Genomic DNA, 207,660 nt, shown 5'->3' on the forward strand with positions numbered 1-207,660 from the left:
GTAACCTGTTGGTTACGCTTTGGGCGATACCCGCTTCACCTGTCTTCCGGGAGGCGCGCGACCCTGCCCAGGGCGACGACGTCGGCACGCGGTGTACTTCCACTCGTCCGAGCAGGAGAAGGCCGCTCCGACCTCGCGTGACACCACCAGAAGGTCCTCACCGACTCGGGCTACGGCACCATCACCACCGAGATCGCCCCGTCGGCGACCACTTCCACGCGAAGCGGTGTCACCAGCAGGCCTCTACAAGAACCCCGGCGGCTACTGCGGCACCGACGTCAAGCCGGGTGACCCGAAGGAGGTGTTTGATCCCGCAGTGCCACCGGCCAGGCGACTGTGTCGCGCGTCACACCGATCGCATGTCACGGATCGGTGGGTGGCTTGTATCCCGTGGTTGTCCGCACCAAGCGAAAGGCGCAACGATGACCACACGGCGTGAAACCGGTATGGCGGCCCCGCACCGCGTTCTGATCCTGGGGGCGGGGTACGCGGGCATGGCCGCGGCGATCCAGCTCGCGGCTCGGACCAAGGGGCGCGAAGACGTGCGGGTGACCCTGGTGAATCCGCAGGAGCGGTTCACCGAGCGGTTGCGGCTGCACACCGTGGCGACCGGGCAGCAGGTCGCCGAGATGAACATCCCAAAGCTGCTGGAGGGCACGGGGGCGCGGTTCGTGCGCGGCTGGGTGACGGCGATGGATGCGAACGCGAGGATCGTGCGGATCGACGACGACCGGGTGCTGCACTACGACACGCTGGTGTACGGGCTGGGCGGCGTGGCCGACACGACGACGGTGCGGGGCGTGGAGGAGCACGCGTACACCCTCGACAGTGCCCAGGACGCCGAGGTGCTGGCCGAGCGGCTGGCTCGGCTTGGCCGCGGTACGGTCGTGGTCGGCGGCAGCGGGTTGACCGGCGTCGAGTCGGCCGCGGAGATCGCTGAGCGGCACCCCGGGCTGAACGTCGTGCTGCTGGGCCGGCGGGAACCCGGCGCGGCCATGGGCCCCAGGCCGAAGGCGTATCTGCGGGCCACGCTCACGCGCCTGGGTGTCCAGGTGCGCAGCGGAATCGAGGTGGTGGGGGTACGGCCCGACTCGATCGAACTGGCGGGCGGGGAGAGCGTCGCCGCCGATGTCGTCCTGTGGACGAGCGGTACGCGGGTGTCGCCGCTGGCGGCCGCCGCCGGTCTGACCGTCGACGAGCGCGGCCGCGTCGTCACCGACGCGGCGCTACGGTCGGTGTCGCACCCGGACGTCTACGCCGTGGGCGACGCGGCCGCGATCCGCCAGGGCTACGGCGTCATGCACGGCACCTGCCAGGGCGGCATGCCGACCGGTGTGCACGCCGCGGTGTCGATCGTCCGCGCGCTGGACGGCAAGCGGCCCAAGCCGTTCCGCTTCGGCTACTACCACACGCCGGTGAGCCTGGGACGGCACGACGCGGTCGTCCAGTTCACCCACCCCGACGACAGCCCCCGACGGGTGTATCTGACCGGCCGCATAGCGGCACGGTATAAGGAGACGGTGACCGCTTCGCCCTGGCCGACCTACGGCCGTATGAAGAGGCTGCCGGCCTCAGGCGCGTTCTGGCCCCGTGGCGGCCGGTTCACCCGCGTCCGGGGTGTGCGGTGACCCACACGCCCCCGGATCACGACCAGCAGGTGTTCAACCGGCATCGCAACCTGCTGTTCTCGGTGGCCTATCGCGTCCTCGGCACCGTGGCCGACGCCGAGGACGCGGTTCAGGACGCCTGGATCAAATGGTCGGCCGACGACCGTTCGCAGGTGGCCGACCCCAAGGCCTATCTGGCGCGGATCGTGTCGAATCTGGCTCTGCGGCGGCTGCGCTCGGCCCGGTACCAGCGTGAGACCTATGTGGGACCGTGGCTGCCGGAGCCCATTCTCACCAGCGGCGACACCGCCGACGACATCACGAACGCCGAGTCGGTGTCGACGGCGATGTTGGTGGTGCTGGAAACCTTGAGCCCGCTTGAGCGCGCGGTGTTCGTGCTGAAGGAGGTCTTCGACTTCAGTCATGCCGAGATCGCGCAGGCGGTGGAGCGTTCCGAGGCGGCGGTGCGCCAGGCCGCGCACCGTGCTCGCGAGCACGTACGGGCCCGGCGGCCGCGCTTCACCGCCGACCGGTCGCGGCAGCGCGACGTCACGGAGCGGTTCCTCGCCGCCGCGACCGGGGGCGACATCAACACCCTCATGGAACTGCTGTCCCCGGACATCACGCTGTGGACCGACGGGGGAGGCAAGGTCCGTCAGGCTCTGCGTCCGGTCGTGGGCGCCCAGACGGTGGCCGCCTGGTTCGCGGCCGTCGGCAAGGTCACGTACCAGGGCGTCGAGCCCGCCGACATGAACGCCGAACTGGTCGAGATCAATGGCGGGCCGGGCATGGTGTTCAGCGGTCCGGGGCGTGTCATCGCCACTGTCACCTTCGACTTCGATGCCGACGGTCGCATCACCACCATCCACAACATCGCCAACCCGGACAAACTCCAAGCCATCGCCGAGGGGATCATCCGCGACGTCGGCACGCTCTGAGATCTGCCCGGGTCCGCCCCGACAGCCGATCGATGGGAGTCGAACTGTGAAACTCAGAACGCGCAGTTGCTTTGAGCGGATCGGTGTCGGGCTTGCGAATGCCCGCGGTTTCCGAGAAATCGAGGGGGCCATGTATCCATCGTTGTTCTCCGCGGGTACGTAACGTATGTTCCGGCTGTATGCCGTCGATGGTCAGGGAGAAGTCGTGTCCGAACTTGTGGCTCCCCAGCTCGTCGTCAACAGCCGGATGATCTACTTTGGCTGGGTGCCGGCCGATCCCGAGGCCGTCGCGGCCCTGGTGCCCGATGGTCTGGAGCCCATGGCCAACCGCCAGGTCTTCATGAATCAGTACGTCGTCGACCGGCCTGAGCAGACTTCGGGCTTCGGCGCGTACTCGCTCACCTACATCGGGCCGGACCTGGAGGACGCCTACGCCCCCGACGGTGTGACCCCCGGCCGGTGGTGGACGCACTACTTCAACTCCAGCGTGGTGGTGCGCGAGTACGCGGCCGCCCGAGGTGTGCCCGCCACCGCGGGCCGTACCACGATCGAGGTCAGCGGCGGGGAACTGGTCGCGACGACCGAGTCGGACGGTGTGCCGGTGATCCGCACGACCGCGCGGGTCGGTGACACCGGTACGGCGGTCAACCGTGGCCAGTTGCGCTACATCACGGAGGTCGGCGGACAGAGGCTCAGCGGGATCTATCCGTTCGTGGCGGAACCGGTCGACCCGTTCGAGATCGTGTCACTGGAGTTTCTGGAGCCGAGCCACCCCGTCTACGCTCTCCGCCCCGCCGAGCCGCTGCAGATCGTGTGGGGTTTCTACTCGCCCCGCTCGTCGTTCGCCTATCCCGGTGGGGAGTCGGCAATGGTCTGACGCCTGTCACCGGGTGAAAGGCGGATCGGTGGACGCCGCCTCGGGCGGCAGGGGGAGTGCTCCTCGCGCACGGACCTTCGGTCTCACGTCGCCGTCCTGTCGAGAAAGCCGACGACGCGGGCGTTGAGGTCGGAGGCCTGGTGCCATGGCATCGCGTGGTGGGAGAGGTCCGGCAGCACCGCGGTCTCCGCGTTCGGCAGGAGGCGTGTGGCGGCGGCCGCGATGCGGTGAGGGGGATGGGCCTTGCCGCGCCCGGCGAGGAGCACAAGGGTCGGCGTGGTGAGTGTGCGCAGTAGTCCGGGTTCGGGCCGCTTCCCGGTCACGATCTTCGTGTCCGGGAACTCCGCGGCCAGGCCGTACAGCCGCGGCCAGGCGGGGTCGGTTTCCGCGCCGTCGGTCTCCCACGCCAGGAAGGCCCGCGCCCGCGAGGCCGTCGGCCGGATGAGGGACGGCAGCGCGCGTGCCAGGTATCCCACCCGGAATCCTCCGAAGCACTGCGTCGGATCGAGGAGAACGAGCCGCCGGACCCGCTGGGGCGCGTGGAGGCCGTAGGTCAGGGCGACCCACCCGCCGTAGGAGTGCCCGCACACGGCGGCGCTTCCGACCCCGAGCCCGTCGAGCACCCCGTCCAGCCAGCCGAGCAGGTCGGGGACGCTGCGAGGAGGCCGCTCGCCCCGGGCGCTCCGTCCCGGCTCGCCGATGCGGTCCACGGCGTACACCCGGTGCCGGCGTGCGAACTCGGCGACGTTGGCGAACCACATCGCCGCGGTGGTGCCACCGCCGTGCAACAGGATCAGCGGCGGGCCGTCCGCGGGCCCGCACGCGTTCACCCGCGTCGTTCCGTATGCCGACGGCAGGTCGATCGGCTCGACCTGGACCGGCCAACGCTCCAGGACCGCGTCATAGGCGGCGAGGAAGGCCGCGTTCGCGCCGTGGCCGTCATCGGACATGCCTCACCTCAACAGGTAACTCGCCAAGCAAGAGTCTCGCTGAGCGAGATATTGCCATAATATGGCAGCGGCGACGAACGGAGGAAGGTGGCGGACGACGTGAACGAGCAGGACGCCGGGATGCGAGTGGTGCACCTGCTGCGCGCCATCACCATGGAGCTCGACCGGGTCGGGGAGAGATTCGCCGCCCGGCACGCCCTCCACCCGACCGATGTGCGTGCGCTCATCTGTCTCCTGGATGCCGCTCGCACGGGTGCGCCCGCCACCCCGGGGGTGCTGGGGGCGCATCTCGGCCTCAACTCCGCGGGTACCACGGCGGTGATCGACCGTCTGGAAAGACTCGGTCACGTGCGCCGGGAACGCGACACCCGAGACCGTCGGCGTGTGCTGTTGAAAGTGGATGAGAGCGCGGTCGCGCTCGGCTGGAGCTTTTTCGGCCCGCTCATCAACGAGGTGGTCGCCGTCATGAGCCGGTTCGACGCCGCCGACCAGGCGACCGTCGAGCGCTTTCTCAGCGGCGTGCACGAGGCTGTCACCGGCCGGGAGTAGCACCTGCGGCATCCCTTCGGGGGCACTTCGAAGTAGCCGACGGCGTCAAGCCGGGCGGCCCACGCCGGGAGCCCGCCGGGGGCAGGACGACCTACGGGTGGTCTCACGGCTGTTCGGGGCACTTCGTCGAGTGGGCGCCTAGGGTGGCGTCGTGACGGAGACAGCGGCCACGGGCTACGACTGTCTGTCGTTCTGCCTGGTTCCGGAGAGCGGGCTGCGGACATTCCTGCTGGACTGTTTCGGGATCGCCGAGTCTGAGTTGTTCGTGAGCCATGACGACCGGATCGCCGAGCGGTCGCGGGACATCCCGCAGGACGTGGTGTTCTCCGTGTTCTGCAGGTACCGGCAGGTCTTCGGCCACTTCGCGATGGGCTTTGACGTCGGCGTCGAGGGCCGGCCGACCGAGCGGGTCGGCCGCCGGGAGTTCGCCGAGCGATTCGCCGCCCACTTCGATACGTACGTGCTGTACGGCGACACCGAACCACCGGGACTGTGGACGGTGATCCTCGCGGACGGCACCCGCCTTCGCGTCGCGATGGACGAGGAAGACGACCGGTATGTGCTCCACGCGGCCACGGCGCCGGTGCCGGGCCTGCCAGAGGTCCGCGTGGACGAGGGCCTGTGGCGGCTCCGATGAGCCTTCGCCGGTCGGCGCTCGGATCCGCCGTACCGGCCCGGTCGAACAGAATCACCGGAGCGTCGAAGAAGTGACCGGACGCGGAGACCCCTTGGGTGGTCAAGGGGTCCTCCACGGGCGGGACATCGGCCCGGCCGGGCGTCGTGCGCCTGGCGGATCCGGTGGTGCCTCAAACCGTGACGACGACCTTTCCCGGGGCGTGTCCCTCCTCCAGATATCCGATGGCCGCCGGGATCTCCTCGAACGGGTATTGCCGGTCGATAACCGGGGTGATCTTTTCGTCCTCGATGAGCTCGGTCAGCGTCATCAGGTTCTGCTTGTTCTCCGTGCATCGGGTCGCGTCCGTGAGGGCCATCCTCTGGGACACGAACGGCGACATCGCGAGCACCGAGAACACGTGACCGAGGGGTTGCAGCCATCGACCGGCCTGCCCACCGACGACGACGTGGGTTCCCCGCGGGGGCAGCACCCGCCGGCACGCCCATGCCGAGCGGCTTCCCGCGATGTCCAGCAGGAGGTCGTGGTGCCCTCCACTCCGGGTGAAGTCCTCCTTGGTGTAGTCGATGACCTCTTTCGCGCCGATCGACCGGACCAGGTCGACGTTACGCGTGCTGCAGACGCCGGTGACCTCCGCGCCGAACGCTCGCGCGATCTGCACGGCGAACGTGCCCACTCCTCCCGACGCCCCGTTGACGAGGACCTTCTGCCCCGGCTGGATTCGTCCGTCGTCGCGCAGGCCCAGCAGGGCGGTGTTGGCCGCCATCGGTACCGCCGCCGCCTGCTCGAACGACAGGTTCTTCGGCTTCGGCGCCAGCTCGGATTCCCGGACGCACACGTACTCGGCGAAGCCGCCCTGTTCGAGCACCGCGAACACCTCGTCGCCAGGGCGGAACCCCGTCACGTCCTTGCCGACCGCCTCGACCTGCCCGGCCATGTCGGCGCCCAGGATTTTGAGCTTCGGGCTGCGCGCTCCGAGGCCGCCCATCAGACGCGCGATGTACGGCTCGCCTCTCATGTTGTGCCAGTCGTACGGGTTGACGGAGGTGGCCCGCACCCGGACCAGCACCTCGTCGTCGCGGGGGACGGGCTTGTCGACGTCGGTGAGGTCCAGGACGTCAGGTGAGCCGTATGCCCGCAGAACGAACGCCTTCATGGTTTCTCCTCTCGTTGAGGAGCAATGTAGAAGTCCTGCGGGAAGGGCTCATCGGCCGAAAGTACGCCTGTTTGGGGGAAGATCGGCTGGTTCGAATCGGGCCGTTCTGGCGATGAGCCGCGTCGCCTCGATCGTCATGATCGGGGCATGACCGACGAGCGCACGACGAGACATCTCCCGCTCCCGGGGACGCCGCGAAGCGGCCGCCCGGCAGACGGCCGGAACGGCGCGGGGACCTCCCCCGCAACCTCCGCCACGAGGGCGGGGTGGCTCCTGCCCACCGCGCTGATCCTGCTCAGCGCCGTTCCCATGGCCGCGGGCGCCGTGCGCCTCGACGAGTTGGCGGGTGGTGCGGCGATCACGCCGGAGAACGCGCGGTTCTTCGCGGCCCCCGTGCCCGTGGTGGCGCATATCGTGTGCGTCAGCCTGTACAGCGTTCTGGGGGCCTTCCAGTTCGCCCCGGGTTTCCGCCGGCGGAGGCCCGGCTGGCACCGCGCCGCCGGGCGGCTGCTGAGCCCGTGCGGACTCGTCGCAGCGGCCACCGGCCTGTGGATGACCCTGTTCTATCCCCGCCCCGCCGGCGACGGCGATCTCCTCGCCGGCTTCCGGCTCGTGTTCGGTACGGCCATGATCATGGCCATTCTCCTCGGCCTCGCCGCGATCCGACGGCGGGACATCGCCCGGCACCGCGAATGGATGATCCGCGGTTACGCGATCGGGCAGGGGGCGGGCACGCAGGCGCTGACCCATCTGCCGTGGTTCCTGATCGCCGGCACCCCCGGAGAGCTTCCCAGGGCCCTGCTGGTGGGCGCCGGGTGGGTGATCAACCTCGCGGTGGCCGAGTGGTTCATCCGTAGGCGGCCGCTCAGTTCGCCCCGCACTTTCGCGAGCGGTTTCGCGGGCCGGTGACGGGGGACTCCGTGGAGACGGCAGGCGGGCCCCGATCCGCCACCGTCGCCGGTCACGGCGCGGGAGCCCTGGATCTCGCCGATCAGTTCCTGATCCGGTTGGTCTCGTAGGCCCACATGGCGATCTCGACGCGGTTGCGGGCGCCCAGCTTGGCCAGCAGGCTGGCGATGTGGGACTTCACCGTGCTGAGGGAGATGTGCAGCTCGTCGGCGATCTCGCTGTTGGTCCGTCCACGTGCCACGGTGGCCAGGATCTGTTCCTCCCGGGCCGTGAGCGCCTCGATGGGGCGCACCGGCGGCGTGGCGGGCACGGTGCGGGCGAAGGTTCCCAGCAGTCGTGCGGTGACGCTCGGGGCGATGAGCGCGTCGCCGTTCGCGGCGGCGTGGACGGCCTGGGAGAGCAGGTCGGCTCCGGCGTTCTTGAGCAGAAAACCCCGGGCACCGGCTCGCAGCGCGGCGTAGACGTACTCGTCGAGGTCGAAAGTGGTGATGACGACGACGGCGAGGGGGTCCTTGATGCCCGGCCCGGCGAGGGAGCGGGTGGCTTCGATGCCGTCGAGGCCGGGCATGCGGATGTCGAACAGGCACACGTCAGGGCGTAGGCGCCGCGCGAGCTGGACGGCCCGCCACCCGTCGGCGGCTTCGCCGACGACCTCGATGTCCGGCTGGGCGTCGAGGATCATGGTGAGCCCGGTGCGGACGATCTCCTGGTCGTCGGCGACGAGCACCCGGATGCTCATGTCACCGCTCCGGTTCGGGGCAGTACGGCGGTCACGGTCCAGCCTCGATCCGGGGCGGGGCCGGCTTCGCAGGTGCCGCCCAGCAGGTCGGCGCGTTCGATCATGCCGATGAGCCCGTATCCCGGTGACCCGGCCGAACGTACCAGGCCGCCGTCGCCGTCGTCACTCACCCGCAGGCGCACCGATGTGTCGTCGGCGGCGACGCGAACCTCGATGCGGGTGGCGTGACGGGCGTGCCGTCGAGCGTTGGTGACCGACTCCTGGGCGATGCGGTAGATCGCAGCCTCGATCGACAGGGGAAGCTCACCGATGTCGTCGGAGATCTCCACCTCGACGGACGGGCCGGAGCGGCCCGGGCTCGCGAGCTGTCCGAGGTCGGTGATGCGACGGACGGGAGCCGACTCCGCGGGCTGGTCCCGGCGCAGCAGGCGGACCATGGCGCGCATCTCGTCGAGGGCCTGTGCCGCCTCGGCCTCGATCACGTGGAGCGCCTCGGTCGCGGAGTTCGGCCGCGACGCCGAGGTGGCGATGCCCGCCTGTGCCCGGATCGCCATCGCCGAGATGTGATGGGCGACGGTGTCGTGCAGGTCGCGGGCCAGCCGTTCGCGTTCGAGCAGCTTGATCTGGTCGAGCTCGCGCATTCTCGCCCCGGCACGGTAGCGGAGCGCCCCGCCCAGGGCGATGGCCGAGAACGTGACGGCGAACGCGCCGCCCGCGTCGCCGAGGGTGAGGCGGCCGGAGAGCAGCGAGAGGGAGACCACGACCATCGTGATCGCCAAACCGATCGCGGCCTCGCGTCCCGAACCCCACCGGAACAACGAGTACAGCAAGACCAGCACGTACACCATCGTGTACGCGTCCAGGGGGTCGCCGTTCGTCAGCAGCGGGGCCAGGCTCGTGACGGCGAAGGCGATCACGACCATCAGCAGCGGGTTGGTCCGGCGCCACAACAGCGTGGGCGTCAGCCCGACGGTGACGGTCACCGAGACGGCCCGCCACGGAAGATCGGGCCGCAGGACTCCTTCGAGCACCGCGGCCGCCATGAGTACTCCCACGAGTGCCCAGTCCCGCCAAGCCCGCGGCGGCGGGTTGGGAGGTCGGGGCTCGTCCCATACGGAGCGAAGAAGGGCGAGCACATGAACATGGTACGGAAGTCCACGCTGCTCGGGGCGGCTCAAAGTACGGGAGGTGCATTTCACCGTCGCGCGGCCCCGGCAGGTGGGAGCGCGTGTGGCGGCGCGGCCGTACCGCGCGCCGTACAGTGGTGCTAAAAGATCTTGAAAAAGATCTGAGCGGGCTGTCGAATCGGGGCGGTCCCGTTCGAAGCGTGGTCAGAGGGCCGAGAGGAACACCCGAGAGCCGGCCCGTGACTCGTGAGGAGAACGGCCATGACCCAGCAGACGATGAGGGCCGCGCACCCGGTGACCTGCGACCCGCGTACCGGTGTCACCAGGTCGCTGCTGGGCTACGGGATCATCGCCGGGCCGCTGTACGTCGGGGTGTCCCTGACCCAGGCGCTGACCCGGGAGGGGTTCGACCTCTCCCGCCACGCATGGAGCCTGCTGGCCAACGGCGGCCTCGGCTGGATCCAGATCACCGACTTCGTCGTCACCGGGCTGATGGTCATCGCCTGCGCGGTCGGCCTGGGCCGGGCCCTGGCCGGTGGGCGCGGCGCGACCTGGGCTCCCCGGCTCGTCGGAACGTACGGGGTGAGCCTGATCGGCGCGGGAATCTTCCGGGCGGATCCGGCGATGGGCTTCCCGGTGGGGACGCCGGAGGGGCCCGGGGAGGTGAGCCTGTCCGGGATGCTCCACTTCGCCTGCGGCGCAGTAGGTTTCCTGTGTGTGATCGTGACCTGTTTCGTCATCGGCCGCAGGTTCGCCGCCGCGGGCCGTACCGGGTGGGCGCTTTACTCCCGGCTCACCGGCGGGTTGTTCCTCGCGGCCTTCGCCGCCATCGCGACCGGTGCGGGTGCCCCGTGGGCCAACCTGGTCTTCGTCTCCGGGGTCGTGATCATCTGGGCCTGGCTCTCGGCCCTGTCCCTGCACCTGTACCGGCACGCCGCCCCCCGGCACGCCTGAGCACACCCGGCCTCCGCACCACACCGTCAAGAAAACAAGATCGAAGGAGACGTCCGATGCGATACATGATCATTCTCAAGGTCACCAGCCAGCCCGCCACCCCGCCGCCGGCGGAGTTGATGGAGGCCATCGCCAAGCTCGGCGGGGAGGCCACCGCGGCCGGGGCGTTGCTCGACACCGCCGGGCTTGCCCCGAGCGCGCAGGGCGCGCGGGTCGCGATCACCGGGGACAGGCTGAGCGTCACCGACGGCCCGTTCGCCGAGGCGAAGGAGCTGATCAGCTACGCGCTCTACCAGGTCCGCTCGAAGGAGGAGGCCGTCGAGTGGACCTCCCGCTTCTTGAAGATCCACCGGGATCACTGGGCGGGGTGGGAGGGTGAGGCCGACGTGCTGCGCGTCTTCGGTCCCGAGGACTTCGCCGCCCCCGCCTGATCTCACCACCGTGCGCGAACCCCCGGCCGGAAACCCCGGCCGGGGGTTCGCGCGTCCGGGCACGTACTCACGGGCCGGACGCGTACACCGGGAGTCGTTCGCGGGGTCGCCGGTACCGGCGGCGGGCGAGGTCAGGCGTCCCCCGGAAAGGAGCGCACGGCCGTGACCTCCACTCGGGGTCGTGGGGTCCGGCTGATACCGTCTCCCAGGATCGGAGAGGCGGACGATGAGTTTTGGTGAGTTGACCGTGCCCAGCGGACTGGAGCAGGTCATCGGTCCGGAGGAGCTCTTCTTCTCCACGACGGACCGGCGCGGGTTGATCCGCAGCGGGAACTCCGTCTTTGTCCGGACCTCGCGGTTCTCCCTGGACGAACTCACCGGAGCGTCGCACAGCATCGTACGCCACCCCGACATGCCGGCCGGGATCTTCCAGCTGCTGTGGGACCGCATGCTCGCCGGGCGTCCGGCGGGGGCCTACGTGCGGAACCTGGCCAAGGACGGCAGTCACTACTGGGTTTTCGCCACCATGACGCCCTCGGCAGAGGGTTTCCTGTCGGTTCGGATGGCACCGCGGGCCGGACTGTTCGAGGAGGTCAAGCGCATATACAAGGATGTCGCCGACGTCGAACTCGAAGCGGCCGAGCACGACCGGATGAACCGGCGTGACGTGGCGCTGGCCGGCAGGGAGCAGATCGAGCGGCTGCTGGGAGAGCTCGGGTTCGGCTCGCACGACGACTTCCTCACCGAGGCGCTGACCGCCGAGGTGGCGGCGCGCGGCCGGTTGGCCTCCGCGACCTATGCCCGGCCCCGGGCACAGGGACCGATCGCGGAGGTGCTGGCCGGGGTCGGAACGCTGGAGACGCTACTGACCGGCCTGGTGGAGCGGCTGGAGGGTTACCGGGTGTTCAGCGACCGGCTCATCCGGTCGTCCAACCAGGTGCTCGACGTCGCCCGCCGGCTCGACGAGGTGGTCGCCAGAGCCCAGGTCGCCTCCGAGACGGTCGCCGACACCGTACCGGTGCTGAGCAACGTCGCCCGGGTGATGGTCACACCGACGGGCACCGCGATGGTCACCCTGGAGCGGCTGGTGCCCAGGCTCGCCGCGCTGCGCTCGTGCGTCACGGACCTGCGCTTCCGGATCGTGCTGGCGAGCCTGCACAACGACATGGTCGCCGCGTTCGCCGCCGAGGTCGCGGACGGTCTCGCGCCGCCCACCTCGCTGAGCGAGGTGCCCCAGCTCTGCGACGCCGTGCAGGAGAGCGTGCTGGAGATGTCGGCCAGGGCACAGCAGGTGAACCGGACACTGCGCGAGATCGTCGCCGAGATCGCCGAGGCGGGCGAGCGGCTCACGGAGTTTCGCTGGTTCCTTGGGAAGTGGCGGATGCTCGTCCTGCGTCACCGGGTCGAGAACGCACTCGGTGACCTGGTGCGGCCGATCGACGACGAGTTCACCGCGATCTGGGACGGCCTGGACATGCTGCACGCGCTGGGCAGGGAGTTCGAGTCCTCGGCCGTGCCGTTCGATGTCCGGGCGCTGGAGGCGCAGGTGGCCCGGATCAGGGTCGCGGCCACCGAGTACCGCGACGCGTGCTGAGCCGGGTCCGGGCTGATCCTCGGGAAGTAGGACGCATGGGCCACAATCGGTCTCGTGCAGTTCGGAATCCTGGGGCCGTTGGAGGTGCGGACGGAGGAGGGGGAACCCGTCTCCGTCGGCGGCCCCCGGTCGCGTGCGCTGCTGGTGCTGCTCCTGCTCGACGTGGGCCGGCCGGTCAGCGTGGACCGGTTGATAGACGGGCAGTACGGTGACGATCCTCCGGCCGGTGCGGCCAACGCGATCCAGGCCCAGGTGTCCCGGCTCCGCCGCGGTCTGCCGCCCGGTCTGATCACCTTTCACCGGGCCGGATACCGGCTCGCGGTCGACCCCGAGGACATCGACGCGTACCGGTTCGAGCGGCTCGCGCGTGAGGGGCACAGGCTGCTGACAGCGGGCCGGCATGAGCATGCCGCGAAGGTGCTCAAAGCAGGACTGGCACTGTGGCGAGGGCCCGCACCGGCCGGCATGCCGCAGGCGGCCCGGCTGGAAGAGCTACGGCTGGCGGCGCGGGAGGAGCTGGTCGAGGCCGAGCTGGCGCTCCCGGAGGGCACCTCGATAGCCGAGTTGCGGCAGCTGGCGGCCGAGAACCCGTTGCGCGAGCGGCTGTGGGGCCAGCTCATGCGGGCGCTGCACGCCTCCGGGCAGCAGGCCGCGGCGCTGGCCGTCTTCGACGAGGTCAGGCGGCTGCTGGCGGACGAACTCGGCGCCGACCCGTCGCCGGAACTGGCGGCGCTTCACCTGGCGATCCTGCGCGGCGCGGAGCGGCCCGGGCAGACGGTACGGCACCGGCTGCCCGCGCAGCTCACCGGTTTCGTGGGCCGCGAGGCCGAACTGGACCGGATCGACTCGCTGCGGGACTCCCGCCTGATCACCCTGACCGGTACCGGCGGTACCGGCAAGACGAGGCTGGCCATCGAGGCGGTCCGCCGCCGGACGCGGGACGTGTGCTTCGTCGACCTGTCCCCGCTCGACGACGGAGATCAGATCCCCCTGGTGGTGCTCGGCGCGCTCGGTCTGCGCGAGGCGGGTCTGCGGCCGCCGATGCCGGGCCGGTTCGACCCCGCGGGCAGGCTCGTGGCGGCCTTGGCAGACCAGGAGCTCCTGCTCGTCCTGGACAACTGCGAGCACGTGATCGCCCCGGCCGCGGCGCTCGTCCGGCGGCTGCTCGACGCCTGCCCGGGGCTGGCCGTGCTGGCCACCAGCCGCGAGCCGCTCGGGCTCACCGGCGAGGTGCTCGTCCCGCTCTCGCCGCTGGCCGTACCGCCCCCCGGCACGGACCTGGACGACGCACTCGGCTATCCCTCGGTGCGGCTGTTCATGGAGCGAGCCGCCGCGGTACGTCCCGGCTCCGCCATGAGAGCCGAGGTCTCCGAGATCTGCGGCATGCTGGACGGGCTGCCGCTGGCCATCGAGCTGGCGGCGGCGAGGCTGAGGTCGTTCACCATCGAGGAGATCGTCGCGCGCCTGAAGGAGTACGGCCGGTTCACGCTGCTGTCACGCGGTGATCGCACCGCGGCGGCACGGCATCGGACACTGCACGCGGTGGTGGACTGGAGCTGGAGCCTGCTCAGCCCCGAGGAGCAGGCGCTGGCCGCGCGGTTCTCGGTGTTCTCCGGCGGCTCGTCCCTGGAGGCCGTCGAACGGGTCTGCGGATCCGGCGAGGTGCTGGCCGACCTGGTGGACAAGTCACTCATCGAGGCAGACGACGGCCGTTACCGGATGCTCGACACGATCCGCCTGTTCTGTGCGGAGCGGCTGGTCGAGGCGGGGGAGCGGGAGCGGGTGCGTGCCGAGCACGCCGCCTACTTCCTGGAGCTGGCACAGCGCGCCGACCCGTGGTTGCGCCGGGCCGAGCAGCTCGAATGGCTGGCCCTGCTCTCCGCCGAGCAGAGCAACCTGCGGGCCGCGCTGGGCCGTGCCGTATCGGATGATCCTGAGACGGCGCTGCGGCTGATCGCGGCCCTGGCGGCGTACCAGTGGCTGAGCGGGCGGCGGGAGCAGGCGGTCTCGCCGGCGCTCCGGCTGCTCGAACGGTTCGGCACCGAGCCGCCCGAAGGGCTGGAGGAGGAGTACGTCCTGTGCGTGTTGCAGGCCGTACCACATGTCCTGCCGGCGCAGTGGGCGCGGGCCGAGGAGGTCATACGGTCGCTGGACCGGGAGCTGCGCCACCCCTTCACGTCCGTGCTGTGGGGCATGGTCGCGGGGCCACCGGCTCCCGGATCCGGCCTGATGCGGGAGCGGCTGCTCGGCTCCGACCCGTGGAACCGAGCCGTGGCCATGCTCGGGGCGTCCCTGGTGCACCTGCTTGACGGCCACGTGGCCGAGGCCGAGAGAGAGCTGGAGTCGACGCTGGCGAGCTTCCGTTCCGTGGGCGAGCGCTGGGGGATGGCGCAGGGGCTCGACTGGCTGGGAGTGATCGCCGGCTGGCGGGGGGACTGGGCGCGGGCCAGGCGGCTGTGGGGGGAGGCCCTGGACCTGCACGAACAGCTCGGCGCTGTGGACGAGATGGTGGACGTGCTCTGCCGGAGGGCCGACGGGCTGCTGCGCGAGGGCGATGTGCTCGCGGCTCGCGCCGACCTGCGGCGCGCCACCGAGCTGGCGCGCCGGACGAGCGCGTCGCACCGATCGTCGCCGATCGAGCTGGGCCGGGGCGAACTCGCCCGGCGGTGCCACGATCACACACGGGCGCGCGAGCACTACGCGGCGGCGCTGGACGCCGCCGGCGCGGGCGGCTACGCCACCGAGAGCATCGCGCCGCTGGTGCTCACCGCGCTGGGACGGCTGGCCGAGGCGGAGGGCGACCGCGCGGAGGCCCGACGCCGGCACGGCGAGGCGCTCGCGCTGGCGCGCACGTCACCGGCGGTGACGACGGATCTCGCCCAGGTCACCGAGGGGTACGCGGGGCTTGCCCTGTTCGAAGGCGCGGCGGAGCGGGCCGCGTTCCTGCTCGGGGTGGGGGTGGCGTTGCGCGGTGCGGCCGTCACCGGCGACCCTGACGTCGCGCGGGTCGCCGCGGGCGCCACCGAGCTCATCGGCGCGGAGGCCTTCGCCGCGGAGTTCGCCAGGGGCGCCGCGCTGAGCCGGGACGATGCGCTGACGGCCATCTCCTGACCGTCAGCCGGCTGTCACCGGTCTGTCAGCGCTCCCGGCGAGGCTCGGAGGCATGAGAAACAGCAACGTCCTGATCTCCGGTGCCGGTATCGGCGGTCCCGCTCTCGCCTACTGGCTCAACCGCTACGGCCACACCGTGACCGTGGTCGAGAAGGCCCCCGCCCTGCGCCTTGGAGGCCAGGCGGTCGACTTCAAGGGCGAGACCCACCTGTCGGTGCTGGAGCGGATGGGCATCCTGGAAGACGTACGGCGGTCGCAGACCGGCGGGACCGACCAGGAGATCGTTGACGCGAACGGCCGCAGGCTGGCGGTGATGCCCGGCGAGTTCAGCGGTGGCGAACTGGAGATCCCGCGCGGGGAGTTGTCCCGGCTGCTGTACGACAGGACGCTCGCCGCCGGGTGCCGGTACGTCTTCGGCGACTCCGTCACCTCGCTCACCGAGACCGAGAGCGGTGTCCACGTCACGTTCGAGCACGGCGCTTCGCGGACCTTCGACCTGGTGGTGGGCGCGGACGGCATCCACTCGGGCGTTCGCCGGCTGGCCTTCGGCCCCGAGTCCGACCATGTTCGCTTCCTGGGCCACTACTACGCCCTGGCCGACCTGCCGCGGCGCTTCGGGAAGACCGCGAAAATGTACAACGAGCCCGGCAGGATGGTCGCCGTCGGGGGACCCGGAGCCGATGTCTTCTTCGCCTTCGCCTCGCCGCGGCTGGACTACGACCGCTACGACGCGGAGGCGATGAAGCGGATCGTGATCGACGCCTACGCCGGGATGGGCTGGCAGACCCCCGCGATCCTCGACGCGGTACGGCAGGCGGACGGCTTCTACCTCGACTCGATCAGCCAGGTCCGGATGGAGCGCTACGCCAAGGGCCGCGTCGTGCTGCTCGGTGACGCCGCCTACGGCAACACGCTGGGCGGTTTCGGCACCGGCCTGGCCATGGTCGGTGCGTACGTGCTGGCCGGAGAGCTCGCGGCGGCGGACGGGGACCATCGGGTCGCCTTCCGGCGCTATGAGGAGGGGTTCCGCGGCTACGCCAGAATCGCCAGGAACGGCAACGCCGGCCCCTTCCTCGCCCCCGGCACCCCGGGCCGGATCCGGATGCGCAACTGGATTTTTCGCTACGGATTCCTGCTGAAGCCGATGCTGTGGCTGACCGACAGGTTCGCGACCAACATAACCCTCAAGGACTACCCGTCGACGGTGCGCCGCTGATCCGGCGCGGGTCAGGTAGGTCGAGCGGCGCGTACATCGCGCTCCGCCTGTCGAAGAGTCCCACCGTGACGAAGTAGACGTTGGTGATCACCATGAGCGTGATCGACGTGCCGGCGTACAGCGCGGTGCCGAGTGCGGGGACGGCGTCGACCGGCAACGTGTAGGCCATGACCACGCGCGCCGCGGAGTCGAGGAGGGTGCCGGCGCCCCACAGGACGGTCGTGACCCGCCAGGCCCTGCGGAAGCGGGGGAGCCGTTCCCACAGTACGTCCCACGACTCGCCGGTGCCGCGGACCGGGAACCTGTGCTCCAGCAGCGGCCGGCTGAACAGGAAGGTGAGTGGCGTCCCGACCCGCAGGCCGGCCAGGAACCAGAGCCCGACGGCGGCCGTCAGCCACCCTTCCCTGGCGAGCAGGAACCGCTCGCTGCCGCTGATCAGCGACGCCCCGACACCCAGCAGCATCATGGCCGTCAGGAAAACGGAGAGCCCGTCGACCCTGCGTTCCCTGACCAGCAGGTAGGTGCCCATGGCCGCGGGCACCACGGCCGTGACGAGCAGGGACAGGTAGACGCTCACCCCGGCCGCGCGCAGCAGGTAGTACAGGACGGCCGGTACGAGCAGGTCGACCAGCAGGCGCAGCAGCGTGCGCCGCCCGCTCGGAGCGCTCACGACCCGCTCCTGGTCGCCAGGTCGAACAGCGTCACCAGCTCCTCGGCGCAGGCGGCGAGGTCGAGATCGGGTCTGGCCTCCAGCAGGAACGGCAGGCCGTCCAGGGCGCGCTGCACGGTCGCCGCCATGACGAAGGTGTCGAAGTCACGGAACTCGCCGCCGCGCTGCCCGTCGCGCAGGATGCGCTGGAGGTGGCCGAGGACCTCGTTCTCGTCGTAGGAACGGCTCGCTCCACCCTCGTCGCGGAAGTTGAGGAAGATCTCCATCATCGCCCGCATCCGTGCGCGGTTGTCCGCGATGTAGGCGACCAGCGCGGTGATGTAGGTGCGCAGCGCGTCACGGGCACAGGTCACGCCGGCCATCCGCCCGGCCATGAATTGCCCGATGTGGTGGTAGAAATCGGCGACGGCCGCGCTCATCAGCTCGTCCTTGCCGGCGAAGTGGTACGAGATCAGGCGGGTGCTGCTCAGGCCCGCCCGTTCGGCGATCCGGGCGAAGGACGTCTGGCCGTAGCCGAGCTCGGCGATCGTTTCGATGGTCGCCGCGATGATCTGGGCGCGCCTGGCCGCGCCGGTGAAGGAGCGTTCGGCGGGTGTTCCCTCGCCCTGGCTTACTTGCATGAGTAAAAAATACGTCACACGAGTAATTCAGGCAAGCGTGCCGGGCCCGGTAAGGCCTGCTGTCCCGTCCGATCCGTGTGCGTCCGCGCCGTGTCCGGAGCCCTCGGGAGACAGGGGTGGGAGGTGTCGTGGGTGCGGGCGAGATGGTTGGATCGGGAGACATGATGGTCGGTGAGTCTCATCGGGTGGTCGAGGCGGTCTGGCGGATCGAGTCCACACGGGTGATCGCGGGGCTTGCCCGGATGGTGCGCGATGTCGGCCTGGCCGAGGAACTCGCGCAGGACGCACTGGTCCTCGCGCTTGAGCAGTGGCCGAAATCCGGTGTACCGGATAATCCCGGAGCCTGGCTCATGCTGACCGCCAAGCACCGGGCGATCGACCTGCTCCGCCGCAGGACCCGCTACGAGCACAAGCTCGAAGAGGTCGGCCGGGACGTGGAGATCCGTCAGGAGGCGGCCGAGGCCGAGTTGGACGACGCCCTCGACGACCACATCGGTGACGACGTGCTGCGCCTGCTCTTCACCGCCTGCCATCCGGTGCTGTCCACCGAGGGGCGTCTGGCGCTCACCCTGCGCCTGCTCGGCGGCCTCACCACCGAGGAGATCGCGCGGGCCTTCCTGGTGCCGGAACCGACGGTCGGGCAGCGGATCTTCCGGGCCAAGCGCACCCTCGCCGAGAAGCGGGTGCGCATCGAGATGCCGGCCCCGGCCGAGCTGGGCGAGCGCCTCGCATCGGTGCTGGAGGTCGTCTATCTCATCTTCAACGAGGGCTACTCGGCGACCGCCGGTGACGACTGGATGCGTCCCTCACTCTGCGAGGAGGCGCTGCGCCTGGGCCGGATCCTGGCGGGTCTGATGCCGCGGGAGGCCGAGGCGCACGGCCTTGTCGCCCTGATGGAGATCCAGGCGTCGCGCCTCCGGGCCAGGACGGGGCCGGACGGCGAGCCGGTCCTGCTTCCCGACCAGGACCGGAGGCTGTGGGACCGGCTGCTGATCCGCCGGGGGCTGGAGGCGCTCGAACGTGCCGAGGCGCTCGGCACGCTCGGTCCCTACGGCCTGCAGGCCGCGATCGCCGCCTGCCACGCCCGCGCGCGGTCCACCGACGACACCGACTGGGAACGGATGGCCGCCCTCTACCGGGTGCTCGCCCACCTCACCCCCTCACCCGTGGTGGAGTTGAACCGCGCGGTCGCGGTGAGCAGGGCGTACGGCCCGGCGCGGGGCCTGGAGATCGTGGACGGGCTGGCGGCGGAGCGCGCGCTGAGGGGCTATCCGCAACTGCCCGCCGTACGGGGTGATCTGCTCGCGAGACTGGGCCGCCTCGACGAGGCGCGCGAGGAGTTCGAAAGGGCCGCCGAACTCACCCGCAACGAGCGCGAGCGGACCCTCTTCCTGACCCGGGCGGCCGCCACCCGCGGGTGAGCGAACAATGTCAGGGGCGGTCCGGGACCTCGAACCTGCTCCTGCCCTCCCGCTTCAGCCAGGCGGCGAAGTCCATGAGGTCGGGATGCAGCGCGCGCAGGGCGGGGATGTCGGCCCGCCAGCCGCCGAAGGACTCGGCCCGGGTCACGTCGTCGACGTTCACGCCGGTTTCCCTGAGCCTCTCGGGGGAGACGGGCTCGGTGGAGAGCGGGCGCCCGACGGCCTCCTCGATGGCGGTGACCAGCTGCTGCCGGGTCAGCTCGTCACCGGCGAGCTCGATGGCCTTGCCCAGGTAGCCGCCGGGGTCGGCGAAGGCGAGTCCGGCGAAGGCCCCGATGTCGGTCACGGCGATGAGCTGGATCGTGGAGTGCGGCGGAATGATCCTGATCAGCGGGGTCTCGCCGAACACCCCGAACGGTCCCGAGGTGTGGTTCTCCATGAACATCACCGGACGCAGGATCGTGTACGGCAGGCCGAGCGTGCGGATGTGCTGCTCGATCTCCCATTTGGTGTCCCAGTGGCTGATGCCGGTGTCCCGGTCCACGCCGCCGACCGAGGTGTAGACGAGGTGTTCGACCCCGGCCGCGAGTGCCGCCTCGGCCACGTTCACCCCGCACCGCACCTCGTCGTCGAAGTGCGGAGGCGCGGCCGTCGGTTGGACGCTGAAGACGCCGTGGACGCCCTCGGCCGCCGCGTCCAGCGATGCCCGGTCGCGCATGTCGCCCTTGACGAGCTCGGCACCCGCCCCGGCGAGTGCCTGCGCGGCCTCGGCCGACGGGTCCCTGACCAGGGCCCTGACCTGCCAGCCGTCGGCCAGCAGTCGTCTCGCCGTGGCACCGCCTTGCTTGCCGGTGGCTCCGGTGACCAGGACGACCTTCTCTGAATGGGGCATGTCTCTCCCATGGCTAGAATGTGGAGCACTGCTCCGATATTAAGCGGAGCAGTGCTCCTTTTGTCAATGCCTGGAGAGCACATCGCATGGCCGAGGTGATGCGCGCCGACGCGCGCCGCAATTACGAGCAGTTGCTGGCCGTAGCCAGGGAGGCCTTCGCCGAGCACGGGACCGACGCCTCACTCCGGGACGTCGCCCGCCGGGCGGGCGTCGGCATCGGCACCCTCTACCGGCACTTCCCCACTCGGGAGGCCCTGCTCGAAGCCCTCATGAGCAGTGGCTTCGACGCCCTCCAGAGCAGGGCGGAAGAGTTGCTGGCCGCGTCCTCGCCCCGTGACGCGCTGCTCGTCTGGCTGCGCGAGCTGGCCGTCGGCTCGACCACCTACCAGGGTCTTCCGGCATCGGTCATGGCCGCGCTGCGGGAGGAGGGTTCCGAACTGCACGCCTCCTGTCACGCGATGCGCGCCTCCGGGGGCCGGCTTCTCGCGCGGGCCCAGGAGTCCGGTGCGGTCCGCGCCGACCTCGTCATCGGCGAACTCCTCGCCCTGGTGGCGGGCATCGCCTGGGCGAGCGAGCAGTCGACCGGCCACGACCTGATCGAGCGTCTGCTCTCCCTGTCCGCCACAGGCTTCGCCGCGGACCGGTCGCCGGGCTCCGCTCCGGCCTGACCGGGGGCGTCCGTGCGCGGACGATCGAGTCTTCGGGGCAGGGAGGGGCCTACCTGGGGGCGTCCCAGGTGTTCGACGGGCTCTGGCCGGTCGGCACGGTCGGGCTGAACCGTACGGGCAGGGCCTCCAGGCTGCGAACCCACAGCGAAGGGCGCCACCGTAGCGCGTCCGGTTTCACGGTGAGATAGACGTCGGGCAACCGGTCGAGGAGGACCTCCACGGCCGTCTTGGCGATGATCCCGCCGAGCTCGGGCGCGGGGAAGGGACAACCGTACTCGCCGTGGCCGAAGGACAGATGCGCCCGGTTGGCGCCGGAGCCGGCATGGGCGGCCGGTTGCACCTGCGGATCGGCGTTGGCCGCGGCGACACCGAGCACCAGCATGTCGCCCCGGCGGATGCGCCGCCCGGCCAGCTCGCAGTCCTGCACGGCCCAGCGGGAGGGCATGTTCGGCGCGGGCGGGTCCTTCCACAGCACATCGTTCAGTGCCTCGCCGACGCTGCTGCGGCCGCCCTGCAGGCTCATCGAGAAGTGGTCGTCCACCAGCATCAGCCGCAGGGTGCTGCCGATCCAGTTGGAGCAGTTGTCATGGGAGGAGATCAACACCATGATCAGATCCAGGACGATCTCCTCGTCGGTGAGCCGCGCGGAGTGTGCCAGCATGTGCGAGGTGAGGTCGTGGCCCGGCAGGGCGCGCTTGTCGGCGATGAGCCGGCTCACCTTGTCCAGAATCCGGGGAAGCGCCGTGGGGGCCTCCTCGCTCCCGCTCAGCACGTGGTTGACGTCCTCGACCAGCTCCGGCAGGTCGGTCTCCGCCAGCCCGAACAGCCGGGTGATGACCTGAGCCGGAATCCGGTCGGCGTACTGGGAGATCAGGTCGGTCTGGCCGTCCCCGGAGAACTCGTCGATCGCGCGGTCGGCGACCTGCTCGCAGATCAGGGCCAGCTCGGTGCGGTCGACGCTGTCCAGCGCGTCGCTGATGGGGCCGATCCGCCGCTGGTGCTCGGCCCCCTCGGCGTACATCACGGACGGCTGCCATGTCACGTACGGGCGCGTCGGCCAGTCAGGGGGGAGGTGGTCCTGCAGGTTCCAGCGCCTGGGGTCGCGGCTGAACAACTGCGGCTGGCTGGTGACATGGTGCAGCTCGCGATAACCGATCACGTACCAGACGGGCATGCCGTCGAGGAGAACGGGGACGACGGGGCCGTGCTTGCGGCGCATCTCCTGGAACAGCGCGGTCGGGTCGTCGCCGATCAGTGACGCGTGCAGCCGTACGGCATCGGCGTGGTCGGGGTATCCCTCCAGCGGCTCCCGTCCCCGCTCGGGATGCTGCGATGTGGGCGAGGCGGCCGACGGGTCTGTGGAGTCGGGCAGGGGAGGGGAGTTCGTCACGGCATGCTCTCTCGGGCGGGCGACTGGTCGTAGGTGCGGGTGAGGTGCTCGATGAGCGTGATCAGCACGTGCTTGGACGAGGACCGCTCCCGCGCGTCGCAGTCGATGAGCGGGACCTCGGGCGACAGCGCCAGCGCCTCGCGTACCGAATCCAGGGTGGGCCCGTCGGTGAAGCGGTTGACCGCGACGACGAACGGGGTCCGGTGGTGCTCCAGCCGGTCGATGGAGTACCAGGAATCCTCCAGGCGGCGGGCGTCCACCAGCACGACCGCGCCCAGGCTGCCGGCGAACAACTGGTCCCACACGAACCAGAACCGCTGCTGACCGGGCGCGCCGAACAGGTAGAGCACCTTGCTCTCGTTCAGCGTGATCCGGCCGAAGTCGAAGGCCACCGTGGTGGTCGACTTGGTCCGTACCTGGCTGGCGTCGTCGATGCCCACGCTCGCCTGGGTCATGACCTCCTCGGTGCTCAGCGGGCGGATCTCGCTCACCGAGCCGACCATGGTCGTCTTTCCCGCCCCGAATCCGCCGACGATCACGATTTTCAGGGCGTCCGCGGCGGTCGTGCGCAACGGCGTCCTCTGGTCAGAGGTTGTGGAGTGCAACGAGCACCTGCCTCAGGATTTCGGGATCCGGTCGTTCGGCCTGTGCGGCGATCGACGGATGACGGACGGTGATACGACCGGTGTCCAGCAGGTCGCGCAGCAGGATCTTCACCACGCTGACCGGCAGCCGCAGCTCCGCCGAGATCTCCACCACCGCCGTCGGCCGCTGGGCCATCCGCAGGATCCTGATGTGCTCGGACTGCATACCGGGGGTGGGGGCGCACTCGCTGACGATGAGGGAGACGGAGTCGAAGGATTTCTCGTCGGCGCTGGTGCGCCCCCCGGTGACCGTGTAGAGCCGGTCCGGGTCTTCTCGGTCGATGGCTCGCCGTGTCATCCGCGGTCGTCGCTGTTCTCCGTTTGCCGCGGTGCCGCGGTGAGGTAAACCCCGATCTGCTCCACCAGTTCGTTCATGTTGTGCGCGATGAGCCCCACCTCGCCGTCCTCCTCGGCCACCACGGCCAGGTGGGCGCCGTCCCCGGCCGGCACGATGAGCAGTAGTCCGCCGGCGAACTCCACCATCGCCTGCCCCGCTCCGATGCCGTCCCCGAACTCGGCGGAGGCGCTCAGCGAGAGGCTCTGGATCCCGGCGGCCAGGGCGGAGAGCTGGTCGGCCCCGTCCCGGCCGAGGCCGGCGGTGAAGCACATCTTCAGGCCGTCCCTGGTCAGCACCAGCACATGCCTGACCCCGGGGGTCTTCTCCTTGAGGTTCTCCAGTAGCCAGTCGAAGTCACGATCGGTGGTGTGCGAAGCGTCGGTTGTGCTCATAAACGACGGGGTGCCCCTTCGGCGCGGACGCGGGAGGGACGGCCCCTGCCTCCTCATCTGTGAATCCAAAGATGTCCGGTGGTCGGCGGACGCGTGTCAGGAGTCGCCCGGGGCCGGGGAGGGGGAACGCCCACGGCCGCCGGCCTGGCGGAACGCGGCGAACCTCGCCGCCGAGTCACGCCCCTCGCGCGCGGGCTTGGCCGGCGATGTCTGCCGCGCCCTGGTCGCCTCGGCCAGCGTCTGCCCCCGGCGCCGCCTGGGCAGCAGATCCTCGGACTCGTCGGCCGGCCCCTCCTGCGCGGGTACGGCCGGTGTCGGTACGGCGGCCTGCAAGGGGCGGCGGACCGACGACTCGACGACGGGCGGCACGGTGGCCGACAGGGGCTGCGTGATCAGCAGGCGCGGGATCAGCATCACGACCCCCATGCCGCCACGGGCGGACGGCCGGAAGCTGACCGCCAGGCCGTACTTGTCGACCAGGCGTCCCACGACCGCCAGGCCCAGCCGGGTACCGGACAGCGTCCGCAGGTCGAGCGGCTCGGATACGAGCCTGGTGGCGTGCTGCCGCTCGCGCGGGCGCATCCCCAGACCGCTGTCCTCGACCGTGATCACGACGCCGGCGTCCTCCTCGTCCACGTATACGTGGACCTCGGTGCCGTGCGCCGAGAACGTGGCGGCGTTGTCCATCACCTCGGCCAGCGCGTGCATCACGCCCTCGGCCGCGTACCCCGCGACGGCGACGGTGCTGCTGGAGTGCAGCCGGATGCGCCGGTAGGCGCCGATGCGGCCCATCGCGCCGCGCAGGACGCTCTCCATGACGATCGGCCGGGTCCATCGCCGCCCGGAACGGCCGCCGCTCAGCAGTGCGACGTTGTCCGCCAGCCGGCTCATCTGGGAGATGCGGTGGTCCAGGTCCAGCAGGTCGGCGAAGATCTCCTCGTGCTCGCCGTACTGCTCCTCCAGCTCGCGCAGCCGGGCGAGCAGGCTGGTGGCCTGTGCCTGCACCCGGGCCGCGGCCCCGGCGCACGCCGCCATCACGGCGGTGCCCCTGCGCTCGCTCTCGGAGAGCTGCCGCGCCGTCTCGCTCAGCAGGTCGCGCAGTGGGCCGTGTTCCGGCTGGTCTGTCTCGGCCAGTGCGGCGCTCACCGACATCCGGTTCGTCTGGATCCGCCGGACCAGATCCGGCAGCGTGTCGTCGGTCAGCCGGGAGATCTCGCCCTCGGTCGCCTCACGGTACGCCCGGGCGGTGGCGAGCTCGCGTTCGATCAGCTCAAGCTCGTGCCCGGCCGCGTCGAGCAGCCGGCGCAGCGGGCCGTCCGAGGGCTGCGGCAGCTGGGAGAGCGCGTCGGCGGCCGAGACGCCGCCGCGCACCCGGTGTCCCAGCGAGGGCAGCGACTCCTCGGCCATTCGCAGCACTTCCCGCTCCAGCCAGGTGAACCGCGCGCCGGCCCACTCGGCCTGCTCACGCAGCCGGCGACCGGTGCCGGCGTAGTGGACGATGGCCGCGGCGGCGCCGGACAGCAGTACGGCCGAGATCCCGCCGACGAGCGCCATCAGCTCTCTGGCCTCGTAGGGGGCGGCGGACACCGCCCACAACCACAGGCAGGCCATAATGATCATGGTGCCGAGAGAGGCGATGACCGCCAGTTCCCTCGGTGAAAGCCTGCTCCGGGTTCGGTGCGGTACATCTACTGACATCGGCGTCCTTGGGGGGTGGCGGCAAGGCGTGACAAGGCCGCGTTGAACTTGCTGTTCCCCCTGCGATATCGGTCAACCGGGTGGTGCCGCTTCACGGCAGAGCGCGAACAGGCACACACCGTAGCACCACGCCTACGGCTAAGAACAGACAGTCACTCTCGAACCACGCATTTCCTGTCTAATCAACCGTGAGTCAATGTATTCGTCGATTAATACTCTCTATTCGGACATTTGCTTATATAGGGTCATGATTTTCCGCGGGGTCGGCGGGATGCGGTCTCGTCGGCCCGGGGATTCGGGGCACGTGTCCGTGCCCGGAGAACGGCGGATCTCGATCGGTGGCCGGGGACCGTACGACACGAGGCCGTGGGTCTCCCCGTGACAGCGGAGACCCACGGCGTGGGGGTGAAGCGCCTGATCAGCGAGGAGAGCGCGTTGACCACCGCTGATCAGGCGGGCTCAGAGTGCCTCAGGGGCGCCTCAGGGGTAGGAGACGAGCTTGGAGGGGATCGTGTCCGTGCCGAAGGCCGGGCCGCCGGTGCCGTTGATCACATGGTTGATCCGCCCGTTGCCGCCGAGGGAGACGGTGAGCAGGCTGTGGAACTTGACTCCAGGCTTCACCGGGGTCTCGAACGCGTTCTCCACCTGGATCGTCGGGTCGACGTTGAAGTAGACGTAGCTGCCGAGTCCCCAGCCCTCGTGGGTGTCGACCGCGGGGCCGACCTTGTAGGCCGCCCAGCCCTTGGTGCCGCCGTTCATGTAGGCCGCCTGGTTCGGCGGGTCGTACGCCTTCTCGTTCTGGAAGAAGATCGTCCGGCCGCGCTCGCCGTACCACTCGACGTCGTACCTGCGGTAGTGCTCGACGAACAGGCCGGTCGCCAGGACGTCGTCGCCGTTGACGATCAGGCCGGTCTCGGCGGTGTTGACGTTCCAGCCGATGCCGTCGCCGTGGTCACCGCGCCACAGCCAGGTGTGGTCGATGATCACGTCGTCGCTGTTGACGACCACGCTGGTGGTGGCGTTGCCGGCGAAGGCGCCGCCGATTCGGACGAACACGTCCTGCAGCGTGGTCGGGTTGGCGGCGTGGTCGGCGCTCGACCCCTGCGGGCCGACCTCGATGAGCACGTCGGACTTCTGCGGGCCCGCGTCGACCAGGAAACCGGCGAGCCGCACGCCGTCCACGTCGGCGACCTTGACCGCGGTGGCGCCGCCGCCGGGGATGATCGTGGCCAGGCCGAGACCCAGGACCACGGTGTTCGCCCTGGTCACGTTGATCGGCTGGTCGATGTGGTAGATGCCGGGGGTGAGCAGCAGGTGCAGGCCCTGGCTGAGCGCGGCGTTGATGGTCGCGGCCGTGTCGCCGGGTTTGGCGACGTAGAACTGGGCGAGCGGGATCGAGCTTCCCGGGGTGGCGCCGTTCGCCCAGCTCACACCGCGCGCGCCGGTCCGCTTGGCCGGGACGAACACCCGGTACTCGTTGCCGGAGAGGTAGAGGTACGGCTTCTCACGGCTGATCGGGGTGTTGTCCAGCGTGGTGTAGGACTTGTCGGTGAAGGCGGTGGCGGGAGCGCCCTGCACCCCGGAGAAGACCATGTTCCACACGCCGTTGACCCAGCCGCCGACGGAACTGTCCCGGGTGTACCACTGCTGCTGCGAGTACGGGCCGACGGCGCCGTCGATCTTGCTGTCGGCGATGTAGCCGCCGCTGGCCCAGCCGTAGCCGGTGGGGGCCAGGTTGAGCGCGCCCTTGATGTGCATGCGGCGGAACGGCGCGGCCTGGGAGACGGCCCACTGGTTGGTGCCGCCGGGCGGCTGGACCGACAGGTTCTCCGTCGAGCGCCAGAAGTTCTGGGTCGCGTTGCCGCCGAACCAGCCCGCGTCGACGGTCACGCCGTTGACGGTGACGTCGTCGGGGGACTGCCCCAGACCCATGATCGAGGTGTAGAAGCCGACCTTGGCGTTCACGTGGTAGGTGCCCGGCTTGAACAGGAAGGCGTGGCGCCCGGTGCCGAACTGGGCCGACTCCTGCTGCTGGAAGACGGTGTCGAGCCGGCTCTGGATGTCGGCACTGGACATGGACGGGTCGAAGACGTGAACGTTCGGTCCCAGGTCCCCGCCGCCGGGGATCACCGGACCGTCGGACGTGGTGCGCACGGCGAACTCCCACAGTGAGTATCCGTAGCCGGTGGCTCGGGTGGTGCCGTGCATCCGGACGTACCGGGCGGAGCCGCTCACCTCGTGCGACTGAACGCCGCCGGTGGCGCCCGTGACGGACTTCAGGTCGGTCCAGGTGGTGCCGTTGGTCGACCCCTGGAGCTTGAAAGCGCTCGCGTACGCGGCCTCCCACCTCAGGTCGATCCCGCAGACGGTCCGGGTCGAGCCCAGGTCCACCTGGATCCACTGCGGGTCGCCGGCCGCGCTGGACCAGCGGGTCCCGTTGTCGCCGTCGAAGGCGGCGCTCGCGGGGGTCCCGCCGTTCTCGGTGGACGACGCGGTCGAGGGTCTGTTCAACGCGGCGTTGCCGGTCCCGCACTGGCCCGCGGGGCCCGAGTCCCCACCGAAGACCTGGAACTCCCACAGTGAGTATCCGTAGCCGGTGGCTCGCGTGACGCCCTGCATCCGGACGTACCGGCCGCTGCCGGTGACGTCCCAGGTGTCGATTCCGCCGTCACCGCCGGTGACGGTCTTCAGATCCGTCCAGGTGCTCCCGTTCTCGGATGACTGGATCTTGTATCCGCTGCCGTACGCGGCCTCCCAGTTCAGCACGACCCTGCTGATGCCGAACGAGGCGCCCAGGTCGACCTGGATCCACTGGGAGTCGCCGGCCGCGCTGGACCAGCGGGTGCCGGTGTCGCCGTCGACCGCGGCGGCCGGCGGGGTGCCACCGTTCTCGGTCGAGGAGGCCGTCGCGGCCTTGCCCTGCGACAACAACGTGTCGGCGAATGCCGGGCTCGACGGTACTGCGAGCAGAGCCGCCACGACTGCCGTGGCAGTCCATAAGGCGGCAGGACGGAACAGACCTCTCATGCTTGTCTCCACAGTGGATCCGGGGGGTGGAAGGTCCGACAGCAGATGAGGCGCGACTACGGCACTGTAAATCAACGCCTTATTTCTATACTTAATTTAATTTGTCGGAAACATGAGGTCAATAGGTCCCGTGCCACGGACGAGCTCCGCCCCCGCCGCGAGACACCGGCAGGCCCCCCCGGCCTGCCGGTGGATCTGGGAGCTCAGACGCGGGGCACGACGTGGCCGAAGCGGAACACCCGGGCCGGGTCGTAGTGGTCCTTGAGAGCGATGAGCCTGCGCAGTGTCGGCTCCGGCCAGGCGCGGGCCAGGTCTTCGGGGGCGAGCATCGCCCCGTGGAAGTTGAGCTGCGTCCCGCCGGTCAGCCAGGGAGTCAGGGAGCCGAGCACGGCACCGCCCACGGCCGGGACGACCGTGTCGAGCAGTTCGGGAACGGGGGCGCCGATCACCATCACGCCGAAGGCGGCGTCCCGCCCGCCCACGGCGTTCGGCCGGCGCGGCTCGCGGCCCAGCGCCCCGCCCAGCTGGCGCAGCTCCACGATGGCCAGCGGCACGTCGACCGTCGGGCCGGCCGCCGCCAGGAGCGCCTCCACGGTCTCCGCGCCGAGCTCGCGCAGCAGGGCGCCGCGCTCCCAGCTCGGCATGGGATGCACCGGGTCCTGGTGCACGGAGTCGATCGCGCCGAACGGCATCTGCGCGATCTCGCCGAAGATCGGCTCGGCGACGGCCCGCATCGGGGCGAGGAGTGCCTCCGCCTTGTGGGCGTCGCCGAGATGGGCGAAGCGCAGGTGGGTCACGAAGCGGCCACGCAGCTGCGGGGGGAGTTCGGGCACCGGGGGCAGGCGCAGCATCGCCACCGAGGTGGTCGTGGCCTCCGGCAGCGTGTCGACCCAGGTCCGGTAGGCGTGCAGGACGGCGGGGGTGTCCTCGGCGCTGAAGTAGAGGCCGCCCCCGTACAGGGTCGACACCGGGAACAGGTCGATGACCATGGAGGTGACCACGCCGAAGCTGCCCTTGCCGCCACGCAGTCCCCAGAACAGGTCGGGCTCGGTGTCCGGGTCCGTCACCCGGACCAGGCCGTCCGCGGTCACCACGGTGATCTCCCGTACGTGGTCGGCGGCGAAGCCGAAGGCCCGCGAGATCGGGCCGATGCCACCGCCCAGCGTGTAGCCCACCGCCCCGACGCCCGTGGACGAGCCGCTCAGGGGGGCCAGGCCGTACGGGGTCGTCTGCGCGATGACGTCCGCCCAGCGGCAGCCCGCGCTGACCCGCGCGGTGCGGCCGGAGGGGTCGACGGTGACCTCGCGCATCCTGGAGGTGTTGATCAGCAGCGCCCCGTCGGAGGCCTGGACGGCGCCGTGCCCGGTGGCCTGCACGGCGACGGGAAGGGAGTGGTGGACCGCGAAGCGGACCGCCGCCATGACGTCCGCGGTGCGGGTGGCGCCCACCACGACGGCCGGGTGGTGCCGGACCGCGGTGTTGAAACCCGCGGTCTCCTCCTCGTAGCCGTCCTGACCAGGAGCGAGGACAGGGCCGGCGACCTGGCCTCGCAGGACTTCCAGCTCTCCGCCGAGATGCTCGGCCGTGGAAAAGGCGGTACTCATGAGGGTTCTCCCGATGGTGTGAGACGACTCGCGGCGTGGGGCGAAGTCGCGGGGCCTCGACCGGCCCGGTCCTCCAGTTGTCGCAGCCGGCACTTGGAGACGACTGGGTTGTTACTGGGGTCCGGCGGCCACCGCGACCGGAGTGGTGGCCGCCGGACCCGGCCGAGGACCTAGAGGACTCCTAGTCGTTTCCTAGACGGCGGTGGAACGCTGTGCGCATGTCGTCGTCACTGGAGTCCCAGCCCTCCAGCACCCTGCTGTTGCGGGAGGTCCTGGCATACGCGGGTGCGACGGGTCCCGATCTGCTCGACGAGGCCCTGGAGGAGGCCCTGTCCGAGGTGTCGGCCGCTCGCTGCCGGGTGTACGTGCTGGTCGATCTGGCGCGGCCGGTGGACGATCCGCCGGTGGCCGGTGCCCTCGTCGAGGTGGGACAGCCCGACCGTGACGCCCGCCTGCGGGCCCTGGTCGTCGCCCTGCCACACCGGGGACGGGGTCTCGGCCGGCGGCTGCTCGGTGACCTGCTGACGGAGATGCGCGCGGACGGCGTCCAACTGGTGCGCTACCGGGTGGCGGCGGCGGATCCGGGAACGTTCTCCCTCCTCGGCTCCTCCGGTTTCGTCGCCGCCGACAGAACCCCCATCGCGACCTGCCGATACGATGGACCCGCGATCGAGGCATTGGCGGTCGCGTGGCTCGTGCGGGAGTTGTGATGCTCGCGAACGGTGGCGAGGTACCGGATACCGCCCAGGCCGCGGCGTGTCTGGATTTCCGCATCCTCGGACCGGTGGAGGTGGCCGACGGCACCGGTGCGCTCCTCGACCTGGGATCCCGCAAACAGCGGGCCGTGCTGACGCTCCTGGTGCTCAACGCGCCCCATGTCGCACCCCTCGACCAGATGATCGACCGGCTCTGGGCCGACGAGCCGCCGTCCAGCGCGACAGGAACGCTCCAGGCGTACATCTCCCAGCTCCGCAGGATCCTCGAACCGCTGCGCAGCCCTCGGTCCCCCGCTCGCGTCCTGCGGACCCGGGAGCCTGGGTACCTGCTGGACATCTCGCCCGATCAGGTGGATGCCAACCGCTTCATCCGGGCCGTCGAGGAGGCACAGGCCGCTCTGGCCGACGGGCGGGCGTGGGAGGCCGAGCGGTCCCTGGACGCGGCACTCGGCACCTGGCGGGGCGAGCCGCTCGCCGACTTCTCCGACCGCTCCTTCGTGGGGCCTGTCGTGGCCCGCCTCACCGAGGTGCGCCTGTCGGCACTGTCCACGCGGGCCGAGGCGTGGCTGCTGCTCGGCAGGTTCAGTGAGGCGGCCGTCGAGGCCGGGCATCTGCTCGATCTCGATCCCTACCGGGAGGGGTCCTGGGCGCTGCTCATGCGCGCCCTGTACCGCGACCGCAGGCAGGCCGAGGCACTGGCCGCCTACCAGCGCTGCCGTACCCTCCTCGGTGACGAACTCGGGCTCGATCCCAGCCTCGAACTGCGCCGTCTCGAACAGGCCATCCTCGACCAGGACGAGTCTCTCGAAGGCTCCTGGCCGTCGATCGCGCGAGGGGAGGAGATCTCGCCCGCGCGCGGGGACGGATCGTCCCGCGGGGAGGACGTCGTGGCCCCCCGGACGGCAGGGGAGTGGCGGGCCTCCGCCCCGCGCGGGCGCAGGCTCGTGGGCAGGGAGCCTCAGCTGCGCCGGATCCGGGAGCGGTTGCGGGACACGGCCCGTGGCGCGGGAGGCGTGCTGCTGGTCAGCGGCGAGTCCGGGGTCGGCAAGACCCGTCTCGCGGAGGCCGCGGCCGAGATCGCCGGGGAACTGGGGGTCACCCCGGTGTGGAGCCGGTGCGTCGAAGGGCGTGGCGCGCCCGTGTTCTGGCCGTGGATCCAGGTGCTGACCGCCCTCGAAGAAGAGGCGGAGGCCGGTGCCGGAGGGCTTGGGGCCGTGACCCGGGAGGCGGAGGGGGTCGAGAACGTGATCCGCCGGTTGACGGGCGCGGACGGGGCCTCGGGCGCGGACGATCCCGACACCGCGCGCTTCCTGCTGTACGACGCGGTGGCCAGGGCGCTGTCACGGCGGGCGGGCGTGGCACCGGTGCTCATCCTCATGGAGGACGTCCACTGGGCGGACGCCGCGTCCCTGAAGCTGCTGACCTTCCTCGGCGGCGACCTGCACCGGGTGCCGTTGCTCGTGCTGGCGACCCTGCGCCCCGAGGCCGCCGAGACCGCCGAGGCGTGGCCGGCGCTGACGGACGCGCTCGGCGACCTGACCCGGCAGCGCGGTACCGAGCGGATGAGCGTCACCGCGTTCACGTGGGAGCAGGTCGCCGACTACCTGGACGACGCGGGCCCTGACGATCTGGGCCGGGTAGGTCGTGCGGACATCGGCCCCGACCCGGCCCTGGTCAGCGCGCTGCACGACCGTACCGGCGGTAACCCCTTCTTCCTCGGTGAGGTGCTCCGCCTGCTGGACAGCGTCTCGCCGCTGGACCAGGTCGCCGCCGCGGACGTCACCTCCCTCTCCGTCCCCGAGGGGGTGCGCGACGTCATCACCCGGCGGGTCTCGCGGTTGCCCGAGGACTCCCAGACGCTCCTGCGGGCCGCCGCGGTGATCGGCAGGGACGTCGACGCGGACGTGCTGGAAGCCGCCACCGGGATCGGCGGCGCCCGGATGATGATGCTGCTCGAACCCGCGGTGGCGACCGGCCTGCTCACCGAGGTGGCCGGGGGCTGGGACTATCGCTTCTCGCACGCGCTCGTCCGCGAGGCTCTCTACACGGGACTGAGCCGACTGCAGCGGGCGCAGATCCACGGGCGAGTGGGTGAGGCGGTCGAGAATCTTCACCCGGGAAACCTGGAGCCGCGACTGCCCGTGCTCGCCCACCACTTCGGCATGGCGGCCAGGATCGGTCACTCGGCCAAGGCGACGTCGTACGCCGTCAGGGCGGCGGTACAGGCGGCGGCCCGCCTCGCCTACGACGAGGCGGTCATGTTCTGGGAGCAGGCGCTCGCGGCGCTCGACCCGCAGTCCGCGGATCCGGCGTTCAGCCGCGGCGCCCTGCTCATCGAGCTGGGACGGGCGCGCAGGGTGGTCGGCGACGTGATCACGGCGCACACCGCCCTGGACGAGGCCGTGACCCTCGCCATCCGTAAGGGCGACGACGCGGCGGTGATCGAGGCGGCGACGGTCTTCGGCGGGGTGACGCTGTGGAACTGGCGCGCCTACGGCGTGGTGGACAGGCGCATGATCGACGTGCTGGAGGACCAGCTGAACCGGCTGCCGCCCGGGCGGGAGGCGGTCAGGGCCGAGCTGCTGGGAACCCTCGGAGTGGAGCTCTACTACAGCGAACGGCGGTGGGAGGGCGCGAGGCTCGCGGCCGAGGCGGTCGCGCTCGCCCGGCGGGCCGGTGACCACCGCCTGCTCGCGCGCACGCTCAACAACTTCATCATCGCCTCCTGGACCCCGGAGTACGAGGAGGAGCGCTACCGGGCGGCGGAGGAGATCCTGTCCCTCCCCGACCTGCCCCGGGCCGCCGAGATCATCGCCCGCCTGCACCGGATGCCGACCTTCCTGCGCGAGGGAAGGCTGGCCGACTACGACGCCGAGCTGGCCCGCTGCCTGCGCCTGACCGGCGAGGTGCGGATGCCGGAGCTCGAGACGCAGGTGACCTACGCCGCGACCGGGCGGGCGATGCTCGACGGCCGCTGGGAGGAGGTGGAGAGGCTTGCCGCGACCGGCGCCGAGAGCTACCGGCGCATCAGCCTCTGGGGCCCGGAGTACATCCATCTCCTCTGCGCCTTCTTCTCGTCCTGGGCACAGGGCCGACACGGGGTGCTCGTACCGGAACTGCTCGAGGCCGCCGAGGACGACTCCAACAGCCTGCTGCGTCCCGCCGCCGTACTGGCCGTGATCGAGGCGGGGGACGAGGCGCTCGCCCACCGTCTGATCGACCGGTGGGGCGTCGCCGTCGAGCGTGACTGGGCGTGGCAGTTCGTCACCTGGCAGTGGGGTCTCGTCGCGGCCAGGATCGGCCGCCCCGATCCGTACGGGCTGCTGGAGGAACTGGAACCCATCGCCGAACAGCTGGTGACGTTGGGAACGGGATGCATCTCCTGGGGGACGATCCACGGTGTGGTCGCCCAGCTGCTCCACAGGGTCGGTCGCGTCGAGGAGGCACTGGCGCACGCCGAGCGAGCGCGGGAGACCCACCACCGCCTCGGGCTGTGGCACCTGGAACACCGCAGTGCCGCGCTGGCCAGGGAGATCCGTGAAAGCTGATCCCGCCGGCCGGAGCCCACGTATCGGCCGGGGGTGCGGTCATCCTCGCCGTGACCGCGCCTGCCGGCGGAGCGGTCCGCCCGGGCCGTACCGGTGCGGGGGGCGCCTCTCGGGCTCGCCCGCCGTGTTCAGCCGTTCGGGTTCCGTCTGGCGGGAGTCCGTTGGTCCGCCTCGTCGGCCAGTTGGTACTCCACGATGGCGCACCAGTGGTGCCAGCGCGCCAGATCGAGGTGCTGCTCCACGTCGCCCACGCCCGCGTCGGCCATGAGCTGGTGACCGCGGGCAGCCGACTCGTGCGCGTTGACCAGGGCGTGGTGGCCGTGATTGGCGAGTGATTCGCTGACCGCCAGATTCACGGCTATCTCTCCCATTGTCCTGGGTCGGCCGTCGCCGAAGCCCTTCCCGGTGAGGTCGCGGCTCTCCGAATCGTCACTCATAGCTGCTGAGTGCCCAGCAGATCTCGGATCTATCTGGGACCCGCGCTCCGATGTGGACGATTTCCGGACGTCAGAGCGGTGGGCGGCGCGTTGCGCGGGACGGTCTCGGGGCTACCCTGCACGGCATGATTGAAGTGGAGTTGCGTGGATGGCGACCCGACGACATGTGGGTCGTGCTCGACGCGTTCAGCTCCCCGGACATGGCCGAGCAGGCGGCCCGGCCCATCGACACGGCCCAGGCGGCGCTGGAGTGGATGGGGGTCTGGGGCTTCCGTGACGACGCGCGGGCGTTCGCCGTGGTGTCCAACGGCGAGGTCGTGGGGAACGTCGCCGTGAGCAACATCGACGCGCACGAGACCGGCTGGGTGTCCTACTGGACGATCCCGCGTGCCAGGGGACGGGGTGTGGCCGTGGCCGCCGCCGGCAAGATGGCCGAGTGGGCGTTCAGGGAACGGGGGCTGTTCCGCCTGGAGCTGGCGCACCGGGTCAGCAACGTGGCCTCCTGCACGGTGGCCACCAGGGCCGGATTCCGCTCCGAGGGAATCGAGCGGGCCAAGCTGAGTTACGCGGGCGTCCGCCACGACGTGGAGCGGCACGCCCGCCTGGCCACGGACTGAGCGGCGCGGTCTCGCCCACGGGCGAAACGCCCGCCGGGCTCAGAGGGCCTTGAGCCCGGCGAGGAGGTCGCGGAGCAGGTTCTCGCGGGGGATCGCGGAGGGCGCCGCGGGGAGCCGTACGGTGATCAGGTCGTGGTCGCGCAGGTCGCCGAGGAGCACCCGGAGCACTCCGACGGCCATGCCGGTCTCCCCGGCCAGTTCGGCGACGGAGATCGGCGCGCGGCAGGCGTTCAGGATCGACATGTGCTCGGGCGGCAGGTCCCGGCGTGGGGCCCGGACCGCCACCACCACGGCCATCAGGTCGAAATGAGCGCCCGCGGCCCTGGTCCTGCCGCGGGTCATCGTGTAGGGACGGACGATCGGACCGGCCTCCCGGTCGAGCCAGCGCTCGGTCATCAGCCGCCCTCCGGCCCGGTGCGCTGCCGTTCGTCGCGGAACGCGGCGAGCACGCCGCTCGGTACGGCTCCCCTGCTCTCCGGGGTGGTCTCCGCGACAGGGGCGCCGGAGGCGGCCCGTTCGGCGGGTACGGTCTGGCGCACCCGTTTGGGGAGGCCGTTGCCGGAGGGAAGCCTTTCGACCTCGACCGAGTAGGTGAACCGGGGATCGAGCGGTTCGACCACCAGCTCGCTCGGGAGCAGCACGATCGCCGTGGTGCCGCCGAAGGGGGAGGGCCGCAGGGAGACGCGGATGCCGTGCCGGACGGCGAGCTGCGCGACGACGAACAGGCCGAGCCGGTCGCTGTCGGCCAGGTCGAACTCCGGCGGGTCGGCCAGCCGCGCGTTGAGCCGGGCCATCTCCTCGGCGGGGATGCCGAGCCCCCGGTCCTCGACCTCGATGGCGTAGCCCCTGGCGACCGTCTCGCCGTGCACGCGTACCGAGGTGTGCGGGGGAGAGAACATGGCGGCGTTCTCGACCAGTTCGGCGACCAGGTGGATCACGTCGGTGACGACCGCGCCGATCACGGACGGGCCGTGCGGAACGCTGATCGTCACGCGCGGATAGTCCTCGACCTCCTCGACCGCGGCGCGGACCACGTCGTAGATCGTGACCGGTGTCCGCCATCCCCGTCCGGGGACGGCGCCGGACAGGATGATCAGGCCCTCGGAGTGGCGGCGCATCCGGGTGGTCAGGTGGTCCAGGCTGAACAGATCCTCAAGGGTCTCCGGATCGCGGGCCCGCCCTTCCATGGTCTCCAGCATGGCCAGCTGCCGGTGCAGCAGGGACTGGCTGCGCCTGGCCAGGTTCACGAAGACCTTGTTGACGCCCTTGCGCATCTCGGCCTGACCGACGGCGGCCTCGACGGCGGTCCGTTGCACGGTGGAGAACGCCTCGCCGACCCTGGCGACCTCGGTGGTGCTGCCGACGTTGATCTCGGGTGCCTCCGAGCAGACGTCCTCGCCCCGGCGGAGCCGCCGGACCACGTCGGGCAGCCGCCTGTCGGCCAGGTCGAGGGCCGCCTGCTGGAGGTCGATGAGCTCGCCGCCCAGCCGCCGGCCGAACCGTACCGAGACGAAGACGGACAGCCCGACCGCGGCCAGGCCCAGCCCGCCGGCGAGGCCGATCTGGATCAGGATGCCCCTGGCGAGCGGCATGGACCGCTCGCTGATGCGTTCGCTGACCTTTCCGGCGCGGCTGTCGAAGTCGTCGGAGAGCCGGGTGGCGACCTCGGCCCAGGCGGGGTCCGGAACCGCCGACGTGGCGACGGCGTTCTCGATCCTCTCGAACGAGGAGTAGTCGGGGGAGTCGTGCAGGGCGGTGTAGAGGGCCTGGAACTCGGCGTCGAACTGGTCGAAGCCCAGGGAGTAGAGGAGCCTGCGGCCGGTGACCAGTTCGCTGAACCTGGCACGTTCCGAGGGGCTCATGGCCCCCTCGACCACGGCTCCGGCTATCAGGGCGGCCTGCCGGCTGAGGATCTCACGGCTCCGCCCGACCATGACGACGGCCCGCGCCTGGTCGGTCAGCTCGATGTCGGTGGATATCCGCACCTTCTCGTAGACGTCGAAGGCGGCCTCGATGATCCCGGTGTAGGCGTCGAGCGTCTGCAGCCGGGTGTCGGTGCGGGTGTCGACGCCGCTGCGGATCTCGGTGAGCCGGTCCATGGCGCGAAGGAGCCGGTTCAGCCGCTCCCAGGTGCCCGGGACGAGGTCGGAACGGGCCGCGGTGATCAGCCGCTCCAGCTCGGCTCGCGCGTCGTTCGTGCGGACGCGCTGCGCGTCCAGTTCCGCACGCGAGACGTCGACGTCTCCCAGGACGGACAGCGACAGCAGCCGTTCGTGCTGGAGCGCGGTGGTCACTTTTCTGGCGGGTTGGACCGCGTACACGTAGCCGTCGCGGATCTTGAGGAGTTCCTGGCCGTTCTGGACCGTCAGGCTGGCAGCAAACGCCCAAATGACTACAAGGGATACAATTGGTACCAAAAGTAAGGTAAAAATTTTCACCCTGATTGAGTGTTTTCGGCCAGCCATAATACCTCGCACTATTGAGATGCGTGGTTAACAGTCGCCAAACATAGCAATGAGGGTCACTTGGTGCTAGATGTGCATGTGGGTTACGTTGCGATGATTTATCGTGCTGTATCGGTTTGGAACCTTCCATACCTCAGGTGCGTCTCTTCAGGTAGGAGGGAACCTTCGATGCAAACGATTGCGGAGCTCGTCAAAGCCGAGGCCGAGCGGGCGGGACGGTCGGCGCGGGCCCACGGCGGCACGCTGGCGGTGCAGTTGGTCCGTTTCGGCCCGCGGTTGGTGACGGCCGAGGTCGACGAGGGCGCCGCGTGCGTCGAGTTCCGGATCGTCGACGAGACGCTGGACTGGCGCTGCAGCTGTCCCGAGGGCCGTGGCGGTGCCTTCTGCGCGCACTGCGTGGCGACGGCTCAGTCGGTCAGCACGAGAACGGACAGGAAGGACTCTCCGGGCGTGTCATCGGCGACCGCCTCGGTGAGGACGGTCCGGATGGCGTCATAGGTCTGGCGGTCCTCGCTCCGCAGCGTCGACGGCTCCGACCAGAGCAGCAGGTGCTCGCCCGGCGGCAGCCACGACAGGTCGGTCAGCACGTCGTAAAGCGAGTCGAGGGTGTGCCCGAAACGGTCGGGCAGGTCGAGAGCCTCGGCGATCGCGTCCATCGCCTCGGCCGAAGTGGTGATCTTCACGCCGTTCAGCGGATGCGGCGTCGCGGTGCCGAGCATGGACTCGACCTCCTCCGCCGACCCCTGGCGGAACGTTCCCCTGGACAACGCGATCATCTCCGTCCGTGGTCGGCGGAGGGCGTGTGACGACTCACCGTCGACCGTGCCCTGAGCTGCTGTTTCGTACTGCTTATCGGACATCTCACCTCGCCGAACTACCCGCGCGCGCGCTCTGGAAAACGAGACGGCGGTGTGTCCTCCCGGCCGTCCGCCGGAGCAGCGTTGTATGGTTGTCAGACAATATGCTTACAATCGTCCCGTGAAACTCGCCGTGATCGGAGCCGCCGTGCTCTGGGGGACCGCGGGAACCGCGGGCCTGCTCGTCGCCGGGGTCGATCCCGTCTCCATGGCCGCCGCCCGCCTGGTGATCGGTGGCCTGGTCCTCGCGGCCGTCACCGGCCCCGCGCGGCTCCTGGGTCTCCCCCGAGGCCCGCTCGCGGCCGCCGCGGTGGCCGTGGCGGCGTACCAGCTGTGCTTCTTCGCCGCGGTCAGCAGGACCGGAGTGGCCGTCGGCACGGTTGTCGCCATCGGCAGCGGCCCCGTCTTCACCGGGCTGCTGTCCTGGCTGCTCGACCGCGTGCGGCCCAGCCGCCGCTGGGCGGTGGCGACCGCGGCGGCGATCGCCGGCTGCGCCGTACTCACCGGAGGGGGAGGCGAGGTGCGGGCCGATGGGGTCCTGTTCGCGCTGCTCGGCGGCCTGCTGTACGCCTTCTACGCGGTCACCGCCGCGCGGACGATCGGCGCGGGGGCGCCCTCCGACGCGGTGATGGGGCTGATGTTCGGTGGGGCGGCGGTCGTCATGGTGCCCGTCCTGCTGTGGACCGGCACCGGCTGGCTCGCCGAGCCGCGCGGCCTGCTCACCGCCCTCTACCTGGGCTGTGCCACCACCGCGCTGGCCTACCTGCTGTACGGAAGGGGGCTGCGCACCACCCCGGTCGCGACCGCCGCCACCCTCGCGCTGGCCGAGCCCGCGGTGGCGACGCTGCTCGGTGTCGTCGTGCTCGGCGAGCGGCTCGGGCCCGCCTCGGTCGCCGGCCTGCTGCTGCTCGGCGCCAGCCTGGTCGCGGTCTCTCTGCCCGAGCGCGTCTCGCCCGCCGGCCGGGGCGGAAGGGCAATAGGGTCGTCGGCGTGACCCTCCCGCTCCATCCCGTCTCCGCCGTCGGCGCGCTCGCCGACGCCCTGCGCCGGCGGGTGCTGTCCGGCGAGATCGACCCGGGCACCACGCTGCCCGAACAGGAGCTCTCGGCCCTGTACGGGGTGGCCCGCCCGACGGTCCGCGAGGCGCTCGCCGTGCTCGTGCACGAGGGGCTGCTCAGGCGCGAGCGGCACCGCAGCGCCCAGGTGGCCGAGGTGACCGTGGCCGACCTGGACGACCTGATGTTCGTTCGGCGCCCGCTTGAGGAACTGACGGCCACCGCGCTGGCCGGCCGGCGGGTCGGGGAGGCGGACGCGGCACTGGCGCGAATGGCCGCGCTGCCCGCGGACGCCCCCTGGGCGGACATGGTGGCCGAGCACATGGCGCTGCACCAGGCGCTGGTCGTCGCGGTGGGCAGCCCCCGGCTGGAGCGGCTCTACGGCATGCTGGCCGTCGAGACCAGGCTCGGCCTGGTGCGGCTGCGCGCCGTCTACTCCGACCGGCACGTGCTGGTCGCCGAGCACCGGAACCTGCTCGACGCGATCGCCGGCGGTCCCGCGGAGGCCGCCAGGGAGGCGGTCGCCGCGCATCTCGATCACGGCTGGGGCGGTCATTAGGCACTGACTTGCACGGCTCTATTGCACGCGGAGCCCCGGAGTGGTCACAATCGCGCCCATGCACGGCAACTCAGTGCCGGACTCCTACGTATATGTCACCGAAGAAGGCGTGACCCGTCACTACGAGGACGGCAGCGTTGACGCCCTCGCGTGGGAGGACGTCGTCGAGGTGCGGGTAGTGGGCGATACGGACTCGGACATCCTGTACATCCTTCTTGATCGAGAGGGCCAGGGGTGCGTGGTGCCCAGGTCGGCGACCGACGCGACCTTCCTCGCCCGTCTCCGGTATCTCCCGGATTTCGATCTCGATCGGCTCGGTGCGGCGGCGGAGGCCGCGCACGACGATTACGTCGTCGTATGGCGCAGTCCGGAACCACCTTCTGCTCTTCCGGATTTTGAATACGACTAATTTCATATTATTGACAAATATAAGCGGTCAAAGGAACACGTTTGATCCGCTCCGTCAAGATGTCATCTCCTTGTACTTCGGCCAATAGTGGACAGTGGCCGGTATTCCCCCACCCAATGGTGATCACTAGGATTTCCATGGGTATCCACGCTCCTGATGCATTAGGGAATGCTGTCAACTATTGAAATGAGATGCGTGGCACCTTATCCGGACGAGTCGGGGCATCTTGGGTGGGGTGGTATGAGAGTGGGAACTGAGGAGCTCGTCATCGGGCTCCTTAAGAGTCCAGCGCGCACTTCTCCGAGTATCTGGACACGCCCTTATGTCCGTATTCTCCTGGCCGGAGATGTCGCGTGTTCGATAATCGCCTGCGGGGCCGTTCTCGGAATCCGAATCTGGTTTGGTGCTTTCATCCCCGGGACGGAGGCGCTGCTCGGACTGGGGCTCGCCCTGGTGTGGCCGCTGGCCCTGGCCGCGGGGGGCGCCTACCGCAAGCGCACCTACGGCGAGGGAACGGATGAGTTCCGGACGGTTTTCAACGGCGCCGCGGGGCTGACGGCCACCGTCGCGATCGGGGCCTACGTCACCCAGACGCCGATCGCCCGCAGCTTCGTCATGGCGATGTTCCCGCTGGCCTTCATCCTCAACGCCGTCTTCCGCCACCGGATGCGCAAGCGGCTCCACCGCAGGCGCGCCCGCGGTGACCACATGCGCCAGGTGGTCGCCGTCGGCCACCGGGAGTCGGTGCTCGACCTGGTGATACAGCTGCGCGGGCAGCCGCACCACGGCATGCTCGTCGTCGCCGCGTGCCTGCCCGCGGGCCCCGACATGGTCGAGGTCGACGGAATCCCGGTCCTCGGCGGCTTCTCCGACGTCGCCGCGGTGGTGGCCGAGGTCAACGCCGACGCCGTCGCCGTACTGGCCTGCCCGGAGTTGGACGGCGCGGCGCTGCGCAGGCTCGCCTGGGGCCTGGAGGACGCCCGTACCGACCTGTTCGTGGCACCCGCGCTGATGGACGTGGCCGGCCCGCGCATCAGCATCAGCCCGGTCGCGGGCATGCCGCTCCTGCATGTCGAACACCCCGACTTCCGCGGCGCCAGGAGGCTGGCGAAGAGCCTGTTCGACCGGTTGGGGGCGGGGCTGGCCCTCCTGGCGCTGGGTGTGCCCATGCTGGTGATCGCCGCGCTGATCCGCGCGACGAGTCCGGGACCCGCGCTCTTCCGTCAGGTCAGGGTGGGCAAGGGCGGTGTGGAGTTCCAGGTGGTGAAGTTCCGCACGATGGTCGTCGACGCGGAGCGACTCAAGATCGACTTGGTGTGCGAGAACGAGTTCGACGGTGTCTTGTTCAAAATTAGGAACGATCCAAGGATCACCCGGGTGGGCGCCTTCCTGCGCCGGTACTCCATCGACGAGCTGCCACAGCTGCTCAACGTGCTGCGCGGGGAGATGTCCCTCGTCGGCCCACGGCCGCCGTTGCCCGACGAGGTCAGGCAGTACGGCGCCGACGTGCGCCGCCGCCTGGTCGTCCACCCCGGCATGACCGGCCTGTGGCAGGTCAGCGGGCGCTCGGATCTGACCTGGGAGGAGTCGGTCCGGCTGGACCTCCGCTACGTGGAGAACTGGTCGCTCTTCCTGGACCTGCAGATCCTCTGGAAGACCTGGAGCGCCGTGGTCGGCGGAGAAGGGGCCTACTAGTGAAAGCACTCGTGCTCGCCGGAGGGGCGGGCACCCGGCTGCGGCCGATCACCCACACCTCGGCCAAACAGCTCGTGCCGGTCGCCAACAAGCCCGTGCTCTTCTACGGCCTTGAGGCCATCGCCGCGGCGGGCATCCGCGAGATCGGGATCGTGGTGGGCGACACGCACGCCGAGATCGAGGCGGCCGTCGGCGACGGCCGCGAGCTCGGCCTGGAGGTGACCTACATCCGCCAGCGGGCGCCGCTGGGCCTGGCCCACGCGGTGCTCATCGCCCGCGACTACCTCGGTGACGACGACTTCGTCATGTACCTCGGCGACAACTTCATCGTCGGCGGCATCAACGGGGTCGTCGAGGGTTTCGCCCGCGAGCGGCCCGCCGCCCACATCATGCTCACCAGGGTCGGCGACCCCCGGCAGTTCGGGGTCGCCGAGCTCGACGAGGCGGGCCGGGTGATCGGGCTTGAGGAGAAGCCGCCGGTGCCCAAGAGCGACCTCGCGCTGGTCGGCGTCTACCTGTTCAGCGCCGCGATCCACGAGGCGGTGGCCGAGCTCAAACCCTCCGGGCGGGGCGAACTGGAGATCACCGACGCCATCCACTGGCTGATCGCCGACGGCCGGCCGGTCGCCTCCACGGTCATCTCCGGCTACTGGAAGGACACCGGGAACGTCACGGACATGCTGGAGGTCAACCGGCTGGTGCTGGAGTCCCTGGAGCCCCGGGTGGACGGCCTGGTCGACGGCGCCAGCCAGCTGATCGGCCGGGTGGTCGTCGAGGCCGGCGCCGAGATCGAGAGGTCCCGCATCGTCGGGCCGGCGATCATCGGCTCCGGAGCCCGGATCCGCGACAGCTACATCGGCCCCTTCACCTCGATCGCGGCAGGCTGCGCGATCAGCGGCAGCGAGATCGAGTACTCGATCGTCCTGCCCAGGTCCTCGATCGCCGGAGTCTCGCGGATCGAGGCGTCCCTCATCGGCCACGACGTCGAGGTCACCCCCGCCCCCAACACCCCCAGAGCCCACCGCCTCGTGCTGGGCGATCACAGCAAGGTGCAGATCAGCTCATGACAACCTGCAGGTTGTGCGGCTCGACGAGCCTCGCCAGCGTCGTCGACCTCGGGGCGACCCCGCCCTGCGAACGATTCCTCACCGAACGGCAGCTGGCGGAGCCGGAGGTCACCTACCCGCTGCACCTGCGGGTCTGCACCGGCTGCTGGCTGGCGCAGATCCCGCCGATGATCACACCCGAGGAGACCTTCACCGAGTACGCCTACTTCTCCTCGTACTCGACGTCGTGGGTGGAGCACGCGCGGGAGTTCGTGAGCGGGGCGGTCGACCGGCTCGGGCTGGGAGGTGACTCGTTCGTGGTCGAGGTGGCCAGCAACGACGGGTACCTGCTGCGGCACGTCGTCGAGCGGGGCATCCGGTGCCTGGGCGTCGAGCCTTCCGAGAACGTCGGCCGGGCGGCCAGGGACGCCGGGGTGCCGACGCACACGGCCTTCCTCGACGAGCGGACCGGCGCCTCGGTGCGCGCGGAGCACGGGCCGGCCGACCTGGTGGTGGCCAACAACGTCTACGCCCACATCCCGGACGTCATCGGGTTCACCCGGGGACTGCGCGCCCTGGTGGCCGACGACGGCTGGGTCTCCATCGAGGTCCAGCACCTGCTCACCCTGATGGAGCACAACCAGTACGACACGATCTATCACGAGCACTTCCAGTACTACACGGTCGCCTCCGCGCGGAGCGCCCTGGCGAGCGGCGGCCTCCGCCTGGTGGACGTCGAGTCGCTGCCCACGCACGGCGGCTCGATCCGCCTGTGGGCCCGGCCGGCGGAGATCGCGGGCGAGCCGGGCGAGCGGGTGGCCGCGCTGCTCGCCGCGGAGAAGGCCGCGGGTCTGCACGAGCTGTCGGGGTACACCGAGTTCGGCGAGCGGGTGGCGCGGGTGCGCAGGGACCTGCTGACCTTCCTCCTCGACGCCGCCCGCCAGGGCCGGACCGTCGCCGGCTACGGGGCGCCCGGCAAGGGCAACACCCTGCTCAACCACTGCGGGATCCGGCCCGACCTGCTTCCCTTCACCGTCGACCGCAATCCGTACAAGCACGGCAGGTTCACCCCCGGCACCCGCGTACCGATCCTGCCGCCCGAGCGGCTCGCCGAGGAGCGGCCCGACTACGTGCTGGTCCTGCCGTGGAACCTCCGTGAGGAACTCGTCGAGCAGCTGTCCTTCGTACACGCCTGGGGAGGCCGGCTGGTCTTCCCCATCCCCAACCTGGAGATCGTCGAGGTGAACCCGTGAAGGTCGTCCTCTTCTGCGGCGGATACGGCACCAGGATGCGCACCGGCACCCCCGGCGACGTGCCCAAGCCCATGCAGCTCGTGGGGCCTCGGCCGCTCATCTGGCATGTGATGCGCTACTACGCGCACTTCGGGCACACCGAGTTCATCCTCTGCCTCGGCTACGGCGCGCACCACATCAAGGACTTCTTCCTGAACTACCAGGAGACGACCTCCAACGACTTCGTGCTGCGCGGCGGCAGGGTCGAGTTGCTGTCCACCGACATCTCCGACTGGTCGATCTCGTTCGTGCAGACCGGGATCACCTCCCCGATCGGTGAGCGGCTGCGCCGGGTCCGCGACCACCTGGACGGCGAGGAGATGTTCCTGGCCAACTACGCGGACGTGCTCACCGACGCGCCGCTGCCGGAGATCGTCGAGCGCTTCACCCTCTCGGGCGCGGGCGCGTCGATGATGGTGGTGCCGCCCTCGGACACCTTCCACTGCATCGAGCTGGGTGAGCGCGGCACGGTCGGCGGGATCACCCCGGTCAGCGAGATGCCGCTCTGGGTCAACGGCGGATACTTCGTGCTCCGCCAGGAGATCTTCGACCACATCCCGGCCGGTGGTGACCTGGTCGCGGACGGCTGTGCCGAGCTGGCCAAGCGCGGCAGGCTGCTGGCCTACCCGCACCGCGGCTACTGGCGGCCGACGGACACGGTCAAGGAGCGGGTCGCCCTCGACGAGGCGTACTCGCGCGGTGACCGGCCCTGGGCGCTCTGGGAGCGCGAGCACCTGGCGGTGCCGACCACGTGATCCGCTTCAGACCGGCCCGGGCGGGCCGGATCGCGCTGCTCGCCGCGCACTGCGACGACCTCGCCATCGGGGCGGGCGGCAGCCTGCTGACCCTCTGCGCCGCGCGTCCCGGCATCCGGGTGGACGCCCTGGTGCTCTCCGGCGGCGGGACCGAGCGCCAGGACGAGGAGCACGCGGCGCTGACCGCCTTCTGCCCGGGCGCCGACCTGCGGCTCACCGTGCTCGAACTGCCCGACGGGCGGCTGCCCGCGCGCTGGGAGGAGGCCAAGGCGGCGGTGGAGGAGCTGCGCGCGCGCACCGACCCCGAGCTGCTGTTCGCGCCGCACCCCGCCGACGCCCACCAGGACCACCGGACGCTGGCCGAGCTGGTGCCCACAGCCTTCCGCGACCACCAGGTGCTCGGCTACGAGATCGCCAAATGGGACGGCGACCTCGGGCGCCCCTCGGTCTACCAGCCGCTCGCGCCCGAGGTGGCCGAGGCGAAGGTGAGCCTGCTCCAGCGCCACTACCCCTCGCAGCGCCACCGCCCCTGGTACGACCGCGAGGCGTTCCTCGGGCTGGCCCGCGTCCGCGGGATCGAATGCCACGCCCGCTACGCCGAGGCGTTCCACGTCAACAAGCTGACCCTTGACCTGTCTGGAGGTTGAACCGGATGCGCGTGCTGCTGACCGGGCACCAGGGCTACCTGGGGAGTGTGATGGCCCCGGTGCTCGTCGCCGCGGGCCACGAGGTGACCGGGCTCGACTCCGGGCTCTTCGCCGGATGTCTGCTGGGTCCCGCGCCCGGCGACCCGCCGGGACACGCGGTCGACCTGCGGGACGTCACCCCCGGTCTGCTGGCGGGGGTGGACGCGGTGGTGCACCTCGCCGCGCTCTCCAACGACCCGCTGGGCGCGCTGGCGCCCGAGCTGACCTACGACATCAACCACCGCGCCGCGGTGCGCCTGGCGAGGCTGGCCCGGGACGCGGGCGTGCGCCGGTTCCTGTACGCCTCCACCTGCTCGGTCTACGGCGCCTCAGGCGATGACCTGGTCGACGAGGACGCGCCGCTGCGCCCGGTGACCCCCTACGCGGACTCCAAGGTCAGGGTCGAGAGCGACCTGTTCGAGCTGGCCGACCGGGACTTCAGCCCGGTGTTCCTGCGCAACGCCACCGCCTTCGGGTTCTCGCCCAGGTTGCGCGCGGACATCGTGCTGAACAACCTCGCCGGGCACGCGCTGCTGTCCGGGGAGGTCAGGGTGCTGTCCGACGGCACTCCGTGGCGCCCGCTGGTGCACGCCGCCGACATCGCGAACGCCTTCGCCATGGCGCTGGCCGCCCCGCGCGACGCCGTCCACGCCAGGGCGTTCAACGTCGGCACCGAGGAGAACAACCTGACGGTGGCCCAGATCGCCGCCGAGGTCGCCGAGGCGGTGCCGGAGGCCCGGGTCGTGATCACCGGGGAGACCGGGGCCGATCCGCGCTCCTACCGGGTCGACTTCTCCCGTGTCCGCGACGCGCTCCCCGGCTACCAGGCGCTGTGGACGATCAAGGCGGGCGCGCTCCAGCTGGTCGAGGCGTACCGGCGGTTCGGCCTGACGGCGGACGACTTCCAGCGCCGTTTCACCAGGCTGGCCTGGCTGTCCGCCCGCCGCGAGGCGGGCACCGTCGACGGCGCGCTGCGCCCGCGCGAGGTGGCGGGGGCGGTGGACGGTGACCGATGACGGCGAGGGGCGCGGGATGCACGCCCTGGTGGAGCGGCTCTACCCGCTCTGCCGGAGCATCACCGGCGACGGCGTGCGCCGCACCCTGGAGATCGTCGCGGAGTCCATCGGCCTGCGGGTCCACGAGGTGCCGACCGGGACCCAGGTCCTGGACTGGACGGTGCCCAGGGAGTGGAACATCCGTGACGCCTACGTCAAGGACGCCTCCGGTGCCAGGGTCGTCGACTTCGCCGCGTCGAACCTGCACGTGGTCGGCTACAGCGTCCCGGTGTCGGCCACCATGACCTTGGACGAGCTCCGGCCCCACCTGCACACGCTGCCCGAGCAGCCGGGGCTGATCCCGTACCGGACCGGCTACTACGCGGAGACGTGGGGCTTCTGCCTGGCCCACGACACCCTCGCGGGCCTGGCCGACGGGCGGTACGAGGTCATGATCGACTCCACGCTCGCCGACGGTCACCTGACCTACGGCGAGCACGTGGTGCCGGGCAGGGTCGACGAGGAGGTGCTCGTCTCCTGCCACGTGTGCCATCCGTCGCTGGCCAACGACAACCTGGCGGGCATCGCGGTGGCGGTCGGGCTCGCGCGGCGGCTGGCCGAGGCCGACCCGTGGTACACCTACCGCTTCCTGTTCGCTCCCGGCACCATCGGCGCGATCACCTGGCTGGCGCGCAACCGGGAACGTGCCGGGCGGATCAGGCACGGCCTGGTGCTGGCCTGCGCGGGGGATCGCGGCCCGCTGACCTACAAGCGCAGCAGGCGGGGAGACGCCGAGATCGACCGCGCCGTGCGGCACGTCCTGCGGACCTCGGGGCGTGACCACGCGGTCGTCGACTTCTCCCCCTACGGCTACGACGAGCGGCAGTTCTGCTCGCCGGGCTTCGACCTGCCCGTCGGCTCGCTCACCAGGACCCCCTACGCGGGCTACCCGGAATATCACACCTCCGCCGACAATCCGGACTTCGTCTCCCCGGAGGCGATGGCCGACACCCTGCGGACCTGCTGGGAGGTGACCCGGGTGCTTGACGACAACCGCTCCTACCTCAACCTCAGCCCCCACGGAGAGCCGCAGCTGGGCAGGCGCGGCCTGTACGGGGCACTGGGCGGGCGCAGCGACACGCAGCAGGCCCAGATGGCGATGTTGTGGGTGCTGAACCTCTCCGACGGGGAGCACAGCCTCCTGGACGTCGCGGAACGATCCGATCTGCCCTTCGCCGCGGTGGCCGACGCGGCACGGGCGCTGTGCGGCGCGGGACTGCTCAAGGAGTGCGGGAAATGACACTGCAACGGGCCGGCACGGGTCCTGGAGCGCTCAACCTCCGGGTCGGCGAGACGGTGGAGGTGCTCGGCGAGGCCGAGATCATGGCCACCCTGGACGAGCGGGGAGAGCTGGACGCGCTGCCCTTCATGCCGGAGATGCTGGCCTTCTGCGGGCGGCGGCTCACCGTGCACAAGGTGGCGCACAAGCTCTGCGACACGATCGGCAGCAGCGGCATGCGGCGGATGGAGCGGGCGGTCCACCTGACCGGGGCCCGCTGCGACGGGCAGGCGCACGGCGGCTGCCAGACGGCCTGCCAGTTCTACTGGAAGGAGTCCTGGCTCAAGCGGGTGGATCCGGACTCCCCCCGCACCCCGGTCACCGAGCACGACCTCGCCGCGGGCCGGCCCCTGCTGCCGATCCTGCAGGCCGCGACCAGGAAGGAGCCGGGACCGGGCGGGGAGGAGCGCTTCTCCTGCCAGGCGACCGAGCTGCTCCGCGCCGCGCCCACCTGCCTGCCGTTCAAGGACGTCGGGCAGTACGTCGCCGACGTGCGGACGGGGAACGTGGGCGTGCTGTGGATGCTGCGCTCGTTCCTCGTCGGGCTGTTCAACCGCTTCCAGCAGGCCAGCAGGCGCCTCCTGCCCAGATGGCTGTGGATCAGGGGCGGGCTGCGCTGGGGGTTCGTCAGGGGCAAGGCCGGGCCCACCACTCCGACGCGGACCCTGGACCTGCGTCCGGGGGAGCTGGTCCGGGTCAGGTCCAAGGAGGAGATCCTCCAGACGCTCAACGACGACCTGCTCAACCGCGGCATGGGGTTCGAGGAGGAGATGTCGCGCTACTGCGGGCACGTCGCGCGGGTGAGCGCCCGCGTCGAGCGGTGCCTGGACGAGAAGACCGGCCGGATGCTGCAGATGAAGAACCCCTGCATCGTCCTGGAGGGCGTCATCTGCGCGGGCGCGTACAACGTCAGCTGCCCGCGCGAGTTCGTGCCGTTCTGGCGGGAGATCTGGCTCGAACGCGTCGAGGAGCCCAGCTGAGCCGATCACCCCACGAGACAGGCGGAAGGCACGGATGAACCAGCGACAGGGCGGGGACGCCGGCGCGGACGAGGCGACCGACGTGACCGGGGAGCAGGTCGGGACGATCGGCAGGAAGGCCGGCCGCGGCTTGCGCTGGAGCCTGCTGGGCAACCTCGGGACCAAGCTGACGACCTTCGTCATGGGGCTGGTGCTCGCCCGGCTGCTGGTGCCGGAGGACTTCGGCCTCTACGCCATCGCGCTCGCCGCGACCACCTTCGTCATGCACGTCAACGACGTCGGCATCATCGCCGCCACCGTGCAGTGGCGGGGCAGGGTCGAGGAGATGGCGCCGACGGCGACGGTCATGGCCCTGGCGTTCAGCACCGGGATATACGGGATCTTCTGGGTGGTGGCCCCGTACTTCGCGGAGCTGGCGGGCAGCGCGGAGGCCACCCCGGTGGTCCGGCTGCTCACCGCGATCATCCTCATCGACGGTGTCACCGCGGTGCGGGCCGGCTCGCTGATGCGCGGGTTCGGGCACGACAGGCTGACCAAGGCCAACATCGCGGGCTCGCTGGTCAACGCGGCGGTGGCCGTCACGCTCGCCGCGAACGGCGCCGGGGCCTACAGCTTCGCCTGCGGGCAGGTCGCGGCCAACGCGGTCACCGGCGCGCTGGTGCTCGCCTGGGCGGGATTGCCGTTCCGCCTCGGTTTCGACCGGGAGGTCGCGGCCAGGCTGCTGCGGTTCGGCGCGCCGCTGGCCCTGGGCCTCGGCATCGAGGCGGTGCTGATGAACGCCGACTACGTCATCGTCGGCGCCGTGCTCGGCCCCGCCGCGCTCGGCTTCTACCTGCTGGCCTTCAACGTCTCCAGCTGGGTGCCCAGCGTGATCGGGACCGCCCTGCGCTACGTCACGGTGCCCAGCTTCTCCAGGCTGGCCGAGCAGCGGCCCGAGTCGCTCTCACTGGGGGTGCAGCGCTCGGTGCCGCTGCTGGTCGCGTTCGTGCTCCCGGTCGCCGTCGTGACCGCCACGCTGGCGCCGGAGATCGTGGCGTTCCTCTACGGCGAGAAATGGGCACCGGCCGCCGGGGTCCTGGCGCTGCTCGCGGTCCTGCTGGTGGTCCGGATGCTCACCTCCCTCGCCTTCGACATCCTCACCTCGGCGGGTGCGACCAGGGCCACCGTGTGGATGAACCTCGGCTGGGCCGTGGCGCTGGTGCCCGCGCTGTGGGCGGGCACGCACTGGTACGGCATCCGCGGCGCGGCGATCGGTCACGCGCTGGCCGGCCTCCTGGTCGCCCTGCCGATGGCGGTGCTGATGCTGAGCCGCGCGGGAGTGCGCCTGGCACCCGTGCTTCCGGCCCTGGTCCGCCCGCTGCTGGGCGCCGTGCTCGCGGCGGCCGTGACCGTGACGCTCGCCGGGATGACCGGCGGCCCCCCGCTCGTCCGGCTCTGCGTGGCCGGCGGTGGGGGACTGCTCGCCTACGTCCTGCTCGCCGTACCCGCGGCGCGGCTCAGAGAACTCGGCGCGCGGGCCGTTCCCGCCCGTGCCCGCTGAACCACCACCGAGAGAAAGAGAGGACCGGATGCCGAACTCCGACACGCTGGTGTCCATCGTGCTTCCCGTGCGCGACGGCGCCGGGCGGATCGAGGGCGCGGTCCGCTCGGTCCTCGGCCAGGACCACGAACGCCTCCAACTGGTGATCTCCGACAACGCGTCCACGGACGGCACCGAGGAGATCTGCCGCGACCTGGCCGCGACCGACGGCCGGATCGTCTACCGCAGGCATCCGGAGAACGTGGGCCTGTTCGACAACTTCGTCCGTACCGTCGAGCTGGTCGAGGGCGAGTTCTTCCGCTGGGTCGGCGACGACGACCGGCTGGAGCCCGCCTGCGTCTCCCGTTCCCTGAGGGCCTTCGCCGAGGACGACCGGCTCGTCCTGGTCACCACGCAGGTCGCCTACACCGGGCCCGACGGGACGGTCGCGACCGCACCCCTGGAGGGCTCGGAGCTGGCCTCGGACGACCCGGTCGAGCGGTTCACCGGGATGCTGCGGCTGCTCAACGAGAGCCACCTGCTCATCGACCCGCTGTACGGCCTGTTGCGGCGCGAGCCGCTGGCGCGAATCCCCCGGCGGAACATGCTCCGCGAGGACGAGGTGTTCGCGGCGAAGCTGGCGCTGGCCGGACCGTGGGGGCACGTTCCCGAGGTCCTCGCCCACCGCAACTGGAAACACGACACCCTGTCCGCGATCGCCCGCCGCCTCGACGTGCCGCCCTGGAAGGCCCGCTGCTCCACCCTCCTGCAGTGCGGGGAGCTGCTGGGCTGGCTGCGGGGGGCCGGCCTCACCGGCGAGCAGCACCGTCGCGCCCGCGCGGCGGTCCTCGGCATGTACGTGCGCCGCCAGCGGCTCACCGCGGCCCGCCGGGGCCGCAGGCTCGCCCTGATCGCCTCGGGACTGGTCCCCGGCATCCGCTCCGGCGACCCGCTCCGGTGACCCGCAGAAAGGAATTTAAATGACCACCGTCTTCTCCAACAGCGTGGTGGACGACGACACCCGCAGAGAACTGCTCTACCGGGGACAGGTCTTCGTCTACTCGGCGACGCCCGCCTCCACCCTGCTGGCGGCCTTCGCGCGGGAGATGACCGCCGAGGCGTTCGGCGGGCGCGACCCGGAGACCGCACAGTTCGACATGCCGGTCGAGGAGTTCGCCGACCTGCTGGCCCGGCTCAAGCCGCGGTTCATCCACCACCCCCGGTGCAAGGAACTGCTGCCCGCGGTTCTCGAGGAGCTGGGCTGCGACCTGGACCGGACCTACTTCGACGTGCCCCGGCTGCGCACCTCCACCTCCCACGACTACCTCACCTCCGGGATCTCCTACGCCTTCCACCCCCATCGGGACTGCTGGTACTCGGCCCCCTTCAACCAGCTCAACTGGTGGATCCCCGTCTACGAGGTGGTCCCGGAGAACGTGATGGCCTTCCATCCCCAGTACTTCGGCAACCCGGTGCGCAACGGCAGCGCGCGCTACGACTACGCCGAGTGGAACAGGACGAGCCGGCTCACCGCCGCCCGGCACGTGCGCGGCGACACCAGGGAGCAGCCCAGGCCGGAGGAGAACGTCGTGCTCGACCCGCAGGTGCGGGTGGTGCCCGAACCGGGGGGCGTCATGGTGTTCTCCGGCGCCCAGCTGCACTCCACGGTGCCCAACACCTCGGGCAGGACCCGCTTCAGCATCGACTTCCGCACCGTGCACATCGACGACGTGCGTGCCCGTCGCGGCGCGCGCAACGTGGACGCGGCGTGCACCGGCACCACCCTGCGCGACTTCGTGCGCTGCGCCGACCTCGACCCGATGCCGGAGGAACTGGCGCTGGCGTACGAGGCGGAGGCACTGGCCAGGGTCGGGTGAGCGGCGGCCTCCCGGCCACCGACACACCGCAGTAGTGACAAGGAGTTCGTGTGCCGCGACCGATACGCATCGTGTCCCGGGCGTCCGGCGCGCTCGGGAGAGCGGGGAAGACGTAGTGGAGTTCTGGAGGACCGTGCTCGACCTCGCCCGCAGGAAGCGGGTCGGGCTTCCACTGGTCGGCCTGGCGCTGCTCGGCGCCGCGGCCGTCTTCTTCCTGGTGCCCCCGCGTTACCTGGCGAGCACCTCCATGGTGCTGACCACACCCCCCGCGGGAGGGACGACGGAGCCGGACAAGCCACCGGGGCGGAGCAACCCGCTGCTGCAGTTCAGCGACGGCCTCCGGACCACGGCGGGCATCCTCATCCTGTCCATGAACACCGAGGCGGTCGCGGCGGAGCTGGGCGTCGTGAAGGACGGCCCCGTCGAACTGACGATCAACGACGGGCGGACCAACCCCGGCATGCTGGGCATCCTCATGAACGGCCCGTTCGTGTACGTGGAGGTGCGGAGCGACTCCGCCGAGCTCTCCCGTGCCGTCATGGCCAGGACCCAGTCCCGCCTGCGGGCCGAGCTGGTCCGCAGGCAGGAGACGCTCGGCGCCCCCGTCTCCACCTTCATCGGGCTCGTCGAGGTGGTGCCGCCCGCATATCCCGTGATGGACCGGAGCGGCACCTGGAAGGCCATGGGCGGGACGGCGTTCCTCGTCGTCGTCCTCGGCCTCGGCGCCGCGTACGCCGTGGAGCGCCGCAGGGTGTTCCGGGACTCCTCCGGCGGCGAACGGCCGGAGGGGCCGCCCCCGGCCACGGTGGAGATCCCGGACGGAGCGGACCGCGACGACCGCGACGACCGGGGTGACCGGAGCGAGCGCGAGGAGGAGCCCGAGAGCGGCGAGGGGTGCGAGGGGCGGGAGGAGCAGACGGTGTGAGAAGCGGACGAGGCAAGCGGTAGAGGACCTGGTCACCGGCCGGGGAACCGTGCGGTTCTCCGGTCAGGCGGCCTACATCCGGCCAGGAAGGGAGAGGCGTGGACTTCTGGGGGACAGTGCTCATCGTGTTGCGGCGCTGGTACGTCGCCCTGCCGGCGTTCCTGCTCTCCATCGGTGCCGCGGCGGGCGTCTACTCGTCGATTCCGACGCTCTACGTCTCGAACGCGGTGCTCGTGCTGACCATCCCGCCCACCGGCGGAAGCCTGCCGAGCGATCCCGGTCGCCCCAACGGGCTGACCAACCCCCTGCTGAACTTCGACTGGGGCCTGAGCATGTCCGCCTCGATCCTCGTCCAGGTGATCAGCGCGCCGGAGACCGTGGAGTCGCTCGGCGTGCGGCCCGAGGGCGACACCACCTTCACGGTCACCAACGGCAGCACCAACCCGGAGTCGCTGGACGGCGGGCCCTTCGTGTACATCGAGGGCACGAGCAGGTCACCGTCCGAGGCCCGGGACATCGTGACGCGGGTCAGGGACCGGGCGAGGATCGAGCTGGCCGTTCGCCAGCGGCAGTTGAACGCGCCCCCGGCGACCTACATCACGATGAACGAGATGGTGCCGCCGACGGAGCCGCAGCCCCAGCGCACCGGGAAGACCCGGGGGGCCGCCGCGGCCCTGCTTCTCGGAGTGCTCGCCGGCCTCGCCGCGGTGTTCTCCCTGGAGAGCTTCCTCGACGCCCGGAGACGGAGGGGCCGGGTGCCCCCGGCACCGGCGTCCGGGCTGCCCGCCGAGCCCTCCCTGCTGCGGCGTTGAGAGCCCCCGTGGTCCCCGCCTCCCTTGACCGTCCCGGTCTGCGCAGCGCCGACGGGGCGACCCTGGCCGCCGCGTTCGTCGTGGTCCTGATGCTGGTTCCCGCGCGGCTGGTCTTCCGCGGCGTGCCCTTCTCGCTCACCCCGGCCGACGCGGTCGGCCTCTTCGCCGCGCTCTGGTGGTTCTGCGCGCACCTCACCACCACGCTCGGCGCGGCCAAGGGCCCCAACCCCGTGCGCACCGCGCTGTTCGCGTACGCGGTCGCGATGCTGGTCACCTACGGGTACGCCGGTGCCGGGTACCTGCCGCCCGACGAGCTCAACATGGCCGACCACGGCATCGTCCTCGTCGTGGCGACGGTGGGCATCGGGCTCGGGGCGTGCGACGGCATCCGGGGCCGGGAGCGGCTCGACTTCGTGCTGAAGTGCCTCGTGGTCTGTGGCGCGGCCGTCGGGGTGATCGCGGCGCTCCAGTTCGTGCTCGAATTCGACCTGACCAAATATCTGGCCCTTCCCGGCTTCCGATTCACCGCGGAACTGCCCGCGATCCTCGAACGGAACACCCTGCGCCGGGTCGCGGGTACCACGGGGCACCCCATCGAGCTCGGGGTCGTCTGCGCGATGATCACACCTGTCGCGCTGCACTACGCGTTCGGCGCCCGCGACCGGGGCGAGCCCTCCCTGCGCTGGTGGATCTGTTCCGCGCTGATCGGCGCCGGGCTGATGTTCTCCGTGTCGCGGTCGGCGGTCCTCGGGATAGCCGTCGTCGGCGCGGTGCTCCTCGCGGGCTGGCCCGCGCGCAGGCGGCTGTGGGCGGCACTGGGCGGCGCCGGGTTCCTGGTGGTGATGAAGGTGGCCGTGCCCGGCCTGCTCAGCGTGTTCCTCGGGCTGTTCACCAGCCTGTCCAGCGATTCGAGCATCCAGTACCGGACCCACGACTACGCGGTGGCGGTCACCGAGATCGGGAACCACCCCTGGGTCGGCAGGGGGCTGGGCACCTGGTACGCGCCGAAGCACCTGATCTTCGACAACCAGTACATCCTGTCGCTGGTGGAGACCGGGATCATCGGCCTGGTCGCCTTTTCCGGGATCTTCCTGACCGGCCTCTGGGCGGCACTGCGCGTCCGCCGCCTCAGCGCCGACCCCGCCGTGCGGGACCTGGGGCTCGCCCTGGCCGCCTGCCTGGTCGTCCCCCTGGTCGGGGCGGCCACGTTCGACCTGCGCTCGTTCGCGACCGTGACCGGCCTGTCGTTCCTGGTCATCGGAGCCGCGGGCGCGCTGCTGCGCGGCACCCGGCAGCCCGGGAAAGCCGTCGAGAAACCCGTCGAGAAACCCGGTGAGGAGGTCAGTCGACCAGCCGCGCGCGCAGGTCCGCCCAGGAACCCGCGGCCAGATCACGCTCGCTGATCGCGGTGACCGGCATCGGCCACTGGATGCCGAGATCGGGGTCGTCATAACGGACCGAGAGGTCCTCGGCGGGGTCGTGCTCCCGGTCGATCCGGTAGCAGACGTCCGCCTGATCGGTCAGTGCCTGATAGCCGTGCAACAAGCCAGGAGGAACATAGAGATGGACGAACATCTCATCGTCGAGCACCACCGACATCTGGTGGCCGAAGGTCGCCGAGCCCGGCCGGGCGTCGACGAGCACGTCGTACACGGCGCCTCGGGCGCACCTGACGAGCTTGGCCTCCCCCCGTCCGCCCCTGCCGTGCAGCGCCCGGACCGTTCCCAGACGGGACCGCGACTGGCTGTCCTGGACGAACTCGGCGGGCCGCAGCCCGTGGGCGGCGGCGAGTGCGGCGTCGAAGGTACGGGTGAACAGCCCGCGGTCGTCCCTGTGCTGAGCCGGGACGAACAACAGGACACCGTCGATCTCGCCTCGTTCGACTCTCATACCCCTACTTTCCCAATTTCACGGGCTTCCGGCCATCCCAAAGGTGAAAACGATGTTGATCGGAACGGGCCACCGGACTCCGGGGCGGGCCCGGTGACACCGGAGGAGACCCGGGGCCAGAACGGTTCGGCCAAGCCCAAGGGCGTCGGCGGGGCGGGGTTCACGCGTATCAGGGTCGGCGCGGTCGAGGTCATGGCGGTCAGCGAGGCCGAACTGCTCGACCACGTGGCGGCGGAATGGCGGCGGGGACGCGGCGGCGCGATCGTCACCGCGAACGTCGACATCGTCCGCGCCGCCACGCGCGATCCCGACCTGGCCGACCTGGTCGCCCGCTCGGAGATCGTGGTCGCCGACGGCATGCCGGTGGTCTGGGCCGCGGGGCTCGCCGGACCGGCCCTGCCCTGCCGGGTCACCGGGGCCGCGCTCGTGCACTCCCTGGCCGGGCGCGCCGCCCGCGAGAACCGCTCGGTCTACCTGCTCGGCGGGGAGCCGGGCGTGCCGGAGGCCGCGGCCCGCGCCCTCGCCGGACGCTGCCCCGGACTGCGGGTGGCGGGCACCTGCTCGCCGCCCTTCGGGTTCGACTCCTCGCCGGAGGGGGTGCGTGAGGTGGTCGCCGGGGTGGTCGCCGCCGCACCGGACCTCGTCCTCGCCGGACTGGGCTTCCCCAGGCAGGAGAGGGTCATCGCCGCCCTCCGTGCCGAGCTGCCCGGCGCCTGGTACCTCGGCTGCGGAGCCGGCATCCCGATGGCGGCCGGGCGGTTCCGCCGCGCCCCGGGGCCGGTCCAGCGGGTGGGCGCCGAGTGGCTGTACCGGCTCGCCCTGGAACCGCGCCGGCTGGCCCGCCGCTACCTGCGGGACGACGCGCCGTTCGCGGTCGCCCTCCTCGCCGGCGCGCTGCGCACCCGCCTGACGTCGAGGCACCGCGGATGAACGGCTCCGACATGGCTGTTCAGGCCCGGCCCCGGCTCACCGTGGTGATCGTCACGTATTTCAGCGGTCAGGTCATCGAGGGGTGCCTGCGCTCACTCGGGGCGGCGCTGGCCGGCGCCGGTCCGGCACGGGTCGTGGTGGTGGACAACGCCTCGGCGGACGACACCGTCGAGCGGGTACGCGAGGCCGCGCCGGCGGCCGAGGTGATCCAGACCGGGCGCAACGCCGGCTTCGCCGCCGGGGTGAACGCGGGCATCGCCGCCGCGGCCGGCTGTGACGTGCTGGTGCTGAACCCGGACATCCGGCTCGCACCCGGTTCGGTGCTCCTGCTCAGGCAGGCGCTCGCCGTGCCGGGGACCGGGATCGCCGCCCCCCGGCTCACCGCCGAGACGGGCGAGCTCCACCTCTCCCTGCGCAGGCGGCCCACCGTGCCGAGGGCGCTGGGTGAGGCGCTGCTCGGCGGCCGGCGGGCCGGGCGGATTCCCCCGCTCGGCGAACTGGTCGTGGAGCCGGCCGCCTACCGCAGGCCGCACACCGTCGACTGGGTGACCGGCGCGGCCTGGCTGGTCTCCCGGGCCTGCCTGGACGCCCTGGGCCCCCTCGACGAGCGCTACTTCCTCTACTCGGAGGAGACCGAGTACATGCTCAGGGCCGGGGAGGCGGGGTTCGCGGTCCGGTACGAGCCCCGGGCCGTGGCCGTGCATCTCGGTGGCGAGCAGTCCACCTCAAGCCGGCTGTGGGCGCTGTCGGCGGCCAACCGGGTCCGGATGCACCGCGAGCGGTACGGTCGCCCGCGCGGGCGGCTGATGCGGCTGGCCGTCGGGCTCAACGAACTGGTCCGCGCGGTGGCCAGGGGCGGCGAGGGCGGGAGAAGGCATCGGGCCGCCCTGCGCGGGCTGGTCGCGATGCGCGAGTGGCCGCCCAGGCCCGGCGAGGAGGCGGACTCCCCGGTCCGTGAGCCGGCCCCCTCGTCCCCTGAGCAGGTCTCCTTCGCCCACGGGAAGGCACTGCCCGTCCGGGAAAGGACCTCCCCCGCTCAGGAGCGGGCTCTTCCTGGCCGGACGGAGGCCTTTCCCGCTCGGGAGGCGGGCTCACCCGGCTACGTCTGCTTCTCGGCGCAGGACTGGTGGTACCACAACCGGGCGCACTCGGACTTCCAGCTCATGCGCTCGATCGCCGCCCACCGGAAGGTCCTCGTGGTCAACAGCATCGGGATGCGGATGCCGACGCCGGGCAGGTCCACGCAGGTGCTGCGGCGCGTCGGGCGCAAGCTGCGCAGCGTCGCGATGCTGGTCAGGAGGCCGCTGCGTGAGCTGCCCGGCTTCTACGTGATGTCCCCGCTGCCGCTGCCCTTCTACGGGTCACCGCTGGTCAGGCGGGTGAACGCGCTGCTGGTCCGGGCACAGGTGCTGGCCGTCTCGCGGGCACTGGGGCTGCACCGGCCTGTGATCATGGTGACCATCCCCACGGCGTGGGACGTGGTGCGCCCGATGCGCAGGCAGGCGCTGGTGTTCAACCGCTCCGACCGGCACTCGTCGTTCCCCGAGTCCGACCGGCCGACCATCGAGGCGATGGAACGCGGCCTGCTGGAGCGTTCCGACCACGTGGTCTACGTCAGCACCGCGCTGATGGACGAGGAGCGCCGGCTGACCGGCGACCGCGCGTACTTCCTCGACCACGGGGTGGACACCGACCACTTCCGGCGGCGTCCGGAGAGCGAGCAGCCCGCCGACATTCGCGCGATTCCCGGACCGAGGGTGGGCTTCTTCGGCGCGCTCGACGACTATCTGGTGGATTTCCACCTTCTGGAACGGATGGCCAGGGAACTGCCCGACGTGTCGCTGGTTCTGATCGGTGACGCTACGGTCCCGATGGAACGGCTCACCCGGCATCCGAATGTGCACTGGCTCGGATTCAGGCCGTACGAAAGCATTCCCGGCTACGGCTCCGGGTTCGATGTCGCGATCATGCCATGGCTCGACAATCCATGGATAAAGCATTCGAACCCCATCAAACTCAAGGAATACCTCGCGCTGGGCCTGCCGGTGGTCAGCACCGATTTCCAGGAACTCGTGAACTATGCCGATCGAGTGAGAATCGCCGCGAGCGGTGACCTTTTCCTGGATGCTGTCCGTGCGACATTGCGTGAGGGGGGCCTGCGGCCGGCCGACGACCTACGGGGGTCCGTGCTCGGTGCGTCCTGGTCGTCGCGTGCGGCACAACTGATGGCGCTCGCCGAGCCGCCATCGGGCCCGCGCTCGTCGGGCCCGCGCTCGTCAGGTCCGCGCTGAGGAGGACGGGGTCATGGGGGCTGGAAGGCACGGACGGATGAGGGGCCGCCGGTCCGGGCGGTCGCTGCCGGTGCTGGCCGGGGTGGGGGCCGCCTCGGTGACGATGGCGATGCTCGGGTTCTGCTCGGTCGACGCGCCCGCCGACCAGGCCGGACGCCCGCTCGCGGACACCTCGACCGGTGCCCCGGCACGTGGCGACGCGCCGCGGGGGAGGGCACCGGGGGGCACCGCCCGGGCCGCCGGTCACGCGTGGCCTGTGACGGCCGCGCGGGTGCCGTGGGAGGGCGGTCCCGCCTACTACGGGCGGTTCGCCGCGCCCACCGCGGCGGGCTGGACGAAGCCGTCGTTCTTCCCGGTCGGCGTCTGGTTCGAGTCTGTGATCAGCCAGGCCGACGTGAACCGGGACAGGGCCGCCGGGATCAACACGTACGTGGAGCTGACCGAGACCAGCGACATGGCACTGGTGCGGAAGAACGGGATGTCGGCGCTGACGAACGTCCCGCTGCCCGGCTACGGCAGCGAGACGGTGGGCTGGCTGCTCGACGACGAGGTCGACATGTGGGCGAAGGCGGGGGACGCGGGGTGGACCGGCAACCATCCCGGCGAGGGCCCCCTGTGCGTCCCGGAAGATCAGGGGTGCGGTTTCACGGTGCTGCGCGCCCAGCAGGACCGGCTCCCGAAGGGCGACGGAAGGCTGCACTACGCCAACTACGGCAAGGGCGTGATGATGTGGGAGAAGGACGCGGACGCCGCCGCGTTCGTCAACCGCTTCACCGACGCCGTCTCGGCCGACGTCTACTGGTACACCAGCGCGAGCGCCTGTCTGGACGGGCAGAACTTCCTGGCACTGCCGGTCGCCAGGTGCCGCAGGGCCGCCAACTACGGCGCCGTCATCGACCGCCAGCGCGAGCTGGACGCGCTGGACGGCCGCCGCCAGCCGATCTACGGTTTCGTCGAGGTCGGCTGGCCGGCCGAGAACGACACCCGGGCGATCCGGCCGGAACAGGTGACGGGCGCGGTGATGAACTCGCTGATCCACGAGGCCCGGGGCATCGTCTACTTCAACCACAACTTCGGTGGCCCCTGCCACTCCCAGCACGTGCTGCGCGAGGGGTGCGGCAAGGCGGTCAGGCCCGCGGTGGCCGAGATCAACCGGCGGATCAGGAAGCTCGCCCCGGTGTTGAACACCCAGTCGTACGCGCACCGCTTCGGCCCCGGCCTGGACACCATGCTCAAATACCACCGGGGCTCGTACTACGTCTTCGCGATGCCCGGTGGGAAGGCGGCGCCGGGCAGGCGCACGTTCACGCTGCCGCGCGGGACGCGGGCCACCCGCGCCGAGGTCCTCTTCGAGAACCGGACGCTCCGCGTCGACGGCAAGGGCCGCTTCACCGACTCCTTCGCCGCCGAACACTCCCACCACATCTACCGGATCACGCCTTAGCGTCCTGCGCCTGAAACTCGTCGTGAGTCGTGAGAGGGAAGACGCCAGCGGGCCCAGATGGTTTTGCCGGGGTGGTCGGGGTGGGGGGTGACGCCGATGTCGTGGGCGAGGGCCTTGACGATGGTCAGGCCGCGGCCGTGCAGGGACTCGGGATCGAGGGTGAGGTGGCGGGGCTGTCCGGAGCCCTTGTCGGTGACCTGGACCTGGAACTCGTCCGCGTTCGTCCACAGGGAGAGCCTGACCACCGGCTCGCCGTGGACGATCGCGTTGGCGAGCAGTTCTCCGGCCACCAGGACGGCGTCGTCGACGAGGTGGTGCAGCGCCCAGGCGGTGAGGGTCTCGCGCACCATGGCGCGGGCCTTGCCGACGATCGGCAGGTCATGCGGCAGATCCCAGCAGACGGTGCGCGGGTCGTCCATGGGGCGCTGGTCGGCGGACGTCTGCGAGGCGTCGGGGAACTGCGGGTCGTACGGAGTGTGAGGGTGCTCCAAGGACTGAGGGTGGTTCAGGGCCTGCGGATGTTGTGGGGTATCCGGGGTCTCGGGCATGGGCCCTCCTTGGGGTGGCGGTGTGGTGTCTTCGGCCTCGCGCATCAGGGCGCGTAGCCCGTCGACGGTGCGGGCCTGCACGATCAGGGGGGTGGGGGCGGGCCGGCCGGCGACGGCGTGGAAGTGCCGGGTGCCGGGTGCCGGGGCCGTACCAGACGGTCCAGGCGGGCTCGATCTGGTCGAGTTGTTCGGCGGCGGCGCGTTCGGCCGGGTCCCAGGGCCGGGGGGCGACCTGCGTGGTGGCCGTTCCTCGCCGGTGCCGTCCGCTCTGCCTGGGCCGGGGGTCGCTGTTCATGCCGTCGCTCCCTGCCGGTACGGGGTGTGCCTGCCGGAGGGGGTACGGGTGCTCGGCGGCCGTCCACGCCGGTACGGCACGGCGGCCGTGGTCACGGCCTGCTCCGGCCGCCGGTGCCGACCGGGGGAGACCTCCGAAGACCACGCGGGGAAAGCGGCGGGGGCCGTGGGGCCGGGGACCGTGGGGCCGGGGATCGCGCGGATGGGCGTCGTGACCGGTGGGCGGCCGGAGAGGTCGAGGCGGCGGCGGATGGTCATCCGGGCGTGCACCTGGGCGGGGGTGGGCTGCTCCCAGTGGTGGTGGGCGCGGTGCGGCAGGCTGGCGGCCTCGTGCGCGTACGGCGGGTGACCGCACCAGCGACACCCGAGCGGCATCGGCGGCCGGTCCGTGTGCCAACGCACCCGGATCGGCCTGGGGTTTCCTCTAGGGTTGTGCATCGGGTCGGACCTCCGCTGTCCGGTCGAGGGGCTTGTCATGGCGTGCCGTGCCATGGCAAGCCCCGCCTTGTTTGTGGGTTAAGGGCGATGTGCCAGGGGGGCGCCCGCCTTGCGGGAGGTGACGTCCGCCCCTTCCAGAGGACTTACTCAGTGGTGACAGGTGCGTATCCGGTAGAGGCATGAAGTGCGGCCAGGAGTGCGTTTTCCAATGAATCGATGGACATTTCCACCCCTCTTATCCGGACATACCTGGTGATTTTTTCGACGACTTTGGGCGACTGCCCTCCATGCGCCTGAGAGGGCCGCTCCGATGGTTTTTTCGCTCTCCCGGGTCACTTCACAGGATGCCTCGGGATGACTACTTTGGGTATTGAAAGTTCCAGCACATTGCTGCACAGCTTGTATTGAAGCTGTGTTCTTGTGCTGACGGAGTAGCCTTCCCCGTCGGACGGAGCTGAAATGTCCGCAACCCCCACTTCTGGCCCGTTCACGAGGCCATTGGCTGTTTTCGGTGCCGAGCTACGCAGGCGCCGAAGGATGGCCGGCCTGTCGCAGGATCGGCTAGCAGAAATCACCCAATTCAGTCAAAGTCTGATCGGTTTCATCGAAAGGGGTGAGCGCACCCCAAGCCGCAACTTCGCTCAACGCTGCGACGATGCCCTGGAAGCAAACGGGGAACTTGTCGGTCTGTGGGAGCAGGTCACCCGAGGGGCGAGCCCTCGGTGGTTCCGGGGATGGCTTGATGTTGAACCGGTAGCGCACACGCTGCATACTTGGCAGCCGCTTGTTGTGCCGGGCCTTCTCCAGACTGAGGCTTATGCGCGAGCGGTTATTCGCGGTGAGCCAGGCATATCCGACGAGCAGGTAGAAAAGGCCGTCGCGGCTCGTATGGAGAGACAGAAGATCTTGTCTCGATCTGCGCCGCCAATGCTCTGGGTTATTCTCGACGAGGGAGTCTTGCAGCGCCCGATCGGCGGCAAAGAGGTTATGCGACACCAACTCCATCATCTTCTGGAGATGCTTGATCGACCTCGGGTCGGTATTCAGATCGTGCCTTTGGCGCTTGGGTCGACCACGGGGACCTCGGGTGGCTTCGTGATCGCACAGCTTCCGGAAAACCCGGATATGGTATATGCCGAGTCTGTAGCTCACGGGCACGTGACAAATCGGCCGGAAGACGTCGGGGCCATCCGTGCCCGATACGACACCATCCGAGCTGAGGCAAACCCTCAGTATGTCTCGATCGAGTTGATCAGAGAGGCAGAGAAGCTGTGGATTTGAGTGATGAGTTGAGGGGCGCGGCCTGGCGTAAGGCCACCAAGAGTGCGTCAAACCAGGGTGATTGCCTGGAGGTTGCTCCGTTGTCGGGTGGTCGGGTGGGCCTGCGGGACACGGAGGCTCCCGAGCGGGCGCCGTTCGTGGTGAGTGCGAGTGTCTGGGACGCCTTCATCGACGGCGCCAAGAAGGGCGAGTTCGACTTCTGACTCCGCTCCCGGAGACAAGGAAGCCCTCGACCAGGTGGCCGAGGGCTTCTGGCGTCGTACGGGCTATGCCACGGTGTATTCGACGTCACCGAAGTCGGCCACGACGCGCAGCCGTCCGCCGAGAGCCTCGACGTAGGAGCGCAGGGTCGCCACTTCAACACGATCGACCTCCCCGTGTTCGATAGCCGAGACTCTCGGCCCGGAGACCCCCATGGTGGTGGCGACGTCGCGTTGAGTCAGATCCTGCTCACGCCTGATCTCCGCGAGCTTGTGCGCCCTGACCTCGGCGGCGAGCTGCTCCATCGCGGCGGACTTCTCACCATCCGACTGCACGGGCAGTCCCGCAGCCTGGCGTCGCTCCCGCGCCCGCTGCTTCACCTCGTCCCAGTTGACCGCGCTCATTCGTACTCCCTGCTGGCCAGCTCCGCTATGTGCTCGGCGTACCGTTTCTCCGCCATCGGTATGTTCGTGTCATACCAATGGTCCCAGTTGCCGGCCTTGTCGCCCGCAACCAGAAGCACCGCCCGGCGAACCGGGTCGAATGCGAACAGAATGCGGATCTCACTTCCTTTCGACGAACCAGGTCGCAACTCTTTCAGATGGTGGTTGTCGGCTCCCTTGATGCGATCCACCAGTGGTCGGCCAAGTGTTGGCCCGGTCTGCGCCAGCATGTCTATGGCGTTTTCGACCTGCTCGGCGCTGTCCCAGTCGTCCTGGCATAACCGGTCGTACCAGTCGGCGACCTCGGCAACCAGCACGACCTGCCATCCAGCTCCATCCATAGCTTAACCCTGGCATTAAGTCAGCAGCAAGGGGGCACTTTTCTGATCAGAGGAGCAACTCGTCTGCTCTACTTCTACCAACTCGTCCGTTAGTGGCCGCTTGCGGGTATGGGCCGTCCAGAAGACGGGAAAGCCGTCCACACCAGATACAGCGCTCCGGAGCGGGGCCATCGAGTTGATCAGAAAGGCGGAGAAGCTGTGGATCTGAGTGACGAGTTGAAGAGCGCGGCCTGGCGTAAGGCCACCAAGAGTGCGTCAAACCAAGGGAACTGCCTGGAGGTGGCTCCGTTGTCGGGGGGCAGGGTGGGCCTGCGGGACACGGAGGCTCCCGAGCGGGCGCCGTTCGTGGTGAGTGCGAGTGTCTGGGACGCCTTCATCGACGGCGCCAAGAAGGGCGAGTTCGACTTCTGACTCCGCTCCCGGAGACAAGGAAGCCCTCGACCAGGTGGCCGAGGGCTTCTGGCGTCGTACGGGCTATGCCACGGTGTATTCGACGTCACCGAAGTCGGCCACCACGCGCAACCGTCCACCGAGAGCCTCGATGTAGGGGAGAACCACGCGAGGCGTTCGAAGCCCGAGGAGACCTTGCTCAGGAAAGATCGATGACGAGATCGGGAGTGGCGATGCCGATCTCGCCTTCGTATTCGGCCTCGGCGGCGGCTCGCGCGGCTGTGGCGTCCGTACCCGGCTGCAGGTGAGTCAGCAACAGGTGTCGGACATCGGCTTCCCTGGCCTGTCGGCCTGCCTGGCGGGCGCTCGACAGGTTGCGCCGCGAACCCTCAGGGACCCGGTCCGCATAGGTGGCCTCGGCCAGAAACAGGTCGGCGCCGCGTGCCAACTCCACCACCTCGGGGCTCGGGCCGGTGTCGCCGGTGTACGCGAGCACCCGCTCGCCCGCCGTCAGCCGTACGCCGGCATTGGGCACCGAGTGCGGCAGCAGGCGGGTCTGCGCATGGAACGGGCCGATGTCGATCCGGTCGCCGGCGGTGAACTCGCGCAGGACATGGGCGTCGGTCAGCATTCCCGGGCGGTCCAGTGCGAGCACCGCGTCCAGGGCGCCGGGCAGTGAGTACACCGGCAGGGGAGCCGGCGGATCGTCACGGAACGCACGTGCCCGCAACAGCGGGTTCAGATCGGCGCAGTGATCGGGATGTCCGTGGCTGACGAACACCGCGTCGACCTGATCAGCGGTGACCCGTTCCAGTAGCCGCGGCACCGTCGCGTACCCGGGGTCGACGAGCAGCCTGAACCCGTCGTGCTCCACGAGATAACCGCTGCAGGCCTGGCCCGCTCCCGGCCACGCACCGCATCCGCCAAGGATTGTCAGCAGCATCCACGAACCCTAACGGCCGGTTCGCCGACCGTGGCGCGTCCGTGAGTGCAGACGAGGAACTCCGGTCGTGTACGGATCGGACCGACCGGAGGCGAGCAGTGGGTGCGTCTTCTGATGGCGCGCGAGCGTGCGCTCCAGCCGCTGTGCCGAGACAGGCGACCCGAGTTCGACGACGAGCGAGAACTGCACTGGGTTGCGACAGAGGTCGATAACGCGTTCGAACGCCCCTGACAGGCGCACGACCGGGCGTGCTTGAAAGTCGCGCATGCGTCCTCGGTGTCGTTGTGTCGATGGGGCGGGCGCGTCAGCGCTCAGACTGCTCGGCCCCGATGCGGCCGCTTGTGACGGCGTCGGCGGCCATGCGGAGCGTGTCGGTCTCGAACGTGAGCCGTAAGGCGTCGGCGGGGAGCGCGCGCTCGATGAGGAGGCCGTTGAGGACGGATGCCAGGAACCGTGCGCGTCGCTCGACGTCGTTCGCCGGAACCGCGCCTTCGTCGGCGAGGACGGTCAGCCAGCGCTCGATGCGGTGCAGTCCCAGTCGCTCCAGCGAACGGTACGTGGCGACCTGGTCATCCGTCGGGTCGGACGCGATGTACGTCTCGTGGATCGCGCGCCAATGCTCGCGTGCCCGATCTCCGGTACCGACCTGCGAGAGCAGTTGTCGCAGGCACGCGACGAGGCGTTCTACCGGTGCTCGTTCGGTGTCGAGGATGGGATCGTCGGGGATGTCGATGTCGTAGATGCCGGCGACGACGGTGTCGATGAGCTCCCGTTGCGTCGGGAAGAAGTGGCGAAGCGAACCCATGCTGACGCCTGCTCGCGCAGCGACTCCCCGGACGCTCAGCCGAGCACCCGGGTCCTCTCCGAGCATGGTCGCCGCGGCGATCAGGATCCTGTCGCGAGTGTCTCGTTTCGTTGGACGGTCGTGCATCGTCGGAACCTCCTACCCCCATTTTTAGCACAGTGTGCTAGCTTCAATGAAGTAGCACAGCGTACTAGTGATGCTGTGGGTGAAGACAGACCGAAGACAGGAGGTTCTCGGGTGGCGTTCGGAGGATGGCGCAACCGTCGCGCAGCACGGCGCGTGCGCCCTGGCAACGGCGAGCCGCTGCCGCGCTTCCGCTGGTGGCAGCTGCTGAGCAGGTCTGTGCGCACGCTGACGCTTCGCGCACCAGACGGCACCGTGTCCACCTATGCGGTCGACGTCCGTCAGATGGGTGATCGCGACGACGGCGCGGTACGCGCGCGGCTCTACCGCGACGGCGCACTCGTTTCGCTCTCGACAACGCCGGCTCGCTTCCCCGTGCCGGGCGGTCACATCGAGGTCGTCGTCGGCACCTACGGCTTACGACGCTGCCACTACGTGCGGGTCGATGGTACTGAGGCGCAGTTGACGCCTCATCCCGCTTCCGCCGAGGGGCGACGCGCTCACCTGCATCGGACGCACCCGGGGCTGAGCCGCCTCGTCGGCGTCGTCTCGACACTGCTCGTGCTCGTCGGGATCGGCGTGGCCATGCCACAACTCGTCGAGACCATCTCGCACATTCCGCCCGTTGCGGATGCACTCGGGACATTCGATCTCCCTGTGCACGTCCCGGTCGAGGCGAACCTCGCCGCCGTCATCGCAGCGGTCGCGGGCAGCACCGAGCGCGCACTGCGACTGCGTTCGAACTGGCTCGACTCTCTCGCGAGCTGACCGTGAGGACCATGAGGAAGGACGCCATGACGAACACCACCGAGGGTTGGCTCCTCCGAGCCGACAAGCCCGAGCACTCGCCTCGCGTGCCTGCCGGCGTCGAATACCACCGCGTCTACGCGGGCGACAAGCGCCGGATCCCGCGCGGCATCCTCACGATCGTGCTGCTGTTCGCCGGGCTCATCGGCTTCGCGCAGCTGTTTTTGATCGGCGCCGCCGTCGTCGACGCGCAGCTCCTCGGCCGTACGGGCTTCACCCCGCTGCAACAGGCCGCCGGCGCGCTCTCGCTCGCCGTGCTCATCCCCTACAGCATGCTGCTGCAGCGCCTGCTCTACGGCGTGCCCGCAGGTTCGCTGCACTCCGTTTCGGGACGCTTCCGCTACGGCGTCCTCGGCCGCTCGCTGCTCGCCTTCGGGCCCCTGCTCCTCCTCGTCGTCTCCGTCGGGTTCCTCGTGCCCGGCGAGGCGGTCCCCTGGACGATCGCCGATCTCGTCGCGTTCATCGTCATCAGCACGCTGCTCAGCCCGCTGGCGGCGGCCGGCGAGGAGTACGGACTGCGGGGCCTGATGTTCCGCGTCGTCGGCGGCTGGACCCGAGGCGCCCGCTCCGGGGCGATTCTCGGCATCATCGTCACGACCGTGCTGTTCTCGCTCTTCCACGGCACGCTCGATCCCTACCTGCTCACCTCGTATCTCGTGCTGTTCTCGGCGCTGGCGATCGTCACCTGGCGCACCGGCGGGCTTGAGGTCGCCGTCGTGCTGCACGCCGTCTACAACGCCACGGCGTTCGTCCTCGCCACGACACTCCATCTCGATCTCGGCGGAGCCCTCAGCAGTCGTGGCGAGACGGTCGGTTCGGTCGGGAACCTGGTGCCCGGCGCCGGGCTTGTCGTCATCACCGCGATCATCTGGTGGATGACCCGGAAGTCGGGTCCCGCACGCACGCCTTCAGCGTGACACGAGCCGACGCGAGCCGAACGCTCAGTCCACCCACTCGTAGCCCGAGTAGAGGGTGCCGCCGAACCAGAGGAAACGGCCGGCGCTGTCGACGTAGCGGTAGCTCTGCGCTTCGGCCTTCGTCTGGCGCCAGCCGGGACCGCGGGGGGTGTAGGTCAGGCCGACGCTGGGTCCGGTAAGGCCGAACTGGTCTCTGCCCGTCGTGCCCTCCACCCAGCTCGCGGCCGCGCACACCTCCCACGCGGCGCGGGACGCGTTCCACTTCTGCACCTCCAACCGAACCCTGGCCCGCGCGCCATGCACGGTGGTGCAGTCTCCCGCGAGCGCGTAGGCGCGGGCCCACGCCTGGTTGCCGGACAACGTGCCGGGGACGCGGTGGTCGATGCCCGCGGTGGCCCGGGCGCAGAAGGAGGCTCCCCGCTCCACCGTGACCTGGTGCTGTTGGGTGTACGCCTGCGCCGGCTGTGGCATCGCCACGGTCAGCAGCAGTGCGGAGATCGCGGACAGGGGGCCAAGGAGCAGGGCGCTTCGTCTCGGCACGGCGTCTCCCATGGGGCGTCATCCGGTCAGCGGCCACGGATCCGGTGTGGCATCGCCGGCGCGGTGCGACGTGGCCGCTGGGGAGTGCCGGTGAGGAAGGGCCGTGGTGCTTCCAGGAGGGGGACTCCACGGCTGGATCCGCAGTGGTCTTCGGCCCGGAGACACCTGTCCCGGGCCTGCCGTCACCTTCCAGACTGCGTTGTGGCCCGTTGGTCGCGGGACCCCGCAACTGTGTGCCGAACGGCCCAGAAATACCCCCATTTGAGGGCTTGTCTGATGAAAGCTGGGCGCTCATTGTCAAGCGGTGGAGTCAGCCCTGCGTAGCGCGTCGGCCCGGCACACGTTCGAGCGGATTCGGCGGTTGACGCGGACGGGCATCGCCGACGGCGAGTTCCTGGCCGACCTCTCGCGCCTGCTGCGCGAGATCGTTCCTTTCGACGCCTCGTTCTGGACGGGGGCCGATCCGGTGACCATGCTCGCCACCTCGCCCTCGCGTCTGGAGAACCTGGGTTCCGGTGAATACTGTGACCGCTACTGGGAGAACGAGTTCTTCGTCGAGGATGTCAACCACTTTCACACGCTGGCCGGTCTGCCGACGACGGCCGCGTCCCTGTATCGCGTCACGGGCGGGCGTCCGGCGCGGAGCTCCCGTTACCACAACGTGAACCTCGTGCAGGGACTCGGCGACGAGCTACGGTGCGTTTTCCGGGCCGGAGGCGACGTCTGAGGTTACATGTGCCTGTGGCGAGCCGCCGGCGCGCAGCCGTTCGACACCCTGTCTCGTGCCGAGCCGGCAGCGCGCACCGGCCTGGGCGACCAGACCGTACGCCGCTGGCTGTCGATCATGCGAGAGGAGGGCGTCGTCGAACTGGTGGGAAGCTCGCCTAGGAGCAGGGACGCGCGATACCGGCGGGTCCGGCAGGGCTCCCTGTTCTCGCCTTCGTGAAGGAGCGCACCCATGGAAGTCACGACCACATCGACTTCCTGGGCCGCCATGCCTTCACCCGAGCCGATGTCGCCGGCGGCCTGTGCGCCTTCCACGACAGTGCGCAGTCCCCGATGCTGCGTTCTGGTCAGCGGGCGACGTAGCCGCCGTCGACAGGCAGGGCGACGCCGACGACGAAGCTCGCTCCCGGGCTGCACAGCCACAGCACGGCCTGGGCGATCTCGTCGGCGGTGCCGAGCCGGTTGATGGGCTGGTCGGCCTCGGCCTCGGCCTTGTCGAGCTCGCCCTTGGCGATCATGTCGGTGACCATGGGGGTGTCGATGGTGCCGGGGCAGACGGCGTTGATCCGGATGCCGCGCGGTGCGTATTCGAGGGCGGCGCTGGTGGTCAGCCCGATGACCCCGTGCTTGGAGGCGTGGTAGGAGGCTCGGCCGGGAAGGCCGACGAGGCCGCCGAGGGAGGAACAGTTGACGATGGCCCCGCTGCCCTGGGCGCGCATGTGCCGCAGCTCGTGCTTCATGGAGGCCCAGACCCCGCGCAGGTTGATGGCGTTGACCCGGTCGAAGACCTCGACGGCCTCGTCGGCGGCGTCGCTGGGCGGGATCTGGATGCCGGCGTTGTTATAGGCCATGTCCAGGCGGCCGAAGGTGGCGACAGTACGGTCGACCGCGGCGGCGACCTGGTCCTCGTCGGTGACGTCGCAGGTGACGGCGAGCACGCGGTGGCCCTCCTCGACGAGTTCCCTCGCCGCGACGGCGAGGGCCGGTTCGTCGATGTCGGTGAGGGCGACGGCCGCTCCGGACTCGGCGAAGGCGCGGGCGGTGGCCAGGCCCATCCCGGAACCGGCTCCGGTGACGAAGGCGACCTGGCCGCTGAAGTCGTAGGTGGGATTCATGAGGATCTTCCTATGGCGTGGGTGCGGTATACGGCTGGTCAGACGGTTCGGCCGCCGTCGACGACCAGGGCGTGGCCGATGGTGAAGGCAGCCGGTCGCGAGCACAACCACCGGCCGCACCGGTGACCGGTGCGGACCGGTCTTCGAAAAGCTCGTGTCGTGCCGGGAGTCGTCGGCGTCCCTCAGGGGGTGAGGAGGGCCTTGATGGCGCGGCGCTCGTCCATGGCCTGGTAGCCCTCGGCCGCCCGGTCCAGCGGCAGGGTGAGGTCGAAGACCTTGCCCGGGTCGATCTCGCGACTGACGATCAGGTCGATCAGCTCCGGCAGGTACTGGCGCACCGGCGCGGGCCCGCCGTGCAGGTGGACGAGGGAGAAGAACAGCTCATCGCCGGGCAGCGAGACGTCGTGGGAGACGCCGACGAACCCCATGTGACCGCCCGGGCGGGTGGAGCGGATGGCCTGCGTCATCGACTCCTGGGTGCCGACCGCCTCGACGACGCTGTGGGCGCCCAGCCCGCCGGTCAGTTCCTTGATCCGGGCCACGCCCTCGTCGCCGCGCTCGGTGACGAGGTCGGTGGCGCCGAACTCCAGGGCGAGTTGCCGGCGCGGTTCGTGGCGGCTCATCGCGATGATCCGCTCGGCGCCGAGCTGCTTGGCGGCCAGTACCGCGCACAGGCCGACGGCTCCGTCGCCGACGACAGCGACGGTCTTGCCCGGCCCGGCCTGGGCGGCCACGGCGCCGAACCAGCCGGTGCCCAGCACGTCGGAGGCGGCCAGCAGGCTCGGGACCAGGTCGGCGTCTGGAAGGCCGGGAGTGGCCACCAGGGTGCCGTCGGCGAGTGGGATGCGCGCGTACTCGGCCTGGGTGCCGAGGGTGCCCATCAGCACCCGGTGGATGCAGGCGCTCTGGTAGCCCGACCGGCAGATCTCGCAGGTGTTGTCGGAGGCCCAGAAGGAGCCGACCACGAACTGGCCAGGCTTGAGGGTGGTGACCTGGCTGCCCACCTCCTCGACGACGCCGACGTACTCATGCCCCATCGGAGCCGGCCGGTCGAGCTTCTCGATGCCGCGGTAGGGCCACAGGTCGGAGCCGCAGACGCAGGCGGCCGACACGCGGATGATCGCGTCAGTGGGTTCGATGATCTTCGGGTCCGGGCGGTCCTCGACACGGACGTCACCCGGGGCGTGCAGAACTACACCACGCATATGGAACTCCTTTGGAAATGTCAGCGGGAACCCGGCGGCCGCCTCCCCAAGCCGCCCGTTTCCGGAAACGGTCTTGATCATTTGTGACCGAGGAGAAGATGACCTCCCGTACGGCCTTCCTTTGCCCGGCGGGCCAGGCGCTCACCAGGAAACCCGCTCCTGCGCGCGGGCGGGAGGTCGTGCCTATCGGGGGGACAACCTCGACCCCCCTTCGCCGACCGGCCGCTCCCTACAGTGGAGAAGGTGGACAACCGCAACGAGATCCGCGACTTCCTCGCCAGCCGCCGCGCCAAGATCACCCCGCAGCAGGCCGGGCTGGCGCCCGGCGTACGCCGCCGGGTGCCAGGGCTGCGCCGCGAGGAGGTCGCAGTCCTGGCCGGGGTGAGCACCGACTGGTACACCCGCCTGGAGAAGGGGCACATCGGCGGCGTGTCCGAGGACGTCCTGAACGCCGTCGCCCGGGCGCTGCAGCTCGACCACGCCGAACGAGCCCACCTGTTCGACCTGGCACGCGCCGCGGGCACCCGCCCCCGGCCCCGGCGGCTCGCGCAGAAGGTCCGTCCCGGGCTGCAGCGGATGCTCGACGCGATGACCGACGCCCCGGCCATCATCCGTAACGGCCGCATGGACCTGCTGGCCGCCAACCGCCTGGGTCGCGCCATGTACTGGCCCGCTTTCCAGCAGCACTCCGGCACGGACCAGCCGCCGAACATCGCGCGCTTCCAGTTCCTCGACCCGGCCGGAGCCGGCTTCTACCCTCAGTGGGACACCGCCGCCGACATCACGGTCGCCCTGCTACGCACCGAGGCCGGGCGTGATCCATACAACAGCGACCTCACCCGGCTGATCGGCGAGCTGTCGACCCGCAGCGACGACTTCCGCACCCGCTGGGCCAGACACGACGTCCGCCTGCACCACGCCGGCACCAAGACCTTCCACCACCCGGCCGTTGGTGACCTCACCCTCGACTACGAGTCCATGGACCTGCACGCCGACCCGGGCCTCAATCTGACCGCCTACACCGCCGCCCCGGACACCCCCTCGCACGACGCCCTGCGTCTGCTCGCCAGCTGGGCCGCCACCCTCGATGCCGGCAGCGATGGTGACACCGCATCCTGCCTCCCACACGAGAGTCACCGCCAGGAGCAGTAGACCAGGACCTTGGGGAGTCAGCCGGCGCCTCAGCAGGGCGAGCGCCCGCGAGGCCGGCGATCGGGCATCTGCCGACGTAGAACCGCAATCGCGCCATGGAAACCACCTTCGTTGTCGGTGGCTGCGGCCGATTGGAGCGTACGACAGGGGGCCGGCTTCCGTCGTAGGCTGAATCTCGCCCGTGACGGAGGGAGGCTGCGGTGGCCGAGACGATGCCGGCCGAGGTGCTGGCCGAGCTGGCCGAGCTTGAGGACCCGAGGATACGCGAGGTGAACGAGAAACACGGTGACGATCACGGTGTGAACCTCGGCAAGCTGCGCGCGATCGCGAAGCGGCTGAAGACGCAGCAGGAACTCGCGTGCCGGCTCTGGGAGACGGACGACAGCGCGGCGAGACTGCTGGCCATCCTGATCTGCCGCCCGAAGGCGTTCGAGCGCGACGAGTTGGACGTCATGCTGCGCGAGGCACGCACACCGAAGGTGCACGACTGGCTGGTTAACTACGTGGTGAAGAAGAACCCGCACGCCGAAGAGCTGCGCCTGGCCTGGTCGGCCGATCCGGACCCGGTGGTCGCGAGTGCCGGCTGGGCGCTGACCGTCGAACGCGTGGCGAAGAAGCCCGAGGGTCTCGACCTCGCGGGAATGCTCGACGTCATCGAGGCGGAGATGAAGGACGCCCCCGATCGCCTACAGTGGGCGATGAACCACTGCCTGGCTCAGATCGGGATCGAGCACGCCGAGCACCGTGTCCGGGCGATCGACATCGGCGAGCGCCTGGAGGTGCTCAAGGACTACCCGACCTCCCCGGGCTGCACGTCTCCGTTCGCGCCCATCTGGATCACCGAGATGGTGCGCCGATAGCCACGACAAGCCGGTGACTCCTTTGGCGAGCCGGCAATCCGTCTCCGCTCGAAGTCGACCACCACGCGCAGCCGCCCACCGAGAGTCTCGACCCAGGAGCGCGAAGGCGCCATCGTTCAGCGGCCTTCACGGGTGAACCACTCGACGGTTCGGCGCAGCCCCTCCTCAAGGCCGACGGTGGGTCGCCAGCCGAGGATCTCGGCGGCGGGGGCCGGGTCGGCGATCCTGGCGCTGTCCAGCGCCCTGTCGGTGAGCGCGCCGTAGCGGGGGCGGGTCCGGCCGCCGACGATCTCGGAGAGCAGTTCCACGGTGTCGCGGATCGAGGTGCCCGTCCCGGTGCCGATGTCGAAGGCGCGGCCGGCCGCGTCCGGGGTCTGGCCCGCCGCGAGGAAGGCGTCGACCACGTCGTCGACGTACACCCAGTCGAGTTCGCGGGTACCGCTGCCCAGTTCGGGCTCCTGACCGCGCAGCAGGGACAGCGCCACGTAGGGGACCAGCTTGCGGGTGTCCTGGTGGCCGGGCCCGTAGACCATGCCGATCCGCAGATTGCTGACCTGGACGCCCCACAGGTGGTGGAACATCCGCGCGTAGCCGTCGGCGGCCCACTTGGACACCGCGTACGGCGAGGACGGCGCCCTGTCGCCCTCCTCGGGCCGTGGCTCCTCCAGCGAGCCCGCCAGCACCACCCGGGTTCCCGGGGCGCCGGTGACCGCGGTCAGCAGGTTGACCACGCCGGTGAGGTTGCTGTGCAGCATCGGCAGCACGAGCTTCGGATCCCTGGCCCCGGCGACCTCGCTGGCCAGGTGGAACACGACCTCCGGGCGGACGGAGTCGACGAGCTTCCGCACCGCGCCCTCGTCGGTGACGTCGGCGACGTGCCAGGTCTCGCCGTCCGTGCTCTCCCTGACCCGGCGGCCGACCGCGTGCACCCGCGCGCCGCACCCGCCCAGGCGTCGCACCAGGTGTGCCCCGATGAAGCCACCGGCTCCCGTCACCAGCACCCGTCTCCCGCGCCAGTGGTTCTCTGCTCCGTGTACGGGGGCCGGGCTTCGCATGTGAGCTCTCCCTGTTCGAGCGAGGTTCTCGGGGAAGGACCGGATAATTCATACCTCGTGACATCGGATATCGGCAGGCAATGCCGGGAATCCGGGGAAAAGCGATGAGGCCCGCTCCGAAGAGCGGGCCTCGTCACGTGGTGCGGGTGTCAGCCGATGCGCCAGGTGTCTCCACCGAGCAGCAGGTCGTTCAGGTCGCCGGGACCCCGCGCCTCGACGGCCTCCTGGAGTTGCTCGGCCATGAGCTCGTCGTAGGAGGGGCGTTCGACGCTGCGGAAGACGCCGATCGGGACGTGCTCGAAGGCGGGCTCGTCCAGCCGGGAGAGCGCGAAGGCCAGCGAGGGGTCGACGCGGTGGGCGTCGTGCACGAGGATCTCGTCCTCGCTCACCGACGACCTCGGGACGACCTCGATGCCGCCGTCGGCCGCCCGGCGCACCGCCTTGGAAGCCGAGGCGATGGGCTGTCCGTGCTCCAGGCGGAGCGTGATGTCGTCACGCCGCTCCGGGTCCTTCAACTGCTCGAAGGCGTTGTCGTTGAAGATGTTGCAGTTCTGGTAGATCTCGACCAGCGAGGTGCCCCGGTGCTCGGCGGCCTCGCGCAGCACCGACTGCAGGTGCTTGCGGTCGGAGTCGATGGTCCTGGCCACGAAGGAGGCCTCGGCGCCGATGGCCAGCGAGATCGGGTTGAACGGCTTGTCCAGCGAGCCCATCGGGGTGGACTTCGTGATCTTGCCGACCTCGGAGGTCGGGGAGTACTGGCCCTTGGTGAGACCGTAGATCCTGTTGTTGAACAGCAGGATGTTCAGGTTGACGTTGCGGCGCAGCGCGTGGATGAGGTGGTTGCCGCCGATGGACAGCGAGTCGCCGTCACCGGTGATCACCCAGACCGACAGGTCGGGACGCGAGGCGGCCAGGCCGGTCGCGATCGCCGGGGCGCGGCCGTGGATCGAGTGGAACCCGTAGGTGTCCATGTAGTACGGGAACCGCGAGGAACAGCCGATGCCCGAGACGAACACCATGTTCTCGCGCTTGAGGCCGAGCTCGGGCACGAACGACTGGACCGCGGCCAGGATGGCGTAGTCACCGCACCCGGGGCACCAGCGGACCTCCTGGTCGGTCTTGAAGTCCTTCATGCCGAGCTTGACCTCGGACTTCGGGACCAGCGAGAGCCCCCCGCCGGTTCCGGGGACGGACAATTCGGTACCACTACTCACTGTCGATCACGTCCTGGATCACGCCGGCAAGTTCTTCGGCCTTGAACGGAAGTCCACGCACTCGGTTGTAGCTGATGATGTCGACCAGGAAGCGGGCACGGAGCAGCAGCGCGAGCTGGCCGAGGTTGATCTCCGGCAGGAGCACCCTGTCGTACCCGCGCAGGACCTCGCCGGTGTTGGCGGGCAGCGGGTTGACGTGCCGCAGGTGGGCCTGGGCGACCTTGCCGCCGGCCTTCCTGATGCGCCGCACGGCCGCCGCGATCGGCCCGTAGGTGGAGCCCCAGCCGAGCACCAGCACGCGGGCGTCGCCGTCGGGGTCGTCCACCTCGAGCGCCGGGATGTCGTGGGCGATCCCGTCGATCTTGGCCTGGCGGATCCTGACCATCCGGTCGTGGTTGTCGGGATCGTAGGAGATGTTCCCGGTGCCCTCGGCCTTCTCGATGCCGCCGATCCGGTGCTCCAGGCCGGCGGTGCCGGGAATCGCCCAGGGGCGGGCGAGGGTCTCGGGGTCGCGCTTGAACGGCAGGAAGGTCGTGCCGTCCTCGGCGTTCGGCCCGGAGGCGAACTCGGTGGAGATGTCGGGCAGGTCGGCGGCGTCGGGCACCTTCCACGGCTCGGAGCCGTTGGCGAGGTAGCCGTCGGAGAGCAGCATGACCGGGGTGCGGTACTTCACCGCGATCCTGGCCGCCTCCACCGCCGCGTCGAAGCAGTCGGAGGGGGTCGAGGGGGCGATGATCGGCAGCGGCGACTCGCCGTTGCGGCCGTACATGGCCATCAGCAGGTCGGTCTGCTCGGTCTTGGTGGGCATGCCGGTGCTGGGACCCGCGCGCTGCACGTCGACCACGATGAGCGGCAGCTCGGTGGTCACCGCGAGGCCGACGGTCTCGGCCTTCAGTGCGACACCGGGCCCGGAGGTCGTCGTGATGCCCAGCGCACCGCCGAAGGAGGCGCCGAGCGCCGCGCCGACGCCCGCGATCTCGTCCTCGGCCTGGAAGGTGCGGATGCCGAACCGCTTGTGCTTGGAGAGCTCGTGCAGGATGTCGCTGGCCGGGGTGATCGGGTAGGACCCGAGGAAGAGCGGCAGCTTCGACTGCACCGAGGCGGCGATCAGGCCGTAGGCGAGCGCCTGGTTGCCGGAGATGTTGCGGTACACGCCGGGGGCCAGCTTGGCCGGCTTGACCTCGTAGGAGACCGAGAAGGACTCGGTGGTCTCGCCGTAGTTCCAGCCCGCCTGGAAGGCGGCGATGTTGGCCTTGGCGATGTCGGGCTTCTTGGCGAACTTGGTCTCCAGGAACTGGATCGTCGCCTCGGTGGGCCGGTGGTAGAGCCAGCTCAGCAGCCCGAGGGCGAACATGTTCTTGGACCGTTCGGCGTCCTTCTTGGACAGCGAGAAGCCTTCGAGGGCCTTGACGGTCAGCGAGGTCAGCGGCACCGAGTGGACCCGCCACGCGGCGAGCGAGTCGTCTTCGAGCGGGCTGGCGGCGTAGCCCACCTTCTGCAGGTTGCGCTTGGTGAACTCGTCGGTGTTGGCGATGATGTCGGCGCCGCGCGGCAGGTCCGAGAGGTTCGCCTTCAGCGCGGCGGGGTTCATCGCGACCAGGACGTTGGGCGCGTCACCCGGGGTGAGGATGTCGTGATCGGCGAAGTGGAGCTGGAAACTCGACACGCCGGGCAGGGTGCCTGCGGGGGCGCGGATCTCAGCGGGGAAGTTGGGGAGTGTCGACAGGTCGTTGCCGAACTCAGCCGTCCCGGCGGTGAAGCGGTCACCGGTCAGCTGCATGCCGTCGCCGGAGTCACCGGCAAAACGGATGATCACGCGTTCGAGTTGCTGAACCTGCTTGGTCACAGCTCAGTCCTCCTCGACGCGACAGGGCGCCGTTGCTCGTGGCACATTCTTTTTTCCATGCTAGATCCTCGGGGGTCACGCGTAGTCTTTTCGCGTTCCACTCGGCGGAGGAGAGCGACCCGTGTCGCGCATCCTCTGCGGCCGCTGAGTCGAAACCTGGGGCGCGGATGTCGCGTTCGCGGCCGGATCACGGCCTATATGGAGGTCACGATCGCGGACGGCCGTCCCGACACAGCCCCGCCGCGAGCCGGCACAGGTCGACGTGCAGGCGGGCGAAGAGGACAGTTGAGGTCACGCTGCCCAACTATATGTCCCACCGCGGACGCGCTCTCATCGCCTCAGGCTATGGCCCCATAGCTCCAGGTTATGACATCGGCTACCGGTCCGGCTCCGCCGAAACGCCCCCGGATTCGTAGATCCGGCCGGGCAGCATCTCATCCGAGCCGTACAGCTCGGGGACGGTGACAAAGGTATAGCCCGCCGCGGAGAGCCGACGCAGGATCTCGGGGGCCGCGTCGACCGTCGCGCGGTGGGAGTCGTGCAGGAGAACGATCGCTCCGGGCTCGGTCCGGGCGACGGTCCGGTCGGCGATCGCCTGCGGGTCGGCGTCCTGCCGGTCCTCGCTGTCCACGTTCCAGTGCACCACGGCCATGTTCAGGCGGCCCGCGATGGCGGCCACCTGGATGTCGCTGTCGCCGTACGGCGGGCGCATCAGGGTGGGGGCCTGGCCGATGGTCTGGGCGATCGTGTGCTGCGCGCGGGTGAGCTGGTCGGCGACCCTGCTGGAGGGCAGCATGGTGAGGACGCGGTGGGACCAGGTGTGGTTGGCCACCAGGTGTCCCTCGTCGCGCATCCGCCTGAGCAGGTCGGGCCGTGCGGAGGCGTTGGAACCGATGCTGAAGAAGGTCGCCCTGGCCCCGTGGGCGTGGAGGATGTCGAGCAGCCGCGAGGTCTCGGGGCCCGGCCCGTCGTCGTAGGTCAACGCCACGCACCTGAGCTTCGCGCAGTCCACGCTGCCCGCCTTGGCGCTGCGCGCCGGAGGCTTGTCGGTGCTCGCGGCCTCGATCTCCTCCTGCGACGTGGGGACCGGGACCTTCTTCGCCCGCACGGCCGCGCGCTGTGCCCGCAGCCCGACCTCCGACAGCAGCGGCGCCGCGGTCGCGGACGGTACGGCGACCGCCACCCGGCCGGCGACCCCCAGCCCCACCTGTTCGTCGTCGAACTCCACGACGAGGTCGCCGCGCGGGTTGAAAACGAGGGAGTCGAACATCTCCCGGTCCGGCCTGAGCGCGTTCGGGGTCACCAGCGGTCCCCGTAGCGCCAGTTCGCTCCTGACGATCCCGGTCAGCGCGACCAGCGCGGGACGGCCGGTGAGCAGGTCGGCGGAGTCGAGGGCGCGCCGTTTCGTCCGGTCGTACCAGACGGTGGTGCGCGACTCGTTCCAGCCCGACTCCATGGAGCGGCCGATGCGCAGCCGTACTCCCAGGACCTCGGGGGACGCGGCGGCGAGTTGCCAGTTCACGTTGAACTCGGGTTTGGGCAGGGCGTCGGCGGGGCCGCCGCGCCGGGTGAACCTGTCGAGTTCCCCGCTCACGGTCCGGTGCAGTCTCTCGGTGAGGCGGGGGGCGTCGGCGACGGCCGGATAGACGGCGTGCACGTGCTGGTTTCCCGTCTCTCCGGAGAACAGGGTCCGGGTGTTCAGGCCCTGGACCACGGAGGGGTCCACATAATCGATCAATGTGGGCTCCGAGGGCACGGTGGCCTTCGCGGAAGAGGGGGTGGTGGTTGCGCCGCAACCGGCGATCGTCACGGCCATCCAGGCGATTCCTCCGATGAATCGCAGGTTAGGCATGAAGTAACCCTAGGTGCGGTAATAGTGCATTTACCCGGATTTGAGGTTAAGTGCACGGAGGCTTTAGCGGTGGGCTTCGCCGCATGACGGGAAGGGCGGATACTGCTATAGGTAGGGCGTACGGCAGATCCGGTGAGTCCGTGCGGCAGGCCCCGAAGAGGAGAGGCCATGAGCGGATATTTCGGCTCTTATGTGGTGGTCCTCGCGCTGTTCGCGATCGGCCTGCTGATCGTCGTCGTGGCGCTGCTCGGCAACCGGGCGCTCCGGCCCAGCCGCCCCACCGCCGAGAAGCTGCTCAGCTACGAGTGCGGCGTCGACCCGGTCGGCGAGGGCTGGGCCCAGTCCCAGGTCCGCTACTACGTGTTCACCTACCTGTATGTGATCTTCGCGGTCGACGCGGTCTTCCTCTTCCCCTGGGCGACGATCTTCGCCGAGCCGGGCTTCGGGACGACCACCCTGGCCGAGATGTTCGTCTTCCTCGGCTTCATCGCGCTCGGCATCCTGTACGCCTGGCGCAAGCGCGTGCTCACCTGGACCTGAACCGGGCGAGCACGGGCACCGACCCTGAAGGAGAATGCGTGCCATGGCAGATCTCCCGATGCCCACGGTGGGCCCGGCGACCCGGCTCGCCCCCAAACCCATGCGCTTCATCCTCAACTGGGGGCGTCGCTACTCGCTGTGGGTGTTCAACTTCGGCCTGGCCTGCTGCGCCATCGAGTTCATCGCGACCACGATGAGCAGGCACGACTTCATCAGGTTCGGGGTCATCCCGTTCGCCAACGGCCCCCGGCAGGCGGACCTGATGATCGTCTCGGGCACGGTGACCGACAAGATGGCCCCCGCGGTCAAGCGGCTCTACGAGCAGATGCCCGATCCCAAGTACGTGATCTCCTTCGGTGCCTGCGCCAACTCCGGTGGTCCGTACTGGGACTCCTACTGTGTGACCAAGGGCGTCGACCAGATCATCCCGGTGGACGTCTACGTCCCCGGCTGCCCTCCCCGCCCCGAGGCGCTGCTCCACGGCATCATGATGCTCCAGGAGAAGATCGCCGCCGAGAACCTGGGTGACCGCTATGCCTGACCTGCACCCGTTCACCCACGGCGAGGACGCCCGGGTGTCGGAGTCCTTCGGCTACCGGACCGTCGACGTGGACGCCGACGGCTGGATCGCCCTGCTGGAGTCCGCCAGATCCCAGGGGTACGAGTTCTTCGACTGGCTGACCGCGGTGGACGAGCCGCCGGAGGCCCTGGCGGTCGTCGCACACCTGTTCGCCCCCGCCTCCCACGCCCACCTGCTGCTGCGCACCAGGGTGGCCCGCGAGGACCCCCGGCTGCCCAGCGCGGTCGGCGTGTTCCGCGGAGCCGACTGGCACGAGCGCGAGACCTTCGAGATGTTCGGCGTCGTCTTCGAGGGCCACCCGAACCTCGTCCCGCTGCTGCTTCCCGAGGGCTTCGAGGGGTTCCCGCTGCGCAAGGACTTCGTGCTGGCCGCCAGGGTCGCCAAGGCATGGCCGGGAGCCAAGGAACCCGGCGAGTCCGACCACGGCTCGCCGAGCCGCCGCAAGACGCTCCCGCCGGGGGTGCCCGCCGACTGGGGGCGCGAGCGTGGCGGCTGAGACATCACGGCGACCCGGCAGGCTTCTCCCCCCGAAGGACCGGAGGTAGGCATGATCGCCGAGGTGCTCGACGTCGCGGTCCGGCTGGTCGTGATCGTCGCGGCCTTCCTGGTACTGCCGCTGGTCGCCGGGCAGATGGAGCACAAGGTCATGGCGCACATGCAGGCGCGCCTCGGCCCCATGTACGCCGGCGGCTTCCACGGCTGGGCACAGCTGATCGCCGACGGGGTCAAGTTCATGCAGAAGGAGCAGGTGATCCCGGCCGCCGCCGACCGCAGGGTCTTCACCCTGGCCCCCGGCGTGGCGCTGATCCCCTATCTCCTGGTGATGGTCGTCATCCCGGTCGGGCCGGGGCTGGTCGGGGTCGACCTGGACGCCGGACTGTTCTTCGTCCTCGCCGTGATGGGGGTCGGCGTGCTCGGCTCGATCATGGCCGGCTGGTCGTCGGGCAACAAGTACTCGGTCCTGGGCGGAGTGCGCTCGGCGGCCCAGCTCATGTCGTACGAGCTGCCGCTGGTCCTCGCGGCCTCCAGCGTCGCGATGGCGGCGGGCACGCTCTCCCTGCCGGGCATCGTGGCGGCCTGGCAGTGGTGGTGGCTGCCCTGGCAGGCGATCGGCGGCGTGGTCTTCTTCGTCGCGGGACTCGCCGAGCTCCGGCGCCCGCCGTTCGACATGCCGATCGCCGACTCCGAGCTCATCATGGGCCCGATGACCGAGTACACGGGCATCAGGTTCGCCCTGTTCATGCTGGCCGAGTACGCGGGGATCATCGTGGTCTCCGCACTGACCAGCGTGCTGTTCCTGGGCGGCTGGCACGGCCCCCTCCTGCCGGGGCCGGTGTGGATGCTCATCAAGGTCTTCCTGCTGGTCTTCGTGGTCATCTGGCTCCGGGTGAGCTATCCCAGGCTCCGTGAAGATCAGCTGCAGAGGCTCGCCTGGGCCGGTCTGGTGCCGCTGGCGCTGGTCCAGCTCGCGCTGACGGGGGTCGTCAGGGTCGTCGCCGGGTAACCTCGCACCGCGCGCCCGCACCGGTTTCCCGCTCGGCCCACCGTACGGATGATCTGACGTTCGAAGCGCTCACCCTGGGCAGGGAGTAGTGCACCCTGCGACATCACTTGCCAAGGACGGAACGGATGACCCTCGCGCTTGCCGTGGAAAACGACGAACTGGTCGTCGAGGTGCCGGAACACTCACCGGTGCGGCTGCCACTCGCCGGTGAGAGCCGGGCGAGCAGGCTGCTGATCTTCGGCTACCCCGGCAGGGGCAGGACGAGATACGGCCTGGCGGTGCTCGACGAGTCCGGCCTGGTCATGCTGGAGGCTCCGGGGTCCCGGTCGAGGAAGGCGGTGGAGGCGTTCGCCGCGGGCAGCGGGCTGGAGTTCGAGTTCCGGGCGTTCGACACCCCGCAGCAGGCCAGGGTCGCGCTGGCCCGCAGGTCGCCGAGGTGGCGCGCGGTGACCTGGCGCAGGGCGCCCGCGCCCCTGCCGCGCCTGCGGGTGCCCGGTGCGAGAAGCCTCAGGCCACCGCTGGGCTCGCCGAAGGTGTGGTGGCGCGAGCAGTTGCTGTACGTGCTCATGTGGGCGGTGCTCGCCTACGGGGTGGCGTTCGTGGCGCTGGTGCTCCTCAATCTGACCAGCATCCGCGCCGACGTCACCCGGGGGGACGCCGCTCAGGGCGACGTCACCTGGGGAATGGAGCCGCTCGGGGTCGCCGCCCTGGTGCTGGCCGGGCTGACGGTCGTCGGGGCCGTCGTGGTGGTCGGGATCGGCCGCCGCAGGTCCCGTCACCAGACCGCCCAGGGACGTGTGCTCAGGCGCGAGGGCCAGCCGCACTGCCGCCTGGTGGTCGTCCACGATCGCCTGCTGCTGGAGACCGCGCGCAGGACCCGCGAGCTGGACGCCTCCGAGCTGCTGCTCTACTCGGCGGAGTCCGGCGTGACCGGCCTGCTGGTGGGCGGAGGGCTGTTCCACCTGCCGGGGCGTTGGAACGCGGAGGACGTCGAGCGCTTCGCCGCGGGCAACGGTCTTGGGTTCCAGGCTCGCTCGCTGACCCACGAGGAGTACCTGGACCTGACGGCGGGGGCGAAGGACGCGGTTCCCTGAGGCGCCGGACCTTCGCCCGGACCCTCCCGGAGAGGTGGTCGTTGACGGCGGGATCCCCGTGGGGGATTCTTACTGCACGATCCGCAGCATGATGTCGGAGGCCGTGGGCCGGTTGCGGGGCTGCTTGTCCAGGCAGGCCGCGGCCAGCGGGCGCAGTGACCGGGGCAGGGCCGTCAGGTCCGGCTGGTGATTGATCACCCGGTTCAGGATCGCCGGGATGGTGTCCTCGCCGAAGGCCACCCGGCCGGAGGCGGCGAAGATCATTGTCGAGGCCCAGCTGAACACGTCGGTCTCCGGGCCGACCGCCTCGCCCGCGAGCTGCTCGGGCGACATGTAGGCGGGGGTGCCCATGATGTTGCCCGATGTCGCGGTGACCTGGTCGAGGGCCCGGGCGATGCCGAAGTCGATCACGCGGGGTCCGTCGGCGCCGATCAGCACGTTGGCCGGTTTGAAATCCCGGTGCACCACGCCGGCCCGGTGGATCGCGGCCAGCGCGCCCGCCGTGGCCAGGGCCAGCCGGGTCAGCCCGTCCTCGTCGCGCGGCCCCTTGTCGCGGACCAGCTGCTCCAGGGAGACGCCCTCCACGTACTCGCTGACCACGTACGCCTGGTCCTCGTTGATGTTCACGTCCAGCACCCGGGCCGTGGAGAACGTCGCCACCTTGCGCGTCGCCTCCACCTCCCGCAGGAATCGCTCCCTGACCATTTGATTGCCGTTGAAGTGCTCGTGCAGCACCTTGATCGCGACTTTCTGCCCCTGCGGGGTGAGCGCGAGGTGGACCGTTCCCTGCCCGCCCTTCCCCAGGCTGCCGATCAGGCGGTAGGGCCCCAGCCAGCCCTGGGGGGCCGGGGTGTGCTGAGGGCTTTGGGGGTGCTGTCCCTGTGCGGCATGGGTGGGCGGGCCCTGCGTGAACCGACCCTGCGTGAACTGGCCCTGTGTGAGCTGGTTCTGCACGTACTGGGGCGGTCGGTCGTCACGCTGATGATGCTGCGCCTGCTGGTATCCGTCGTGCTGCGCGGGCACCGGGCGCCGCTGCGGCGGGTGCTGGACCGAGGCCACCGTGGGGCCGGTCTGGTAGGGCGGGCGGGCGTACTCCGGTGGCGGTCCCGGGCGGAACTCCTGGAGCGGCCGCTGCCGGAACACCTCCCCCCTGAGGATCAACGCGTGGCCCAGTCCGCCGAGCCAGCTGCCGAACAGGCCGATCAACCCGATGGTGTCCAGCCAGACCGGGATGAGATCGGAGCTCCCGTAGATTCCAGCGGAGATCACGAAGGTGCCGATGCCGAGGGCGTAGAGGGTGGCGGCGAGGGCCAGCAGCGGGCTCCGCAGCCGGCGCGCGGCGTGTCCGATGACGAACGGCGTGCCTACGCCGCAGGTCAACAGGGGGACCAGCGCCCACACCACGCTCCACGCGGTGTTGGATCGTGCCGGTGGTCGCGGCTGCCAGGCCGGTCCGTACTGGTGGGACATGTGCCGAACAATACGATTTTTTCAGGATCCCCGCAGTCTCTTCTCCGTCGACCTGGCGGTTGGGGGCTGATTATCGAACACACAGTCTGTGGATAACTTCTGTGGATAACGTGAGTTCCCCTGCCATGGCGGTCCGGAGGGCCTACCGCATTCCCGAGCGCCCCACTGTGCGTCATGATGTTGAGTTGTGGCACGGATACCAGGAGTGGGGTTGGTGAAGGGACTCTCCGTCACCCTTCGCCACATGCTGAGCAGATCGGTGACTCAGCAGTACCCCGAAGTCCGGCCGGATCTGCCCCCGAGGAGCAGGGGGGTGATCGCGCTGGTCGAGGAGAACTGCACGGTGTGCATGCTCTGCGCCCGCGAGTGCCCCGACTGGTGCATCTACATCGACTCCCACAAGGAGACCCTTCCCGCCCCCGAGGGGGGCCGCCCCCGCGCCCGCAACATGCTCGACCGGTTCGCGATCGACTTCTCCCTCTGCATGTACTGCGGGATCTGCATCGAGGTCTGCCCGTTCGACGCGCTGTTCTGGTCTCCGGAGTTCGAGTACGCCGAGGGTGACATCCGCAACCTCCTTCACGAGAAGGAGAGGCTGGCCGCCTGGGCCCAGACCGTTCCGCCGCCCCCGGCCCACGAGCCGGGCGCCGAGCCGCCGAAGGAACTGGCGGCCACCTCCCGCCCGGTCCGCCCCCGTCCCGCGCCGGCCCCCAAGGCTCCTGCGGCTCCCGCGCCCGAGGCTCCGGGAGCTCCCGAGGAGCCACCCGCGCGGCGGGTTCCGCCACCCGGCAGGCCGCCCAGGACAGGCCCCTCGGCGGGACACGCGAGCGTCCGGGCCATCCGGCCGCCGGGTGCGCTCCCGAAGAAGGACACCCCGTCCACAGGCGAGTCGTCCGCCGGGAAGTTATCCACAGGTGGGGATGACGTTCCTCCGAAGGCGGCACCGCCGGAGCAGACTTCTGCCACGGATCCGAGTGGAGAGCCCGAGGAGGAGACGTGACCGAGGCGCCGTCCTATCTGTCGCCGACCGGGCAGGAGATCGTCTTCCTCCTGCTGGGCGCGGTGGCCGTCGGGTCGGCGCTGCTTACCGTGACCACCAGACAACTCGTCCATGCCGCCCTGTGGCTGGTGGTCTGCTTCGGCGCGCTGGCCGGGTGCTACCTGGTCCTCACCGCCGAGTTCGTCGCCTGGGTCCAGGTGCTGATCTACGTCGGCGCGATCGTCGTCCTGCTGCTGTTCGGCATCATGCTCACCCGCGCTCCGATCGGCAGGAGCGCCGACCTCGACAGTTCGAACCGGCCGGCCGCCGTGATCGTGGCGATCGCCACCGCGGCCGTGCTGGTCACCGTCGTCGTCGACGGCTTCCGGATGGCCTACGTCCCGCTTGAACCCGGCGGCGGTTCGGCCGGGGAACTCGGCGCCGCCATCTTCCGCAACTGGGTGCTCCCGTTCGAAGTGCTCTCGGTCCTGCTGCTGGCGGCGCTGATCGGCGCCATCGTCCTGTCCCGCACCGACATCCGCGGGAGGGAGTGAAGGTGCACGTCGTCTACCCCCTGGTCGTCTCGGCACTGCTCTTCTCCATCGGCGTGTACGGCGTGCTCGCCCGGCGCAACACGATCCTGGTGCTGATGTCCGTCGAGCTCATGCTCAACGCCGTCAACCTCAACCTGGTCGTCTTCGACGTCTGGTTGCGCGACCGACTGCACAGCGGGCAGGTGCTCACCCTGTTCGTCATCGTGATCGCCGCCGCCGAGGTCGGTCTCGGTCTCGCGATCGTTCTCGCGCTCTATCGCAACCGCCGGACCATCGACCTCGACCGCCTCCGTTCCCTGTCCGAGCCCACCGACCCCGGGGCCACGAACCCCGGACCGGTCGACCCCGGACCCGATGGCAGCCGGCCCACCGACCCCGGATCCGCCGATCCCGCCGGGGCGGCACTCCCCGGCGAGGCCGGTGCCCACCCCCCACCTCGGACCCAGCACCCGGAGCAGACCCCGGCCGAGATCCGAAACCTGCCCCGGGGCCCCGCCCGGGCCGCGACCCGCACGCGGCGATCCCGGTTTCCCGCCGGATCCGAGACAGACGCCAGGCCGGGTGACGCGTCATGATCACTGTCGCCTCGCTGGTCATCCTGCTGCCCTTCCTCGCCGCGGCCACCGGGCTTCTCGGCTCCCGCCTCCCCCGAGGGCTTCGCGGCGCGACGTCCCGCAACCCCGGCACGGACCTCAACGCCGGCGCCGACCGCCGGGCCGCCTGGATCGCCGTGCTGCCCACCGCGATCTCCACCGTCCTGGCGATCTGGCTGGCCTACGCCACCTGGGCGGCCACCGGCCAGGGCGCGGCCGACGGCGGCACCGCGACGTTCACCGTCATCGAGACGGGGTCGGTGCCGATCTCGGTCGGGTTGCTCGTCGACGGCCTCGCCGCGTCGATCGCGGTGCTGGTCACCGTGGTCGCGCTGGCCGTGCAGGTCTACTCCATCGGCTACCTGCGCGGTGACCGGCGCTACCCGTCCTACAGCTCCTTCATCAGCCTGTTCACCAGCGCCATGCTGCTGGTCGTCTACGCGGCGGACCTCCTGGTCCTCTACGTGGGCTGGGAGATCATGGGCCTGTGCTCGTACCTGCTGGTCGGGCACTGGTGGGAGGAGCGGGCCAACTCGCGAGCGGCGATCAAGGCGTTCCTCGTCACCCGGATCGGCGACGTCGGCTTCCTGTTCGGCATCTTCGTCCTCGGGACGGCGGCCGGCAGCTTCAGGATCGCCGACGTCATCGCCGGGGTCCCCGAGATGTCGTCCGGCACCCTCATCGCCGCCACCATGCTGCTGCTGGCCGGGGTCGCGGGCAAGAGCGCCCAGGTTCCGCTGCACGTCTGGCTCCCCGACGCGATGGCAGGACCGACACCGATCAGCGCCCTCATCCACGCGGCCACCATGGTCGCCGCCGGGATCTTCGTCGTCGCCCGGCTCTATCCCGCCTTCCTCGGCGCCCGGCCCACCCTGGACGTGCTCGCGGTCCTGGCCGCCCTCGGCATGCTCGGCGCGGCCCTCGCCGCCCTGGCCCAGGACGATCTCAAGCGTGTCCTCGCCTACTCCACGATCAGCCAGCTCGCCTACATGGCGGGTGCCCTGGCCGCGGGCTCACGGGACGCCGCGATCTTCCACCTGATCACCCACGGGGCTTTCAAGGCACTGCTCTTCCTCTGCGCCGGAGCGGTGATCCACGCGGTCGGCTCCAACCTGATGAGCACGATGGGAGGTCTCCGCAGGGGGCTTCCGGTCACCTTCGCCGCGATGACGATCGGCTTCGCCGCCCTGATGGGCCTGCCTCCGGCCAGTGGCTTCTTCAGCAAGGACGAGATGCTGACGGGCATCGAGCACTCCCTGTCCGCGGGCCCGCTGACCGATGCCGCGGCCCTCCTGCTCTACGGCTGCGCCCTCGCCACGATCGCGGTGACCGGCGCCTACGCCACCCGCGCGTGGCTGCGCACCTTCTTCGGGCAGCGTGCCTCGCGGCCCGAGCCCGTGGCGGGCGAGGCCCACGCCGCCGTACCTGCAGTACATGAGGTGCCGGCCAGCATGCACTGGCCCATCGTCGTGCTGGCCGTTCCGGCCCTGCTCCTCGGCTTCGCCCGCATCGGCGACGTCCACTGGGGCACCGCCGCCCTCAGCCTCACGGTGGCACTGCTGGGCGCGGGGGCGGTCTACGCGGTGTGGCGCTCCGCGCCCCAGACCGACCCGGCCCGCATGCTCGGCCCCTTCCGCGTCCCCTGCGAGCGGGCCTTCTACGTCGACTCCGTCTACACCGGGCTCCTCGTCCGGCCCGTGCTGCTCCTCGCGCGCCTCGTCGTCCGCACGGACAACCGCGTGGTGGACGGCACGGTACGCGGCTCGGGCCGGACGACCCTGAGACTGGCGGGGCTGGTCCGCCTGGTGCAGAACGGCAACGCCCAGCTCTACGTCACCGGCCTGCTGGCGGGCGTCCTCCTGATCGCGGCCGGGGCGGTGATCTTCGGGTGAGCTCTCTGTCCCCCCGGGGCGGCGTGGACGCCGCCGTGCCGCTCTCCACCCGTCTGGCGGTGACGCGCCGTTGACCTCTCCCCGGCGACCGAACTCAGTGCCGAACCTGGAAGCGAACCCAGAGCCGAATCCGGGGCCGAATTCCTGTGAGGTGGCCGCGCCATGAGCTGGCTCCTGATCGCACTTCTCGGCGTGCCGCTCGCCGGAGCAGGCGTGCTGCTCGTGCCGTCCGGGGCGGATACGGCGGCAAGGGATCGGCTGCTCAGGGTGCACGGGCCGGCCGTCTCCGGGGTCACCTTCGCACTGTCGGTGGTGCTGGCCGCCGCGTTCGACCACGGTGACGCCGCCCGCGTGCAGTTCGTGACCGACCTGGCCTGGATCCCCGGCCTGGACCTCAGGTTCCACCTCGGCGTGGACGGGATCTCACTGCCGCTGGTCGTGCTGACCACGCTGCTGACCTTTCTCTGCTTCGTCTACCTGTGCCGGGGCCGCGCCGACGGCCCCGGGCAGTTACTGAGCCCCGGACGCGGCGGTGACCGGCCACGGGCACTGGTGTTCACGCTGCTCGTCCTCGAAGTGGGCATGATCGGCACGTTCCTCGCGCTCGACCTGCTGCTGTTCTTCGTGTTCTTCGAGGTCGTCCTCATCCCGATGTACTTCGTGATCGCCCTCTGGGGAGGACGTGCCCGCCGGGCGGCGGCGATCAAGTTCATCCTCTACACCCTGCTGGGCTCGGTGGTCCTGCTGCTCGGCCTACTGATCATCTGGTCGCAGACCGGCACTCTGGACATGACCGCTCTGGCCCAGGCGCGGGGGACGGGCATGTCCCGCTCGGTGCAGATCATCGCCTTCCTGGCCGTCGGCATCGGTCTCGCGGTCAAAACCCCGATGTGGCCGCTGCACACCTGGCTGCCCGACGCCCACACCGAGGCGCCCACCGTCGGCTCGGTGCTCCTGGCGGGGGTGCTGCTCAAGATGGGCACCTACGGTTTCGCCAGAATCGCGATCCCGGTCCTGCCCGACGGGGCCGCCGCCGTGGCCCCCTGGCTCGGAGCCTTCGCGGTGGTCGGCATCATCTACGGCTCGTTGGCCTGCCTCGCCCAGCGCGACCTCAAAAGGATGATCGCCTACTCCTCGGTCGGTCACATGGGTTTCGTGCTCCTCGGGTTCGCCACGCTGACCCCCGTCGGGATCAACGGCGCGCTGTTCGGCAACATCGCCCACGGCCTGATCACCGCCCTGCTGTTCTTCGTCGCGGGGGCGATCAAGGAGCGCTACGGCACCTCGGACATGCCCGCCCTCGGTGGCGGCATGCTGACCCGCCTTCCCCACCTCGGTTCCCTGCTCACCTTCGCCTGTGTCGCCTCACTCGGGTTGCCGGGGCTGGCGGGTTTCTGGGGTGAGATGCTGGCCCTCCTCGGCGCCTTCGAACCGGCCACGGGCCTGTCCGGCTCCCTCTACCTGGTCTTCATGGCCCTCGGAGGTCTCGGCACCGTGCTGACCGCCGCCTACTTCCTGCTCATGCTCTCCCGCGTCACCCACGGCCGGAGCACCGAGACCGTCCACGTCCCGCTCCTCGCCGCGGCCACCCCGGACGCTCTCCCCTCCACGGGCCCGACCGGATCCGAGGACGACGCCCTCGGATCCAGGGCGGGCGGGGCGGAGGACCTCCCCGCGGCCGCGACGGCCGCGGCCGGCGGAGGCACGCACCCGCCGGGAGCGGCGAGCGCGGGCAGGCCGCGGATGCCCGACGTCATGGGCCACGAACTGGCCGCCTGGGTGCCGCTGATCGCGCTGATCCTACTGTTCGGGCTCTGGCCCAAGGCGCTCCTCCTGCTCACCGATCCGGTGGTCCGAACCCTGGTGGGGGCACCGTGATCCAGTCGATCGACTACTACGCGGTCGCGCCGCCGCTGATCCTCGCCCTCACCGCCGGGCTGGTGCTGCTCCTGGACGCCTTCCTGCCCCGCAGGCCGTTCGCCCGGCCGGCGCTCGGCGCGGTCACCCTGGCAGGGGTGATCGGTGCCCTGGCGGTGGTGGTCTCGCAGGCACTGCGCACCGGAGACCCGCTACGGACCTTCTGCGTGCCGGAAGGACTGCTCGGCTCCCCCCACGCGGTGATCGGCGCCATCGCCCCCCTGAGCACCGAACAGACGGCGACCCCGGCCGCCGCGGCGCCGTGCTCGTTCGTGGTCGACGACTTCACCCTGGTCTTCGCGGGACTTGCACTGGCGGCCGGAATCGTCGTGGTGCTGCTCTCGGCGGCAGAGCTCGCCTTCGGGGACATCCCCGTCGGAGAGTGGTACTTCCTGCTGCTCTGCACGCTGGCGGGTGCCGTCGCGCTGCCCGCCTCCCGTGACCTGATCATGCTGGTGGTCGCCCTGGAGCTCGTCTCGCTGCCGGTGTTCGCGCTCACCGCGCTCAGACGCTACGACGGCCGGAGCTCAGAGGCCGCGGTCAAGCTCTTCCTGGTCTCCGTGGTCTCCACGGCGGTGATGCTCTTCGGGGTCTCCCTGCTGTACGGGACGACCGGGACCGTCTACCTCGACCGGATCGCCCAGGCTCTGCAGCAGCGCGTTTTCGGGGCGCCAGGACTGAGACTCGTCCTGGACGGTGCCGACACCGCCTACAGTTCCTCGCTGGAGATCGGCTACGACCTGCCCGCCGTGGTCACCGTGGCGATGGTGCTGGTCCTCGCCGGGTTCGCCTTCAAGATCGCGGCGGTGCCGTTCCACGCGTGGGCGGGCGATGTCTACCAGGGCGCGCCCATTCCCGTCGCGGCCCTGCTCTCCGTCATCTCCAAGGCGGCCGGGTTCGCCGGACTGATCCTCATCCTGCTCGTCGCCCTGGGCGGCCAGGGCGCCGTCTGGGTTCCGCTGATCACGATCATCGCCGCGCTCACCATGACCGTGGGCAACCTCCTGGCCATGCGCCAGCGCCATGCCGTGCGGCTGCTCGCCTGGTCGTCCGTCGCCCAGTCGGGCTACATCCTCGCTCCCCTCGGCACCGGGCGCGGCGAGGCGGTGAACGCTTCGATCGCCTACCTGGTCTTCTACGCGGCGATGAACCTCGGGGCGTTCGCCGTGGTCGCACTGGTGTCGAGGCGTTCCGGCAGGGGGGAGTTGGACGACTACCGGGGCCTGGCGTTCCGGAACCCGGCGGCCGGGCCGGCACTGGCCTTCTTCCTGATCTGCCTGGCGGGCCTGCCCCCGGGGCTGGCCGGGCTCTTCGCCAAGATCGTGGTGTTCCGGGAGCTCCTCGGCGGTGACGGCGGCTGGCTGGCCGTGGTGATGGCGGTCAACACGGTCGCGGGCCTCTACTACTACATCGGCTGGGTGGTGCGGATCTTCACCCCGGCCGCCGAGGGCACGGAAACGGCCGGCCACGCCGCCGGTTGGCTGCCCGCCGGTGTGGCGATCGCGGTGGCCGGAATCGTCGCGGTCGCGTTCTCGGTCGCCCCCCAACTGGTCCTCGACCTCGTCCCCGGAGCACTCATCGCCGTGGGCTGAAACACCTGGGAACGTTTGTCCTGGCTGGAAACGTTGTCACAGGTGAATCGGCATCAACCGAAAGGGGGGTGTAGTGCACCACAACGGTCTGCGTACCGCGGTCCTTCTCGGCGCACTGTCCGCGGTGATCATCGCGGTGGGGGCGTGGTTCGGAGGCGGCGCAGGCGTGCAGATCGCGGTTCTGGTCGCGCTGGTGACCAACGGTGCCGCCTATTTCTTCTCCGACCGCATCGCGCTGTCGGCCATGCGCGCCCGGCCGGTGAGTGAGGTCGAGCAGCCGCTGCTCTACCGGATCGTGCGTGAGCTCTCCACAGAGGCACGCCAGCCCATGCCCCGGCTCTACGTCTCGCCGACCATGCAGCCCAACGCCTTTGCGACGGGACGCAACCCTCGTAACGCCGCCGTCTGCGTCACCTACGGGATCACCCAGATACTCGACGAGCGCGAGCTGCGCGGTGTCATCGGGCACGAGCTCTCCCACGTCTACAACCGCGACATCCTGATCTCCTCGGTGGCCGGAGCGCTCGCCACCATGATCACCTATCTGGGCTACGTCGGGCTGTTCTTCGGCGGCGGGGACGACGACGAGGGGCCCGGATTCATCGGCGCACTCCTCATGATCGTGCTGGGCCCGGTCGCGGCCGGGATGATCCAGATGGCCATCTCCCGCTCCCGCGAGTACCAGGCGGACGAGTCGGGCGCTCGGCTGACCGGCGATCCGCTGGCGCTCGCCTCGGCACTGAGAAAGATCGAGATGGGCACCCGCCATCTGCCCCTCCCGGAGAACAGCCGGATCGCCTCCGCCTCCCACCTGATGATCGCCAACCCCTTCCGCGGCGCGGGGATCGGCCGGATGTTCTCCACCCACCCGCCCACCGCCGAGCGCGTCGCCCGCCTGGAGCGCATGGCCGGGTACCGCCGCTGACCCCGCCGGATGAGGCGGGTCAGGGCGTCAGACCGGTGATGATCGGGTTGTGGACGGAGCCGGGCACGGCGAAGCCGCCGATCCGCTCCGTCCGGCCCGACTCCGGGGCGACCCGATACCAGTCGTAGCGAGTGCCTCCCCCTCTCCTCAACCTGCGCGGGGTGACCGTCTGCAGGTCGAGGAGGCCCTTGCCGTTCCAGCGCAGCCTGGTGGAGGTGCTGCCCCGGGGTACCGGGATGGGACCGCGCCTCAGCGCGCTGCCCGCGGACACGTCCCACAGGCCGACCCCCGCGTCACGCGCCGTGAAGTGGGCCACGGTCTTCCCGTCGGGACCGAGCGCGCCTCCCACCGGGACGCGTCCCCACTCGGCGAAGGGCGACATCGAGTAGATCCCCGCCTGGAACGAGTCATCCACCACCAGCACGAACCTCGCGTCGGGACTGAAGCTCCACGGCCGCAGCCCCGGCGGCACCGGAACACTCTCACCGCTGTACGTGTCCAGGATCCGGTGCCCCCACCGGATGCCCAGCACCACGTACCGCCCGCCGGGAGAGAGCTCGATCCGCGCCGCGCGCATGGCGCTCGACCACTTCACGCCGGGCACCGCGCGTATCTCGCCGGTCGCCATCTCCCGTATCACCAGCGCCCCGTCGCCGCGCTGGAAATAGGTGACATATCTGCCGTTGGGCGACAGAGCCAGCGGAGCCCGTTGCCTGTCCTGGGAGAACACCCGGGCGTCGGTGAGGCTGACCACCCTGCCGCCGCGTACCCAGAGCTTCCACGGAGCACAGACGCACCCGTCGAGCCCCGCGTACCGGACCGGAGACCTCGCGCCCCCGGCCCGGGCGGGGACGCCCGTCCCCATGACCACGACGACCACGACGACGCAAACACTCAAGCGGCGGAACAACCCCACTGAGGACCCCCCGAGTCTTCCGGACATTCGGGGGGCGTCCGTTACGTACCGGCTACTGTACGCCTCGGTCAAGGCTGACCAGCGGTGCCGTCGTGGGTGTCATCCGACCTCGGAGAAAGGCCGGAAACCTCATCGGAACAGGGCGAAAGGATCGGCGCTGTCAGGAGTGCTGGGTGACCGGGTCGGTCTCCTCGGAGGAGAGGCCGGGGATGCCGTCGATGCTCTCGCGGTTCTTCTTCGCCCGGTAGGCGCGCCGCTCCTGGACATCCTTGCGGCCCGCCCACTCGTCCAGCAGCGTCCGGTCACTGTCGAAGGACATGAACGGCACGGAGAAGCCGCAGGAGTCGGCGATGCGGTCGCAGTCGACGACGATGATCGATCGCACACCCGGGTGCGGGCCGAAGTTCTTGATCAGTGTGGCGAAGTCGGGACTCTCCGGTACGACGACCCGGCCGGTGCCGTACAGGCGAAGAATGTTGGGAGGGCCGGAGAAGGCGCAGAACATCACTGTGATCCGGCCGTTCTGGCGGAGGTGGGAGATGGTCTCCACCCCGCTGCCGTCCAGGTCCAGGTAGGCGACGGTGGTGTCGTCGAGAACGGCGAAGGTGTCGGCGTATCCCTTGGGGGACATGTTGACGTGACCGCCCTGCTCGGGAGCCGTCGCCACGAAATAGACCGGCTGCGCTCTGATGAACTCGCGCAGCCGGTCATTGATCTTGTCGTGAATTTTCCCCATGAAAGCGAAGATAGTTCGCCGTCACTCGCCGGGCAGCCACCAGACCCACACATTCTTCCTGAGCCTGAAGGAGTCCAGCTTGCGAGTGCTCCCGGTCTCGGCGTTCAGCGTCCGCTTCACGGCGGAGTCCAACTCGCCCTCCTGGTCGCTGCGGCTGGTCCAGAGGGTGAGCGAGCCGGCCGCGTCCCAGGAGAGACGCTGTGCGGTCTCGTCCTTGGGCATGCCGATTCCGATCGCCTCGGAGACGGTGTCAGCGGACAGGTCATAGGTACGCAGGCGGGGCCTGCTCGACTCGCTGGAGATGACCAGGGCCACGGTGTTCCCGTCGTCGGCCAGTGCGACAGGCGCGTTGTTGGACACGATCTGCGGGATGACCTGGCTCGCCGTCCTGTTGCCCTCGGCGTCGAAGACCGTGAACTCGGTGATGTTGTCCTCGGTGAACCGGGAGGTGAGCAGGTATTTCCCGCTGGGGCTGAAACCCATCAGGCTGTTCTTCGGCGGCAGCTTGGCCGTCTCGCCGGTCTTCAGGTTGACGACCAGGGTCGGCAGCCTGTTCGCGGTGTCGTAGTAGTCGACCACGATGGCCGAGCCGTCAGGAGAGAGCGTCGTGTCCACGTCGCTCTGGCCGATCCCCTTGGGCAGGCTCGCGGTACCGCCCGGCAGCGGGCGGACCTTTCCGCTGCTCACTTCACGGACGACGAGTTCGCCGCCCTTGAAGTAGTTCACGAAGCGGCCGTCGTTGCTGACGGAGATCGAGTTGCTGGTGGTCCTGTCCACCTTGCCATCTGCGGACCTGGGGTGGACCTGCGCGCCGGGCAGCTTGACGGTCCTCCCACTGCGCAGGGTCAGCATCCACGAACCGCAGGGGACGCTGCCGTCTCCCCGGGGGCAGCTCTTCAGCCAGGCGTACCTGGCCGGGTTGTCCGGCGTCGCCGCTGCCGGAGTGGCGATCATGCCGGTGGCCGCAACGGCGGCGACTGCGAGTACGGCGAATCCGCGTGAGGGTCTCATCGGTGTTTCCTTCCGTCCCCCTGATAGATGGGGATCCGGCGGGAAAAGTTGCGTGCGGAAGGGTGGACCTGGGCCGGTTCTCGGCCACTGGCATTTCAGGTAACCCGGACCGGGCCTCGCTGCGGAGTCGTCAGGGAACCTCTTCCGGCCGGGTGGCCAGGGCGCGCAGCCGGGCACGGATCCCGGTGCGCGAACGGTCGTACGCCAAGGTGTCGTCGAGCAGCAGCGCGGCCGAGTTCGAATGTCGGCTGGGCCGGGTCGACCTCCGCGTCGAGCCGGCCGAGTTGCTGGGCGTCCCGGACGGTCTGCTCGTACAGGCGCAGCCGGTCGCGGCGTGCCCGGGCCAGCAGATCGGGGATCCGGCCAGGCCGCGCGTCGAACTCCGCACCCGCCTCATGAACATCGCCTCGGCCATCCCCCAGCTTGAGGCGCTCAGGCCCACACCGCTGGTTGAACGAGCGGGTGAGCGCGGTCTCCGCCAGGCACGGCGCGCTGGTCGTCGACATGTGGAGCCACCCCGCCTGCGCCGACATCTCGACGTACAGCTCAGACATGATCCATGCTTCGATGCGAGGCCACACCCTGCTCGCCGCGGAGACCATCAGACGCCTGGGCCGTCAGCTCGCCTCGGCCTGAAGGTCTCCGGTCTCGTCCTCGCTGGAACCCGCTGAGCATGGGGCGAGCTTGGCGGCGCGTTTTCGGAAGCAGGAAATCGTTCTGAAGGGTGCGTGCCAGAGCGGGCTCCAGTGCCGTCCATCGCTGGAACCGTCGCGGGCACCCGCTGAGCATGGTCGAGCGACGTTGCGTTTTCGGAGCAGGAAGTCGTTCTGTCGCGAGACCATCCGATACCGGTGGCTCTGGGCCACTCAAGCCTCGTGATCGCTTTGAACACGTCCGGAGGAGAGTGGCCCGAAGCGCCTGTCGTCGACTCCACTCCCGGCAGCGTGCGTCCGAGAGTGGAGGGCGGTAACCGTGCGAGTCACAGTTCCGCCCGGCCCTCGGTCTACCGGTAGTTGGTGAACTGGAGGGCGACCTCCAGGTCCTTGCCCTTGAGAAGGGCGATGACCTCCTGCAGTTCGTCCCTCTTCTTGGAACTCACCCGCAGCTCATCACCCTGGATCTGGGCCTTGACCCCCTTGGGCCCCTCATCCCGGATGATCTTCGAGATCTTCTTGGCCTGTTCCTGGTCGATGCCCTCCTTGAGGGTGATCAGAAGGCGGTACTCCTTGCCGGACAGCTTGGGCTCGTCCGCGTCAAGAATCTTGAGCGACAGGCCGCGCTTGATCAGCTTGTCCTTGAACACGTCGAGGACCGCGTTGGCGCGCTCCTCGCTGTTGGCCCTGATCTCGACGGCCTTCTGGCCACCCGACCAGGCGATCGTCGCGCCGGTACCCTTGAAGTCGAACCGGTGCCCGACCTCCTTGACCGTCTGGTTCAGCGCGTTGTCGGCCTCCTGATGATCGATCTTGCTAACGATGTCGAACGATGAATCCGCCAAAGCCCAATCCCCTTTGAACTGCTGGAACTATCACTCACTGCCCGGCTTCCGAACATCACGGCCCACGAACCGCGGCGGCGTCCGCGAGCCGGTTCGGTAGACGCGTACGTAACGGATCAGCCTAGCCAGCATCTCCTGTCAATGCTGGGGCGGCAGTGTGTCCCGCCTCGCCCTCAGCGTGTCGTCCAACCCCGCCATCCCGCTCCGTCATCCCACCCCACGGCCGGCTCTCCCTCAGTTCACCCCCGGCCCACCCGCCTCACCCGCCCGGTGCCCGCAGCCGAACCCCCTGGCACGCCCGTATCGCAGTGTCTCTCCTGTCTCTCCCTCCCCGCTCAAGACCGCCGCGAGCGACAACACCCGCCCCAAAAGTCCCAGTGCGCCCATCTATCGGGGGGTGCCTTCCGCGGATGTCACGTCACCCCTGGAAGTCCGCTATTCTTTTCCTGTCGCCGCGGTACGCGGAGGACGCGGCAGGTTGCCCGAGTGGTCAAAGGGAGCGGTCTGTAAAACCGTCGGCTCAGCCTACGCAGGTTCAAGTCCTGCACCTGCCACACAGGATTTTCCCAGCTCAGAGCCCCGCGAGGGGCTCTTTTGCTTTTCCGGGCCATGCAGCCGTACTGAATCTGAAAGCTCGGCGTGATACGCGATCATGCCGCTGACCTGCAGTGATAGATAGCCTTCGTGTAACGTCCACCTTTGATCGTCAGTATGCCGCTCTGAGCGGCCCTGTGTCGGCGGTCGCGCAATATACGCGCAATGATCTTGAGGCTGTTTTCCCAGGTGGCATCGGGCTTTCCGGATGCCGTACGGGCGAGAACCGGCCCTGGAACGCCGAAGGGTCCCGGTGGTGTCCGGGACCCTGATCATGCGGCGTGCGTCTCATGCGGTCAGCGCATCACTGATCCGCTTGTTGGCGTTCTCTTTCTGTCCGTCGAGGCACTTGGCGTAGACCCTCAGCAGGACGTCCACGCCATGGCCCGCCCGCTCGGCCACGGCGGGAGCGGAGACGACCGCGTTGAGCCAGAGCGAGACCGCCACGTGCCTCAGGTCGTACAGTCGTCGGGCGAGGGGAGAGGCGACCTGAGTCGGAGTGAGGGCGAGTGCCCGTGCCTCCTGCCAGACCTCGGTGTAGGCCGTCAAGGCGGCGGCGCGGCGCGCCGCACCAGGGCCACGCCGTCGCCTACTGACGGATAAGCCGTCCTCAATGTTCAACGCCGCTGTTGCCACCACGGCCATTCGGGCGAGGCATGCGGGTTCAGCGACGTTCGGGCGAGAAACCGCCTGTCGATAGGAAGAATCAAGCCGTACAGGTACGGCTTAGCCCAGCGCGGCAAGGCGATGAGCGCCTGTTCGAGTCGCCGGCGTGGTACGTCTCCGCAGCACTCAGGACATATGCAGCCGGGGCCGATTCGGTCGACGCTGCCGGGAAGGACCGCCTGCGTCCAGGCCAGCAATGCCTCGGCCACCGTGCCCGGTCGCATCCGTGTGTGCTCCAGCGTGATCACCGCCGCCATGGGCCGGCGCCCGAGGCCGGGAACCTGATGAATCGAAGCTCTGTGGGTTGCGCACACCGATTCTCGTGCGCGAACCCCCGAAGGGCGCCTACGCGGCATGGCCCTTTCTGATCAACGTCATGAGTCGATGATCGCACGCGGGGAAGGGGATCTCCAGACCCGGCCCGTTGGACTACAGCCCTTATGATCGCCTGGCGGTGGCTGATCTCCGTAGGGGGCTGGGGGCGATCGACGGTTCGGGACCTCGTTCCTCAGTCCCGACCCACCGGATACCTCATCCCCTGACGGTACAGGCTCGCGTATCGATAATCAGGAATTGTCGTCCCTTCCTGCTTCAATCCACGTTGAGGCATACCGGTCGATCCACACGAATCAAACCGAGAAGAGGCTAAGGCTGATGGGAGAACTCATCGCGTATCTGCTGGAGGAGGTCCATGACGATCCCGGGCGTTGGATGGTAATCGACGGTGCGGCCATCAACGGTGAGGAGATGGCCCCGTGGGAGCAGGAATGGGGGCGGTATGAGGACTGGATCGAGGTCGGCCCCAATGCTCTGGTCTGTGATACTCCCCGGGACATCACAGCGGATGTCCGGCTTGAACTATGGAGTGATCAACCTCCCACACCTGAATCGGCTTGGGACCACTCATGGACCGGCGAGATCTTCCTCCGGTCGGGAAAGATTCAGCTCAGGGGGTTCTACAACAGCGAGTGGGGCGTGCATGAGGTTTTTGACCTGGGTCACCGGGATGCCACCTGGCTCGTTCGGGCACAGCACAAGACATTGGAGAATGATCGGGAAACCGACTTTCCTCGCGACATCTACCGAGCCGATATCTACAAGTTCCAGTTCTGGCGACCGATCCTTCAGCAGGGGGCTGATTAGCAGTCATAAGAGGGACAGGGCCGGATCTACCACGGAGCACTTCGAGTCCGGATGTCGTGCCCGTCAGGAGAGAGAACAAGGGGGACTCACGGGGACTCGACCCGCCCTGACCTGCACCCCTGTTTTCCGTGCTCAGGGCAGCAAGGTCAGTAGATGATTCCCAAGCTGACAGCGTAGGTTCGATTCCCGCACCCACTCTCAGCATGAAAGCCCGTATCAGTAACCACCTCCGCCTAACGCGTACGGGTGTTGAAGTCAGTTACCGCTTCTCCGGGAAGAGGCCCGCCCGGCTGCTACAGCGGCAATAGTGCAGGCCACAAACAGGCTGATGGAGACATAGATGGCGGGATTGACGAATGCGGGCACTAGGTCAACGACCCCGCTGTCGGATGTGCACAGGGGATTGCTCAGTGGCCACAAGCTCGACGGCTCTCGCGCGGAACTCGAGTAACCGTACCCGTGAGCCATACACGGATCCTCCGGATCGCGGTAGAAGAAACCGCCCATGAAGTATCCGGCCCCGTAGATCGCCACCGCAACACAAGCCGCGATGGCACTATCCTCTATCCACACAGTCCACATGCGTCGTTGGCCTCTTCGGAGGAGGGTGGCGGCGGTGTGTACCGTCAGCCCAACCGTCAGGATCACTATCAGCGGCCACCAAATAGGGACCATGAAGAGGATGAAGGCGAAGGAATCAGTCATAGTGATCAAATCTTTGCAGGTTAAGCAAGGTCGGCATCGGGCTTCCCCGCATAGCGTGGAGACCCGAATCTGAGAGAAGGTTGGGTCGTGGCAAGCAAGAGGCGCCGGGTTTGATCCGGAGTTTCGGGCTGGCGCGTTACACATCGTTAAGGAGACCGGCAAGCCCGTCGCGCAGGTCGCGCAGGACCTGGGAATCAACCCCTACACGCTGCACAACTGGATGCACATGGGACCGGCTCGCCACCCAGCACGGCAACGGTGACGGGACCACGGAGCCGGCGGAGTCCGAGCAGAAAGAACTGGCCCATCCAATCAAACGCACGGAGTATGCGCGGGATGATCTTCTACGGAAGGCGCCAGGAAGGAGACTTCTGCCCTGCTCAGGGCTACTCTTCTTCCTCGGAACATAGCCCTTTTGAAAACCGCTAGGGCGGACCCTGGTGATCAGCTCCTCGGTGCCCTCGACAGGTGATCGATCACGGCATCGAGTTTCCTCAGTACCGCCTGCATGGCGTCCCCGCGGTCGTCGCACTTGCGAGCCCATCCTGGCAACGTGAGGTGTGGCTGAACCCCGATGAGTTCGAGAATCTCGAGGGTGTGGTGCACGTCCTCGTCGGCTCAGCCTACGCGGACATCCGATCTGCGTGGAGTGTCAAGCTCCCGGCTCTGGCGAATAGCGTAAAGATCGTTTTCTGGAATGATGGAGGGGTGTCTCGACCGCGAATCCGCGTCGCCGCCTACGTCATCCGCTACCGATCCACCCCGGAACTTCTTGTCTTCGATCACGTCGGTTCGCCCGACGCCGGTACTCAGGTGCCGGCGGGAGGGGTCCGGCCGGATGAAAGTCTGGAACAGGCTGTTCTGCGAGAAGTCGCAGAAGAGACCGGCTTGACCGAAGTCTCCATCATCGGGCCCATCGCGGTGGACAACAGGCCGCGTGCCGATGACGGGCAGCTGCGGCAGACAACGTTCTTCCAGCTCACGGCCCGCCCAGACAGCGCTGATGCATGGCAGCACCATGTTCGTGGCGATGGCGAGGACGCCGGCCTTGAGTTCGCGTGCCGCTTCGTCCCGATACCGCTGGCCAAGCGGTTGGCCGATGCTCAGGACGCTTGGCTGAGTCGCATCGATCGACGATGGGGGAAGGCGGCGAGCTCGTCGTAGGCCTTGCGGTTTTGCAGGCAGTGAGACAGGCGGCTGAGCATCCGGTTGAAGGTGTTGCGCAACGTGTTGGAGTGCCGGTAATCGTAGTGGGCTCTGGGGCCTGGTGCCCGTAGCGAGGCGAAGGGCCACACGTAGCCGAGAGGTCCTGGTCGTACGGCAGGCATGTCATGCGGTGAGCGCGTCACCGATTCGCTCGTTGGCTGCTTCCTTGCGACCGTCGAGGCACTTGGCGTAGACCCGCAAGAGGACATCCACGCTGTGCCCGGCCCGTTCCGCCATGTCGGGAGCCGAGACACCCGCGTTGAGCCAGGCCGCGATCCGGGCCTGCGCACCTTCTGCCACCAGCAGCAGGTCGGCAAATGCCGGCCGTTGGCGTCGATCTGCCCCTGATCGAGTTGCGCGACCGGGCCGAACCCGTCGGGCACGTGCTGGATCGGTCGCTCGCCCACGGTGAGGCGGCCTGGGTGACCGCCGGGACCGCCGCGAATGGATACAGCCTGCCGACGCGTCGGCGAGGTGCCGCGCGGGCTGAGCGTGGACCGTCAGGAGGTGGGGCTGATGCAGGAGTGCTGTGCCTCGAACCAGTCGGCGGCGATATCGGTTCCTGTGAAGCGCCCGATCAGCGCCAAGGCCGAGCTGACGCTCTCCTCCCGGTCCACGCGATCATCGAAGACGTCATCAGCGCTGATCTGGAAGCGCAGGCCGTCCATCAGGTGATCGAGCGCGTACGGGGCGTCGCCGAAGCGTAACTCCGGCTGGGAGGGGCTGAAGGAGGTCACCAGGCGCCCGTCGCGGGCGTAATGGAGATAGTCCCTGTTACTGATGTCCATGCTGAGGCCGAAGGCCTCGCGGCCGCCCGCGGTGATGGACAACAGGTGCTCGCGTTCAGCGGTCGCCGGCACGATGCTGATCCAGTCCCCGACCTCGGCGATCCAGAGGGATTCGTCGTCGATGTTCTGGTCAAGGATCTCATTCAGGTAGCACGGGGTGCGGGTAGAGAGGTCCAGCTGGTAGATCGGGGCGAGGGCGTCAAGGTCCGCGCCCTTGATCCAGATGGCGCTGAATCCCAGCGCCCACAGATCCATGTCGCCGTCGAGCCCCTCGGTGAAGAGGGTCGAAGCCAGAAGGTCGTGCAGGTAGGTCGGTGACTGCATGGCCGCCTCTCGGAAGGAGAGGGCATCCGGCGGAATACCCCCTCAAAGATTGTTACGGGTCGCCTTGCTCGATTGTCGGCTCTTCGATCTTGAGGGGGATGGCTACGAGGGGAAGCCCACGGCGACCTTCACCGGGTTCGCGGGCAGTTCCTCCAGCTCCACCGCGTATTGAAGGGCGTTGTAGAAGACGGCCCGCTTACGCTGGATCGTGTTCGCAGCCGCCGCCTTGCCGTTGAGGAGCAGGGCGCGCCGCGCCGCGCCGCCGTACCTGGCCCTCCGCCGCCCGCCGACCGGGCCTGCGGCCTGGGGGCGGTCCCGGTCGGCGGCGGCCCGGGCCGTAGCCGTACCAAACGAACGCGCCGACCGCTGGCCCACCGCCGCCATACCGGCGCGAGCCGTGCCATCCCGTGCGCCACGGACGACCTCGAATTACTCCGACGGAAGTTCGACGCCGAAGACGGATCGTTCCTCATTGAGCCGGTGGAAGGAACTCGGCCATGCTGGGTCGTTCGCAGAGGTCAGGGTCGAAACGGGAATGGGATGCGTCGGAGCCGGCGAGGGCCGTCCCGAGGCTTCCTCGTATCGGACGATTCATAGGCGATCATTTTCCGCGGCCTGAAGCGTTCACGATCAAGATGTGTGCGGCGCGGCACGGATTGTCAGTGCGGTGGGCCATACTCCGCCAAGCCAGGATGATCACCGACAAGGCGAAGGCGTTGACATGGCACAGCTGCTGCGGAGGCTCGACGACGAGGTCTACGTCGAGTACAACACGTTCGGGCTGGACGGCGCCGACCTGCCGGCGTGGAGCTCTCCCACCGACGAGATCTACCACTTCGTCGCGGCCGTGCGGCTGGAGTCCTGGGACGCCGAGCCGGGGCCCGCGGATGCCTCGTGGACGCCGGTCAGTTCGACGGCGTTCGTCGCGGAGAGTGGTGTGGTCGCGATCGTCTCGATGATGGACGGCAGGGGGCATGACTTCCTGATCGGGCCGCCGCGTTTCGAGTACGACGTGGATATGTACCTGCGTGAGCCCGAGCCGGGCGACGGGCATGCCACGGGTGAGTGCGAGGAGGCATGGCTGCTGAGATTCTGGCCGATCCGGGATGTCTTCGACCCGATCACGCACGCGGCGCCGTTCTCCTATATTGCGCGCGGGGTTCTGTACTACTCGATCGACCTCGAGCCCGAGCAGCTCGTGCAACCGCCGGCGCGGCGGGAGGTGCCGGTGCCGGTTTCGGCGGTGGAGGACTGGGTGTCACTGCGCGCGGACCCGGACCTGGACACCTTCGACGGCTGGCTGCGTAGGTCGCGCCGCAAGGCCGAGGGCAAGGGCGTCACCGTTCACGAGTTGCTGCGCGCGGCCGGGGTCGACATCGAGGACGGTGCGGACCTTACCCTGGCCTCCTGCACCCCGCCGCGGGCGCGTGTGGGGCGGTTCAAGGATCCGCTGATCGACCGCTACTACGCCGAGCAGGCGCGGCGGCGCTCGTTGCCCAGGCAAAACCTAGGCGAGGATCGGCTGCGCGAGTACGCCGACGGCGAGCGCATCGCCAAGGAGTTGTGCCGCGGCGGCACGCAGACGTTCTCTGTACCCGTCGAGGGCCGTGGCGCCCTGTATGTACCACCGGGTGTCAGCCGCCGCGTGTGGCGGTGGGAGGACGACATGCTCGGCGGCGAGCTCATGGACGGCGGGCTGACAGTGGATCGGCAGGTTCTGGCCAGGAACCCGTGGACCAGGCAGATCCTCGTCTCCGGCATCGTAACGGTCCTGCGCCACGATCATGACAGGCGCGGCTGTGGCGACACCGTCTGGTACGTGGTGCGCGACGCCGAACCGCACGAGGCGGCCAGGGTCTTGTGCGCGGAGGCCACCTGGAAGGAGGACCCGGATCAGCGCCGGGCCTTGGACGAGGTGGCCAGGGAGAAGCTGATTGACCTGCGGGCCACCTACAGGAGCCGGGAGAGGTGAGGGCCGGCTCCGCCAGGCGGGTCTCGGTCTGCGCGGCGGCAGGGCCGGTGAGCCGGTGGTGGTCATGGTTGATGATCAGGTTCCCGGGTCTCTCACCGCGGGCGAGAGTCTCCTCGGATTCGACTTCGTCATGGAAGCCGGAGTCGGAAGGATTGACTTAGCCCTGGGTGGTCCGCAGGTTGAGGTGGCCGAGCATCGTCGGGACGGTAGCGGAGTGGACATCCGGGGCAGCCGGGAGTGATGCCGGCTGGTCGCGCCTCCAAGGCCTCAGTCGTGGTGGGCGATGAGCATGAGCTGCCGCCACAGCAGCACCACGAACACCGCGGAGCCGGCGAAGGCGAACCAGAACGGCGCCGCGACACCGAAGTGGGTGGCCAGGAAACCGCCGATCAGCGAGCCGACCACCAGACCGGCGTAGACGCAGACGGTGTTGACGCTGCCCACCCGGCCCTGCAGTTCGCTCGGGACTGCGCGCTGGCGGACGGTGACCGAAGTCGTGCCCCAGATGAACGCGTGCGCGCCGAAGGCCAGGAAGATGCCTCCAGCGACCCACGGCGAATGGGTCAGGGCCAGGCCCAGGTGGGTGAACGTTTCGATGATGAGCCCGATCCGCATCAGGGCGCCGAGGCTCACCCTGCGGGTGATGGCCCCGTACAGGCCGGTGCCGATCAGGCCGCCGATCCCGCCGATGGTGGTCATCAGGCCGAAACCCATGGCGCCGAGGCCGAGCTGCTCCTGGGTGTAGAGGACGAGAACCGACCAGGCCGCGCCGAAGGTGAAGTTGAAGATCAGGATCGTCAGCGCCAGCGTGCGGACCGCCGCGTGCCGGATGGTCCAGCTGAACCCGGCGATGAGTTCCCGTACGGTGTCGGGCTTGGGATCGTTGGCCTGCTGGCCGTGCGGCGGCAAGGTGATCCGGGAGACCAGGACGATCCCCGCCGCCACCAGGAGCAGCTGGCCCGCGAACGGCCAGGTGAAGCCCAGGCCGAACAGCGCAGCGCCGATCGGCGGCCCGGCGAGCTGATTGAGTGTGATGAACCCCGTGCCCAGGCGGGCATTGGCGATGACGAGATCGTCCTTGCTGACCATCATGGGCGTCAGCGTGGTCGTCGCGCTGTCGGCGAACACCTCGGCGATGGACCGGAGCGTGAGCGCCACCAGCGCCGTCACCACGGTCACCGTGCCGGTCATCATGAGCGCGACGAGCGCCGCCAGCACCACGGCCCGCACCGCGTTCGCGACGAGTACGATCCAACGCCGGTTGTACCGATCCGACAGCACGCCCGCATGCAGGCCGAACAGCAGCGGCGGCGCCCAACCCACCAGGGCCGACAGCGAGATCATCAGTGGATCGCGAGTCAACGTCGCGATCAGCAGCGGGCCCGCGGCGGCCGCGACTCCGTCACCGAGATTCGTCAGCCAGCTCGACGCCAGCAACCACCTGAACCCTGTCCCCAGCCGGCCAGGCAGGACCCTCTCCACCACTGCGATCACGAGCGCAAAACCATACGGATCGAGGGGATGTGCGGCAACGCGTTTTCGCGCTGTGCCGGACGGTCACGACAGGTGGGTCGACGATCTGACATCGCGTTCCCCAGGGGAAGAAGCAGCAGGCCACGTCGTACCCTGCCTCGCGGGTAGCGAGCCACAGCGAGCCACAAGGAAGGCGGTCGCATATTCGATCTGTACGCGCCAGGTCGCGAAAAGCCGAACCGTCTTGACGTGCTCGGCCGAGACCAGAGTCGGCGCGCCGGGCCGCAGAACAACAACGCGGTACGGCCCGACGGGCACCGCGCGGGCGACGAGTGGCAGGGAGATGCCTGTGCGGACCTCCGTCCGGCCAGCCGCCCTGTCCCGATTTCACACGGGCCCATCGCGGATGAAGCGTCGTCAGCGGCCGATATCACGGCGCCAAGAGGTACCGCCGATGTCGGTGAGGACTGCGATACTTCCCGATCATGACGAAGACGCGCAGGAGACTCTGGATAGCCCTTGTCACCGCAAGCTCGATTGTCGCCTTACCGCTTGCCCTGCCCGCGCCTGCCCAGGCCGCCGTTGACCCGCTCGTATCTCTCAAAGGGCAGATCGCCAAGCGGCACGCGGTGCGGGTGGTGGAACTGGGTGGCCTGCTGGCCGACAATCTGGAGATCTTCGCCGTGGAACAGCGAGGCACCGTCCGCCTCGGTGGCGCCGGAGTGGGTGCTGCCGACATGACCCGCACCCTCCGCCCCCATCGCCGGATGCGGGACCAGATGGCGGAAGGCCGTTGGAACGCGGAGAAGGTGGCCGCGGAGGCACAGCCCAACCGTTCGATCACGGTCAACGGGCGGCTCTATCGGTCCGGCAAGCTGTACGAACCGGTCATACCGGAAGGTAAGACGTGGGTGGAGGCGGGCACGCGAAGCGCCGCGACGGCCGCCTACGGGGACCAGCCGATCAATCTGTTCGAGCCCGCCACACTGAAGACGCTGCTGGCCAAAGCGACCACCAAGCGCCCCTCCAAGTACGGCCCGCGAAAGAAGGCCACCTACTACCAGGGTGCGATCATGTTCAACCAGCTCCACGCCGTGTCACCCACCTTTCGTGCTGTGGTCGGCGGCCGATCTCTGACAGCCGCCGGCAACACGAAGATCAGCTGGAAGTTTCGCCTCGACGACCTCGGCCAGGCCCTCATGCTCCACACCAACTGGCCACTCTCTGGCGGCCGGCTCGCCGCTGTCCTCAGCCAGTATTCGCACGCCGCTGACCATGCCGGCCATGTCTCGGCCCCGCGTCCCGCCTTGGTCGCCGCTGCGTCCTCCCTGACCGGAACGTTGCCTCGCCCCAGCGCCCTCATCGACCTGAGTTTCCCTTCGAGGGATTAGCGATACCGCTACCACGACGGCACGAGGCCGCCTGATCAACTGGCGCCGGCCCGGGTTCGGCGGACTGATGCCGCCGGTCGCCCGCTGACGATCCTCGCCGGATCTGGAACGTATGTTTGTCAAGATTTGCGCGGCCGCCCGCCTCTGCCGAATCTCAGGCGCAGGACACTAGGAGGCCGTCGTCATCTCGGAGGCATCGAAATCGGCGCGGGTTATCTCGTGGACCGCGACAGGTCGACCATGCGCAGGTACGACGGTTTCGAGCCCAAACCGCATACCGATCTTGTCCATGACTCGCTTGGAGCGAAGGTTGTCGACATGCCGGATGCTGACCACGCGATCGAGACCGCAGTCGATGAGCCCGAATCGCAGCAGCGCTCCAGCGGCCTCCGTGGCGTAGCCGACCCCCCAGTGTCGGCGACTCAGACGCCACCCGATCTCCACCGCCGGAAGGATCTCGGGAAGGAAGGTCGGCACCGTCAGCGCCACCCACCCGGCGAACTGCCCGGTCTCCCGCACGACCACGGAGAGCATGCCGAAGCCGCGTTCCTCCCATTCTCGTTGCGCACGGGCGATTCCAGCCGCGGTCCGGTCGCGATCCAATGGCGACACTGACCCATCGCCTATATAACGCATGACCTCCGGGTCGGCATTCATCGCGGCGAGCGGATCGATATCGTCCTCGTTCGAGCCGCGCAGGAGAAGCCGCTCAGTCGTCAGCGAAACCACCGGCCGATTCTCTCAGGTCGTCCGGTGGAAGGTGAGACCCTCCAGCGATTCCGCCTCCGGCGGGGGCGCTCCGGCTACGGGATGATCGCTGTTCGGGCCTGAGGTCCGCAGGTGGCCGGAAGCGGCCGCATGTCACCACTCCACCGATATGCGTGCAATGATCTTGAAGGGGTTTTCCTGGGTCGTTCCGGGCTTTCCGGGCGGTACGCGAACGGAAGGCGACCCAGAGAACGCCCAAGGGTCCCGGATGGCTTCCGGGACCCTTTTAGTACGGTGAAACACCTCGGCCGACCGGCGCGTCACCGAGGCGGAACAGCGTCTACCAGACGATCGAGCGGGACCGGGGATCCGGCACCCGGGTCGGACGGGAAGACGATGTCCCGCCCGGCCGGTACGCGCGTCGGCTCCAGGTCATGTGATCCCTGTCATGGCCGGGATCCCGTACCCGCGGGTGACGTCAGCCGAAGGTCAGGGCCGGGTAGGCGAAGAGCATCACGGCGCCGAAGCCGAGCTTGAGCACCGCGTCGACGACTCCGAACACGGGGGTGGGCACCTCGCGCGCCAGCCGCAGTCCGACGAACGCGTTGATCGCCGTCAGGACGCCCAGGATCGTGATCAGCGGGCCGTGGGCGAGACCCATCGGCAGGAAGTGCAGGCCGACGACGAAAAGGATGCTGAGGATCAGCGTCCGCTCGTCCGCGTCCTTGTTCTTCGTGAGGACCAGGTAGATCAGGCCCGCCTCGATGACGAAGGAGCCGACGAGCCCGGCGATGTGCGCGAACGACGGGCTGCCGAGGCTCGGAAGCAGCGCGCTGAGGCCGCTCGCGGTGAATCCCGTGATGAAACCGCCGATGAGGAACTGGATCCAGTACTTGTTGAACGCCCAGCTTCCCAGGAAGCCCAGGCCGACGAAGACGAGGAAGAGGCCGCCTCCGCGGATCAACGGATATGGATGATCTGCGACGGATACCACAATTGGCAGCATGCGGGCTCTAACCTTCCCCAAAGGTAAAGATCCGGCATTATCGCAGAACGGTGATCAATGCTGGGGCCGTCGGCCTGACGTTCACCTGCGAGATCCGTCGGTCGTACGGCGCGGGCCGGAGTCACTTGGGCTGCCCGGCGGGGGACTTCGACCACGGCCCCGGCCGATGCGGACAGCCGCATCTCCCAGGCCGACTTCTCGACGAGATCGACATCCCGAAGCGTCACCGTACGCACCTGGGCGTCAGGGAGGGCTGACAGGGAGGGCCGGACGGGCCACGGCTCGCGCGTGTCCCGTCGCCTCGTACGGCGGCGTGGTGAGAGGCGGAGGGCTGGGAGGATGAGCGGATGACCATACGTGTTCTGATCGCCGACGACCAGGAGATGGTGCGGCGCGGCCTGTGCCGCATCCTGGAGAGCCAGCCGGACATGGCGGTCGTCTGCGAGGCCGCCGACGGGGTGGCCGCGGTCGAGATGGCCCGGAGGTTCCAGCCGGACGTGGCGCTGGTCGACATCCGCATGCCGAGAATGGACGGGTTGGAGGTGACCAGGCTGCTCGCCGGTCCCGACGTGGCCACCCCGGTCCGTGTCGTCGTCGTGACGACCTTCGACCTCGACGAGTACGTCTATCCGGCACTGCGCCACGGCGCGTCCGGGTTCCTGCTCAAACGGTCGGGTCCCGCCCTCCTGATCGAGGCGGTCCGAGCCGCTGTGGCGGGGGACAGCCTGATCAGCCCGTCCGTGACGGTGCGACTGCTGAAGCACGTCACCGGATCAGGACCGGGGCAGGAGCCGCTGCCCGAGCCGCTGACCGAGCGGGAGATCGAGATCGCCGGTCAGGTGGCCGAGGGCAAGACCAACGCCGACATCGCCGCCGAGCTGTTCATCTCGCCGGGCACCGTCAAGACCCATGTGGCGAGCGTCCAGCGCAAACTCGGCGTGCGGAACCGGGTCGGCATCGCCGTACGAGCCTGGGAGATGGGCTATGCCCGTCCCCGATGACAGAGCCTGGACGCGGGGATCCTGTCACCTTCCGTGAGACGAGTCGAAGATCGTCTGACATGCGATACGGGATGGCCGGGTCCCCAGTCGGGACGTGAATATCAAGACAATGCCGGCCCGTGGCGCTGCGTACGCTCACCTTCATGACTCGCAGCCGGATCCGCTTCCTCCTGTGCGCCATGGTCGTCGTGATGGTGCCGGTTCCGGCCGTACTCGCGCCTCCGAGCGCGCTCGTCGTCGCCTGCTCGGCCACGCTGGCCACGGCCGCCGCACTGTCGCGCTGGCCGTACCGGGGGATCACGCTCGCCAGGGCGGCGAGCTTGGTCACGCTGGTCTCCTTCGCCGTCGCCTTCGTCTACCAGGGGCGGCACCAGTTCGTCGGGCTCTGGCTTCCCGTCGAGATGTGCGCGCTGCTGCTCCTCCTCGGGAGGGTGGTACGGCGGCTGCCGGGATGGCAGGCGGCGGTGATCGGGGCATCCCTGGGCGTCGCGATCACGTTCGAACTGCCCCTGCGCCTCACGCTGCGCATGCCCAACCCGACCGCGGAGACGTCGGTCCTCGTCTGTTTCATGTCCTTCTTCCCCGTGGCGGTGGTGGCCGGTATCGCGCTGTACCTCAGGTCTCTGGACGACCGGCGGGTGCGCGCGGTGGCACGGGCACGCCGGGCCCAGCGGCTCGACGTGGCCCGGGACCTGCACGACTTCGTCGCCCACGAGGTCACCGGCATCGTGCTGGAGGCTCAGGCGGCGCAACTCGCCGACCAGGATCCGGAGGGGGCGCGGGCCCTCGCCGTACGCGTCGAGGAGGCCGGGCTGCGGGCGCTCGCGTCGATGGACCACATGGTGAGCGCGCTGCGCGACCCGGACGAGCGAGCCGCGGCGGAGCCGCCCCCGACCAGGATGTACGGTCTGGCGGACCTGCCCGACCTGGTCGGCCGGTTCTCCGCGACGGGAGGGATCCCGGCCGAACTCCAGCAGGCCGAAGAGTCGGCCGATGATCGGAGCGCCGCTCCGGATAGTGACCCGAACGGCGAACGGCCGGAGAACCCGGCCGGAACGCTGCCGCGAGAGATCGAAAGCACCGCCTACGCCGTGGTGCTGGAGGCGCTGACCAACGTACGGAGACACGCGCCCTCGGCGACCCGGGTGCTCGTCTCGACCGTCCGTACCGCCGATCCCGCGCTGGAGGTGTCCGTCGTCGACGACGGCGTGGCCGGTGCGGGCGTCCTCACGGTCTGGAGGGGAGGAGCGGGCGGCGATCGGCGCGACCGCCCGCAGGCGTTGACGGGGCAAGACCGGCCTGCCGGGGGTACCGGCCTGATCAGCCTGGCCGAGCGGGTCGAGGCGCTCGGGGGCACGCTCAGCACCGGCCGCCATGGAAAGGGATGGCAGGTCAGAGCGGTTCTGCCGGTGCCGGACGCCCGGACGGGAACGGGCCCTGCCGTGACGCTGTAGGTCCGAAACGCGTGCCGCGCCTCCGGCGGCACGGGCGCGGGAAGGCGCCGGATATCTGCCGAACGGCAGATGCCGCCGAGCGCCGAGAGGCCGGATCCTGCTCGGGATGCCCAATCCCCACGCATCGGAGGATCCGATGATTACGCGCAAGACGATGACGTGTGCCCTGGTGGCGTTCGTGGCCGCGGCGGCCCTCACCGGCTGCGCGGACGCCTCGAACGCGACGCCGCACCAGACGACCTTCCCGTTCGGCGGCAGGACGCTGGACGTGCGTGCGCACGAAACCCCGACGGACCTGGTCGCGGCGGACAGGAAGGACATCAAGGTCACCCTCTGGTTCGACGTCAAGGGCACCAATCCGTCGTCGAGCTGGTCCCTGGACGGGAAGACGCTCAACCTGCGGGCCGACTGCTCCGGGTGGGCCGACTGCTCGGCCCGGTTCAGGGTCGAGGTGCCACGCGAGGTCAAGGTCCTGCGCGACGGCCGCAAGACGGACCTGCGCGGTACACCCTCGGCCAGCGCGAAATGACCTCGAACTACACCGACGAAACGGAACAAAACCGGTGAACGGCACATCACATCACGCGGCGACGACGAGAACACCGGTGCTCGAACTGGTGGATGTCTCCAAGGTCTACAGGGGAGGTAAACGGGCCGTGGACGGCATCTCCATGCGTCTCGGCGCGGGACTGCTCGGTCTCCTCGGCCCCAACGGGGCTGGGAAGTCGTCGCTGATGCGGGTCGCCGCGACGGTCACCCGCCCGACTCGCGGAAAGGTCCTTTTCGAGGGGGCGGACGTGGTGTCCCGGCCGGACGCGCTCCGCGCGGCTCTCGGTTATCTGCCGCAGGACTTCGGCGTCTATCCCCACCTGACGGCCAGGGAGTTCCTCTCCTACCTGGCCGCCGTCAAGGGGTTGTCGGCCCGCTCGGCGCGGGTGCGCATCGGCGAACTGCTCGAACTGGTCAACCTCACCGAGGCCGGTCGGCGGCCCCTGGGCGGGTACTCCGGCGGCATGTTGCGCCGGGTCGGGATCGCCCAGGCCCTGCTGGGCGATCCCCGGGTGCTGATCGTGGACGAGCCGACGGCCGGGCTCGACCCGGAGGAGCGGGTACGGTTCCGCACCATGCTCAGCGACCTGGCGGCGGACCGGGTGGTGCTGCTGTCGACGCACATCGTCTCCGACATCGAGTCCGTGGCGTCCGACATCGCGATCGTGGCCCGGGGGCGGCTGCTGCGACGCGGCAGCCCGGAGGAGCTCCTGAGGGAGGTGGACGGCCAGGTGTGGGAGACGGTCGCCGGGCCGTCCGACGCCGCCGCCATGCGGGAGCGGTACGTGATCAGCCGCATGATCCGTACGGCGGGCGGGACGCGCCTCCGGTTCCTGTCGCCCACGCCGCCGGGAGGCGACGCCGTACAGGTGACGCCCGACCTGGAGGACGTGTATCTCGCCGTCGTCAACGGTCCCGCCGTGAGGAGCACAGGTGGACGGGCGGTGACCCGGTGACCGCCCGGGCGCCGATCGCGCTCGCCGTCGCCGACTTCCGGGAGCGGGTACGGCGTCCCGCGTACGCGGTCACCCTGCTGGCGGCGGTCGGCCTCGCCTGCCTGGCCGTGCCGGACGCGGGCTCCCACTGGGTGATCATGGATGTCGGGGGCTACCGAGGCGCCTACACCAGCGCATGGATCGGAACGGTCACCGCCCTCGCCGGCGCGTTGTGGCTCACGATGGGCGGGTTCTACGTCGTACGCGACGCGATCGCCCGCGACGAGCGCACCCGGGTGGGGCACATTCTCGCCGCCTCGCCGCTCCGCACGTCGACATATCTGATCGGGAAATTCCTCAGCAACTTCCTGGTGCTCGCCTCGATGGCGGGCGTGCTCGCGGTGGCGGCGCCGCTGATGCAGTTCGCGCGGGGCGAGTCCGGCGCGTTCGATCCGATCGCGCTGCTGCTTCCCTTCGCGCTGATCACGCTGCCCCCGCTGGTGCTGACGGCCGCGGCGGCGGTGCTGTTCGAGACCGTGCCGCTGCTGCGGGGCGGCGTGGGGAACGTCGTCTGGTTCGTCGTCTCGATGGTTCTGCTGCTGGGAGGACAGACGCGGAACGCTCCTCTCGGGGGCATCGGGGTGCGCCAGGCGGCCGAGTCGATGCGCGCCGCCCTGGTCGAGCAGGGGATCGACGTCGGCGACCGGGAGTTCAGCCTCGGCCTGACGTCCGTGGCCGAGCCGTTGCGCACCTTCCAATGGGACGGCTTCACCCCCGACGCGGCCTTCCTCGGTGGCCGGCTGGTCCTTCTCACGCTGGGGATCGCCGTGGCGCTGCTGCCCGCGCTCTGGTTCGGCAGGTTCGATCCCGCGCGCGGTCCCGCCGCAGTGCTGTCCAAGCCGGGCAAGGCCCGGGAGGGGGCTCAGCACGAGATCCTCGGAGACCTCCCGGGCGACGTCCGGGGAGAGCCCGGCACGGGCGGATCTATCAGCCGTCCCGGGGTCCCGGTGACGATGACGGCACCGGTACGTGGCCGGGCCTTCTGGCGGCTCCTCGCCGGTGAGCTGCGCGTCCTCCTTCGGGGCGTCTCGTCGTGGTGGTGGCTGGTGGTCGCGGCCGTGACCGTGGCCGGCTTCGCCACTCCGGAGCCCACGACGCTGCTCCCTCTCGCCTGGGTATGGCCGGTGCTGGTCTGGTCCCGCCTGGGCACCCAACGAGTCGAACATGGCCTGGAGGGGCTGCTAGGCGCCTACCCGACGATGCGGCGCGGGCTTCTGGCGGAGTGGGCGGCCGGGGTGACGCTCACCGTCGTGACCGGGATCGCGCCCGCGGTGCGGATGGCGGCCACGGCCGACTGGGCCGGGGCGGCTGCCTGGGCGGGGGGCGCGCTCCTGGTTCCCGCGCTCGCGCTGGCTCTCGGCGTGGCCTGCCGTACCCACCGGGTCTTCCAGGTCGTCTACCTCGGCCTGTGGTACCTGGCCGTCAACGGCGTCGCGGTGCTGGACTACATGGGAGTGGTCAGGTCGGGAGGGCTTCCGGCCGGGCCGTCGCCACTGGCCGTGGGCGGCCTCGCCCTGCTCCTGGTGTGCGCCGCCCTGGCGGTCCGTACGGCACGGCACGCCGTGAGGTGATCCGGCATCCCACCTGGTCGCGCGATATGGGTGGAATGTAACGTTAGGTAGCAGTGGGGGTGCGCTATGAATAAGATCATCTGTGTTGCGGCGCTTGCTGCGATGACCACGCTCGCCACCGCCGGCGCCGGACACCCGATGGACGGCGTGGGCAAAGAACAGGTCAGCCGGGAGCAATATCGGATCCTCCTCAACCAGTGCAGGTATGCCGATACCAGCGCCGCCCGGCAGGAGTGCCGCGCGGAGGTCCGGCGGACCTACACCATCGGGGAGAGAAACCCCGGTCTCGACTGCCGGACGTACGTCGGCATCACCGTGTGCGGCGAGCTCAAGCTGAGCAAGAGCCAGAGGCAGTGCGTGCAGGACTCCGTACGGAGCGGCCTCACCTACCGCCGCTCCGAGGTGGAGTGCTACGCGCTGAACGGGGGCGGCAACTGAACCGGCGGCGGACGGTCGCACAGCGGGGTTGCGTCCGGCCGCATGTGCCAGTAGAGATCGGCAGGAACAAAACCCAGCTCAGAGCCTTGGGTCTCGGTCAGGAGTGGTGGAGCGGCTGGACTCGAACCCGGAACCTGCGGATTAGCCTGGTGCTGCGGCCTCTCGTTGTGGCAAGCGGGAAAGCCGCAGCATCGACGTCATGTCCGGAAAGAACGTTCAGGTACTCTCGCTTACCTCGATGGCGGCCGCGGGACAGACGGCGGCGGCCTCACGCACCGTGACGTGCAGGTTCTCGGCCGGTTCCGACTCCAGCAGGATGACGATGCCGTCGTCCTCGCGCTGGTCGAACACCTCTGGTGCGATCAGCACGCACTGGCCCGCGCCGCAGCACTTGGCCTCGTCCACGGTGACTTTCATGCGGAGTTCCTCTCTGGTCGGCCGGGTGTCACCGGCGTTCGTACGCGCGTCGTGTCGGTCCGCGGGGGCCGCGTCACCAGTGCACCGGGACTTCGCGCAGGCCGCCGACCACCAGGCCGTCCACCCGCCGCAGTTCCTCCACCGGGACGGCCAGTCGCAGGGACGGCAGCCTGCGCAGCAGCACCTCGAGCACGACCTGCAGTTCGGTGCGGGCCAGCGACTGGCCCAGGCAGGAGTGCGCGCCGGAGCCGAAGGCCAGATGGGGGTTCGGGCTGCGGCTCAGGTCCATGTCGTCGGCGCCGTCGAAGACGCTCTCGTCGCGGTTGGCCGCGGCCATGCTGCAGATCACCGTGGTGCCGCGCGGCAGCACCGTCCCGTCGACCTCGGTCTCCTCCTTCAGGTAACGGGGCAGGCCGAAGCCGGAGTTGGCGTCGAACCGTAGCGACTCCTCCACCGCCGAACGCACCAGCGACGGGTCGGCCAGCAGCCGTTCCCAGCGGGTGCGGTCGACCAGCAGCATGGAGACCATCTTGCCGATCATGTTCGCGGTGGTCTCGTGCCCGGCCACCAGCAGCGCCATCCCGGTGACCAGCAGTTCGACGTCGGTCAGACCTTGCCCCTCGGCGGCGCTCTCCTTGATCAGCGCGCTGAGCAGGTCGTCGCCCGGCTGTTCCCGCTTGGCGGCGACATGGTCGGACATGTACTGGACGAACTCGGCCTGCGCCGCGTCCGTTTCCGCCTGGCTGTAGCGGGTGAGGTTGAGCAGCGCGTCGGACCAGTGGGCGAAGCGGTCCCGGTCGGTGGCGGGAACTCCGAGCAGGTCGCAGATCACGTACACGGGCAGCGGGAAACCCAGGGACGCCTTGAGGTCGCCGGGCCCGCCGCGCTTGACCATGTCGTCGATGAGCCGCTCGGCGATCTCCGCCATGACGGGCCGCAGCGCGGCCATGCGCTTGGCGGTGAAGTACTTGCCGACCAGGCGCCGCCACCGCTGGTGACCCTCGCCGCTGTCGGGGATGATCTGGGCCATCTCGGTGTTGAACACCCCGCCGGATTCGTTGTCCGACAGCCGGGCCGCGTCGGGTGCGTTCAGCAGGCGGGTGAAGCGCGGGTCGGCCAGCACCTGCTTGACGTCCTCGTAACGGGTCAGCAGCTTCGCCTCGTCACCGCTGGGCAACGTGATCCGCGCGACCGGGCACTGACGGCGCAGCTCGGCCCACTCCGCCGGCGGCTCCAACGCCGCCTCGCTCGGGATGGGATAGCTCAGGACCTGCTCGTTCTGGCTCATTCGACTCCTCCTCGGAAGGGGCGTTCCTGTTGTCGTTGACGGGGTGCGGACGCTCACGGTCGTGCGAGGGTTTCGACCACGCTCTGGCGGTGCACCCGGGCGGCCTTGGCCATGTTCCAGCCGAGTACGCCGGTGACGTGGCCGTCGACGCTGTAGTGGGCGACGAATCGGTTGTCCTCGGGGGCGCCTTCGATCACGTTCACCTGGGCCTCGGGGGTGAGAAAGCCGTGTGCCTGGATCTTGACGTCGTACTGGTCGGTCCAGAAGTAGGGGATGGGAACGTACGGGCGGTCCTCGCCCAGGATGTTGGCCGCCACGATCTGTGCCTGCTCGACGGCGTTGGTGCGGTTCTCCAGCCGCAACCGTCTGCCCAGCCCTTCGTGGTGCCAGGAGGCCATGTCGCCGACGGCGTAGACGTCCGGGGCGGCGCGGCAGCGTGAGTCGCACTCGACGCCGTCACCGATGGCCAGCCCGCTGCCGTCGAGCCAGTCCGTGGCCGGGCGGGATCCGATCGCCACCACGACGGCGTCGGCGGGCAGCGATTCGCCGGAGGCCAGCCGCACCCCGGTGACGCGGCCGTCGGCGCCCGTGAGGGCCTCGGCGGCGACGCCGAGCCGGAGCCGGACGCCGCGCCTGGCGTGCAGCGATGTGAGCGTCGCGCCGACCAGGCCGCCGAGCTGGTCGGCCATGACGGCGCGGCCGAGGCCGGCGAGGGTGACGTCGAGCCCCATACCGCAGGCGGTGGCGGCGATCTCCGCACCCAGCACGCCTTCGCCGATGACGACGAGCCTGTTCACCGCGGTCAGGCTCCGGCGCAGGGCGAGGGCGTCGTCGAGGGTGCGCAGGACGTGCACGCCCGCCAGGTCGTCCTGACCGGGGAGCCGGTGGGAGACTAGGCCGGTGGCCAGAATCACGGTCTGCGCGCGCAGGACGCGGCCGGAGGCGGTTCGGACCTCGCGGGCGGCGGCGTCCAGTCCGGTCGCCGGATCGCCGAGCACGAAATCCGCCTCCAGCTTGGCGAGGTCGTCCCGGGAGCGCAGGTACGCCTTCTCGCTCTCCCAGGTGCCCGCCAGCACCTGCTTCGACAGCGGCGGCCGGTCATAGGGAGGGTGCCGTTCAGCGCCCACGACGGAGAGCTCGCCGCGGTAGCCCTTCCGCCGCAGTGCCTCCGCCACGGCAAGGCCGCCTGCCGAAGCGCCCACGATCAGAACGCTCTCAGCGCCGGTCAAGTGCGGTTCCTTTCGATCGAAGCGGACGGCGGCGGCGACGTGCCGCCGCAACCGGACTGAGTCGTCCGGTTGCTACCGTAGACCCTGTCATCGACGCGTGTCGAGTGGTGTGGAAATCTGGAGTCAACAAACCGGATGATACAGTCCGGTTGCTACGGTAGGTGTCATGTTCAGCGCACGGCGACCCAACAGAGGCCCCAGCGCCGCGGCGGAGAACCGGGCGGCGCTGATCGCGGCGGCCCGCGAGGTGTTCGCCGCCGATGGATACGATGCGCCGCTCACCTCGATCGCACGTGCTGCCGGAGTCGGCCAGGGCAGCCTGTACCGGCACTTCCCCGATCGCGTCAGTCTCGCGCTGGCCGTGTTCGAGGACGGCGTCAGGGAGATCGAGGTGCTCGCCGCGGAGCCCGGCACCACCCTCGACGACATGCTGGCTCTGATGACCGAGCGAGCCATCACCTCGACCGCGTTCATCGACGTGGTCAGCGCCTCGGCCGACGCGCGCCTCACCCATGTGCGCGACCGGGTGTCGGAGTTGCTGGAGGGCCTGCTCTCCGGGGAACGGGAGGCCGGCCGGGTACGCGAGCACGTCACCGCCGATGACCTGGTCACGGCCATCGGCATGATCGCGGCGTTGCTGGCCAAGATACCGGCGGACACCCGGCGTGAGACCGCTGACCGCGCCTGGCTGCTCCTGCGCAAGGGCATCGACGTCTGATCGTCACACGTCGTCGGCGGGATGCGTCGCCGGAACGGATGGCGACCGCCGGCCGCGACGCGCGGTTCGAGCCGCTGACGGGCGTACGATCCGGCGGAGGCGTCACGAGTTGTGACGTACAGCAGCCGATACGGCAGTTGGGGGATTGCCGAAGCCGGGTGCTGTGGCGATCGGGGGATCGCCACAGCACCCGATCTTGTCATCGGTCGCTGTTCGGAGATTCGGCGCGGGGTCGGCCCACGCGACAGGAGACGGACGGCCAGGTCCGGTTTCCGTTGTGCTGGATTGTCATGCCGAAGGTGTTTCCATTGCCGTTCGGCCTCACCCGCCGGCGGCGGGGCTCCTCTCGTGTGTTCGGCTGTCCGCGGATGCCCATGCCGGACGCGCGCCGGTGGTCAGCCGGCCTTTCGCGCGGGACAGGTCGGCGCCTCGAACACCACGCCGTCCAGGAAGTTGCCGGCCGTCGGGGTGCCTCCCGCGGCGGACACCGACTCGAAGGCGAACCGTGTGGTGGTCTGTCCCGGAGGCACGACGTACACCCCGGTGTAGTGGCGCCAGGCGGTGTCGTCATCGGAGATGTCCGGGGAGGAGGCCCCGGTGGGAGTCTGGGCCACGGTCGCGCCGGGTGCGCCGATGAGCACCCGCATCACGTCGGTACCGAGGCGGCCTCGGTGGTACAGCGACCAGGTCATCGGTGTTCCCGGAACGGTGGGCAGGTCCTGGTAGAGCGTGGAGATCTGGTTGGCGTTGAGTTCGGCGAACTGCTGGCCGTCGGCTGCCGGGACCCCGCTCGCGCCGCCCCGCCAGAACTCCAGCTTGTTGTCGGTGGCGGTGGTGTGCCAGCCGACACCCGGGTTGACGGAGGCGTCGGAGATGGACCAGTCGACCGTGGCCACCGGTGGCGTCTCGAAGCTGCCGTTGACCAGGTTGATCGGCGTGTAGTCGCAGATGACGGTGACGGTGACCGTGGCGGTGCTGGTTCCGCAGGCGGTGGTGATGGTGTAGGTGAAGGTGTCGGTGCCGCTGAAGCCCGCGGCGGGTGTGTAGATCACGTTGCTACCGGAGACCGTCGCGGTGCCGTTGCCGGGCTTGGTGACGCTGCTGATCGTCGGTGCGGTCGCGGTGTCGTTGGCCAGGACGGGCACGCTGACGGGTGTGCCCCGGGTGACCGTGGTGGTGGCGGTGTCGTCGGCGGCCCTGGTGGGCGAGATGGACTGCCCGTCGACGATCTGGATCGGGGGGGCGGGTGTGTTGCCGCCGAGCTGGCCCGGAGCGGCGATGACGCTGCTGATCCCGGTCGGCCGGATGGTCATGCTGCCCCCGATGGTGCCTTGCCTGACCCGGAAGGTGATGACCTTCGCAGGTGGGTCGGTCTTGGTGCCCGGCGAGGTGATCGACAGGGTGTTGCCGCTGATGGTGCCGGTCCCCGACTGGCTGACGACATCGGCGCCTGCCAGCAGCGACGACAGGTCCCACGTGGTGGTGTAGCTCCTGACCAGCAGCGGCCACTGGGTCGTGCGGTGCGCCAGCGTGAGGGTGAAGGTGCCACCCGGTGTGATCTGCCCGCCCCACAGGGATGGGGAGGTGTTGACCGAGACCGACCCGCTGCCCAGCCTCATGCCGAACGCGTTCTTCCAGTAGTAGTCCACGGGGTAGGTCGCCTGCCCTGGCCGGATACACGGCGCGGTGGCTCGCGTGACAGCCTGCCGTGCGACGGTGGCGGCGGCATGCGCGTCGGCACTGGCCGCCACCTGCGTTCCCGATGTGGCCAGTAGCGTCAGCAGGGCGCAGGCCAGCGCGGTGAGCGCGGATCCGGATCGTTGTGACATCAACGCTGAACTCCCAGTCTGTCTTAGGGACGTCTTCGTAGATCGACTTCACAACGAAACTACTCTCTGTGTTCGATCTGTCTCGCTAGGTGCTGGATGGTGTGATCCCCGTGTCGCATCCCATGGGCGGCGTGCACGGGGCTCTTTGCCGCCCTTGACGGCAAGGCCGGCCGTGGTGCCCGCAGCGCTGAGGGCAGGCCGCTCTTTCCGGTCGGGGTGATCAGCCGCGGGGCGTGGTCTTGGGCCGGTGAACACGGGAACCTTTACCGGCACGCCGCCGGTCCGTCGCTGCGGCGTGCGGCGATTTTGTCGGGGGGCTGCCGTAGCGTCGTGGCCACGACCGTGGCGGGCACGTCGTGAATCGAGTCGACTCCGAGCCCGGTCGGACGATCCGGAGCGTGGCCGCAGTGCCGACACAGCTCGGCACCAAGGTCTGAAAGGAACGCCGATGAGTGGTGTACGAGTACTGGTTGGCACGCGCAAGGGCGCGTTCATCCTGACGTCGGACGGCAGGCGCGAACGGTGGGACATCAGTGGCCCTCATTTCGGGGGCTGGGAGATCTACCACCTCACGGGATCTCCCGCTGATCCGTCTCGGCTGTACATGTCGCAGTCCGGTGGCTGGTTCGGACAGTTGATCCAGCGTTCCGACGACGGCGGTGCGACGTGGGAACCGGTCGGTAACCGGTTCCAGTACGAGGGTGTCCCCGGCACTCACCAGTGGTACGACGGCACGCCGCATCCATGGGAGTTCGCACGGGTCTGGCATCTCGAACCCTCGCTGACCGATCCGGACACGGTTTACGCCGGGGTCGAAGACGCCGCCCTGTTCCGCTCGGTGGACGGCGGGCAGACCTGGCAGGAACTGCCTGGGCTGCGCAACCATCGCTCAGGGCCTTCCTGGCAACCGGGTGCCGGTGGGATGTGCCTGCACACGATCGTTCCGGATCCGCGCGATCCCGGGCGTATCGTCGTGGCGATCTCGGCGGCGGGTGTGTTCAGAACGGACGACGCAGGCAAGAGCTGGCAGCCGATGAATCGCGGCCTGCAGTCCGGAGGCATCCCTGACCCGGATGCCGAGGTCGGTCACTGCGTCCACCACATCGCGATGCACCGGTCGCGTCCAGAGGTGCTCTTCATGCAGAAACACTGGGACGTCATGCGCAGTGACGACGCCGGTGAGTCGTGGTACGAGATCAGCGGCGACCTGCCCAGCGACTTCGGATTCCCGATCGCCGTCCACGCGCACGAGCCGGACACCGTCTATGTCGTTCCGATCAAGAGCGATTCGGAACATTACCCGCCCGAGGGAAAGCTACGTGTGTACCGCAGCCGGACGGGCGGAAACGAATGGGAGCCGCTCACAAAGGGGTTGCCACAGAGCCACTGCTACGTCAACGTGCTGCGGGACGCGATGGCCGTCGACTCGCTGGATTCGTGCGGCGTGTACTTCGGTACGACCGGCGGGCAGGTGTACGCATCGGCCGATGCCGGCGACAGCTGGGCGCCCATCGCCCGAGACCTTCCGCCCGTGTTGTCGGTCGAAGTCCAGACGCTGCCATGATCCGTGTCGTGCTCCCGGCGCATCTGCGGAACCTCGCACGTGCCGAAAGCGAGGTGAGGATCCACGTTCAGGGGCAGGTCACGCAGCGCTCGGTCCTCGACGCGCTTGAGGCCCGCTATCCGATGTTGCGCGGGACGATCCGCGATCACGTCACGCAGCGGCGTCGACCGTTCGTGAGGTTCTTCGCCTGCGAACAGGATCTGTCCCACGAACCGCCGGACGCCCCGTTGCCCGAGCCGGTCGCGACGGGGGCCGAACCGTTCATGGTCGTGGGGGCCATGGCGGGCGGGTAGGCGCCGACGCCTGCCGGCCACCATCGCGGGGGCTGGCAGGTAGCCGGTGCGGACGACGAAGCCCAGGCAGGAACGAATCTCTGACCTGGGCTTCTAGGGGGCGAAGAGCCGCAGCAACTCCGCTTGTTCGGGGCGTACGGGAAGTGCCGGGTTGCCGGTGCGCGGGTAGATCTCGGCTGCTGCCCACTGCGCGGCCAGAACACTGGACGCGGTCCCGATCCTGACTCCACGCGCACGCAGTTCGGCGAGTAACCGCCTGGCGTCGAACAGGTACACCGACTCGATACACCAGGGGCGAGTGCCGCCTCGTGACGAAGACGCTCTCGACGCGGGTCCCGTCAGCACGAGATAGAAGTCCAGGGCCGGTCTCTCGGTCACGTCGAGAAGGCCCTCGCGCTTGAGGTACCACTTCACATTGACCGTCTGCCCGCGCAATGGACCGGACGAAAACCGGCCGTCGATCGCGGAGGTCACGGTGGACGGCTCCAGCTCGATTCCAAAGACCTGCGCCGCGATCCAGTCGCCCAGATGGCCGGAGGCCACAGGGCGCTGGATGATCGATGAGATCTTCTCGTCGACAGAGTTACGCTCCCTCAACAGTCGCGCGATCCGTTCCACGTTGACGTCGCTCATGTTGCCCAGCTTTCCAGGGGACTGGATGAGGTGTTTCCGAGATTCCGGACAGATCGGTCAGTAGGTGGCTGATGTCGTTCGGGAGGTAGCTCGCCCACCGGTGCGACGATATGCGTTCCGGCGGCTGTGCATCGCCAAACGGCGATCTCATCTTCCATCTCGGCACGCAGGCCCCGATCGTGCGTCGAGCAGACAGGCCAGGCCCTCCAGATCATCTCCATGATCACTTCTTGGGTGGCGTCGGCGATGCGTGCGAGCCCCGCTCCTGGCCCAAGGCCATTGCCCTGGCAGATGCCTTGGAACTCCACCCAGGCCCCACCCATGCTGTCCCAGTCGGGGACGATCATCCGAAGCGTCCCGGTGATTCCCGTGGTGCGAACATCACGCTCCACGATCTTCAGCTCCTGCTCCAGGGGCACCAGCAGAGTGGGGTCAAGAGCGAAGGTCGGTCCGAAGCCGGTCTCGTCGAGAAGAGCCTTGCCCAGCCGGGGCAGGTCAGTCGCCGTCAGATCGGCGGTGGGGCGTTCAAGGAGCTCGCGTGTAACAGGAAGGGAGGCGCCCCACTCCTCCAGCAGACAGGCGAGCTCGATGAGGGGGCTGGCTTCGAGGCCACCGTCGCGCAACGCCGTGTAGATGCGGTTACTCAACTCGTCGACGATCTGCTCGGCTCGCTCATACTCGGTTTGCCCATAGGAGTCCACGCTGCAGTGTTATCTGCTACATGAGTCCAGGTAAACGGGATTTTCCGCGCGGTAGCGAAGACGTCTGGTGGACCCTGGCGTCATCGACCCTTCCTATCAGCCGGGGCACAATCTCCTTTAGCGAGCATCCTTTTCCGGTAGTACCGGCAGTCCGGTTCCGGAGTCGAGCAGGAGTCGGTTGCCCAGGGGTTTGTTGAGCGTGATGGTGATCCGGGCGGTAAGAAGCATCAGGTTGCAGAGTCGGTCGCTGGTTTCCTCGTCCACGTCGACCACCACCAGGTCTTCGGTCTCGTAGGCGCGGGCGCCGTGGATCTGGTCGCAGCTGCCGTGACCGTACCGGAGAAGCAGGTCCCGGGGCTTCGCCGGGGTGAGGTCGAAGGCCATCACCTCCTCGTGCTCACCTTCTCTTCGGGCCGGGCGCGGGCTGATCTGCGATGGGTGGACCGCCACCCGGCTGAACCTTTCCTTGATGCCCTTCACCGTGAAGTGCCAGGCGGGAACCTGGATCGTCCCCCGGCTGGTGCGCAGCGGCACCTCGCCGAGCTCGGCGCCGGTGACCCTGAGAGGGGTGCAGCCGCCCGGCGGGCACTCCTCGTCGATGAAGTCGGCGGCCTTGCTCCGCTCCGCGTACGCCGTTGCCGCCGTGACCAGCGGAACCGTCAGCGTGGAGCCGTCCGGCCAGCTCATTCGCCTGCTGGGCGGAGTATCCGCGGGCAGTTCGACGTCAAGGGACCATGCGCCGTTGTGCACGCTCAGGGGCACCCAGTCGGGAATCCGTTCTCGCGGCTGGATGTCGAGATCCTCCAGTGGGACGAAGCCTGTCCGCCATGCGCGGTCCTCCTCGGAGTCATGCCAGCGCTCTGCCACTTCACCGGCACGATCCTGGAACTCTCCCGGCGACATGCCGTTATAACCGCATGCGGACAGCAGCAGCGCCAACGAGAGGAACCAGATCGTTTTGCGCAAGACGGCTCCCGAGTCATGAAGAAGAGGAGCCACCGTAGCAGCGAGGGGCTGGTTGGTGATCACCCATCTCAGTCGGGGATGGCGAAGGTGTAGGACCAGACGAAACGGCTTGCCGCGTGTACGCCTCGGGCGTATTCGACGACCTGGCCGTCGGCCGTACGGGTGACGCGACGCAACTCGACGACGGGTTCGCCGGGCGGGAGATCGAGGAGCAGGGTCTCTTCGGCGGTCGGCATCCGGGCGCAGAGATCTTCGGTGATCTCGTGAGGGGCGAGCCCTTTGTCGGCCAGGACCCGGAACCCGCCGCCCTGTCCGGCGATTCCCGGTGAGGGATCGACCAGGGGCGTGCCCTCAACGTCGGCGGAGCGGTAGTAAGAGGTCATCGTGTGGGTGGGGTTGCCTTCGCGGGTCACGACGCGTGCTCGCTCGTACACCGGTGACCCGATCTCGACGCCGAACGCGGTGGCGACGGGTTCATCGGCGGGGACCAGGGATACCTCCTGCGTCTGGTGTCCCTGCTGCTGAGCGGCCTCGCTCTCCGGGGCCTCGGTGGCGAACGCCCGGACAGTGGTCTGTTCCCAGTGGTGCCGCGCGTATCGCTCAGGGCCAAGCCGCCGGATCGGGTGCGACTCGCGTACGTAGGCGCCAGAGCCGTGCCGGGTGGTCACCAGCCCATCCGTCTTGAGCAGAATCAACGCCTTGCCCGCCGTGGTGCGGGACACCTCGTAGCGCTCGGCGAGATCCCGGACCGAGGGCAGCTTTCCGCCCGGTGGCAGCTGTCCTGACGCGATGTCAGCCCGCAGATCAGCCGCTATACGCCGCGCGGGCGAATCCGAATCTATGTGCACGTACCTCACCATCCCCAAAGTGTCGTAGGTCATTTCCTTGACGGCCAGCCTTGGCGCCCTCTAGCGTCAAGTGTCGTACGACACTCTACGACAGACCCGACCGGTGCTGGAACACCGGACAGGCCATTGATCAGAAAGGTTCTCTGGCCCGTGACCAACCATGCTGCTCCGGTCCTTGAACGGCCGGTGAAGAGCGGCTGCGGGTGCTTTGCCGATGCTCCGCCGATGCCGATGGGGTGCGCCGTCTGTGGCCATCCGCCCTATGACCATGGCTGCGACGACACCGCGCCCGATCATGAGTACGCGCAGCCGTCCGGTGCGCTGATGGCCGTCCGCCTGGAGGTCCGCCGCACCGGAGACCTGCCCCTGCCCTGCTTCGAGCCATCCGTCCCCACGGCCCCGACCGAGGTGCTCACGGCGGTGCCCGGTGAGCAGCCCTTGATCGGAACAGGGACATCGGTGCCCACCCAACACGGCTCCGAGCAGGTCCAGGCCACAGAGCCCGTCGTGCCGGTGCCGTTTCGGCGAGGGCGCTGTCGCCGTCGTCCGGCGCTCTCGCCCAGGTCCGCGCCCACTAGACCGTCCCGGCATCGGCCTACGGCCCGCCCTGGGCGAACGGCCACCTGCGCTTTGCCGCGGGCCGTGCTTACCCGATCTCCGTACCGGTCGCTTGGCCCGTACGGCTTACCCCTCCATGTCCTGCACCGCCCCATGAAGCGGGCCCGTCCACCGCTGCGAACGACCGGACGAGCCCTTGATCGGATGGAGGTCCAATCAGTGGACGATGTTAGAGCCAGTGCCCCCGAACCGGCTATCCCCGGCTGGCGGCTGATTCTCAGCGATGCCGGACGGCTGTGGGCGAGCCGGGAGAAGCCCTTCTCCCTGGCCGCCTTCCACGCCGGAGCCGAACGGACCGTCGATGCCGACAGCCTTGACGCGCTGCGGGCTGAAACCGACCGGCAGGAGAGCATCGCGCGGGAGGCTGTCGAGCAGGTGATCTCATGATCCGGCGCAGGGTCGCCCGTTCTCGTGGACGGCACCGTGACGGCCTGGCCGCCGTCCCCGTGCCGCACTACACCTGGGATCACGAGGCCCGCGCGGAGGCCGCGATGCTGGAGATCACCTGGCCGGGGTGGGCCGTGCTGTACGGCACCGGCAGTCGTCTCTTTCATGCCATCGCGACCTGGCCCACCCCCGAGCCGCTGCTTCTGTGTGACCGCACCGTCGAGGGGTTGAAGGCGCAGATGCGCGAGGCGGAGACGACCGCGCTGCTTCACCGCTGGGCGCTCACCTCCACCTCGGTCGGTATCGGGCACTGCTGAGCGGGCACGGCGGCCCCCGGCCTGGGCCGCCGTGCCTTCGACCCGCGTTGTTCAGTCCGCGACGAGGCGGGCCCGCTGTCCCTCGTGTTCGCGTTGGCGCCGGATGACGTAGCTGCCCGGTGGACAGCCGGTGGCGCCGTGCTCGGGGTGGAGCAGGTAGGCGACGGCCGAGGTCTCGAAGGCGCCGATCGCCAGACTTTCGGAGTCCGACACGCCGGTCGTCCACCGGCAGGTGCCCGGGTCGGCGACGAGCGTGTGCGGGTTGCCCCCGGCCGCGCCGCGGAGCAGTTCGATCCCTTCGCCGGGTACGTCCATCCAACCGGCATCGGGCCAAAGCCATATGGACGAGGCGATGACGGAGAGCGGGATGACGATGAGGTCGCCCTGGGCCTGGAGGCCGTGGACGACGGGGATGCTCGCCGACCGCTCAAGGTGGTCGAGCACGGCGAGCCCGGTCTGCCGGGAGAGCGAAGCGAGAGTCACGGTCATGGAGATCACCTCAGGTTCGGCGGAGAAGAAGGGAGTACTGCTCGGCGGAGAGCCCGTAGGTCCAGCCGGCGGCGGCGATCGGATCGTCGAGGAAACCGGGCACGGTCAGCCCGTACCGGCGGCGCTGCCCGTCGCGTTCGACGGACCCGTTGACCGTGAGGAGCACCCTGGTCTCCCCGCGCATGTCGTAGAGCCGCAGCTCCGAGCCGGGGTTGCCGGGGTCCGGTGCGGAGGCGACCAGCCGCAGCCCGGCCCGGTCGATGTAGGACGCCCAGCCGATGTGCTCGATCGCGCACCGCCTGACCTCGACGTTGACCTCCCGCTCGATCCGCTGGACGCTCGGATCGGTGATCACCCAGGGGGGCACCCGCGTCCCGTGCCAGGCGTGCACGTCCCACCCGTCGGCGTACCGCACCGCGGGGCCGTCCGCGCTGTGCAGCCGTACCTCGCCGTCGTCGCCGCACACCTCCGTGCGCATGGTGACGGGGCGCTCGGTGATGACGCACGCGCCTTCACGAGGCCACCACCAGCCACCTGACCGGGCCACCGCCGCCCACAGGTCCAGTTGCCGGTTCTGTTCGGGGGTGAAGAGCACGCCGGCCGCCCGGCGGAGAGCGTCGTAGTGGGCGACCCAGGAGACGCACTGGGTGTCGTACCAGGTGCTCCGAAAGCGGTGTCGCGAGTCGTGCGCCGCCAGAAGCGGCATGCGGAGTGAACCTTCGGTGGACAGTGCGAGCGGGCTGTGAACCTTCTGGCGGATCAGCTGGTCCATCGCCTGACGGCCCCGTCTGACCTGGGCGTCGAGTGCCAGGCACAGCTGTCTCATCAGCGAGGAGAGCCGTGACGGCAGCGGCCACGCGGCGATGCGGTCGACGGTTTCCGAAGGCCGTGGACGTATCCCAGGCGGGACGGTTGTCAGAGCCGTGACCGGCGAGGAGACCCAGTGGAAACGTGGTGGGGCGAGCCCGATCAGGTGGTAGAGCTCGGAGATGGCGGCCTCTGCGGCCGGACGGTCGGCGGGCAGCGTCGACAACGCCCGGCCCAGCCATTCTTCACGGATCTCGGCGGCTTCCCGCCGCACCAGAACGCTCACCGGATGAGGGTGGCGTCGTCCTTTCTCACGATCATGTCCGGAATGGTGACAGATCGACGCGGTGCCTGTCTACAGCAGATGCATACTGAGCCGATCATAAGTATTGAGATTTTCCGAAGGTTCGAGTGGTCCGACCGCCACCCCGGCAGGGAAAGCTTGCCCTCCGATCTTCTCAAAAGTCCCAGAACTTATGATCGGCTCAGTACGAAGCTGGACGCCGTTAGGCAGGCATGAGTCAAGCATGACTTTCTTCCACGAAATGCATTGAACGCCACCAGAGCGTTCATCTTGACCGAGGAACGCCCAGCGAGGGCTGCTGTTCTGTCGTACCCGGCTGGAAGGATCCTGATCCTCACATACCTTCCAGATGATGGAGTTTCACGATATGGGTGACGGACGGCCTGTGGTCTCGGACGTGTACCGGCGCTATCAGCGGCTTCTTGCGGGACACTGGCTAGGGGAAGCCATCTGCTGGACTGTCGTCGTTCCCAACGACGGAGAACCACTCACGCTCACTGAGATCGGCGGGCGTGTGAGTGGCGGCGCCGGCTACGAGGCCAAGGAGATCGCGAGCTTCGAGGATGACTACTCCGACGGGTCCGACTGGTCGATGCTGGTGGATAACTCTGGCCCTGTGACCATGCTGTTCGAATACAACGGGTTCAAGGGAGTCCACGCTCCAACACTTCCGCGCCTCAGCACCAATGCTCGGGCGTACAGCGCCTTCTGGAACGTGAACGCCAACAACCGCATCAGCTTCGCCGCCGACGGGGAGATGATTCTGACGTTTGACACCATGTTCGTCGAGGACTGGATAGACCTGCCCAACCTGGCACGATGGCCCGAACTGCGAACCATGGTGCCCTATTTTGACTGGCAGAACGGGAAGAGTTGGCGAGCGGCGATGCTGGCCGCCATTGAGCTGACCACCGGAGCGCGGTTGAGTGAGGAGTGGGTCGAGCAGGAACGGCCGTATCTGATCTCTCAGGAACCCGTGGCGGACTGAGGACTGTGGGCAGGTCGACATCAAGCCTGGTGTGCGGATGTGAAATGGGATGGTGGGCGGGACCGGAGGGTGGTGGCGGCCTGGAGGAGGACGGCGGTCGGAACGCGGGGGAGAGCCCTTTGTCGGCCAGGACCCGGAACCCGCCGCCCGGTCCGGCGATTCCCGGCGAGGGGTCGACCGGCACGGTCAGCCCATACCGGCGGCGATGCCCGTCGCGTAAGGAACCGGACGTCGCGCGGCAGGTCATCCCGCGACGGTGTTGGCGACGCGCGAACAACGGCGCTGTCTCGCTTTGGGGAGGTGCTTCGGTTGACCGGCAGAATGCGTTTGCGGATTCGCAGACCCCGTTGTCGGTCAACGGTGAATCAAAGGTGTACGAGACGATCGGGGCAGGGGAAACCGGGTGGAGTCGCAGGAGGCCTGCTTATATCGTGGGGGAGTCGAGCGCCCTCATACATTCGCAGGATTCAGACGGGTAATTCGTTTCGCCATGGAGGGCTGGATCTTCCATGCGAGTCGGTATAGACCTCGCATCCGAGGTGGGTGTTCCTGACAGTACTTCAGGGCGCGATGGATCATCTCTGCTCCGCAGACCTCGACCACCCTGCGGTCCAGCGCGTATATCTGCTGTCTCATCATGATCGGTATTCCGATCGCGATGAGAAGTGTCAGTGCCACCGCGATGGACGGGATGAGCGAGTCGAACAGAAAGACCAGTGGGACTACGGCCAGGCCGATCACAACGCCGATGCCGGCCGAGGCTGGAAATGAAACCCCCTCCTTGTGAACACGTGCCCGGTCGGATGCCGCGATGACCCAAGCGAGATCCGCATCCTGGATATGCTCCGGCAGGGCATCGAAGGTAGCGCCGATGACGATCAGGGAATTCTTGCCGCGCCTCTTCAAGGTGCAGTCCGACCCCTGGGGCGGCTCCCCGTAAACCACATCGGGTGGGGTGATCCCAAACCGCTGGGACATCACCTCGACGCGGGAGCGCAGCTCATCCATGTTCACGTGGCCATCATCGAGGGTGAAGATCACGTTCTAGTCGCGAAAGGCGATCAGTGAGTCGGCGGAACCGCTTACCCAGGACGATGTGAAGATCTCCCCGGTTATGCCGACGCACTTCGCGTGGAGCCGCTCACCGTTCCCGGCGCCAAGCCTCGAGACTCCCATCGCTCCGGGTTCACACATCAAGATTGTCCGACACACTGATCGGCATGACAGTCGCCCCCCACACCCTGGCCCCCTGGACTCTCGCCGCGAGACGTTACCGTTTTGGGGCCGCCATCGTCGATATGCTGATCTTTGCGATAGCGACCTCACCGATCTATGGGGTGATCGTCGATGATTCCACCGAGTTCGAGTTGACCCTCGACACCTATCTCAACCCTTACTCGGGAAATCCTTACTGGCCGATCGACGTCGGGCTCGCGGTTCTTCTCGCCGTCTACTACTGGTTGCAGCACGCGCTGTGGGGGCAGACGCTCGGCAAACGACTGTGGCGGTTGAAGGTGGTGTCCAGGAAGACCGGCGAGACGCCGAGTCTGCGCCAGGCGGGAGTTCGTGCCCTTGTCTATTCGGCCCTGACGTTGGTGCCGTATTCCGGGATGCTGATCAGCCTGGTCGACATGTTGTGGATATTCATCGGTTCGAAACGCCGGTGCCTGCATGACGTGATCGCCGAGACCGTCGTGGTCGACCTTACCGGCCCCGGCAGGAAAAAGTTCGGAGTAGGCGGATTCCTGTTCAGCCTGGGGGTCGTCATCACCCTGTGCGCCGCGATCCTGCTCTTCTCGCTACTGGTGGGGAGGTAGCTTTCGCCTCCGCCTAGCACCCCATGGGCGGAGGTACGGAAGAGGAGACCCGGCTATTCACTGACGATGCCGTCGAGGTAGACCCAGGTGTAGTCGTGGCGGACGAAGCGGCTGTTCTCCTGGAGTTCGCCTGGACGGCCGTGTTCGGTGTAGTGGGCGCGGAACTCGACGGTGCCCGCGGCGGAGAACGGGCCGCCCTCGGTGCCGCCGAGGATCTCCAGGCGCGTCCAGCGCAGCGCGGGGTCGAAGCCGACGCCGGGCGGCCTGGTCGTGGGGTGCCAGCTGCGGAGCAGGTACGCCTCGTCGTGCACGGCGAACGCGCTGAAGCGGGAGCGCATCAGCTGTTCCGCGGTGCTCGCCTTGGTCTCCCCGCGGTGCAGCCGGCCGCAGCAGTCGTCGTAGGCCGAGGGCAGCCCGCAGGGGCAGGTCGCCGGGGTGACGCGGACCGGTCGAGGGCGTGGCGTGCGCGGGGACATGGCTCCATTGTGGCTCAGGCCCGCCGGTCCGCTCGCCCCCGACGCCCCGACGCAGGCGAGGCGGGGCAGCGTGGTGGGGGCCTCGGCAGGCGGTGGGTCAGGTGGTTTCGTTGTTCCTGGGCGGCCGGTGCCACAGCGGGTAGGGGATGCCCGCCATCCGGTTGATCACGAACCCCTGGATGACGATGACCAGCACCGCGAGCATCATGATGCCCAGTTGAGGGGGCGTCCGCAGCAGGCCCAGCGCGACGATCAGGGTGGTGGCGCCGGCCGGCGGGTGCGCGGCGTTGAACACCGGCATCAGCCCGCAGGTCAGGCCGAGCGCGATGGCGGAGGCCAGAATCCGGTTGGGGCCGATGCTCTCCAGGTCGGGCGGGGTGTTCAGCAGCCCGGTGACCGCCAGCGCGAACCAGCCGGCCAGCACGCCGATCAGGTGTCCGATCAGGCTGTTGTGCGGCGAGGCCGAAGCGCTCCGCGGCGTGTAGAAGAGCAGGAACGCCGTGGGACCCAGGGACGGGAAGACGAACGGGGCGTTGGTGGTGTAGGCGATCAACGCCATGAGTCCCAGCGAGATGAAGCTGTTGAGACCGCTGTATATGGCGCGCACCAACCGTTCCGGGTGACGCCGCACCAGTTCGTCGAACTGGAGCGCGGCGATCCCGTGCCGGGGCCGGTCGTTCATCGGATCTCCTGAGACTGGAGAGCCCCGGCGTTCAGGCCGGGGTAGTCGGATAACGTTCCGTTCCCGGTCGCGCCGGGGATGGACGAGGCACGCCGGGAAGTGGTCAGATATCGCTCCGCTCCCAGCCGCGCCGGGGGGCGGTGGTGCCGATGACCTGCGGATCGCGGGCCCGGTAGACGATGTAGGGGCGGAACAGGTACGGCACCGGGGCGGTGAACGAGTGCACCAGCCGGGTGAACGGCAGGATCGCGAACAGCAGCAGCCCGGACACCGCGTGGACGCGGTACTCCACCGGAGTGTTCGCCATCAGCGAGACCTCCGGCTGGAAGACGAACAGGCTGCGCACCCAGGGCGAGACGTCCACCCGGTAGTTGTAGCCGGGTCCGGAGGCGTTGATCAGCGTGGTGGACAACCCGAGCCCCAGCGCGCCGACCAGGAAGATGTACATGATCTTGTCGTTGAGGGTGGTGGCGAGGAAGACCGGGCCGGTGGTGCGGCGCCGCCAGATCAGCAGCATGAGGCCGCCGAAGGTGAGCACCCCGGCGGCTATGCCCAGCCAGAGCGCCATCGTGTGGTAGTCGTTCTCGCCGAAGCCGACGGCGCCCGTCCAGCTCTGCGGGATGAACAGGCCGACGAGATGACCCACCAGCACGACCAGCAGTCCGACATGGAAGATCGGACTGCCGAACCGCAGCAGCCGTGACTCGTACAGTTCCGATGAGCGCGTGGTCCAGCCGAACCTGTCGTAGCGCCACCGCCAGATGAGGCCGGTGACGAGCAGGGCGACGGCTGCGTAGGGCAGCGCCCCCCACAGGAAGATGTCAGCGGGCGAGGGCATCGCGGGCCTCCAGACGCGCCTGCCGGTTCCGGTCTGATGTGTACGGGGTCATCCGGTGCCTCCGGGGTTGCCGATGGAATTCCAGGGGAGGAGGCCGGTGGCGTTCAGGCCGACCGGTTCCGGGCCGGCGTCGAGCGGGCGACCCCCCAGCGCGCGGGCCTCCTCGCGGGTGCGGGGAGAGGGGCCGGGCAGCGTGCCGCACACCGCCTCCAGCAGCAGCGCGTACGGCGTGCCGGCTTCCAGCAGGGCGAACCGCAGCAGCTCCAGGCCGGTCCGGTGCTCCTGGAGCAGCGCCGTCCCGTCCTCGGGTTCCAGGGCCGCGTACTCCAGGACGGCCGGCAGGTAGTCCGGCAGTTCGGTGCCGTCCGGGGGGAGGAGCCCGCGGGCCCGGTAGCGGGACTTGAGCGCGGCCAGTGAGAACCCCCGGCGACGGGTGTCCCCGTCGCTCCACCAGGTCAGGTGGAGCGAACGGCGGTTGCGAGTGTCGAAGGTCGCCACATAGTGTTTCTCGGCCCGCAACGGCTCCTCGGCCGCCAGGTGGTCGACGAACCCGGCGACGGCGGCCACCGCCGGATGCGCGCCGCTCTCGGCGAGCGCGGCCCGGATCAGCGGCAGCCGGTCGAAGAGATCCCGGTCGGGATAGTCCAGGCACAATCCGGCGGCCCGGCGTACCACGGCCCGGTCGTTCGCGGACGGTCTCCGTTTCCGGGAGGTCCAGCGCGGTCTCACGGGTTCGGCCCTTTCCGGAAAGGCCGTCGAGTGGTCTCGCCTTCCTGGGGAGGCCGCCCGGTGATCTCGCCGGGACCGGCATCCGGTCCGGGGCCTCCTGCGCCGTCCGCGTTGTCGCCGGACCCGGGAGGGAACATTCCCTCGGGCAGGCCACGGCCGTCCCAGTTGAGCAGGTTGACCCGGCCGCGCAGGCCGGAGGTGTCGGAGGAGCGGTCGGCCGTGCTGCGGTCACGCAGGGTGTGGAAGGTCTCCACGGACAGCGGTGCCGGACGTCCGGACGCCTCGCCGAACGGTCCCGAGGCGGTGCCGCCGCCCATCCCGGGACCGCCCTCGTAGTCCAGGCTGCATCCGGTCAGCGCCGTCTCCTCCAGGGCGCGGACGTCCCCGGCGACGGCGGTCGGGATGACGTAACGATCCTCGTACTTCGACAGGGCCAGCAGCCGGTACATGTCGTCCAGCTGCTCGACGGTGAAGCCGACCGACTCGGCGATCGCCGGGTCGACGGCGTCACCGAGGTTGAGCCGCCGCCGGTGGGCGCGCATCGCGGCCAGCCGCCGCAGGGACAGCTCGACAGGGGCCGGGTCGCCCGCGGTGAACAGTTCGGCGAGATAGGAGACGGGGATGCGCAGCTTCTCGATGGCGCCGAACAGGTTCTCGTGGTCCTCCCCGTCATGCCCGGCGGCGGTGATCGCCTCCACCACGGGGGACAGCGGCGGCACGTACCAGACCATCGGCAGCGTGCGGTACTCCGGATGCAGGGGCAGCGCCACCCCGTACCTGGCGATCAGGTCGTAGACGGGAGAGCGGCGGGCCGCCTCCATCCACTCGTGCGGGATGCCCGCCCGCTCGGCCTCGACGCCGACCCGCGGGTCGTGCGGATCGAGGAAGACGCCGAGCTGCGCCGGGTAGAGATCCTGCTCGCGCGGGGTGGCGGCGGCCTGCGGCACCCGGTCGGCGTCGTAGAGGAGCACGCCGATGTTCCGCAGCCGCCCCACACAGGTCTCCGAGCAGACGGTGGGCAGCCCGACCTCGATCCGCGGGAAGCAGAAGGTGCACTTCTCGGCCTTGCCGGTCTTGTGGTTGAAGTACATCTTCTTGTACGGGCAGCCGGTCACGCACATCCGCCACCCCCGGCAGCGGTCCTGGTCGACCAGCACGATCCCGTCCTCCACCCGCTTGTACAGCGCGCCGGACGGGCAGGACGCCACGCAGGACGGGTTGAGGCAGTGCTCGCAGATCCGCGGCAGGTAGAACATGAACGTCTGCTCGAACTCCAGCCTGACCTTCTCCTGGATCCGGCTGAGGACGACGTCGTCCGCACCGTGCTGCGGCATGCCGCCCAGGTTGTCGTCCCAGTTCGCCGACCAGGCGATGGTGCTCATCGGCTTGCCGCTGAGCAGTGACCTGGGCGCCGCCACCGGGAAGTCGTCGCCGGCCGGCGCCTCGGCGACCGACTGGTAGTCGTACGTCCACGGCTCGTAGTAGTCGCGGATGTTGGGCAGCAGCGGGTTGGCGAAGATGCTCGCCAGCCGGCGCGCCCGGCCCCCGGCCCGGGGGACCAGCCGGCCCCGCCGGGTCAGCTTCCAGCCGCCGCGCCACCGCTCCTGGTCCTCGTAACGGCGCGGGTACCCCTGCCCGGGACGGGTCTCCACGTTGTTGAACCACACGTACTCGACCCCGGGCCTGCTGGTCCAGGTCTGCTTGCAGGTGACCGAGCAGGTGTGGCAGCCGATGCACTTGTCGAGGTTCATCACCATGGCGATCTGCGACATCACCCGCATCAGTACTCGACCTCCTGGGCGCGCCGCCGGAGCACGGTGATCTCGTCCCGCTGGGTGCCGACCGGGCCGAAGTAGTTGGGGAAGAAGGTCAGTTGCCCGTAACCGCCGATGAGGTGGGTGGGTTTGAGCAGTACGCGGGTCAGCGAGTTGTGGATGCCGCCGCGCCGGCCGGTGGCCTCGCTCCTGGGCACCGCGATGACCCGGTCCTGGGCGTGGTGCATGTAGACGGTCCCGGCCGGCATCCGGTGCGAGACGATGGCCCGGGCGACCACGACGCCGTTGCGGTTGACCGCCTCGATCCAGTCGTTGTCGACGACGCCGATGGCCTCGGCGTCCTGCGGGCTGATCCAGATCACCTGGCCGCCCCGGGAGAGCGAGAGCATGATCAGGTTGTCCTGGTACTCCGAGTGGATGGACCACTTGTTGTGCGGGGTGAGATAGCGGACCGTCACCTCCCGGGTCCCATCGGCACCGAGGACGGGCTCGCCGAACAGGCGGTGCATGTTCAGCGGCGGCCGGTAGGTCGGCAGGTTCTCGCCGAGTTCCCGCATCCAGTCGTGGTCGAGGTAGAAGTGCTGGCGCCCGGTGAGGGTGTGCCAGGGTTTGGCGTGCTCGACGTTGATGGTGAAAGGGCTGTAGTGGCGGTCGCCGCTCTCGTCACCGGCCCACTCGGGGCTGGTGAGGGTGCGCTGCGGTTGTGCCTGGGTGTCGGCGAACCGGATGCGCCGATCCGCGTCCGCGCGGCCCAGCCCGGCCAGGCCGCCGCCTGCGGAGCCGACCCGCCGGTCCAGGGTGTGGAAGCCCTGGTCGGCTAGGCGGCCGTTGGTGGAGCCGGACAGCGCGAGTATCGCCTCGCACGCCTTCTCCTCGGTGTCGATCAGCGGCCGTCCGCCGGCCGGGCCGCCGCGCGCGGTTCCGTTCGCGGCGGCGAGCTCGGCGAGCTCGGAGCCCACCTGGTAGACGACGCCCTTGCAGGGCAACCCCTTGGAGTCGGCGAGCGGGCCGAGCGTGCGCATCTGGTCGAAGACCGCAGTGTAGTCCCGCTCGACGATGGTCAGCGCCGGCATCGTCCTACCCGGCACCGGCGTCGAGGAGTCGGCCCGCCAGTCCTGGGCGGCGCCCAGCGGGTTGCCGATGTCGCCGGGCGTGTCGTGGTTGAACGGGGTGGCCACCAGGTCGTACCGGGTTCCCAGGTACCGGACGGCCATCTCGGAGAAGACCCTGGCGATGTCGTTGAAGGTCTCGAAGTCGGTGCGCGCCTGCCAGGGCGGTTCCACGGCGGGGTTGAACGAGTGCACGAACGGGTGCATGTCGGTGGCGTTCAGGTCGTGCTTCTCGTACCAGGTCGCGGCGGGCAGGGTGATGTCCGCCAGCAGGGCCGTGGAGGTCATCCGGAAGTCCAGGGAGAGCAGCAGGTCGAGCTTGCCCTCGGGGGCCGGATCACGCCACCGCACGTCCCGTGGCCGGGTCTCCTCGGGGGCCTCGGTGGCCCGCAGGTTGTCGTGCGTGCCGAGCAGGTGGCGCTGGAAGTACTCGGCGCCTTTGCCGGACGAGCCCAGCAGGTTGGCCCGCCAGGTGAGCAGGATGCGCGGCCAGTTGTCCGGATGGTCGGGGTCGTCGATGGCGAAGCCGAGCCGGCCGGCGGCCAGCTCGGCGGCGATGTGCTCGTTCGGGTCCCGGCCGGAGGCGCGCGCCTCGTCGGCCAGGTCCAGCGGGTTGCGGTCGAAGGTGGGGTAGGTGGGCATCCAGCCGAGCCGGGAGGACTGGGCCAGGACGTCCACCGCGGTCATCCCGGCGAAGCGGCCCGCCCCGAGCGGCGAGGCCAGGGCGTCGGCGCGGAAGTGGTCGTAGCGCCACTGGTCGGTGTGCAGGAAGAAGAACCCGGTGCCGATCATCTGCCGGCTGGGCCGCTGCCAGTCGGCGGCGGTGGCCAGCGTGGTCCAGCCGGTGAGCGGGCGGCACTTCTCCTGGCCGACGTAGTGCGCCCAGCCGCCGCCGTTGCGTCCCACGCAGCCGGTGAGCAGCAGCAGGGTGATGAAGTTGCGGTAGGTGGTCTCCGAATGGAACCAGTGGTTGGTGCCCGCCCCCATGAGGATCATGCAGCGGCCGTCGGTGCGCTCGGCGGTCTGGGCGAACTCCCTGGCGATCCGGATGGCGGCGGCGGCCGGCACCGAGGTGATCGTCTCCTGCCAGGCCGGGGTGCCGGGTGCCGCCGCGTCGTCGTAGCCGGTCGGCCAGTCGCCGGCAAGCCCGTCCCGGCCCACCCCGTAGCGGGCCAGCAGCAGGTCGAAGACGGTGGTGACCAGCGGCCCGCCGGGTGTCACCCGCCCCGCGGGCACGCCGCGCCGCAGTATCGCGCCCGAGCCGTCGGCGGTGTCGAACCGGGGCAGCAGCACCTCGACGCCGGTGGCCTCCGCGTCGCCGTACAGGGTGAGCCGGGGGACCACGTCGCCCAGCCTCAGGTTCCACCGCCCCTCCTCCTGTGACCAGCGGTCGGCGACCGTGCCGTTCGGGATGATCGGGGTGCCGGTGGCGTCGTCCAGCAGCACGGTGCGCCAGGCGGCGTGTTCCAGCGTGGCCGGCTCGCCGCCGAGGTCGGTGGCGCGCAGGAACCGCCCGGGGATGTACGCGCCGTCCCGCTCCTCCAGCGTCACCAGGAACGGCAGGTCGGTGAAGCGGCGGACGTAGTCGACGAAGTACGGCACCTGCCGCTCGACGAACCACTCCCGCAGGATCACGTGCCCCATCGCGGCGGCCAGCGCGCCGTCGGTGCCCGGATGGGGATGGAGCCAGTCGTCGGCGAACTTGGTGTTGTCGGCGAAGTCGGGGGAGACCACCACCACCTTCTGGCCGTTGTAGCGGGCCTCGGCCATCCAGTGCGCGTCCGGTGTCCGGGTGACCGGAACGTTGGAACCCCACATGATCAGATAGGCCGCGTCCCACCAGTCGCCGGACACCGGCACGTCGGTCTGGTCGCCGAACACCTGGGGGGAGGCCACCGGCAGGTCGGCGTACCAGTCGTAGAACGACAGCGCCTGGCCGCCGATCAGTGCCAGGAACCGGGTGCCGATCGCGTGGGAGAGGACCGACTGGCCCGGGATGGGGGTGAACCCGGCGATCCGATCCGGACCGTATCTCTTGATGGTGTAGATGTGGGCGGCGGCGATCATCTCCAGCGCCTCGGACCAGGTGACGCGCACCAGCCCGCCCTTGCCGCGCGCCTGCTGGTAGCGTCGCCGCCGCTCCGGGTCGCCCACCACGTCCGCCCAGGCCAGCAACGGATCCCCGAGCCGCTCCTTGGCCTGGCGGTACATCTCCACGAGCACCCCGCGCGCGTACGGGTATCGCACCCGGGTCGGCGAGTAGGTGTACCAGGAGAACGCCGCCCCCCGAGGGCACCCCCGCGGCTCGTACTCGGGCCGGTCGGGGCCGGCCGTCGGGTAGTCGACCTCCTGCGTCTCCCAGGTGATGATCCCGTTCTTGACGTACACCCGCCAGCTGCACGATCCGGTGCAGTTCACCCCGTGGGTGGACCGCACGATCTTGTCGTGTGACCACCGGTCCCGGTAGAAGGTGTCGGAGTTCCGGCCACCCCGGTAGGAGACATCTCTTAGGTCATCGGAGTAGGTGCCCCGGCTGAAAAACCGCCCCACCCGTAGCAGCGCCTCCGCCGCTCCCTCCGTTGTGGGTTTCCCGGCCGTTCGCTTGTTGACCATGCGATGTATCTACCGGCGGATTTATCGGGCAACCGGCCAGGCCCGCAAACTTTGGGTATTCGCCCCCTTACCTTCGGTGGCGGCCATGTCCGGGCCGCACATGTGGAAAGGCCGGGCCGTCCAGCGGTCACAGCTCCTCGGGCGGGGCCGCCGACATCACCTCGATCGGCTTGTTCGGCGGCTTGCCGCCGGGGCCGGGCGCGGCCTCGGTGAGCTTCCTGTTCGTGTCGTGCGTGAACTCGATATGGGCTTTGGTGTCCTCGACGGGTCGGCGGGGCCTCGTCCTACGGTTGCCCGCTGAACCGCATCGGCATCATGTATTTCATGTTCGGGCGCCGTTCTCGGCGTTCTCCCTCACAGGTAGAAGCAGCCCCGGTCGTTTTCGACATTCTGCCGGACATTCGTACGGAAAAATCCGCTGGAGTTCACCCGGCACACCCGGCGGGCCGCTATGGGACGGGCGTCCGGCGCCGCGGGCGGCGGCACGCGGTCCCGCTCGTCGCGGCGGCCGGAGGTGGGGAGCGGGCGGGACTACAGGCCCATCTCGCGGGTCAGCAGCAGGTGTGCCCGCTCGATGTCGGCGTGGGTGTGGCCGGGGATGCTCCGGTCGAGCTGCTGGAGAAGGTCCATCAGAGCCTGCTTCTGTGCCATGTGCCGGACGGGGATCTGATCAAGGTCCACGTTGATGAGCCAGTCGAACAGCACCACCGCGTCGGCGGTCCTCAGGCTCAGCGCGGTCATGTCCGAGGCTGCCATCCTCAGGCCGGGCGTTCCGCTCATGCGAGCAACCTACCCCCATGCCTATATGCGAAATAACCCGCTTTGTCATCTCAATGTGCCGGACTTACGGCGGGACCGGAACTACCGCCGAGTAGTGATCGAAAACATTCGAAAATCAATAGAAAGGGATATTGTGTGCGCTTTTTGACCGTTAGCTTCATGCGCAGTCAGCAAATGTCCGGATTTGAGCTTGTCTGGCGGCTCCGGCCACCCCGAAGACCCGCCCGGGCGGCGGGAGGAGCCCCGGGGGAGGACCTCACCGCCCGCTGAGCGCCGCCCACAGGGTCTCGAACTCCTCGGAGGTCAAGGAGTTCAGGCCGAAGTCGCCGGGATAGATCGGGCCCTCGGCCAGGAAGCCGTGCTCGTCCTCGATATGGTTCCACGAGTACGTGCGGGCCACGCCGTCCGAGCCCAGCTCGGCGTGGCGCACGGGCCAGTACTCCCCGCCGCTGTCGATGACGGTCTCGAACAGCCACACGTGGCCGTCGCCGTCCATCCCGTGCCAGTACAGGTGCGGCCGGTCGCTCTCGTCGAGCGCCCGGATCGTTTCCTTGCGACGGTCTTGCAGCATTCTGCTCCTAATGTTCACCAAAAGCAGTCCGAGGGCGCTTATCCTGCCCTTTGCTATGTTGCGAGTTCTTGGTCCGCTTCAGGCGGAGATCAACGGCCGTACGGTCGACCTAGGCACCTCCCGGCAGCGGGCCGTGGTGGCCAGGCTCGTCGCGGCGGGTGGGCACGTGGTCTCCACCGATCGTTTCATCGATGACCTGTGGCGCGGGCAACCCCCTCCCAAGGCGCTGGCCGCCCTCCAGGTCTACGTGTCCAACCTGCGACGGGTGCTCGAACCCGGACGGCTGCCGCGCACGCCCGCCACGGTACTGGTAAGTGCCGCACCCGGTTACCGCCTCCGGCTGGAGCCCGAGCGGGTGGACGCCTGGCTGTTCCCCCGCCTGGTCGACGCCGCCGGGGCCGCGCTCGCCGTAGGAGACGGGGCGCGGGCCCTGGAGGCGGTGGACCGGGCACTCGCGCTCTGGCAGGGGCCCGCCTACGCGGAGTTCGCCGACGACGAGTGGGCGGAGCCCGAGGCCGTACGGCTGGACGAGTTGCGACTGGTCGCCGTGGAGCACCGGGCGGAGGCGCTGCTGGTGCTCGGCCGCAACGCCGAGATCGAGCTTGAGCAGCACGTCCGAGCCCATCCGCTCAGGGAGAACGCCGTCCGGCTGCTCGCCCTGGCCTACTACCGGGCCGGTCGGCAGGCCGATGCCCTGGCCACGATCAGGAAGGCCCGCGGGACCCTCGCGGACGAGCTGGGGGTGGACCCCGGTCCCGCGCTGCGCGCGCTGGAAGGCGACATCCTCGCCCACGCCGACTCCTTGAACCGCCCGGCCACGCTCGCGTCCGGTGCCGACAGGGGGCCCACGGAGGAGCCTGGGCGGAACGGGCCCGGACGGGACCTGGACACGCCGGATCCCGCCGCCGTTCCGGTACCCGAACTCGTGGGTCGTACCGAGGAGATGGCGACGCTGCAGGCGATCGCCGACCGGGGCGGGCTGCGCACGGTCTGGCTGGGCGGAGACCCCGGAGCGGGCAAGAGCGCGCTGGCCACGGCCTTCGCCAGGCGGCAGGCGGCACGCGGCTGGCTGACCGCGACCGGGCAGTGCCCGGAGACCGACGGCGGGGCGCCGCCCGCCTGGGCGTGGAGCGAGGTGCTGCGCGCGCTGGCCGCGGACCGGCCGCCCCAGGACGACCTGGCCGCCCGGCTGGCGCCGCTGCTGGACGACGGCGCCCCGCCGGCGGGGCCGTTCCTGCTGGCCCGGGCGGTGGGCGACTACCTGTCCCGGATCGTCGGGCAGGGCACTCGGCTGCTGGTGGTCTTGGAGGACGTGCACCGGGCCGACAGTGAGACGCTCCAGCTCCTGCGCCACCTCGCGACGGGCGTCGCCAAGGCCGACATCATGATCGTCGCGACCTACCGGCCCACCGAGGCCGTCGACCACCTGGGGACGACCTGGGCGGCCCTGGCCGGGCACGACACCCACCGGCTCGACCTGCACGGGCTCGGCGACGAGGACGTGGCGCTGCTGCTGCGTGAGCGCTCGGGCCTGGAGGTGGACGCGGCGACCGCGCGGACCGTGGCCGAGCGCACCGGCGGCAACCCGCTGTTCGTCTGCGAGACCGCGCGGCTGATCACCACGGACGGCACCTCGGCCGCCCGTGCGCTGCCGCCGGGCGTGCGCGACCTGATCAGGCGCAGGATCGCCAGGCTGCCCGCCGCGGCCCAGAGAACCCTGCGGGACGCGGCCATCGTCGGGCGGGACGTCGACGTCGACGTGCTGCTCGCTCTGGACGGCTCCGACGAGGACGCCGTGCTCGAAGCGCTGGAGGCGGGCGTGCTGACCGGGCTGCTGACCGAGCCCGCGCCGGGCCGGGTGCGCTTCGCCCACGTCCTCGTCAGGGAGACGCTGTACGAGGACACGCCGGGACTGCGCCGGGTTCGCCTGCACGGCAGGGTCGTCGGCGCGCTGGAACGGGTCCGGCCGGGAGAGGTCACCGCGCTGGCCCACCACGCGCTCGCCGCGGCCACCACGGTCCCAGCGGAGCGGGTGGTGTCCTATGCCAGGGCGGCGGCCGAGCAGGCGCGCGGTATGCACTCCTACCGGGAGGCCGGGACGTTCTACCGGGGGGCGCTGCACCTCACCGCCGACGACGAGCTCCGGCTCGACCTGCTCTGTTCGCTGGTACAGGTGCAGGCGCACGAGGGCAACGTGCTGGCCGCCAGGGAGAACCGCGAGCGGGCCATAGCCCTCGCGCGACGGCTGGGCGACGGTCTGAACCGGGCGCTGACCGCCTACGACGCCCCGGTGACCTGGTCGATCCAGCCGGACAGGAGCGTGGACGAGCCACTCGTCGACGCGCTGGTGAAGGCGCTGGAGGAGGCCGACGACGAGACCCGCTGCCGGCTGCTGGCCACGCTCGTCTTCGAGTTGGAGGGGCACGACGACGAGCGCTGCCTGGCCTACAGCGCCGAGGCGGTCGTGATCGCCCGGCGGCTGGGCCGCAGCGACCTCCTCGGCCTGGCCCTGAACGCCCGCTACTTCGTGCTGCTGACCCCGGGCCGCCGTGACGAGCTGGAGGTACTGGGCCGGGAGATGGTTGAGCTGGGCGACCGCGACGGGATGCCCGGGTACGCCATGCAGGGGCACCACGCCCTGTCCATGGTCAGTCTGGGCCGCTGCGACCTGGCCGCGGCCAGGCGGCACGCGGACCGGGCCCTGGAGCACTCCACCACCGGCCAGCTCGGGCTGGCGCTGAGCGTGCTGTCCATGCTCGACACCCTGGTCATGCTGGTCAAGGGCGACTTCGAGGGCGCGGAACGGTCCTACCTGGCGATCGGTGAGCGGATGGTGGCCGCGGGCGGGGCAGTCGCCCACATCATCGGCGCCCTGGGCAGGTTCGTGACCCGGCTGGCGGGCGGTCTGCCGCACGACATGACGGAGCTGCTGACGCTGTACTCCTTCGTTCCCGAGGGGCTGGCGGACATCGTCGTCCGGGCGCTGATCGCCGAGGGCAGGGTGGACGAGGCGCGCGCCTACTGGCGGCCCGACCTGGAGCCCAACCTGGACTACTTCTGGCTCCTCTGGCAGGGACTGCGCGGGGAGAGCGCGATCGCGCTGGGCGACCGGACGGTGGCCGAACGCTGCTACCGGACGCTCCTGCCCTGGGACGGCGAGCTGGCCGGGATGCACTCCGGGTCGATCACGCTGGGTCCGGTCGCCCTGATCCTGGGTGACCTGGCGGCCTTCCTCGGACGCGACGCGAGTGCCCACTACGAGCAGGCGGTGCGGATCGCCGAGCGGGTCGGCTCGCCGCACTGGACACGCAGGGCGACGGAGGCACTCGCGGAAAGCGGGGGCCGGCCCCCCACGGGAGGCTCGAACCGGGTGTAGGCGGCCCGTCGCGGGAGCGGGCGACACCGGGCCCGGCGCCGGATCACGCCGCGCGGGCGGACGCTCCGGGACGGCGTGGCGGTGCGGCCCGGATCAGAGGTCGGCGAGGGGGCCGAAGACGAGCCGCTGACGGCGCCGGTGGCCGCGCCGGAACAGGGAGATCATCAGCATCAGCATGGGGCCGGCGAGCTTGCGCAGCCGGGCCAGCTCGTCGGGCTTGGCGTACTGCTCGATCCTCGGCAGATCGAGCTTGACGTTCCCGCCCTTGCGCACCGCCGTCTCGACCCTCTCCCAGTCGGCGACGGACACGTACTTCTTGATGATCGGGAAGAGCAGCCGCTCCTCCTCGACGATGTGCTCGTCGAGCATGTCGGCCAGCCGGGTGAGGGACTTGGCGAGCACGGCGGCGTCGCCGGTCGAGGCGAACGCGGCGGCCTGGGCGTTGATCTCGGTCAGCAGCGGGTCGAGGTCGGCGTGGTCGTCACTGAGGTCGCGCAGGTCCACCTCGGCTCCGGCGGACCGTTCGAGGACGGGCCAGAGGACCTCGTCCTCCATCGTGTGGTGATGGTGGATGCCCTGGTTCAGGGTCGTGATGAATTCGGCGATGGCGCGGGCGCGGGCCGGATCGGCCACCTGCCGTCCCTCGGCCAGCTGGGCCGCGAGTTCGGCGAGGCGGCGGGTGTCGGCGCGCATGGCGCGGTGGGTGATCTGAAATCCCAGCAGTTCGGGGGTCATCTCGGGTACTCCTTTAGGCGGTGCGGACGCTTACCCACCACGGTGCGGCAACCCTCTTATCAGCTACTTGGCGGCTACTTGGTGGTCGTCCGGCCCCCGACATGGCGGACTTGGCGCGGACGCGTCTCCGCTGCCGCCGGTGCCCGTCGTGGCGGCCGCCGGGGGCTCCCGGGCGGAGGCCCGGATCCGGGGTGCGGGCGGCGATTCCAGGGGATCCCCGGGGGAGGACGTGTGGTGATCCGGACGGTCCTCGATTGATTTCGCATCCCGCTCCGGAGCCGTGTATGGTTACACCTGTCCGCAAGCGAGAGCGACACGGACAGGCCCCTTTAGCTCAGTCGGCAGAGCGTCTCCATGGTAAGGAGAAGGTCTACGGTTCGATTCCGTAAAGGGGCTCAACAGCCTAAAAGCCCTGACCTTCGGGTTGGGGCTTTCGGCTTGGTCGACCTTTGAGTCGGCCAGAAAACACTCAAGGTTCCCGACGCATGAACGGGCATACTGGGGTAACCCAGAAGAGGTCGCCCTGACCTGCACAAGTACGCAGGCACTCTACGGGTCGGGTATCCTTGCGAGGTCGGTCGATTCCATCGGCCTCAAGGCGGAGTAGCTCAGTCAGGCAGAGCAAACGGCTCATAATCGTTGTGTCGCCGGTTCAAGTCCGGCCTCCGCTACTACCCACCGGGGTCCCCTCCCGCAAGAGGGGCTCTGCCGTGGGTTGTCCACTGTCCCGAACGTAGAAAGGCACTCCCAAGTGGCTGCCACCGACGTTAGGCCGAAGATCACGCTGGCCTGCCAGGAGTGCAAGCACCGCAACTACATCACGCGGAAGAACCGGCGCAACGACCCGGATCGGCTTGAGCTGAAGAAGTACTGCCCGAACTGCAAGACGCACCAGGCGCACCGCGAGACTCGCTAGTCCGCGAAGCCTCCCGCTCCGGTGGGAGATGAGTGTCTGACGGGCACGCACATACTCCACGAAAACCGGCGTCCTCAGGCGGGCGCCGGTTTGTCGTATCCGTACAGCTTTTCCGCTCGGGTGTTGATCGCGGCGGACAGGCGGAGCCGTAGTGGTTTCGGGCTACGGTTTCCTGGTGGCCCCGAGGGCACACCCTGGAATCCTGTGCTGTTACTGTCTGCCCGACCCACCGGTTCCGGCCTCGCCGGCTCGGTATCCGCAAAGGAGCACGATGGCCTTGAACCGTGACTTCATCGGGCGGGCGTCCGCGCCCTCCTCGCCGTACGAGGTCAGCCGGGTGAAGATCAAAGAGTTCGCCGCCGCGATCGGCGACGACAACCCGATCTACCGGGACAGGGCGGCCGCCCAGGCGGCCGGACATCCCGACGTGATCGCCCCGCCGACCTTTCCCATCGTGTTCAGCCTGGCCGGGGGGACGATCCTGGCCGACCCCGAGCTCGGGCTGAACTTCGCCATGGTGGTCCACGGCGAGCAGCGCTTCGAGTACCGGCGGCCGATCCACGCCGGGGACGAGCTGGTCAGCGTCTCCACCGTGACCGACATCCGCAACGTCGGCCGCAATGAGCTGATCACCGTCAGGAGCGAGGTCAGCACCGTCGACGGCGAGCCCGTGTGCACGACCTACAACACCATCGTCGAGCGTGGAGGGGCGGGCTGAGATGGCTGCGACTGTCAAGTACGACGAGGTCGAGACGGGGCAGGAGATCCCGCCCGCCGACTACCCGGTGCGCCGCGCCAACCTGGTGATGTACGCCGGGGCGTCCGGTGACTTCAACCCCATCCACTGGAACGAGCGCTTCGCCAAGACCGTCGGGCTGCCGGACGTCATCGCCCACGGCATGTTCACCATGGCCCAGGGAGGACGGTTCGTCACCGACTGGGCGGGCGATCCGGGCGCGGTCGTCGACTACGGGGTGCGCTTCTCCTCCATGGTCGTCGTACCGGACGACGAACAGGGTGCCGTCATCACCGTGAGCGGGATCATCGAGGAGAAGCTTGAGGACAAGCGCGTGGTGGTCGCCCTGACCGCCAGGGCCAACGACTCCCGGGTCCTGTCCAAGGCCCGCGCGGTGGTCCAGCTGTCCTAAGCCCTGTCCTGCGGATCTTTTGCCTACTGCGGTCGGTCAGGCGGCGCCTCGCCGCGTTGTCGTCGGTCACCGCGGCACGCCGCGGCTCCCTCCTCCGCCTTGCGAGACACCACCTGACCGATCCTCGCCACGGCAAGATCCACAGGACAGGGCTTAGTGGTCGTCGGGCGAGGGCATGCTCGCGGGCCGAATCTTCTCTCGGTCCGTGGGTAGCGTCCCCGGCATGAGCGAAGTACCACCTGACGTGACCAACCTGGCCGAGCGGTGGGCCAGGGCGCGAGCCGGGCACGACCATGCCGCGGCCGACGCGCTCCGCGACGAGATCAGAGCCGAGGGCTGGCTCGTCCAGGACACCGCGGTCGGCTTCGAACTCATTCCCGTACCTCCCTTCGAGGTGTGGCCCACGCTCCGTTCCCTGCCCGAGGACGCCTCGGCTGCCGGGAGGCGCGAGGGTTCCGACGCGGGTGCCGGCACGGGTTCCGGTGACCGGCCGGGCACCGCCGCGGACACCGGCACCGAAGACGCGGCCCGGGGGCGGGACGAATCCGCCGATGCCGGACAGGTCGCCGAGGCCGCGGATCCGGGGCGTCACCCCGGGCGGCTCGAACCCCTGGACGCGGAGCGGGTCGCCGAGACCGAGGCGGCACCTCGGCCGAGACCCAAGGGCGCCGAGCTGGTCGGCCGGTCGGACGATCTCCACGGCCATCCCGACCGGATGGTCTCCTCCCAGTTGCTCTGGGACGCCAGCCTGTCGGTCTCCCGGCTCGACGAGACCATCGTCGCCCCCGCCGAGGTCGAGGAGCCGAGGGCGGCGCACTCGACGGTGACCGTCGCGTTGCTGGTCGACGGCCGGCCAGAAGAGCTGCGCGAGTGCGTACGCGCCCTGGTCGCCCGTACGGAGGCCAGGATCCTCGCCCTCGACCTGGGGAACCTGGACGGCGCCGGAGCCGTCCTGCAGGAGTTGGCGCAGGAGTTCCCCCACCGGGTGACGGCATGGCATGTGGCCGAACTCCCGCACTGGAGGGGCGGCTCCGCCGGGTGGGGGGAGAGCCGTGACAAGTTGCTGCGCCTCGACACCTCTGACGTGCACGTCGTCATGGACACCTCGATGATCCTGGAGGGCGACGCCATCACCCCGCTGGTCAAGGCGCTGGACGACGACGTCACCGCGGCGGGCTGGAAGGGCGTGAACCCTCGCGAGGACGGTCAGGAGTGGCTGGAGGCCGAACCGGGCGAGGTCCGGGCACTGCTCGGCCACCTGATCGCGGTCAGGCGTGACACGGTGCTCGCCGCGGGCGGCTTCCCCACCGAGGCCCGTTACTACCGCAACGCCGACCTGGAGTTCTCGCTCGGGCTCCCCGGCACCCTGGTCGGCCTGGGCAGGGACCTCCCGGTCCGCCGGGAGCGACGCCGCGGCCAGGACGAGGTCGACCCCGAATATCGCGACAGGGAGTCGCGGCGGACCTACGACCGGGTGCTGAGCCTGCTGCGCTCCCCGTAGGCTGGTCGCGGATTTCTGCCGGGTGTGGGGAAGCGTATGACGGAGCGGGTGGCAGGGGTACGGCTGGCGCCGTACACGACGCTTGGGCTGGGCGGAGAGGCCAGGGCGTTCGTGGCGGCCGGATCGGCCGAGGAGATCGTCGAGCTGGTGGCCGAGGCCGACCGGGCGGGCGAGCCGGTGCTCGTGCTCGGCGGCGGCAGCAACCTGGTCGTCTCCGACGAGGGGTTCGACGGCCTGGTCGTGCGGGTCGCCTCCCGGGGCGTCGAGATCGACGGGGACCGGGTCACCGCGCAGGCGGGCGAGGACTGGGACGCACTGGTCGAGCGTGTGGTGGCGGAGGGCCGTTCGGGAGTGGAGTGCCTGTCCGGCATCCCCGGGCTGGTCGGATCCACGCCGATCCAGAACGTCGGCGCCTACGGGCAGGACGTCTCACAGACGATCATCGCTGTCCGGGTCTACGACCGCCGGAGCGGCGAGGTGCGGGACCTGACCGCGCGGGAGTGCGGGTTCGCCTACCGGCACAGCGCGTTCAAGGAGGAACTCGGGCGGCACGTGGTGCTCGCGGTCACCTACGAGCTGGCGGCCGACGGGCCGGCCGACGACGCGCTGTCCGGCCCGATCGCCTATCGGGAGCTGGCCCTGCGGCTGGGGGTGGCCCTGGGGGATCGGGTGCCGCTGGCGCGGGCCCGCGCGGCGGTGCTGGAGTTGCGCGCGGGCAAGGGCATGGTCCTGGACGCCGGCGACCCGGACACCCGCAGCGCGGGGTCGTTCTTCACCAACCCGATCCTGACCGGCGGACAGGCCGCCGAGCTGGAGCTGCGGGCGCCGGGGTTCCCTCGCTGGGACATGCCGGACGGGACGGTCAAGGTCCCGGCGGCGTGGTTGATCGAGAACGCCGGGTTCCCGAAGGGATACCGGCGCGGCCCGGCGCGCATCTCCACCAAGCACACCCTTGCAATGACAAATCCAGAGATGTCGGCCTCGACCGAGGAGCTTCTCGATCTCGCCCGCGAGGTCAGGGACGGGGTCTTCGAGAAGTTCGGCGTCACCCTCGTCAACGAGCCCGTGATGGTCGGCACCCGCCTCTGAGCCGGAGGTCCGTCTCCGCCCGGGGCCGGGTGGCCGGTTCGGGAGGCGGGCCCGCCGGCCGAGGGGCCCGGCCACGAGAAGGGGACGCGCATCCTTGCCTGGCCGACCCGTCCGGGGTTCTGACCTGCGGGGACATCGGCCCCCGAGGCGGGGCGGGGGTGCGGGGACGAGCATCTGCCCCCGGCTGCTATGGTCTGATGGAAACACCCGAAGGGGAGTAGTCCCAATCGCGTGATCGACATACTGGCGCCCCAGGGCGCCCGGTCGCGCGGGCCTCGGATCCGGCCGTTCTCACACGGCTCCGGGGCGGACGAGACCTTCGGCCTGGCAGGCAATCATCGATGCCGCCGGGCCGAAGTCGTGCCCGAGACTCCCCGGGTGCCCCCTTCAGCCCGGCCGCACGTGCGGGAAGGGCACCCTCCATTGGAAGCGTTCTGGATCAGCCTTGTTGTGATCTTCGTCGCCGAGTTGGGCGACAAGAGCCAGCTCATGGCCATGACCTTCGCCACCCGGTTCAAGCCGTGGCCGGTACTCGCCGGAATCACCCTGGCCACCGCGGTGGTCCACCTGGTCAGTGTCGGCCTCGGCGGGCTGGCCGGTGACCTCCTCCCCACCACGGCGATCACGATCATCGCCGGTATCGCCTTCCTCGGCTTCGCCCTGTGGACGTTGCGCGGGGACGAGCTGACGGACGAGGAGGCCCAGAAGGCGCAGCGCACCACCCGATCGGCGATCATCGCCGTGACCGTCGCCTTCTTCCTCGCCGAGCTGGGCGACAAGACCATGCTGGCCACCATCACCCTCGCCACCCAGCACGGCTGGTTCGGCACCTGGGTCGGTTCGACCGTCGGCATGGTCGCCGCCGACGCCCTGGCCATCCTGGTCGGGCGGATGCTCGGCAAGCACCTGCCGGAGAAGATCATCAGGTACGGCGCCGCCGCCGCGTTCGCCGTCTTCGGTGTGATCCTGCTGCTCGAACCCCTGCTGGTCTGACCGGGTACCTCGCTCCGGAGCGGCGCCCGGTCAGGCCAGCCGGGCTTCGATCTCCCGCAGGCTGGGATTGACCAGCGCCGATCCGTCGGGGAGGAGCACGGTGGGGATCAGCCAGGAGCCGCCGCCGAGGTCGGTGATGAACTCGATCGCGCCGGGCGTCCGGTCGACGTCCACCTCGACGAAGGGGATCTCCGCGCGGGTGAGCGCGGCCTTCAGCCGGTGGCAGTGACCGCACCACGGAGCGCTGTAGACGGTGAGGGAGGACATGGATTCCCTATTCGAAAGGTGGGTTTGACGTGAACGGCGACCAGTGAATACTCTCGCTTACCAAGTGGATGTTAATGGTAGACACAGCGGCTGAGCGGGCTGGCTGGTCGCACGAAAGTGGGTCCCCGTGGCCGAACTCCCCGACGTCGCCCTCACCCGGCGGTCCCTCCTGAGATCCATCGCCATCGTGAGCGGCCTGGCCGCCGTTCCCGGCCTCGTCGCGGCCTGCGGGTCGCCCGAACCGGCGGCCGGGGGCCCGGCCGGGGCGGCGAAGTCCCTCGACGCCCTCAGGGTCGCGCTGCCCTCCTCCCTCGGCTCGCTCGACGTGAGCAAGGAGGCGGGCATCATGAACTACGTCGTCGCGCTCCTGTGCCAGGAGGCGCTTGTCGGGGTGGGGCGCGACGGCAGCCTCCTGCCGTCGCTCGCCGAGTCCTGGACCAGGAAGGACGCGACGACCTATGTCTATACCATCCGCCAGGGCGTGGCCTTCTCCGACGGGACGCCGCTGACCGCGGACGACGTCGTGGCCAGTCTCGACCTGCACGCGCGGAAGGGCTCCACCTCGGCCTTCGCGTACGCGTACGCCAACGTGAAGAAGATCGACGTAAGCGGGCCGGCCGAGATCACGATCACGCTGAAGCAGCCCGACGCCTCGTTCGCCTGGACGCCTTCGCCGGGCACCCTCATGGTCACGAGCAGGAAGTTCATCGAGGCCTCCGGCGACGGCATCGGCACCCCCGGCGCGAAGATCCTGGGCACGGGCCCGTACCGGGTGACGGAGTTCGCCCCCGACTCGCACGTGACGCTGGAGCGCAACGACGCCTGGTGGGGAGGCAAGGCCCCGTACCGCCAGATTAAAATCGACTTTGTTCCCGAGGAGTCGACCAGGCTCCTCGCCATGCGCGGCGGGTCCGTCGACGTGGCGCTGAACGTGCCCGCCGAGCAGATCGACCAGTGGAAGGGGCTGCCCGGCGTCGAGGTGAAGGCGGCGAGCGACCGTTCCCTCGTCACGCTCGCCTTCAACACCGCGAAGAAGCCGTGGGACGACATCCATGTTCGCAGGGCGGTCGCCCACGCCGTCGACAGGGAGGGAATCCTCCGCAGCGTACTGCGCGGTCACGGCAGGGTGGCCGACACGCTCACCGACCCCGCCCAGTGGGGCGGCGTGCTCGGTGAGGCAGAGGTGGAGAGCCTGTACGCGAGCATTCCGCAGTACGGGTTCGACCTGGCCAAGGCGCGTGCCGAACTGGCCGCCTCCTCGGTGCCCGGCGGCTTCGGTGACGTGCTGACCTACCCGAACAGCGGGCCGCAACTCGGCAGGGCCGCACTGACCCTTGCCGAGAACCTCAAAGGTATCGGCATCACCCTTGAGGTCAAGGAGGTCCCGCTGGAGCAGTGGATCGCCGAGCTCGGCAAGCACGCCTCCGGCGTCTACCTGGGCTGGTACTTCGCCACCACGGGCGACCCGGCGGAGTACATCCAGCAGCTCCTGAACGGCGCCGCGACCGGTGTGAACGGCACGAACATCGCCGAGTACGCCAATGCCGAGGTGACCGGGCTGCTCGACGAGGCGAAGACCGGAACCGACGACACGGCACGCGGCAGGCTCCTGGGGGAGGCGCTGGTCAAGGCCGCGGGCGACGTTCCGTACCAGCCGCTCTGGTGGGGAGAGGCCGCGACGGCGTTCGGCCCCGGCGTGGGGACCGGCGAGTTCGGGCCCTACTTCTTCGTCGGTCCCTGGGCCACCGAGATCACCGCCCGCTCATGACCGCGGCACTGGAGGCGTACGCCGCACTCGCCGGTCTGCGCGTGCCCGACGCGGTGGCGATGGATCCGGAGGGGGCCCGCGTCGCCTGCGTTCTTCCGCTCCCGGACGGCCGCTCCGTCGCACACGTGCTCGACCTGTCCGGAGCCGGGAGCGGGAGCCGAGGACCGGTACCGGTGCCCGTTCCCGTGGCGGGCGCGGGAACCGAATGGCACGCGTTGACGCGGTGGCTGGCGGACGGGAGGCTGCTGCTCGCCGCCGGCGACGGCCCGGACCTTGACCACGTCGAGGTCCGTTCGCCCGGTGATCAAGTCCCCGCCTGGCGGGTTCGCGCGGGAGGGGAGATCGAGGATCTCGTCCCCGGCGGTGACGGCACCGTGCTCGTGCGGTTCGCCGACCCCGGCAGCGAGCGCGACGGCAGCCACCTCGGGCTCCGGGTCCGCGACGAGGCCGATCCCTTCGTTCGCACGCCGGGCGACAGGCGCAGACGGCTCGCGTGGGCACGGGTGGGCGACGGGGAACTGCGGCCGGTGCCGCTGCGCGGCCTGACCGTGTGGGACGCCGACTGGCGGGACGGCGTCGTGCTGGCCGTGACCTCGGCCGACGAGACGCCCGCCGGGTACTACCGGCCCGCCCTCGACCTGATCGATCCCGAGAGCGGCGAATCCCGGACCCTGCTGCGCACATCCTGGCAGCTCAGCCGCCCCCGGCTGGCGCCCGGCGGGCGTACCGCCGTCGTGGTCGAGGGGCTTTCCATCGTCTCCGGGCGGATCATCCGCGTCGACCTCGTCACCGGGGAGGCGACGCCGCTGGCCGCGGTTGACGACGTCACCGATCTGGGCTGGCTGGACGAGGACACCCTGTGGTTCGCCGGGTGGTCGGGTACCGGCACGCACGGCGGCACCCTGACCGCCGACGGCCGCCCGCTGACCCGCTGGACCTCCTGGGGAACCCTGGGCGGGCGCGACGGGCAGCCGTCGCTTTCGGTGGATCGCACCGGTGCGCTCGCCGCCGCCGTCTGGGAGACGGCCGAACGCCCCCCCGAGGTGGCGGTCGCCCAGGTGGCCAAGGGCGACTGGCGCCAGGTCACCGATCTCAACGCGGCGCTGGCGCCGCTCGCCGTGCGACAGGAAGAGGTCTCCTGGACCGGCCAGGACGGCCTCGCCGTTCAGGGGCTCCTGCTGCGTAGGTCGCCGAACTCACCCGCTGTCGCCGTCGATCCCGCCGGTCCCACGGGAACCGGCGGGACCGAGGCGGTGGCGTCGCCGCTAGTGGTGATCGTGCATGGAGGGCCGACCTGGCTGTGGTCCAGTGCCTTCGCGCCGGCCGAGTCCGGCGGGCTCGCCGCCGCGCTCGCGCACGCCGGGGCGGCCGTACTGCTGCCGAACCCGCGCGGGAGCAGCGGGCGCGGCCAGGAGTACGCGCGCCGGGTCATCGGGCGATTCGGTGAGGACGACCTGGGCGACGTCCTCGCCGGTGTGGACCACCTGGTCGCGGCCGGAGTCGCGGACCCGGCGCGCATGGCCGTCATGGGGCTCAGCTACGGCGGCTATTTGAGCGCGTGGGCGGTGACCCGAACCGGCCGGTTCCGGGCAGCCGTGGTGATGTCCGGGGTGAGCGACTGGCTCAGCTTCGCCACCGCGAGCAACCTCGGCGGCGGCTTCGACCTCCTGTACCACCGAGGGGCCGACCCCGCCACGCCCCAGGGCAGGGAGTTTCTCGCCGCACGCTCGCCGGTGTGCCACGCGGCCGGGGTCACCACGCCGACGCTGATCCTGCACGGCGCCGAGGATCGCACCACCCCCGTCGGGCAGGCGGAACAGCTCTATCGTGCCTGGTCGGCGGCCGGTGTCCGGACCCAGTTGGTCGTCTACCCTCGGGAGGGCCACGAACTGACGGAGGAAGCGCACCGCAGGGACGCGGCGGAGCGCGTGGTCGAGTGGCTGACGGGGAACGGGGTGCTCTGATGACGGGGCGTGACCGGGGTCTTCTCCTGCTGCGCAGGCTCGCGGGCACCGCCGTCGTCGTCGCGCTGCTGTCGGCCGGCGTGTTCGGTCTGCTCTACCTCGCCCCCGGTTCGGTCCAGCAGACCCTGCTGGGCACCCGCCCCGCCACCCCGGAGACCCTCGCGGCGATTCAGGCCCGCTACCACCTTGACGAGCCGCTGCCCGCGCAATACCTGCGCTGGCTCGGCGGCATCCTCCACGGCGACCTCGGGACCTCCGTCAGGACCGGGATGCCGGTCGCCGACATGATCGGCCAGCGGCTGCCGCTCACCCTGGCGCTCGTCGGGTACGGCGCGCTGCTCGCCCTGCTTGTGGGGGTTCCACTGGGCGCGGTCGGGGCGCTGCGGCGGGGCCGGGCTTCCGATCGCCTCGTCGTCACCGCCGGTGTGGTGGGGCTGAGCGCCCCGCCCTTCGCGGTCGGGCTACTGCTGCTCGTGGTGTTCGCCGCGGGGCTCGGCTGGTTTCCCGTGTACGGGACGGGCGAGGGCCTGGCCGGCCAGGTGTGGCACCTCACGCTGCCCGCGGTCGCGCTGGCCGTCGGCGCCGTGGGCATGTTCGTCCGCTTCAGTAGGGCGGCGCTCATCCGCGAGCTCGACCAGGACTACGTGGTCTTCGCACGCGCGCGTGGCCTGGGCGGCGCGGCCGTCCTCGGATACGCACTGCGCAACTCGCTGGTCCCCGTCCTCACCGCGGCCGGGCTCATAGTGACCGGCATGCTGGCCGGGACCGTGCTGGTCGAGGTGACGTTCGCGCTTCCCGGTCTCGGATCGCTGCTCGTCGACTCGGTCACCTTCAAGGACGTTCCAGCCGTCCAGGCGCTCGGGCTGCTGTTCACCCTGCTCATCGCCGCCGTCAACCTGCTGGTGGACATCGGCTACTCGGTGGCCGATCCCCGAGTCCGGCTCGGCGGGAGGACATGGTGACCAGCCGTATCTCGCGTGAGGGGGCACCGTGAGGGGCCGTTTTCCGGCGGTCGCGCGGCGCCGTCCCCAGGTGGCAGTGGCCGGCGCGCTGGCTGTCCTGTTCGCCGTGACCGCGGCCGCGGTTTTCGCGCCCTGGCTGGTGCCCGGGGCGACCGACCAGGACCTCGTGCTCGGTATCACCGGCCCCGTGCCAGGTCATCCGCTCGGCACCGACGACCTCGGCCGTGACGTGCTGGAACTGCTCGTCGCGGGAGCCCGTACGGCCGTTCCCGGTGCGCTGTGCGTCGCCGCCGGGTCGATGCTGATCGGCAACCTCATCGGGTTGCCCGCCGGATACTTCGGCGGCTGGGCCGACACGCTGGCCATGCGCTGGGCGGACCTGATGTTCTCCCTGCCCGCCCTGCTGGTGGCGATCGTCGTCGCCGGGGTGCTGGGCGGAGGGTACGGTCTGGCGGTCGCCGTGCTCGTCGTGCTGTTCGCTCCCACCGACACGAGGGTGGTGCGCGGAGCCGTGCTCGAACAGCGGCACCGCCCATACGTCGAGGCGGCACTGCTCAAGAACCTCTCCGCGTGGCGGATCATGACGAGGCAGATCTGGCCCAACATCGCCTCCGTCACGCTGGCCAACGGGTTTCTCAACTTCGCCTACGCCCTGGTGTCCCTGGCCTCGCTGTCCTTCCTTGGCCTGGGGGTGCCCGCGGGCTCGCCCGACTGGGGGCGCACCCTGGCGGACAATCGGGCCCAACTGCTCGTCAACCCGTGGGCCGTGGTCGCCCCCGGCCTCGCCATCATCCTCACGGCCGCCGCGCTGAACATCGTCGGTGACTGGCTCTACGAACGCGTCGACCGCCGGGGAAGGGCACGCTGAGATGAAGAGGTCCACCGGAACCAGGGCGACCGCCGAGCCCGCGATCCGGGTCGAGGGAATCAAGGTCCGGCAGCCCTCCACCGGGCGGACCCTCCTGTCGGAGGTGTCGTTCGAGGTCGCGGCCGGGGAGTCGGTCGCCATCGTGGGAGAGTCGGGTTCGGGCAAGTCCCTCACGGTCCGCGCGATGCTCGGCCTGCTGCCTCAGGGGCTGGAGGCCACGGGGCAGGTGCGCATCGCGGGCGAGCGGGTGGACGACGACCCGCGTGCCCGGCGGCGGCAGCGCGGCAGTGTGGTCTCCCTCCTCATGCAGGACCCGTTCACCCTGCTCAACCCCTTGCGCCGCGCCGGGCGCCAGATCGCCGACGGGTTGCCGAAGGGCGCGGACGCGGCCGTCGAGGTACCGCGGCTGCTGGCGGAGGTGGGCCTGCCCGCGAACGTCGCGGGGCGCTACCCCTTCCAGCTGTCCGGCGGCATGCGCCAGCGGATCGGACTGGCCGCCGCGCTGGCCGGAGGGCCGCGAGTACTGGTCGCCGACGAGCCGACGACCGCGCTCGACGCCACCACCCAGCGCGAGGTCCTCGCCCTCATCCGGCGTGTCCAGCGGGAACGGGACATGGCGTTCGTCCTCATCACCCACGACCTGCGCCTGGCCTTCTCCACCTGCGACCGGGTCATGGTGATGTACGCGGGACGGGTCATGGAGACCGGCCGTGCGGCGGCCGTACGGCAGGAGCAGTTCCACCCGTACACCAGGGCGCTGCTGGCGGCCGAGCCGCCCGCGGACCGGCGGCTCGCGGTGATCCCCTCGGTGCCGGGGGCCGTTCCCGCGCACGACGCGGCGGCCGGGCGGTGCGGGTTCGCCGACCGGTGCTCGCTGGCCGTGCCGGAGTGCCGCGCGGGAGTGCCGGAGCCACGTCCCGTACGCGTGTCGGGGAGCGTCCGCGAAGGGCGGCTGTCGGCGTGCCTGCGGGCGGCCGAGCTGCCCGCGCCGCCCGTGCCGGAACCGGGGGTCGTCGCCAGGCCGCCGGTCGCGGCCGAACCGGTGCTGGAGGTGCGTGATCTGCGCCGGCGGTTCGCCGGGAGCCCGCACCCGGCGCTGGCGGGTGTGAGCCTGACGGTCGCTCCGGGCGAGGTCGTCGGTGTGGTCGGCGAGTCCGGATCGGGCAAGACCACGCTGGCCCGATGCGTCGCCGGGCTGGAGCGGCCGGACGGGGGCGAGATCCTGCTCGGTGGCGCGAACTGCTCCGACTACGGGCGGATGGGGCGCGCGGCCGTGCGCCAGGCCCGCCGGATCTCACAAATGATCTTCCAGGACCCCTATTCGACGCTCAACCCCGCCCGGACCGTGGGGGCGACCCTGCGGGAGGCGCTGTGGGCCGACGGCCGTCCCGCCGGGCCTGACGACCTCGCCCGGCTCCTGGAGTCGGTCGGCCTGGCCCGCGACATGGCCGGGATGCGGCCGGCCGGACTGTCCGGCGGTGAGCGGCAGCGGGTGGCGATCGCCCGTGCGGTGGCGGGCGAGCCTCGCCTGCTGATCTGCGACGAGCCGGTGTCGGCGCTCGACGTCTCGGTCCAGGCCCAGATACTGGGTCTCCTCGCCGAGCTGCGGGAACGGCTGTCCATGGCGATGCTGTTCATCACCCATGACCTGGCCGTGGTCCGCCAGATGGCCGACCGGCTCTACGTGCTGGAATCGGGCACATGTGTGGAGACCGGCCTCGCCGACCGGGTGCTCGACGCGCCCGAGCATCCCTACACCCGGGCGCTGCTGGCCAGCGTCCCCGACGGCTCCGGCGACTGGCTGGACTGAGAGCCGCCCGCGACGGTCCTCAGTCCTCGGAGAACGAGATCAGGGTCAGGACGCGGCAGGCGGCGGATCCGGTGGCGTAGACATGGTCGGACTCGGCGGCGAACCGCACGGCGTCGCCCACGGCGATGGTGACCGACCACTCCTCGGTCTCGACGGTCACCTCGCCGGAGACGACGTAGGCGTGTTCCACCGAGCCGCGGCCGTGGGAGCTCTTGGCGCTGCGGGTGCCCGGCGGAATGTGACCCTCGGCCAGTTCGAAGCGGCGCCGGTCGGGGGCCGCGAACAAGGCGCGGACCGTCGTGTCCCCGGCGGGGAGGACGAGTCCCTCGTCGTGGCGGATCACCTCCGGACCGGTCAGATGGACCCGGGTCAGTTCGCCGAAGGTCAGCTCCAGGGAGGTCGCGAGCCGCGACAGCACCTCGACCGTGGGGTTGGCCACGCCGCGCTCGACCTGGGAGATGAGCGCCTTGCTCACGCCGGTCAGCTCGGCCAGCTCGCGAACGCTGAACCCGCGGGCGAGGCGGGTGCGGCGCAGGTTGGCGGCGATCGCTCCACGCACCCCCGAAGACTCCGGGGGGGCAGGGGTCATGCCGACGGCGATGCCGTTCTCGCGCTGCACGTCTGTCTCCTCTTCCCGGTCCGATCGGTATCCATGATGCAGGAGATCAGCCGATCAGGGCGAGGCGGTGGGCGGCCGCGGTGGCCTCGCCCCGGCTGGAGACGCCCAGCTTGCCGAGGATGTTGGAGACGTGCACGCTCACCGTCTTGGCCGAGATGAACAGCTCGGCGGCGACCTCGCGGTTGGACCGCCCCTGGGCGACCAGCCGGAGCACCTCCAGTTCGCGCGGGGTCAGCAACTGCTCCTCGCTCCCCGTCCGGTCGGTGAGGGAGATCCCCACCCGGCGGGCGAGCGAGGAGATCTCGCCCGCCAGCGGCCGGGCGGAGATCGCCACGGCGATCGGATGGGCGGCGCGCAGCCGGTCGGCGGCACCGTCGCGATCGCCCGCGCCGGCCGCCGCCCGTCCGGCGTGCAGCAGTGACCTCGCCTGCGGGAGAGGGCGGCCCAGCCGTTCCCAGGCCGCGGCCGCGGCGTCGTGGTCGCGGGCGACACCGAGCCGGTAGGCCTCGGAGACGGGGCTGTCCACGGTCATCGTGGCCGCCGCCGCCTCGACGCGGGCGCGCAGTGCCGCCACCCGTTCGGGGGCGAACGCCCCGATCGTCTCGCAGACCCCTCCGAGCAGGTCGAGCATCCGCCAGCCCAGCATGGGCTTGCCCATGATCCGTGTCTCCAGGACGACCCGCTCGGCGACATCCAGCACGGCCGGCGGCTCCCCGTCGAGCAGGTGCAGGCCGATCAGGAGCCGGGAGTTGGCGGTCAGTTCCTGGGTGAACTCCTCCGAGGTGGCGTCGAAGGCGCCCACCTCGTTCAGGACGGACCTGAGCACGTCCGTCTCGCCCCGGGCGACCGCCACGTCGGCGCGGATCCGCCGCAGGTGGTGGCGGGTGCGCAGGATGGGACCCATGCCCAGGGCCTCCTCGGCCAGCTGGGCCGCCTCCTCGAACCTGCCCAGCGCGTCCAGCGCCTCGGCCCGGTTGTTGGCGATGAACGTGCCCTGGACCCGGTAGAGGCCGTACTTCCTGGCCAGCCGCTCCCCTTCGAGCGCCAGCTCGATCGCCTCGGTGGAGCGGCCCATGTTGTTCAGCGCGTCCACGTTGTTGGCGAGGGCGCGCAGCACGATGTCGCCGGAACCGACGCGCTCGCCGATCGCCTGGGCTCTCGTGTTGAGCCGGACCGTGGCGTCGATGCGTCCCGCGAGCGAGTCGCCCAGCGCGAGGTTGAGCAGCAGATCGGCCTCCAGCGGCTCCTCGCCGTGCTCGCGCACGATCCGCACCGCCTCCTCGGTGAGCGCCGTCCCCTCGTCCAACTCGCCGCTGAACATCAGGTACGAACCGAGCTTGGACAGCACCTCGGCGCGGTCCAGCCCCGGCTCGGGGACCAGCCGCTCGGCGTAGCGGAGATCGCCGAGCACCCCCGGCGCCCGCTTGGCCTTCTTGAACTGCGACCCGTGTACGAGCAGGTTCGCCACCCGTGCCGGCTCGGCCCGCTCGTCGAGTTCGTCCAGTGCGGCCTTGACGAACTTGCCGCCCCTGCCGACCTCACCGCACGCGCCGGCGGCCTCCGCGGCGCGCTCCAGGACCGTGGTGTGGTCGACACCGATGCGCTCGGCGGCGTCGGGAACCTTGCTCCACAGCGTGAGCACCCGCTCAAGCAGCTGCATCATCTCGTTGTAGGCGAAGGTCTTCGCGGCCTTGCCCGCAGCCTCCCAGGCGGAGATGAGGGCCCAGAGGTCGTTTCTGGCGGAGTGCCAGTGGTGGGCGATCTCGATGGCGGCCCGGCCGGGCGGGACGAGCGTGCGGTCGCCGCCGATCTCCTCGGCGAAGCGGGCGTGCAGCCGTACGTGCTCACCAGGCAGGAGTTCGTCGTGCACGGCCTCGCGGATCAGCGCGTGCCGGAAGACATAGGCGTGGCCGTCGGTGACCTGCAGCACGTTGGCCGCGATCGCGGTGCGCAGCGCGTCGTCGAGGTCGACGTCGGACAGGCCGCTGACCGCGGCGAGCAGGGCGTGGCCCACCCGGATGCCACCGGCCGCGGCGATGCGCAACACCCGCTGGGTCTCCTCGGGGAGCCGCTCGACGGAGCCGATGATCAGGTCGTGCAGGGAGTCGGGGAAGACGCAGTCGCCGCCGCACTCCATCAGCGCCTCGACGAAGAGCGGGATGCCCTCGCTGCGCTGGAAAACCCTGTTCACCTGGACGAAGTCGGGAGCGGTGCCGAGGATGCCGGCCATCTGGGCCGCCACCTCCGGCAGGGTGAGCCGGGGCAGGTCCATCCGGAGGACCCCGTCCAGCCGGCCGAGCTCGGCCAGCACCGGCCTGAGCGGGTGCTGGCGGTGGAGCTCGTCGGAGCGGTAGGTGAGGATCATCAGCACGGGTGCGGCGCGAAGGTTCCGGCTGAGGAAGGCGATCAGGTCGCGGCTGGAGCTGTCGGCCCAGTGCACGTCCTCGATGAGGAGGATCACCGGCCGCCTCTCGGCGAGCCGTTCCAGCAGGGTGAGAACCTGCTCGAAGAGCCGGGCCCGGGCGGTGTCGCTCTCCGTGTCGCCGCTCGGCTCACCGAACTCGGGCAGTAGCCGGGCCAGGTCGCGTGCCGCTCCCTCGGGGAGCAGCGCCGCGACCTCCTCGGCACCGCACTCGCGGACGAGCTGGCGGATCGCCGCGGTGAACGGCGCGTAGGCGAGGCCCTCGGTCGACAGCTCCACGCAGCCCCCGTTGAGCACGTGGGCGCTGTCGGCCGAGGCCCGTTCCGCGAAACACCCGATCAGCCGTGACTTGCCGACGCCGGCCTCGCCGCCGAGCAGCACCGTCGTCGCCGCGTTCTTCCGCGTCTGTTCGAACGCCTCGGTCAGATCCGCAAGCTCCGCCTCCCGTCCTACGAAGACGGGGCTTACCGCCCGACCGACCATGTCTGCCAGCATGTCACGCCTTACAGGTAGCACTCCTCCTATTTTTCGCTCGGTGAAACCGATCCGCTACGGAGGCAGAGAGGCCCGGCCGGGCGAGGGGAGGCGGCCGGGCTCTCGGGGCGTGGTCATGCTGGAATGATCTTGCCGAGGAGGCTCCTGCGGAGCTTGCCGCCCGGGCGGGCCTTCCCGGCCTGCTGGGCCTCGCGGGCGAGGCGGTGGCTGTCGGCCTGCTGGCGGAGCTCGGCGGTCCTCTGGGTGATCAACTGGAGCTGAAGTTCGGGACCCATGGGGTTCCTTCCTGAATGTGGTGCCTTCCTGACACACTCAAGATTCGTCCTAAGGCCCCCGGTCCCACATCGGGAGGATGTCCTATCTCCGGGCCGCCCGGCGCCCCACCCCTACTTAGGCCCCTGCCTAGGCCCTACCTAGAACACACCGGACGACTCCGGGCCGCCTCAGTGGGCGGCCCCGTGCGACGCGGAGAGCCTGGACCCGGCGGATGTTGACGAAAACCGACGGGAGGGCTGTGCAAGGTCCAGTTTGGAACTAATCACACCAGTGGGCATGCTGGGGAGGTGTCAACTATGACTACCTCGCTCGCGGACGTGGCCACGTCCAACGCCACGCTGCGAACCTTCCTGCACGGTCTGCCAGGTGTCGATCGCGTGGGCGCCGACCAGCGCGCCGCGATGCTCGGCACCCGATCCATCAAGACGACCGCCAAGGCCCAGGCCATCGATCTCGCCATCGGCATGGTGGACCTGACGACCCTGGAGGGAGCCGACACCCCGGGTAAGGTCCGCGCGATGTGCGCCAAGGCCCTCCACCCCGACCCGGCCGATCCCTCGGTACCCAGGGTGGCCGCGGTGTGCGTCTACCCCGACCTGGTCGCCGAGGCCGCGACGGCGCTGAAGGGCACCGGTGTCAAGGTGGCCAGCGTCGCGACCGCCTTCCCCAGCGGACGCTCCTCGCTCGACGTCAAGGTCGCCGACACCGTCTTCGCGGTGGCGGCCGGAGCCGACGAGATCGACATGGTCATCGACAGGGGCGCGTTCCTCGCGGGTGACTACGTCAAGGTCTTCGAGGAGATCGTCGCGATCAAGGCCGCCTGCGGCGCCGCTCACCTGAAGGTGATCCTGGAGACCGGCGAGCTGTCCACGTACGACAACGTGCGCCGCGCGTCCTGGCTGGCCATGCTGGCCGGGGGCGACTTCATCAAGACCTCCACCGGAAAGGTGCAGCCCGCCGCGACCCTTCCGGTGACGCTGATCATGCTGGAGGCGGTCCGCGACTTCCTGGCCGTGAGCGGCCGGAAGGTCGGGGTGAAGCCCGCGGGCGGCATCCGGACCACCAAGGACGCGATCAAGATGCTCGTCCTGGTCAACGAGACCGTCGGCGAGGGCTGGCTCAGCCCCGACTGGTTCCGGCTCGGCGCCTCCACACTCCTCAACGACCTGCTGATGCAGCGCCAGAAGATGGCCACCGGCAGGTACGCGGGTCCCGACTACTTCACCCTCGACTAAGGCGTTCACATGTTTGAGTACGCACCGGCGCCCGAGTCGCGTGACGTCGTCGACATCAGGCCGTCCTACGGTCTGTTCATCGACGGTGAGTGGGTCGACTCCCAGGGCGGGGATCTTCACAAGACCGTCAACCCGGCATCCGAGGAGGTCCTGGCGGAGGTCGCCTGGGCGACGGAGGCCGATGTCGATCGGGCGGTCTCGGCCGCCCGCAAGGCGTTCGGCGTCTGGTCGGCGCTGCCCGGCTCGGAAAGGGCCAAGTACCTCTTCAGGATCGCGCGGATCATCCAGGAGCGCTCGCGCGAGCTGGCCGTGCTGGAGTCCCTGGACAACGGCAAGCCCATCCGCGAGTCCCGCGACGTGGACCTGCCCCTGGTGGCGGCCCACTTCTTCTACTACGCGGGCTGGGCGGACAAGCTGGAATACGCCGGGTACGGTGCCGGTCCGCGCCCGCTCGGGGTGGCCGGCCAGGTCATCCCGTGGAACTTCCCGCTGCTCATGCTCGCCTGGAAGATCGCCCCTGCCCTGGCCTGCGGTAACACCGTGGTCCTCAAGCCCGCCGAGACCACCCCGCTGACCGCGCTGCTGTTCGCGGAGATCTGCGCGCAGGCCGACCTGCCGCCCGGCGTGGTCAACATCGTGACCGGTGCCGGACAGACCGGCGCCGCCCTGGTCGACCACCCCGGCGTCGACAAGGTGGCCTTCACCGGCTCCACCGAGGTCGGCCGCCGGATCGCCAGGTCGGTCGCGGGCTCCGGCAAGAAGGTCACCCTGGAGCTGGGCGGCAAGGCCGCGAACATCGTGTTCGAGGACGCCGCGCTGGACCAGGCGGTCGAGGGCATCGTCAACGGGATCTTCTTCAACCAGGGCCACGTCTGCTGCGCGGGCTCCCGGCTGCTGGTGCAGGAGTCGATCGAGACGGAACTGCTCGACGCGCTGAAGCGGCGGCTCGGCACGCTCAGGCTGGGCGACCCGCTGGACAAGAACACCGACATCGGTGCGATCAACTCCGCGGCCCAGCTCGCCAAGATCCGCGAGCTGTCGGACCTGGGGGAGGCGGAGGGCGCCGAGCGCTGGTCCCCGGCCTGCTCGCTGCCCGACAAGGGGTTCTGGTTCCCGCCGACCATCTTCACCGGTGTCGCCCAGTCACACCGGATCGCCCGCGAGGAGGTCTTCGGTCCCGTGCTGTCCGTGCTGACCTTCCGCACCCCGGCCGAGGCGGTGGAGAAGGCCAACAACACCCCGTTCGGCCTCTCGGCGGGCGTGTGGACGGAGAAGGGGTCGCGCATCCTGTGGATGGCGAGCAGGCTCCGCGCCGGCGTCGTCTGGGCCAACACCTTCAACCGGTTCGACCCCACCTCGCCGTTCGGCGGCTGCAAGGAGTCGGGATACGGGCGAGAGGGCGGACGACACGGGCTGGAGGCGTACCTCGATGTGTGAGCATCAGCGCCTCAGGCGCCGCCGCCGCCGTGCCCAGAGCACCCGGGGTCACGGCTTCGCCCGCGCGGGGCGGCCGGTGCTGCGTGGCTGGTTCGCCCACCGGTGCGGCGTGAGCCGCTGCGGTCAGATCTTCGTGCCGGCCCGGCTGGCGCAGCAGGAGAGCTCGTGGAGAGGGCTGGGAAATGAGTAAGGCGGAGAAGCCGGGCCGGGCGCGGGCGGCCAAACAGGCCACCGAGCAGGCCATCGAGCAGGCCATCGAGCAGGCCATCGAGCAGGCCCCGGGCCCCGGGGACGGGCGTCGGCCCGCACGGCTCGCCGTGCGCAAGACGTACAAGCTGTACATCGGCGGGGCGTTCCCGCGCTCCGAGAGCGGAAGGTCCTACCCGGTGACCTCCTCCAGCGGCGACTTCCTCGCCAACGCCGCCAAGGCCTCCCGCAAGGACGCCCGCGACGCGGTGACGGCCGCGCGCAAGGCCTTCGGCGGCTGGTCGGGTGCCACCGCGTACAACCGGGGACAGGTTCTCTACCGCGTCGCCGAGATGCTGGAGAGTCGGCGGGCCCAGTTCATCGCCGAGCTGGCCGAGTCCGGGACGAAGAACGCGCGGGAGGTCGTGGACGCGAGCGTCGACCGGCTGGTCTGGTACGCCGGGTGGTCCGACAAGATCGCCGCGGTCGCCGGGTCCGCCAACCCCGTCGCCGGTCCCTACTTCAACATCTCCTCGCCGGAGCCGACCGGCGTGGTCGCGGTGGTCGCCCCCGACAAGCCGCTGCTCGGGCTCGTCTCGGTGATCGCCCCGGTGATCGTCACCGGCAACACCTGCGTGGTGATCGCGAGCGAGCGCGCCCCGCTGCCCGCGATCACCCTGGCCGAGGTGCTCGCCACCTCGGACCTGCCCGGTGGGGTGGTCAACATCCTCACCGGCTCCGTCGCCGAGATCGCCCCCCATCTGGCCGCGCACATGGACGTCAACGCCCTCGACCTGGCCGGGGTCACCGACAGGGCGGTGGCGGTCGCGTGCGAGGAGGCGGCGGCGGAGAACCTCAAGCGGGTCCTCCGTCCCGCCGAGACCGACTGGTTCGCGGACCCGGGCACCGGGCGGATGACCGCCTTCCTGGAGACGAAGACGGTCTGGCACCCCACCGGCGTCTGACCCGTACGGGGCCGCCCGCGGGGTCTCCCCCGCGGGCGGGCCCCGTACGGACGGAAAGACGATCAGGCGGGCAGGGCGTGGCGGGTCCAGGGGCGGGCGGCCTCCAGCTGGCCGGCCAGGGCCAGGAGCTGCGCCTCACCCCCCGGGGCGGCGACGAGCTGGACGCCGATCGGCATGCCGCTGGAGTGCCGGCCGTACGGGACGGTCATGGCGGGCCAGCCGGCCATGTTCCAGGCCGCGGTGGCGGGCGCGTACGTCAGGTTGGCGCGGGCGTTCGCCAGGAGCCCGCGCCGGCCCCAGCGCTCGGCGGCCGGTGGCAGGGCGGCGAGCGTCGGTGTGACGAGCACGTCGGCGTTGCCGAACCACTGGTCGGCGCCGTACGCGCGCCAGCGGTCACGGCCCGCCGTGCCGTCCGCCCCGAACCTGGCGAGCAGCCGCCCGGCTCTCGCCAGGGACCTGGTGCGCCGTTCGAGACCGCGCGGGTCGAGGCCGTTCACGTCGTCCCTGGCGCACGCGAACCAGGTGGCGACAGCGGCCGCGCCGACCCCGAAGGGCATCCGCAGGGGGTGTTCCACCACGGTGTGCCCCGCGGCGCCCAGCACCTCCGCCGCCCCGGTCACCGCCCGCTGGAACTCGGCGTCCACCGAGAGCCCGGAGGGCAGCGGCATCGGTGCGACCGTGATCCGCAGCCTCAACGGTTCCGACAGGGTCAGCCCGCCCGGGTAGTCGTCGATGGCGCTGTCCACGCCGAGTGCCTCGCTCTCGCCGGGCGTCGCCAGCGACATGTCGTCCGCCATCACGGCCAGGGCCAGGGCGAGATCGGCCACGGTGGTGGCCAGCGGGCCGTTCTCCGACATCCCGTACCAGTCGTGCTCGGGCGGCGGGACCACCCCGTGACCCGGCTTGATCGAGACCAGGCCGCAGCAGGCGGCCGGGATGCGCAGCGAACCCAGCCCGTCGTTGCCGTGGGCCAGCGGGACCATGCCCGCCGCCACGGCGGCCGCGCTCCCGCCCGACGACCCGCCGGGGGTGCGCCCGAGGTCCCACGGGTTGCGCGTCACGCCGTACACGCTGTCGGAGAATCCGACCAGGCAGAGCTCCGGCACGTTGGTGATGCCGACGACCACCGCGCCCGCGGCCCTGAGCCTGGCCACCACGGGATGGTCCTCGTCCGCGGGCGCGTCCGGCGTCGCCGCGGAACCGTTGCGGGACGCCTCGCCCCTGATCGGCACATTGTCCTTGATCGCGATCGGCACCCCGGCGAGCGGCAGCCCGGACAGGTCCGCCCGCTCCTGCAGCGCCCGCGCCTCGGCCAGCGCCCGCTCGGCGAGGACCGTGCGGAACGCCCTGACGCGCCCGTCACGCTCGGCGATGACGTCGAGATGCTCCTCGACGACCATGGGCGCGGTGACCTTCCCCCGTCGCACGGCCTCCGCGATCTCCACTGCGGAACTTCCCACCCACGACATGAACCGAGTGTGGTCCGGCGAGTCCGCCAGGGGAAGCGTTCCACGTCTCAATCAGGTGACTTGTCCGGCTCATCGGTGTCGTTCCGCTCGCTGTCGTTCCGCTCGCCCCGCCGGGGCTCGCGCCCCGCCGCCTTGAGTGCCAGGCGGAGTGCGTACTCCAACTGGGCGTTGACGCTTCGCAGGTCGTCGGCCGCCCATTTGGCGATCACCTCGTAGACGGCCGGGTCGAGCCTCAGCAGGATCTTCTTCCGCTCAGCCATAGAGGCTGCCGGCGTTGACCACCGGCTGCGTCGCCTTGTCACCGCAGAGGACGACCAGCAGGTTGGAGACCATCTGCGCCTTGCGCTCCTCGTCGAGTTCCACCACCTCATCCTCCCGCAGCTTGGTCAGTGCGAGCTGAACCATGCCGACCGCGCCGGCGACGATGTGGGTGCGCGCCGCGACCACCTGGGCGGCCTGCTGCCGGACCAGCATCGCCTGGGCGATCTCCGGAGCATAGGCGAGGTGGGTGATCCGCGCCTCCAGCACCTCCACCCCGGCGAGCTGGGTGCGGTCGCTCAGCTCGGTGGTGAGTTCGGCGGCCACCTCGGTGCCGTCGCGCAGGCTGGTACGGCCCTCCTCGTGGGCGTCGTACGGGTGGCTGGTGGCCAGGTGCCTGACGGCGGCCTCGGACTGGATCGCCACGTACTGCTCGTAGTCGTCCACGGAGAACGTCGCCTTGGCGGTGTCGGCGACCTTGTAGACGACGACGGCGGCGATCTCCACGGGGTTGCCGTCGGCGTCGTTCACCTTGAGCTTGGCCGTCTCGAAGTTGCGCACCCGGAGGGTGACGCGCGCCTTGCTGGTGAACGGCAGCACCCACTGGAACCCGGCCTGGTTCACCGTCCCGATGTAGCGGCCGAAGAACTGCACGACCTTCGCCTCGTTCGGATTGATCACCGTGAACCCGGTGGCCGTGACCGTCGCGACGATCCCCCACACGATCGCCGCGGCGATCAGCCACGTTTCCCCCGCCGTCCACCCGGCCCAGGCCAGGACGGCCCCGAGCGCCAGAAGCCCGATCAGGACGCCGAATCCGCTCACCCGGAAAGCACGTCGTTCCATGTACGCCACCTTTGCTATCGAAGTGATATCACTACGATAGCTCACAAAAGCCGGCCGCGCGCCGGTCGCAGGGTGAGGTCTCCGGCCTTGCCGCCGGGGACCGGGCATGATCGCCCGGCCGGTACGGGAGGTGAGGAGGCGTGCGCCGGGCATGGCTCCCGGGCCGGTGGGGGAGGTGCGCGGAGCCCGGAGCCGGCCCCGTGTCGGCCCCGTGTCGGCGCTGTGTCAGCGTCGCGGGTTGGTGCGGCGGGTGGCGGTGGCCGACATGGGGTCGTCCGGCCAGGGATGCCGGGGATAACGGCCGCGGAGCTCGGCGCGGACCGCGCGGTAGCCCTCGCGCCAGAACGAGGCCAGGTCGGCGGTGACCGCGGCGGGACGGCCCGCGGGGGAGAGCAGGTGGATCACCAGCGGGACCCCCGCGACGCGCGGGGTCTCGGCCCAGCCGAACAGCTCCTGCAGCTTGGCCGCCAGTACCGGCTGCTCGCCCGAGTAGTCGATCCTGATCCGTGACCCGCTCGGCACCTCGACCCGTTCCGGGGCCGTCTCCGCCAGCCGGGCGTTCCACGGGACCAGGCGGTGCAGCGCGGAGACCACGTCGAGGCGCTCCAGGTCGGACCGGCGACGGGCCCGCGACAGCTCGGGCTCCAGCCAGCGGTCGGCCGCCTCGATCAGCGCGTCGTCGTCCGTCGCGGGCCAGGGGTCGCCGAGCGTGCGCCGGCAGAAGGCCAGGCGTTCGCGCAGGGCCACGGCCTCGGGCGTCCAGCGCAGGACCGACAGGCCCTCGGTGCGCAGACCCTCCAGGACGGCGGGCCGTACGTCGGCGTCGCGGAGCGCGCTGTCGGCCAGCTCGATCGCGCCCAGCCGTTCCACCCGGCGGGCCGACACGTCGCCACGCCGCTCTCCCGGCGGTACGCGCCAGACGATCTCCTCGGCCGAGCCGTACAGGGGGGCCGCGGCGAGCCTGGCGATCTCCTCGTCGATCACCACCGCCTGCCTGATCCTGGCGGACGCCGCCCCGGCGGGCCGGTCCGCGACCGCGACGGCCAGCCACTCCGCCGTCCCCAGCCGCGACCCGCGCGGCAACTCGGCGGCCGTTCCCGAGGCCATCAGGTACGACCCGCCCCGGCGCCGCGCCACCCGCTCGGGATAGGCCAGCGCCACGACGATCCCGGCCACCGCATCGTCGTCCCAGGCCGCCTCGTCTTTCCGGGCCGGGCCGTCACGCCGGGCCGTCGCGTCACCCCGATGCGTCGCGTCGCCCTGGGCCGTTCCGCCGCTCCGGGCCGTGCCGCCCCGGGCAGGGCCGCCACGCCGGGGTGTGACGTCGGCGGACGGCGGTCGCCCCTGGCGCCGGTCGGGGCCGGGGACGGCGCGGGCCAGGCGCCCGGCCTCCTGACGCCACCGGGCGGAGAAGCCGTCCCCGCCCCGGCGCGCGGAGCGCCAGACCGCCACCAGGTCATCGCCCGCGTCCCTGGGCAACTGCTCCGACAGCAGTGCCACGACCTCGGCGACCCGGGACCTCGCGTCGACCCCGGTGCCCGCCAGGGGATCGGTTCCGGCGTCGATCAGGGCCCGCGCCAGGCGCGGATGGACACCGGCCCCGGCCATCCGCCGTCCCCGCTCGGTCACCCGGCCCACGGTGGGCCCCGGTGTGTCAGGGGAGTCCAGAGCGCCCAGGGCGTGCAGGGTGCGGCGGGCGGCGTCCATCGCGGCGGCCGGGGGCGGGTCGAGCAGGGCCAGGCCGGTGGCGGCGGGGTCGCCCCAGCAGGCGGCCTGGAGGGCGAAGCCGGTCAGGTCGGCGAGCGCGATCTCGGGCCGCGCGTGCTCGGGCAGCCGCTCGTGCTCGGCCCGTGACCAGCAGCGGTAGACCACGCCCGGCGCCTCGCGGCCCGCCCGCCCCGCCCGCTGGGTGGCCGAGGCCCGGGACGCGCGGACCGTGGTGAGCGAGCCGAGGCCGCGGGCGTGATCGGTACGGGGTTCCCTGGCCAGGCCGGAGTCGACCACCACCCGTACGCCGGGCACGGTCAGGCTCGACTCGGCGACCGAGGTGGCGAGAACCACCCTGCGCCCCTCACCCGGGGAGAGAACCGCGTCCTGGACCCGGGCCGGGGCCTGACCGTGCACCTGGAGGACGTCAACGCCGGGAAGCATCGCGGCCACCCGGCCGATCTCGCCGACGCCCGGCAGGAAGCAGAGCACGTCCCCCTCGTGCTCTGCCAGCGCGCGCCGTACGACGGCTGCGACATGGGCCAGGAACGCCGGGTCCACCCGCGTGCCGTGCGGCGGCGCGACGTTCCCCGAGGGCGGAACCCAGACGGGCGTGACGGGATACGCGGTGCCGGACGCGTGCACGATCGGCGCGGGGTCGCCCGAGCCGAGGAGGCGGGCCCAGGGGGCGGCGTCGGCGGTGGCGGAGGTGGCGACGATCCGCAGGTCGGGGCGGAGCGTGGCGCGGACGTCGAGCAGGAAGGCCAGCGCGGTGTCGGCGTCCAGGTGGCGCTCGTGGCACTCGTCCAGCAGGACCGTGTCCACGCCTTCGAGGTCGGGGTCGCGCTGGAGTCGCTGCAGGAGGACCCCCGTGGTGACGACCTCGACGACCGTCCTCGCACCGGCCCTGCGCTCGCCGCGGACGGAGAACCCGACCTCCGCGCCCACCTCCGACTCCAGCAGCCAGGCCATCCGCCTGGCCGCCGCCCGCACCGCCATCCGTCTCGGCTCGGCGACGATCACCCGCTTCGGCGCCGGGCCGTCGAGGAGCCCGGCCAGCGCGAGCGGGACGAGCGTGGTCTTGCCGGTGCCCGGGGGCGCGGTGAGCACGGCGACGCCCCGCTCACCCAGCGCCGCGAGCAACTCGGGCAGGGCGTGGCGGACGGGCAGGCCGGACCAGTCGGAGCGCACCCGTCCAGTGTCCACGAGCCCGCCCCGCCGCGAGACGCGCCCCCGGCCTCGCGGGCTCGGGATCACGCGTACCACGGCGGGCCGGACTCACCCGCGTCGACGGGGCGGGCGACGCCATGGGCCCGCGCGGCGTCCTCGTCGCGCACGGGCTCAGGCGGACAGGCCCCCGGCCGCCGGGCCGCCGCCGGGTCGCCGCCGGCAGCGGGTGCCGGGAGAGGCCGGGACCCTAGGCCGACGGGTCGAGGACCCCGGTGCTCACCAGGGCGATGATGAGGACGCCGAGGGCGATCCGGTAGATCACGAAGCCGGTGAAGCGGTGGGTGCTGATGTACTTCAGGAACCACGAGACCGCCAGGTAGCCCACGACGAAGGAGATCACGGTGGCCAGGATCGTCGGGCCCCAGTCGGGCGCCGGGCCTTCGCCGATCTTCGACAGCTCCAGGAAGCCGGCGCCGAGCACGGCCGGGATGGCCAGCAGGAAGGAGTACTTCGCGGCCTCCTCCCTGCGGTAGTCCAGCAGCAGCCCGGCGCTGATCGTGCCGCCGGAGCGTGACACGCCGGGAATCAGCGCGAGGGACTGGGCGAAGCCGTAGACCAGGGCGTGGGTGAAGCTGAGGTGCCGCTCCAGGGTGAGCCTGTTGCGGGCGGTGCGGTCGGCGAACCACAGGATGAGACCGAAGACGATCAGGGTCGTGCCGATCAGGCGCAGGTCGCGGAAGACGCTCTCGATGGAGTCCTTGAAGAGCAGGCCGAGCACCACGATCGGAATGGTTCCCACGATGACGTACCAGCCCATCCGGGCGGAGTGGTGGCCGCGCAGGTCGGGTGTCCACAGGGAACGCGTCCAGGTGGAGATGATCTCCCAGATCTCCTTGCGGAAATAGATCACCACCGCGGCCTCGGTGCCGAGCTGGATGACCGCGGTGAACGCGGCCCCGGGGTCCTCCCAGCCGAAGAACGCCGAGGCGACCCGGATGTGGGCGCTGGAGGAGATCGGCAGAAACTCCGTCAGTCCCTGGATCAGTCCGAGTACCACCGCTTCGAACCAGCTGATCACTTGAGCACCTTCCGTACCAGCACGTGCGTAGCGTACGCGAGGCTAGCGCAGGGACGGGCCGGCTGTGACCCGGTCCGCAGGCTGAGATGTGCCATCGGCCGCGAACCGGCCGGGCCCGCCGCCGGAGGGGACGGCATGGTGACCGCGGAGTGTCGGAGCGGTCACCTGGACATTTTGGGCAGCCCCAAAACCTAGTACCACTTAAGCCGTTGCCAAGTTGGACGCAAGAGGGGTTCACATACTCCGACCTAAGGAGTTCGCCTAACGAAACGGCGTCATATGGCAGCGCAATCCCCCCTGACCGTCCTGCATCTGTTTCAGGAGCGCGTGCGAGCCGCACCCCAGGCGATCGCGCTGATCACGTCGGACGGCGTTCTCACCTACCAGGCGCTGGACGCCCTGTCGACTCGGTTGGCGAAGCGGATCGCCGGGTTCGGGGCGGCCCCGGAGTCTCTCGTCGGGGTTCTCGCGGATCGCTCCGTACTCCTCGTCGCGGCCCAGCTCGCCGTGTTGAAGACGGGCTCCGCCTTCGTGCCGCTCGATCCGTCGGCTCCGGCCGAGCGCCTCCACACCATGTTGGACGACGCCCGGGTCGTCGCCGTGGTGACCAACTCGAACTGGTCGGCGCGGCTGACGCACCCCGACGCTCCTCCCTTGATCCTCGTCGAGGACCTCGAAAGCGAGGACCTCGAAAGCGAGGAAACGGAAGGCGGGGTCCTCGCAGGCGGGGAGACCACTCGGTCACACCTCGACAGGCTTGTCTACACCATTTACACGTCCGGCTCGACCGGGCGCCCGAAGGGGGTCCTGGTACCACACGGCGGGCTGGTCAACGTGGTGCGATGGCACCACGAGGAGTTCGGCATCACGGCGGAGGACCGGAGCGCGCTCATCGCCAGCCCTGCCTTCGACGGAAGCGTCTTTTGGATCTGGACCTACCTGACGGTGGGGGCGAGTATCGCGGTACCGGACGCCGACACCCTGGGTTCCCTCACCTCTCTGCGTGACTGGGTCGTGGCACAGGAGATCACCGCCTGTTTCTTCCCCACGCCCGTCGTCGAAGCTCTCATCGATCTCGACTGGCCGCCTGCGACGAAGCTCCGGATCATGTTCACCGGCGCGGACCGCCTCACCCGTCACCCGCCTCCGGGGCTTCCCTTCCGCCTGGTGAACGGCTACGGCCCCACGGAATGCTCGGTCATGGCCACCGTCGCCGAGATACCCGCCCACGCTGAGCACACCGGCGCGCCTTCGATCGGCAAGGCCATCGGCAACGTGGACGTCTACCTGCTCGACGAGCACCTCGAACCGGTGCCGTCCGGCGAGGCCGGCGAGATCTACATCGGCGGAGCCGGAGTGGCCAGAGGCTACCTGGGGCGACCCGAGCTGACGGCCGAGGTCTTCATCCCGGACCCGTTCGGTGGATCGGCGGGCGCGCGACTCTACAAGACGGGTGACTTCGCCAGGACCAGGCCCGATGGCCGGCTTGATTTCATCGGTCGCGCCGACCACCAGGTGAAACTCCGGGGTTACCGGATCGAGCTCGGCGAGATCGAGGTGGTGCTCGGCCGGCACCCCCACGTGCGGTCCGCCACGGTGCTCCTCCAGCAGGACCAGCTCGTCGCCTATGTCGTCATGAGCGGTGGGACGGTTGAGGAGTTGCGGGCGTTTCTCGGTGCCAAGCTCCCCGAGTACATGGTTCCCGCGCGCTTCGTCCCGCTCGCGGAGATGCCGCTCACCCTCAACGGGAAGGTCGATCTCCGCGCGCTGCCCTCGGTCCAGGTCGCCGACACGGTCCGTGACTCGACGTCACCCCGGACGCCCACCGAAGCGGCCGTCGCCGAGGTGTGGCGGCGCGTCTTCGACCTGGAGCGGGTCGGCGTCCACGACGACTTCTTCGCACTGGGAGGTCACTCGCTCACCGCGATGCGGATGGCCGTGCAACTGGAGGACGTCCTGCGCAGGCCGGTCCAGTCGAGGATCTTCTTCGAGCATCCCACCGTCGCGGCCGTCGCCAGAGAGATCGACGGCGGAGTGCAGGAAGCGTCGCGGCCTCTCGTCCTCGGCTCGGTGAGCGAGTGGTCGCCGCTCTCGCCCGCACAGCAGCGGCTGTGGTTCATCGACCGCCTGGTTCCCGGCAGCGCTCTCTACAACGTGCCGACCTCTTACACGATCGACGGCGACCTGGACGCCGCCGCGCTCGAACGCGCGGTGAACGAGATCGTCAGGCGGCACGAACCCCTGCGCACCCGCTATGACGAGCGGTCGGGCCTGCCCGTCCAGCACGTGGACACCTGGCGGCCCGTTCCCTTCGTCACCGCCGACCTGCGCGGGCTCCCGGGCGAGCGGCGGGCCGAACTCGTCGACGCCGACGCCCGGGCCCCCTTCGACCTCCGTACCGGCTCGCTGCTGCGGGGGCTGCTGCTGCGGCTCGCCGACGACCGGCACGAGCTCCTGCTGACCGTGCACCACATCGCGTTCGACGGCTGGTCGGCGAGCGTCCTCCTCACCGAGCTGGGCGAACTGTACGAGGCGATCGTCACCGGGCGTCCCCCGGCACTGCCCACACTCACCGCCCGCTACGCCGACCTCACCGCCTGGTCGTCGGAGCGGCTGCAGAGCGTTGCCGAGGAACAGCTGGTGTTCTGGGGCGGACGTCTGGCGCGACTGCCCGATTCCCTGGAACTGCCCTACGACCGCCCTCGTTCCCCGGCCAGGAGCCACCGCGGCGCGAAGCTTCGCCGTCCGCTGCCCGCCGGGCTCGTCCCCACCCTGGAGTCGGTGGGCGTGCAGGCGCGGGCCAGCCTGTTCATGGTGATGTTCGCCGCCTTCCAGGTGCTGCTCCGCCGCTACACGGGCCGGCAGGACATCGTGGTGGGGGTGCCCGTCGCGGGACGTGACCACCCGGAGGCGGAACGGCTGGTCGGCTTCTTCACGAACACGCTTCCCCTCAGGGTCGACCTGCCGGGGGACCCCTTGTTCGCCGACCTGCTCCGCGAGGTGCGGCGGACGGCTCTCGACGCGTCGGCCAACGCCGACGTCCCCTTCGAGCGGATCGTCGAGAGCCTCGGCCTCGGCGGGGGAGCCGCCCACAACCCGCTCGTCCAGGTCCTGTTCGTGATGCAGCAGGAGGTGCCCGCCGCGCACGCCGCCGGAATCCGCGTCGCGATGAACGGGGAGATCGACAACGGCTGCGCCAAGTTCGACCTGCTGACATCCGTCGACTTCCCGCCGGACGGTCCCGTGCTGACCGTCGAGTACAGCACCGACCTGTTCGACGCCGAGACGATGGAGCTGTTCCTCGCGCACTACGAGGAGGTGTTGCGAGGGGTGGCCGAAAACCCGCTCCGCCGGATCTCCGAGCTTCCGCCGGCGGCGGGGACCGAGCAGCTGCGCGGCCCCCGTGCGGAGCCCGCCGACGCCCGCCCGCACACGGCGGTCGAGTTCGAGGGCGCCCACCCCGCACCCGTACCGGGGAGCGAGGTGTTCGTCGCCCCGGCGACGGCACTGGAGAAGGTCATCGCCATGAGCTGGGGCGAGATCCTCGGGGCGGAGGAGGTGGGGCTCCACGACGACTTCTTCACCCTGGGCGGTCACTCCCTCCTCGCCACGCGCGCGGCCTCGGCCCTTCGGGAGGCGCTGGACGTCGACGTCCCGTTGAAGGTCCTGTTCGAGGGACCCACCGTCGCCGCGCTGGCGAGGACGCTGCTCGACGAGCACGGCCCCGGCCTGGAGGAGGCGGCCGAGCTGTTCCTGGTGGTCGCCACCTCCTCCGACAGCGACATGGAAGTACTTCTGCGAGAGATCGGAAAAACCGGGTGAACAGTGATCAGTTGTCGCCGCGCCAGCGCGAGCTGCTGGAGGCGCTGAGGAGGGAACGGCGGCTACCGGCCCGCTCCGGCGGCATCCCCCGGCGCGAGCCGTCGGAGCGGGCGCCGATGTCGTTCTCCCAGCAACGGCTCTGGTACCTGGACCGGATGCTGCCGGGCACGAGCCTGTACCTGGTGCCCGTCGCCTACCGGCTTCAGGGACCGCTCGACCACGAGGCGCTGGTCAAGGCGCTGAACGAGCTGGTCGCCCGGCACGAGAGCCTGCGGACGACCTTCGCCATGGACGGTGCCGAGCCGGTGCAGCTCATCGCGGCGGACCTGCGCCTGGACCTGCCCGTCATCGACTGCGACGGCGAGGACGAGCTGTGGTCGCGGCTGGCGGCGCTGGCCGCGGAGCCGATGGACCTGGGCCGCGGGCCGCTGCTGCGCGGGCGGCTGCTGCGGCGCGGCCCCGAGGAGCACGTCCTGCTGCTGACCTTCCACCACGCCGTCGCCGACGACTGGTCGCTTGAGGTGTTCAACCGCGAGCTGGGCGAGCTGTACACGGCTCATCGCGCCGGTCGGCCGGTGGAACTGCCTGAGCCGGCCATCCAGTACCCGGACTTCGCGGTCTGGCAGCGGGAGTGGTCGGCGGGCCCCGAGTACGACGCCCAGCTCTCCCACTGGCGGCGGGCCCTCGAAGGCGCCCCCCAGGTGCTGGAGCTCCTCCCCGACCGGCCGCGCCCGCCGGCGCAGTCGTTCGAGGGCAGGTCGCTGCCGTTCCGCGTCGAAGGGCCGGCGGAGGAGTTCCACGCTTTCTGCCGAGGCCTGGGCGCCACCCCGGCCATGGTGCTGCTGGCCGCCTTCCAGATCCTGCTGGCCCGCTACACCGGGCACACCGACATCGTCGTCGGCACCCCGATCGCCAACCGCGACCGCGCGGAGCTGGAAGGTCTCATCGGGTTCCTCACCAACACCGTGGTGATCCGTACGGACGTCTCGGGGAACCCCTCCTTCGCGGCGGTCGTGGCGCGCGTGCGCGAGGCGATGCTGGACGCGCACGCCAACCAGGGCCTGCCCTTCGAGAAGCTGGTCGAGGCGCTGCGCCCGGAACGTCACCTCAGCCGCAGCCCGCTCTTCCAGATGATGTTCATCTACCAGCAGGGAGCCGAGTCCCGGCCGGACCTGGACGAGCTGACCGTCACCCCCGTCCAGCTGCCCTGCGAGACGTCGAAGTTCGATCTGACACTCGCCGTACGGGACGGCGAGGACGGCATCGAGGGGTCCGTCGAGTACAGCACCGACCTGTTCGACGAGGTCTCGATCCGCGGTCTCAGCCGTCACTTCGGCACACTCCTGGCCGCCGCCGTGGCCGACGCGACGACGCCGGTCTGGGAACTGCCGATCCTGTCGCCCGTGGAACGCGAGCGGATTCTCCTCGGGTGGAACCAGACCGACCAGCCGATCGGTGAGAACCTCGTCCACCGGATGTTCACCCTGCGCGCCCGGTCCGTCCCGGACGCCGTGGCCGTCGTGGACGAAGGCGGGGAGCTGACCTACCGGGAGCTCGACGCCGCTTCCGACGAGTGGGCGCGGGCTCTCCAGGCGCTGGGGGTCGGCCGCGGCGGCCTGGTCGGGATCTGCCTGGAGCGCTCCGTCGAGTTCGCCGTCGCCTTCCTCGCCGTGCTCAAGGCGGGCGGGGCGTACGTACCGCTGGACCCCGCACAGCCGAGGGACCGGCTGGCCTTCGTGCTCGACGACACGCAGGCGGCTCTGCTGCTGACCTCGGGGCGGCTCGCCGACCGGTTCGCCGACTCGTCGGCCCGGGTGGTCGAGGTGGAGACGCTCGACGGCTCCGAGGCGCCCCCGTTGCGGGAGAGCGGGACCGGCCACGACGACCTGGCCTACGTCATCTACACCTCCGGCTCGACCGGGCGGCCCAAGGGCGTGATGGTCACACATCGCGGCATCGCCAACTACGCGGCCTGGGCCCGCGACGAGTACGCCCCCGTCGGCGGCGCGCCGGTCCACTCCTCCGTCGGGTTCGACCTGACCGTCACGAGCCTGCTGGTGCCGCTGCTCGCCGGTGGCACGGTGCACCTGCTGCCCGAGGACGCGGGGGCCGAGGGGCTCGGCGAGGCGCTCCTGGCCGGGCGGGCGCCGTACGGCCTCACGAAGATCACCCCTGCTCACCTGGAGGTCGTGGCACACCAGCTCCCGCCGCACGAGGCCGCAGGGAGGACCAGGAGTTTCGTGATCGGCGGGGAGAGCCTGCTCGCCGAGAACATCGCGTTCTGGCGCCGGCACGCTCCGGACACCCGCCTGATCAACGAGTACGGTCCGACGGAGACCACGGTCGGATGCGCCACCTACGAGGTCTCCGAGCGGTCGCCGGTCACCGGGGCGGTCCCGATCGGCCGTCCCATCGCCAACACCAGGCTGTACGTCCTCGACCCCCTGCTGAACCCGGTCCCCGTCGGGGTGGCCGGTGAACTCCACGTCGGTGGGGCGGGCGTCGCCCGCGGCTACCTGAACCGCCCGGGGCTGACCGCCGAGCGGTTCCTGCCCGACCCGTTCTCGACGTCGGGCGGCGAGCGCATGTACCGGACGGGAGACATCGTCCGCTACCGCGCCGACGGCAACCTGGAATACCTTGGCCGGCAGGACACCCAGGTGAAGCTGCGCGGGTTCCGCGTCGAGCTGGGTGAGATCGAGGCCGTGATGACGCGGCTGCCCGCCGTCGCCGACGTGGCGGTGGCGCTCAGGGAGGACACCCCCGGCGACAGACGCCTGGTCGCCTATGTCGTGAAGTCCGGCGACGGCGACGGCGGCGGTGACCAAGGCGGTGTCGGCGCGCTGCGCGAGGCGCTCAGAGCCGAACTGCCCGACTACATGGTCCCCTCCGCGTTCGTCGTCCTGGACGCGTTGCCGCTGACGGCGAACGGCAAGGTCGACAGGGCCGCGCTGCCCGCCCCGTCCTCCGGGCCGGTCCCCGAGCCCGCGCGCGACAACGATGTGGAGGGGGACGTGGAGGGGATCGTCGCGGGCGTGTGGAGGACGCTGCTCGGCCGGGACGACGTCGGGGCGCACGACAACTTCTTCGAGGTCGGCGGCCACTCACTGCTGCTGCTCGCCGTACACGGGAAGCTGGTGGAGCTGTTCGGCGACCGGCTCACCGTCACCGACCTTTTCCGCCACCCCACGATCCGCTCGCTGGCCGGCTTCCTCGTCGCCGGGGAACCCGCCAAGGCCACCGTGGCGGTGAAGGCCACCGCGCCCTCCGGCGGCGCCATCGCCGTCGTCGGGATGGCCTGCCGTTTCCCCGGCGCCCGTACGCCGGAGGAGTTCTGGAGGAACATCGACGGCGGGGTGGAGGCCGTCCGGCCCTTCTCCGACGAGGAGATCCTCTCCGACGGCGGCGACCCCGCCCTGCTCGGCGACCCCGCCTACGTCAAGGCCGGCACCGTACTCGCCGACATCGACCGGTTCGACGCGGGGTTCTTCGACCTCACCCCCCGCGAGGCGGAGATCCTCGACCCGCAGCACCGCCTGTTCCTGGAATGCTCCTGGGAGGCGCTGGAGTACGCGGGGTACGACCCGCACCGGTACTCCGGGCAGATCGGGGTGTTCGCCGGCTCGGGCAGGAGCACCTACCTGACCGACAATCTCCTCCACGCCCCCGAGGTCGTCCGCGCGGTCGGTGAGTACCAGCTGATGCTCAGCACCGACAAGGACTTCCTGCCCACCCGTGTCTCCTACAAGTTCAACCTGCGCGGTCCGAGCATCAGCGTGAACACGGCCTGCTCGACCTCGCTGGTGGCGATCCACCTCGCGGGAACGAGCCTGCTGTCGGGCGAGTGCGACATCGCGCTGGCCGGCGGGGCGAGGGTCGACGCGGCGCAGCGCCGCGGTTACCTCTACCAGGTGGGCGGCATCGAGTCCCCGGACGGCCACTGCCGTCCGTTCGACGTGGACGCGCAGGGCACGTTCGGCTCCAGCGGCGTCGGAGTGGTGGCGCTCAAGCGGCTTGAGGACGCGATCGCCGACGGCGACGTCATCCACGCGGTCATCCGCGGCTCCGCGGTGAACAACGACGGCGCGCGCAAGGTGGGCTATGTCGCCCCCGCCGTCGACGGGCAGGCGGAGGTGATCGAGCGGGCGCTGGCCGTGGCCGGCGTCTCCCCGGGCACGATCGACTACATCGAGACGCACGGCACGGCGACGCCGCTCGGCGACCCGATCGAGGTCGCCGCCCTGGCCCAGGTCTACGGGCGCGAGGAGACCTCGCGGCCCTGCGCCCTCGGCTCGGTGAAGTCCAACATCGGCCACACCGACGCGGCCGCCGGCGTCGCGGGACTGATCAAGACGGTCATGGCGCTCAAGGACGGCACGCTGCCCGCGAGCCTCAACTTCAGCGCGCCCAACCCCAGGATCGACTTCGACGGCACGCGCTTCTACGTCAACACCGAATCGCGTGCCTGGCCCACCGGTGACGGCCCCCGCCGGGCCGCGGTCAGCTCGTTCGGAATGGGCGGCACGAACGCCCACGTCATCCTTGAGGAGGCGCCGCGGGTCCCGCCCAGGGACACCGCCGACGACCCGGAGCTTCTCATCCTGTCCGCCAGGACGCCCTCCGCTCTGGACGCGGTGACCGAGCGGCTCGGCGACCACCTGCGCGACCACCCCGAGGTGAGCCTCGCGAGCGCGGCCACGACGCTGCGGCTGGGACGGCGCGAGCTGGACCACCGGCGGACGCTGGTCTCCGCCGACCGCAAGGCCGCCGTCGAGATCCTGACCGCGAAGGACCCGCAGCGGCTCCGTTCGGGAACGGCCCGGCGGACGCGTGGCGTGGCGTTCGTCTTCCCGGGGCAGGGGTCCCAGTACCCGGCCATGGGCGCGGATCTGTACCGGCGGGAGGGCGTGTTCCGCGCGACCGTCGACCTCTGCTCGGAGTTCCTGCGTCCGCACCTCGGCCTGGACCTGCGCGACGTCCTCTACGCCGGCGACGGCTCGACGCTGCAGCAGACCTGGCTGACCCAGCCCGCCCTGTTCGTCACCGAGTACGCCCTCGCCCGCCACCTGATGGAGTGGGGGGTGCGGCCCGCGGCCATGGCGGGCCACAGCATCGGTGAGTACGTCGCCGCCTGCCTGGCCGGGGTCTTCTCCGTCGAGGACGCGCTGAGACTGGTCAGCGCCAGAGGCCGCCTGGTCCAGGACCTGCCCTCGGGGGCCATGCTCGCCGTGCCCCTGCCCGAGACGGAGGTGCGCTGGCTGCTGGACGAGGAGTTGTCGCTGGCCGCGGTCAACGGGCCCGCGCTCTGCGTGGTGGCGGGCCCGCACTCGGCCGTCGCCGCGGTCGAGGAGCGGCTGTCGCGGCGCGGCGTCACCTGCCGGCAGCTGCGGACCTCCCACGCGTTCCACTCCTCGATGCTGGACCCCGTCCTGGACGCCTTCGCCGCCGAGGTGGGCCGGGTGTCCCTCCAGCCGCCCCGGCTCCCCTACCTGTCGAACGTCACCGGATCGTGGGTCACCGCCGAGGAGGCGACCGACCCGGCCTTCTGGGCACGGCACCTGCGGGAGACCGTGCGGTTCGGCGACTGCGCCCGGATCCTCCTGGATGAGGGCCACGCCGTCGCGGAGGTGGGACCCGGCCGTACGCTCGCCACGTTCCTGCGGAACCGGGACGGCGGCCGGCCGGACCGGCGGGAGGAGGACGGGCCGGAGACCCCGGCGAACGCCGTCGTCACGCTGATGCGGCACCCGGCCGACGACACGGACGACCTCGCCCACGTGCTGGACGGGGTGGGCCGGCTCTGGCTCGCCGGCGTGCCGGTCGACTGGGCCCGCCTTCCAGAGGGCGGGCCGCGAGTGCCCCTGCCCACCTACCCGTTCGAGCGGAAAAGGCACTGGGTCCAGGGGCGGGGAACGCCCGCCCAGCCGGCGGAGGAGGCCGTCGACGGCCTCTCTCCTGGCTCCCCCCTCTCCTCGCCGGAACCCGCGCCCGGTGACGCGATGCGGGCACGCATCGCCGCGGTGTGGGAGGAACTCTTCGGCATCACCCCCATCGGGGACCACGACGACTTCTTCGAGCTGGGCGGTCACTCGCTGCTGGCCACCCAGCTCGTGGCCAGACTCCGCTCGGTCCTCGGGGTGGAGATCCCGATCGAGGCCGTGTTCGAGCACCCCACCGTGGCCCGTCTGGCCGCGTCGCTCCTGGAGTCCGGGATCGTCACCGAGGAGCGTCCCGAATCCGTCACCAAGGAACCTCCGGGGAAACCGGACGACGGGGAGCATCCCGAGTCCGTCACCAAGGAACCTCCGGGCGAGGTCACGGAGGAACCGCCGGGGAAACCGGACGGCGGCCCCCTGCCGCTCTCCTTCGCGCAGCGGCGCATCTGGTTCATGGACCAGATGTACCCCGACCAGCGCGCGTACACGATCGCCGTGCCGCTGGAGCTGGAGGGCGAGCTGGACGAGCGCGCTCTGCAGGCCGCCGTACAGGAGATCGTCCACCGGCACGAGGCGCTTCGTACGACCTTCCCGGTGTCCGGCGGGGAACCGGTCCAGCTGGTCGCCGCGCCCGGCCCGGTCGAGCTGCCGGTGATCGAGGTTCCCGATATGACGGCCGCCGAACAGGTCGCGTCCGAGCTGGCGAGGACCCGGTTCGACCTGGCGGAGGGGCCCGTGTTCCTGGCCGCCCTGCTACGGTTGGGACCGACGCACCACGTCCTGTCCCTGAACATGCACCACATCGTCTCCGACGGGTGGTCGATGGGGATCATGGCCAGGGAGCTGGGCGTCCTCTACAACGCGTTCGCCGCGAACCGTGAATCGCCGCTGGGCGACCTGCCCCTGAGCTACGGTGACTACACGCGGTGGCAGCGCGAACGGGTGGAAGAGGTCCTGGAGCCCGAGCTGGCCTACTGGACGCGGCAGCTGGCGGACGCGCCGCCGGCCCTGGAACTGCCGACGGACAAACCCCGGCCGCCACTGCAGACCTTCGACGGCGCGGTCTCCACCCGGCTGCTTCCCCTGGATCTGGCGGACCGGCTGCGCGGGCTCAGCAGGGAGCGCGGGCTGACCCTCTACATGACGCTGCTCGGCGCGTTGCAGACACTCCTGTACCGCTACACCGGGCAGTCCGACATCTGTGTCGGTTCGCCGGTGGCCGGGCGTACCCGATCCGAGCATGAGGAACTGATCGGGTGTTTCCTGAACACGCTCGTACTGCGTACCCGGTTCGACGGCCAGATGTCGTTCGATGACCTCCTTCCCCGGGTCCGCGAGACGGCCCTGAACGCGTACGCACGCCAGGACGTCCCGTTCGAGCGGCTGGTCGACGCCCTCAACCTGCCCAGGGATCCCAGCAGGAACCCCCTCTTCCAGGTCATGTTCAACCTGATGAACCTTCCCTCGGACGAGGTGCTGATGGACGGGCTGCGGGTCCGCAGGCCGGATGTCAACGCGAACGCCTCCCAGGTCGACCTGGGGCTCTACGTCTACGAGGTGGACGGCGGGCTCGACTGCCAACTGAAGTACAACACGGACCTTTTCGAGGAGCGCACCGTCGAGCGCATGCTCGGCCACTTTGAGACCCTGCTGGAGGCATTCGTCGCGGATCCCTCAATCCGGCTCGCCGACGCCGAGTTCCTGACTCCCGCCGAGCGCCGTGAACAGCTCGTCGAGTGGAACGTCTCGGCGGACGACCAGGTGCCCGCCTGCCGTATCCACGAACTGGTCGAGCGGCAGGCGGACCGCACCCCCGAGGCGGTCGCGATCACCTTCGACGGGCTCTCGCTGACCTACCGCCAGCTCGACCGGCGGGCGAACCGGCTGGCCCACCGTCTCCGCTCGCTCGGCGTCGGCCCCGACGTGCTGGTGGGGGTGGCCGTCGAACGCTCGCAGACGATGATGGTGGCACTGCTGGCCGTGCTCAAGGCCGGCGGGGCGTACGTACCGCTCGACCCGATGTACCCGCGCGACCGTCGGACGTACATCCTGGAGCACTCCGGGGCCGCGGTCCTGATCGCTCAGGAGGGAGTCCTGGGCGACTACGACGGGTACGGCGGGCAGACGGTCCTGCTGGACGCCGACATCGAGCTGGAGAGCACCGACAGACCCGAGGTGCCGGCTCCCGCCTCAAGCCTCGCCTACATCATCTACACCTCGGGATCGACCGGCCGCCCCAAGGGCGTGGCCGTCCCGCACTCGGCGGCCGTCAACCTCCTGCACTCCGTGGGGCGCGCGCCGGGGCTGAAACCGTCGGACACGCTCGTGGCCGTGGCGAGCTTCGCCTTCGACATCTCGGTCCTGGACATGTTCCTCCCGCTCTCCGTCGGAGCCCGGGTGGTGATCGCGACCCGCGACCAGGCTTATGACGCGACGAGCCTGGCCGCCCTGATGGCCGCGGAGAACGCGACGTTCCTGCAGGTCACGCCCGCCACCTGGCACCTGCTGGTGTCGTCGGGGTGGCAGGGGATACCCGGGCTCAAGGCCGTGACCGGAGGGGACGCGCTGCCCGCCGCGCTGGCCGCCGACCTGCTCGACCGGACCGGCGAGCTGTGGAACATGTACGGCCCGACGGAAACGACGATCTACTCGACCGGGGCGCGGGTCCACAAGGACGGAGGCCCCATCACGATCGGTCCCCCGATCGCGAACACCCAGGTCTACGTGCTCGACCACGCGATGCGGCTCCTTCCCGTCGGCGCCGTCGGCGAGATTCACATCGGCGGCCTGGGAGTCACCCGGGGCTATCTCGGCCAGCCCGACGTAACCGCCGACCGGTTCGTGCCCGATCCCTACGGGTCCGTTCCAGGGGCGCGGCTCTACCGCAGCGGGGACCTCGGCCGGTTCCGGCCGGACGGCACCGTCGAGTTCGCCGGGCGCAATGACGCGCAGGTGAAGGTGCGCGGCTACCGGATCGAGCTGGGCGAGATCGAAACCCACCTGCTGGCGCACCCCACGGTGCTCGACGCGGTGGTGGTCATCCGCGAGGAGGACGGCGCCAAGGAGATCGTCGCCTATCTGCGGCCGCACCCCGGCCAGGACCCGGTCGATGCCGGTGAATGGCGGACTTACCTGCGCAGGAACCTGCCCGACTACATGGTGCCCACGGCATTCGTGACGATGGAGGACTTCCCGCTCACTCCGAACGGCAAGGTGGACCGGCGGGCCCTGCCCGCTCCCGACCGTAACCGCTCCTTCGACGACAGTGGCTACGTCGCGCCGAGGACCCCGCTGGAGACGGCTCTGGTCACGCAGTGGGCGGAGGTACTGGGCGTGGAACGTCTCGGGATCGACGACAACTTCTTCGACCTGGGTGGTGACTCGTTCAAAGCCGTGCGTGCCGTCAGTGGGAACGGCCTTTCCGCCGGTGTGCTGGACCTTTTCAACAACCCGACCGTCCGCTCGTTCGCCGAGCACGCCGGAGAGCGGAGCACGCCGGAGAGCGGAGGGCGGAGCAGGAGACTCTTCCACGAGCTGACGCCACCCCGTGCCAAGGGGGACTCCCCCATGACGATCGTCTGCCTGCCGTTCGCCGGCGCGGGTGCCATCATCTACCGGTCGCTCGCCGCCGCCGCCCCGTCCAACGTCTCCCTGTACGCGCTGGAGCCTCCAGGCCACGATGTCAACCGGCCGGACGAACCGATGCTCCCGATGGACGAGCTCCTGAGCCGCTGCGTCGAGGAGATCAAGGAGCGGATCACCGGCCCGCTCGTCCTCTATGGGCACTGCATGGGGGGCGCGATGACCGTCGCGCTGGCCGAGCGGCTGGAGGCCGAGGGGATCGACTTCGCCCGGCTCTTCATCGGCGGCCATTTCCCGGCGCCACGCCTGCCGGGAAGGCTGGCCGACCTGTTTAACAGGATCTTGCCGGCGGAACGCCGTATCTCCAAGCGCGCCCAGCTGGGCTTCCTACGCGCCATGGGATTCTTCACCGACGCCCTCACCGATGAGGAACAGGCGTTCCTGATGCGGGTGTTCTTCAGGGACGTCGAGAATGGTGAGGACTACTACACCGCCCGGTACCGGGACGGAGCGGCACGCAAGCTCGCGGCACCGATCGTCTCCGTGATCGGAACCGCCGACCGGGCCACCGAGCTGTACGAGGAACGGTTCAAGGAGTGGGAGGAGTTCTCGGACTCCGTGTCCCTGGAGCTCATCGAGGGGGCGGGGCACTATTTCCAGAAACACCAGGCAGCCGAGCTCATGGACATCATCACCTCCTACCATGGGCGGCCCGACGGCCGGAGCGGGAACGAACAGGCCCGGGATGATCACACGGAGGACGGCCGGGCCCGGGAGGAGCGGGCCGGAACACCGCCGGCGCGGACCTCACAGCCGAGCCTGCGGACGTTCTCCCTCGTCGCGGCAGGGCAGCTCGTCTCGGTCGTCGGCACAGGTCTGACCACGTTCGCCATGGGCCTGTGGGTCTACCAGAAGTCCGGGGCGATCTCGCTGTTCGCGCTCACCGCGGTCCTGGCCCTCATACCCGCCGTGGTGCTGGCGCCGATCGCCGGAACGCTGGCGGACCGCTGGGACCGGCGAAAGATCATGATCTTCGCCGACACCTTCGCCGCCTCGGGGACCCTCGGTCTCGGCACCCTCTTCATACTCGGCCATCTCGAACTCTGGCACATCTTCGTCGCCGTCACCATCAGCGCCTGTGCCAACGCGTTCCAGCAACCTGCCTACCTGGCCGCCGTCACCCAGCTTGTGCCCAAGCGGTACTACGGGAGGGCGAACGGCATCACCCAGCTCGGCAGCGCCGTCGGCACGACCCTGGCTCCCCTGCTGGGGGGCGCGCTCGTCGCCGTCATCGGGTTGCCGGGCATCCTTCTCATCGACCTGGTCACGTTCCTGGTCGCCGTCACGATCACCCTCAGCGTCCGTTTCCCCGACACGCTCTTCGTCAGGAAGGAGGAGCCGTTCGGCAAGGAGCTCCTCGGCGGCTGGCGTTACATCTCACGGCGGCACGGCCTCGTGGCCATCATCGGCTTCACCGCCGTGCTGAACTTCATGATGGGGATGGTCGAGTTGTTGGCGACCCCTCTCGCACTGTCACTGGGTGACCCCGCCGTGCTCGGCATGATCCTTGCCGCGAGCGGTGTGGGGCTGCTGGTGGGCAGCGCTGTCATGAGCGTGACCGGGGGCCTGCCCCGTCGCACCACGGGCATCATCGGGAGCTTCGTCCTGATAGGCCTGTCGATGGCCGTGATGGGGCTCTGGCCGCACCCGGTCTTCCCGGCTCTCGGTCTGTTCGGCATGGGCCTGGCCACCGCCGGGGTCAACACGCACTGGCTCTCCATCGTCCAGGCCAAGGTCGGGCTCGAACTCCAGGGCCGGGTGATCGCGACCACCCTGATGTTCAGCTGGATGATGGTGCCCGCCGGATTCCTGTCGGCGGCGCCGCTCGTGGAACATGTCTTCGAGCCGCTCGCGGCAGACCCGGGGCGAGGCATCGGATATCTCATGATCACCGCAGGTGTCTGCACGGTGCTGCTCGGTCTCGCCGCCTACCGCTACCGGCCGGTCCGCCTTCTCGAAGACGACCTGCCGGACGTCATCCCCGACGCGAAGATCATCACCGACAAGGACGTACTCCAGGAGCTGGCCGACCGCCAGCTCGTCATGAAAGAAGGGGCCACCCGATGACCGCCGACCTCTACACCGTCGTGGTGAACCACGAGGAGCAGTACTCCATCTGGGCCGCCGGCCGGGCGATCCCCAACGGCTGGCGCGAGGTGGGGAAGACCGGTTCCAAGGAGGACTGCCTGGCCTACATCCAGACCGAGTGGACCGACATGCGCCCGCTGAGCCTCCGCGGCGAACTCGGCGGATGAGCACTCATCGCGCGCGAGCCACGTCCCCGCGGCAGGTGAACGGTGCGGGGCTGATGTGAAGGGGCGGCCGACCGGCCGCGAACAGTGAGGCTGGGCGGGGTCTGTGACCGCCCAGCCTCACCCGTTTCGGCCTGGATCTACTAGCGGGTCACCTTGACGTCGTCGATGCCGGCCTCGACCAGGGAGGCGCCCGAGGCGTCACCGGCCTCGACGAGGATCCGGACGCTCTGCCCGGCGAAGGCGGAGATGTCGACGTTGGCCGTGCCCCAGGCGCCGTTGCGGTTGGCGGCCGCGCCGAGCTGCTGGAACACCTGGGTGGTGGTGGAGCCGACGACCTTCACCCGCAGGAAGTCGGCGGTGGAGGAGTTGGAACCGTGCGCGAGGTACCAGGAGAACGCCAGCTTGAGCGTTCCCGACGGCAGGGTGACGGCGGGTGACTGGATGCTGGTGACTCCTCCGTCGATGTCGTAGTCGCCCGCCGCGGTGCCCGCGAGCCTGCCGGTGACCAGGTCGTTGGTGCCGCTGACCGTGGTGCCGAGCTGCTTGGCGCCGCTGGAGGTGGTGGCCTGCGGGACGCCGCGCTCCCACTGGCCCGAGGTGGCGGTGTCGGTGCCCGAGGGGTTGGTCGTCCAGCCGGTCGAGGTCTCGAAGGTGTCCTGCCAGAGGACCGTCGGCGGCGTGGCGGTGGCGGTGGTCCACACCGCGTAGGCGATGGCGTCGGCGTTGCGGTTCAGCGCGGTGTCACTGATGTTGGTCGTGGTGTCGCAGGCCCGGTGATAGCAGGGATCGAACGCCTGGCCCGACGTACCACCCCAGAGCGTGGCCTGGGCGCTGGTCTTGATGCCCTCGGCACCGGTGAAGGTGCCTCCGGCCGGGATGCCGACGGCGATGAACGGACCGTAGTCGGAGCGGCCGTCGAAGTCGGTGCCCCGGGTCGCCACGCCGATCGAGGTGAAGTACGCCTGGAGCGTCGCCTCCAGCTGCGCCGAGCCCGCCGGGCCGGGGCCCGAGCCGACGCCGTCGGAGTTGTCGCCGTCGTAGATGAAGTAGCCGGCGTTGGGCGAGCCGACCATGTCGAAGTTGTAGTAGCCCTTGACCTTGGCCCGCTCGGTGGCCGAGAGGCTGTTCACGTAGGCCTGCGAGCCGCGCAGACCCAGCTCTTCCGCGCCCCACCAGGCGAAGCGCAGGTGCTTGGTGGGAGCCAGCGACTGGCGGGAGACCTCCAGGGCGGTCTCCAGGATGGCGGCGCTGCCCGAGCCGTTGTCGTTGATGCCGGGGCCCGCGGTCACGCTGTCGAGGTGGGCGCCGACCATGAGGATGTCGTTCGGGTCGCCTCCGGGCCAGTCGGCGATGACGTTGTAGCCGGTCGCGCCGCCGTAGGTGAACGACTGCAGGGTGGTGGTGAACCCCGCGCCGTCCAGCAGGCCCTTGACGTAGTTGGCCGACGCCAGGTAGCCGGGGCGGCCGTGGGCGCGGTTGCCGCCGTTGGCGGTGGCGATGGACTGGAGTTGGGTGAGGTGTGCCTTCACGGCGGTCAGCGAGATGTCCGGTGGAACGGCGGCCGACGCCGATGGTGCGGTGAACGCCAGGGGGATGGCCAGGATCGCCGCCATGCCCATGGTCCACAGACTGCGCATCATGCTCCTCGGGTTTGAGGGTGTGGGGGTCCCCCGAGCGGCGCGCACCCGTGGTGAGTGCGCGCCGTACAGCGTGGTGGTGCGCTTTGCTGGATTTGCGGTTAGCGGGCCGCGCCCTCGGGAGCCGTCGCGGTCTGCGCCGCGGTCCTGGCGAGCGTCGCGGCGTTGCGGTCGGGGATGCCCGTCAGGTCGTAGGCGAAGAACGCGGTGGCGTAGCCGATGGCCTTGGCGTTGCGGTCGAGCGCGGTGGCGTCGATGTTGCCGATGCCGTCGCAGGCGGCGTGGTAGCAGGGGTCGTAGGCGGCACCGGCGGTCCCGCCGAACTTGGCGGCCTGCTCGGCGGTCTTGATGCCCTCGGCGCCGCTGAAGATGCCTCCGGCCGGGATGCCGTTGGCGATGAACGCGCCGTAGTCGGAGCGGCCGGTGAAGTCGGTGCCCTCGAAGGGCAGGCCGCGCTTGCCGTAGAACCTCTCCAGGCGCTTCTCGATCTCGGCCGACCCCGCCGGACCGGCCGGGGCGCCCTCGCCGTCGGAGTCGTCACCGTCGTACAGGAAGGCGCCGCCGTTCGGTGAGGCGATCATGTCGAAGTTCAGGTAGAGCCTGATCTTGTCGCGCTCGGCCTGGGACAGGCCCTCGACGTACTGCTCGGAGCCGAGCAGACCCAGCTCCTCGGCGCCCCACCAGGCGAAGCGGAGCTTGTACTTGGTCGGCACCTTGGCCAGCTTCAGCGCGGTCTCCAGGACGGCGGCGCTGCCCGAGCCGTTGTCGTTGATGCCGGGGCCCTCGGGCACGCTGTCCAGGTGCGCGCCGACCGCCACGATCTCGCCGGACTTGCCCCAGCGGGAGTCGGCGATCAGGTTCTTGGTACGGCCGACCGTGGTCTCGGCGTCCACCTTCAGGCGGACCGTGGTGTTCGGGCTGGCGGCCAGGTCCAGGCCGACGGCCGTGCTCGCCATCACGATGGGGAAGCCGAAGCGCCACTCGATGATGTCGAAGAGGAGCGGGTCGGTACGGCCGGGCTGGCCCTCGTTGAAGAAGATCACACCGGACGCGCCGGCCGCCTTGGCGTTGGTGGCCTTGTTGATGAACGGGCAGGTGCCGCGCTGGAGCAGAGCGATCCGGCCGGGGACGAACCCGGCGAAGTCAGCGGTCTCGCACCCCGCGGTCGAGGTGTTCGGGCTCGGCGGCGGCGGAATGATCGCGTCGACGACCTGCACCTGGGCGGTGACGTCGCCGCCGCTGGAGGAGATCACCGTCACGAAGTCGGCGGGGTTGGCGTAGGTCTTCGCCACCGGAGCCGTCTGCTGCAGGATGGAGGGGCTGGACTCCTGCCAGTCGAGCGGGAACTCGACGTCGGTCGTGGAGGTCTTGTATCCGGCCTTGTGCAGCTTGTCCTGCACGTAGGCCAGGGAGGCGTCATAGCCGGACGTGCCCGCCGCCCGGTTGCCGCCGTTGGCGGTCGCGATCTGCTGGAACTTGTCCAGGTGTTTCTTGACGTTGCCGCCCTTGATCTGTGTCGCGAACGCGTTGGCGAGGACGTCCGGGACGCTGGGGGCCGTGATGGTCGCGCTCGCCGGTGCGGTGAAGGCGAGGGGGAGGGCGATGGCCGTGACCAGGGTGGCGGTCTGGACCATGCCGCGTCGTAACCTCAGGCGCATAACGCTCCTAGGGGTGGAACGGAGGGGGATTCCCTATTACGTACATGGCGGAACGTACCGTTATCAATCGCGTTCGCCTAGATGCGCTGACACCGAGTTGCGAGAAAAGTTATCAAGTCCGACCCTGTCAGGGTTTTCTCAGGGTCGCCTCGGGAACGTGGCGGTTCCGGTCGTTCGTTTGACTGGACGAGGAACACCGATTCGGGGAGAGGCACCGTGTACCGTTCGAGAAATCACAAGATAATCGCCGGAGTCTGCGGCGGGATCGCGGACAGTCTCAACCTGCCGCCCACCCTCGTCCGGGTGCTGTGGCTGCTGCTCTCGCTCATCCCGGGACCGCTCTGGGTCGTCTACGTGCTCATGTGGATCTTCGTACCCAAGGCGCCGGAGGCTCGCTACTGAAAATAAGCTGGGGTCATGAGGCAACGCCCCCTGGCCCTGGTCCAGGACGACCTGGTCGACTACGAGAAGGCGATGGAGCGGATGACCGACCTGGTCGGTCAGCGGCAGCGCGACGAGCGCCCCGACACGCTCTGGTTGCTCAGCCACCCGCAGGTGTACACCGCGGGCAGGCGAACCCTTGAGCAGCACCTGCCGGATCCGGCGCACGGCATCCCGGTCGTGAGCACGGGTCGCGGCGGCCAGCTCACCTACCACGGTCCCGGCCAGCTGGTCGGGTACCTGATCGTCAAGCTCGGCGAGGGCGAGGGGATCGTCGACTACGTCCGGGAGGTCGAGTTGAGGCTCGTCACGGCGCTCGGCGCGCTGGGAGTCGCGGCCGAGCGCCGCGACACCCCGCCGGGCTCGGAGTTGCTGACCGGCGTGTGGACCGTCGAGACGGGACGCAAGATCGTCTCGATCGGCATGCGGCAGAGCCGGGGCGTCACCAGCCACGGGTTCGCCCTCAATGTCGACGGCGACCTGACCCCGTGGGGCTGGGCGGTGGCCTGCGGGATGCCCGAGGTCGACATGACCTCGATGCGCCGGGAGGCCCCCGCCGCCGCGGCCATGGAGCAGGTCCGGGCCGCGGTGGCGGAGGCGTTCGAGGCGAGCTGACCGGTCCTCAGGTGGTGACCGGCGCGGGTCTCGGGAGGCCGGCCGGAGCCGGTCAGCCGATCGGCTCCTTGCCGACCGGGTCGACCGGACCGGCCGGGTCGAGCTCGTCGATCGTGCGGCGCGGGCCGGTGAACCAGTGCCTGGCCGACAGCGCCCACCACAGGCCCACGCCCAGCACCATCACGCCGACCACGATCGGCGCGTAGTTCACCGCGCTCCAGGTGAAGTCGTCGCTGAACGGCACGGCCGCCGGGACCAGCGGCATGACGAAGTAGATCGAGACGATGACGATCTCGACGATGGCGATCCAGCACATGACCCGGTACTTCGATCCCAGCGTCCAGGGACCCGGCTCGAACCGGTCGCCCATCCGCAGCCGGAGCCAGATCGGGATCGCGAAGGCGATGTAGAGGCCGATGACCGCCACCGAGACGACCGCGTAGAAGGCCAGCGGCAACCCGTCGGGGGCCTCGTACAGCGCGGGCAGGGTGAGGACCAGCGCGGCCGCGCAGCCGAAGATGATCGCGTTGACCGGGGTCCGGTTGCCGTCCACCTTCGACCACAGGCGCCAGCCGGGGACGGCGCCGTCGCGGGAGAACGCGTAGGTCATCCGGGACATCGAGGTCACACAGCTCATCCCGCAGAAGAACTGGCCGATGGTGGAGATCGTGAAGATCGCCGTGGCCAGGTTGCCGGGGAGCGCGCTGTCGAAGATGGCGCCGACGAAGCCGCCCGCCTCGTTGACCGCGTTCACGTCGGTGGCCGCGAACAGGAAGGCCAGCAGCAGGATCCAGCCGCCGATCGCCGAGTAGAAGATCGACTGCCACAGTCCCCTGGCGGCGGCGGTGGAGGCGCCCTGGGTCTCCTCGGACACGTGCGCGCACGCGTCGAACCCGGTGATCGTGTACTGGGTCAGCAGGAATCCGAGGGGCAGCACGTAGAACCAGTAGGACGAGTCGGAGAACCCAGAGTTGTTGATCGTCTCGGTGAAGACGAACGACATCGACTGGTGCGAGTCGGGACCGAAGATCAGGATCAGCACGACCACCGCCGCGCCGAACACGTGCCACCACACCGAGACGTTCTGCAGCAGCGAGATCAGCCGGTGGCTGAAGATGTTGATCAGCGCGTGCAGCACCAGGACGATCGCGAACAGGATGAACGCGTTGGTCAGGGTGGGGTTCCAGCCGGGAAAGAACCGGTTGAGGGTGATGTTCAGGAAGGTCGCGCAGCCGTAGTCGACCGAGGCCGTCACGGCGATCAGGCCGATGAGGTTGAACCAGCCGGTGAACCAGCCGTGGATGGGCTTGCCCATCTTCGCGGCCCACCAGTAGATGCCACCGGCGGTCGGGTAGGCCGACACCAGTTCTGACATGCAGAGCCCGATGATCAGGATGAAGATCGAGATCAGCGGCCACCCCCATGAGATCGCGATGGGGCCGCCGTTGTTCCAGGCCTGGCCGAACGTGGTGAAGCAGCCGGCCAGGATGGAGATGATCGAGAAGGAGATGGCGAAGTTCGAGAAACCGCTCCAGGTTCTGGAGAGCTCCTGTTTGTAACCGAGTTCGGCGAGCCGTCTCGCGTCCTCGTCGACCGACGTTGGCTTGGTCACGCAAGCCTCCTAGCGTGGTGGTGCGGGGGGTGGAAATCCGGTGCTCGCGCCCCGGACGTCATCGACGAGCCGTCCGAACCCCGGGTCGTCCAGGTCTCGTACGGCCTGTGAGAACTTGTCGGCCGCCTCGGCCTCGTAGTCGAAGTCGGCGGCGGCGGCCTGCTCCTTCAGCAGCCCGTGGTGCACGGCGAACCAGAGCGTCCAGGTCAGGTTGGACATGATCAGGTTGAGCCGGACCCTGGAGGTGAGCCGCCGGTCGTCGGTGCCGAAGTAGGCGCGGGCCAGCCGGGTGGTCAGGTCCGGGTCGTAGTCCGCCTCGGCGGCGATGTCGCCCAGTTCGAAGGCGGGGTCGTTGTTCCCGGAGAGCTGGTAGTCGACGATCCTGACCTCGGTGCCGCAGCGGATGAAGTTCCCCGGCAGCAGGTCGTTGTGGCACGGCACCTTGGGCAGCGGGTCGGCGGCCAGCGCCCGTTCGATCTCCGCCGCCGTGGCGAGACGGTCCTGGTAGCCGTCGGGCGTGTCCAGTTCGTGGGTACGGCAGAGGGTGAGGAACTCGTCGAGCTTGCGGAAGATGGAGAAGTCGTTGACGAACCGGGGCCCGGCGTGCAGCCGGCGGCAGGCCGCCGCGATGGGGCCGGGAAGTGTCCGCACGGTGTGCGCGTCCAGGGTGACGCCGTCGAGGTACTCCAGCACCAGCGCGCCGGGCAGCCGGTGCAGGACCTTGGGGCCGATCCCCGCGTCCGCCGCGTGGACGGTGTTGGCGATCTCCTCGTCGAGCGGTATGCCCAGGCCGGCGGCCGACACCCGGGGATCGAGCACCCGCAGCAGCCAGCGCTGTCCGTCGGCGGCGTCGAGCCTGGCGATCCGATGGCTGAGCCCGCCCTTGATCGGCGTCTCGGTCACGGGCTGTCCGGCCCATTTACGGACGTCCCCTAGAGGATCTGGCATGCCGCTCTCCTTTGGCCTACCTTCAGACCATTGATCCGATTCTGCGGACGAGGTGTTACAGAGGGGTTGCGGACTTTGAAACTTCCCAGCTCTGCACGGGCCGTCGTGATCGGTGGCGGGGTGGCCGGGTGCAGCGTGGCCTATCATCTGGCAAGGCTCGGCTGGACCGAGGTGATACTCGTCGAGCGACACGAACTCACCGAGGGGACCACCTGGCATTCGGCCGGGTTCGTGGGCCAGCTCCGCTCCACGGTCACCCAGACCAAGATGATTATGTATTCGGCCGGTCTCTATCCCGAGCTGGCCCGGCTCACCGGCCTGGACCCGGGGTGGCACGGGGTCGGCGGTCTCCGCCTGGCGACCACGCCCGAGCGGGTGGAGGAGTCCCTGCGCCTGGCCGGGGCCGGGGAGACCTACGGGCTGGGTCTTGAGGTGCTCTCCGGCGCCGAGGCGAAGGAGAGGTTCCCGCTGCTGTACGCCGACGACGTGCGGGCCGCGCTCTGGCTGCCCGGGGACGGCTGGCTGGATCCGGCGCTGCTGGCCAGGGCGCTGGCGGCCGGGGCGCGGAAGCTGGGCGTGCGGATCCTCACCGGGACTCGCGTGGTGGGGCTCGACGTGGCGGGCGGGGCGATCACCGGCGTACGGCTCGCTTCGGGCACCGAGGGGGCCGAGGATTTCGAGGAGTGGCCGGTCCGGGCGGAGACCGTGGTCGTCGCGGCGGGTGCGGCCAGCGGGTGGGTCGGGCGGCTGGCCGGGGTGGACATTCCGGTTGTGCCGATCAAACACCAATATGTGGTCACCGAGCCTTTCGGGGTTCCTTCCTCCATGCCCACGGTGCGGGATCCGGACAACATTGTCTATTTCCGGGAAGAAAATGGCGGCATTCTGGTCGGTGGGTATATCCGAAACCCGGAAATCTGGTCCACTGCTGCCCCGCTTGAGGAGCCTCGGACTGTCTTTCCTCCTGATATGCCGAAATTTCAGGAATCGTGGGATTCGGCGGTACGACGGGTCCCCGCCCTGGCCGCCACCAGGATCACGAAGGTCGTCCACGGCCCCGAGGCGTTCACCCCCGACGGGGAGTTCCTTCTCGGTGAGACCTCGGTCCGCGGGCTGTGGACGGCGGCGGGCTTCTGCGTCCACGGCTTGGCCGCGGCCGGCGGCGTGGGCAAGGTCATGGCCGAGTGGATCGTGGACGGCTCGCCCGAGTACGACGTGTTCGGCATGGATCTGCGACGCTTCGGGGCCCACGCCCGTTCCGCGGCGTGGAGCCGCGCCAAGGCCCTGGACTCCTACTCGAAGTACTACGACATCGTCTACCCAGGCGAGGAGCGGACCGCCGCCCGGCCGCTCCGCCGCTCTCCCGCCTGGGTCCGGCACGCGGAGCTCGGGGCGGTGTTCGGCGAGAAGGCCGGCTGGGAGCGGGTGAACTGGTTCGAGTCCAACGCCCGCCCGGCCGCGGAGCCCGGCCTGGGCCATCGCCCGGACGGTCTGGAAGACCGGGGTCTTCGAAGGGGCGGTGGGGACGGCCGGGGAGTCCGCCCGGCCGGGTGGGCCGGCCGGATCTGGTCGCCGGCCGTCCGCGAGGAGTGCCTGGCCACCCGGGACGCCGCGGGCCTGTTCGACCAGACCTCGTTCGCCAAGCTGGAGGTGGCGGGGGCGGGAGCACTGGAAGGGCTGCAGCGGGCGTGCGCCGGGCAGCTCGACAGGCCGGTGGGCTCGATCGTCTACACCCAGCTCCTCAACGCGCGCGGTGGCGTCGAGGCCGACCTGACCGTCACCCGCCTGGCCGACGACCGCTTCCGGTTGGTCACCGGCACCGCCTTCGGCGTCCACGACGCCGCCTGGCTCCGCGGCCAGGGAGTCGACGTCCGTGACGTCACCTCGGCCCACGCCTGCTACTGCCTGTGGGGCCCGCGAGCGCTCGACATCCTCGGTTCCGTCTGCGGCGACGACCTGACCTTCGGCTACCTGAGGGCCAGGGAGATCAGTGTCGGAGGAGTCCCGGTGCTGGCCCAGCGGGTGACGTTCGTGGGCGAGTTCGGCTGGGAGCTGTACTGCCCCTCGGAGTACGGCCTGACGCTCTGGGACACGCTCATCGCGGCGGGGACGCCGTACGGCATGCGCCCGGCCGGGTACCGCGCGATCGACTCGATGCGCCTGGAGAAGGGCTACCGCGTCTGGGGCCTGGACATCACCCCGGAGACCACCCCGTACGAGGCGGGCCTGGGCTTCGCGGTCGCCGGGGACAAGGACTTCCTCGGTCGCGCCGCCCTGGACGCCGCCCACCGCTCCGCCGACGACCGTCGCACGTCGGCCGTGCCGGCCGCGAGTCCGAAGGCCCCGGTGCCCGCGCGGAGCCTGTTCTGCCTGGTCCTGGACGACCCGCGTCAGGTCTGTCTCGGTGGCGAGCCGGTCCGTTCCGGCGGTCTGCCCGCCTCGCGGGTGACCAGCGGCGGGTATGGCCACCGCGTCGACCGCTCGATCGCCTACGCCTACCTGCCCCGGGGCACCGCCCCGGGTGACCGCGTCGAGGTCGGCGTGACCGGCACCTGGGTGGGCGCCGCCGTCGCCGCCGAACCCCTCTACGACCCGTCCTCCGAACGCGTCCGTCGCCTGCCGCCGAGCTCCTCCGCGTGACCGGGGCTGATCGTCACTTCAACCGCCCACGCGCGGGAGAATGCCCGGGGTCCCCTCCCGCCGTCATCGCCGGCCCACCGGTCGGCGAGGTGGCCGCCCAGGGTGACGCGGTGACCGTTCCACCTCTCAGGTAGTCCTCTATACACCTGAACGGAGAGCGGGGCGATTTCGGTGAAGCCCGTCATCGGCCTTCCCGTCGGCGATCCCGGGCTCCGGAGGTCGGCTCCATATATACCCCTGGGGGGTTGCCGGAAAGGAGGGTGGTGTGGCACTGTGGCGGAGTCGATATATACCCCATGCGGGTATTGAGGAGGAGTGATGAACGGCGCGATCAGGGTGGGCGCGTACGTGGTCGGGCTGGCGGTGGTGTTCGGCGGCGCGCTGGGGGTCGGCCGGGTGGTCGGGCCCGTTGGGGGCGCAGTGGCCGAGGCCGCTCCCGACGCGGGCCACAGTGCCGAGCCGGGCGCCGGCCATGCCACCGAGCCGGGCACGGGGCATGACGAGGGGCACGACGAGAAGGCGGGGACGGCGCGGGCACCGGCCGTTCCCGGCGGGCTCCAGGTCTCCCAGGGGGGATACACGCTCCTGCCGGAGACCGATGAGGTCAAGGTGGGCAAGCGGACCGACTTCCGCTTCTCGGTGATCGGCCCCGACGGCCATCCGGTCACCGGGTTCACCACCCAGCACGACAAGAAGCTGCACCTCATCGTGGTCCGCCGAGACCTGACCGGCTTCCGGCACCTGCACCCCACCCAGAAGGGCGGGGTCTGGTCGGTCCCGCTGGAGCTTCCCGCCGCCGGGGAGTACCGGGCGTTCGCCGACTTCGCCCCGGAGGGGGCGGAGGCCATGACGCTCGGCATGGACCTGTCGGTGGCGGGTGACTACCGGCCCGAGCCGCCGGCCGTCCCGGCGGAGACCGCGAAGGTGGGCGACTACACCGTCACCCTTGCCGGAGACCTCGTGCCCGGCCGCACCAGCATGCTCACGCTCTCGATCGCCAAGGACGGGAAACCGGTCACCGACCTGGAGCCCTACCTGGCCGCCTACGGTCACCTGGTCGCGCTCCGTGACGGCGACCTGGCCTACCTGCACGTGCACCCGGACGGCGCGCCCGATGACGGGCGCACCGCGCCCGGCCCGGACATCACCTTCTACGCCGAGGTGCCGAGTGCCGGGACCTACGGGCTCTACCTGGACTTCAAGCACGCCGGCACGGTGCGCACCGCCGTCTTCACCGCCGCCACCGGCCCGGATCCCGAGGCCGGTGGGGCCACGGCGCCGACCGGGGACGGTCACGGCCCCCACGAGCACGGACGGTAGCCGTGAAATACCCCGAGGGGGTTATGTGTTCCCATGGTGAGAGGGCAGGGCATGTTCGCCCGTACCCATGGCGGGGACGACCCCCCGAACGGACCGGCGCCCAGATCACGACGGGGCGCTTCGACGAGGCGCACGGCCGGGTACCGGTATCGGCCCCCGGCCGAGTACGACGACAGACGAGGCACAAGGAGAGGACATGACGTCCATGACCACCGGCAGGCCGCCCGCCGGCGGCGAGATCGAGCTCGCCATCGGTGGCATGACCTGCGCCTCCTGCGCGGCACGCATCGAGCGCAAGCTCAACAAGCTGGACGGCGTGACCGCGACCGTCAACTACGCCACCGAGAAGGCCAAGGTCGCCTACCCCGGTGACGTCACCCCCGAAGACCTGGTCGCGGAGGTCGAGAAGGCCGGATACACCGCCGAGCTGCCCGCCCCGCCGTCCCCGGAGGGGACGGAGGAGCCGGTCGAGCCGGACACGCTCACGCCGCTCAGGCAGCGACTGATCATCTCCATCGTGCTGTCGGCGCCGGTCGTCGCGATGGCGATGATCCCGGCGCTGCAGTTCGACAACTGGCAGTGGCTCTCCCTGGCCCTGGCGGGACCCGTCGTGGTCTACGGCGGCTGGCCCTTCCATCGGGCGGCCTGGACCAACCTGCGGCACGGCGCCGCGACCATGGACACGCTGGTCTCGATGGGCACGATCGCCGCGTTCGTCTGGTCCCTGTGGGCCCTGTTCTTCGGTACGGCCGGGATGCCGGGCATGCGGCACGGCTTCGAGTTCACCCTCTCCGGGGGTGACGGCTCGGGGAACATCTACTTCGAGGCCGCCGCCGGAGTGATCACCTTCATCCTCGCGGGCCGCTACTTCGAGGCCCGTTCCAAGCGCCAGGCCGGTGCCGCGCTCCGCGCGCTGCTGTCGATGGGCGCCAAGGAGGTCACGCTGGCCTCCGGGGAGCTCGTTCCCATCGACGGTCTCAAGGTGGGAGACCTCTTCCTGGTACGGCCGGGGGAGAAGATCGCGACCGATGGCGTGGTCGAGGAGGGTTCCTCGGCCGTGGACGCCTCCATGCTGACCGGTGAGTCGGTTCCCGTCGAGGTGCGACCGGGTGACACGGTGGTCGGCGCCACCGTGAACGCCGGAGGACGGCTCGTGGTCAGGGCCACCCGGGTCGGCTCGGACACCCAGCTCGCCCAGATGGCCAGGCTGGTGGAGGACGCGCAGAACGGCAAGGCCGCCGTACAGCGGCTGGCCGACCGGATCTCCGCGGTGTTCGTGCCGATCGTGATCGCCCTGTCCGTGGTCACCCTGGGCTTCTGGCTCGGCACCGGTTCCGGCGCCACCGCGGCCTTCACGGCCGCCGTGGCGGTACTCATCATCGCCTGCCCCTGCGCCCTGGGCCTCGCCACGCCGACCGCGCTGATGGTCGGCACCGGCCGCGGCGCCCAGCTGGGCATCCTGATCAAGGGGCCCGAGGCGCTGGAGTCGACCCACGGCATCGACACCGTCGTCCTGGACAAGACCGGCACCGTGACGTCGGGCACGATGACCCTCAAGGACGTCTTCACCGCGGAGGGGGAGGAGCGCGACGAGGTGCTCCGGCTGGCCGGGGCGCTGGAGGCGGCCTCCGAGCACCCCATCGCCCGCGCCGTCGCCCGCGCCGCGAACTCCACCGCCAAGGTCGAGGACTTCGCGAACGTCGAGGGCCTGGGCGTCCAGGGTGTCGTCGACGGGCACGCCGTCCTCGTCGGGCGCCCCCAACTGCTCGCCGAATGGTCGCAGCACCTGCCGTCCGGCCTTTCCGAGGAGCTGGACCGGGCATGGGCGCGCGGGGAGACCGCCGTCGCGGTCGGCTGGGACGGCAAGGCCCGCGCGGTGCTCACCGTGGCCGACGTGATCAAGCCCACCTCGGCCGAGGCGATCACCGAGCTGCGCGCGCTCGGCCTGCGCCCGATCCTGCTGACCGGCGACAACGAGACGGTGGCCCGTACGGTCGCCGAGGCCGCGGGTATCGACGACGTCATCGCCGAAGTGCTGCCCGCGGACAAGGTGGAGGTCGTCAAGCGTCTCCAGACCGAGGGCCGTACCGTGGCCATGATCGGCGACGGGGTCAACGACGCCGCCGCGCTCGCCCAGGCCGACCTCGGCATGGCGATGGGCACCGGCACCGATGTCGCGATCGAGGCCTCCGACCTCACCCTGGTCCGCGGCGACCTGCGGGTGGCCGCGGACGCGATCCGACTGTCCCGCCGCACGCTGCGGACCATCAAGGGCAACCTGTTCTGGGCCTTCGCCTACAACGTGGCCGCCATCCCGCTGGCCGCGTCCGGGCTGCTCACCCCGATGATCGCCGGAGGCGCGATGGCGCTCTCCTCGGTCTTCGTGGTCAGCAACAGCCTCCGGCTGCGCCGCTTCAGGTGACCGGTCACCGTACCGGCGCCGCCAGGTCGGCGGAGGGTGCGGGTTCGACGTCGGGGCTCGGCGCGGGGTCTCCCGCGCCGAGCCCGTCGCGTTCCGACAGCCGGAGGATCCTGCCGACCGTCGCCGAGTCCGCGACGTAGATGTGCGGTACGTCGACGAAGATCCTCATCGACCCGCAGCCCACCATGAGGCCGTCCGCCACCTCGCTCTGGACACCGCGCAGTGGCACGTAGTTCAGGTAGCTGGTGAACGCGTTCTGGGACCGGAAGGCGGCGGTCATGGCCAGCCGCCCGGCACGGAGCCTGAAGGCGAGGCTGGTCAGGCAGGGCACCGCGTCGGGTTGCTCGCCGGGAACGGTCAGCGAGATCCAACCGCTCTTGGTGTACGGCTTGGCGCGGAGCACGTCGGCGATCCAGCCGAGCTGGTCGACACCGAGCAACTGGCGGAGCCGCCCTCCGTAGCTGTACTTGAAGGGCGGCACGATCGACCGCTCGCTGAACTTGCTGGCGTACAGCGGAATCTTCCCCGCGTCGCCGTAGCACCTCAGGACCGGGTCTTCCCAGTCCAGACCGGTGATCTCGAACAGTACCGCCGGTGCCTCGATGATCGGGCCGCGGTCGTCCAGGGCGGGCCGGCCGTTGTTCGTCACGTGTCGCATCAGCCAGATCCACGTCTCCCCACAAGACGCGAATCTGAGGAGGTCGGGCATTCAGGTCTCCACATTGGGGAAATGGAAGGGATTGTGTGGGAGTCGGCGTTGCCGGGAAACGTTGGCGCGGACGTAGTAGACGAAGTAGTGGATCATTGCGAGCAGCCCGATGATCACCAGGAGCAGGGCCGTGGTGGGCACGGCTCCGATCATCCCGAGCACGCCGGCCGCGATGTAGGAGCTGTTGACCAGGGCCAGCATCATCACGTTGATCCCCGGCCAGGCCAGCGGCGCGTACGTCTCCGGATAGCGGGGGTCCACCGGCAGGTTGGGAGTCCAGCCGAGGGCCGAGAACTGGTCCTTGAGGTGGACGACGTAGAGCAGACGGAAATTGTTGAGCGCCCGCGCGGTCCGCATGTGCGCGTTCACCGCCTCGATCAGCCGCAGGAAGGGCAGCACGCTGAGCAGCCCGAACGCGGCGACCGTCGCGAACAGGTACCAGGGCACGCTCTGCCATGAGACCAGCATGTTCGGGCTGATCACTTTCGCGCCGGTCAGTGCGATCGCGGCGGCGAACGGGGCGGAGAGCAGGCTCATGGAGAGCCTGGTCATCTTGATGCGCTCGTCCTTGGCGGCCAGGTAGACCTGGTACGTCCCGGTGAAGTCCACGGACACGAGGGCAAGGAATTCCCTGGGTGCCACCGGCAGCCCGTCCAGGGTCTCGGGCAGTGCTTCCGCGGTCGCCCGCGGTGACGTCTTCCGCATCGGGACCCCACTTTCGACGAAGAGTGGATTTTCCCGTAGGAAGATATTGACTCACTTGTCAGGCTAATGAGGGTGTTTTGACGACATATATCTCAGGACTTCTGCGGGCAGGCCACCCGCGGGGCGCGGCCGGCCGTTCACGGCGGCCTGCCGGAGACCGGCACCGTCGCGCGCCCGCAGGTGTCCTTCAGCCTTCCACCGTCCCGGCCTCCCCGAGTGGCAGTGCCTCTCCGAGTGGCAGCGCCTTTCCGAGTGGCAGCGCCTTTCCGAGTGGCAGCGCTCCCTCGACTGGCAGTGCCTCCTCCACGGAGGCGGCCATCGTGAAGTAGCTCAGCAGTCCGGCGGTGGCGAGCATGTGACGCAGTGTCCGGCTCGCCCCGGTCACCACCAGGTGGATTCCTTTCTCCTGGCTCTGGCGCAGGATCCTCAGCAGTTCCGCGAGCCCGGTGGAGTCGCAGAAGGTGAGCCCGGCCAGATCGAGGATGAGCAGGGGGGCGGCCTCGGCACGCGTACCCGGGAGCAGTGGCGACGGGGAGGGTGGACTCTCCGGGAGGAGCGACGGGGGAGAGAGCGGAGAGTCGTCGGTGCTCGTGTTCCAGAACCGGTCGATCTCCCTCCGGAAGACCGGTGCGTAGACGTAGTCGAGTTCGCCGATCGCCCGGACCACGACGGCGCCCTCGTGCGCGCCGGTCGAGACGAAGAGCGCGTTCACACCTTCGGGTGGCATGGAAAGACTCCTTAGGCCCGCAGTTCACAGGGCGGGCGTTCCCTCCGTCTTACCAGGTATGTACGGTCGGTGCCCCAGTGGAGGGTCGAATCACTGGATACGTATGATTTTTTTCCATCCCGTCAGATGTGCGACGAGGTGGGTACGGGGCCATCCGGAGTGCGATCTTTGTCGTGAGCGGCCGGACGACGTCGGCGGCCACCATCGCCAGCCCGGAGATCGCGAAACCGGTCATGCAGACGATCGAACCGGTCCAGCCTGCCACGGTGTGCCCCATGTCGTGCTCTTCGTGGATCTCCGCCAGCTCCGCGAAGTCTTCTCTTATCCCCATGCGCTCCCCCTCCATCCGGATCGCCGCCTTCCGCGGGCCCCGGTGAGGTCTCGGACGGCGGGCGGCTAAGTTGGATCTGCTCGCATCGTTTATCTCACGAGCTAAATTTCTTAGATGGTAAGGAGAGTTCGCGATGGAAGGCAAGTCCAGCCCCGGGGCCTCGCCGCTGGATGTCCTGAGCCGGATGGACCAGCTGATCGCGTTGAGCATGGTCGGGCAGCACGCGCTCGCCGAGCGCCTCGGCATCAACGTCACGGACCTGACGTGTCTCGGTTTCATCCTCGGTGCGAAAGGGGAGGCGCTCACCGCGGGGCGTCTCGCCGAACTGGCGGGTCTCACCACCGGGGCCGTCACCGGGGTGGTCAACCGCCTGGAGGGCGCGGGTTACGCCCGGCGCGTCCCCGACCCCCACGACCGCCGCCGCATCCGGATCGTCCCCGAGGGGGACCCGGCGGCCCGCGTCGCGGTGGCGTACGAACCCACCTACCGGCGGCTCATCGAGCTCTTCGAGAGTTACGGCCCGGACGAGCTGGCCACCATCTCCGACTGGTTCACCCGCGCCGCCGACGCCATGCGGATCTCGCTGGCCGAGATCCGCGAGTCTCCGGCGCCCTGAGTCCGCGCCCGGCTCCGTGGCCGGGAGGGCGTCAGTCGTTCTTGAAGGGGTCGTGCTCGGCCAGCAGCTTGTCCAGCCTGGCCTGGTCGACGCGGCTGACGACCGCGGCCTCCTCGGTACGGTCCCGGACGCACTTGGCGAGAGTGAACGTCGACGTCACCACGTAGAGCAGCCCGATGCCCATGAAGGACCGGACCCAGGCGGTCACGGGCAGGTAGGCGATACCGATCACCATGGCCGCCACCGACAGCCCGAACGAGATGACGGCCTGCAGGTAGAAGGCGGCGGTCGTGGTGCTCTTCACCGGTCGTGTCATGTTCCCATCGTCGAGACGATCCGCCTTTCGAGGCATGAGCGCGGCTACTCAGTTACCGGTGAGTACGTCAGTGTGGTGACCTGCCCGGGATTCTGCGCGCCCGCTCCGCCAAGGGCGGTCCGTGGACCTCCACGGGGGCATGGGATGATTGCCGGACCATGCTCGCGACCTGGCCTTTCCGCATCGCCCGCGCCGCCGCTTTCGCCGCGGTCTGCCTGGGCCTGAGCGTGATGGCGCACGTCCTCGCGGGAGGCTCGGTCTCCGCGCCGAGCGCGGCCGCCGCCCTGGCCCTCGCCTTCGGCGCGGCCCTCGCCACCTCGGGGCGCGAGCGCACACTGGCGGTGATCCTGCCGCTGCTGGCGGGCGTGCAGGCCGGGGTGCACGTGCTGTTCTCCCTCGCGCACACCGCGTCCCCGGTCGAGGTCGGCGGGCATGTCCACGCGGGGCTGCTGCCCGGACTGGGCATGCTGGTGGCGCACGGGTGGGCCGTCGGACTGACCGCGCTCTGGCTGGCGCGCGGCGAGGCGGCGCTGTGGGCGCTGCTGCGACGACTCGGTGCGCGGTTCGGCCGCGTGCTCATCGTGCCGGTGACCCCGGCGTACGTGGCCTTCCTCACCCCGTCCGCGAGCGAGCCCGGCCCTCTCCGCTCCGCCGTGCTGCGCCACGTTCTCAGCCGGCGCGGCCCTCCCCGGACCGTCACCGCGACCTCCGGCTGACCGCGCGGGTCACCCGGGGGTGTCGCCCGTTCCCGAGCCCGCACGCGCGGGCCTGCGCCGATGCGGCCTTCCTGCCGCCCGGCGAACCGAACCAGCGTGACAGTTCCGGGCTGCCTGTCCGGCATGGCCATCGAGCGGCGTCCGGCCGCGGCCTGTCGGCTGCCCGGCCAGAAGAGAGGCATCACCATGTCCGTTCGTCGTATCACCCCTGCCGGAATCCTGGTCGCGGCCGTGGTGGCCCTGACCGGGTGCGGCTCCCAGAGCACCGTCGCCCCGGCGGCGGCCCCCGCCACCCCCGCTCCCACCGCCCCCGCCGCCCCCGCGTTGACGATCACCGACCCGTGGGTGAAGACCGCCAAGAAGGGGATGAGCGCCGCCTTCGGCACCCTGGTCAACAACACCGACGCCGAGGTGACGGTCGTCTCCGCCGCCTCGTCGCTGTCGCCGAAGGTCGAGTTGCACGAAGTCGTGGAATCCGCGGGAAAGATGGTCATGCGACCCAAGGAGGGCGGGATCGTGATCCCCGCGCGGGGCACGCATCAGCTCCAGCCGGGCGGCGACCACATCATGCTGATGGGCGTCACCGAAGCGGTGAGGCCCGGCGCTGAGATCCCCTTCACCCTCACCCTCAAGGACGGCGGGACCCTGGAGTTCACCGCGGTCGGCAAGGACTTCGCCGGAGGCCAGGAGAACTACCAGCCCGGCACGGACCCCAAGGGGCACGAGGGCATGGACATGGGCGAGAGCCACGGCTGACCGAAAAGCGGAGTAGAACTCATGTCAGACCCCCGAATCAGCCGTAGGGGACTGCTCGCGGGGGGCGCCGTCACCGCGGCCGGCGCCCTCGCCGCCTGCGCTCCCGACCAGGCCGTTCCGGCGGCCGCCCCCCGGCCCGCTCGGGCCGTCCCCGTCCCCGTCTCCGGCGGTTCCGCGGTGGAACCCTTCGACGGGGCCCACCAGGCGGGCATCGCGACCATGCCACAGGCGTACGGGGTGTTCGTCGGCCTTGACCTGCTGCCGGGCACCGACCGCGAGGCGCTGGGGCGGATGATGCGGCTGCTCACCGACGAC

The 207,660-nt window shown here is 69.9% G+C and carries 185 protein-coding genes, 3 tRNA genes and 3 pseudogenes; 108 read left to right on the plus strand and 83 right to left on the minus strand.

What is annotated here, in order from left to right; all coding sequences use genetic code 11:
- Positions 1-422 precede the first annotated feature (422 nt).
- The 3 genes from AB0K21_RS15925 (at position 423) to AB0K21_RS15935 (ending at position 3,422) form a co-directional block, all read left to right on the plus strand.
- Positions 423-1,628, plus strand: coding sequence for an FAD-dependent oxidoreductase (locus tag AB0K21_RS15925; RefSeq protein ID WP_364150487.1), 1,206 nt, complete (start codon positions 423-425; stop codon positions 1,626-1,628).
- Positions 1,625-2,545 carry an RNA polymerase sigma-70 factor gene (locus tag AB0K21_RS15930; protein WP_343982408.1) on the plus strand — a complete coding sequence of 307 codons (921 nt, stop codon included), beginning with the start codon at positions 1,625-1,627 and terminating at the stop codon, positions 2,543-2,545. The genes AB0K21_RS15925 and AB0K21_RS15930 overlap by 4 nt, the downstream gene beginning before the upstream one ends.
- 205 nt (positions 2,546-2,750) lie before the next feature.
- Positions 2,751-3,422: a hypothetical protein gene (locus AB0K21_RS15935; RefSeq protein WP_343982405.1), complete on the plus strand. Its 672-nt coding sequence runs from the start codon at positions 2,751-2,753 to the stop codon at positions 3,420-3,422.
- 83 nt (positions 3,423-3,505) lie between these two features.
- On the opposite strand, the gene AB0K21_RS15940 is transcribed toward AB0K21_RS15935, so the two are convergent.
- Positions 3,506-4,372: an alpha/beta fold hydrolase gene (locus tag AB0K21_RS15940; RefSeq protein WP_364150491.1), complete on the minus strand. Its 867-nt coding sequence runs from the start codon at positions 4,370-4,372 to the stop codon at positions 3,506-3,508.
- An 87-nt stretch (positions 4,373-4,459) separates the two neighbouring features.
- On the opposite strand from AB0K21_RS15940, the gene AB0K21_RS15945 reads away from it, so the two are divergent.
- Positions 4,460-4,921: a MarR family transcriptional regulator gene (locus tag AB0K21_RS15945; RefSeq protein ID WP_343982399.1), complete on the plus strand. Its 462-nt coding sequence runs from the start codon at positions 4,460-4,462 to the stop codon at positions 4,919-4,921.
- Positions 4,922-5,072: 151 nt separating this feature from the next.
- The gene (locus AB0K21_RS15950; protein WP_364150495.1) at positions 5,073-5,558 is read left to right on the plus strand and encodes a hypothetical protein; all 486 of its coding nucleotides are present in this window, start codon (positions 5,073-5,075) and stop codon (positions 5,556-5,558) included.
- A gap of 169 nt (positions 5,559-5,727) precedes the next feature.
- Here AB0K21_RS15950 and AB0K21_RS15955 read toward each other — a convergent pair whose 3' ends face one another.
- A complete protein-coding gene (locus AB0K21_RS15955; protein WP_364150498.1) occupies positions 5,728-6,711 on the minus strand; it encodes an NAD(P)-dependent alcohol dehydrogenase in 984 nt (327 codons plus the stop codon).
- Between the two features lie 147 nt (positions 6,712-6,858).
- Between AB0K21_RS15955 and AB0K21_RS15960 the strand changes: the two genes are divergently transcribed.
- On the plus strand, positions 6,859-7,620 hold the full coding sequence (locus tag AB0K21_RS15960; protein ID WP_364150501.1) for a DUF2306 domain-containing protein: 762 nt from the start codon (positions 6,859-6,861) through the stop codon (positions 7,618-7,620).
- Positions 7,621-7,702: 82 nt separating this feature from the next.
- Here AB0K21_RS15960 and AB0K21_RS15965 read toward each other — a convergent pair whose 3' ends face one another.
- Both AB0K21_RS15965 and AB0K21_RS15970 read right to left on the minus strand, forming a co-directional pair.
- Positions 7,703-8,359 carry a response regulator transcription factor gene (locus AB0K21_RS15965; protein ID WP_343982388.1) on the minus strand — a complete coding sequence of 219 codons (657 nt, stop codon included), beginning with the start codon at positions 8,357-8,359 and terminating at the stop codon, positions 7,703-7,705.
- Positions 8,356-9,402: a histidine kinase gene (locus AB0K21_RS15970; RefSeq protein ID WP_343982385.1), complete on the minus strand. Its 1,047-nt coding sequence runs from the start codon at positions 9,400-9,402 to the stop codon at positions 8,356-8,358. Before AB0K21_RS15970 ends, AB0K21_RS15965 begins: the two co-directional genes overlap by 4 nt.
- A 345-nt stretch (positions 9,403-9,747) precedes the next feature.
- Between AB0K21_RS15970 and AB0K21_RS15975 the strand changes: the two genes are divergently transcribed.
- The 5 genes from AB0K21_RS15975 (at position 9,748) to AB0K21_RS15995 (ending at position 16,792) form a co-directional block, all read left to right on the plus strand.
- The gene (locus tag AB0K21_RS15975) at positions 9,748-10,440 is read left to right on the plus strand and encodes a DUF998 domain-containing protein (RefSeq protein WP_364150504.1); all 693 of its coding nucleotides are present in this window, start codon (positions 9,748-9,750) and stop codon (positions 10,438-10,440) included.
- 56 nt (positions 10,441-10,496) lie between these two features.
- A complete protein-coding gene (locus AB0K21_RS15980; RefSeq protein ID WP_364150475.1) occupies positions 10,497-10,871 on the plus strand; it encodes a YciI family protein in 375 nt (124 codons plus the stop codon).
- A 226-nt stretch (positions 10,872-11,097) separates the two neighbouring features.
- Positions 11,098-12,465, plus strand: coding sequence for a PAS domain-containing protein (locus tag AB0K21_RS15985; protein WP_364150507.1), 1,368 nt, complete (start codon positions 11,098-11,100; stop codon positions 12,463-12,465).
- 54 nt (positions 12,466-12,519) lie between these two features.
- On the plus strand, positions 12,520-15,576 hold the full coding sequence (locus tag AB0K21_RS15990) for a BTAD domain-containing putative transcriptional regulator (RefSeq protein ID WP_364150510.1): 3,057 nt from the start codon (positions 12,520-12,522) through the stop codon (positions 15,574-15,576).
- A 52-nt stretch (positions 15,577-15,628) separates the two neighbouring features.
- Complete coding sequence (locus AB0K21_RS15995) at positions 15,629-16,792, plus strand: FAD-dependent monooxygenase (RefSeq protein ID WP_364150513.1); 1,164 nt, start codon at positions 15,629-15,631, stop codon at positions 16,790-16,792.
- On the opposite strand, the gene AB0K21_RS16000 is transcribed toward AB0K21_RS15995, so the two are convergent.
- On the minus strand, positions 16,761-17,462 hold the full coding sequence (locus AB0K21_RS16000) for a VC0807 family protein (protein WP_343978683.1): 702 nt from the start codon (positions 17,460-17,462) through the stop codon (positions 16,761-16,763). The two genes, AB0K21_RS15995 and AB0K21_RS16000, sit on opposite strands and share 32 nt — an antisense overlap.
- A complete protein-coding gene (locus tag AB0K21_RS16005; RefSeq protein ID WP_343978680.1) occupies positions 17,459-18,082 on the minus strand; it encodes a TetR/AcrR family transcriptional regulator in 624 nt (207 codons plus the stop codon). The genes AB0K21_RS16000 and AB0K21_RS16005 overlap by 4 nt, the downstream gene beginning before the upstream one ends.
- Before the next feature lie 161 nt (positions 18,083-18,243).
- Here AB0K21_RS16005 and AB0K21_RS16010 point away from each other — a divergent pair, with 161 nt between their 5' ends.
- Complete coding sequence (locus AB0K21_RS16010; RefSeq protein ID WP_364150832.1) at positions 18,244-19,503, plus strand: RNA polymerase sigma factor; 1,260 nt, start codon at positions 18,244-18,246, stop codon at positions 19,501-19,503.
- Between the two features lie 10 nt (positions 19,504-19,513).
- Here the strand turns inward: AB0K21_RS16010 and AB0K21_RS16015 are convergent, their stop codons facing one another.
- Positions 19,514-20,395, minus strand: a complete 882-nt coding sequence (locus tag AB0K21_RS16015; RefSeq protein ID WP_364150517.1) for an NmrA/HSCARG family protein — start codon at positions 20,393-20,395, stop codon at positions 19,514-19,516.
- 86 nt (positions 20,396-20,481) lie between these two features.
- On the opposite strand from AB0K21_RS16015, the gene AB0K21_RS16020 reads away from it, so the two are divergent.
- Positions 20,482-21,063 carry a helix-turn-helix domain-containing protein gene (locus AB0K21_RS16020; RefSeq protein ID WP_343978674.1) on the plus strand — a complete coding sequence of 194 codons (582 nt, stop codon included), beginning with the start codon at positions 20,482-20,484 and terminating at the stop codon, positions 21,061-21,063.
- 49 nt (positions 21,064-21,112) lie between these two features.
- Here AB0K21_RS16020 and AB0K21_RS16025 read toward each other — a convergent pair whose 3' ends face one another.
- From AB0K21_RS16025 to AB0K21_RS16055, 7 genes are all read right to left on the minus strand, one after another.
- Positions 21,113-22,453: a cytochrome P450 gene (locus AB0K21_RS16025; protein WP_343978671.1), complete on the minus strand. Its 1,341-nt coding sequence runs from the start codon at positions 22,451-22,453 to the stop codon at positions 21,113-21,115.
- Positions 22,450-23,025 (minus strand): ATP/GTP-binding protein, encoded by a 576-nt coding sequence (locus AB0K21_RS16030; protein ID WP_343978668.1) that lies wholly within the window; start codon positions 23,023-23,025, stop codon positions 22,450-22,452. The genes AB0K21_RS16025 and AB0K21_RS16030 overlap by 4 nt, the downstream gene beginning before the upstream one ends.
- 13 nt (positions 23,026-23,038) lie before the next feature.
- The gene (locus AB0K21_RS16035) at positions 23,039-23,395 is read right to left on the minus strand and encodes a DUF742 domain-containing protein (RefSeq protein WP_364150522.1); all 357 of its coding nucleotides are present in this window, start codon (positions 23,393-23,395) and stop codon (positions 23,039-23,041) included.
- Positions 23,392-23,826 carry a roadblock/LC7 domain-containing protein gene (locus tag AB0K21_RS16040; protein ID WP_343978662.1) on the minus strand — a complete coding sequence of 145 codons (435 nt, stop codon included), beginning with the start codon at positions 23,824-23,826 and terminating at the stop codon, positions 23,392-23,394. The genes AB0K21_RS16035 and AB0K21_RS16040 overlap by 4 nt, the downstream gene beginning before the upstream one ends.
- Positions 23,827-23,922: 96 nt before the next feature.
- A complete protein-coding gene (locus AB0K21_RS16045) occupies positions 23,923-25,524 on the minus strand; it encodes an ATP-binding protein (RefSeq protein ID WP_364150525.1) in 1,602 nt (533 codons plus the stop codon).
- A 480-nt stretch (positions 25,525-26,004) separates the two neighbouring features.
- The gene (locus AB0K21_RS16050; protein ID WP_364150528.1) at positions 26,005-28,503 is read right to left on the minus strand and encodes a discoidin domain-containing protein; all 2,499 of its coding nucleotides are present in this window, start codon (positions 28,501-28,503) and stop codon (positions 26,005-26,007) included.
- Positions 28,504-28,754: 251 nt separating this feature from the next.
- Positions 28,755-30,155 carry an FAD-binding oxidoreductase gene (locus tag AB0K21_RS16055; RefSeq protein ID WP_343978653.1) on the minus strand — a complete coding sequence of 467 codons (1,401 nt, stop codon included), beginning with the start codon at positions 30,153-30,155 and terminating at the stop codon, positions 28,755-28,757.
- A 218-nt stretch (positions 30,156-30,373) separates the two neighbouring features.
- On the opposite strand from AB0K21_RS16055, the gene AB0K21_RS16060 reads away from it, so the two are divergent.
- Together AB0K21_RS16060 and AB0K21_RS16065 are read left to right on the plus strand one after the other, a co-directional pair.
- Positions 30,374-30,865 (plus strand): GNAT family N-acetyltransferase, encoded by a 492-nt coding sequence (locus tag AB0K21_RS16060; protein ID WP_343978650.1) that lies wholly within the window; start codon positions 30,374-30,376, stop codon positions 30,863-30,865.
- Positions 30,865-34,419 (plus strand): BTAD domain-containing putative transcriptional regulator, encoded by a 3,555-nt coding sequence (locus AB0K21_RS16065; RefSeq protein ID WP_364150533.1) that lies wholly within the window; start codon positions 30,865-30,867, stop codon positions 34,417-34,419. Before AB0K21_RS16060 ends, AB0K21_RS16065 begins: the two co-directional genes overlap by 1 nt.
- A gap of 128 nt (positions 34,420-34,547) precedes the next feature.
- Here the strand turns inward: AB0K21_RS16065 and AB0K21_RS16070 are convergent, their stop codons facing one another.
- Positions 34,548-34,856, minus strand: coding sequence for a hypothetical protein (locus AB0K21_RS16070; RefSeq protein WP_343978643.1), 309 nt, complete (start codon positions 34,854-34,856; stop codon positions 34,548-34,550).
- 125 nt (positions 34,857-34,981) lie between these two features.
- On the opposite strand from AB0K21_RS16070, the gene AB0K21_RS16075 reads away from it, so the two are divergent.
- Entirely contained in the window at positions 34,982-35,473 is a 492-nt protein-coding gene (locus AB0K21_RS16075; protein ID WP_343978640.1) for a GNAT family protein, read from the plus strand.
- A gap of 39 nt (positions 35,474-35,512) precedes the next feature.
- On the opposite strand, the gene AB0K21_RS16080 is transcribed toward AB0K21_RS16075, so the two are convergent.
- From AB0K21_RS16080 to AB0K21_RS16090, 3 genes are all read right to left on the minus strand, one after another.
- Positions 35,513-35,869, minus strand: a complete 357-nt coding sequence (locus AB0K21_RS16080; protein WP_343978637.1) for a DUF742 domain-containing protein — start codon at positions 35,867-35,869, stop codon at positions 35,513-35,515.
- The gene (locus AB0K21_RS16085) at positions 35,869-37,767 is read right to left on the minus strand and encodes a nitrate- and nitrite sensing domain-containing protein (RefSeq protein ID WP_343978634.1); all 1,899 of its coding nucleotides are present in this window, start codon (positions 37,765-37,767) and stop codon (positions 35,869-35,871) included. Before AB0K21_RS16085 ends, AB0K21_RS16080 begins: the two co-directional genes overlap by 1 nt.
- A 578-nt stretch (positions 37,768-38,345) precedes the next feature.
- A complete protein-coding gene (locus AB0K21_RS16090) occupies positions 38,346-38,798 on the minus strand; it encodes a barstar family protein (RefSeq protein ID WP_343978631.1) in 453 nt (150 codons plus the stop codon).
- Between the two features lie 118 nt (positions 38,799-38,916).
- Here AB0K21_RS16090 and AB0K21_RS16095 point away from each other — a divergent pair, with 118 nt between their 5' ends.
- From AB0K21_RS16095 to AB0K21_RS16175, 17 genes are all read left to right on the plus strand, one after another.
- Positions 38,917-39,789, plus strand: coding sequence for an EamA family transporter (locus tag AB0K21_RS16095; protein WP_343978628.1), 873 nt, complete (start codon positions 38,917-38,919; stop codon positions 39,787-39,789).
- Positions 39,786-40,409, plus strand: a complete 624-nt coding sequence (locus tag AB0K21_RS16100) for a GntR family transcriptional regulator (RefSeq protein WP_343978625.1) — start codon at positions 39,786-39,788, stop codon at positions 40,407-40,409. Before AB0K21_RS16095 ends, AB0K21_RS16100 begins: the two co-directional genes overlap by 4 nt.
- Positions 40,410-40,467: 58 nt before the next feature.
- Positions 40,468-40,818: a hypothetical protein gene (locus AB0K21_RS16105; protein ID WP_364150540.1), complete on the plus strand. Its 351-nt coding sequence runs from the start codon at positions 40,468-40,470 to the stop codon at positions 40,816-40,818.
- A 240-nt stretch (positions 40,819-41,058) separates the two neighbouring features.
- Entirely contained in the window at positions 41,059-42,513 is a 1,455-nt protein-coding gene (locus tag AB0K21_RS16110) for a sugar transferase (RefSeq protein WP_364150543.1), read from the plus strand.
- Positions 42,513-43,580: a glucose-1-phosphate thymidylyltransferase gene (locus AB0K21_RS16115; RefSeq protein ID WP_343978616.1), complete on the plus strand. Its 1,068-nt coding sequence runs from the start codon at positions 42,513-42,515 to the stop codon at positions 43,578-43,580. The genes AB0K21_RS16110 and AB0K21_RS16115 overlap by 1 nt, the downstream gene beginning before the upstream one ends.
- Complete coding sequence (locus AB0K21_RS16120) at positions 43,577-44,812, plus strand: class I SAM-dependent methyltransferase (protein WP_343978613.1); 1,236 nt, start codon at positions 43,577-43,579, stop codon at positions 44,810-44,812. The genes AB0K21_RS16115 and AB0K21_RS16120 overlap by 4 nt, the downstream gene beginning before the upstream one ends.
- Positions 44,809-45,606, plus strand: a complete 798-nt coding sequence (locus AB0K21_RS16125; protein WP_343978610.1) for a sugar phosphate nucleotidyltransferase — start codon at positions 44,809-44,811, stop codon at positions 45,604-45,606. Before AB0K21_RS16120 ends, AB0K21_RS16125 begins: the two co-directional genes overlap by 4 nt.
- Positions 45,603-46,253 carry a PIG-L deacetylase family protein gene (locus tag AB0K21_RS16130; protein ID WP_343978607.1) on the plus strand — a complete coding sequence of 217 codons (651 nt, stop codon included), beginning with the start codon at positions 45,603-45,605 and terminating at the stop codon, positions 46,251-46,253. Before AB0K21_RS16125 ends, AB0K21_RS16130 begins: the two co-directional genes overlap by 4 nt.
- A 5-nt stretch (positions 46,254-46,258) precedes the next feature.
- Complete coding sequence (locus AB0K21_RS16135) at positions 46,259-47,308, plus strand: SDR family oxidoreductase (protein WP_364150548.1); 1,050 nt, start codon at positions 46,259-46,261, stop codon at positions 47,306-47,308.
- The gene (locus AB0K21_RS16140) at positions 47,298-48,587 is read left to right on the plus strand and encodes a DUF4910 domain-containing protein (protein WP_343978601.1); all 1,290 of its coding nucleotides are present in this window, start codon (positions 47,298-47,300) and stop codon (positions 48,585-48,587) included. The genes AB0K21_RS16135 and AB0K21_RS16140 overlap by 11 nt, the downstream gene beginning before the upstream one ends.
- A complete protein-coding gene (locus AB0K21_RS16145) occupies positions 48,584-49,606 on the plus strand; it encodes a hypothetical protein (RefSeq protein ID WP_343978598.1) in 1,023 nt (340 codons plus the stop codon). The genes AB0K21_RS16140 and AB0K21_RS16145 overlap by 4 nt, the downstream gene beginning before the upstream one ends.
- A gap of 34 nt (positions 49,607-49,640) precedes the next feature.
- Complete coding sequence (locus AB0K21_RS16150; protein WP_364150553.1) at positions 49,641-51,146, plus strand: lipopolysaccharide biosynthesis protein; 1,506 nt, start codon at positions 49,641-49,643, stop codon at positions 51,144-51,146.
- A 28-nt stretch (positions 51,147-51,174) separates the two neighbouring features.
- The gene (locus tag AB0K21_RS16155; protein ID WP_343978592.1) at positions 51,175-52,086 is read left to right on the plus strand and encodes a glycosyltransferase family 2 protein; all 912 of its coding nucleotides are present in this window, start codon (positions 51,175-51,177) and stop codon (positions 52,084-52,086) included.
- A gap of 19 nt (positions 52,087-52,105) precedes the next feature.
- Positions 52,106-53,002: a hypothetical protein gene (locus tag AB0K21_RS16160; protein ID WP_343978589.1), complete on the plus strand. Its 897-nt coding sequence runs from the start codon at positions 52,106-52,108 to the stop codon at positions 53,000-53,002.
- A 115-nt stretch (positions 53,003-53,117) separates the two neighbouring features.
- A complete protein-coding gene (locus AB0K21_RS16165) occupies positions 53,118-53,927 on the plus strand; it encodes a hypothetical protein (RefSeq protein WP_343978586.1) in 810 nt (269 codons plus the stop codon).
- 98 nt (positions 53,928-54,025) lie between these two features.
- The gene (locus AB0K21_RS16170) at positions 54,026-54,739 is read left to right on the plus strand and encodes a hypothetical protein (protein WP_364150558.1); all 714 of its coding nucleotides are present in this window, start codon (positions 54,026-54,028) and stop codon (positions 54,737-54,739) included.
- Entirely contained in the window at positions 54,736-56,142 is a 1,407-nt protein-coding gene (locus AB0K21_RS16175; RefSeq protein WP_364150561.1) for an O-antigen ligase family protein, read from the plus strand. The genes AB0K21_RS16170 and AB0K21_RS16175 overlap by 4 nt, the downstream gene beginning before the upstream one ends.
- Here the strand turns inward: AB0K21_RS16175 and rfbC are convergent.
- Complete coding sequence (rfbC, locus tag AB0K21_RS16180; RefSeq protein ID WP_343978577.1) at positions 56,081-56,629, minus strand: dTDP-4-dehydrorhamnose 3,5-epimerase; 549 nt, start codon at positions 56,627-56,629, stop codon at positions 56,081-56,083. The genes AB0K21_RS16175 and rfbC overlap by 62 nt on opposite strands.
- Before the next feature lie 93 nt (positions 56,630-56,722).
- On the opposite strand from rfbC, the gene AB0K21_RS16185 reads away from it, so the two are divergent.
- The 3 genes from AB0K21_RS16185 to AB0K21_RS16195 are packed head-to-tail and all read left to right on the plus strand — an operon-like array spanning position 56,723 to position 61,294.
- A complete protein-coding gene (locus tag AB0K21_RS16185) occupies positions 56,723-57,559 on the plus strand; it encodes a WecB/TagA/CpsF family glycosyltransferase (RefSeq protein ID WP_343978574.1) in 837 nt (278 codons plus the stop codon).
- An 11-nt stretch (positions 57,560-57,570) separates the two neighbouring features.
- Positions 57,571-59,850, plus strand: coding sequence for a glycosyltransferase (locus tag AB0K21_RS16190; protein WP_364150565.1), 2,280 nt, complete (start codon positions 57,571-57,573; stop codon positions 59,848-59,850).
- 13 nt (positions 59,851-59,863) lie between these two features.
- Positions 59,864-61,294 (plus strand): hypothetical protein, encoded by a 1,431-nt coding sequence (locus tag AB0K21_RS16195; protein ID WP_343978568.1) that lies wholly within the window; start codon positions 59,864-59,866, stop codon positions 61,292-61,294.
- Here AB0K21_RS16195 and AB0K21_RS16200 read toward each other — a convergent pair.
- The gene (locus AB0K21_RS16200) at positions 61,291-61,785 is read right to left on the minus strand and encodes an ATP-binding protein (protein ID WP_364150568.1); all 495 of its coding nucleotides are present in this window, start codon (positions 61,783-61,785) and stop codon (positions 61,291-61,293) included. The two genes, AB0K21_RS16195 and AB0K21_RS16200, sit on opposite strands and share 4 nt — an antisense overlap.
- 348 nt (positions 61,786-62,133) lie before the next feature.
- Positions 62,134-62,538, minus strand: coding sequence for a hypothetical protein (locus AB0K21_RS16205; protein WP_364150571.1), 405 nt, complete (start codon positions 62,536-62,538; stop codon positions 62,134-62,136).
- Positions 62,539-63,033: 495 nt separating this feature from the next.
- Between AB0K21_RS16205 and AB0K21_RS16210 the strand changes: the two genes are divergently transcribed.
- Both AB0K21_RS16210 and AB0K21_RS16215 read left to right on the plus strand, forming a co-directional pair.
- Positions 63,034-63,855: a helix-turn-helix transcriptional regulator gene (locus AB0K21_RS16210; protein WP_343983808.1), complete on the plus strand. Its 822-nt coding sequence runs from the start codon at positions 63,034-63,036 to the stop codon at positions 63,853-63,855.
- Complete coding sequence (locus AB0K21_RS16215; protein ID WP_364150574.1) at positions 63,846-64,058, plus strand: DUF397 domain-containing protein; 213 nt, start codon at positions 63,846-63,848, stop codon at positions 64,056-64,058. Before AB0K21_RS16210 ends, AB0K21_RS16215 begins: the two co-directional genes overlap by 10 nt.
- Before the next feature lie 63 nt (positions 64,059-64,121).
- Here AB0K21_RS16215 and AB0K21_RS16220 read toward each other — a convergent pair whose 3' ends face one another.
- Together AB0K21_RS16220 and AB0K21_RS16225 are read right to left on the minus strand one after the other, a co-directional pair.
- Positions 64,122-64,460 (minus strand): XRE family transcriptional regulator, encoded by a 339-nt coding sequence (locus AB0K21_RS16220; RefSeq protein ID WP_343983814.1) that lies wholly within the window; start codon positions 64,458-64,460, stop codon positions 64,122-64,124.
- Entirely contained in the window at positions 64,457-64,816 is a 360-nt protein-coding gene (locus tag AB0K21_RS16225) for a type II toxin-antitoxin system RelE/ParE family toxin (RefSeq protein ID WP_343983811.1), read from the minus strand. The genes AB0K21_RS16220 and AB0K21_RS16225 overlap by 4 nt, the downstream gene beginning before the upstream one ends.
- A 222-nt stretch (positions 64,817-65,038) precedes the next feature.
- Between AB0K21_RS16225 and AB0K21_RS16230 the strand changes: the two genes are divergently transcribed.
- A complete protein-coding gene (locus tag AB0K21_RS16230; RefSeq protein WP_364150579.1) occupies positions 65,039-65,251 on the plus strand; it encodes a DUF397 domain-containing protein in 213 nt (70 codons plus the stop codon).
- Between the two features lie 178 nt (positions 65,252-65,429).
- On the opposite strand, the gene AB0K21_RS16235 is transcribed toward AB0K21_RS16230, so the two are convergent.
- Positions 65,430-66,173, minus strand: coding sequence for an MBL fold metallo-hydrolase (locus AB0K21_RS16235; protein WP_364150582.1), 744 nt, complete (start codon positions 66,171-66,173; stop codon positions 65,430-65,432).
- 304 nt (positions 66,174-66,477) lie between these two features.
- Entirely contained in the window at positions 66,478-67,104 is a 627-nt protein-coding gene (locus AB0K21_RS16240) for a TetR/AcrR family transcriptional regulator (RefSeq protein ID WP_343965026.1), read from the minus strand.
- 111 nt (positions 67,105-67,215) lie between these two features.
- On the opposite strand from AB0K21_RS16240, the gene AB0K21_RS16245 reads away from it, so the two are divergent.
- Positions 67,216-67,869 carry a hypothetical protein gene (locus AB0K21_RS16245; protein ID WP_364150585.1) on the plus strand — a complete coding sequence of 218 codons (654 nt, stop codon included), beginning with the start codon at positions 67,216-67,218 and terminating at the stop codon, positions 67,867-67,869.
- Positions 67,870-67,895: 26 nt separating this feature from the next.
- On the plus strand, positions 67,896-68,825 hold the full coding sequence (locus AB0K21_RS16250) for a type II CAAX endopeptidase family protein (protein ID WP_343965022.1): 930 nt from the start codon (positions 67,896-67,898) through the stop codon (positions 68,823-68,825).
- A gap of 24 nt (positions 68,826-68,849) precedes the next feature.
- On the opposite strand, the gene AB0K21_RS16255 is transcribed toward AB0K21_RS16250, so the two are convergent.
- On the minus strand, positions 68,850-69,365 hold the full coding sequence (locus AB0K21_RS16255) for a hypothetical protein (RefSeq protein WP_364150588.1): 516 nt from the start codon (positions 69,363-69,365) through the stop codon (positions 68,850-68,852).
- A gap of 304 nt (positions 69,366-69,669) precedes the next feature.
- Here AB0K21_RS16255 and AB0K21_RS16260 point away from each other — a divergent pair, with 304 nt between their 5' ends.
- From AB0K21_RS16260 to AB0K21_RS16270, 3 genes are read left to right on the plus strand one after another with little or no spacing between them, the layout of a single operon-like run.
- Positions 69,670-70,092: a hypothetical protein gene (locus tag AB0K21_RS16260; RefSeq protein ID WP_343965018.1), complete on the plus strand. Its 423-nt coding sequence runs from the start codon at positions 69,670-69,672 to the stop codon at positions 70,090-70,092.
- Positions 70,093-70,098: 6 nt separating this feature from the next.
- A complete protein-coding gene (locus AB0K21_RS16265; RefSeq protein WP_343965016.1) occupies positions 70,099-70,311 on the plus strand; it encodes a hypothetical protein in 213 nt (70 codons plus the stop codon).
- Positions 70,308-70,454 carry a hypothetical protein gene (locus AB0K21_RS16270; RefSeq protein WP_364150592.1) on the plus strand — a complete coding sequence of 49 codons (147 nt, stop codon included), beginning with the start codon at positions 70,308-70,310 and terminating at the stop codon, positions 70,452-70,454. The genes AB0K21_RS16265 and AB0K21_RS16270 overlap by 4 nt, the downstream gene beginning before the upstream one ends.
- Here the strand turns inward: AB0K21_RS16270 and AB0K21_RS16275 are convergent.
- A complete protein-coding gene (locus AB0K21_RS16275) occupies positions 70,439-71,206 on the minus strand; it encodes a glucose 1-dehydrogenase (RefSeq protein WP_364150595.1) in 768 nt (255 codons plus the stop codon). The two genes, AB0K21_RS16270 and AB0K21_RS16275, sit on opposite strands and share 16 nt — an antisense overlap.
- A 182-nt stretch (positions 71,207-71,388) precedes the next feature.
- Positions 71,389-72,411, minus strand: coding sequence for a zinc-dependent alcohol dehydrogenase family protein (locus AB0K21_RS16280; protein ID WP_364150598.1), 1,023 nt, complete (start codon positions 72,409-72,411; stop codon positions 71,389-71,391).
- Between the two features lie 243 nt (positions 72,412-72,654).
- Here AB0K21_RS16280 and AB0K21_RS16285 point away from each other — a divergent pair, with 243 nt between their 5' ends.
- Together AB0K21_RS16285 and AB0K21_RS16290 are read left to right on the plus strand one after the other, a co-directional pair.
- A complete protein-coding gene (locus tag AB0K21_RS16285; protein ID WP_343965008.1) occupies positions 72,655-73,563 on the plus strand; it encodes a helix-turn-helix transcriptional regulator in 909 nt (302 codons plus the stop codon).
- 200 nt (positions 73,564-73,763) lie between these two features.
- Positions 73,764-74,423, plus strand: coding sequence for a DNA alkylation repair protein (locus tag AB0K21_RS16290; protein WP_343965006.1), 660 nt, complete (start codon positions 73,764-73,766; stop codon positions 74,421-74,423).
- Positions 74,424-74,539: 116 nt separating this feature from the next.
- On the opposite strand, the gene AB0K21_RS16295 is transcribed toward AB0K21_RS16290, so the two are convergent.
- The 4 genes from AB0K21_RS16295 to AB0K21_RS16310 form a co-directional block, all read right to left on the minus strand.
- Positions 74,540-75,478, minus strand: a complete 939-nt coding sequence (locus tag AB0K21_RS16295; RefSeq protein ID WP_364150602.1) for an SDR family NAD(P)-dependent oxidoreductase — start codon at positions 75,476-75,478, stop codon at positions 74,540-74,542.
- A 149-nt stretch (positions 75,479-75,627) separates the two neighbouring features.
- Positions 75,628-76,674: a 2-oxoacid:ferredoxin oxidoreductase subunit beta gene (locus tag AB0K21_RS16300; RefSeq protein ID WP_343965002.1), complete on the minus strand. Its 1,047-nt coding sequence runs from the start codon at positions 76,672-76,674 to the stop codon at positions 75,628-75,630.
- A gap of 10 nt (positions 76,675-76,684) precedes the next feature.
- A complete protein-coding gene (locus tag AB0K21_RS16305) occupies positions 76,685-78,538 on the minus strand; it encodes a 2-oxoacid:acceptor oxidoreductase subunit alpha (RefSeq protein WP_343965000.1) in 1,854 nt (617 codons plus the stop codon).
- A gap of 376 nt (positions 78,539-78,914) precedes the next feature.
- Positions 78,915-80,390 (minus strand): polysaccharide deacetylase family protein, encoded by a 1,476-nt coding sequence (locus tag AB0K21_RS16310; RefSeq protein ID WP_364150606.1) that lies wholly within the window; start codon positions 80,388-80,390, stop codon positions 78,915-78,917.
- A gap of 168 nt (positions 80,391-80,558) precedes the next feature.
- On the opposite strand from AB0K21_RS16310, the gene ndhC reads away from it, so the two are divergent.
- The 5 genes from ndhC (at position 80,559) to AB0K21_RS16335 (ending at position 84,108) form a co-directional block, all read left to right on the plus strand.
- Positions 80,559-80,930: an NADH-quinone oxidoreductase subunit A gene (gene ndhC, locus AB0K21_RS16315; RefSeq protein WP_364150609.1), complete on the plus strand. Its 372-nt coding sequence runs from the start codon at positions 80,559-80,561 to the stop codon at positions 80,928-80,930.
- Positions 80,931-81,030: 100 nt separating this feature from the next.
- Positions 81,031-81,471, plus strand: coding sequence for an NADH-quinone oxidoreductase subunit B family protein (locus tag AB0K21_RS16320; protein WP_343965034.1), 441 nt, complete (start codon positions 81,031-81,033; stop codon positions 81,469-81,471).
- Entirely contained in the window at positions 81,464-82,006 is a 543-nt protein-coding gene (locus AB0K21_RS16325) for an NADH-quinone oxidoreductase subunit C (RefSeq protein ID WP_343964993.1), read from the plus strand. The genes AB0K21_RS16320 and AB0K21_RS16325 overlap by 8 nt, the downstream gene beginning before the upstream one ends.
- 51 nt (positions 82,007-82,057) lie before the next feature.
- A complete protein-coding gene (nuoH, locus tag AB0K21_RS16330) occupies positions 82,058-83,014 on the plus strand; it encodes an NADH-quinone oxidoreductase subunit NuoH (RefSeq protein ID WP_343964991.1) in 957 nt (318 codons plus the stop codon).
- Positions 83,015-83,139: 125 nt separating this feature from the next.
- Entirely contained in the window at positions 83,140-84,108 is a 969-nt protein-coding gene (locus AB0K21_RS16335) for a hypothetical protein (RefSeq protein ID WP_364150613.1), read from the plus strand.
- Positions 84,109-84,177: 69 nt separating this feature from the next.
- On the opposite strand, the gene AB0K21_RS16340 is transcribed toward AB0K21_RS16335, so the two are convergent.
- The gene (locus tag AB0K21_RS16340; RefSeq protein WP_364150616.1) at positions 84,178-85,578 is read right to left on the minus strand and encodes a protein kinase; all 1,401 of its coding nucleotides are present in this window, start codon (positions 85,576-85,578) and stop codon (positions 84,178-84,180) included.
- 244 nt (positions 85,579-85,822) lie between these two features.
- Here AB0K21_RS16340 and AB0K21_RS16345 point away from each other — a divergent pair, with 244 nt between their 5' ends.
- From AB0K21_RS16345 to htpX, 7 genes and pseudogenes are all read left to right on the plus strand, one after another.
- Positions 85,823-86,578: an NADH-quinone oxidoreductase subunit I gene (locus tag AB0K21_RS16345; protein ID WP_364150619.1), complete on the plus strand. Its 756-nt coding sequence runs from the start codon at positions 85,823-85,825 to the stop codon at positions 86,576-86,578.
- On the plus strand, positions 86,575-87,111 hold the full coding sequence (locus AB0K21_RS16350; RefSeq protein WP_343964983.1) for an NADH-quinone oxidoreductase subunit J: 537 nt from the start codon (positions 86,575-86,577) through the stop codon (positions 87,109-87,111). Before AB0K21_RS16345 ends, AB0K21_RS16350 begins: the two co-directional genes overlap by 4 nt.
- Positions 87,112-87,113: 2 nt before the next feature.
- Positions 87,114-87,398, plus strand: a pseudogene (gene nuoK / locus AB0K21_RS16355) (NADH-quinone oxidoreductase subunit NuoK); the annotation flags it as partial.
- A 284-nt stretch (positions 87,399-87,682) separates the two neighbouring features.
- Positions 87,683-89,596: an NADH-quinone oxidoreductase subunit L gene (locus tag AB0K21_RS16360; protein WP_364150622.1), complete on the plus strand. Its 1,914-nt coding sequence runs from the start codon at positions 87,683-87,685 to the stop codon at positions 89,594-89,596.
- 162 nt (positions 89,597-89,758) lie between these two features.
- A complete protein-coding gene (locus tag AB0K21_RS16365; RefSeq protein ID WP_364150625.1) occupies positions 89,759-91,474 on the plus strand; it encodes an NADH-quinone oxidoreductase subunit M in 1,716 nt (571 codons plus the stop codon).
- Positions 91,471-93,105, plus strand: a complete 1,635-nt coding sequence (locus AB0K21_RS16370) for an NADH-quinone oxidoreductase subunit N (RefSeq protein ID WP_364150628.1) — start codon at positions 91,471-91,473, stop codon at positions 93,103-93,105. The genes AB0K21_RS16365 and AB0K21_RS16370 overlap by 4 nt, the downstream gene beginning before the upstream one ends.
- 73 nt (positions 93,106-93,178) lie before the next feature.
- Positions 93,179-94,030, plus strand: a complete 852-nt coding sequence (gene htpX, locus AB0K21_RS16375; protein ID WP_343964975.1) for a zinc metalloprotease HtpX — start codon at positions 93,179-93,181, stop codon at positions 94,028-94,030.
- A gap of 19 nt (positions 94,031-94,049) precedes the next feature.
- Here htpX and AB0K21_RS16380 read toward each other — a convergent pair whose 3' ends face one another.
- The 4 genes from AB0K21_RS16380 to AB0K21_RS16395 form a co-directional block, all read right to left on the minus strand.
- Positions 94,050-94,928 (minus strand): hypothetical protein, encoded by an 879-nt coding sequence (locus tag AB0K21_RS16380; RefSeq protein ID WP_364150632.1) that lies wholly within the window; start codon positions 94,926-94,928, stop codon positions 94,050-94,052.
- A 178-nt stretch (positions 94,929-95,106) separates the two neighbouring features.
- Positions 95,107-95,682 carry a pyridoxamine 5'-phosphate oxidase family protein gene (locus tag AB0K21_RS16385; protein WP_343964970.1) on the minus strand — a complete coding sequence of 192 codons (576 nt, stop codon included), beginning with the start codon at positions 95,680-95,682 and terminating at the stop codon, positions 95,107-95,109.
- Positions 95,683-95,703: 21 nt separating this feature from the next.
- Positions 95,704-96,693 carry a hypothetical protein gene (locus AB0K21_RS16390; protein ID WP_343964968.1) on the minus strand — a complete coding sequence of 330 codons (990 nt, stop codon included), beginning with the start codon at positions 96,691-96,693 and terminating at the stop codon, positions 95,704-95,706.
- Positions 96,694-96,823: 130 nt separating this feature from the next.
- Positions 96,824-97,090, minus strand: a complete 267-nt coding sequence (locus tag AB0K21_RS16395; protein WP_364150637.1) for a hypothetical protein — start codon at positions 97,088-97,090, stop codon at positions 96,824-96,826.
- A gap of 53 nt (positions 97,091-97,143) precedes the next feature.
- Here AB0K21_RS16395 and AB0K21_RS16400 point away from each other — a divergent pair, with 53 nt between their 5' ends.
- A complete protein-coding gene (locus AB0K21_RS16400) occupies positions 97,144-97,329 on the plus strand; it encodes a hypothetical protein (RefSeq protein WP_364150640.1) in 186 nt (61 codons plus the stop codon).
- Between the two features lie 367 nt (positions 97,330-97,696).
- On the opposite strand, the gene AB0K21_RS16405 is transcribed toward AB0K21_RS16400, so the two are convergent.
- Positions 97,697-98,191, minus strand: a complete 495-nt coding sequence (locus tag AB0K21_RS16405) for a YajQ family cyclic di-GMP-binding protein (protein WP_030925087.1) — start codon at positions 98,189-98,191, stop codon at positions 97,697-97,699.
- 472 nt (positions 98,192-98,663) lie between these two features.
- On the opposite strand from AB0K21_RS16405, the gene AB0K21_RS16410 reads away from it, so the two are divergent.
- Positions 98,664-98,745: transfer RNA gene (locus tag AB0K21_RS16410), tRNA-Tyr, on the plus strand.
- Between the two features lie 328 nt (positions 98,746-99,073).
- Here the strand turns inward: AB0K21_RS16410 and AB0K21_RS16415 are convergent.
- Both AB0K21_RS16415 and AB0K21_RS16420 read right to left on the minus strand, forming a co-directional pair.
- Positions 99,074-99,334 carry a hypothetical protein gene (locus AB0K21_RS16415; RefSeq protein WP_364150644.1) on the minus strand — a complete coding sequence of 87 codons (261 nt, stop codon included), beginning with the start codon at positions 99,332-99,334 and terminating at the stop codon, positions 99,074-99,076.
- Positions 99,335-99,402: 68 nt separating this feature from the next.
- Positions 99,403-99,708: a hypothetical protein gene (locus AB0K21_RS16420; RefSeq protein WP_364150646.1), complete on the minus strand. Its 306-nt coding sequence runs from the start codon at positions 99,706-99,708 to the stop codon at positions 99,403-99,405.
- A 316-nt stretch (positions 99,709-100,024) separates the two neighbouring features.
- Here AB0K21_RS16420 and AB0K21_RS16425 point away from each other — a divergent pair, with 316 nt between their 5' ends.
- The 3 genes and pseudogenes from AB0K21_RS16425 to AB0K21_RS16435 all read left to right on the plus strand — a co-directional run bounded on the left by AB0K21_RS16425 (position 100,025) and on the right by AB0K21_RS16435 (position 102,463).
- Positions 100,025-100,594, plus strand: a complete 570-nt coding sequence (locus tag AB0K21_RS16425) for a hypothetical protein (RefSeq protein ID WP_364150648.1) — start codon at positions 100,025-100,027, stop codon at positions 100,592-100,594.
- A gap of 826 nt (positions 100,595-101,420) precedes the next feature.
- Positions 101,421-101,561: pseudogene (locus AB0K21_RS16430) on the plus strand (transposase); the annotation flags it as partial.
- A gap of 206 nt (positions 101,562-101,767) precedes the next feature.
- Positions 101,768-102,463: an NUDIX domain-containing protein gene (locus AB0K21_RS16435; RefSeq protein WP_364150650.1), complete on the plus strand. Its 696-nt coding sequence runs from the start codon at positions 101,768-101,770 to the stop codon at positions 102,461-102,463.
- A 165-nt stretch (positions 102,464-102,628) separates the two neighbouring features.
- Here AB0K21_RS16435 and AB0K21_RS16440 read toward each other — a convergent pair whose 3' ends face one another.
- From AB0K21_RS16440 to AB0K21_RS16450, 3 genes are all read right to left on the minus strand, one after another.
- On the minus strand, positions 102,629-102,805 hold the full coding sequence (locus AB0K21_RS16440; protein ID WP_364150653.1) for a hypothetical protein: 177 nt from the start codon (positions 102,803-102,805) through the stop codon (positions 102,629-102,631).
- Positions 102,806-103,005: 200 nt separating this feature from the next.
- Complete coding sequence (locus AB0K21_RS16445; protein WP_364150656.1) at positions 103,006-103,617, minus strand: DUF6461 domain-containing protein; 612 nt, start codon at positions 103,615-103,617, stop codon at positions 103,006-103,008.
- Positions 103,618-103,719: 102 nt separating this feature from the next.
- Positions 103,720-103,992 (minus strand): hypothetical protein, encoded by a 273-nt coding sequence (locus AB0K21_RS16450; RefSeq protein ID WP_364150659.1) that lies wholly within the window; start codon positions 103,990-103,992, stop codon positions 103,720-103,722.
- Between the two features lie 346 nt (positions 103,993-104,338).
- Here AB0K21_RS16450 and AB0K21_RS16455 point away from each other — a divergent pair, with 346 nt between their 5' ends.
- Positions 104,339-105,589: a hypothetical protein gene (locus AB0K21_RS16455; protein WP_364150662.1), complete on the plus strand. Its 1,251-nt coding sequence runs from the start codon at positions 104,339-104,341 to the stop codon at positions 105,587-105,589.
- Between the two features lie 267 nt (positions 105,590-105,856).
- Here AB0K21_RS16455 and AB0K21_RS16460 read toward each other — a convergent pair whose 3' ends face one another.
- Positions 105,857-107,083: an MFS transporter gene (locus tag AB0K21_RS16460; protein ID WP_364150665.1), complete on the minus strand. Its 1,227-nt coding sequence runs from the start codon at positions 107,081-107,083 to the stop codon at positions 105,857-105,859.
- 464 nt (positions 107,084-107,547) lie between these two features.
- Here AB0K21_RS16460 and AB0K21_RS16465 point away from each other — a divergent pair, with 464 nt between their 5' ends.
- The gene (locus tag AB0K21_RS16465; RefSeq protein WP_364150668.1) at positions 107,548-108,453 is read left to right on the plus strand and encodes a hypothetical protein; all 906 of its coding nucleotides are present in this window, start codon (positions 107,548-107,550) and stop codon (positions 108,451-108,453) included.
- A gap of 168 nt (positions 108,454-108,621) precedes the next feature.
- Here AB0K21_RS16465 and AB0K21_RS16470 read toward each other — a convergent pair whose 3' ends face one another.
- Positions 108,622-109,182 carry a GNAT family N-acetyltransferase gene (locus AB0K21_RS16470; RefSeq protein WP_364150671.1) on the minus strand — a complete coding sequence of 187 codons (561 nt, stop codon included), beginning with the start codon at positions 109,180-109,182 and terminating at the stop codon, positions 108,622-108,624.
- Between the two features lie 457 nt (positions 109,183-109,639).
- A complete protein-coding gene (locus AB0K21_RS16475) occupies positions 109,640-110,125 on the minus strand; it encodes a DUF6609 family protein (RefSeq protein ID WP_343964949.1) in 486 nt (161 codons plus the stop codon).
- Positions 110,126-110,514: 389 nt separating this feature from the next.
- Here AB0K21_RS16475 and AB0K21_RS16480 point away from each other — a divergent pair, with 389 nt between their 5' ends.
- From AB0K21_RS16480 to AB0K21_RS16505, 6 genes are all read left to right on the plus strand, one after another.
- On the plus strand, positions 110,515-111,168 hold the full coding sequence (locus AB0K21_RS16480) for a response regulator transcription factor (RefSeq protein WP_364150674.1): 654 nt from the start codon (positions 110,515-110,517) through the stop codon (positions 111,166-111,168).
- Positions 111,169-111,311: 143 nt separating this feature from the next.
- Complete coding sequence (locus AB0K21_RS16485) at positions 111,312-112,622, plus strand: histidine kinase (RefSeq protein ID WP_364150677.1); 1,311 nt, start codon at positions 111,312-111,314, stop codon at positions 112,620-112,622.
- Positions 112,623-112,758: 136 nt separating this feature from the next.
- A complete protein-coding gene (locus AB0K21_RS16490) occupies positions 112,759-113,151 on the plus strand; it encodes a hypothetical protein (RefSeq protein WP_364150680.1) in 393 nt (130 codons plus the stop codon).
- A 34-nt stretch (positions 113,152-113,185) separates the two neighbouring features.
- Positions 113,186-114,127, plus strand: a complete 942-nt coding sequence (locus AB0K21_RS16495) for an ATP-binding cassette domain-containing protein (protein WP_364150683.1) — start codon at positions 113,186-113,188, stop codon at positions 114,125-114,127.
- A complete protein-coding gene (locus tag AB0K21_RS16500) occupies positions 114,124-115,737 on the plus strand; it encodes an ABC transporter permease (RefSeq protein ID WP_343964939.1) in 1,614 nt (537 codons plus the stop codon). Before AB0K21_RS16495 ends, AB0K21_RS16500 begins: the two co-directional genes overlap by 4 nt.
- A 102-nt stretch (positions 115,738-115,839) precedes the next feature.
- Positions 115,840-116,175: a hypothetical protein gene (locus AB0K21_RS16505; RefSeq protein ID WP_364150686.1), complete on the plus strand. Its 336-nt coding sequence runs from the start codon at positions 115,840-115,842 to the stop codon at positions 116,173-116,175.
- 216 nt (positions 116,176-116,391) lie between these two features.
- Here AB0K21_RS16505 and AB0K21_RS16510 read toward each other — a convergent pair whose 3' ends face one another.
- From AB0K21_RS16510 to AB0K21_RS16520, 3 genes are all read right to left on the minus strand, one after another.
- Positions 116,392-116,592 (minus strand): ferredoxin, encoded by a 201-nt coding sequence (locus tag AB0K21_RS16510; RefSeq protein WP_343964935.1) that lies wholly within the window; start codon positions 116,590-116,592, stop codon positions 116,392-116,394.
- 73 nt (positions 116,593-116,665) lie between these two features.
- Complete coding sequence (locus AB0K21_RS16515) at positions 116,666-117,880, minus strand: cytochrome P450 (RefSeq protein ID WP_343964933.1); 1,215 nt, start codon at positions 117,878-117,880, stop codon at positions 116,666-116,668.
- A gap of 53 nt (positions 117,881-117,933) precedes the next feature.
- Positions 117,934-119,109: an FAD-dependent oxidoreductase gene (locus AB0K21_RS16520; protein ID WP_364150690.1), complete on the minus strand. Its 1,176-nt coding sequence runs from the start codon at positions 119,107-119,109 to the stop codon at positions 117,934-117,936.
- A gap of 166 nt (positions 119,110-119,275) precedes the next feature.
- Here AB0K21_RS16520 and AB0K21_RS16525 point away from each other — a divergent pair, with 166 nt between their 5' ends.
- Positions 119,276-119,827 carry a helix-turn-helix domain-containing protein gene (locus AB0K21_RS16525; RefSeq protein ID WP_343964929.1) on the plus strand — a complete coding sequence of 184 codons (552 nt, stop codon included), beginning with the start codon at positions 119,276-119,278 and terminating at the stop codon, positions 119,825-119,827.
- A gap of 395 nt (positions 119,828-120,222) precedes the next feature.
- Here AB0K21_RS16525 and AB0K21_RS16530 read toward each other — a convergent pair whose 3' ends face one another.
- Entirely contained in the window at positions 120,223-121,656 is a 1,434-nt protein-coding gene (locus AB0K21_RS16530) for an Ig-like domain-containing protein (RefSeq protein WP_343964927.1), read from the minus strand.
- Positions 121,657-121,903: 247 nt separating this feature from the next.
- Between AB0K21_RS16530 and AB0K21_RS16535 the strand changes: the two genes are divergently transcribed.
- Together AB0K21_RS16535 and AB0K21_RS16540 are read left to right on the plus strand one after the other, a co-directional pair.
- Positions 121,904-123,220 carry an exo-alpha-sialidase gene (locus AB0K21_RS16535; protein WP_364150695.1) on the plus strand — a complete coding sequence of 439 codons (1,317 nt, stop codon included), beginning with the start codon at positions 121,904-121,906 and terminating at the stop codon, positions 123,218-123,220.
- A gap of 8 nt (positions 123,221-123,228) precedes the next feature.
- On the plus strand, positions 123,229-123,513 hold the full coding sequence (locus tag AB0K21_RS16540) for a MoaD/ThiS family protein (RefSeq protein ID WP_364150698.1): 285 nt from the start codon (positions 123,229-123,231) through the stop codon (positions 123,511-123,513).
- Between the two features lie 93 nt (positions 123,514-123,606).
- Here AB0K21_RS16540 and AB0K21_RS16545 read toward each other — a convergent pair whose 3' ends face one another.
- From AB0K21_RS16545 to AB0K21_RS16560, 4 genes are all read right to left on the minus strand, one after another.
- Positions 123,607-124,146: a hypothetical protein gene (locus AB0K21_RS16545; protein WP_343964921.1), complete on the minus strand. Its 540-nt coding sequence runs from the start codon at positions 124,144-124,146 to the stop codon at positions 123,607-123,609.
- Complete coding sequence (locus AB0K21_RS16550; protein WP_343964919.1) at positions 124,143-124,847, minus strand: hypothetical protein; 705 nt, start codon at positions 124,845-124,847, stop codon at positions 124,143-124,145. Before AB0K21_RS16550 ends, AB0K21_RS16545 begins: the two co-directional genes overlap by 4 nt.
- 117 nt (positions 124,848-124,964) lie before the next feature.
- Positions 124,965-125,813, minus strand: coding sequence for a hypothetical protein (locus tag AB0K21_RS16555; protein WP_364150703.1), 849 nt, complete (start codon positions 125,811-125,813; stop codon positions 124,965-124,967).
- Positions 125,814-125,881: 68 nt separating this feature from the next.
- Positions 125,882-126,694 (minus strand): GntR family transcriptional regulator, encoded by an 813-nt coding sequence (locus AB0K21_RS16560; RefSeq protein ID WP_364150706.1) that lies wholly within the window; start codon positions 126,692-126,694, stop codon positions 125,882-125,884.
- A gap of 744 nt (positions 126,695-127,438) precedes the next feature.
- Here AB0K21_RS16560 and AB0K21_RS16565 point away from each other — a divergent pair.
- A complete protein-coding gene (locus AB0K21_RS16565) occupies positions 127,439-127,666 on the plus strand; it encodes a hypothetical protein (protein ID WP_364150709.1) in 228 nt (75 codons plus the stop codon).
- Positions 127,663-127,983 carry a hypothetical protein gene (locus AB0K21_RS16570; RefSeq protein WP_364150712.1) on the plus strand — a complete coding sequence of 107 codons (321 nt, stop codon included), beginning with the start codon at positions 127,663-127,665 and terminating at the stop codon, positions 127,981-127,983. The genes AB0K21_RS16565 and AB0K21_RS16570 overlap by 4 nt, the downstream gene beginning before the upstream one ends.
- A 51-nt stretch (positions 127,984-128,034) precedes the next feature.
- Here the strand turns inward: AB0K21_RS16570 and AB0K21_RS16575 are convergent, their stop codons facing one another.
- Together AB0K21_RS16575 and AB0K21_RS16580 are read right to left on the minus strand one after the other, a co-directional pair.
- On the minus strand, positions 128,035-128,472 hold the full coding sequence (locus AB0K21_RS16575) for a hypothetical protein (RefSeq protein ID WP_343964909.1): 438 nt from the start codon (positions 128,470-128,472) through the stop codon (positions 128,035-128,037).
- A gap of 10 nt (positions 128,473-128,482) precedes the next feature.
- Positions 128,483-129,565 (minus strand): DUF6745 domain-containing protein, encoded by a 1,083-nt coding sequence (locus AB0K21_RS16580; protein ID WP_364150715.1) that lies wholly within the window; start codon positions 129,563-129,565, stop codon positions 128,483-128,485.
- Between the two features lie 367 nt (positions 129,566-129,932).
- On the opposite strand from AB0K21_RS16580, the gene AB0K21_RS16585 reads away from it, so the two are divergent.
- Positions 129,933-130,571, plus strand: a complete 639-nt coding sequence (locus tag AB0K21_RS16585; RefSeq protein ID WP_364150718.1) for a DUF6461 domain-containing protein — start codon at positions 129,933-129,935, stop codon at positions 130,569-130,571.
- 450 nt (positions 130,572-131,021) lie between these two features.
- On the opposite strand, the gene AB0K21_RS16590 is transcribed toward AB0K21_RS16585, so the two are convergent.
- Positions 131,022-131,612, minus strand: coding sequence for a hypothetical protein (locus tag AB0K21_RS16590; protein WP_364150721.1), 591 nt, complete (start codon positions 131,610-131,612; stop codon positions 131,022-131,024).
- 179 nt (positions 131,613-131,791) lie between these two features.
- Between AB0K21_RS16590 and AB0K21_RS16595 the strand changes: the two genes are divergently transcribed.
- Positions 131,792-132,388 carry an RDD family protein gene (locus tag AB0K21_RS16595; RefSeq protein WP_364150724.1) on the plus strand — a complete coding sequence of 199 codons (597 nt, stop codon included), beginning with the start codon at positions 131,792-131,794 and terminating at the stop codon, positions 132,386-132,388.
- A 53-nt stretch (positions 132,389-132,441) separates the two neighbouring features.
- On the opposite strand, the gene AB0K21_RS16600 is transcribed toward AB0K21_RS16595, so the two are convergent.
- From AB0K21_RS16600 to AB0K21_RS16635, 8 genes are all read right to left on the minus strand, one after another.
- Positions 132,442-132,864, minus strand: coding sequence for a YchJ family metal-binding protein (locus AB0K21_RS16600; protein WP_364150727.1), 423 nt, complete (start codon positions 132,862-132,864; stop codon positions 132,442-132,444).
- A 97-nt stretch (positions 132,865-132,961) separates the two neighbouring features.
- Positions 132,962-133,546 (minus strand): HPP family protein, encoded by a 585-nt coding sequence (locus AB0K21_RS16605; protein WP_343964901.1) that lies wholly within the window; start codon positions 133,544-133,546, stop codon positions 132,962-132,964.
- Positions 133,547-133,649: 103 nt separating this feature from the next.
- Complete coding sequence (gene narI, locus AB0K21_RS16610; RefSeq protein ID WP_343964899.1) at positions 133,650-134,384, minus strand: respiratory nitrate reductase subunit gamma; 735 nt, start codon at positions 134,382-134,384, stop codon at positions 133,650-133,652.
- Between the two features lie 48 nt (positions 134,385-134,432).
- On the minus strand, positions 134,433-135,113 hold the full coding sequence (gene narJ, locus AB0K21_RS16615) for a nitrate reductase molybdenum cofactor assembly chaperone (protein WP_343964897.1): 681 nt from the start codon (positions 135,111-135,113) through the stop codon (positions 134,433-134,435).
- Complete coding sequence (gene narH, locus AB0K21_RS16620) at positions 135,110-136,894, minus strand: nitrate reductase subunit beta (protein ID WP_364150732.1); 1,785 nt, start codon at positions 136,892-136,894, stop codon at positions 135,110-135,112. Before narH ends, narJ begins: the two co-directional genes overlap by 4 nt.
- Positions 136,894-140,610: a nitrate reductase subunit alpha gene (locus AB0K21_RS16625; RefSeq protein WP_364150735.1), complete on the minus strand. Its 3,717-nt coding sequence runs from the start codon at positions 140,608-140,610 to the stop codon at positions 136,894-136,896. Before AB0K21_RS16625 ends, narH begins: the two co-directional genes overlap by 1 nt.
- A gap of 531 nt (positions 140,611-141,141) precedes the next feature.
- Positions 141,142-141,390: a hypothetical protein gene (locus AB0K21_RS16630; RefSeq protein WP_343964891.1), complete on the minus strand. Its 249-nt coding sequence runs from the start codon at positions 141,388-141,390 to the stop codon at positions 141,142-141,144.
- Positions 141,391-141,646: 256 nt separating this feature from the next.
- Complete coding sequence (locus AB0K21_RS16635; RefSeq protein ID WP_364150739.1) at positions 141,647-141,961, minus strand: hypothetical protein; 315 nt, start codon at positions 141,959-141,961, stop codon at positions 141,647-141,649.
- 55 nt (positions 141,962-142,016) lie between these two features.
- On the opposite strand from AB0K21_RS16635, the gene AB0K21_RS16640 reads away from it, so the two are divergent.
- Positions 142,017-145,337 carry a BTAD domain-containing putative transcriptional regulator gene (locus AB0K21_RS16640; protein WP_364150742.1) on the plus strand — a complete coding sequence of 1,107 codons (3,321 nt, stop codon included), beginning with the start codon at positions 142,017-142,019 and terminating at the stop codon, positions 145,335-145,337.
- Positions 145,338-145,430: 93 nt separating this feature from the next.
- Here AB0K21_RS16640 and AB0K21_RS16645 read toward each other — a convergent pair whose 3' ends face one another.
- Positions 145,431-146,072, minus strand: a complete 642-nt coding sequence (locus tag AB0K21_RS16645) for a hemerythrin domain-containing protein (RefSeq protein WP_364150745.1) — start codon at positions 146,070-146,072, stop codon at positions 145,431-145,433.
- A gap of 323 nt (positions 146,073-146,395) precedes the next feature.
- Between AB0K21_RS16645 and AB0K21_RS16650 the strand changes: the two genes are divergently transcribed.
- The 8 genes from AB0K21_RS16650 to AB0K21_RS16685 all read left to right on the plus strand — a co-directional run bounded on the left by AB0K21_RS16650 (position 146,396) and on the right by AB0K21_RS16685 (position 151,719).
- Positions 146,396-146,468 (plus strand) — tRNA-Thr (locus AB0K21_RS16650).
- 201 nt (positions 146,469-146,669) lie between these two features.
- A tRNA-Met gene (locus tag AB0K21_RS16655) sits at positions 146,670-146,743 on the plus strand.
- Between the two features lie 80 nt (positions 146,744-146,823).
- The gene (rpmG, locus tag AB0K21_RS16660) at positions 146,824-146,988 is read left to right on the plus strand and encodes a 50S ribosomal protein L33 (RefSeq protein WP_030921771.1); all 165 of its coding nucleotides are present in this window, start codon (positions 146,824-146,826) and stop codon (positions 146,986-146,988) included.
- Positions 146,989-147,259: 271 nt separating this feature from the next.
- Complete coding sequence (locus tag AB0K21_RS16665) at positions 147,260-147,706, plus strand: MaoC family dehydratase N-terminal domain-containing protein (protein WP_343964870.1); 447 nt, start codon at positions 147,260-147,262, stop codon at positions 147,704-147,706.
- Between the two features lies 1 nt (position 147,707).
- Entirely contained in the window at positions 147,708-148,136 is a 429-nt protein-coding gene (locus tag AB0K21_RS16670; RefSeq protein ID WP_343964868.1) for a MaoC family dehydratase, read from the plus strand.
- Between the two features lie 223 nt (positions 148,137-148,359).
- Entirely contained in the window at positions 148,360-149,637 is a 1,278-nt protein-coding gene (locus AB0K21_RS16675) for a hypothetical protein (RefSeq protein ID WP_364150750.1), read from the plus strand.
- A gap of 36 nt (positions 149,638-149,673) precedes the next feature.
- Positions 149,674-150,726 carry a UDP-N-acetylmuramate dehydrogenase gene (locus tag AB0K21_RS16680; protein WP_343964864.1) on the plus strand — a complete coding sequence of 351 codons (1,053 nt, stop codon included), beginning with the start codon at positions 149,674-149,676 and terminating at the stop codon, positions 150,724-150,726.
- A 423-nt stretch (positions 150,727-151,149) separates the two neighbouring features.
- Positions 151,150-151,719: a TMEM165/GDT1 family protein gene (locus AB0K21_RS16685; RefSeq protein ID WP_343964862.1), complete on the plus strand. Its 570-nt coding sequence runs from the start codon at positions 151,150-151,152 to the stop codon at positions 151,717-151,719.
- A gap of 30 nt (positions 151,720-151,749) precedes the next feature.
- Here the strand turns inward: AB0K21_RS16685 and AB0K21_RS16690 are convergent, their stop codons facing one another.
- Positions 151,750-151,986, minus strand: a complete 237-nt coding sequence (locus AB0K21_RS16690; RefSeq protein WP_343964860.1) for a glutaredoxin domain-containing protein — start codon at positions 151,984-151,986, stop codon at positions 151,750-151,752.
- Between the two features lie 127 nt (positions 151,987-152,113).
- Here AB0K21_RS16690 and AB0K21_RS16695 point away from each other — a divergent pair, with 127 nt between their 5' ends.
- The 5 genes from AB0K21_RS16695 to AB0K21_RS16715 are packed head-to-tail and all read left to right on the plus strand — an operon-like array spanning position 152,114 to position 159,358.
- Entirely contained in the window at positions 152,114-153,754 is a 1,641-nt protein-coding gene (locus AB0K21_RS16695; RefSeq protein ID WP_364150755.1) for an ABC transporter substrate-binding protein, read from the plus strand.
- Positions 153,751-155,718 (plus strand): prolyl oligopeptidase family serine peptidase, encoded by a 1,968-nt coding sequence (locus AB0K21_RS16700; RefSeq protein ID WP_364150758.1) that lies wholly within the window; start codon positions 153,751-153,753, stop codon positions 155,716-155,718. Before AB0K21_RS16695 ends, AB0K21_RS16700 begins: the two co-directional genes overlap by 4 nt.
- Complete coding sequence (locus AB0K21_RS16705; protein WP_364150761.1) at positions 155,718-156,680, plus strand: ABC transporter permease; 963 nt, start codon at positions 155,718-155,720, stop codon at positions 156,678-156,680. The genes AB0K21_RS16700 and AB0K21_RS16705 overlap by 1 nt, the downstream gene beginning before the upstream one ends.
- Positions 156,681-156,708: 28 nt before the next feature.
- On the plus strand, positions 156,709-157,548 hold the full coding sequence (locus AB0K21_RS16710; protein ID WP_364150764.1) for an ABC transporter permease: 840 nt from the start codon (positions 156,709-156,711) through the stop codon (positions 157,546-157,548).
- A 1-nt stretch (position 157,549) separates the two neighbouring features.
- Complete coding sequence (locus AB0K21_RS16715) at positions 157,550-159,358, plus strand: ABC transporter ATP-binding protein (RefSeq protein ID WP_364150767.1); 1,809 nt, start codon at positions 157,550-157,552, stop codon at positions 159,356-159,358.
- 19 nt (positions 159,359-159,377) lie between these two features.
- On the opposite strand, the gene AB0K21_RS16720 is transcribed toward AB0K21_RS16715, so the two are convergent.
- The 3 genes from AB0K21_RS16720 to AB0K21_RS16730 all read right to left on the minus strand — a co-directional run bounded on the left by AB0K21_RS16720 (position 159,378) and on the right by AB0K21_RS16730 (position 163,169).
- A complete protein-coding gene (locus AB0K21_RS16720; protein WP_343964848.1) occupies positions 159,378-159,977 on the minus strand; it encodes an XRE family transcriptional regulator in 600 nt (199 codons plus the stop codon).
- 46 nt (positions 159,978-160,023) lie between these two features.
- Entirely contained in the window at positions 160,024-162,894 is a 2,871-nt protein-coding gene (locus tag AB0K21_RS16725; RefSeq protein WP_343964846.1) for an AAA family ATPase, read from the minus strand.
- Positions 162,895-163,007: 113 nt separating this feature from the next.
- Positions 163,008-163,169 carry a hypothetical protein gene (locus tag AB0K21_RS16730; protein WP_343964844.1) on the minus strand — a complete coding sequence of 54 codons (162 nt, stop codon included), beginning with the start codon at positions 163,167-163,169 and terminating at the stop codon, positions 163,008-163,010.
- A gap of 297 nt (positions 163,170-163,466) precedes the next feature.
- Between AB0K21_RS16730 and deoC the strand changes: the two genes are divergently transcribed.
- The 4 genes from deoC to AB0K21_RS16750 are packed head-to-tail and all read left to right on the plus strand — an operon-like array spanning position 163,467 to position 166,993.
- Positions 163,467-164,405: a deoxyribose-phosphate aldolase gene (gene deoC, locus AB0K21_RS16735; RefSeq protein ID WP_343964842.1), complete on the plus strand. Its 939-nt coding sequence runs from the start codon at positions 163,467-163,469 to the stop codon at positions 164,403-164,405.
- A 9-nt stretch (positions 164,406-164,414) separates the two neighbouring features.
- Positions 164,415-165,842, plus strand: coding sequence for an aldehyde dehydrogenase family protein (locus tag AB0K21_RS16740; protein ID WP_364150773.1), 1,428 nt, complete (start codon positions 164,415-164,417; stop codon positions 165,840-165,842).
- A complete protein-coding gene (locus tag AB0K21_RS16745; protein ID WP_343964838.1) occupies positions 165,835-166,032 on the plus strand; it encodes a hypothetical protein in 198 nt (65 codons plus the stop codon). Before AB0K21_RS16740 ends, AB0K21_RS16745 begins: the two co-directional genes overlap by 8 nt.
- On the plus strand, positions 166,025-166,993 hold the full coding sequence (locus tag AB0K21_RS16750) for an aldehyde dehydrogenase family protein (protein WP_364150776.1): 969 nt from the start codon (positions 166,025-166,027) through the stop codon (positions 166,991-166,993). The genes AB0K21_RS16745 and AB0K21_RS16750 overlap by 8 nt, the downstream gene beginning before the upstream one ends.
- Before the next feature lie 62 nt (positions 166,994-167,055).
- On the opposite strand, the gene AB0K21_RS16755 is transcribed toward AB0K21_RS16750, so the two are convergent.
- The 5 genes from AB0K21_RS16755 to AB0K21_RS16775 form a co-directional block, all read right to left on the minus strand.
- On the minus strand, positions 167,056-168,462 hold the full coding sequence (locus tag AB0K21_RS16755) for an amidase family protein (RefSeq protein ID WP_364150779.1): 1,407 nt from the start codon (positions 168,460-168,462) through the stop codon (positions 167,056-167,058).
- Between the two features lie 47 nt (positions 168,463-168,509).
- Entirely contained in the window at positions 168,510-168,722 is a 213-nt protein-coding gene (locus AB0K21_RS16760; protein ID WP_343964834.1) for a hypothetical protein, read from the minus strand.
- Positions 168,715-169,566, minus strand: a complete 852-nt coding sequence (locus tag AB0K21_RS16765; protein WP_364150782.1) for an SPFH domain-containing protein — start codon at positions 169,564-169,566, stop codon at positions 168,715-168,717. Before AB0K21_RS16765 ends, AB0K21_RS16760 begins: the two co-directional genes overlap by 8 nt.
- A gap of 225 nt (positions 169,567-169,791) precedes the next feature.
- Positions 169,792-172,479, minus strand: coding sequence for an ATP-dependent helicase C-terminal domain-containing protein (locus tag AB0K21_RS16770; RefSeq protein ID WP_364150785.1), 2,688 nt, complete (start codon positions 172,477-172,479; stop codon positions 169,792-169,794).
- A 211-nt stretch (positions 172,480-172,690) separates the two neighbouring features.
- Entirely contained in the window at positions 172,691-173,521 is an 831-nt protein-coding gene (locus AB0K21_RS16775) for an undecaprenyl-diphosphate phosphatase (protein WP_343964813.1), read from the minus strand.
- Positions 173,522-173,848: 327 nt separating this feature from the next.
- On the opposite strand from AB0K21_RS16775, the gene AB0K21_RS16780 reads away from it, so the two are divergent.
- From AB0K21_RS16780 to AB0K21_RS16790, 3 genes are read left to right on the plus strand one after another with little or no spacing between them, the layout of a single operon-like run.
- The gene (locus AB0K21_RS16780; RefSeq protein ID WP_364150789.1) at positions 173,849-177,343 is read left to right on the plus strand and encodes an amino acid adenylation domain-containing protein; all 3,495 of its coding nucleotides are present in this window, start codon (positions 173,849-173,851) and stop codon (positions 177,341-177,343) included.
- Complete coding sequence (locus AB0K21_RS16785) at positions 177,340-188,988, plus strand: amino acid adenylation domain-containing protein (RefSeq protein ID WP_364150792.1); 11,649 nt, start codon at positions 177,340-177,342, stop codon at positions 188,986-188,988. The genes AB0K21_RS16780 and AB0K21_RS16785 overlap by 4 nt, the downstream gene beginning before the upstream one ends.
- Positions 188,985-189,176 carry an MbtH family NRPS accessory protein gene (locus tag AB0K21_RS16790; protein ID WP_343964808.1) on the plus strand — a complete coding sequence of 64 codons (192 nt, stop codon included), beginning with the start codon at positions 188,985-188,987 and terminating at the stop codon, positions 189,174-189,176. Before AB0K21_RS16785 ends, AB0K21_RS16790 begins: the two co-directional genes overlap by 4 nt.
- A 140-nt stretch (positions 189,177-189,316) precedes the next feature.
- Here AB0K21_RS16790 and AB0K21_RS16795 read toward each other — a convergent pair whose 3' ends face one another.
- Positions 189,317-190,816, minus strand: a complete 1,500-nt coding sequence (locus tag AB0K21_RS16795; RefSeq protein ID WP_343964806.1) for a M28 family peptidase — start codon at positions 190,814-190,816, stop codon at positions 189,317-189,319.
- A gap of 98 nt (positions 190,817-190,914) precedes the next feature.
- Positions 190,915-192,447: a M28 family peptidase gene (locus tag AB0K21_RS16800; protein WP_364150797.1), complete on the minus strand. Its 1,533-nt coding sequence runs from the start codon at positions 192,445-192,447 to the stop codon at positions 190,915-190,917.
- A gap of 240 nt (positions 192,448-192,687) precedes the next feature.
- Here AB0K21_RS16800 and AB0K21_RS16805 point away from each other — a divergent pair, with 240 nt between their 5' ends.
- Positions 192,688-192,873, plus strand: coding sequence for a PspC domain-containing protein (locus tag AB0K21_RS16805; protein ID WP_364150800.1), 186 nt, complete (start codon positions 192,688-192,690; stop codon positions 192,871-192,873).
- A gap of 15 nt (positions 192,874-192,888) precedes the next feature.
- Entirely contained in the window at positions 192,889-193,527 is a 639-nt protein-coding gene (gene lipB, locus AB0K21_RS16810) for a lipoyl(octanoyl) transferase LipB (RefSeq protein ID WP_343964800.1), read from the plus strand.
- A gap of 52 nt (positions 193,528-193,579) precedes the next feature.
- On the opposite strand, the gene AB0K21_RS16815 is transcribed toward lipB, so the two are convergent.
- Entirely contained in the window at positions 193,580-195,139 is a 1,560-nt protein-coding gene (locus AB0K21_RS16815; protein ID WP_364150804.1) for an amino acid permease, read from the minus strand.
- A 9-nt stretch (positions 195,140-195,148) separates the two neighbouring features.
- Positions 195,149-196,087 (minus strand): phosphotransferase, encoded by a 939-nt coding sequence (locus AB0K21_RS16820; protein ID WP_364150807.1) that lies wholly within the window; start codon positions 196,085-196,087, stop codon positions 195,149-195,151.
- Positions 196,088-196,192: 105 nt separating this feature from the next.
- On the opposite strand from AB0K21_RS16820, the gene AB0K21_RS16825 reads away from it, so the two are divergent.
- The 3 genes from AB0K21_RS16825 (at position 196,193) to AB0K21_RS16835 (ending at position 202,469) form a co-directional block, all read left to right on the plus strand.
- The gene (locus AB0K21_RS16825) at positions 196,193-198,727 is read left to right on the plus strand and encodes an FAD-dependent oxidoreductase (RefSeq protein ID WP_364150835.1); all 2,535 of its coding nucleotides are present in this window, start codon (positions 196,193-196,195) and stop codon (positions 198,725-198,727) included.
- Between the two features lie 318 nt (positions 198,728-199,045).
- Positions 199,046-200,047, plus strand: coding sequence for a hypothetical protein (locus AB0K21_RS16830; RefSeq protein WP_364150810.1), 1,002 nt, complete (start codon positions 199,046-199,048; stop codon positions 200,045-200,047).
- A 196-nt stretch (positions 200,048-200,243) separates the two neighbouring features.
- The gene (locus AB0K21_RS16835) at positions 200,244-202,469 is read left to right on the plus strand and encodes a heavy metal translocating P-type ATPase (RefSeq protein WP_364150813.1); all 2,226 of its coding nucleotides are present in this window, start codon (positions 200,244-200,246) and stop codon (positions 202,467-202,469) included.
- Positions 202,470-202,473: 4 nt separating this feature from the next.
- On the opposite strand, the gene AB0K21_RS16840 is transcribed toward AB0K21_RS16835, so the two are convergent.
- From AB0K21_RS16840 to AB0K21_RS16850, 3 genes are all read right to left on the minus strand, one after another.
- Positions 202,474-203,127 (minus strand): hypothetical protein, encoded by a 654-nt coding sequence (locus AB0K21_RS16840; protein WP_343964791.1) that lies wholly within the window; start codon positions 203,125-203,127, stop codon positions 202,474-202,476.
- A gap of 51 nt (positions 203,128-203,178) precedes the next feature.
- Positions 203,179-203,883, minus strand: coding sequence for a hypothetical protein (locus AB0K21_RS16845; protein ID WP_343964790.1), 705 nt, complete (start codon positions 203,881-203,883; stop codon positions 203,179-203,181).
- Positions 203,884-204,070: 187 nt separating this feature from the next.
- A complete protein-coding gene (locus tag AB0K21_RS16850) occupies positions 204,071-204,610 on the minus strand; it encodes an STAS domain-containing protein (RefSeq protein WP_364150817.1) in 540 nt (179 codons plus the stop codon).
- 464 nt (positions 204,611-205,074) lie between these two features.
- Between AB0K21_RS16850 and AB0K21_RS16855 the strand changes: the two genes are divergently transcribed.
- Positions 205,075-205,557 (plus strand): MarR family transcriptional regulator, encoded by a 483-nt coding sequence (locus AB0K21_RS16855; protein ID WP_343964786.1) that lies wholly within the window; start codon positions 205,075-205,077, stop codon positions 205,555-205,557.
- A 31-nt stretch (positions 205,558-205,588) separates the two neighbouring features.
- Here AB0K21_RS16855 and AB0K21_RS16860 read toward each other — a convergent pair whose 3' ends face one another.
- Entirely contained in the window at positions 205,589-205,873 is a 285-nt protein-coding gene (locus AB0K21_RS16860; protein ID WP_343964784.1) for a YiaA/YiaB family inner membrane protein, read from the minus strand.
- A 158-nt stretch (positions 205,874-206,031) separates the two neighbouring features.
- Between AB0K21_RS16860 and AB0K21_RS16865 the strand changes: the two genes are divergently transcribed.
- From AB0K21_RS16865 to AB0K21_RS16875, 3 genes and pseudogenes are all read left to right on the plus strand, one after another.
- Positions 206,032-206,589: an MFS transporter gene (locus AB0K21_RS16865; protein ID WP_343964782.1), complete on the plus strand. Its 558-nt coding sequence runs from the start codon at positions 206,032-206,034 to the stop codon at positions 206,587-206,589.
- A 96-nt stretch (positions 206,590-206,685) separates the two neighbouring features.
- A complete protein-coding gene (locus tag AB0K21_RS16870; protein WP_364150822.1) occupies positions 206,686-207,345 on the plus strand; it encodes a copper chaperone PCu(A)C in 660 nt (219 codons plus the stop codon).
- A gap of 21 nt (positions 207,346-207,366) precedes the next feature.
- Positions 207,367-207,660: pseudogene (locus AB0K21_RS16875) on the plus strand (peroxidase); the annotation flags it as partial.

Origin of the sequence: Streptosporangium sp. NPDC049248, assembly GCF_040678965.1 — a bacterium.
Taxonomy (GTDB): domain Bacteria; phylum Actinomycetota; class Actinomycetes; order Streptosporangiales; family Streptosporangiaceae; genus Streptosporangium; species Streptosporangium fukuiense.

Excerpts from the sequence above, each read along its gene's own strand:
- ndhC (WP_364150609.1), top strand. The coding sequence starts at position 80,559 with ATGAGCGGATATTTCGGCTCTTATGTGGTGGTCCTCGCGCTGTTCGCG.
- AB0K21_RS16560 (WP_364150706.1), bottom strand. The coding sequence starts at position 126,694 with ATGACCTACGACACTTTGGGGATGGTGAGGTACGTGCACATAGATTCG.
- AB0K21_RS16210 (WP_343983808.1), top strand. The coding sequence starts at position 63,034 with ATGTCCGCAACCCCCACTTCTGGCCCGTTCACGAGGCCATTGGCTGTT.
- AB0K21_RS16840 (WP_343964791.1), bottom strand. The coding sequence starts at position 203,127 with ATGCGACACGTGACGAACAACGGCCGGCCCGCCCTGGACGACCGCGGC.
- AB0K21_RS16835 (WP_364150813.1), top strand. The coding sequence starts at position 200,244 with ATGACGTCCATGACCACCGGCAGGCCGCCCGCCGGCGGCGAGATCGAG.
- AB0K21_RS16110 (WP_364150543.1), top strand. The coding sequence starts at position 41,059 with ATGAGAGTGGGAACTGAGGAGCTCGTCATCGGGCTCCTTAAGAGTCCA.
- AB0K21_RS16670 (WP_343964868.1), top strand. The coding sequence starts at position 147,708 with ATGGCTGCGACTGTCAAGTACGACGAGGTCGAGACGGGGCAGGAGATC.
- AB0K21_RS16040 (WP_343978662.1), bottom strand. The coding sequence starts at position 23,826 with ATGAGCACAACCGACGCTTCGCACACCACCGATCGTGACTTCGACTGG.
- AB0K21_RS16625 (WP_364150735.1), bottom strand. The coding sequence starts at position 140,610 with ATGGTCAACAAGCGAACGGCCGGGAAACCCACAACGGAGGGAGCGGCG.
- AB0K21_RS15980 (WP_364150475.1), top strand. The coding sequence starts at position 10,497 with ATGCGATACATGATCATTCTCAAGGTCACCAGCCAGCCCGCCACCCCG.
- AB0K21_RS16325 (WP_343964993.1), top strand. The coding sequence starts at position 81,464 with ATGCCTGACCTGCACCCGTTCACCCACGGCGAGGACGCCCGGGTGTCG.
- AB0K21_RS16865 (WP_343964782.1), top strand. The coding sequence starts at position 206,032 with ATGCTCGCGACCTGGCCTTTCCGCATCGCCCGCGCCGCCGCTTTCGCC.
- AB0K21_RS16265 (WP_343965016.1), top strand. The coding sequence starts at position 70,099 with ATGTGCCTGTGGCGAGCCGCCGGCGCGCAGCCGTTCGACACCCTGTCT.
- AB0K21_RS16760 (WP_343964834.1), bottom strand. The coding sequence starts at position 168,722 with ATGGCTGAGCGGAAGAAGATCCTGCTGAGGCTCGACCCGGCCGTCTAC.
- AB0K21_RS16275 (WP_364150595.1), bottom strand. The coding sequence starts at position 71,206 with ATGAATCCCACCTACGACTTCAGCGGCCAGGTCGCCTTCGTCACCGGA.
- AB0K21_RS16155 (WP_343978592.1), top strand. The coding sequence starts at position 51,175 with ATGCCGAACTCCGACACGCTGGTGTCCATCGTGCTTCCCGTGCGCGAC.
- AB0K21_RS15955 (WP_364150498.1), bottom strand. The coding sequence starts at position 6,711 with ATGAAGGCGTTCGTTCTGCGGGCATACGGCTCACCTGACGTCCTGGAC.
- AB0K21_RS16145 (WP_343978598.1), top strand. The coding sequence starts at position 48,584 with ATGACACTGCAACGGGCCGGCACGGGTCCTGGAGCGCTCAACCTCCGG.
- AB0K21_RS16765 (WP_364150782.1), bottom strand. The coding sequence starts at position 169,566 with ATGGAACGACGTGCTTTCCGGGTGAGCGGATTCGGCGTCCTGATCGGG.
- AB0K21_RS16480 (WP_364150674.1), top strand. The coding sequence starts at position 110,515 with ATGACCATACGTGTTCTGATCGCCGACGACCAGGAGATGGTGCGGCGC.
- AB0K21_RS16595 (WP_364150724.1), top strand. The coding sequence starts at position 131,792 with ATGACAGTCGCCCCCCACACCCTGGCCCCCTGGACTCTCGCCGCGAGA.
- AB0K21_RS16235 (WP_364150582.1), bottom strand. The coding sequence starts at position 66,173 with ATGCTGCTGACAATCCTTGGCGGATGCGGTGCGTGGCCGGGAGCGGGC.
- AB0K21_RS16420 (WP_364150646.1), bottom strand. The coding sequence starts at position 99,708 with ATGGCGGCGGTGATCACGCTGGAGCACACACGGATGCGACCGGGCACG.
- AB0K21_RS16135 (WP_364150548.1), top strand. The coding sequence starts at position 46,259 with ATGCGCGTGCTGCTGACCGGGCACCAGGGCTACCTGGGGAGTGTGATG.
- AB0K21_RS16490 (WP_364150680.1), top strand. The coding sequence starts at position 112,759 with ATGATTACGCGCAAGACGATGACGTGTGCCCTGGTGGCGTTCGTGGCC.
- AB0K21_RS16250 (WP_343965022.1), top strand. The coding sequence starts at position 67,896 with ATGACGAACACCACCGAGGGTTGGCTCCTCCGAGCCGACAAGCCCGAG.
- AB0K21_RS16705 (WP_364150761.1), top strand. The coding sequence starts at position 155,718 with ATGACGGGGCGTGACCGGGGTCTTCTCCTGCTGCGCAGGCTCGCGGGC.
- AB0K21_RS16060 (WP_343978650.1), top strand. The coding sequence starts at position 30,374 with ATGTCGTCGTCACTGGAGTCCCAGCCCTCCAGCACCCTGCTGTTGCGG.
- AB0K21_RS16585 (WP_364150718.1), top strand. The coding sequence starts at position 129,933 with ATGATGGAGTTTCACGATATGGGTGACGGACGGCCTGTGGTCTCGGAC.
- AB0K21_RS16070 (WP_343978643.1), bottom strand. The coding sequence starts at position 34,856 with ATGAGTGACGATTCGGAGAGCCGCGACCTCACCGGGAAGGGCTTCGGC.
- AB0K21_RS15925 (WP_364150487.1), top strand. The coding sequence starts at position 423 with ATGACCACACGGCGTGAAACCGGTATGGCGGCCCCGCACCGCGTTCTG.
- AB0K21_RS16150 (WP_364150553.1), top strand. The coding sequence starts at position 49,641 with ATGAACCAGCGACAGGGCGGGGACGCCGGCGCGGACGAGGCGACCGAC.
- AB0K21_RS16055 (WP_343978653.1), bottom strand. The coding sequence starts at position 30,155 with ATGAGTACCGCCTTTTCCACGGCCGAGCATCTCGGCGGAGAGCTGGAA.
- AB0K21_RS16390 (WP_343964968.1), bottom strand. The coding sequence starts at position 96,693 with ATGAGACCCTCACGCGGATTCGCCGTACTCGCAGTCGCCGCCGTTGCG.
- AB0K21_RS16715 (WP_364150767.1), top strand. The coding sequence starts at position 157,550 with ATGAAGAGGTCCACCGGAACCAGGGCGACCGCCGAGCCCGCGATCCGG.
- AB0K21_RS16090 (WP_343978631.1), bottom strand. The coding sequence starts at position 38,798 with ATGTCCGATAAGCAGTACGAAACAGCAGCTCAGGGCACGGTCGACGGT.
- AB0K21_RS16365 (WP_364150625.1), top strand. The coding sequence starts at position 89,759 with ATGAGCTGGCTCCTGATCGCACTTCTCGGCGTGCCGCTCGCCGGAGCA.
- AB0K21_RS16860 (WP_343964784.1), bottom strand. The coding sequence starts at position 205,873 with ATGACACGACCGGTGAAGAGCACCACGACCGCCGCCTTCTACCTGCAG.
- AB0K21_RS16605 (WP_343964901.1), bottom strand. The coding sequence starts at position 133,546 with ATGAACGACCGGCCCCGGCACGGGATCGCCGCGCTCCAGTTCGACGAA.
- AB0K21_RS15960 (WP_364150501.1), top strand. The coding sequence starts at position 6,859 with ATGACCGACGAGCGCACGACGAGACATCTCCCGCTCCCGGGGACGCCG.
- AB0K21_RS16160 (WP_343978589.1), top strand. The coding sequence starts at position 52,106 with ATGACCACCGTCTTCTCCAACAGCGTGGTGGACGACGACACCCGCAGA.
- AB0K21_RS16385 (WP_343964970.1), bottom strand. The coding sequence starts at position 95,682 with ATGGGGAAAATTCACGACAAGATCAATGACCGGCTGCGCGAGTTCATC.
- AB0K21_RS16020 (WP_343978674.1), top strand. The coding sequence starts at position 20,482 with ATGGCCGAGGTGATGCGCGCCGACGCGCGCCGCAATTACGAGCAGTTG.
- AB0K21_RS15965 (WP_343982388.1), bottom strand. The coding sequence starts at position 8,359 with ATGAGCATCCGGGTGCTCGTCGCCGACGACCAGGAGATCGTCCGCACC.
- AB0K21_RS16640 (WP_364150742.1), top strand. The coding sequence starts at position 142,017 with ATGTTGCGAGTTCTTGGTCCGCTTCAGGCGGAGATCAACGGCCGTACG.
- AB0K21_RS16510 (WP_343964935.1), bottom strand. The coding sequence starts at position 116,592 with ATGAAAGTCACCGTGGACGAGGCCAAGTGCTGCGGCGCGGGCCAGTGC.
- AB0K21_RS16795 (WP_343964806.1), bottom strand. The coding sequence starts at position 190,816 with ATGATGCGCAGTCTGTGGACCATGGGCATGGCGGCGATCCTGGCCATC.
- AB0K21_RS15985 (WP_364150507.1), top strand. The coding sequence starts at position 11,098 with ATGAGTTTTGGTGAGTTGACCGTGCCCAGCGGACTGGAGCAGGTCATC.
- AB0K21_RS16665 (WP_343964870.1), top strand. The coding sequence starts at position 147,260 with ATGGCCTTGAACCGTGACTTCATCGGGCGGGCGTCCGCGCCCTCCTCG.
- AB0K21_RS16445 (WP_364150656.1), bottom strand. The coding sequence starts at position 103,617 with ATGCAGTCACCGACCTACCTGCACGACCTTCTGGCTTCGACCCTCTTC.
- AB0K21_RS16080 (WP_343978637.1), bottom strand. The coding sequence starts at position 35,869 with ATGACCGAGCGCTGGCTCGACCGGGAGGCCGGTCCGATCGTCCGTCCC.
- narI (WP_343964899.1), bottom strand. The coding sequence starts at position 134,384 with ATGCCCTCGCCCGCTGACATCTTCCTGTGGGGGGCGCTGCCCTACGCA.
- deoC (WP_343964842.1), top strand. The coding sequence starts at position 163,467 with ATGACTACCTCGCTCGCGGACGTGGCCACGTCCAACGCCACGCTGCGA.
- AB0K21_RS16065 (WP_364150533.1), top strand. The coding sequence starts at position 30,865 with ATGCTCGCGAACGGTGGCGAGGTACCGGATACCGCCCAGGCCGCGGCG.
- AB0K21_RS16800 (WP_364150797.1), bottom strand. The coding sequence starts at position 192,447 with ATGGTCCAGACCGCCACCCTGGTCACGGCCATCGCCCTCCCCCTCGCC.
- AB0K21_RS16485 (WP_364150677.1), top strand. The coding sequence starts at position 111,312 with ATGACTCGCAGCCGGATCCGCTTCCTCCTGTGCGCCATGGTCGTCGTG.
- AB0K21_RS16725 (WP_343964846.1), bottom strand. The coding sequence starts at position 162,894 with ATGCTGGCAGACATGGTCGGTCGGGCGGTAAGCCCCGTCTTCGTAGGA.
- AB0K21_RS16345 (WP_364150619.1), top strand. The coding sequence starts at position 85,823 with ATGCTGAGCAGATCGGTGACTCAGCAGTACCCCGAAGTCCGGCCGGAT.
- narH (WP_364150732.1), bottom strand. The coding sequence starts at position 136,894 with ATGCGGGTGATGTCGCAGATCGCCATGGTGATGAACCTCGACAAGTGC.
- AB0K21_RS16505 (WP_364150686.1), top strand. The coding sequence starts at position 115,840 with ATGACCACGCTCGCCACCGCCGGCGCCGGACACCCGATGGACGGCGTG.
- AB0K21_RS16120 (WP_343978613.1), top strand. The coding sequence starts at position 43,577 with ATGACAACCTGCAGGTTGTGCGGCTCGACGAGCCTCGCCAGCGTCGTC.
- AB0K21_RS16545 (WP_343964921.1), bottom strand. The coding sequence starts at position 124,146 with ATGAGCGACGTCAACGTGGAACGGATCGCGCGACTGTTGAGGGAGCGT.
- AB0K21_RS16820 (WP_364150807.1), bottom strand. The coding sequence starts at position 196,087 with ATGCCAGATCCTCTAGGGGACGTCCGTAAATGGGCCGGACAGCCCGTG.
- AB0K21_RS15975 (WP_364150504.1), top strand. The coding sequence starts at position 9,748 with ATGACCCAGCAGACGATGAGGGCCGCGCACCCGGTGACCTGCGACCCG.
- AB0K21_RS16830 (WP_364150810.1), top strand. The coding sequence starts at position 199,046 with ATGAACGGCGCGATCAGGGTGGGCGCGTACGTGGTCGGGCTGGCGGTG.
- AB0K21_RS16045 (WP_364150525.1), bottom strand. The coding sequence starts at position 25,524 with ATGTCAGTAGATGTACCGCACCGAACCCGGAGCAGGCTTTCACCGAGG.
- AB0K21_RS16855 (WP_343964786.1), top strand. The coding sequence starts at position 205,075 with ATGGAAGGCAAGTCCAGCCCCGGGGCCTCGCCGCTGGATGTCCTGAGC.
- AB0K21_RS16195 (WP_343978568.1), top strand. The coding sequence starts at position 59,864 with ATGGGGGCTGGAAGGCACGGACGGATGAGGGGCCGCCGGTCCGGGCGG.
- AB0K21_RS16465 (WP_364150668.1), top strand. The coding sequence starts at position 107,548 with ATGACGAAGACGCGCAGGAGACTCTGGATAGCCCTTGTCACCGCAAGC.
- AB0K21_RS16190 (WP_364150565.1), top strand. The coding sequence starts at position 57,571 with ATGGCTGTTCAGGCCCGGCCCCGGCTCACCGTGGTGATCGTCACGTAT.
- AB0K21_RS16010 (WP_364150832.1), top strand. The coding sequence starts at position 18,244 with ATGATGGTCGGTGAGTCTCATCGGGTGGTCGAGGCGGTCTGGCGGATC.
- lipB (WP_343964800.1), top strand. The coding sequence starts at position 192,889 with ATGAGGCAACGCCCCCTGGCCCTGGTCCAGGACGACCTGGTCGACTAC.
- AB0K21_RS16645 (WP_364150745.1), bottom strand. The coding sequence starts at position 146,072 with ATGACCCCCGAACTGCTGGGATTTCAGATCACCCACCGCGCCATGCGC.
- AB0K21_RS16740 (WP_364150773.1), top strand. The coding sequence starts at position 164,415 with ATGTTTGAGTACGCACCGGCGCCCGAGTCGCGTGACGTCGTCGACATC.
- AB0K21_RS16295 (WP_364150602.1), bottom strand. The coding sequence starts at position 75,478 with ATGCGAAGCCCGGCCCCCGTACACGGAGCAGAGAACCACTGGCGCGGG.
- AB0K21_RS16525 (WP_343964929.1), top strand. The coding sequence starts at position 119,276 with ATGTTCAGCGCACGGCGACCCAACAGAGGCCCCAGCGCCGCGGCGGAG.
- AB0K21_RS16395 (WP_364150637.1), bottom strand. The coding sequence starts at position 97,090 with ATGAGGCGGGTGCGGAGTTCGACGCGCGGCCTGGCCGGATCCCCGATC.
- AB0K21_RS16730 (WP_343964844.1), bottom strand. The coding sequence starts at position 163,169 with ATGGGTCCCGAACTTCAGCTCCAGTTGATCACCCAGAGGACCGCCGAG.
- AB0K21_RS15940 (WP_364150491.1), bottom strand. The coding sequence starts at position 4,372 with ATGTCCGATGACGGCCACGGCGCGAACGCGGCCTTCCTCGCCGCCTAT.
- AB0K21_RS16335 (WP_364150613.1), top strand. The coding sequence starts at position 83,140 with ATGACCCTCGCGCTTGCCGTGGAAAACGACGAACTGGTCGTCGAGGTG.
- AB0K21_RS16340 (WP_364150616.1), bottom strand. The coding sequence starts at position 85,578 with ATGTCCCACCAGTACGGACCGGCCTGGCAGCCGCGACCACCGGCACGA.
- AB0K21_RS16845 (WP_343964790.1), bottom strand. The coding sequence starts at position 203,883 with ATGCGGAAGACGTCACCGCGGGCGACCGCGGAAGCACTGCCCGAGACC.
- AB0K21_RS16750 (WP_364150776.1), top strand. The coding sequence starts at position 166,025 with ATGAGTAAGGCGGAGAAGCCGGGCCGGGCGCGGGCGGCCAAACAGGCC.
- AB0K21_RS16280 (WP_364150598.1), bottom strand. The coding sequence starts at position 72,411 with ATGCGTGGTGTAGTTCTGCACGCCCCGGGTGACGTCCGTGTCGAGGAC.
- AB0K21_RS16635 (WP_364150739.1), bottom strand. The coding sequence starts at position 141,961 with ATGCTGCAAGACCGTCGCAAGGAAACGATCCGGGCGCTCGACGAGAGC.
- AB0K21_RS15995 (WP_364150513.1), top strand. The coding sequence starts at position 15,629 with ATGAGAAACAGCAACGTCCTGATCTCCGGTGCCGGTATCGGCGGTCCC.
- AB0K21_RS16515 (WP_343964933.1), bottom strand. The coding sequence starts at position 117,880 with ATGAGCCAGAACGAGCAGGTCCTGAGCTATCCCATCCCGAGCGAGGCG.
- AB0K21_RS16675 (WP_364150750.1), top strand. The coding sequence starts at position 148,360 with ATGAGCGAAGTACCACCTGACGTGACCAACCTGGCCGAGCGGTGGGCC.
- AB0K21_RS16530 (WP_343964927.1), bottom strand. The coding sequence starts at position 121,656 with ATGTCACAACGATCCGGATCCGCGCTCACCGCGCTGGCCTGCGCCCTG.
- AB0K21_RS16690 (WP_343964860.1), bottom strand. The coding sequence starts at position 151,986 with ATGTCCTCCCTCACCGTCTACAGCGCTCCGTGGTGCGGTCACTGCCAC.
- AB0K21_RS16240 (WP_343965026.1), bottom strand. The coding sequence starts at position 67,104 with ATGCACGACCGTCCAACGAAACGAGACACTCGCGACAGGATCCTGATC.
- AB0K21_RS16105 (WP_364150540.1), top strand. The coding sequence starts at position 40,468 with ATGCACGGCAACTCAGTGCCGGACTCCTACGTATATGTCACCGAAGAA.
- AB0K21_RS16575 (WP_343964909.1), bottom strand. The coding sequence starts at position 128,472 with ATGACCGTGACTCTCGCTTCGCTCTCCCGGCAGACCGGGCTCGCCGTG.
- AB0K21_RS16850 (WP_364150817.1), bottom strand. The coding sequence starts at position 204,610 with ATGCCACCCGAAGGTGTGAACGCGCTCTTCGTCTCGACCGGCGCGCAC.
- AB0K21_RS16015 (WP_364150517.1), bottom strand. The coding sequence starts at position 20,395 with ATGCCCCATTCAGAGAAGGTCGTCCTGGTCACCGGAGCCACCGGCAAG.
- AB0K21_RS16680 (WP_343964864.1), top strand. The coding sequence starts at position 149,674 with ATGACGGAGCGGGTGGCAGGGGTACGGCTGGCGCCGTACACGACGCTT.
- AB0K21_RS16360 (WP_364150622.1), top strand. The coding sequence starts at position 87,683 with ATGATCACTGTCGCCTCGCTGGTCATCCTGCTGCCCTTCCTCGCCGCG.
- AB0K21_RS16005 (WP_343978680.1), bottom strand. The coding sequence starts at position 18,082 with ATGCAAGTAAGCCAGGGCGAGGGAACACCCGCCGAACGCTCCTTCACC.
- AB0K21_RS16745 (WP_343964838.1), top strand. The coding sequence starts at position 165,835 with ATGTGTGAGCATCAGCGCCTCAGGCGCCGCCGCCGCCGTGCCCAGAGC.
- AB0K21_RS16220 (WP_343983814.1), bottom strand. The coding sequence starts at position 64,460 with ATGAGCGCGGTCAACTGGGACGAGGTGAAGCAGCGGGCGCGGGAGCGA.
- AB0K21_RS16075 (WP_343978640.1), top strand. The coding sequence starts at position 34,982 with ATGATTGAAGTGGAGTTGCGTGGATGGCGACCCGACGACATGTGGGTC.
- nuoH (WP_343964991.1), top strand. The coding sequence starts at position 82,058 with ATGATCGCCGAGGTGCTCGACGTCGCGGTCCGGCTGGTCGTGATCGTC.
- AB0K21_RS16600 (WP_364150727.1), bottom strand. The coding sequence starts at position 132,864 with ATGTCCCCGCGCACGCCACGCCCTCGACCGGTCCGCGTCACCCCGGCG.
- AB0K21_RS16455 (WP_364150662.1), top strand. The coding sequence starts at position 104,339 with ATGGCACAGCTGCTGCGGAGGCTCGACGACGAGGTCTACGTCGAGTAC.
- AB0K21_RS16790 (WP_343964808.1), top strand. The coding sequence starts at position 188,985 with ATGACCGCCGACCTCTACACCGTCGTGGTGAACCACGAGGAGCAGTAC.
- AB0K21_RS16310 (WP_364150606.1), bottom strand. The coding sequence starts at position 80,390 with ATGCCTAACCTGCGATTCATCGGAGGAATCGCCTGGATGGCCGTGACG.
- AB0K21_RS16755 (WP_364150779.1), bottom strand. The coding sequence starts at position 168,462 with ATGTCGTGGGTGGGAAGTTCCGCAGTGGAGATCGCGGAGGCCGTGCGA.
- AB0K21_RS16630 (WP_343964891.1), bottom strand. The coding sequence starts at position 141,390 with ATGAGCGGAACGCCCGGCCTGAGGATGGCAGCCTCGGACATGACCGCG.
- AB0K21_RS16570 (WP_364150712.1), top strand. The coding sequence starts at position 127,663 with ATGATCCGGCGCAGGGTCGCCCGTTCTCGTGGACGGCACCGTGACGGC.
- AB0K21_RS16320 (WP_343965034.1), top strand. The coding sequence starts at position 81,031 with ATGCGCTTCATCCTCAACTGGGGGCGTCGCTACTCGCTGTGGGTGTTC.
- AB0K21_RS15970 (WP_343982385.1), bottom strand. The coding sequence starts at position 9,402 with ATGGCGGCCGCGGTGCTCGAAGGAGTCCTGCGGCCCGATCTTCCGTGG.
- AB0K21_RS16700 (WP_364150758.1), top strand. The coding sequence starts at position 153,751 with ATGACCGCGGCACTGGAGGCGTACGCCGCACTCGCCGGTCTGCGCGTG.
- AB0K21_RS16035 (WP_364150522.1), bottom strand. The coding sequence starts at position 23,395 with ATGACACGGCGAGCCATCGACCGAGAAGACCCGGACCGGCTCTACACG.
- rfbC (WP_343978577.1), bottom strand. The coding sequence starts at position 56,629 with ATGAGAGTCGAACGAGGCGAGATCGACGGTGTCCTGTTGTTCGTCCCG.